The sequence below is a fragment of the Pseudomonas sp. NFR09 genome, from assembly GCF_900111535.1.
Lineage (GTDB): Bacteria > Pseudomonadota > Gammaproteobacteria > Pseudomonadales > Pseudomonadaceae > Aquipseudomonas > Aquipseudomonas extremorientalis.
The window spans coordinates 56,861-287,546 of the sequence record NZ_FOIH01000003.1 but is presented as its reverse complement, the minus strand read 5'-3'; the positions used below and the strand labels follow the sequence as shown (position 1 = coordinate 287,546).

Sequence of the window (230,686 nt, the reverse complement as noted above, 5' to 3'; positions counted from 1 at the left end):
TCAAGCCAGCACGGCGACCGCCTTGATCTGCGCCCACAACGTCTGGCCGGGGTGCAGTTGCAACTGGTCGCGGGAGAATCGCGTGATGCGCGCCAACAGCGGCGAGCCTCCCGCGTCCAGGCGTACCAGCACGTGAGCGCTGTTGTCCGCGGCAATTTCCTGGGTGACGGTGACCGGCAGGCGATTGAGGATACTGCTGTGCTCCTCGGCTTGCAGACTGAGGCTCACGTCGCGCGCCTGCACCTTGATGCGCAGCGCCTTGCCCAGCGCCAGCGGTGCATGGGCCACGCGCATGTGCAGGGCGCTGGCGGGCAGTTGCAGCGTGAGCAATTGGTAGTGGTCGTCGTAGGCACTGACCGTACCATTGATGACCACACCGGCATCGTCACCCCGCGCCAGGGGCAGGTCGAGACGTGCCAGGGTTTCACCGATGGGGCCGCTGGCCAGGGCCTTGCCGTCGCTGAGCAGCACGATGTGATCGGCCAGGCGTGCCACTTCATCCTGGGCATGGCTGACGTACAGCACCGGGATATCCAGTTCATCGTGCAGGCGTTCGAGGTACGGCAGGATTTCCCCCTTGCGCTGACTGTCGAGGGCAGCCAGCGGCTCGTCCATCAGCAGCAGGCTCGGGCTGGTGAGCAAGGCGCGGGCGATACCGATGCGCTGGCGCTCGCCGCCGGAGAGGTGTTGGGGAAGGCGCTCGAGCAGATGACCGATGCCCAGCAACTCAGTAGCCTGGGCCATGTCCACACGACGCTGTTGACGGGCAATCCGCTTGAGGCCGAACTCCAGGTTGGCGCGCACCGACAGGTGCGGAAACAGGCTGGCCTCCTGAAACACGTAGCCCAGTGCACGTTTATGCGGCGGCACGAACAGCCCGTTACGGCTGTCTTGCCAGACGTCATCATTGATCTGGATGAAGCCGTCTTCGGCGCGTTCCAGCCCGGCGATGCAGCGCAGGCAGGTGGTCTTGCCGGAACCGGAATGCCCGAACAGCGCGGTCACGCCTCGGCCGGGCAGGTGCAGGTCCACATCGAGGGCAAAGCTCGAGTACTTGAGGTTCAGGCGTACATTGATCATCGACATCAGCTCCAGCCCATCCTGGTTTTACGGCTGGAGTAGAGCGCCAGCAACACAAGGAACGCGAACACCACCATGGAGCCGGCCAGCCAATGGGCCTGGGCGTATTCCATGGCTTCCACATGGTCGTAGATCTGCACGGAGACCACGCGGGTCTTGTCCGGGATATTGCCGCCGATCATCAGCACCACGCCGAATTCGCCGACGGTGTGCGCAAAGCCCAGGATCGAGGCGGTGATAAAGCCGGGGCGGGCCAGGGGCAGAATCACCGTGAAAAAAGTGTCCCACGGGTTGGCACGCAAAGTTGCGGCCACTTCCAGTGGGCGTGTGCCGATGGCGGAGAAGGCGTTTTGCAACGGCTGCACCACAAACGGCATGGAATAGATCACTGAGCCGATCACCAGCCCGGCGAAGCTGAAGGTGAGGGTGCCCAGGCCCAACCACTGAGTGAACTGGCCGAAATAGCCATTGGGCCCCATGGTCAACAACAGGTAGAAACCGATCACCGTCGGCGGCAACACCAAGGGCAAGGCGACGATCGCACCAATGGGGCCGCGCCACCAGGAACGGGTGCGCGACAGCCACAAGGCAATCGGAGTGCCGATGACCAGCAGGATCACGGTGGTCAGTGAGGCCAGTTTGAGGGTCAACCAGATAGCGGAGAAATCGGCACTCGATAACGGCATTTACTTGGCCAGCTCGTAACCAAAGGACTTGATGACGGCAGCGGCTTTAGGCCCCTTGAGGTATTCGACCAGTGCCTTGGCGGCGGCGCTGTCTTTGCCCTTGTTGAGGATCACTGCGTCCTGTTTGATCGGGTCGTGCATGGACGCCGGGACGATCCACGCCGAACCGCTGGTGACGTTGCCGTCTTTATAAATCTGCGACAACGCCACAAAGCCCAGCTCGGCGTTGCCGGTGGACACGAACTGATAAGCCTGGGTGATGTTCTGGCCTTCGACAATCTTGTCCTTGACCTTGTCGGTCAGACCTTCCTTGGCCAACACCTGAGTGGCAGCCAGGCCATAGGGCGCGGCTTTCGGGTTAGCAATCGACAGGTGCTTGAACTCGTTTTTCTTCAATACGTCGCCTTTGGCGTCGACGTAACCGTCCTTCGCCGACCACAGCGCCAGCGTACCGACGGCGTAGGTGAAGCGCGAACCCTTGACGGTGTCGCCTTCGCTTTCAAGCTTCTGCGGGGTGGTGTCGTCGGCGCTCAGGAACACTTCGAACGGCGCGCCATTCTTGATCTGGGTGTAGAACTGGCCGGTGGCGCCGTAGGCCGCGACCAGTTTGTGCCCGGTATCTTTCTCGAAGTCGGTGGCGATCGCCTGGATCGGTGCGGTGAAGTTGGCGGCGACGGCCACCTGGACTTCATCGGCGTGGGCCGAACCGAATGCCAGGGCAACGGCCAGGATGGCCAGGCGTGAGGCATGACTCTTCATGAAACAGCTCCTTTGAGGGTGTACGGCTTGTTATAGGTAGGAGGCTTAACCGCTATGTATGGGAATATATAGCGGTTGGCCTTTGCCGGTACAGTGCAAAGTTGCCACACAGCCGAGTGCTAGTTGAGCTTGGCCAGCGCCTGCTCCGCCAATTCACGGGTCAGTTCATAAGTCGTGGTGTCTTTGCCCAGGCGCAGTGCCTGGCCGGACCACAGGTTGCTGAAGCCCGCTTCATCCTTGGCCTTGAGCGGTATCAACGCGCCTCCGGAAGTGGGGAACGCCGGTGCGGCCGGGTTGATCGCGCCCAACTCGCGCATTACCCGGTTGACGATGCCCCGTGCCGGGCGACCGGTGAACAGGTTGGTCAGCGCGGTTTCGCTGGCCTGGGCATGGCGCAAAGCATAGTGATGTGAAGCCGTGACGTTGGCTTCGGGAGTAAACAGGTACGCCGTGCCAATCTGTACCGCCGAGGCGCCGAGGGCGAACGCTGCGACAATCCCGCGCGCATCACCGATGCCGCCGGCGGCAATCACTGGCACGCTGACGGCGTCGACGACTTGCGGCAACAGGGCGAACAGGCCGATCTGGGTATTGAGGTCGTCGCTGAGGAACAATCCACGGTGCCCGCCGGCCTCACTGCCCATGGCGATGATTGCATCGCAGCCATGCTGTTCCAGCCAGATCGCTTCTTCCACGGTGGTGGCCGAAGACAGCACTTTGGCACCAGTGGCTTTCACCCGGTCCAGCAGGGACTTTTCCGGCAAACCGAAGTGAAAGCTGACCACCTCGGGGCGGAATTCTTCGACGACCTGGCACGCGGCGTCATTGAACGGTTCACGGTTGGAGACCGGGGTGGGCGCATCAAAGTCGGCGCCCAGTTCGCGGTAGTAGGGTTCCAGCAGTGCCTTCCAGCGGCGATCACGCTCGGGGTCTGGCGTGGGCGGTTGGTGGCAGAAGAAATTGACGTTGATCGGACGTGGGCTGGCCTGGCGGATGGCGGTCAGCGCTTCGCGCAGCTGCTCGATGCTCAGTGCTGCAGCCGGCAGCGAACCCAACGCACCGGCCTGATTGGCGGCGATAACCATGGCGGTGGTCGTGCCCACCGCCATGGGGGCCTGGATGATGGGCAACTGAATGCCCAGCAGGTCTAGAAGGCGGGTGTCTGGCCAGGTGTTCATGGGGTGCGTCTCCAGCGTTAGTGAGGCTTTTCGCTGTTTTAACAGGGCCCATGGCCCCCGGCCACTCTGTTTTATTCACTGGACGATCGCGGCGTTTCGTGGTGCGTCATCAATTAATGGCGTTGCCGAGTACGGCGTGAATCCGCTCGGCGATATGGGCGGCATGGGTTTCCAGGGCGAAGTGACCGGTGTCGAGCAGTTCCACCACGGCGTTCGGGTTGTCGGTTTTATAGGCGTGGGCGCCTGGCGGGATAAAGAACGGGTCGTTCTGGCCCCAGATCACCAGGGTGGGCACGTGTGTGGCCTTGAAGAACGCCTGGAACGCCGGGTACAGCGTCAGGTTGTTGCGGTAGTCGAGGAACAGGTCCAGTTGGATCTCGTCATTGCCGGGGCGCTGCATGAGCAGTACATCGAGCATGTAGGATTCCGGGGCTACCCGCTCGGGCTGCTTTACGCCATGCAGGTATTGGTAGCGCGTGCCTTCCAGGCTGATCACTGCGTTGCGAATCACCTCGCGGTTGGCCTGGGACGGCTCGTTCCAATAGCTGCGAATCGGTGCCCAGGCATCCCCCAGGCCCTCCAGATAGGCGTTACCGTTCTGCGACACCAGTGCGCTGACCCGTTCCGGATGCGCCACCGCCAGCCGCAGGCCCACCGGCGCGCCATAGTCGAAGACATACAGGGCGTAACGGCTCAACGCCAGCGCATCGACAAAATGCCCGACCGTGATTGCCAGGTTGTCGAAGCTGTAGTGGTAATCGCGCTCAACCGGCACCTCGGTGAAGCCGAAGCCCGGCAGGTCCGGCGCAATGACCCGGAAGCGCGTGGCAAGCAAGGGGATCAGGTCGCGGTACATGTGCGACGAACTGGGAAAGCCGTGCAGCAGCAACATGACCGGTGCGGATGCAGCACCGGCCTCGCGGTAGAACATGCGCACGCCGTCGGCATCGACGTGGCGGTAGTGAACGACAGGGGTTGGAGTGGTCATGATGGAATGCCCTTTGTAACTAGATTGAGTTGATTTACGGGTTACCTTTTTAAAAAGCTGCGCTGATTAATGTAACCTGTCAAATCATTTATGAGGGTTAGAATTATTGTTTTTGTAACTATCCTGATGGCGTAATAGCGGTTACGATACGGGCGCTCACAAGAGGATTGCCCCATGACCCTTTCCCCATCCACTGCCGCCCCCTCGGAACCCTACGTCCTGGCCGATGATCCGGTGTTGGACATGCTCAATACCCTGGCGAACATCGACGGCGTGCCGTGGGATTTCTGGCAGGCCGATGCCGACGTGGCCGCCTGGTTGGTGCGCCTGCAATGGGTTGAACAACACGGTATTGCGCAGTTTGAACCAGGGGCCTTGCTCAGCGCTGCGCGGGAGTTGCGCGAAGTGATTCGTGAGTTGGTGGCTGCGCGCAAAGCGCGACTACCTGGCAATCCGGCTGCGCTCAACGGCTTTTTACGCAAGGCGGTGAGCCACCCGCAGTTGGTGTGGCCGGCGTCCGAGGCGCCAAAGCTTGAGCGCCAGCGCAAGCAGCAGACGGCGCAACAGTTCCTGGCCCCGATTGCCGAAGCGGCCGCCACGTTGCTGGTGGAAGGAGATTTCAATTTGATCCGGCGCTGCGAGCATCCGGAATGCATCTTGTGGTTTTATGACCGCACCAAGGCCCACAAGCGCCGCTGGTGCAGCATGGCGTTGTGTGGCAATCGGCATAAAGTCGCTGAATTTCGTAAACGCAAACTGAAGCTTTGAAGGAGATGGCCTTGCACACCATCCAGGAGCAGCACGTCGCGACAGTCAGGGATCCGCTAGGTCTTAGACGACTGTTCTCTGGCGAGCAATTGCTGTTTGCGCTCCACCCCCCAGCGGTAGCCCGATAGCTCACCATTGCTACGCACTACGCGGTGGCAAGGGATGGCCACCGCCAGGCTGTTGGCGCCACACGCCTGGGCCACCGCACGGAACGACTTTGGTGCGCCGATGCGCTCGGCGATCTGCGCGTAGCTGGCGGTGCTGCCCGGTGGAATCTCACGCAAGGCTTGCCAGACCCGTTCCTGGAATGCGGTGCCGCGCAGGTCCAGTGGCAAGTCCAGGCCGAGCGCGGGCGCTTCGATAAACCCCACGACCTGCGCAATCAGTTGCTCGAAACCCGGGTCGGCGCCCACCAGTTCCGCGTTGGGAAATTGATCCTGTAGATCGCGCACCAGTTGGTCCGGGTCATCCCCCAGCAGAATCGCACAGACACCGCGAGCGCTCTGCGCCACCAGGATCGCTCCCAGTGAGCACTGCCCGACGGCGAACAGTATCGCAGTGTTGGTGCCCCCGGCCTTGTAGTCGCCGGGCTTCATGCCAAGTAGTTGGTCGGCGGATTCATAAAAGCGGCTGTTGGAGTTGAAGCCCGCGTCATACAGTGCATCCGTCACTGAGTGCGCGCTCTTGAGACCGTCGCGCACCTTGCGCGAACGATGGGCGCTGGCATAGCCCTTGGGTGTCAGGCCAGTAACGGCTTTGAACACACGGTGAAAATGAAAGGGGCTGAGATTGGCGTGCAGTGCCAGCGTATTCAGGCTGGGTGGAGTGTCGGCCTGTTCGATATGACGACAGGCATCGGCCACCAGTTGTGCATGCTGCGCCGCGAGCTGGGTCTGGTCGCCGACCGCGCGTCTGCTGGCGCGATAGCCGGCGGCTTCGGCCTGCGCCGGGGTGTCGAAGAACTCGATGTTTTCCGGGCGCGGCAAGCGTGAAGCGCTACTGGCGCGGCAGTACACGCCGGTGGTCTTCACGCCATAGACGAACAGCGCATCGGCCTTGGGGTCACGGGCAAGTACGGCGGCCCAGCGCGGGTCTTGTTCGGTAGTCATGTTCGGCACTCTTGACGGATCCCGGCCAGATTAGCCGGGTCGCGAACGCCTGGCACTCTGAAGCTTGCGGTCAAATCAGCCGGCGGTGCGAAAGGTCAGGTTGATGCGTTGCGCACCCATCACCGGGTGCACGCCTTCCTTGATCGGCATCACGCCATGAAAGCGCAGGCGGTCCACGCCGCCCCAGACCACCACGTCGCCATGGAATAGCGAGACTTTGCGGGGCTTGTCGCTGCGCGCATGCCCACCAAACAGGAAAATCGCCGGCAGTCCGAGCGAGACAGACACCACGGGTTCGCTGTAACGACGCTCATTCTTGTCTTGATGCAGCGACATTTTTGCGCCGGGTACATAGCGGTTGATCAGGCAGGCGTCCGGGGCAAAGTCAGGGAACCCGGCATCAGCGGCCGCCAGCACCGCCAATTCGCGCAGGGCGCACGGCATGGGCGGCCAGGGTTGCTGGCTACGTGGGTCCACGGATGAGTAACGGTAACCAGAGGTGTCGGTAGTCCAGCCCAGGTCGCCGCAACTGCTCAATGCCGCCGACATGGTAAAACCACCCGGTGTGACCATTTGCCGAAACGGTGATTGAGCCAGCACCTGCCGTAGTTCCGGTAGAAGGCGCTCAATCCAGGGCAGGGCGTAGCCTTTTAATACGCAGGACTGTTCGCCAATTTGCTCGCGCCCTGCGGGTTGCTGCAAGGCGTCTTCGGCGAACAGATCTTCGGTGGGGCCGGGCATTCGCCTACAGCGCCTTGCTCACATTGATGTCGGTGATTTCATCACTGGCATCGTGAATTTTCGCCAAGGCTTGCTTGGCTTCTTCGACGCTGTTGGTCTGCAGTTGAGCGAACTCAAAGCGGCGTTCGCCGTTGAGCTTGTACTTGATCACGTATTTGGTAGTAGCGGTCACGATCGTTTCCTGTGGGAGGGGCGGGTCAGCTCAGCTCAGCTTGGAGCTGGTGCGACGCACAATGCGGATCTTGTGAGACAGCGCGGGTTTGCGGGTCACGCTGATGGCGCGGCGTGTGACCACGTCCAGGGTGATATTCCAGAACCCGGTGCTCGGTGCGGTGATCTTGGCGGGGAACTTGTCGAATGCGCCGCCGTGGTAGGTGTGTCGGCCGCCATTCTTGAAGCTGCGAAAGTTCGCATCGCTCATTAGCCGGATATTACAAGTCTGCGAGCATTCGATGACAACAATGTCTCCCTCGTTGAGGTGCTCGCGCTGGTGGATGAATTTCATGAGGGTGTCTCCAGAAGGGCTTTTTCTGAAAAATCAGAACGATACGTAGGTTAAGATGGAGTTTATCAGCCCCAGCGCGTTTATTATCGGCCCGTGTTCAACGACGTCGACAATTTAAAACAGTTATTTACCGAGTTTTCAGGGATAAATCCTACGTGGGCGGGAGAAAAATACCATCCCCGCTGTCGTAGGGTCTTTATCGGAGGTTTTGTATGAAGTGGAGTGTGTTGGTTCTGGCCCTGGCGATTGGTGGGTGTGCTTCGGTTGCAGATATCAAGCAGACCCCGCCGACCCTGGCGGTCATTTCCGGGAAGAAACCGCAGGAATATGCTGCCTGTGTAGTGCGCAAACTGTCCACCACGCGCCGCCCGCCGCAGATCGAGCCACATAAGGACGGTGTGCAGGTGATTGTGCCGCAGAAATTCTCGGCTGACCCGTCGGCGATTTTCGAGATCGAAGACCGCTCCAGTGGCAGCAGTATCAAGCTCTACGAGAGCATGTCCAATGTGCCGATCCGTCCCGGTGATGTGAAGAAGGCCGGCGAAGAGTGCATTTCCGGTTCATAAGCGCCGTTTCACCCACTGATCGGGCAGGGCATCCGTTAAACTCTCGCCCATTCAATGCAAAAATGCCGTGCAAACCCCCGGTTTGTGCGGCATTTGTTTTTTCGGGAAGTCTTTTATGAAGCGTGAACACGTCAGGGCTCGCCAGGCCGAAGGCCAGATATCGGCCACTCACATCATCCAGAACCCCGCTGACTTGGGGGAGTGGATTGTATTTTTCAAGAAAAGCGGTGGCCGCAGCTTTTTCCTGGTGGACGATCAGGATGAAGTCGAGTCGTTCTCGCGGCTGGATGACCTGGTGGAGACCATTCGTGGCCTGGGTATCAAGTTCGCCGACATCCAGTTGTAGGCGCTAAGCTTACTTGCACACGACTACGACACTGCGGCTTTTGAAGTTGCCGACGTCCTGGCCCAGGGTCTTTTCACTTTCCTTGAGCGAAGGCGTGCCTTCGGTGCCGACGATACGGTAGCCGGTGCCTGCGCAAGAAGCGTCGGCCTTTTCATAGCAGCTGGCCCAGGAATTGGCTTCGCCCGAGCAGTCGATGGTCAGGCCTTGCTCACCGTTTTTCAGGTAGACGTCAGAGGTGGTGGTGCATCCGGCGAGCGCCAGTCCTGCAGTCAGTGCCAGAATCTTGTTCATGTAGGTTCATCATCGAGGGTGTTGGAGGGCACGCTGACACTGTCGTGGGGCGTTTTGGCGAGATTATAGCGAACTGCCATCTACGTACAGACAAACACAAAAAAGCCCCGTTCACCGGGGCCTTCTGCACAGGGCGTTGACGCTTACTTGCCCTTGGGCCGTTTGCTCGAAGCGTGGCCTGCTTCATCCACAAACACTTCGGCTACGGCAATAGCCTGGCTTTCGCTGGCAAATGCGCCGGCGACGCTGTCGCCGTGGAAGTTGATCAGGTGCCAACCGTCTGCTCGCTTGGTGATCAGGTAGCCGTTCACGCCTTTTGGTTCTGACATCTATCAAGTATCTCGTGGTCTGGTTCAAGGGCCTAATGATAGCGCCAAATGTCGCGGGCACGCGCAAGTTATTCTAGGTCAGTGTTACCGCTGTAAAAGCATGCTAAAAAGGTCACAGCCCTTGGAAATACCCAGTGCAGGCTCATTTGGCCGTGCCGATGCAGATGCGCTTCGTAAGATACGCGGAACTTACGCCGAGATTTTTTCTCTATGATGACATCGCAACGCCAGCAGGACCCATTGTAAGGTGACTGCGGCCTGATTAGACTGCGCCGAATTCCGTACGCACAGCCCTTTGTAAGGACCCATATGATCAAGAAATGCTTGTTCCCAGCAGCCGGTTACGGCACTCGCTTCTTGCCAGCGACCAAGGCCATGCCCAAAGAGATGCTGCCGGTGGTGAACAAGCCACTGATTCAGTACGGCGTCGAAGAGGCACTGGATGCCGGCCTGAACGAAATCTCTATCGTGACCGGCCGTGGTAAGCGCGCGCTGGAAGACCACTTCGACATCAGCTACGAGCTGGAAAACCAGATCAAGGGCACCGACAAGGAAAAATATCTGGTCGGCATCCGCAAACTGCTGGACGAATGCTCGTTCTCCTACACCCGTCAGACTCAGATGAAAGGCCTCGGCCACGCCATCCTGACCGGCCGCCCGTTGATCGGTGACGAACCGTTCGCCGTGGTCCTGGCGGATGACCTGTGTGTGAACCTGGAAGGCGATGGCGTACTGACCCAGATGGTCAAGCTGTATCAAAAGTACCGCTGCACTATCGTTGCAGTGATGGAAGTGAACCCCACCGAAACCAACAAGTACGGCGTTATTGCCGGTGACGACATTGGCGATGGCCTGATCCGCGTGCGTGACATGGTCGAGAAACCCGCGCCGGAAGACGCACCTTCCAACCTGGCGATCATCGGTCGTTACATCCTGACTCCGGACATCTTCAAGCTGATCGAGGAAACCGAGCCAGGCAAGGGTGGCGAGATCCAGATCACCGATGCCCTGCTCAAGCAGGCCAAAGACGGTTGCGTGATTGCCTACAAATTCAAGGGCCAGCGTTTCGACTGTGGTGGCGCCGAGGGCTACATCGAAGCGACCAACTTCTGCTACGAGCACTTCTACAAGACTGGCAAGGCTTACTGATTCACGGTGTAGGCAGCCTATTCCAAAAAAGCCACCTTCGGGTGGCTTTTTCGTTTTTCAGCCCCATGTAAGTCGGTATGCTGATGTCCTGCCGAGGAGAGTGAAATGGCCTACGATTTTGACCTGTATGTAATTGGCGCCGGTTCCGGCGGTGTGCGTGCGGCACGTTTTGCCGCAGGCTTTGGTGCCAAGGTGGCCGTGGCGGAAAGCCGCTACCTGGGCGGCACCTGTGTCAACGTCGGTTGCGTGCCGAAAAAACTGTTGGTGTACGGCGCTCATTTTGCCGAGGATTTCGAGCAGGCCAGCGGTTTTGGCTGGTCGTTGGGCGAGGCGAATTTTGATTGGGCCACCTTGATCGCCAACAAGGACCGCGAGATCAATCGCCTCAATGGCATTTATCGCAACCTGCTGGTCAACAGCGGCGTAACCCTGCATGAAGGGCATGCGCGCCTGGTGGATCCGCATCAGGTCGAAATCAATGGCCAGCGCTTTACCGCCAGGCACATTCTGATCGCAACGGGTGGTTGGCCGCAGATTCCGGAGATTCCTGGGCGCGAACACGCCATAGGCTCCAATGAAGCGTTTTTCCTCAAGGAATTGCCCAAGCGTGTGCTGGTGGTCGGCGGTGGTTACATCGCTGTCGAGTTTGCCGGTATTTTCCACGGCCTGGGCGCCCAGACCTCGTTGCTGTACCGCCGCGACCTGTTCCTGCGCGGCTTCGACGGTTCGGTACGCACGCACTTGAAGGAAGAGCTGACCAAGCGCGGCCTGGACCTGCAATTCAATGCCGATATCGAGCGCATCGACAAACAGGCCGATGGCAGCCTCAAGGCCACGCTGAAAGACGGCCGGGTGCTGGAAGCTGATTGCGTGTTCTACGCCACGGGGCGGCGCCCGATGCTGGATAACCTGGGCTTGGAGAACACCGGTGTCAAACTCGACAAGCGTGGTTTCGTTGAGGTGGATGACCTGTACCAGACCGCCGAGTCCTCGATCCTGGCCATCGGCGATGTGATCGGTCGTGTGCAATTGACGCCAGTTGCCCTGGCCGAAGGCATGGCCGTGGCGCGTCGTCTGTTCAAGCCTGAGCAGTATCGTGCGGTGGATTACAAGATGATCCCGACGGCGGTATTCAGCCTGCCGAACATTGGCACCGTGGGGCTCTGCGAAGAAGAGGCGAGGGAGAAGGGCCACAAGGTGCAGGTCTTCGAAAGCCGTTTCCGGCCGATGAAGCTGACCCTCACCGAGTGCCAGGAAAAGACCTTGATGAAGCTGGTGGTCGACGCCGACACCGACAAAGTGCTGGGTTGCCACATGGTCGGCCCGGATGCGGGTGAAATCGTGCAGGGCCTGGCGATCGCGCTCAAGGCAGGCGCGACCAAGCAGCACTTCGATGAAACCATCGGCGTGCACCCGACGGCGGCGGAAGAGTTCGTCACCATGCGCACGCCCGTAGCGGGCTGATCAGGCCTAGGGCGTTGCCTCTGGCGCCGCTGCAACGGCGGCGGCCAGGCGCAGCGCCTCGACACTGGCCTGGGCCTTGATCAGCTCCAGTTCCAGGGTTTTATTGGCTTGCTGCTGTTCGCCCAGCGCTTCCTGGCGTGACTGGTTCTCCACCGCTGCTACTCGCAGGCGCTCCTGCAGCAGGGTGCGTTCGCTGTCAATCAGGCTCACCTGTTCAGTCAGCTTGAGCAGCCGGGCCTGATCCTTGCGGGATTGCTCTTGCAGTGCAGTCAATTCCCTCGCCGTTACCCGGTGCTCAATCAACAGGCGCTCATTGTCGCGATGCAGTTGGGTGATTTCATCCTGGCGCACCATGGCGCTCTGTTGGGCCTGGCGCAGTTCTGCCTGTACCTGTTGCAACTGGCCTTCATGGCGGCGCTGTTCCTGTTCGCGCTGCTCTTTTATGGCATTGCGGTAATGCTCCAGGGCGTCCCGGGCATGCAGATGCTTTTCTTCCAGCGAGCGAATCTGCTCGTCCTTGTCGCTGATCCTTAGCTCGTAATCACTGCACGCCTGGCTCAGCCCGGCGTTGCGGGTTTGCTCGGTCTGCAGGCTGGTGCTGGCGGTTTGCAGGGCTGCGCTTTCTTCTGCCAGGGCGGCCGCCTGGATATCGAACCGCTGCTGGAGTTGGTCATGGGCCTCCTGAAGGGCTTGCACCTGGGCGAGCAGGGCGGCCTTCTGCTGTTCGAACTGTGCCAGGGCCAGGTCGATTGGCTCTTGGGCTTTCTCTTTCAGGCGCTGGGCCAGTCGCGCCACCAGTTCGCCAAGCTCGTCGTCGATCGGCGCTTGGGTGATGGTGGTGCGCGTTTCGCTTTCATCCAGCTCTTTCAAATAACGATGAATGGTGGTTTTCGAGCCCGTATTGCCCATCTCGATACGTACTGCGTCGATGCTGGGGTTCTCGCCGCGGGCGAGGATTGCCAAGCGGGCTGTTTGAACTACTGCTTTGTTGATGCCGCCGCGAGCCATGGGGTCTCCGTCGATTTCGTAATGTGGTACGTGGTATGTATATACGTACCATATCATAAATAAAAATTTGTTGTGACTCATCGTTTAACAGATGGGATATTGGCGTATTATCCCGTATCATGCGTGTTTGATTCGCGAAAGTCCCCGCCAGTAGTACAAATAGGCTTCCCATGAGCGATCTGGATCGTTACCTCAACGCCGCCACCCGCGATAACACGCGGCGCAGTTATCGCGCGGCCATCGAGCACTTCGAAGTGAGTTGGGGCGGGTTCCTGCCGGCAACCAGCGACAGCGTGGCGCGCTATCTGGTCGCATACGCAGGTGTGCTGGCAGTCAACACGCTGAAGCTGCGGTTGTCGGCACTGGCGCAGTGGCATGCCAGCCAGGGGTTTCCTGACCCGACCAAGGCGCCCGTGGTGCGCAAGGTACTCAAGGGCATTCGTGCTGTGCACCCGGCGCAGGAGAAGCAAGCCGAACCGTTGCAGCTCAAGCATCTGGAACAAGTGGTTGCTTCTCTTGACGCTGAAGCGATAGAGGCGGCGCAGGCACAGGACCAGCCCCGGTTGCTGCGTGCCAAGCGTGATACTGCGTTGATCCTGCTGGGCTTCTGGCGTGGCTTTCGCAGCGATGAGTTGTGTCGCCTTTCCATCGAGCATGTGCAAGCCACGCCTGGAGCGGGGATCAGCCTCTATCTACCCCGCAGCAAAAGCGACCGCGACAACCTCGGCAAGACCTATCACACCCCGGCACTGTTGCGGCTGTGTCCGGTGCAGGCCTATAGCGAGTGGCTCAGTGCCGCGGCTTTGGTACGTGGCCCGGTGTTTCGCGGTATTGATCGCTGGGGCAACCTGGGGGAAGAGGGCTTGCACCCCAACAGTGTGATCCCGCTGCTGCGCCAGGCCCTGGAGCGCGCCGGCATTCCCGCCGAGCACTACACCAGCCACTCGCTGCGCCGGGGTTTTGCCACCTGGGCTCATCGCAGCGGCTGGGATTTGAAGTCGTTGATGAGTTACGTCGGCTGGAGCGACATGAAATCCGCCATGCGCTATGTTGAAGCCACGCCCTTTCTCGGCATGACCCTGGCGACCCGACCGCTGCTTTGAGATTTCTTCTATTAATACAGTCACCTGATAGGGAAAACCAATCGTCAGCATCAGGTTTGCCAATGAGCCATCGGCGTAGAGAGTGGGTAGGATTCACCTCATCAACTTGCTAAGCCCTTCTACAAACCTGACGGAGAGTCAACGATGCCTATCATCAACAGCCAAGTAAAACCGTTCAAAGCTACCGCCTACAAAAACGGCAACTTCGTAGATGTGTCCGACGCTGACCTGAAAGGCAAGTGGTCCGTTGTGTTCTTCTACCCAGCCGACTTCACCTTCGTTTGCCCAACCGAGCTGGAAGACCTGGCTGACAACTATGCCGAGTTCCAGAAACTGGGCGTCGAGATCTACAGCGTTTCCACCGACACCCACTTTGCCCACGCTGCCTGGCACAACACTTCGCCAGCCATTGGCAAGATCCAGTACACCATGATCGGCGACCCGACCCTGACCATCTCTCGCAACTTCGACGTGCTGATCGAAGAAGCCGGCCTGGCAGACCGCGGTACTTTCGTGATCAACCCGGAAGGTCAGATCAAGATCGTTGAACTGAACGACGGTGGCGTTGGCCGTGATGCTTCCGAACTGCTGCGTAAAATCAAGGCCGCTCAGTACGTTGCTGCCCACCCAGGCGAAGTGTGCCCAGCCAAGTGGAAAGAAGGCGAGGCTACCCTGGCTCCGTCCCTGGACCTGGTCGGCAAGATCTAAGTCTGTGAAGTCTCAAGGGCGGGAATCCGCACTTAAGTAAGCTGCATCCGCCCCCAAAACGCCCGGGCGAGATTCGCTCGGGCGTTTTTTTGTCTGCAATAAACCGAATGAACAGGAAATCGCCCGTATGTTGGACGCCAATCTTAAAGCTCAGTTGAAGTCATACCTGGAACGGGTCACCCAGCCGATCGAGATCGTCGCCTCCCTCGACGACGGCGCGAAATCCCAGGAAATGCTTGCCCTTTTGCAGGACGTGGTCAGCCTCACCACGCTGATTACCCTGAAAACCGATGGCAATGATGCGCGTAAGCCGTCGTTCTCCATCAACCGCCCGGGTGCCGAGATCAGCCTGCGTTTTGCCGGCATCCCCATGGGCCATGAATTCACTTCGCTGGTGCTGGCCCTGCTGCAAGTCGGTGGCCACCCGTCGAAGGCCAGTGTCGAAGTGATCGGACAGATCCGCGCCCTCAAAGGCGAGTTCAGCTTCGAGACTTACTTTTCGCTGTCCTGCCAGAACTGCCCGGACGTGGTCCAGGCGTTGAACCTGATGGCCGTGCTCAACCCTAACATCCGCCACGTCGCCATCGACGGCGCACTGTTCCAGGCTGAGGTGGACGAGCGCCAGGTAATGGCAGTGCCCAGTGTGTACCTTAATGGTGTGAACTTCGGCCAGGGTCGCATGGGCCTGGAAGAGATCCTCGCCAAGCTCGACACCAGCGGCATCGAAAAAACCGCCGAGAAAATCAGCGCCAAAGAGGCCTTCGATGTACTCGTCGTCGGCGGCGGTCCTGCCGGTTCATCGGCTGCGATCTACGCCGCACGCAAAGGTATTCGCACCGGCGTCGCCGCCGAGCGTTTCGGCGGGCAAGTGCTGGACACCATGTCCATCGAGAACTTCATTTCGGTACAGGAAACCGAAGGCCCGAAATTGGCCAGCGCCCTGGAAGCCCACGTGCGCCAGTACGACGTGGACATCATGAACCTGCAGCGCGCCAGTGCCTTGATTCCGGCGAAAAACGCCGGTGACCTGCACGAAATTCGCTTCGAAAGCGGTGCTACTCTCAAATCCAAGACCGTGATCCTGGCGACCGGCGCCCGCTGGAGAGAAATGGGTGTCCCGGGCGAGCAGGAATACAAGGCCAAGGGTGTGTGCTTCTGCCCGCACTGTGACGGTCCGTTATTCAAGGGCAAGCGTGTAGCGGTGATCGGCGGCGGCAACTCCGGCGTGGAAGCGGCCATCGATCTGGCCGGTATCGTCAGCCACGTGACCTTGCTCGAGTTCGACAGCAAGTTGCGCGCAGACGCCGTGTTGCAGCGCAAGCTCTACAGCTTGCCGAACGTCGATGTGATCACCAGCGCGCTGACCAGCGAAGTGAAAGGCGATGGCCAGAAAGTTACCGGTCTGGCGTACAAGGACCGTGACAGCGGCGAGTTCAAGACCATCGACCTGGAAGGGATCTTTGTGCAAATCGGCCTGCTGCCCAACACCGACTGGCTCAAGGGCACCGTGGAACTGACGCCGCGTGGCGAGATCATCGTCGATGCGCGTGGCGAGACGTCACTGCCGGGCGTATTCGCTGCCGGTGATGTCACCACAGTGCCGTACAAGCAGATCGTGATTGCGGTGGGCGAGGGCGCCAAGGCTTCCCTCAGTGCGTTCGATCATCTGATCCGGACTTCTGCCCCGGCGTAAGGAAGGCCGCGCAAATGAAAAAACCCCATGAGCGATCATGGGGTTTTTTTCGTTACAGCGGCGCCGGCTGGATAATTTCGACCCAATACCCATCCGGGTCCTTGATGAAGGCCAGGCTCTTCATGCGACCGTCGGTCAGGCGCTTCTGGAAATCGCAGCCCAAAGCTTCGAAGCGCTCGCAGGCAGCGACGATATCCGGCACCGAGATACAGATATGGCCAAAACCACGTGGGTCGGTATTGCCGTTGTGATAGGCGAAGTCAGCGTCGTTTTCGGTGCCGTGGTTGTGGGTCAGTTCCAGGATGCCTGGAATCGACTTCATCCACTGGGTGCGCTCGGCAGCGTCGGCCGGAATCTGTGATTTATCGACCAGAGCGAGGAAGTACAGGCTGAATTCGGCTTCCGGGAAGTCGCGTTTTTCAACCAGGGAAAAGCCCAGGACACGGGTGTAGAAGTCCAGCGACTTGGTGATGTCCTTGACCCGCAGCATGGTGTGGTTGAACACGAAATTGGCGGTGGCGGTGTCAGGTTGGGCAGTGACGCCCGGGAAAGTGTTCAGTTCGTGCAGGCTCATGGGCCCTCCAGAAAAAATGGGGCAAACGCGGCTCTGAAATGTGAGCGGTTCCTTGGCTTGCGGCTGGCATCCGTGCAGCCGCTCCATGATACGCAAGGCTCGGTCCGGTCGCCAGATGAAAAAGCCACGCAGGCCTTGCGGCCTGTGGAGGCTGGGGCTCAAACTTTGGCCATTGAACCTTGGGTGTTTTTGGTAATGACTGAATTTCGTAAACCGCTGTTGGGCATGCTGTGCGTGTGGTTGGGCAGTTCCTGCGTAGTGGCCGCCGAGCCCGAAATTCATTGGCCTGGTGGGTGGCAGGTCGAGGAAGTCGTCGCGGATGAACAGGCACCTGTAAAACCCCAAGCAGTATCACGCCAGCGGGCAATCAAGAATGATGAAAACGGTACGACCCTGATGGTCATGGAGTTGACCGGGACACCGATTGAAGTTGGCCACAAGGTTAATCTTCAAGGCGTACTGCTGGAGATGCGCAAATCCATCCAGAAGGATTTTGCCCAGGGCGGTTATCAAAGCGTGTGCAGCAAGATGCGCCCTTCAACATTGAGCCGTCTTGAAGCGCTGGAAACTACTTGCGTGATAACCGAGAACGGGCGGCACGTGCTCTCGCAAACATTGGTGGGCGCGGTTGATACCGATAAGGCGTATGTTTTTTCATACGCAGGTCGGGCCGATGCGTATGAAGCAAGCAAGGAGGAAGTCAGTTCGGTACGCGATAGCCTGAAACTTTAAGTGCGTGAGGCATGTCGATTTTGAACAAAGTGAAATGTTATTTAAGTTCGATTTCGAACCTTATAAGATAAAAAAGCCCCGCGTCAGCGGGGCTCTTTATAAATCCGGTACGATCAGCCGCGAAGCCAGGAATCTACAGTGGCAGGGCCGTACTGTTCTTTCCAGGCCTTGAGGCCACGGTGGTTACCGCCTTTGGTTTCGATCAGTTCACCGGTGTGCGGGTTCTGGTAAACCTTGACCACTCGCGCACGGCGCTGTTTGGGTGCGGCAGCAGCGGCGCTGGACTTGCCCGGGTTTGGATCAAGGATGGAAATGATGTCGCGCAGGCCTTTGCCATAGCTCTTCATCAGGGCTTGAAGCTTTTCCTCGAATTCGATTTCTTTCTTCAGGCCAGCATCGTTCTTCAGGGATTCCAGCTGGGCAAGCTGCTCTTGAAGGGCTTTTTCTGCTGCGCGAAATTCGGCGAGTCTGGACAAAATCTGTACTCCAATAGTGTAGTTGGCTGATATCAACTGCAGACAAAGCTATAAGCCAAGCGCTTTAAGGCGACCCAGGAAAGAAGTCGTCTCGCGAGTTCTGCACAGGCAGGAAAAATTGTAGTAGTTAATGCGCCACGAGTAAATCATGTCTTTTCTCCAGACCCAACTATTTCAGTACAGGTAGTGCATGGCTATTCAATGACGCGCCAGCGATTTAATAAATTCATCACAGGGTAAAGGCTTTCCAAACAGGTAGCCTTGCAGGAAGTCCACCCCTTGAGCGGCCAGGTAATCACACTGTTCGCGCGTCTCCACACCTTCTGCAACAATGCCCAAGTCGAGCTTGCCCGACAGCTCTATGATGCTGTCCAGAATATGCCCCGATAGTGCATCTGCACCGATCATGGCGACAAAACTCTGGTCAATCTTCAAGTAGTCCACATTGAAGTTGCGTAAATAGCCCAGGCTGGAATGGCCGGTGCCAAAATCGTCAATGGCAATCATCACCCCCAATTGATGCAAGGCGTCGAACAAGCGGCGGGTAATCTCGGTGGGTTCGATCAACTCGCGTTCGGTCAACTCCAGCACCAGAGTCACCTGGCCTACGGGAAAGGCGGCGAGAAACTCACGGCAGTCCTCCACCAGTGCCAGGTCCTGGCAGTGGCGTGCAGTGATGTTCACACCAATATGGAATCCCGGGCTGAAACGCGTGGCATGGGGCGCCAGTTGCGCGGCGGTCTGGCGCAGGAGAGCACGAGTCATCGGCACGATCAGGCCCGAATGCTCGGCCAGGGGGATAAACAGATCGGGTCGCACCAGCCCTTCCTTAGGGTGTTGCCAGCGCATCAGTACCTCGCAGCCTGCCCATTCACGGGTATCACCGCGCACCACGGGCTGGAAGTACGGAATGAATTCGTTGGCGGCCAATGCCCGATACAGTTCATGGGTGGGGGCCGAAGAGCGTTTTTGCAGCCAATGCGCCAGCGCCCCAGCCAGCAGGCCAAAGAACACCAGCAGGCTGAACAACGCCGGGTATCGAGCCTGCATGTAGCGCCAGACTTCGCCAGCCGGCATGCCTGCGTCGACGCTGTAGTGATAACGCGAGGATGCAAGATGATGGTGCGCCACGGCAAATAGCGGCACCGCGGTGTCATGCACTTTTCCATCGGCCCCCAGCCAATGGGGCCCGACTTGCAGTACCAGGTCGGCGTAACGACTGATCAGGCGCAAGGCGTTGGTCAGGTGGTAGCCGTCGATCGACGCAAATGCGGCCTTGTCACCCTCGACCAGCCGGTACACCAGCAGAGCGGTATCCGGCGTCACCGGGTTGCCATCCATCAACCACAACTTGCCGTCTACATAATCATCCGGATTGACCGGCGACGCGTATTGGTCGCCAAACAACGAGCTGCAGTAGATGTTTCTCTGCCAGGACAAGGTGGTCGCCCGCACGAATGGACGGCGCGTGACCTGCTCGCGCAATGCCAGCTGCGCGCCGTTATCACAGGGTTGACCTGCCAGTGGCAGCAACGCCTGGGCGGCGAGGGCGGTGTTATCGAGCATCAAGTCGAATTGGCGCACAGCTTCCTGCGCGGTCTGGGCGGTGCTTTGTTCAAGGGTGCGTTCGGCCTGCCAATGGAGGATCGCCACGCCCAATGCAACGGGCACCATGGCGCAAAATACGCTGATCAGGTTACGGGTGGCACGGCTGCGCGGGCCTTGGACGGTCAGGGGCATGGGGTAAAAGCCTGGTACGAGGTGAGAGAGGCGTCAGTACGGCGGGTCGGACATGACTCGATGATAGTTGCAGTCGCCGCAATAAGCTCGGGATACCTACCCGTTCGGTCAGTAGGCAGCCTTGCGGGCGTTATCTGGGACTGCTACTGGCAGTGCTGCTGCTGCACGGTGGACCGGCGACGGTAAATGCCGGTGTGATCATCAACGGCACGCGCCATATCGACTGATCGCCCCACGGTCCGCCACCCGCCTGTCCTTCGACGCGATCCTGAAGTTGCCATCCGGCGCTGCCAGCCTGCGCTTCAGTACCGTGGATGACAACGGCGCGCTGCGCCATCATCGCCAGCTGCTATAGCGGTGTGACATGCCCATAGTCCAGGCCTTGTGCCACGCGAATAAACGCCAGGGTGGCGGGTGACGCCTGGCGGCGGTCCAGCACCGCCAGTCCAATCGAACGGGTAATGGCCGGTGCCAGTGGGCGTGCCACATAACGCGGGTCTGGCGTAACCGGCAGGGAACCCTGGGCCACCACGCTGACGCCATCGCCACGGCTCACCGCTTCCAGCGTGCTGAGCAACTGCGCGCAACGGTAACGCACCTTCGGGGTCAACCGGGCATCGGCGAACAGGCGCGAGACCAGCTCCGACGAGCCGGCCTCGGTCAGGATGAAGGGCGCCTCGCAGAGATCTCCAAGACGCAGGGCAGGGTGTGCGACCAGGGGGTGGTTGGCCGGCAACAGCGCGACCATCTGATCGGTGAACAGCGCGAAGGTGTCGAATCGCTCTTGCTCCAGCACCACGAAACCCACGTCGATGCGCCGCTCATCCAGCCATTGGATGACCTGGCGGTCCGGGCCTTCATCGACATGCACCTCAATGTCGGGGTAGGCCTGGCGAAACGGCCGAAGGATCTGCGGCAACAGCCGATTGGACGACGTTGGCCCGAAGGAGCCGATGCGCAGCGTGCCGCGCTTCAAGCCCCGGGCATCGGCGGCCTCCTGTTCAAGGGTGCCGGCCAGGCCGAGCATGGCGCGGGCGCGCAGCAGCAATTGTTCGCCAATGTCGGTCAACGCCACATGGGCTTGATGACGACGGAACAGCTCCACCCCCAGTTCCTGCTCCAGGCCCTTGATGGCATGGGACACCGCCGATTGGCTGATACCCAGGCGGTTGGCCGCATGGGTAAAGCCTTGCAGCTCAGCGACCAGGGAGAAAATTTCAAGTTGGGTCAGGGTCATGAGTATTTACTCATTTTACGATGATCAAGTATCAGGCAAACACTAGGCTAACTCGTTCAGCACCAGAGCAATACCACCATGAAACCTTCCACCGATTGTTTGACCTACTTGAAGCTCGCTGCCGTCTCCATGATCTGGGGCGGCACCTTCGTCGCCGGGCGCTACCTGTCCGGTGCCATCGACCCGCTGCTGGCGGCCAGCCTGCGTTTTCTGCTGGCCAGCGTCGCGCTGTTGCTGTTCATGGCGTTTGCGCGCATTCCCCTGGCCCGTCCAAACCTGGCGCAGTTGGGGCGACTGGCATTGCTGGGATTTTTCGGCATCTTTTTCTACAACCTGTGCTTCTTCTACGGCTTGCAGTACATCGGCGCCTCGCGGGCATCGCTGATCGTCGCCTTGAACCCAGCGGTGATTGGCCTGACATCCTGGCTGTTATTCAAGGAACGCCTGGGGCTTGGCAAGGCACTGGGGATCGGGTTGTGCCTGGCGGGCGCGGCGGTTGTCATCATCAACCGCGACCCACTGGGGCTGCAGGGTGCGACCAACGCCTGGCGCGGCGATCTGCTGATCGCCGGCTGCGTGGCGGGGTGGGGCCTCTATTCGCTGGGCGCACGCGCGCTTAACCAGCGCCTGGGGCCCTTGCAGACCGTCACCTGGTCGGTGTTGCTGGGAACGCTGATGCTTACGCTCATCACGCTGTTGAGCGGGCGACTGACTCTGGTTGCGCTCAGTGCTATCCACCTGCCGCAGTTGTACAGCCTGCTCTACCTCGGGGTACTGGGCTCGGCCCTGGCGTATATCGGCTATTACGATGGCATCCGGCGTATTGGCGCGACCCGCAGTGGTGTATTCATCGCGCTCAATCCGCTGACGGCGGTGATCTGTGGCGCCGTGCTGCTGGACGAGCCTTTCACCCTGCCCATGCTGATGGGCGGTGCGATCATCCTGGCGGGCATCTACCTGTGCAAATAAACCCCTTGCACGGGTGCGGGTAATGGGGATTTGATAAGAGTACGGACAAACGCAGTTACGCTGTGTAGAATCGATTTACGCATACAAGAATATGGACTTGTGCTCACGCAAGCCTAAGCCGTCAGAGACCGATGACATCATGAAGCTACTCGGCTCCCCCCTCATCTTTGGTGACTTCCTCGCCCGCAGTGTGCGAGGTCTTTCCTGTGCGCCGCCCGTGCTCCCCATCCTTGCTGGCAATTGAAACCTTCAAAACACAAGAATGATGAGGCGCCAAATCATGGCAGATCTATACGAAAACCCAATGGGCCTGATGGGCTTTGAATTCATCGAATTCGCGTCGCCGACGCCAGGCACCCTGGAGCCGATCTTCGAGATCATGGGCTTCACCAAGGTCGCGACCCACCGTTCCAAGAACGTGCACCTGTATCGCCAGGGCGAGATCAACCTGATCCTCAACAACGAACCCAACAGCATCGCTTCCTACTTCGCTGCCGAACACGGCCCGTCGGTGTGCGGCATGGCGTTCCGCGTCAAGGACTCGCAAAAAGCCTACAACCGCGCGCTGGAACTGGGCGCCCAGCCGATCCACATCGAAACCGGCCCGATGGAGCTGAACCTGCCAGCCATCAAGGGTATCGGCGGCGCGCCGCTGTACCTGATCGACCGTTTCGGCGAAGGCAGCTCGATCTACGACATCGACTTCGTCTACCTCGAAGGCGTGGAGCGCAACCCGGTGGGTGCGGGACTGAAGGTCATCGACCATCTGACCCACAACGTGTATCGCGGCCGCATGGTTTACTGGGCGAACTTCTACGAGAAGCTGTTCAACTTCCGTGAAGCGCGTTACTTCGATATCAAGGGCGAGTACACCGGCCTGACGTCCAAGGCCATGAGCGCGCCGGATGGCATGATCCGCATCCCGCTGAACGAAGAGTCGTCCAAGGGCGCCGGCCAGATCGAAGAGTTCCTGATGCAGTTCAACGGCGAGGGCATCCAGCACGTGGCGTTCCTCACCGACGACCTGGTCAAGACCTGGGACGCGTTGAAGAAGATCGGCATGCGCTTTATGACAGCGCCGCCGGACACCTACTACGAAATGCTCGAAGGCCGCTTGCCGAACCATGGCGAGCCGGTGGATCAACTGCAGGCACGCGGCATTCTGCTGGACGGTTCCTCGGTTGAAGGCGACAAGCGCCTGCTGCTGCAGATCTTCTCGGAAACCTTGATGGGGCCGGTGTTCTTCGAGTTCATCCAGCGCAAGGGCGATGATGGGTTTGGCGAGGGTAACTTCAAGGCGCTGTTCGAGTCGATCGAACGCGACCAGGTGCGTCGTGGGGTGTTGACCACCGACTAACGCACACGAAAAAGCCCGGCCATGGGTAACCTGGCCGGGCTTTTTGCTGTCTGCCGATCAGGCTTTACGCTGGCGTACCAAGTGCTTGAACCCTTCAAACACCAGCACCATCACCGCCAGCCAGATCGGGATGTAGGTCAACCATTCGCTGCCCTTGATCCCTTCACCCAGGATCAACGCCACTCCCAGCAGTAGCACTGGCTCAACGTAGCTGAGCAGCCCGAACAGGCTGAACGCCAGCAGGCGGCTGGCGATGATGTAGCTCACCAGTGCTGACGCGCTGATCAGGCCCAGCGTCGGAATCAGCGCGTATAGCTTGGGGTGCGCATCCAGCACCGCAAAGCCTTGCTCGCCGCTTTGCACAAACCACCAGGCCACCGGCAGCATCAACGCCATGTCCAGCCAGAGCCCACCCAAATGGTCGGTCTTGAGGTACTTGCGCACGATGAAATAGACCGGGTAGCCGATGATCACCACCAGCGTGGCCCAGGAAAAACCACCGGCCTGGTACAGCTCGTTGAGCACCCCAAGGCCGGCGAAACAGACGGCGATCTGTTGTAAGTACGACAGCTGTTCGCCCCACACCAGGCGGCCGGTCAGGACCATGGTCAGCGGCAACAGGAAGTATCCCACCGACACATCCAGGCTGCGTCCATTCAGCGGTGCCCACATGAATAACCACAACTGCACGCCCAGCAAAGCCGAAGACACCAGCACGCCCGCGATCAAGGCAGGTCGGGCCGCCAACATCCGCAGCAGCTCCCACACCCGTCGCCATTCGCCGCTGACGATCATGAACACCGTCATGCACGGCACGGTGAGCAACATGCGCCAGCCGAAAATTTCCAGGCCGCTCAAAGGCGTGAGCAGTGACGTGAAGTAATACATCACGGCAAACAACACCGAGGCCAAGACCGATAACACGACACCTTTAGACACGCTGTCCTCGCGAAAAACCATTGATACGAAAAGAGGGGAAATTTCAGGAGGGGATTATGGTGCTTTTAGCAGGAGAGGGGTGCGCTGTTTTGGGGCGTTTTTCAGCAAATTTTCGCGTTAGTCCGCTGCGGGGGCGGGCTAACTGTGGCGAGCGGGCTTGTCCCGCGTTGGGTTGCGTAGCAGCCCCAAAAAAACTGGGAGCGCTGCGCACTCCAACGCGGGGCAAGCCCGCTCGCCACAATACTGTGTTCTGCTCAGTAACAGGGCTACCGGGCTTAAGCTCGCGCCACGCGCCCCGACACAAAATGCCCGACGTCATTGAACCCTGGCGTCGACGAATGCCCCGGCGTCACCAGCGAATCGATGAACGCTTCATCCTCGATCGTGATCTTCACGTCCAACGCCCCGAGGTAGGCATCCCATTGCGCTTCGGTGCGCGGCCCGACAATCGCCGAGCTCACCGCCGAATTGTTCAATACCCAGGCAATCGCAAACTCCACGATCCCCACACCACGCCCTTGGGTGTACTGCTGGATCTGCTGGGCGATGCGCAGCGATTCCACGCGCCATTCGGTTTCCAGGATGCGCTTGTCCTGGCGCGCCGCACGGCTGCCGGCCTCGGGGGTGACGTCCGGCGCGTATTTGCCACTGAGCACGCCACGGGCCAATGGGCTGTAAGGCACCACACCCAGGCCATAGGCGGCTGCGGCAGTGAGCTGCTCGACTTCGGCCTGGCGGTTGACGATGTTGTACAGCGGCTGGCTGATGATCGGCTTGTCGACACCCAGGCGTTCGGCCACGCGAATCACCTCGGCAATGCGCCAGCCGCGATAGTTCGACAGGCCCCAATAGCGGATCTTGCCCTGGCGGATCAGGTCGCCGATCGCCGATACCGTCACTTCCAGCGGGGTGTTGTGGTCTTCGCGGTGCAGGTAGTAGATGTCCAGGTAATCGGTATCGAGCCGGGTCAGGCTGGCTTCCAGTGCATTGAAAATACGTTTGCGGCTCAAGCCGCTGCGGTTGGGCAAACCGTCCACCGGGCCGATGCCAACCTTGGACGCCACCACCCAGTCCTGGCGATTGCGCACGATGGCTTCGCCGACGATTTCCTCGGAACGTCCGCCGGTGTAGACGTCCGCCGTGTCGATAAAATTGATGCCCTGGTCCCAGGCCTTGTCGATGATGCGCAGCGAGTCCTCGGTGTTGGTCTGTTCGCCAAACATCATGGTGCCCAGGGTCAAGGCGCTGACCTTCAACCCGGACTGGCCCAATGTGCGGTAAATCATGGAAAACTCCTCAAGGCAGGGAAACGTGCCCAATGCAATACCAGACTCGGCCGCTCTGGGACAAGCCCTGCACGCGTTTCTTCATGGACTCAGCAGCACCTGACAACGCTGCTGCAGGAAACGGTGCAGCACCTTCACCCGTTCCGACACCTGCAGCCGGTGCGGGCACATCAGGTTGAAGGGCGTCGGTTCGCCCTGCCAGTCAGGCAGCAACGGCACCAGCCGACCGGCCTTGATGTCCTGGGCAATATCCAGGTTGGCCTTGTAGGCGATGCCGTGACCGGCCAATGCCCAGCGCCGCACGATTTCGCCGTCATCGCTCAAGTAGTCCCCCGACACTTCGACCTCCTGCAACACCGCGCCCTGGCGGAAATACCAGGTATTGTTGGCACGGCCCCGACGCATGTAGCGCAGCGTGTTGTGTTGTGCCAGGTCGGCCGGAGTCCGGGGCGTGCCGTGACGCGCCAGGTAATCCGGGCTGGCGCAGGGGATGCGGTGGTGGTCGGGCACCACTGGCAGTGCCACTAGGCTGGAGTCCCGGGGGACACCAAAGCGCAGGGCAATGTCCACGGTGTCGCGGAACAGGTCGGCATTGCTGTCGTTGAGCAGCAATTGCAGGCGGATATTCGGGTGTTCGAGCTTGAACGCATCCAGCCAGCCCAGCAGCACATTGCGCCCGAAGTCCGAGGGCGCCGCCAGTTGCAGCAAACCGCTGAGGCTCTGGCCCTGCTGCTTGATCGCCTGTTCGCCCTCGGACAGTGCCTCCAGTGCGACGCGCACGCTCTCCAGGTAGCGCCGACCTTCTTCGGTCAAGCGCATGCTGCGGGTCGAGCGCGCCAGCAGGCGAATGCCCAGGCGGGTTTCCAGGCGCTTGAGGGCGATACTGGCGGCGGCCGGGGTCAAGCCGAGCCCGCGGGCGGCGGCAGACAGGCTGCCGGTGTCGGCGGTGCGCACGAAGACTTCAAGGTCGAGGGTTGAGCTCATTTGTAAAAATCCTTTAAAGATCTTGTCGTTTTACCGGGATTTTTCGTCGATTGCCAAGCTGGGAAGATGAACCCTCACTTTCTCAATCAGGAATTTCCCCATGACTTCTTCCCTCAACGGCAAAACCGTCATCGTGATTGGCGGCAGCAGCGGAATCGGCGCAGCCGTGGCCAAGGCCGCGGCTGCGCGCGGGGCGCAGGTGGTGTTGGCCGGGCGGCGCTTGGTCAGCGGCGTGGTAAACGGCCTGCGCAGCGAACCGGTGGACGTCACCGATGCAGGGTCTTTGCAACAATTGTTCGAACGCGTGGGGCGGTTCGACCACCTGGTCTACACCTCAGGGCCAACCGTGCGTGCCAAGACCTTGATCGAAACCGATCTGACCGAGGCTCAGGACAACTTCAACGTGAAACTCTGGGGCTCATTACGGGCGATCCAACTGGCGCTGCCATTCCTGGATAAGCACGGCAGCATCAGCCTGACCTCTGGGCAACTGGGACGTAAATTGGCGCCGGGCCAGTTCATCAAGACTGGGATCAACGCGGCGACCGAAGCTCTGGGCAAACAGTTGGCCAAAGAACTGGCCCCGCGTCGGGTCAATGTGATCAGCCCAGGCGTGATTGATACGCCAGCGTATGGGGGGTTGTCTGAAGAACAACGTCTGGCGATGTTCGCCAAGGTGGGAGAGGGGGTGCCGGTAGGGCGAGTGGGACAGGCTGAAGAAGTAGCAAAGGTCTATGTGTTGGCGATGGAGAATGGGTTTATGACCGGTGCTGTGATCGATATCGACGGCGGCGGTACGCTGTAGCTTGTTGAGAAAGGTGATTGAACGAAATTGTCCGGCAGACCACATAGCCCATGAGGGCTGCTCGAGCCGAGCAGCCCTTCACGTTCATTTTCTGGAGAGAGCCCATGTCAACAGTGAATCACCCTACACCGTTCCCAGGGGCCAACGCCCTCATCGAGTCGATTATCGGCACGATTCAAGGCCGGCAACCCACCGAACAAAGACCACTGACGGATGACCAGAAGCGAGTGCTGGAGGGGAAACCCATAGCAACCGATTTGAAAATCACCTATTGACGCAGGCCGCTTAGCCCTTAAGGGTACGCGTCATCCGCAACGCCAACACGCTGCCGGCGACAATCACCGCCGCCAGCAGGTACAGCGCCACATCCGTGGACCCGGTGGCATCCTTCACAAAACCCACGATATACGGGCTGAGGAAGCCGGCCATCTGGCCCATGGAATTGATCAACGCCAGGCCGCCTGCCGCCGCGCCCGCACTGAGCATGGCGGTGGGCACCGGCCAGAACATTGGCAGGCCGGTGAGGGCACCCATGGTGGCGATGGTCAGGCCAAGGATCGCAATCGCCGGCGTGGTGGCGAAGTTCACCGCGATTACCAGGCCGATTGCGCCCATCAGCATCGGCACCACCAAGTGCCAGCGACGCTCCTTGCGCAAGTCGGCGGAACGGCCCACCAGCAGCATGAATACCGCCGCCAGGAGGTAGGGGATAGCACTGAGCCAGCCGATCACCAGGTTATCGCTGAACCCCAGGTTCTTGATGATCGACGGCAGCCAGAAGTTGATGGCGTACACGCCGCTCTGGATGCAGAAGTAGATCAGGCCGAACGCCCAGATCGCCGGGTTCTTGAACACTTCGGCCAGCGAATCGGTGGTGGTTTTCGGCTTATTGGCCAGGTCAGTCGCCTGGTCGGCTTCCAGCACCGCGCGTTCGTGGGGCTTGAGCCACTTGGCGTTGGCGAAACTGTCGCTGAGCAGGAAGTAGGCAAGGGCGCCCAGAATCACGGTCGGGATGCCTTGCAGCAGGAACATCCACTGCCAGCCTGCAAGGCCACCCTGGCCGGCAGCGAAGTGGTTGAGGATCCAGCCGGAGAACGGGCTGCCGAGCAAACCGGACACCGGAATGGCCGACATGAACAACGCCATGATCCGCCCACGGCGGAACGTCGGGAACCACTGCGAGAGGTACAGCACCACACCGGGGAAGAAGCCCGCTTCAGCGGCACCGGTGAACAGGCGCAGGGTGTAGAAGTGCGTCGGTGTGGTGACGAACAGCAGGCAGGTGGACAGCGTGCCCCAGACGATCATCATCAACGCAATCCAGCGGCGCGGACCGAACCTGGTCAACGCCAGGTTGCTCGGCACCCCGCACAGCACGTAGCCGATAAAGAAGATCCCGGCCCCGAGGCCGTACACGGTTTCGCTGAATTTCAACGCGTCGAGCATCTGCAGCTTGGCAAAGCCGACGTTTACCCGGTCCAGGTAGTTGAACAGATAGCAGATGAAAATGAAGGGGATCAGGCGCAGGGTAATGCGCTTGTAGATGGCGTTTTTATCGTCATCGGTGGCCAGTGTGGCTGCGGCGCTCTGTGACATGGGAGTCTCTCTTTATTATGATTTTTCGCGATGCGAGGGTAACGTTGATCGCCTGAAGAGTCTCGGCCCTCTGGCGGGCCGCTGTCTTTGTGCTTGCGCACAGCGAACCCTGCTTTGCGCTGTGCCGATGAACAATCATCCTTTCAAGGAACTTAGCCGCATGTTCGAGCTGGATCATGACCTGGCGCAGGATATCGTCGATCGGACCATGGCGATCCTGCCTCACAACGTCAATGTCATGGACAGCCAGGGCCTGATTCTCGGCAGCGGCGAACCCGAGCGTATCAATACCCGCCATGAGGGCGCGCAACTGGTGCTCGCCAATGGCCGAGTGGTGGAAATCGACGGCCAGACCGCCAAGCACCTCAAGGGCGTGCAGCCGGGTATCAACCTGCCGCTGCTGCACGACGGCCGCCTGATCGGCGTGCTGGGCATCACCGGCGAACCGGAAGGCCTGCGTACCTACGCCGAACTGGTGCGCATGACCGCCGAAATGCTGGTGAGCCATCGCCACCAGCAGGCCGAACAACAATGGCGGCGCCAGCGTTGCGATGACCTGCTGGCCCTGCTGCTGGCGGAAACCGGCGACTCGCCACGCCTGGTGGACGAAGCCCAGCAACTGGGGCTCAAGCCGCAGATGGCGCGCACCCCTTATCTGTTTGAACTCGGCGCGGGGCAATCGGCAGAGGCGTTGGGTAGCTGGCTGACCTCGCGTTATCCGGACAGCTGGTGTGTCAGCTCGGCGCAGTATTCATTGTTGTGGTGCCGGCCAGCCGCGGTGCCGGTCGACAACCCGCGCCTGCTGGAAAAACTCGACGGCCTCGGCTGGCATGTCCTGCGTGTCGCCGTGGGCGGGCAAGCGGATGGGCTGGCGGGGCTGCGTCGCTGCTATCGGCGTGTCGGTGATTTACTCGCCTACGGTCGCGATGTGTTGCCGCAGTCACGCTTGCTGACGCTCAACCGCTATCGCCTGCCGGTAATGCTCTGGCGCCATCGCAACGACGACGCCCTCGACGAACTGCTCAATCCGCTGCGCAAAGTGCTGGCCAAGGACGGCAATGGCCAACTACTGGCCACGCTGCGCAGCTGGTGCGAACACGACGGGCAAAGCCAGGCCTGCGCCGACGCCCTGGGTATTCACCGCAACAGCCTGCGTTACCGCATGGAGCGGATTGCCGAACTCAGTGGCGTCGACCCGTTGACCCTGGACGGCATGCTCGCCCTCTACCTGGGCGTACAGCTGTTGCCCCAGGCTTTGTCGGAATGAACAACAAAGCACCGCCACACTTGTGCATTGGACCGGCGTCAGCAGCCGTGCCAACTGGCAGCATGGGGGTTATAAAAACCGGAGAAAGCCCATGAAAATCATCATCGCCCCCGACTCGTTCAAGGACAGCCTCAGTGCCGAAGGCGTCGCCCAGGCTATTGCCGACGGGCTGGCACAGGTGTGGCCCGATGCCGAGTTGGTCCAATGCCCAATGGCGGACGGTGGTGAAGGCACAGTGGATGCGGTGCTCGCGGCGTGCAACGGCCAATTGCGCCACCACGTCGTGCGTGGCCCGCTTGACAGCGCAGTTGAAGCACACTGGGGCTGGTTGGCCGACAGCCACACCGCGATCATCGAAATGGCCGAGGCCAGCGGCCTGCAGTTGGTGCCGCCGGGCCAGCGCGACGCATGCACCACCACCACCCATGGCACTGGCGAACTGATCCGTGCGGCACTGGATGCCGGCGCTGAGCGCATCATCCTGGCGATTGGCGGCAGTGCCACCAACGATGGCGGTGCCGGCGCGATGCAGGCGCTCGGTGTGCAGCTGTTCGACGCCGACGACCAACCGCTGCCACCCGGTGGCCTGGCCCTGGCGCGCCTGGCGCGGATCAGCCTGGAACACCTCGACCCACGCCTGGCGCAGGTACGCTTTGAAATCGCCGCGGACGTGAACAATCCGCTGTGCGGCCCCCACGGCGCCTCGGCGATTTTCGGCCCGCAAAAAGGCGCGAATCCCGAGCAAGTCCAACAACTCGACGCCGCCCTTGGCCGCTTCGCCGATCACTGCGCCAACGTGCTATCCAAGGATGTACGCGATGAACCCGGCAGCGGCGCCGCAGGTGGCTTGGGCTTTGCGGCCAAGGCCTTTCTCGGTGCGCAGTTCCGCGCTGGCGTAGAGGTAGTGGCCGAACTGGTCGGCCTGGACGCCGCCGTACGCGGCGCCGACCTGGTGATCACCGGCGAAGGCCGTTTCGACGCCCAGACCCTGCGCGGCAAAACCCCGTTCGGCGTGGCGCGCATCGCCCGGCAGCACAAGGTGCCCGTTATCGTGATCGCCGGCACCTTGGGCGATGGCTACGAGCAGATGTATGCCCATGGCGTGGATGCGGCATTTGCCTTGCCCTCAGGACCGATGACTTTGGAACAGGCCTGCGCTGAGGCGCCGCGTTTGTTGCGCGAGCGCGCGGCGGCTATTGCACGGGTGTGGCGCGTAGCAACGGAGTGCTGATAGCGGCCACCGTCAGCGTCGTGACAGATCAGTCGATAATTACTATGATCCGTGCTTACTTTGAGGACTGGCTGACCCGGCCAGGCACGTTGGAAGCCGATCATGCAGATCAAGCGTTTTACCCTTGTCAATTTCCGCGGTATCGAGAAGATGGAGCTCGATTTCGAGGGTAGGCAGACTGTCGCTTTAGTGGGCGTCAATGGGGTGGGCAAGTCTTCGATTCTGGATGCGTTGGCTATTACGCTTTCGAATTTGACATGCCGGATCATTGATCAAGCTTCGAAATCCAGAGCCATTTCCAAAGACGACATCACAGTTGGCAAAGACTACTCGCGCCTGGCGGTTGTAGTCTCATTGGCTAATGAGGAGGTCGACTGGGCTATCGCGTTGAACCGACGCTCCGGTAAGGGTAAGCATCCTAAAGAGCAAAGTAGTGACTTGGTGCGTTTGAACAGGGCTATTGCTCCTGTTGAAACCAGTGCATTCAATTACGAGTTGATCGGCGGCGAGCCTGTCGAATTGCCGTTAGCTGTTTATTACGACGTCCATAGAGCTGTTCTGGATGTGCCGTTACGAGTCAGGGAGCGTTTGATCAATGCAATCGCTGAAGGCTATGACGATGCACTTGGCCACGGAGGTGCGGACTTCAAGAGATTTTTCATTTGGTTCCGCAATCAGGAAGATCTCGAAAATGAACGCAGCCGCGACTTGCCCGGGTATCGAGACTCGGAGCTTTCGGCAGTTCGTGATGCGATCGAAACGTTCACTGGTTTCAAGGACGTTAGGATTCGCCGTAAGCCAACCCTGAGAATGACTGTTCTTAAAGAAAACCTTGAATTCAACGTTTTACAGCTTTCTGATGGCGAGAAATGTCTGTTAGCGATGGTCGGGGATCTGGCGCGCAGGCTTACGTTACTCAACCGAGAAGTGCTTGAACCGCTTAAAGGAAAGGGGGTCGTGCTTATTGATGAGCTAGACCTGCACCTTCATCCAGGCTGGCAACGTACTGTCGTTGAAAAGCTTGAGCGCACGTTTCCCAATTGCCAGTTCATCATTACCACCCATTCTCCGCAAATCCTGGGTGAGCTGCCTGCCGGGGCCGTGATGCTTTTGAAAGACGGTCAATATCTGGGCCACCCAGAGCGCTCGCTGGGCCTTCGCAGTGGCGAAGTCATTGAAGAGCTGATGGGGGGCGTTGCCCAGAACAAACATGTCAGTCATCAACTCAGAAAAATCTACCGCGATCTCGACGATGACAATCTCGAATCGGCCCAAGCCCAACTAACGCAATTACGCGAGAGCGTCGGGAAAATACCTGATGTGCTCGAAGCCCAAGCCAATATCGACTCTCTGAGGTCAATCGAAGAGGGCGAAGCGTGAGGTCGATCAGAAAAGGCGCTGAACCACGAGCATTGATTGAGTGGCGAAGGGTAAATCGCGACACCCCCCACAACCTTTTCTACGGCAAGGGAAGCACCTTCCCAAGTGAAGCAGTGCGCCAGGCGCTCCTGAAGGAACAGTTTCATTTATGCGCCTATACCTTGCGACGGCTGCCGACAGCCGTTGAGTGTCAGGCTCGAGATCATGGCACGCAGTTCAGTTGCCATATCGAGCACATCATTCCACAAAAGCACCAACAGGCTGACAGCAACATTGCTTACAAAAACTTAGTCGCCTGCTATCCGTCCAGTCAAAGCAAAGTCGCTTGCGGCTACGGCGCGGTGGAAAAGGCCGATTACAACACGGTGACAAAGCCGTTTGTTTCACCGCTGACAGCCAATATCGAGCGGCAGTTTCGATACTCCCGTGATGGTTATGTAGAGGGCCTGACTCCCGAGGCGATTGCCACGGTCGAAGTGCTCAAACTCAACCATCCAACGCTGGTCAATGATCGGGCTGCCGTCATCAAAGGCCGTTTGAAACCACGCGGCACGCCTATTTCTGCCGCAACCGCTCGGCGTCTGGCCGATGACGTCGTAAAACCAGACGCTCAACATTGCCTGCCTGAGTACTGCCTGGCCCTCAAGCAGCAAGCCGAGCGTCACGCGCAAAACCTGGAAAAACGCGCAGCCCGAGTTCGTGGTCAAGCCAGACCCTGACAGCTACCGCCACAAACCCCGAACATGGGACAATCCGCGCCTTTTCGACACGGAGAGTCCCCATGCTGCGCCCCGCCTTCCTGGTCCTGTTACTCACTGGCGCCACCCCCCCGGTCTTCGCCCAACCACCCTCCGAAACCGTACCGCTGCTGCGTGAGATCAAGCAGTGGGTGGTCGGTTGCGACAACCTGCGCAATTGTCATGCCCTCAGCGCGCCCAGCGGCGTGGATGAAGAGGACTACAGCTCGTTGACGTTGCACATCTGGCATCAGGCCGACCCGCAAGGGTATCCGCGTTTGCGCTTCGATCATCGAGGTCAGGACGTTGACCTTTCCACTTTGACGCTGGACGGCCAGCCCCTGGGCCTGGAGCTGACGCGGGAATTGCACGTTGAGCTGGATGACCAGGGCGGTGATCCCGAGGTGCAGTCGTATGGGGTGATTGATGGCGCAGGGACGCGGCGCTGGTTGCAGCGTCTGCGCAATGGCCAGCGCCTGCAGTTGCCAGGCGAGGGCGCCGCGCACGTATCGCTGAGCGGGTTGAGTGCTTCGCTGCTGTTGATGGATGCAGTACAGGGACGCGTGGACAACGTGACGGCCCTGGCTCGACCTGGCAAGGGCGCGCCCAGCGAGGTGCCACCACGGGCGCCAACGCCGATATTGCGCAAGTTTACGCCAGCGCCGCCGTTGACCGCGCAGGAGCAGGCCGGGTTGGTGGCGGCTGCATTGCAGGCCGTCACGCCGGAAGAGGGTGAAGCCGAGGCAAAAGCCGGTGCCCTGACGGCACGCCAGGCAATGACCGTGACACGTTATGACTGTGCGGCCTACAACTGCGAGTTCAATGTCAGCAGCCGTGAGCGGCAGGCGCCCTACACCGAAACGCTGATGGACCTGCAGCCGCTGCCTCTGGAAGACGCCGCGCTGCAAGGCTCGGTCGGCTATGACGAGGCTTCCGGCACACTGAGTTACTTCTACAAGCAGCGTGGCATCGGTGATTGCGGCGGCGGGGCCTCCTGGGTGTTCGACGGCAAGCGCTTCCAGCTCAGCGAGTTCCACCGGATGCCGCGTTGCACCGGGGTCGGTTACGGTGACTGGCCGTCGCTGTGGTCAACCGTGCCAGCCCCCTAGCCATCGGCTCAATGTCGCCCCTACACTGGCCGGCCACGTGTCTTTCAAAGGATGAAACACCATGCACACGCCTGAACCCCCTATCGTGATCCAGCGCTTCACCGAGGCCCACCTTGAAGGCGTCGCTGCGCTCTACAACGAACCGGCCGTGTGCCGTCAGGTGCTGCAAATGCCTTTCCAGTCAGTCGAGATGTGGCGCAAACGCCTGGTGATGGACAACGAGCGGCGGCTGCAACTGGTGGCGTTGCATGGCGGTGAGGTGGTCGGCCAGCTGGGCCTGGAACAGTACCTGCGCGTGCGCCAGGCCCATGTCGGTTCGTTCGGCATGGGCGTGGCAACGGCGTGGCAGGGCAAGGGCGTCGGTTCGCGGCTGCTGACGGCCGCGCTGGACGTGGCCGAGAACTGGATGAACCTGCACCGCGTGGAACTCACGGTGTACGCCGACAACGAAGCGGCGCAGCGGCTGTACCGCAAGTTCGGCTTTGCGGTCGAAGGCGTATTGCGTGATTACGCCCTGCGTGACGGCCAGTTTGTCGACACCGTGAGCATGGCGCGCCTGCGCCAGTCGGTTTAATCCTGCAAAGCAAACGCCACCGCAGCCTGCGCATGCAGCTCGGTGGTGTCCAGTAATGGCAGGTCGCTGTGTTCAGGCTTGATCAGCAAACCGATTTCCGTGCAACCGAGGATGATCGCCTGGGCGCCACGTGCAGCCAGCGACTCGATGACACCTTGGTAGACTTTGCGTGACGCCTCGCTGATCACGCCGACGCATAATTCTTCATAGATGATCCGGTGCACGGCCTGACGCTCGTCGGCCTCCGGCACCAGCACGGTCAGCCCCTGGGCGGCCAGGCGCGACTTGAGGAAATCCTGTTCCATGGTAAACGCCGTACCGAGCAGGCCGACCGTCAGCGTGCCGGCCTCAACGGCAGCCGCACCCGCCGCATCGGCGATGTGCAGGAAGGGGATCGACACTGCCGCCTCGATACGTGGCGCCACCAAATGCATGGTGTTGGTACACAGCACCACACAGTCGGCGCCACCGGCTTGCAGACGGCGCGCGGCGTCTTCGAGGATCAGCGCGGTGTCATCCCAGCGCCCGGCATGTTGCGCCTGCTCCACCGGGCCGAAGTCCACGCTGTACATCAACAGTTGTGCCGAGCGCAGCGGGCCGAGCTGGTCGCGCACGCGTTGGTTGATGATGCGGTAGTACTCGGCGCTGGACTCCCAGCTCATGCCGCCGATAAGGCCGATGGTGCGCATGCGATGCTCCTGGCAAGGAAAGTCGCTTCACCTTACCCATCGGCCATTGATTAGTCATACGCAGTTGCCCGCGAAATGACCGGTGCAGTTTCACATGTCCAGGCTGGTCCAGCCGGGCCTGGCCTCATCCAGTGCCACTGCGTGCACCCGCTTGCCGGTCGCCAACTCCACACGCCGCGCCACTTCCGGGTCATCGGCAAAGGGCATCAGGCTGGCGTCGTCCAGGCTCTTGTCCGATTGACCGCGCAAGCAATACTCCACCGCGCCATACAGGCATACCACCATCAACAGGCCCCACATTTCAGGCGATCCGCGCATCAAGCTGCGCTATTTGCAGATCCGCGACGCGCACCGTGCGCCAGATGTTGTAGGCCATCAGCAGCATGCCGGTCAGAAAGAACACACCACCGGCAAACCGCACCACAAACCCCGGGTGGCTGGCCTGCAAGGCTTCGACAAACGAATAGGTCAGGGTGCCGTCATCGTTGACCGCCCGCCACATCAAGCCCTGGGTGATGCCGTTGACCCACATTGACGCGATGTAGAGCACGGTGCCAATGGTGGCCAGCCAGAAGTGCAGGTTGATCAGCCCCACGCTGTGCATCTGCTCGCGGCCGAACACTTTGGGGATCATGTGGTACAGCGAGCCGAAGGTGATCATCGCCACCCAGCCCAGGGCCCCGGCGTGTACGTGGCCGATGGTCCAGTCGGTGTAGTGGGAGAGGGCGTTGACGGTCTTGATCGCCATCATCGGGCCTTCGAATGTCGACATGCCGTAGAACGCCAGGGACAGCACCAGAAAGCGCAGGATCGGGTCGGTGCGCAACTGATGCCAGGCGCCGGACAAGGTCATCATGCCGTTGATCATGCCGCCCCAGCTTGGCGCCAGCAGGATCAGCGACATGGCCATGCCCAGCGACTGCGCCCAGTCGGGCAGGGCGGTGTAGTGCAAATGGTGCGGACCGGCCCAGATATACAGGGTGATCAACGCCCAGAAATGCACGATGGATAAACGATAGGAGTACACCGGGCGTCCGACTTGTTTCGGCACGAAGTAATACATCATCCCCAGGAAACCGGTGGTCAGGAAAAACCCTACGGCATTATGCCCGTACCACCATTGCACCATGGCATCGGTCGCCCCGGAATACACCGGATAGGATTTGAACCAATCCACCGGGATCGCCAGGTGGTTGACCACATGCAGCATGGCGATCACCAGTATGAACGCGCCGAAGAACCAGTTGCCCACGTAGATGTGCCGGGTTTGGCGTCGCACCACAGTGGTGAAAAACACTATGGCATACGCCACCCAGACCACCGCCATCCACACCGCGCCGGAGAATTCGATCTCGGCGTATTCCTTGGTGGTGGTGTAACCCAGCGGCAGGCTGACCAGCATGATCACGATCACCGACTGCCAACCCCAAAAGGTAAACGCCGCCAGGCGGTCGGAAAACAGCCGTACCTGGCAGGTACGCTGTACCGCGTAATAGCTGGCGGCGAACTGCGCGCTGCCGGCAAAACCGAAAATCACCAGGCTGGTGTGCAGGGGGCGTAGGCGGCCAAAGGTGGTCCATGGCAAATCCAGGTTCATCTGCGGCCAGACCAGTTGCGAGGCGATCCACACGCCCATGGCCATGCCCACCACGCCCCAGGCGATAGTGGCGATAACGAATTGACGGACGACTTTATAGTTATAGGCCTGTCCGATTGTTGCGCTGTTCATGCTCAGTCCTCCCACGGTTCCAAGTGGCGGCACTGTAGGAAGCATGGGTAAAACAAAACAGGCTCAGAAAAACCTCATTGTTGCGGATCAGTTTTTAGCCGTACGTCGAATGGCTGCATCTGCCATGATCAGGCTTCGCAACCAGGCTCACCCAAGGAACGCCGCAATGGATGATATACAGCAACTGGGCGAGATGCTTCGTCATTACGCCGACAGCGAAGCGCACAAGAAGCAACAGTTCGACGTGCAGTCGGCCCGTTGGGCGCAGAAGCTCGATGAGCTGTTCGGGCAGATCGAGCAGTGGCTTGAGCCGGTGAAGACGGTGGGGTTGCTTGAAGTCCACCGTGAAGCTTATATAGCCAGCGGCCCGAGCGTGCCGATGGAGACCTCGACATTCAAGACCGAGAAACTGACCGTGCAGATTACCGGCAAACCGGTGGAGTTCGTGCCGGATGTAATGGGCGCGGGCGGCTTGATCTCCGTGTCGGTCATGGGCCTGACCGCGGCGCGCCACGGCAGTGTGTCGCTGGTATTGCCCGCGGATAAGAACGACTGGTTGTGGAAGAAAACCAATGGCCTCAAAGATCCGGACACCTTTGGATTCGACGCCAACTTCCTGGCCTCGCAGTTGCAAAGCCTGATCCCCCGCGAACGCAGCTGAAACGTCGAATGATGGGAACAGGGTTATTTTGCCAGGATTGGCTATACCTACAGCTCAGTGTTCCAACGTCGACCGCCAGGGAGTTCAGACATGACACTTAGGCATTTGCTCTGCACGTTGTGCATCGCTTCGCTCGGGCTGGCGGGGTGTGCCAGCAAGATCACCGCGCCGGATGAGTATTCCGGCTTTCTCTCGGACTACAGCCGGCTCAAGGAAGCCAAGTCTCCATCGGGGGCCGAGGTGATGCGCTGGGTCGATCCCGAGCTGGATCTGAGCCGCTATCACGCGGTGTACGTCGAACCGACCCAGTTCTACCCTAAGCCCCAGGCCACCGCGAAAATTCCGCTAACCACCCTCAACGGCATCAATACCTACTACAACCAGGCACTCAAGCGTGAGCTGGAAAAATCCCTGCCCCTGGCCAATGCGCCAGGTCCAGGCGTGATCGTGGTGCGCGCAGCAATCACCGCCGTGAGCAGCAAGACCGAAGGCCTCAAACCCTATGAGTACATTCCGGTGGCCTTCGTCGTGGCGGCGGTAAGCACCGGCACCGGGATCCGTGATCAGGAAACCACCCTGGGCACCGAGGCGCAGTTCCTCGATGGTGCCAATGGCAAGGTGCTCGCCCAGGTGGTGCGCAAAGGCACTGGCAAGCCGCTGTCCAACGATTCGCAGGTGATGAAGGCCGATGACGTGAAAAGCGTGATTGACGGCTGGGCGTCGGACCTGCATCAGTCGTACGTGAAACTTACACGCTAGAACGTGCGAGAAGGTGAGGGCTGCGGTGCCCTCACCCTTGTTGCGACCGGGCGCGTGACGTTACTTGAGCGGCGTCAACGGCGGCAGCTTCCATTGGCCGTTACCCACCTCAGGCTTGGGCAGGTAAATGCGCAATACCGCATAGAACGGACCGGGTGGTGCCGGCAACCAGTTGCTTTGCTCGGCTTTCGGCGGCTCGTGATGCTGCAGGGCCAGTGTCAGGCCGCCATCGGCGTCACGCTTGAGGGTTGGCAGCATTCGCGAATTGATCAGGTAGCGCTTCTTGTGGTTGGGCACCAAAAGCTTGGTCTTGGCGTCGTACATGGTCAGCGACCAGAACGCATCGGCCGGCGGCAGTTGGTCCTTGGCAAAGTGCACGGTGTAGCTGTGTCGTGCGCCGTTGGCAGGCTTGCCTTCGCTGTCGACGAAGTAGCTCATGTAGACGGCTTCGTCGGCGGAGTTGCCGAAAATGCCCAGGTTGGCGCCAGCATAGCGGTACAGGTAATTGTTGTTCAGGCGGTCGCGGCTGCCGAACAGATCACCGCTGGTGACCTGGTGAGTGTCCACTTTGTCTTTCTTGAACGCGGCAAATTCGGCATGGGCGTCGGCAATGCCTTCATCCAGAGCCTTGCGCTGTTCGACGGTCAACTCCTTGACCTTGAACGGCGCGCCCGGGGCAATTCCGATCTTGGCAAACCGGGCCAGCAGGTCTTTTTCGCTGTCCTGCGGGGCTGCGAAGGCCAGCATGAAGTTCAGGTAGCGAAACAGTTGCGGGCCTTCGGTCATGGTCGCCGTGGGCTTTGGCCATTCGACCTTGGGCGCCTTGGCTGGCGCGGGTTGTTTCACGTAGCTGCTCAGTGGCTGCACTTTGTAGCCGGCCTGGATCTGCTTGACCTTGCCCAGGTCTTTTTCATCAAACAACTGCGTCCGGTACAGGGCGTAGGCGATATTGCTTTCGCTGTAGATCACGCGGTCGACATTCACCGGCTGCTGACCCTTCCAGTCGGGGCCGGCGATCATGTAGTGGCCGCCGTTGTTACCGGTGCTGCGGGTGCCCAGGTAAGCGAAGTTCTGCGTATAAAGATCGATCAACTGCACCGAGTAGTAGCGATCGTCTTCGATCTTGGGCAGGGTCAGCACCAGTGGTTCGCGGCGCAGGTCCATCCAGACGAACGAGTAGGGCGTGTCGGCGTTGGGCGTGACGAAGGCCGTGTCCTTGGGCGTGAACACCTGCGCGGTATTGCCGATCTGGTTGAACGGCGCCTTGAAGTTGGCACCGCCCTTGTCAACGGCCTGGGTATAGAGCGTCTTGTACATGTCCACCACCGGAAACCCATACAGATAGGCTTCCTTGGCAATGGCCCGGGCTTCGGCCGGGGTTGCCGTGAAGTCGGCCCAGGCGCCGGTACTCATGAGTATCGAGAGGCTCGCCAACAGCAGGCGCGTCGGTTTTCCAATCATGTTGTTGCGTCCTTCCTGAGTGCAGGTTGCAGGGTCGCGCTGAATGGCGCGCGAATGCGCCGAGTTTCCGATTTTATTCACCGAACGTCACGTTAATCTCTGAGCACCTGACGCGAAGATGCCGCCCATGCAGGCGGCATCGAGGAGTACAGGCTGGAATTAACGTGCGGGCAGCATCGATTTGACTTTGTCGCGTAATTGATCGATCGAGAACGGCTTGGCGATCACGTGCATGCCAGTCGGCACCTCGATGTTTTCCGCATAGCCGCTGGCGAACAGGATCGGCAGGTCCGCACGCAGTTCGCGCACCTTGGTGGCAAGTTGCTTGCCATCCATGTCCGGCAAACCGACGTCGGTCATCATCAGGTCGATCACCTGGTCGGTGTTTCGCACCAGGGTCAGCGCTTCTTCAGCATCGCCGGCCTCCAGTACGTTGAATTCCAACTCCTCCAGGACATCGACGATGAGCATGCGCACGATGGCATCGTCTTCGACGACAAGGATGGTGGAGGCGGTGACGGACATAAAAAATTCCCGAGAGTGAAAAGGATTGGCCGTGAGCGGTGCAAAGACCATCCTCTAATGAGTCGCGGCGATCTCGGCAAGTTCCCTCACCGAAGCCGGTATTGTGCCGGTGTTGGAAAAGAATGTCCCGCATGAGTCTGCGACCGATATTCTACAGGGGCGCAGCGCAATACTAATGAGAGTCCCCGGCATCTGCGGGAAGCGCAGGATGCCGGTTCTTCACCTCGCACCTCAGCCGGCATTTGATACCGATCTGGAGGAGGCGATTGAGATCTTATTGGATACCATATCATGCACGCCGTTGATGCTCTCGACGGTGTTCATCAAGTGCAACTCACTGAATTGCGAAACAGAATAGGTCAAGGAGCCCGGATTGGGTGGAAACCAGTGGCTCGTTGACCCCGAGATCATCGCGCTTTCTATTCCAGCGCGCATGGAGGCCTCGGAGTTGAATGTGGCCAACCCGAAGTTGGGGTCGAAGTAGAACCATTCTTTTTTGCCGCCATTGATGACAACCCCGGCGGTAATTCCGTGTGTTGTATTACCTATCATCAGGCTGGTCGACGTACTGGCATTCGCCAGTTGCTCGATGATTTCTGCAGCCGTCTGCTGCTGCTTATATTGGCCCACATGAAAGTCATGCCTGAGCTTGGCCTGGAAGCGTTGCATGTTTTGTTGAAACACCAGTGTGGCCGGATGCTCGGGATTAGCCATTACCGTGAATAAATTCTCCAGCAGGGTGGCTTGCTTGCCTTCCTGAATGGCATAGGCCATCGAGTTCGCAAACACGGCACATTGCCCCCCCGAGATAGGACTGACTTGGCTGAGGTAAAAGCCCTGTGGCATTGGAATGAAGGTTCCGCCTGCCGTCTTGATGTTTTCACTGAAGTGTTTGGCAAGGGAAAGATTCAACTCGATCGCGCGCTTTTCAACCTGTCGGTACAGACACCCCATTTCTTGAGTCGTCAACCCGGGTTGCAAGGCCAGTTCCTGAAGTTGTGGGATTCTCAGGCCAGGCCTGTACCCCTTTATCGAATCGGGCGTTCCCGCCTTGTAACCCTGCTTGAAACTGTCCGCCTCGAACGCCTTGAGGCTTTCCATTTTGGTGTAGAACGTGTTCGGCAGTTCTTCCAGATCATCTATGCGGCGCTTCAGGCGTCCCAACTCTTGCGCGCTCGGATTGGCTTGCAGTGCAAGTCGCTTGAGCTGCTCAACGTTCAGGGAGGTTGAGTAACCCTCAATCGACGGCGGTGTCCGGCTGTTGAGACCAAGGTGGAAGCCGTCGGGATCCGTTTTCAACGCGTCCGCCTTCAAGTTCGTGAATTTCTCGGCGTAATTGGGGTCGGGCTGGGCGGCAGGAGGCGGGGAGCCCCACCAACTGGCGAACCACTCGGTCGTCGCCGACTCCGTCAACCCTTTGATTTCACCCCCGGAGGCTGCGACAGAGGGCGTGAAGTTTTCCAGAGGTGCCCCGTAGGGTTGAGCCTTGACCGGGTCGTAGCGGTACCATTGCCCATCGTTGAACACGGCAGCCGTATGCATCTTTGTCTCGCCGACCTTGTAGCTGCCTATCGCGGCTACGTCGTACTGGTTGCTGAGGCTTTTCAGCAACCCGTAACTGTCTGATGTACCTCGCAGTATTTGTATGCCTTTAGCCAGTGCCCGAGGGCTTTTGCCCAATAGTCTTACACCGCCAAATACCACGTCGTCTGCGCCCCCCAGCGGATTGAACGCACTGACGGTCGCCGCTCCAATCACGCGCGCACCCTTGGCCAGCTTTGTAGCCGCAGAGGCGGTGATAGCCCCTACCTTGACCAGCTTGGCAGCGGTCGCTGCGCCAGCGGTCAGGAACCCCATGACATCCATCGTCAGATCAAGAGCGCCCGCCACATAGTTGCCGTTTATGAAGTTGACGATGGCCGATCTCAGCGGGATCAGGTCCAGGAAGAAGTTGGCCGCGCGATCCTGTGCTTCAAACTGTTTGTCCAACTGCGTAGAACCTTTGGCCGCTTTTACAACATCGGCATTGTCGATATCCAGGTGCTCGACGAACGCATCGGCAATGTAGGTGCTCCGGTCACTGCTGAAGCTTTTCGGCGTGACTGACGTGTCGCCGGTGTTTTCCTTTTGATTTTCCTGGCTATAGCGGGTCGGCCGGAACTCGGTTCGGTGAATTTGCCGTGAGCCTGGACCATAGCGTGTTTCATCGTAATGGTTGCCGCTCCCCAGCTTGGTGATCGTGCCTTTCTGGATGTCAACTTCATAAACAGACGACACGCCGTCGCGTTCGGTTTTTATCGAAAAGGTGGAGTATTTGTGGAGAAGTGTTTTATCCGTGAGATTGATTCTGTACTCGGACTCATGAAAGAAGCGCAGCTTTCCATATTCCAGGTCTTTGCGTTGATCCAGGGGAAGTTTGGAAATGAGGTGCCTGACGGTCGCACTCAAACCTTTCTTTCGCGAAGCAATGGCCTCGTCGAAGTGTTGCTTGAAAGCTGCATTCACGCCGAGCACAGGATTATCATTGATTTCGGCGAGGGGGATACGAGGGTCCTCGGTCGTCCAGGTGTAATGACGGTTTTCCATCATCGCAATGTCCAGCATCGAGAAATACCCTTCAGGCCGCAAGTTCGGGTCATAAAGCGGCATCGCCGTGGATTGATGGCCGGATGTCTGGAGTTTCAACAGGGGTTGTTCAAACGGAATACCTTCACCAAAACGTTCTTTCAGTTTGGCAAGGGCGATGTCCTTACGGTTGGGTATTTCAGCATTGGCTAACGCTTGTGCGTCAATCTGCTCGGCAAACTCGCGGTTGTATTGGGTTCTTAACTGATCCAGTTCTTGATTCGTGTACTGTTTGTCATCTTTTCTCTTGATCAGGCCGTTGACGACCCCCCAATCGACCAGTGCGGTTTGCTGGGCGAGCTCGGTCACCGCCGGATCGGCCTGGGCGGCCTTTTCGGCCTTGATCATGATTTCGTCGAAGCCCATGGTCATCGCCGACCCGGGTGACTCAGCTTCCTGGGTCGCCACCGCGATCTCCAATCGGGTCCAGGCCGGGCTGCCATAAGTGACGTTGTCGGGAATGCCTTTGACCAGGAATGCGGGCGCTGCCTGCGCGAGCAATATCATGGCGGCAACCTTGGCCATCTCCGGGCCAGCCAGGCCGCGCTCAATCAGGTGTTTGACCAGCGCCTCGACCACGGCTGACGGGTGCAAGCCCCAATGGGCCGACTGCGCCAGGTCGAACCCGGCTACTTTGTTTCGCTGCGGGTTTGTAAGCGCTTCGGGGTTCAGGATCCGGTTGATCAATACCAGGAGATAGTCATGGATGCTGATGTCTGTGTCGAATCCCTTTATAACTGCTCGCATCGCCCGACCCAGTGCCTGGCCTGTGGGACCGTTCACCATGGATTCAAACGCTTTGACGGGGTCTGTCTTGGCGTCACCAGATAGGGGTTTATTGTCATTGAGGAGTTCAAGGATACCCTGTCCATTGCCCGTCTCGGATGAGTTGGTGTGATCCTTGATGTATTGGAGGGCCGCTGTGTGCAACGTTTGTTGATCGTCCGGACTCAAAGGTGCGGGCCAGGACAGAGCCCCCCCGAAATCGCCAAACGGGTTCGCCAGCGCTCTCTCGCTGACGGCATCCGCCAGCGCGGTCAAGGAAAAATGATTGGTGGGCAGGCCAAGACCAATGCCGCGGATGAAACTCTCCAATGTGACGAGTGTGTCGGGCTGCGTTGGAAAGGATGAATGCGGGTGGATTTCCATCGCGGTGGTTTTGAGTGCGTTCGAGACGGCCGGGGGAGAAGCATTGTGCCCCAGTGTCTTGGCAATTTTGTGCAGCGCTTGCGACAGGGTATGCAGGTTACGCGCATTGCCAATCAGGGTTTTGCTGGAGAGGTTGGCTGTTGTGAGAGAAGTCGGTTGTGGCGCCGGGTTTGCCTGTTGTTGCGCAATGCTCCCAGGCGAAGTGGGTTGGGACAGCTGATGGGTTTGACTGAACGCACGCATGGATGGGTTGGGGGCTGAGAAAGACACCGCGTAGAGACTGGTCATGGCTGGGTACCCTTTAGAGATGGACTTGATTCAGTCTTTGCCTGTGGACGTTCCGTATCGCCACGGCGCTTTACTGAGTGCCGTCCTCTGCCACCTGCGTTCCTGCGTCCGCTCGTTCGCTCGGTAAAAGCGACGTATATGGCCTGGTTTGACGTGCGGTTCTCACAATCGACTGTCATTCATCTCACGGTCCTTTGGCATAAAAATAGCGTTCAACCCCAACTTTGGGGCAAACTCCTGGGTTTTCTGCACTTGGCCAAGGCATGCCCATGACTCCCGCTTCGTCCGTCGATGAAAAGAGCTTTCGTAATCTGCTGAGCCGAAACGTTGCATTGCCCCTGGGCGTGGGCGTGCTCAGCGCGGTGTTTTTCGTGTGCCTGATCACCTACCTGTTGTCGGTGATCCAGTGGGTTGAACACACCGACCGGGTTATCAATAACCTCAATGAATCGTCCAAGCTGACCGTGGACCTGGAAACCGGCATGCGTGGTTTCCTGATCACCGGCGACGAGCATTTCCTCGACCCGTATGAAGTGGCCAAGCCGCGCATCATCGCCGACCTGCGTAACCTGCAGGAGCTGGTAGCGGACAACCCGCAGCAGGTGGATCGCCTCAAGCGCCTGGAAGCCCTGCAGGCCGAGTGGAACAACTACGCCCAGTCGATGATAGATATGCAGCGCACCAGCGGTGACTACCGCAGCGCGGTCAAGGCCGGCCGCGGCAAGCGCCTGACCGATGAAATCCGCAAGGAATACGAAGACGCGGTGGCGATGGAGCAGCAGTTCCGCATCACCCGCAACGAACAAGTCACCCGCACCACGGTGATCAGCGTCACCCTGTATTTGGTCTTTGTGCTGGGCTTGAGTGGCTTCCTGGCGTATATCGGCCGTAAAAATCTTGTTTCTTTATCAGATAGTTACAGCGCAAACCTCATGTCACAACAGAAGATTGCGCGACGCCTGGAACAACAAGCCTGGCTGCGTAATGGCCAGACCGAACTGGCCGAGCAGGTGCTCGGCCAGCTGACCCTGAATATGCTCGGGCGCAACATCCTTCAATTTTTTGCCCAGTACATGGGCTCGGCTGTTGCCGCGCTGTATGTGCGCGAAGAACACGGCGGTCTCAAGCGCGTGGCAACCTATGGCTTCTCCCGCGAGCAGGAGCAACGGGAACAGGCGATCTACAGCGACGAAGGCATTGTTGGCCAGGCTGCCCAGCTCGATCGCCTGATTCGCCTGGATGATGTGCCGGTGGATTACTTCAAGGTCAGCTCCGGTCTGGGTGAAGGGCCGACGCGCAGCGTGCTGGTCATGCCCACCAGTGATGATGACCGCGTCAACGGCGTGGTCGAACTGGGCTTCCTGCGCCCGCTGGAAGAGCGTGACGAAGAGCTGCTGGAGCTGATCGCCGGCAATATCGGCACCTCCATCGAAGCGGCGCGGTACCGCCAGCGCCTGCAGGAAGTGCTGGCCGAAACCCAGCAGCTCAACGAAGAGCTGCAAGTGCAGCAGGAAGAACTCAAGACCGCCAACGAAGAGCTGGAAGAACAGTCGCGCATCCTCAAGGAGTCCCAGGCCCACCTGGAAACCCAGCAGGCCGAGCTGGAACAGACCAACGAGCAACTCGCCGAACAGACCGAGACCCTGGCCGAACAACGCGACGCCATGGACCGCAAGAACATCGAGCTCAACCAGGCCCAGCTTGAACTGGAAGAACGCGCCGAAGAACTGCAGCGCTCCAGCAAGTACAAGTCCGAATTCCTCGCCAATATGTCCCACGAGCTGCGCACGCCGCTGAACAGCTCGTTGATCCTGGCCAAGTTGCTGGCCGAGAACCCCCAGGAAAACCTCAGCGCCGAACAGGTCAAGTTTGCCGAGTCGATCTATTCCGCCGGCAATGACCTGCTCAACCTGATCAATGACATCCTGGATATTTCCAAGGTGGAGGCTGGCAAGCTGGAGATGCGCCCGGAAAACTCCAGCGTGGCACGGCTTGTCGACGGCCTGCGCGGCATGTTCGAGCCGCTGGCGGCTGATCGCAAGCTGGGCTTCCAGGTAGAGGTGCAGGAAGGCACGCCGACCATGCTGTTCACCGACCGCCAGCGATTGGAGCAGATCCTGAAGAACCTGCTGTCCAACGCGATCAAGTTCACCGAACAGGGCGAGGTCAGCCTGTCGGTGTCGCGAGCATCGGAGGAGGGCATTGCCTTTACGGTACGCGACTCCGGCATCGGCATTGCGCCAGACCAGCAGGAAAGCATCTTCGAAGCCTTCCGTCAGGCCGACGGCACCACCAACCGCCGTTACGGCGGCACCGGCCTGGGCCTGTCGATTTCCCGCGACCTGGCGGCCCTGTTGGGTGGCTATATCAGCGTGACCAGTGCCCCGGGCAAAGGCAGCACCTTTACCCTGGTGCTGCCGGAACATTATGCAGAGCCAGGGGAGGACGCAGCACCGATCGAGCAGCCGCGCCAAGTGGTGGTGGTGCCCGCACCGGCTCCAGCCAAGGTGTCGCCGCTGCCGGTGGCCGATGCCAGCCAGATCCCGCGTTTCGCCGATGACCGCGACAAGGCCCCGTTCACCACACGCTGTATCCTGGTGGTGGAAGACGAACCTAACTTCGCCCGTATCCTGTTCGACCTGGCCCATGAGCTGGGCTACCACTGCCTGGTGGCCCACGGTGCGGACGAAGGCTACAGCCTGGCCGAGGAATATGTGCCCGACGCGATCCTGCTGGACATGCGCCTGCCGGACCATTCCGGGTTGACCGTGCTGCAGCGCCTCAAGGAACACGCCAATACCCGGCACATCCCGGTGCATGTGATTTCTGTGGAAGACCGCGTGGAAGCCGCCATGCACATGGGCGCCATCGGTTATGCGGTCAAACCCACCACCCGCGAAGAGCTCAAGGACGTGTTCGCGCGCCTGGAAGCCAAGCTGACCCAGAAGGTCAAGCGCGTGCTGCTGGTAGAGGATGATGACCTGCAACGCGACAGCATTGCCCGCCTGATCGGTGACGATGACATCGAGATCACCGACGTCGGCTACGCACAGGCCGCCCTGGACCTGCTGCGCACTAACGTCTATGACTGCATGATCATCGACCTCAAACTGCCAGACATGCTCGGCAACGAACTGCTCAAGCGCATGGCCACCGAGGACATCTGCTCGTTCCCGCCAGTGATCGTCTATACCGGGCGCAACCTGACCCGCGATGAAGAAGCCGAACTGCGCAAGTATTCGCGCTCGATCATCATCAAGGGCGCCCGCTCGCCGGAGCGCCTGCTGGATGAGGTCACACTCTTTCTGCACAAAGTCGAATCCCAGCTGTCCCATGATCGCCAGAAGATGCTCAAGACCGCCCGCAGCCGCGACAAGGTCTTCGAGGGGCGCAAGATCCTGCTGGTGGACGACGATGTGCGCAACATCTTCGCCCTCACCAGCGCACTGGAGCACAAAGGCGCGGTGGTGGTCATCGGGCGTAACGGCCGTGAGGCCATCGACAAACTCAATGAAGTCGAAGATATAGACCTGGTGCTGATGGACGTGATGATGCCGGAAATGGATGGTTACGAGGCCACTGCCTTGATCCGCCAGGACCCGCGCTGGAAAAAGCTGCCGATCATCGCGGTGACGGCCAAGGCCATGAAAGACGATCAGGAGCGCTGCCTCGCGGCCGGTTCCAACGATTACCTGGCCAAGCCGATCGACCTGGATCGCCTGTTCTCACTGATTCGCGTGTGGCTACCGAAGATGGAACGCATTTAAGTGGAGCGAAGTTTCTTGGAAAAAAGCAGCGATATTGAGCTGCGCCTGTTGATCGAGGCGATTTACCTCAAGTACAGCTACGACTTCCGGGATTACTCCGGGGCGTCGGTCAAGCGCCGCGTGGCTCATGCCTTGCGCCAGTTTGATTGCGCGACCATTTCCGCCTTGCAGGAGCGCGTGTTGCACGACCCGGCGGCGTTCATGCAGTTGCTGCAGTTCCTGACGATCCCGGTAAGCGAAATGTTTCGCGACCCGTCGCACTTTCTCGCGATCCGCCAGGAAGTGGTGCCGCTGCTCAAGACCTACCCGTCGATCAAGATCTGGATCGCCGGCTGCAGCACCGGCGAGGAGGTGTACTCCATGGCCATCCTGCTGCGCGAGGAGGGGTTGCTGGAGCGTACGATCATCTACGCCACCGATATCAACCCGGCGTCGCTGGACAAGGCCAAGCAGGGCATCTTTTCCCTGGAGAACGTACGCGCCTATACCGCCAACTATCAGCAGGCCGGTGGGCAACGTTCATTTGCCGACTACTACACCGCGGCTTACGATTACGCGATCTTCGATAAAACGCTGCGTGAGAATGTGACCTTTGCCGATCACAGCCTGGCGACCGATAGTGTATTCTCGGAAACTCAATTAATTTCGTGTCGTAACGTGCTGATTTATTTTAATAAAAAATTGCAGGATCGAGCGTTTGGATTGTTCCATGAGTCGCTGTGTCATCGCGGCTTCCTGGTGCTGGGCAGCAAGGAGACCCTGGATTTCTCCGCGTACGGCAAGCAATTCGAACCGTTGGTCAAACAGGAACGGATCTACCGAAAGCTATGAATCAAGCGGCTGCCAGCCCGGCACAGGTCCGGGGCATAGAGGCTATTGTGATCGGCGCCTCCGCCGGTGGCGTAGAAGCGTTGCTGACGGTATTTGCCCAATTGCCTGCGGACTTCGGCCTGCCGATCATCACCGTGCTGCACCTGCCCGACGAGCGCCGCAGCCAGTTGGCCGAGGTGTTTGATCGCCGCGTCGCCATGTCGGTGGTGGAGGCGCGCGACAAGGAAGTGCTCAAGCCCGGCACGCTGTACTTTGCCGGGCCTGGTTATCACCTGTCGGTGGAACATGATCGCAGCCTGTCCCTGAGTCAGGAAGACCGCGTGCACCATTCGCGGCCCGCAATCGACTTCCTGTTTGAGTCCGCCGCCGATGCCTACGGCACGGGCTTGCTCGCCATCCTGTTGACCGGCGCCAACCAGGACGGCGCCCGTGGCCTGGCCCACGTCAAGCAGCAGGGCGGAACCACCGTGGTGCAGGAGCCCACTGAAGCACGTGTCGCCGTCATGCCCCGAGCAGCCCTGGCGCTGCACACACCCGACCACATTCTGACGTTGAGCCGCATTGGCTCATTGCTGGCTTCGCTGGAATATTCCCCATGTTAAGTACTGTCCAGGCCAAACTGCTGATCGTCGACGATCTGCCGGAAAACCTGCTCGCCCTCGAAGCGCTGATCAAGCGCGAGGACCGCCAGGTATTCAAGGCATTGAGCGCCGACGAGGCCTTGTCCCTGTTGCTGGAGCACGAGTTCGCCATGGCGATTCTCGACGTGCAGATGCCCGGCATGAACGGGTTCGAGCTGGCCGAACTGATGCGCGGCACCGAGAAAACCAAGAACATCCCGATTGTGTTCGTCAGCGCCGCCGGCCGCGAACTCAATTACGCCTTCAAGGGCTACGAAAGCGGTGCCGTGGACTTCCTGCACAAGCCGCTGGATATCCATGCGGTGAAGAGCAAGGTCAACGTGTTCGTCGACCTGTACCGCCAGAGCAAGGCCATGAAGCTACAGGTCGAAGCCCTGGAGCGCAGCCGTCGCGAGCAGGAACTGCTGCTGACGCGTCTGCAGGCCACCCAGGCCGAGCTGGAGCAGGCGGTGCGCATGCGTGATGACTTCATGTCGATCGTCGCCCACGAAGTGCGTACGCCCCTCAACGGGCTGATCCTCGAAACCCAGTTGCGCAAGATGCACCTGGCCCGCGACAACGCCGCCGCGTTCACCCTGGACAAGATGCACGCGATGGTCGACCGTGACGAACGGCAGATCCAGAGCCTGATCCGCCTGATTGAAGACATGCTCGACGTGTCGCGCATCCGCACCGGCAAACTGTCGATACGCCCGGCGCGGTTTGACCTCACACAGCTTGTCAGCAGCCTGGTGGAGAACTTCGCGCCCCAGGTCGCGGCGGCTGATTCATCCATGACCCTGACTGCCGAAGGCCCCGTGGAGGGTCACTGGGATGAGTTCCGCATTGAGCAGGTGGTCACCAACCTGTTGACCAACGCCTTGCGCTACGGGGCCAAGAGCCCGATAGAAGTGCGCGTGTACAGCGAGCATGACGAAGCCCGCGTAGAAGTGCGCGATCACGGCATTGGTATCAGTGAAGACAACCAGAAGCGTATCTTCCAGCAGTTCGAACGGGTATCGGCCAGTCAGGTTGCGGCTGGCCTGGGCCTGGGGCTGTTTATTTCCGAGCAGATCGTTGCAGCCCATGGCGGCACCATCGAAGTCGAGAGCCGGATAGGCGAGGGCGCCTTGTTCAGGGTGTGCCTGCCGTTGCAGGCGACGGCTTGAATTCAATCGTCACCTCGACGCAACCTCTGCGTGACCCCATGGTCGTAATTGCAGCTATTGACCGGACAAAGGCTTCCCATGAGTGAAGATGCACAAGATGTCGTTCTGATCGTCGAGGACGACGAATCCATTATGTTTGTGTTGGGTGAATACCTGGCCGGCCTGGGCTATCGGGTGTTGAAGGCAATCGACGGGGAGCAGGCTTTTGAAATTCTCGCGACCAAGCCGCACCTGGACCTGATGGTCACGGATTACCGTTTGCCGGGGGGGATCTCCGGGGTGCAGATTGCCGAGCCTGCGCTGTTATTGCGACCGGAATTGAAAGTCATCTTTATCAGTGGCTATCCGCAGGAGATCCTCGACTGTAAAAGCCCAATCACGCGCAATGCGCCGATCCTGGCCAAGCCGTTCGACCTCGATACACTGCAAGAGCATATCCAGCGGTTGTTGGCGTGATGACCTTTGCCATGGCGGGGATCCGCCAGCCATGGCAATCAACGACGCTCCTCAGTCTCTGGCTAAGTCCAGTATCTCCTTGACCTTATTGGCATCGAAGATGCCGTCCCCCCCGTCGTCACGCAGCTTGAACGTTCCATCAGGCGCCACTTCAACCCCGACGGAACTGGCGTAGGTAACGGACACATCCTTGCGTTGCAGCATCGCTAACAAGGGCTTGTTGTTATAGACGTCCTGTTGCCGAATCGCGTTGGCAACTCCGACGACACTCCGGGTACGAGTGCCTGCGACGAAGATGACTTTTCCACCGTTCGCCAAGTCTTTTTCAACACCGTTCAACCACGTAAACCCATTACTTCCATTGTTGACGGGCTGCGCCAGGTTGCTCTCGTTCAAGTGCACCAGTGTGCGTTTCTGGTAGATGCCGTCCTTCATGTCTGAGAGCACTACCACGGCCGAACAGTCACTCAGGCCATTGGTGCTGAGCACGGTAGTCCGGTCATTGACGGTATGCGACTGGCCCGTGAATACCTCAAATTTTTCAGCCTTCCCTGTTGTGATGGGGGCGTGTGGCGGCACCGGTTTTGATGGCATTGGCACGGACGTCGCTGTTTGCGATTTAATGACGATTGGCATTTCACTCAACTCCTTCACGGTTTTGTCCGAGACGGCGGTAGTCTTTTTCCATGAGTCGTCATACACGCTGACTTCAAACTCCAACTTGTCCGGGTTTTTGCTGTGAGTTGTGTATTGAACCGGCAGGTCTTTATCGGTGAACACTTTGTGCAGGCCTCGTTTCATAGCCTCCGGGCTGCTGAACGTTGCGATCCCAAAATTGGGGTCATAAAAAAACCACTTTTTATTCACGCCTTCGCCCATGACCCCTGCCATCATTGCGTGCCCAGGGATGCCAATCATCAGCGTTTTCGGTGTATTGGACGTCGCCAACTCATCAAGCATTTCGTGGTAACCCATTTTTCGGCGCATATTGCCAGCATGAAATAACGTCGGACCGGTCAGTTGTTTTTGTACGGTCGTCAACTGGTCAATGAACGCCCGCGAAGCAGGGTCGGTCGGGTTTGCGGCGGCCGTGTACAAGTTGCCAATAAACTTAGCCTCGGTGCCTTGCTGCATGGCGCTCGCCATCAGTCTGGACATGGCTGAGCATTGGCCTTGGGAGAGTGGATTGGTCTGACTGAGATAGAACACCTGAGGGGCTGCTACAAAGCGGCCACCGGCTTCGCTGATACTTTCATAGAATCGGTTGACCCCTTTAAAACCGTGCTGTACCGCCAGCCGTTCTACGTGTCGAACCAACGTGCCGATCTGCTCCGGCGTCAGTTGTCCTTGGGTTGCCAGCTTCATGATGTCTTCAGATTTCATAGCCGCGCGATAACCCGGTACTGATTTCGGATCACCATTGTCATATCCCTTTTGGAATTGCGTCTTGTCTGCCGCGTTTTGATGGCGTTCAACCATCTCAGACCAGCGTTGACGCGTGCGTGCTGACGCCGGAGTCATTACCCGCTCTATTGCTTCCCATTTGCCCAACGCCTGTTCCCCTGACAGAACCGAGGGTTGAAAGTCGTCCAGCGCCTTGCCAAATGGGAGACCCTTCACGCTGTCGAAGGCGTACCATTTGCCTCCGCTCAGGACGGCCGGGCCTTCCATGATCGTGTCTTGCAGCTTGAATGTTCCGAGAGCACTGGCGTCGAACCGTTTGCTGGCGTTGATCAGGTCATAACTGTTGGTTCCACGCAGCAGCCGATAGGCGTGAGTGGAGCCTTTCTTTCCGGCATTTGCCAGGGAGATGGCCAGGTCGCCTACGCCATCAAGCGGGTTGAGCGCACCGATCGCCGTTCGCCCCAGTATTTTCCCGCCATAAGCCGCTTTGGTCAGTATTGAAGCCCCCCCCTGGAGGGCCTTGATACCTTTTGCCGCCCCCGCTGCCCCTAGAAGGAAGCCGAAGGCATCAAGTGTCAGGTCCACGATACCGTCGCCATAACGTCCCTCTTTGAAGTTATTGATTGCAGACCTCAAAGGAATCAGGTTCAGCATGAACTCCATGGCGTTCTTGTAAAAGGGCACCTCGACATCGAATGTGGTCTGGCCCGCGGCAAGTTGTCTGGACGATTCAGTATCCACCTCTTTTACCATGGCGTTCGCTATGTAAGATGTACGCTCGCTGCTGAAGCTGAGGGGGATACCCGCTGCACCCTTTGTTTCATCGGTTATTGTGTCAGCATAATTTCCCGATGGGATGACGGCCTGGTACTCCGTATAGCGCGAGACGCCTCTGGGACGGGCCTCGCCCACGACGAAATCCCCGAGGTCGTCACGGGTGCGGATCTTGTTTTGCTTGATATCGATTTCATAAATATTGACCTTGCCGGCGCGCTCGGTCCTGACCAGAAAACTATGACCTTCGGAGACCGTCGTGCTGCTCTTTGGGGCCTGACTGTAAGGCCAGTACTCATGAATGACGGGCTTGGCCAGCGTGATTTTTCCGAATTCGAAGTTTTGCCGATCTGACAGGCTTAGCCCTGCGATCAAATGCTTGACCTGGGTCGCCACGCTTCTATTTATTTTGTCTGAATAGTTCGGGAAGGCGACCCGAAAGTACTCTCGCAAGTTCGGAAGGCTTTTGAGCGTGTCTTGCATCGCGTCGAAGTCGACATCACGAGAGGTCGATACCCATTTGTTTGCTGAATCGGCCTGGTCGCGTGTGATTCCATCATAAAACCCAGGGGTTCCCCGTGCAGCGTCATGGATGTAAAGGTCCAGGACTGAATAGGGGCCTGGAAAGTCCAGATGTTGACGTTTCAACTGGATGCACTTCTTCTCGAAAAGTGCGGGGTCCATATCCGGGAAGGCTTTTTTCAGCTCTTCCAGGCCCTTCCTTTTGACGTCAGGTACTTCCATCGAGTGCGCTGCTGAAGCCGCCCTCAATTCGTTCAACTGTTGATCGAAGGCGACCTGCACCGCGCGCATCGCCTCAACAGTCTGTGGACAGTCCATGCCATTGACGACGGCCCAGTCCTTGAGTGCTTCTTGCTGGGCCAGGTACTCTGTCAGGCGTTCCTCTTGTGTAATGGGGGCGATGTCCGCAATACGCATGACATGCTCGTAGGTCATTGTTGCCGTTACACCAGGCGCAGCCTTTTCAAGGCGTCTGACGGCCGTGACCAAACTGACCCACATATGAGTGCCGAACTTCACCTCATTGGGAATCTCCTTGACCAGCATTTCCGGGGCTTTGACTGATAAATAAATATATGCTTGAAGTCGCGCTTTTTCGTAGGACGATGACTGGCCGGTATCGAGCAAGTGATTGGTGATATCCAGGATGAGATCCGACGCTGAGCAGCCACCGTTTCTCGCATCAGTCAACAGAAACCCTGCTACCTGATGTTTACCGTGCTCGGCGCGCGAGGAGTCCACATGCATAAGCGTGAACAGCCATTCAGTGACCGTGCCCTTGACTGACCGGGCAGCGAACTTGGCTTGAACGGCTTGCCCCAGCGCCTGGCCTTTTGGCGATTTAATCCGTGTGTCAATCAAATCACGCGGTTTGTTGAAGGCTGAAGGCTCGATAAATTGCCCGTCCATCAAATACTCAAGTACGTTCTTGAAGCGCGTGAGGTCAATGTCGCCAAATTTGCCGTGTCGCAGGTCGGCTTCCAATTGAGTTACAGAGGTTTCATCCAGTGCAACAGGCCAGGCCAGCGCCCCCCCATAGTTACCATTGGGGGGACTTTGAAGCGGTGGGGTGCGTAGTTTTTTTATGAGGTTCTGCACTTGCGCCAGATCGGTTGGCACCTCCCACCCCTCGCTTTCGAAAAACTGCTTGAGAGTAGGGGTGGTGCCAGCGTGTACATTATGAGTGTCGCGATGAACCGAGAGATGATATTCCGCCATATATTCCGGTATGTCAGCGGGGCCAGATTCAAGCATTTTAGCCAATGACGTCATCAGCTCGACCACATTCAGACGGGTTTGGTTGCTCCCCAGCATAGCTTTATGAGCGGCCAATTCGTGTTCGCTGCGTGCCTCCTGCAACGCCGAAAACATTGGGTCATTCACCACTTGGAAACCTGCTCCTGCCTCGAGTTGGGCTGCCCGCTCCTGATTGGAAGGGGCTGGATTAATGTGCAGTTCCTTGTAGAAATCCCTGATCAGCCCTAAGGGCGCGATATTGCTGGTTTTTGCTTGGGGAGGCTTGAATGTGAGGAAATACGCACCTGACGCAATAACACGCGCCGCGATCATCAACGGCTTACCAATCGCAGCCCATTCCGCGTCATCCTTTCCCAATGAGCGCTTGATCTGACGCGGATCCGAATGACGCTTGAGTTTGTAAAAAATCTTCCCCGTCCCCGGATTGAGCTCTACCGAGTCGGGGTCGATGTCTTTGCTATTCATCCAATGGGCGAAGTCGGGCGCCTGGAAGGCGTGCCTCAACTGCGCCCACCATTGACCGAAGGTTGAATGGGGAGCAATAGGGGAGACAGGCATGTCAGAGTTGTAGCCGCTGGGTGCGCTGGCCAATGCCCGTCCATACTGCCTGGACAGCTCCAGATCACCTTCGGTCCGGCTGCTTTCGGCAACGGCTTGCGACGCTGCGCTTTCAAGGCGGGGAGCATGCTGCACTGTGATCGGGGGTGGAGGTTGAGTCAGCGAGATTGGCTTCGGGTTTTGCGTGGTCTGAACATGGGTTGCAGTCGTCATAGGCTCTCTCAACGGACGGGCTATTGAATACGGGTGAGCACGTGCGCTGCCCAGCCTGTTGAGCATTTGTATCCAAATAACTACTATCGATTCCGATTGAGCCACACTCAATGATTGCCGGAAATGTCGGCCAAGAGCCCGCACCACCATTTGACGCGGGCAGCTATTGCTTGATCATTTCTCGGACTTTTGCCGTCAATAGATCGAACGTGAACGGCTTGGTGATCAGTTGCATGCCCGGGTCGAGGAACCCACCCCGCACGGCTGCATGCTCGGCATACCCTGTAATGAACAGAACCTTGAGTTGCGGGCGTATCTGCCGGCCGATTTCCGCCAATTGACGACCATTCATACCGGGCAGGCCAACGTCGCTGATCATCAAATCTATACGCTGTTCCGACTCGATAATGGGCACGGCGGAGTTGGCGTCGACAGCTTCCACATACCCGTAGCCCAGCTCCTTCAGAACCGCGCTGACCAGCACCCGCACGGCCGGGTCGTCTTCGACAATCAGCACGGTTTCACCGGCATTGGCGAACGGCAGCAACGCCGGATCCACCACGGCATCGGCGACAACTTCACCGATAAACCGTGGCAGGAACAGGCTCACCGTGGTGCCTTTTCCCACTTCACTATGGATGGTCACATGGCCATGGGACTGGCGGGCGAAGCCATAGATCATCGAGAGCCCAAGGCCGGTGCCCTGGCCGATGGGCTTGGTGGTGAAAAAAGGGTCGAACACGCGGCCCATCACACTTTCCGGAATGCCACAGCCGGTGTCGCTGACGCTCAACTCAACGTAGTCACCGGGCTTCAAGGTGCCATAGGCGGCGGTGAACACGCTGTCGAGATGTCGGTTGGTGGTCTCCACGGACAGGCTGCCGCCACCGGGCATGGCGTCGCGGGCATTGATGACCAGGTTGAGCAGGGCGCTTTCCAATTGGTTGGGATCGGCCTCGGCCGTCCATAGATCAGTCGCCAGACGCATATCCAAGCGAATACTTTCGTTGATGCTGCGTTGCAGCAGCTCCCCCATGGAGGTAACCAGGCGGTTGATCTGCACCGGTTTGGAATCAAGGGATTGACGGCGCGAGAACGCCAGCAGGCGGTGGGTGAGGCCGGCGGCACGGTTGGCCGAGGTCACCCCCAGGTCGATCAGGCTGTCGAGGTCGTCCAACTTGCCTCGCGACACACGCCTGCGCAGCAGTTCCAGGCTGCCGATGATACCGGTGAGCATATTGTTGAAGTCATGGGCGATACCACCGGTCAATTGGCCGACGGCTTCCATTTTTTGTGATTGGCGCAGTGCCTCTTCATTGCTGCGCAGTTGGGCGGTACGTTCCTCGACTTGCTGTTCAAGGGTCTCCAGCGTGCGTTGCAGGCGCAGCTCACTTTCGCTGAGGTCGATCAGGCGGTCGCGGGCTTCGTATTGCCGACGGCGACCGCGCAAGGCAGTGCTCACCAGGCTGATCAGCGTTACCGGGTGGAAGGGGCGCTCCAGGAAGGTCACATTGCCCAGCAGGCCGCTCAGGTGGGAGGAGCCATTCTGTTCGGTCCCGCCGTGGTGGGTCATCAACACAATGGGCAAGTCCGACCATGCCGGCTGCTGGTGCAGGTAGGTCAACAGCGGGTCAAGATCCACCCCACGCAGTGCTTCGGCGGCGATGATCAGCAGCCCGGCGCCCTCATGCAGGGCCTCGCACAATGCCCCAAGGTTGCTGGCGACGATGCCGGCGTACCCGGCTTCATTGAGCATCATCAGCGCCAGCGAGCCATCGCGTCCCATTGGCGCCAATACGATTGCACGCTCGGAGACCGGAATGAGGCCCGTCACACCCCCTCATCCTTGAGCAGCGGGGAGCCGGCGCCCATGTAGGTCGGAATACCGCGCAGGACCCCCTGGAAATTATCCAGCGGTTCGCCAACCGTCATCCCCTGGGCGCCAATCCGGTATTCACGAATAGTGGCTTCATGGCTGCCGGTGCGCTTCTTGATGATCGAGATGGCGCGGCGCACCTTGCCCAATGCTTCGAAGTAGCGCAGCAGAATGACCGTATCGGCCAGATAGGTGATGTCCACAGGCGCCTGCATGTCGCCGACCAGCCCGTGTTGGGCGACGGTCATGAACGTCGCCGCGCCGCGGCGGTTGAGGTAGAGCAGCAACTCGTGCATATGCAGGATCAGCGCATTTTCTTCGGGCATGGCCGCCTGGTAGCCGTTGATGCTGTCGATCACCACCGTCTTGATGCCGCGCTCATCGACACAGCGGCGCACCCGGTGGGAAAACTCGCCCGGGGACAATTCGGCCGCATCCACCTGTTCGATCAGCAGGTTACCGGTCGCCTGCAGGGCGGCTAGATCGATCCCCATGTTTCTCATGCGCTCGAACAGCAGCCCCAGTTCTTCATCGAAGATAAACAACGCGGCTTTCTCGCCCCGCGCCACGGCGGCTGCGGCAAAGATCATCGAGATCAACGACTTGCCGGTACCGGCCGGGCCGAGGATCAGGCTGCTGGACCCGGTCTCGACACCGCCGCCCATCAACGCATCCAGCGCGGCGATGCCGCTGCTCAAGGTCTCGCGCTTGTAGCCGCCACGATGTTCGGCCGCCACCAGGCGCGGGAATACATGAACGCCGTCGCCCATGATGGTGAAGTCGTGAAAGCCGCCCCGGTATTTCTGGCCTCGGTACTTGACCACCCGCACGCGACGGCGCTCGGCACCGTAGTTGGGGGTCAGCTCTTCCAGGCGGATCACGCCATGCGCCACGCTGTGCACGGTTTTATCGAGGGATTCGGTGGTCAGGTCGTCCAGCAGCAGCACTGTGGTGTCGTAACGCACGAAATAGTGCTTGATCGCGAGGATCTGCCGACGGTAGCGCAGAGAGCTTTGTGCGAGCAGGCGGATCTCCGAAAGACTGTCGATGACCACACGCTTTGGCTTGACCTTTTCCACCACTTCAAAGATCTGGCGCGTGGCCTCGCCCAGTTCCAGGTCGGAGGAGTACAGCAGGCTCTGCTGGTGGTCGGCGTTGAGCAGGCTTTCCGGCGGCGTCAGTTCGAAGATATGGATATTGTCATCCAGGTCCCAGCCATGGGACTTGGCGCCTTGGCGCAACTCACGCTCGGTTTCCGACAGGGTGATGTACAGCGATCGCTCGCCGGCTCTGGCCCCGGCCTGCAGGAAGTGCAGGGCGACCGTGGTTTTACCGGTGCCGGGTTCACCTTCCAGCAGGAACAGGTGACTGCGCGAGAGCCCTCCGGCAAGAATGTCATCAAGACCGTCAATGCCAGTGGCCGCTTTCTCTTCGGGTAATTGCGCTTGGGATGTAGACAAGAAGTGCCCTCAGGTCACATACGAGTAGAGGATGCGCGCCCAAATGGACGCGCCATGTTCTCTTGACCGTAGCAATTTGTGGCGGTTCAACAAATTCCAGTCCGGCCTACAGGCCTTGCTGCAATGCAGGATCGTCCGGATTCTGTTGCTCGAGCTGGGCGAGCAGGACCTGGACGTTCTGCAACTGGCCGCTTTCTTTCCAATAATTGACCAGCAATACCCGGGCTTTGCGATTGGCCGGGTGGCGTTGGATGATCTCTTCGAGTTGGCGTTGCGCAGCCTCCAATTCCTCTTGCGCATGCAACGTCGTCGCGAGGTCGTAGCGGTAATCCTGATTATCCGGCTCCAGCTCCACCGCCTTGGACAGGCCGAGCAGGGCGTAGGGGCGTTCACCATGGTGCAGCAGCCACATGCCCAGCGCATGTTGCAGGTAGGCCGACTCCGGATGCGCGGCCAGCTGGCGTGCCAACAATTGGCGGGACTCCTCGGTCTTGCCTTGCTTGTCCAGCAGCTCGATCTGCGCGACCACGGCTTGCAGGTTATCCGGTTGCAGGCGCATGGCCTGCTCAAGCGCGTTTTGCGCGTCCGGCAGCAGGGCGCTGTGAATGTACAGGCGCGCCAGTTGAATCCAGCCTTCAGCGGTTTCGGGCTGGGCCTTGAGCTTTTTCACAAACTCATCCAGCACCTGCTGCAACGGCCCGAAGTACAGGCCCAGAGTATCGGGAGACAGACCAAGCAAAGCATTGGCGGCGGCAAACCGTACCTCTTGCTCGGGATCATCCAACACCGGGCCGAGCAGCAGCGTGCGCTGGCCGGTGGGCACCAGGCCGACAATGCTGTGGATGGCAGCCTCGCGTACCAGCGGTGAGTCACTGGCCAGGTCTTTGTCCGCCAGTTTCAGCGCCTGGGGGCTGGGGTAGTTGGGCAGTTCGGCGTGCAACGCGGCGCGGCGCTCGGGCGACAGATCCGGCCGACCCAGTTGCTGATACAGCACGCGTGCCGCTCCAGGCTCACCGTTGCGCGCCTGTTTCAAGGCTTTTGAATAACCGTGGGCAATCGCGGGAGGCACGGCTACAGGGGTGGCGCGAGAGAAATACCAGGTGATCAGCACAATCAACAGCAGGGCGCACAGGCCGACGATGGAATAACGGCGTGACTTTGACATGCAGGCGTCCGAAAGCGAGGGCAGCAAAGCCGTCAGCTTCGGTCAGACCACGGCGGGTGTCAAACCCGCGTCAGGTGAGCACGTAGTCCACCGGCTCCAGGGGCGGCGGCAGGTCGGTTTCACCGAGGGCGGCCAACACTTCGCGTTCCAGGGTGCGCAGGAGGGCATTGCAGGGCAGGTCGTTCTCGTCAAAACCGAACGGGTCCTCCAGGTCATCGCCGATTTCATCGAGGCCGAAGAAGGTGTAGCTGACAATCGCGGTGAACACTGGCGTCAACCATCCCAGCGGCTCGGCCATGGCAAACGGCAGCAAAATGCAGAACAGGTAAATGGTGCGATGCAGCAGCAGGGTGTAGGGGAAGGGCAGCGGCGTGCTCTTGATGCGCTCGCAGGACGCCTGCACCTGGCTGAGGCTCACCAGTCGGGTTTCCCATTGTGTGTAGCGCCACTCGCTGATCACACCTTGCTTGGCCAGCACTGAAAACCGGGCGCCCAGCCGTTGCAGCAGGCTGTCGGGGAGGTTGGGGTGATTGGCCTGGACAGTGCCCCACGGCTTGATGGCCTGGGCCTCATCCTCATGGCGCAACCGTGCAACCAGGCCGTGGGCGAAGCCGCACAGGCTGCGCAGCAGGCCAGCACGCTCAGCCGGATCTGTGAGCACCTGGGTTTCGCGGATCAGCGAACGCACATCGATGATCATCTGCCCCAATTGCTTGCGGCCTTCCCACCAGCGGTCATAGCAGGCGTTGTTGCGAAAACTCATGAAAATCGACAACGACAGCCCGAGCAGGGTAAACGGCGTGGCATTGACCTTGGAGAAGTAGGCCGGGTGCAGGGTTTCCACCAGCACGATCACCGAGGCCAGCAGCGTGACCAGCAGGCTGCGCAGGGCGATGCGCTTGGCAATCGAACCCTTGAGCGAGAACAGGATGCCGAAGAGGTTGGGTTTGGGACGGACTATCATGCAGGGGCGGGCTTCTTCAGGTGGCGCAAGCCATCAGGTTAGAAGCAAGTGTCGCTAGCGTCCAATCGCTTGGGCCGACCGGATGATCGGTGGGGTCGATGACTGGCCAAAACAGTCAGGCAGGTTGAAGGCTTTGACCATTGTCGGCGGGCGGCTCTGGCGCGACTATTTCGACGATTCGGACCGTTCAAGGAAACAACAATGCAGATTGAGAACAAGAGCTTCCTGGTCAGCGGGGGCGCATCGGGCTTGGGCGCGGCGACTGCCGAGATGCTGATTGGCGCTGGCGCCAAGGTCATGCTGGTGGACCTGAATGCCGACGCCGTGGCAGCCAAGGCCAGGCAGCTTGGCGACAACGCACGCAGCTGCGTGGCGGATATCAGCCAGGAAGCGGCTGCCGAAGCGGCGGTGCGGGCGACGCTTGCGGCGTTTGGCGGTTTGCATGGGCTGGTGAACTGCGCCGGTGTGGTGCGTGGCGAGAAAATCCTCGGCAAGAACGGCCCCCATGGGCTGGCGAGCTTTGCCCAGGTGATCAACGTCAACCTGATCGGTAGCTTCAACCTGCTGCGCCTGGCCGCCGCCGCCATCGCCGAAACCGAGGCAAATGCCGATGGCGAACGCGGCGTGATTATCAATACCGCTTCGGTAGCGGCGTTTGACGGGCAGATCGGCCAGGCGGCATATGCCGCGTCCAAGGGCGCCATTGCCAGCCTTACGCTGCCTGCAGCACGTGAGCTGGCGCGCTTTGGTATTCGCGTGATGACCATCGCCCCCGGCATCTTTGAGACCCCGATGATGGCCGGCATGACGCCGGAAGTGCGCGACTCCCTGGCCGCTGGCGTGCCATTCCCGCCGCGTCTGGGCAAACCCGCCGAATACGCCGCGCTGGTGCGGCACATCATTGAAAACAGCATGCTCAATGGCGAGGTGATCCGTCTCGACGGTGCCTTGCGCATGGCGGCCAAATAAGGAGCAATTCCCATGACCGATCCTATCGTTATCGTCAGCGCTGTGCGCACGCCCATGGGTGGGTTCCAGGGCGACCTCAAGGGCCTGACCGCGCCGCAGTTGGGTTCCGCTGCGATTCGCGCCGCCGTCGAGCGTGCCGGTGTCGCCCCCGACGCCGTGGATGAAGTACTGTTCGGCTGCGTACTGCCCGCAGGCCTCGGCCAGGCACCGGCACGTCAGGCTGCGCTGGGCGCCGGGCTGGACAAGGGCACGCGCTGCACCACCCTCAACAAGATGTGCGGTTCGGGCATGGAGGCCGCGATCCTGGCCCATGATTCACTGCTGGCCGGCAGCGTCGACGTGGTGATTGCCGGTGGCATGGAAAGCATGTCCAACGCGCCGTACCTGCTGGACCGTGCGCGCAGCGGCTACCGCATGGGCCACGGCAAGGTGCTCGATCACATGTTCCTCGACGGCCTCGAAGACGCCTACGACAAGGGCCGCCTGATGGGCACCTTTGCCGAAGACTGCGCCCTGCACAACGGTTTTACCCGCGAGGCCCAGGATGCGTTCGCCATCGCTTCGCTGACCCGGGCGCAAGAAGCTATTACCCATGGCAGCTTTGCCGCAGAAATCGTCCCGGTGCAGGTCACCTTGGGCAAAGAACAGAAAACCATCCTGCATGACGAACAGCCGCCCAAGGCCAAGCTGGACAAGATCACCAGCCTGAAACCGGCCTTCCGTGAAGGCGGCACCGTGACGGCGGCCAACTCCAGCTCGATTTCCGACGGTGCGGCGGCCTTGTTGCTGATGCGCCAGTCCGAGGCACAGAAACGTGGCCTCAAGCCCTTGGCGGTGATCCATGGGCATGCGGCGTTCGCCGACGAGCCAGGGCTGTTCCCGGTGGCGCCGGTGGGGGCGATCCGCAAACTGATGAGCAAGACCGGCTGGAGCCTGGCTGACGTCGATCTGTTCGAAATCAACGAAGCCTTTGCCGTGGTCAGCCTGGTGACCATGAGCAAGCTGGAGATCCCCCATGCCAAGGTGAATGTGCATGGCGGTGCCTGCGCCCTGGGCCATCCGATCGGTGCCTCCGGTGCACGGATCCTGGTGACCTTGCTTTCGGCCCTGCGCCAGAAAGGCCTCAAGCGTGGCGTCGCCGCCATCTGCATCGGCGGCGGTGAAGCCACGGCGATGGCCGTCGAATGCCTGTACTAAGGAACCACCATGCTGCCCAATGAAGAACAACTGCAAATCAGCGACGCCGCCCGGCAATTTGCCCAGGAACGCCTGAAACCCTTTGCCGCCGAGTGGGACCGCGAGCACCGGTTCCCCAGGGAAGCCATTGGTGAAATGGCCGAGCTGGGCTTTTTCGGCATGCTGGTGCCGGAACAGTGGGGCGGTTGCGACACCGGTTACCTGGCCTACGCGATGGCGCTGGAAGAAATTGCCGCCGGTGACGGGGCCTGCTCGACCATCATGAGCGTGCACAACTCTGTGGGTTGCGTGCCGATTCTCAAGTTCGGTAACGACCAGCAGAAAGAGCAATTCCTCAAGCCCCTGGCCAGTGGTGCCATGCTCGGTGCGTTCGCATTGACCGAGCCCCAGGCCGGCTCTGATGCCAGTAGCCTGAAGACCCGCGCACGCCTTGAAGGTGACCATTACGTACTCAATGGCTGCAAACAGTTCATCACCTCCGGACAGAACGCCGGCGTGGTGATTGTGTTTGCCTTGACCGACCCGGCGGCGGGCAAGCGCGGGATCAGCGCGTTTATCGTGCCGACCGACTCGCCGGGCTACAGCGTGGCGCGGGTTGAGGACAAACTGGGCCAGCATGCCTCCGATACCTGCCAGATCCTGTTTGAGGACGTGAAGGTTCCTGTCGCCAACCGTCTGGGGGAGGAGGGCGAAGGCTACAGGATTGCTCTCGCCAACCTGGAAGGTGGGCGCGTAGGCATTGCCTCGCAATCGGTGGGCATGGCCCGCGCCGCCTTTGAAGCAGCCCGCGACTACGCCCGCGAGCGCGAAAGCTTCGGCAAACCCATCATCGAGCACCAGGCCGTCGCTTTCCGTCTGGCGGACATGGCCACGCAAATCGCGGTTGCCCGGCAGATGGTGCATTACGCCGCTGCACTGCGCGACAGCGGCAAGCCGGCACTGGTGGAAGCCTCGATGGCCAAGCTGTTTGCTTCGGAAATGGCCGAGAAAGTCTGTTCGGCCGCCTTGCAAACCCTGGGCGGTTACGGTTACCTGAGCGACTTCCCTCTTGAGCGGATCTACCGCGACGTGCGGGTCTGCCAGATTTACGAAGGCACCAGCGATATCCAGCGCATGGTCATCTCACGCAATCTCTAAGGAGCCGATACATGAGTTACGAAACCATTTTGCTTGAAGTCCAGGGCCGCGTCGGGCTGATTACCCTCAATCGCCCGCAAGCCTTGAACGCCCTGAACGCGCAACTGGTCAACGAGTTGAACCAGGCGCTGGATGGCCTTGAAGCCAACCCGGAGATCGGCTGCATCGTGTTGACCGGCTCGAAAAAAGCCTTCGCCGCCGGTGCCGACATCAAGGAAATGGCCGAGCTGACCTACCCGCAGATCTACCTCGACGATCTGTTCAGCGACAGCGACCGCGTGGCCAACCGCCGCAAGCCGATCATCGCCGCCGTCAACGGCTTCGCCCTGGGCGGCGGTTGCGAACTGGCGTTGATGTGCGACTTCATCCTGGCCGGTGACGGCGCCAAGTTCGGCCAGCCGGAAATCAACCTCGGCGTACTGCCCGGCATGGGCGGCACCCAGCGCCTGACCCGTGCGGTGGGCAAGGCCAAGGCCATGGAAATGTGCCTGACCGGGCGCTTTATCGATGCGGTGGAAGCGGAGCGCTGCGGGATTGTTGCGCGTATCGTACCCGCCGATGAACTGCTGGACGAAGCGCTGAAAGTCGCGACGCTGATTGCCGGCAAGTCGGTGCCGATCAGCATGATGGTCAAGGAAAGCGTGAACCGAGCGTTCGAAGTGAGCTTGTCGGAAGGCGTGCGCTTTGAGCGCCGGGTGTTCCATGCGGCGTTCGCCACGCAGGATCAGAAGGAAGGCATGGCGGCATTCGTGGCCAAGCGCGCGCCGGAGTTCAAGGACAAATAACCCGGTGTCAAAGACACTGAGTATCAAAGCTGGGAGGGGGCTTGCCCCCGATAGCAGTGGTTCAGTCTTCACATCTGTTGACTGACCCACCGTCATCGGGGGCAAGCCCCCTCCCACATTATTTATGTGCTGTGGCAGTCAAAGTTGGTAGTTCTTCAACTCCCTGGCAATCACCATCCGCTGAATCTCACTGGTCCCTTCGTAAATCTGCGTGATCCGCGCATCCCGGTAGTAACGCTCCACCGGATAATCCTCCAGGTATCCGTACCCACCGTGAATCTGCATCGCCGATGAGCAAACCTTCTCGGCCATTTCCGAGGCAAACAGTTTGGCCTGGGACGCTTCCGACAAGCAGGGTTTGCCGGCACTGCGCAGCCGTGCGGCGTGCAGGATCAGCAAGCGTGCGGCGTTAAGCTGGGTTTGCATGTCGGCCAGCAAATTGGCCACGCTCTGGTGCTCGATGATTGCCTTGTTGAACTGCACCCGATCACGGGCATAGGCCAGCGCTGCTTCAAATGCCGCGCGGGCGATGCCCAATGCCTGGGCGGCAATGCCGATGCGGCCACCCTCCAGGTTGGACAGCGCGATGGCCAGGCCTTTGCCACGCTCACCCAGCAGGTTGGCCTCGGGCACGCTGCACTGGTTCAGGGTCACGGCGCAGGTATCGGACGCACGGATGCCCATCTTGTGTTCGGTACGATCCACCACGAATCCCGGGGTTGCGGTGGGCACCAGGAACGCCGAGATGCCTTTCTTGCCCAGGTCGGGATCAGTCACCGCAAATACAATCGCCAGTTTGGCGCGTTTACCATTACTGACGAACTGCTTGGCCCCGTTGATTACCCACTGGCCGTCGCGCAGTTCGGCACGGGTACGCAGGTTGTGCGCTTCGGAACCGGCCTGGGGTTCGGTCAGGCAGAAGCAGCCAATCGCCTGGCCGCTGGCGAGGTCGCCCAGCCAGGTCTGTTTTTGTTCATCTGTGCCGTAGTTGAGAATCGGCCCGCAACCCACTGAATTATGGATACTCATCAGTGCGCCAGTGGCACCGTCACCTGCGGAAATCTCCTCGACGGCGAGGGCATAGGCGACGTAATCGACATAGGTGCCGCCCCATTCTTCCGGCACCACCATGCCCAGCAGGCCCAGTTCGCCCATCTTTGCCACCAGGGCGTCGTCGATCCAGCCGGCTTTCTCCCAGGCTTGGGCGTGAGGTGCGATTTCACCCCGGGCGAAGTCACGCGCCATGTCGCGGATCATTACTTGTTCTTCAGTGTATTCAATGTCTTGCATGGCTTATTTCGCAACCTTCTCGAAGTGATGAAAAAAGCTCTCAACGTGGCTGAGGGCCAGCCCGTGCAGGGTGGGCGGGTTCCAGCGCGGGCTTTTGTCTTTGTCGATGATCAGGGCGCGCACGCCTTCGATCAGGTCGCCGCGCTCGAACCATTGGCGGTCCAGGTGCAGCTCCAAGGCAAAACAGTCTTCCAGGGGCAGGCGCCGGCCGCGGCGCAACATCTCCAACGTAACGGCCATGGCAAGGGGGGAGCGGGTCAGCATGAGGGTAGCGGTGGTCAACGCCCATTCATGGCTGTCGGCCACGGTGACTTGCTGCAATTGTTCAACGATGCTCGGCACATCCGGCAGCGCGAAAAAGTGGTCGATGGCGGGGCGCAGAGCGGCCAACGGCGGATCGGGCAATTGCTGCACGGCCAGCTTGGCGAGCACGCCCTGCAGGTCTTTGAGCGGCGAGTCGTGCCATTGCAGGTGGTCGAGCTTCTGGTCAAGGTCGGCGAGCTTGTGGCTTTCCAGGTACCAATCAGCCAACCCGCAATACAGCGCGTCGGCCGCGCGGATCTGTACCCCGGTCACGCCCAGGTAGATCCCCAGTTCGCCGGGGATGCGCGGCAGAAAGTAGCTGCCACCCACGTCAGGGAAATAACCGATGGCCACTTCCGGCATCGCCAGGCGGCTGCGCTCGGTGACTACGCGCAAATCAGCGCCCTGCACCAGGCCCATGCCGCCGCCGAGGACAAACCCGTCCATCAGTGCCACGACTGGCTTGCGGTAGTGGTGGATGGCCAGATCCAGAGCATATTCCTCGACGAAGAAGTCCTGGTGCAGGGTGTCGCCGTTCTTGAAGCTGTCGTACAGAGAACGGATATCGCCACCTGCACAGAAGGCTTTTTCACCGGCACCGCGCAGGACCACGGCATACACCTGCGGATCGTCAGCCCATGCCTGCAAATGGGACGTGAGGCTGCGCACCATGTCCAGGGTAATGGCATTCAAGCCGGCGGGGCGATTGAGGGTGAGGTGGCCGATATGGTTGCGGACCTCGGCGAGGACTTCGTCCTGAAGTACTTGGGCGTGGCTTGCTTCGGATGAAACCTGAGCAGTCATCGATAACTCCCTGCTTTTATTGTTCTTTATCAAGATGTTCACGGATGAACCTTCTCGCGATCGTACCAGTGCAAATTTGCCTAGTACAACCTTCAATCCTGCAGGTCGTTTTTGCATTTATGCAGCAAGCGCACGACCGGCTCAGGGTAACCGGCTGGCCAGTGTTTCGCCGATGCTACGGCGCCTGGCGTGGGTTTGCGCCGCGTGGATGAGTTGTTCCAGTTCGCTGGGCTCCACATCGTAGAACCGCTCCATTTGCGCCAGCGCCAGTGTCAAATCAGCGGCGGTAATACCAGGGTCTCGGTCGGCCCTGGGGCTGAACGGTAGCGGTGCCGGTGCTTCCACCGCGCCTTTGGGATAACGCGTGCGCGTGGCGTTGTTATACGCCAGTGCGCAGGCCAGCAGCGCACCGGCGCCGAGCAATACCGCACCCAGCTCATACCAGCCCAGGGCGGCGGACGCCGGGTCTGCCAGGACCAGTGTCATGGCCAGGCCACCGGCGGGCGGGTGCAGGCAGCGCAACCAGCACATCAGTATTACGGTCATGCCGGCCGCCAGGCAGGCGCCGCCCAGGGACGGGCCGAGGACACGGGTGACCAGCAAGGCAATCACGCCTGCGCACAGGTAGCTGCCGATAATCGACCAGGGTTGCGCCAAGGCACCCGATGACACGGCGAACAACAGGACGGCCGACGCACCCAGCGGGCCAAGCAGGTGCAACGCGACATCCATGCCAAACACCTGGGAGCACAACCAGACGCTGAACAAGGTGCCAAGGGCCATGCCGATCGCGGCACGGCTCCATTCGGTGGGGCGGGTATTGATAGCAGCGGGGAACCAGCGAGCGAGCATTGGGAGGCAGTCCATAAACAGCGGGCAAAAAAAAGGCTTGTCTGGTTGCCCGGAAAAGCCCTTTGAAAGTTCCAACATTTGGGGGAAGGAACCCATGCAGTGTGCCGCGCGTGGAACAGAGGCGCCAATGCATATTAATGAGGGTTGAATGCAAAAATAATGAATTGGAATACGGTCAGACTACTATCGAGCAGCAGACTTTACCCAGCACCCGATTACTGAACTCTTCATCGAAAAAACGCTTGCGCAGGTTCTCCTGCAAACCGGGTTCACTGGCCAGCGGGCCTTTCAACGCCACCAACGCGTCGCGCAACCCCATCAGCCGGTCCAGCGGTGGCAGGGGAATATAGCCGACATGCACTTCGGTGCTGGTCAAGGCTGGGTTATCAAGCGAAGCATCATCTGGCACGGCGTTGTCCTCTCGTCCTTGTGGTCACCCATGACCTGTGGCGGTACATGAATACCGCACCAGGCAAGCGAGTTTACCGTTGGGTTTTGGACGCAGGAAAGAGAAACGGCACCAGTTATTACGTAAAGCTGCGTGGGAATTTTCCGCGCCGGCAGCGCTGGCGCAGACTCAAGGTTGCACAGGTTTGGCCAGGTGCAGCAGCACGTAAGGGTTGCGGTCGAATTCGCCGGTCAGGGTCGGCGTGATGGAACGAAAGCGCGGGTCTTGCAAGCCTTCGTAATCCACTTGGCTCATCACCAGCCAGGCGGGTCCCTGGAGTGGCTTGAGGTCGGCGGCTTGCTGAGTGAACAACGGCACTTGGTCGCAATCGAGGTTGACCATGTACTTGATGGCCTTGGCGTCTTTGCCCAAGCCATGCAGCACCACCGGCGCGCGTTGCTGCATCACCTGCTCATGAACCTGCAAGGTAAAGGTGCGGGTGTCGTAGATACTGCGCTCCAGCGGCTCGACCACCAGGATATAGGAGGCCCACACTGCCAGCACCGCGGCAAAAGCCGGTCCGACCGCACGCAGGCGGCTCTTGAAGAGTGTCACCAAGGCCAGCACCTGCAGGCCGCCCAGCACGCCCAACACCCAGCCGAGATGGCTCAACTGCTCAGGGTAGCGCGGTCGTGCCAACAGCAGGCCGACGATCAACAGCGTCGGCAACAACGTCCAGATCCCCAGCATCAGCCCACGCAGCCCGGCGAAGAGCCGTCCGTGTGCGACCTGGAACGGGTATGCCGCAATGATCGCCGCCATGGGCAACATCGGCAGCACGTAACGTGCTTTTTTCGCCTGGGGAATCGACAGGCCGACCATCACCAGCAAGCCTGCGGCGGCGCAATACCACACCAACTGCAATGCCGGTCCCGGCGCGCGGCGCCCGCTGAGCACCATGGCCAGCAGTACCAGCAGTGCCATCGGATACGCCAAGGCGTAATTGCCCAGCGAACTGGTGAAGTAGTACAGCAGGCCGCTCGAGCCTTCGCTGCCATCCATGCGGCCGAGGAACTGCATGCGGATCACGTCCTGCATGAAGCTTTCGCCACCGCTCAACTTGGCCATCAGCAGCAACAGGCCCACGCATGCCACCAGCAGCGCCAGCGCCAGCAAGCCGAAACTGAACAGCTGGCGCCATTGCCGGTTGATCAGGTAGTAGCTGCAGAGCACGCCCGTAGGAATCACCAGGCCAATCGGCCCACGCACGGCAAAGCCCAGGATCAGCAGCAGGTACAGCCAATGCAGGCGTTTAGCGGACCGGAAGTGATCATGGGCATAACCCAGGTAGAACACCGCCAGGGCGATGGCGGCCAGCATCTGGTCGAGGGACACCGCACGGGTTTCGCTGATGAAGTTGCTGCTCAACAACAGGAGCGCAATGCTCAGCAGCCCCCAGCGCTGGGAGTAGGGCGCTGTCAGGCGATACACCAGGGTGACGATAAACGCCGAGGCGATCGCCGTGGGCAACCAGGCCGTGAGGCTGGTGACCTGGCCCAGGGGCAGTGAAACCAGCCAGGTCAACAGTGTCGAGGTGGCCAGGTAATCCGCATAAGGCTGCCCATAGGTGGTGGGGAAGACGCTGGGGCCATGACGCAGCATTTCCTGGGCAAACAACACAAAGCGCGAGTCGAAGCCGATGATTGCCTGGTGCCAGTTGCCGGCGATAAACAGCAACAACGCCAGCAATCCCAGACCAAGGGATTGGCGGCGGATCGTTGCATTCAGCGGGGACGGTTGAGCTTTGTTCACGTCTCAGGCTTCCACAACCTGTGGCAGCCACTGTTGCTGGGGAATCGGCAACTGGCAGGAATCACCGCGGCCGATCGGGTAGTACTGGAAGCCTTTGCGTGCCAAGCGCTCGCCGTCGTAGAGGTTGCGGCCGTCGAAGATCACCGGGGTTTTCAGGCGCTGGTGGATCAGGTCGAAGTCCGGCGCCTTGAATTGCTGCCATTCGGTGCAGACGATCAGCGCATCGGCACCGCCCAGTGTGGATTCGGGGGTGCCCATGAGCATCAGCCGTGGGTCATCGCCATAGATACGTTGGGTTTCCTGCATGGCTTCCGGGTCGAATGCGCGCACGTTGGCGCCGGCGGCCCACAACGCTTCCATCAGCACGCGGCTGGGAGCATCGCGCATGTCGTCGGTGTTGGGCTTGAACGCCAGGCCCCACAGGGCAAAGGTCTTGCCGCGCAGGTCGCCCTTGAAGAACGCCTTGATCCGCTCGAACAACTTGCTCTTCTGGCGCTGGTTGATGGCTTCTACCGCTTCCAGCAGGTCGCTGGAGCAGTTGGCTTGCCGGGCGCTGTGGATCAGGGCGCGCATGTCCTTGGGGAAGCACGAACCGCCGTAGCCGCAGCCAGGGTAGATAAAGTGGTAGCCGATGCGCGAGTCGGCGCCAATGCCCAGGCGCACGGCTTCGATGTCCGCCCCCAGGTGTTCGGCCAGCTCGGCGATCTGGTTGATAAAGCTGATCTTGGTCGCCAGCATGCAGTTGGCGGCGTACTTGGTCAGCTCGGCGCTGCGCAGGTCCATGAAGATGATGCGGTCGTGGTTGCGGTTGAACGGTGCGTACAGGTCGCGCATCACGTCGCGCACTTCTTCGCGCTCACAACCGATGATGATGCGGTCCGGGCGGCGGCAGTCGGCAACAGCCGAGCCCTCCTTGAGGAATTCCGGGTTGGAGACGATATCGAATTCCAGGTGCCGGCCGGCCAGGTGCAGGGCTTTTTCGATGTGGGCGCGCAGGGTGTCGCCGGTGCCGACCGGCACGGTGGATTTTTCCACCAGGATCACCGGCTCTTTGCGGTGGCGGGCGACGGCGTCGCCTACCGACAGCACGTATTTCAGGTCGGCCGAGCCGTCTTCGTCCGAAGGCGTGCCCACGGCAATGAACAGGACTTCGCCGTGTTCCACCGCCAACTTTTCATCATGGGTGAAGTGCAGCCGCCCACTCTCCAGGTTTTCCTTGACCATCGCAGCCAGCCCCGGCTCGAAGATGGTCACATGGCCTTTTTGCAGTGACTCGACCTTGTTCTTGTCAACGTCCATGCAAATGACATCGTGGCCGACTTCAGCCAACACGGTGGCCTGCACCAGACCGACGTAACCGCTACCAAATACACTGATTTTCATGGGGCATTCCTGGGACTTGTGGCGCTAGCACGACGAGAGTTGATAACCAGAACACCGAGGATGACCAAGGCCACCCCCAGGGTTTTTGAAACGGAAAAATGTTCGTTGAACACCGGCAGACTGGCCGCCAGCAGGTACACCAAGGCATAGCTGATGCTCAGTAGCGAATAGGCGCGGCCCAGCGGCAAATGCTTGAGCGCACCGAGCCAGCAGAGCATCGACAGTGCGTATGCCAGGATCGCCAGGGTCACGACGCCGAGGGCGCCCAGGTCGATGCTGTTCTGGCTTAAGGCATCCAGCCATGCGCTGGGCAGCGGCAGGCGCGTCATGCTCCAGCGCATGCCCAGTTGGGCCGCGCTGACCAGGCCGACGCTGCCCAGGGCCAGGGCAAACCCCTGGATCCGGCTCATACCTGGCGACCCAGCAGCACGACGCCGCCGATCACCAGCGCGACACCCAGCCAATGGCGGGTATCGATGTGCTCTTTGAACACAAAACGCGCGACCAGCGTGACCAGCACGAAGTTGAGGCTGAGCATCGGGTAGGCAATACCGACTTCCAGGCGTTGCAACACCAGCAGCCACACCAGCAGGCCCAGGCCCAGGCACACCAGCGCCGACCACAACCAGGGCGAGCGCAGTTTCAGCGCCCAGCCATCCGGCAGGTCGCGCCAGCGTTCCACGGCGAACTTCTGGGAGACCTGTCCCATGCAGGTGAGCAGGCAGGCGGCCAGTAACAGCAGCAAGGTGATCATTGCGCGGCCTGCGGGAAGATCAGGATCACGATGTTGCCTTGTTCGTAGCGCTTGCCGTCCTTGGGCAGCAAGTCGACTTCGGCGATTTCGTCGTCGCCCTTGACCCGCATGACCACGCCGACCGGCCCCTTTTGGCGCGCATCGCTCATCCATTGCTGGACTTGGCTGGTATCCACCTTGTGGTGCGTGGCGTCCGCGTAGGCCAGGCCGTATTTGACTTCGCCGACGGTGTTGTAGAGCGTCACGTCCGGGCGCGCCAGGCGCCATGACAGCGCCGACGCTGCGCCCAGGTCATTGCTCAGCAGGGCCGTGGCTGGTTGCAGCTCTTGCAGGTGATCAATGATGAATTGGTCAGGCGTCTTGTTGTACACCACTGAATGCGGCAGGGCAGCTGGCAACAAGGCCACCATCAGCCAACTGCCGAGTACCGGTGCGGCCCACAGGTGCAAAGGCCGGGCCGCCTGCAGCAGGTTGACCAGGATCCAGGCAAACAGAAAAGTGAACACCAACACCAGGCTGAGGGTTTCCTGGCCGTGTTCGTACACCGGCTTCTTCATTTGCAGCCAGGTCAGCGCGAGCAATGCCACTACACCGATGATCAGGTTCAGCCAGCCGTTGATGCGCAGCGCACGGCTGCGACCCTGGGCCAGTTTGTCCGCCAGGGTATTGCCCATCAACAAGGCCAGGGGCAGCAGGCACGGCATGATGTAGGACGGCAGCTTGCCCTTGGCCAGGCTGAAGAAGGCCAGGGGCATCAGCAGCCACAGCACTACAAAACCGATTTTTGCGCTGCGTTTGTCCCGCCACGCCTGTTTGAGGGTCGACGGCAACAACGCCACCCACGGCAGGCAGAACGCAACCAACAGCGGCAGGTAATACCAGAACGGCTGGGCGTGCTGGGCATCGTCACCGGCGAAGCGCTGGATATGCTCGTGCCAGAAGAAGAAATTCCAGTAGTCCGGCTCTTGCCGGTGCACCGCCAGCGCCCATGGCAAGCTGACGACAATCGCCACCACCACGGCGACCACGCCGTAGCCCAGCAGCTCACGCAAACGCTTCTGCCAGATCGCATAGGGCAGGGCGATCAACACCGGCAGCAACCACGCCAGAAAGCCCTTGGTCATAAAGCCCATGCCGCAGGCAAAACCGAGCAACGCCCAGGACCCCAGGCGCCCGTTGCGGGTGGTGCTGTCGAAGCAGAACCACAGGGCGGCTCCGGTCAGGTTGACCCAGAAGGTGAACTGCGGATCCAGATTGGCGTAGCCACCGAGCAAGGCCACGCTGACAAAACTCATGTACAGCACGGTGCTGACCAGGGTTTTGCGCGGGTCATTCCACAGCCGACGCGACACCCCGTACACCAGCAGGATGCTCAAGCCGGTGCTCAGGGCCGAGGCAAACCGCACGCCGAACAGGTTCTGCCCGAAGATCGCCTGGCCCAGCGCAATCATCCAGTAACCCGCCGCCGGTTTTTCGAAGTAGCGGATGCCCATGAAGTGCGGCGAAGCCCACTTGCCGGTCAGCAGCATTTCCTGGCTGATCTGTGCGTAGCGGGTTTCATCCGGGATCCACAGGCCATGGGTGGCCAGCGGCAGCAGGTAGAACACGCCAAACGCCAACAGAAGCAGGGGCAAGGCCCAACGGCGGATCATGCCTGCTGCACTCCGAGCCAACCCTCGCGGCCGGGCAAGGCGCCACGTACCAGTTGTTGCTGGGGGAGGGTGGTCACGTCCGCCGGCAACAGGTCGCCCAGTGGTTTGAAGTCGATGCCGCGCTGCCCGGCCTGGGCGAGCAACTGGCGAAAATCGTTGGCCATCAGAATCCCTTCCACTTCGGCGTGGATCGTATAGACATTGAGTTTCGACTCGGCAAAACGGTCGAGGATGAACCCATTGAAGTCTTTGGCAGCCACCACCGGCCCGACAACTTCGTCGAAGGTCGGCAGGTCTACCGGAATTTGTGGGGTGCCCGCACTGCCATCGGCCAGGGTTGGACGAAACAGGCTGGTGCCCCGGCAATCGCTGTTGTAGCGAAAGTTGAAACCTTGCTTGGCTTGCACCACGCGCTCATCCGCGCGCCAACCGGCGGCGGCGGAACAGTCGATGCGCTCACCGAGGATGTCGCTGAGGGTGTCGACGCCACGGCGGATCTGCTCGATCAACTGCGCCTCGCTCCAGCGCCCGGTATTGGCCTGCCAGCCGTGATGATCCCAGGCGTGCAGGCCCACTTCGTGCCCGGCGGCCTTGGCCTGGCGCATCAAATGCCCGAGGTCACGGCCGATCGGCTTGCCCGGCCAGGCGGTGCCGGCGAGCAGGATGTCCAGGCCATACAGGCCGACCGCATTGGAACGCAGCATCTTCCACAGGAATTGCGGGCGGATGAGACGCCACAAGTGGCGCCCCATGTTGTCAGGCCCGACACTGAAGAAGAACGTTGCCTTCACCGAGGCTTCATCCAGGGACTCGAGCAACCGTGGCACACCTTCACGGGTGCCGCGGTAGGTGTCGACGTCGATGCGAAGACCTGCATCCATTACTTTTTGTCCGCGATTTCGAGCATGGCTTCACGCAGGAAGAAGTCCAGGGTGTTGCCGATGGTTTCGCTCATTTCCACGGTCGGCTCCCAGTCCAGCAGGCGCTTGGCGTTTTCGATGCTTGGCTTGCGGTGCGCCACGTCCTGGTAACCGGTGCCGTAGAACGCCTTGCTTTCTACGTCGCGGAAACCGGCGAACGGTGGGAAGTTGCCACGCAACGGGTGCGCTTCGAACTGACGCAGCAGTTCTTCGCCCAACTGACGGATGCTGGCTTCGTTTTCCGGGTTGCCGATATTGATGATCTGGCCGTCGCACACGCCGTTTTCGTTATCAATGATGCGAGCCAGGGCTTCGATGCCGTCAGCGATGTCGGTAAAGCAACGCTTCTGCTCGCCGCCGTCGAACAGGCGGATCGGCGTACCTTCCACCAGGTTCAGGATCAATTGGGTGATTGCGCGGGAGCTGCCGATACGCGCCGAATCCAGGCGGTCCAGGCGTGGGCCCATCCAGTTGAACGGACGGAACAGGGTGAATTTCAGGCCCTTGTCACCGTACGCCCAGATCACACGGTCCAGCAGCTGCTTGGAAACCGAGTAGATCCAGCGCTGTTTGTTGACCGGACCCACCACCAGATTGGAGGTGTCTTCGTCGAAGTACTGGTCCTGGCACATGCCATAGACTTCGGAGGTCGACGGGAAGATCACGCGCTTGTTGTACTTGACGCAGTAGCGCACCAGCTTGAGGTTTTCTTCGAAGTCCAGTTCGAACACGCGCAGCGGGTTGCGGGTGTATTCGATTGGCGTGGCGATGGCCACCAGCGGCAGGACCACGTCGCACTTCTTGATGTGGTACTCGATCCACTCGGTGTGGATGCTGATATCGCCTTCGACGTAATGGAAGTTCGGGTGGCTGCGCAGGCGCTCGATGGCGTCCGAGCCGATGTCCAGGCCGTAGATTTCATAACGGTCGTCGCGCAGCAGGCGCTCGGACAGGTGGTTGCCGATAAAGCCGTTCACACCCAGGATCAGTACCCGGGTACGCCGTGGCTTGCGGCCGGACTCGGCGCCGCGCAGTACGGAACCGTCGACCAGGCCCAGTGCGTCCGCCAGGGCTGGGCCGGCGAGGAACAGGCCGTCGGCGTTGCGCTGGCCGAACTTGACCACCAGGGAGTCTTCACCGCAGGCGATGCGCAGCGGGTTGACGCTGATCACACGGCCCGGCGCCAGGCCTTCGTTGCCCTTGACCACTTCGGCCTGCCAGACGATCAACTTGTGTTCGCCCACGGCGCAGAAGGCGCCTGGGTACGGTTGGGTCACGGCGCGCACCAGGTTGAACAGTTCTTCAGCCGGTTTTTTCCACTCCAGCTTGCCATCGGCGGCAGTGCGGCGGCCGAAGTAAGTGGCCTGGCTTTCGTCCTGGGCGGTTTCCGTCAGCTTGCCCTGGGCCAGTTGCGGCAGGGCGTCGCGCAGCAGGGTGCTGGCGGCGTCGCGCAGTTTGGCGTGCAGGGTCAGGCCGGTGTCGTTGCGTTCGATGATGACTTTCTGCTGGGCCAGGATCGCGCCGGCATCGGCACGCTTGACCATGCGGTGCAGGGTCACGCCGGTTTCGGTCTCGCCGTTGACCAGTACCCAGTTGGCCGGGGCGCGGCCACGGTATTTCGGCAGCAACGAGCCGTGCAGGTTGAACGCGCCTTTGCTGGCGGTGGCCAGCAGGGCCTCGCTGAGCAGGTTGCGGTAGTAGAACGAGAAAATGTAGTCCGGGTTCAGCTTGGCGATGCGCTCGATCCACAGCGGGTGGTTGGCGTCTTCCGGGGCGTGCACCGGGATGCCATTGCGCGCGCACAGTTGTGCGACGGAACCGTAGAAGTTGTTTTCCTTGGGGTCATCGGCATGGGTGAACACGGCAGCAATTTCGTAACCGGTGTTGAGCAGCGCTTCAATGCCTGCACAACCAATATCGTGGTACGCGAATACAACAGCTTTTGAACTCATGATTAGACCTGATCAGCAGAAGTAGAAGTATGGGAGGACACCAGGCCGTCCACGACGACCACGGGAGCCGGTGCTGCCGGTTGGTTGCGCAGCACCTTTTCGATAAAGAAGCGCGGACGGGCGCGCACGTCGCTGTACATGCGGCCCAGGTATTCACCCAAGAGGCCCATGCCGATGAACTGGCCGCCGGTGAACACGAACAACACCGCGAACAGCACGAACAAACCGTCGCCAGCCCAGTCGGCGCCAAAGGCCAGGCGCAGGATGATCAATGCGAAGGCAAACAGCACACCCAGCGCCGCCAGGCTGAAGCCGACGATGGACAGCAGTCGCAGTGGGGTAGTGGTCATGCAGGTCAGCAAGTCGAACATCAGGCTGATCAGGCGCATGGCGCTGTATTTGGATTCGCCGTGTTCCCGCTCGGCGTGGTGCACCAGGATTTCCGTGGTGTGCCGGGCAAAGCCGTTGGCCAGGATCGGGATGAAGGTGCTGCGCTCACGGCAGGCGAGCATCGCGTCGACAATGGTGCGGCGGTAGGCGCGCAGCATGCAGCCGTAGTCGCTCATGGCAACGCCGGTGGAACGCTGCACGGCCAGGTTGATCAGGCGCGATGGCCAGCGGCGGAAGGCCGAGTCCTGGCGATTGTTGCGCACGGTGGCAACCACGTCGTAGCCCAGGGCCGCTTGCTCGACCAGGCGCGGGATTTCTTCGGGCGGGTTTTGCAGGTCGGCGTCGAGGGTGATCACCACTTCGCCTCGGCATTGCTCGAAACCGGCCATGATCGCCGCGTGCTGGCCGTAGTTGCGGTTGAGAATTACCGCGACCACGTTGCTGCCGTCTTCCGAGGCGGCGTCTTCCAGCAGTTGGGCCGAATTGTCGCGGCTACCGTCATCCACCAGGATGATTTCGTATTCGTAGGCCAGTTGCTTGCAGGCTGCGGTGGTACGGCGCAGCAATTCAGGCAGGCTCTCTTGTTCGTTGTAGACCGGGATAACGATCGACACGCAATGAATAGGGTAGGGTTTCAAAGATTCATGACCTCGGGGTTAGAGCAACTTGGAGCGTGGAAACAGCAGTAATCATTAGGCAAACGTCCACAACGCAGGTGAGAAAGCGGCACTGAAGATAGAGCGTAATCAAGAGGTTAGACGATATAGCGCGGTTTGCTATGAAGTGCTGTATCCAAGATTAAGCGTAAAAATGTGGAACAGATATGAAAGGCAGATGAAAAACTCGTTTATTTGACAGGTAGACAGCTAGGGTTCAGCTAAGTGGACGAGGTGCCAGGCAATGCGTCCGGGCGAGCGCAACGCAATGTTATTCAATCCGGTGTTCAGTAAAGAATATTCTCTGCAATGCCCGCCAAGTGCCGGTAAAGTAAGCCGTCTCTTGCCAGGGTGAACGGATGAATAGCGTGCAGCTTTTACGCGGCCAATTGCGGCCAGTGTTGATGGGGTTGTTGATGAGCGTCGCGTGCATCACCACCGTACGCGCCGATGATGGGGTGGCGCTGACCAGCATCGACCAGGTGCCGGACGGCGTGGAAGTGCGCGGCAAGCAGATCGCCGCGTATACCTGGGACGATAAACAAGGCAAGAACCTGCTGGTGCTCGCCGAACAAGTCAGCGAGCGCGATGACGACGGCACCCAGTCGGCATTCGTGTATGCGGCCCAGTACCTGATCGACGGCAACCGCCCCAAGCGCGTGTGGATGCTCTACGACGATGTGCAGCACTGCGAATTCGATGCGTCCCTGCGCTTTGACAGGGCTGCAACCAAAATCACCGACCTCACTGGCGACGGCATCACCCAGGCCACCGTGGGCTATTCGCGCACCTGCACCAGTGATGTCAGCCCCAACGAATTCAAGTTGATCATGCACGTCGGCAAGTCGCAGAAGTACCGCCTGCGTGGGGTCGACCGCGTCGGTGCGGCCTGGTGGGACGAAGAGGCCGGCGCCCTGCGCGGCATGCCGCTGCCCAAGGACTGCAGCGTGGCCGCTCAGCAGGCGCTGGTCAGCCAGTACAAGGAGCAGGGCACCGAGTTGCCGTTGCCGGGGTGTTATGGCGATGAGAAGGACTTTGCCAAGGCGCCCGCTCCGTACTTGGATTTCATGCGCACCCAATGGTTTGCGTTGATGCAGAAACAGGATGAGACTTGGAGCCAACCGCAAACCGAGGACGGCCCGGTTGAGCCCGACTAGCTGCCAAGGCCTCAAGGTAAAACCATCAGTATTTTTTTTGCTGCATATTTTCGACATCTGAAAGCAATTGCAGATTCTGAGCGAAAGCCGGCGTGCCATGTTCATTCTTCTGCACGCCCTGTAACGCTTTCAGTGCAATGGCTGTCGTTTGATTGTTGACCGTTTGGGCCAATGCCTGCATTTCATTGCTTTTGCCGTTCCCAGTCGCTACATGATTGCGCAGGTTGAGCATTGTCTGGCGCAATGTTTGAGTGTCTTTGCCTGTTATAGCGGCTGGATATCGGGTTGAAAATCGCTCTATCTTTTCGATTTTTCTATCGAGCGCATTGACCTGCTTATTGATCTGGTTGAAGTCATCCCGGGAGATATCAACCTTGGCTTTGTTTTCCACCGTCGCAAAATACGAGGGGGCATACAGTGTTGTGTTGTACGCAGGGGGCTGGCTGTCTGGAGCAATGGATGAGTGCTTGACAGCCCAGGGATTAGGGTTCGCATAACGCGAGGTAGGAGTGTCAATAGGCATAAAGTGACCTTTGTCTGAGTGAATGAGCAGGGATGAAAAGCTGAAAATAAAGCAAGGCGCCTACAAAGCAGCATAGGAAAATGCTTCGACCGGTAGTGATTAGGCTTATCGCTCCATAGGACAATAAGGCGCGTACCTGACGCGTTGACGCACCGCCTCGCGGTACGTTTCAGTACTTTGTACCAGCGGCACTCATGGGCTAGACTTCTTTGCTCTGTTCAATCGTAAATATGTCGATTTAACAATCAGTTAAATGGTGTATTTAAACCAAAGGCTGATCTAGCTTGACTGAGTCTATCCGCAACCCACTGACCCTCTACCTCACCCGCTTGGCCCCCTCCAGCCAATTGACCATGCGCTACGTGCTGCAAGATGCGGCCGATCGCCTGGGCTTCGAGGACATCAACCTCGAAGACATCGACTGGCACTTGCTGCAGCCCGAACACGTCATTGCCCTGGTCGCCGCCTTGCGCGAAGACGGTTATGCGCCGAATACCTCCTCGTTGTATGTGAACGCGGTGCGCGGGGTGATGAATGAGGCGTGGCGCCTGAACCTGATCAGCCAGGAGCACCTGTTGCGCATGCGCACGGTCAAGGCTGCACCCGGCACGCGCCTGGGCCAGGGCCGCAACCTGCGGCGCAGCCTGATCCGCGAAATGATGGAAGTCTGCGCCGCCGACCCACGGCCCCAGGGCCTGCGGGACGCCGCGGTGATCGGTATTCTCTACGGCTCCGGCATGCGCAAGTCGGAATCGGTCAACCTCGACCTGGCCCAGATCAACTTCGAAGAGCGCAGCCTGCGGGTGATCGGCAAGGGCAACAAGGAGTTGATCAAGTACGCGCCGGACTGGGCGTTCGCCAAATTGCAGGCGTGGCTGGCGTTTCGGCGCGATCAGCTCAAGGAGGGCGAGCAGGATGACAGTTTCCTGTTCAACCGTATCCGCCGTGGCAGCCACATCACCCGCGAGCGCATCACCAAACATGCCATTTACTACATCGCCCGCCAGCGCGGCGACCAGGTGGGCGTGAAGATCATGCCCCATGACTTCCGTCGCTCGTTCATTACCCGGGTGATCGAGGAGCATGACCTGTCGATCGCGCAAAAGCTCGCACACCATACCAATATCCAGACCACCGCCAGCTATGACGTGCGTGACGACAATGAGCGGCGGCGGGCGGTGGACCGGTTTGACCTATAGGGTTGGCGAAGGCAGCCCCCCTCAGGGGGGGCGATGCAGTTTTAGAGAATAGGTTTGCCGCCAGTGACCGCGTAGCGCGATCCGGAGATGTAGCTGGCTTCGTCCGAGGCCAACAACACATAGATCGGCGCGACTTCCACCGGTTGGCCAGGGCGGCCCAGCGGGGTTTCGCTGCCGAAGCTCTGCACATCTTCATCGGTCATGGTCGCCACGATCAACGGCGTCCAGATCGGGCCCGGGGCTACGCTGTTGACGCGTATACCCTTGCTGCCGAGCAACTGCGCCAAGCCACCGGTGAAATTGGCAATCGCACCCTTGGTGGCCGCATACGGCATCAGCGTCGGCTTGGGCATGTCTGAGTTGACGGACGTGGTGTTGATGATCGAACTGCCAGCCTTCATATGCGGCACCGCTGCCTTGCACAGGCGAAACATTGCAGTGATGTTGATATCGAAGGTCTTGACCCATTCCTCGTCCGAGATTTCTTCAAGAGTCTCGTGGCTCATCTGGAACGCTGCGTTATTGACCAGCACGTCGATACGACCGAATTGCTCGACCGTTTTATCGACCAGTTCTTGGCACACGCTTTTCTGAGCGATATCGCCGGGCAGCAGCAGGCATTGGCGACCAGCTTCCTCGACCCAACGCGCAGTTTCCCTGGCGTCCTCGTGCTCATCCAGATAAGCGATGGCCACATCGGCGCCTTCACGGGCAAACGCGATGGCGACGGCGCGCCCAATGCCGCTGTCGGCCCCCGTGATCAGGGCGATCTTGTTGGCCAACCGTCCGGAGCCCTTGTAGCTCTGTTCACCGCAATCCGGGTACGGGTCCATTTTCTTCTGCGAACCAGGTACGGTCTGCGCTTGGGGGGCGAAGGGAGGGCGAGGGTAATCAGTCATGTCAATCTCCATAGTTTCCAACGTGGCTATGGGATTAGTAGTTGCCGGCCGGTTGATAGTTGTAACGGATGCCGCCGAGGGCCGACGAGTGGTTGGCGTTGGCCCCAGGCAACGCCAACCTCAAGTGCATGGGCCGCCCTCAGGACGAGGGTGGGGCGCTCGCCAGGTGAGCCGGCAGGCGCCGCAGTGTCCACACCGTGGTGAACATCGCCGCTATGGCGCACAGCGCAATCCCGATCAGCATCGGCGCCGGCGTGTGATCGGCGAACACCCCGATCAGGGTCATGGACAGGGCCCCGATGATCATCTGGATCGCACCGAGCAAGGCCGAGGCAGAACCGGCCACGGCACCATGATCCTCCAGGGACAATACCCCGGCGGCCGGCAGCAGCAGGCCGAGAAAGCCGAAGCCGATAAACAGCGAGGCCATGGTCAGGGCCAGGCTGTCGACCCACAGCGTAGTGACGGCCAGGACAGCCATCACTGCAGCCACAGCCGCTACCGACCAAAGAATCAACGGCGCCAGGCCAAAGCGCGCACTGAGGCGCGCAGTGAGTTGGCTCATGGCGAAAAACGACGCGGCATTCAACGCAAAGGCCAGGCTGAACTGCGTGGGTGTGAGGCCGTAATGCTCGATGTACACGAACGGCGCGCTGCCGATAAACACGAAGAAGGTCGCCAGGCCAAAGCCGCACACCACCGACAGGCCGATGAATACCGGGTCACGCAACAACGCGCCATAACTGCTGAAGGCACTGCCCAGGGTCTTGCCCAACCGGCGTTCGGCAGGGTGGGTTTCGGGCAGTTGCACGATGGTCATTACCAGACACGCCAGCGCGAGCACCGCCAGCACGGCGAATACTTCGCGCCAGCTCCACAGCGAAATCACCAGGCTGCCGGCCAATGGCGCGAGAATCGGCGAGACGCTCATCACCAGCATCAGCAAGGACATCAACTTCGCGGCCTCATGCCCCGTGTACAGGTCACGCACGATGGCCCGGGGAATCACCATGCCGGCGCATGCGCCGAAAGCCTGCAGGGCGCGAAAGGCAATCAGGGTTTCGATCGTCGGCGCCAAGGCGCATCCGACACTGGCCACGGCAAAAATCACCAGGCCGGCATAGATCGGCGGTTTGCGCCCGAATACATCGCTGACCGGCCCGTAGAACAACTGGCATACGCCGACGATCACGAAGAACACCGTCAGGCTCATCTGCACCCGCGCCGGCGAGGCATGCAGGCTCGCGCCGAGGGTCGGCAGTGCGGGCAGGTAGATGTCGATGGCGAAAGGGCCGACGGCGGTGATCAACCCCAGTAGCAGGGCGAGGTGGGCGATACGTCGAGACATGAGCGGTTCCGCACGGAAAAGGGCGGTCAGCTTAAGGGATCCACGCAGATCCGCAAACTTAGGCTTCAATAACCAGGGACGGTGGCCGATAACATCAGAAGCGGGGCGTCTGCGGTTGGGCTCCCAACCGGATGACCAGGCAAGGGGATTTTTGCATGACGATCAAACTACGCTTGATGTTGTTGATAGCGACTGGCTTGCTCACTGCTTTGATCATGAGCCTTACCGGTTACCTGGGCAATTCACGGATGGGCGATGCCGTACAGGACAGCGAGGTCAGCATGACGGTGCTGCGCAACCACATGGAAGCCGACATGATGCACGACGCCCTGCGCGCCGATGTGCTGTCGGCGATGCTGGTGGGCCTGGGCAAAAGCACCAGCACACCGGCCGAGGTCAACGCTTCGCTCAAGGAACACGCCGAACACTTTCGCCAGGTACTGTCGGATAACCTCGCGCTTCCGCTGGACGCTGCGCTCAAGGCCAACCTGGAAAAAATCAAACCGAGCCTGGACAACTACATCGCCACCGGTGAGCGCATCGTCGCCCTGGCGCTGGACAGTCCCGAAGCCGCTCGCGCGGAACTGGGCACGTTCAATGCCGCTTTCACCCAGCTTGAAGATCAAATGGCCGCGCTGAGCGAACTGATCGAGACCAACACCCAGCAGACAAGTGTCGGCACACGGCAGACCATCAGCAACGCCAATTTCACCCTGGGCGCAGTGTTGATCGCCAGCCTTTTACTGCTGTTGGCCCAGGGGCGCTGGGTGATGCTCAGCATCATGGCGCCATTGCAGGCCGCCAGCCGCATTGCCGCCAGCATTGCGCGGGGCAACTTGAGCGAAGCGATTGTCGAACCCCGGCGCAAAGATGAAGCCAGCGCCTTGATTCGCAGCCTCGCCACCATGCAACGGGACTTGCGCGGCATGATCGAAGTGGTGCGCAGCAACGCCCACGGCGTCAGTGGCATGAGCGAGCAACTGAGCCACGGCTGCCATGAAGTGGCCGGCAGCAGCCAGCAACAGAGTGCGGCGGCCAGCACCATGGCTGCGGCCGCGAGTGAAATGACCGCCAGTATCGAGGAAATCACTCGGCATGCCGGGCGCGCATTGGACATGGCCAACCAGGCTGAGACCTTGGCCAAGGACGGTGGGCGGGTGATTCATCAGGTGGTCAACGACATGGGCGGCATTGCCCGCTCCGCGCAGCAGTCGGCCCAGGTGATTCGTACGCTGGACAAGGAGTCCGAGGCAATTTTCAGCATTATCCAAGTGATCAAGGGGATCGCCGACCAGACCAACCTGCTGGCCCTGAATGCCGCGATCGAGGCCGCCCGCGCCGGTGAACAGGGGCGGGGGTTCGCAGTGGTCGCCGATGAAGTTCGCAGTCTGGCCGGCCGCACCAGTGCTTCCACCCTGGAAATCGCCAGCATGGTCCAGCGTATCCAGCAGAGCACGCGCGAAGCGGTGACCAGCATGGAGGAGGGCGTGGCTCAGGTGGATAAGGGCATGGCGGTGACCGCCGAGGTGGAGCGGGCGATTCGCGAGATTCTGCAAGCCACCTTGAACACCACGGAAATGGTCAACGATATCTCCCGCACCATTGGTGAACAGAGCCTGGCCAGCAACGAAATTGCGCACCAGGTGGAGATGATTGCGGGCATGTCGGAAAACAACAGTCGCGTCATTGGCCAAACGGCGTCGACAACGGATGAGTTGTCCGGCCTGGCCGGTAAGCTTTCGCAGTCAGTTGATCGGTTTCATTTGTAACCTATTGATTTAACTCAACTAAATAGTCATTTAGTTGAGTTGGCAATCAGGGCAGGGGGCTCAGGAATGGGAGAGGGCAGACGTCCGCCGTGCTGCGATGCGCTCTACCGTTTGCATATGCTGCGTGCCCCATTGGCACAATCCACCCAACGCCGACGCCAGGGACTCCCCGAACGGTGTCAGGGAATACTCGACTTTGGGCGGTATTTCCTGGAAATCCACGCGAAAAATGATCTCATCGCGCTCCAATTCCTTGAGTTGCTGGATCAGCACCTTATCGGTCACACCGCCAATCGCGCGTCTTAATTCTCCATATCGATGAACATTCTGCGCCAGGTTGAACAGCACCAGCGGCTTCCATTTGCCGCCAATCACCGCCAGGGCAGCCTCAAGTCCGCAGTTGAATGACTTATTGGCCATGATTGAGGTGTCTCCCAAGGGTACTTACTAAAAGGTGCATACTATTCAAAAGAATAGAGCGGATCTAGAGTTGCGCCTCAACATTCTTTCTTGGAGTCATCATGAGCAAGCTCAACGGGAAAATCGCAGTGGTTACCGGCGGCAACAGCGGCATCGGCCTGGCAACCGCGATTCGCTTTGCAGCTGAAGGCGCACAGGTGGTGATTGTAGGTCGTCGACAGTCAGAACTGGACAAGGCGCTGACGCTGATCGGGCCTGAAGCCATCGCCATCCAGGCCGACATTGCCAAGCTGGACGACCTGGACCGTGTGTTCACCCAGGTCAAAGCTGCCAAGGGCCGGGTTGACATACTGTTTGCCAATGCAGGCCTGGGGGATTTCCAACCGATCGGCTCGATCACCGAGGAATCATTCGACCGCACGTTCGGCATCAACGTCAAAGGCACGCTGTTCACCGTGCAAAAAGCCTTGCCACTCATGAAGGCCGGCGGTTCCGTGATCCTGACCGGATCGACCACCGGAACGATGGGCACCGCGGCGTTCAGCGTGTACAGCGCCACCAAAGCGGCGCTGCGCAATTTCGCCAGGAGCTGGGCGCTGGATCTCAAAGGCACCGGCATTCGTGTGAACGTACTGTCGCCAGGCCCGATCTCGACACCAGGTCTGGACTCGGCGTTGTCAGGCACGGGCCAGAAGGAAGCGATTATCGACGACATGACGGCACAGGTTCCACTGGGCCGCATTGGTCAACCTGAAGAAGTGGCAGCCGCCGCGTTGTTCCTGGCATCGGATGAGAGCAGCTTCATGACGGGCAGTGAAATGTTTGTCGATGGAGGCTTTGCTCAGGTTTAAGCATGACAGGGGTTTTGCCCGTTGAAATCTGACGGGCACTGCCTCTGATTGCGCAATACGACATTACGCATAATGTATATTATGTTAAATCAGGTGCTATGTCAGATATGTTCATAAGCCACGTAAGTCACTGATTCGACGAATTCGTTTGTGACGTCTACTCTCTCAACGGGCCATGTCCATAGTGTTCATGACAATTCCTTGAATGAGGTGGCTGTCGATGAAACTGATTCAGTGCCGTTTCTCTTCAGGTCAACGACTACCGCTGCTTGTACAAGCTGGTGATGCGACGCCGTTGCCCATACTCATTCCGTTCATCTACGTCCAACTCAAACTCAGGCACCGCGCTTACAACACGGCTGCGGCGCACCTGCGCGCGATCCAGGCTTTCTACGCCTATTCCAAAAGCCGAGATATGGATATCGATGAGGCCATTTTGGCCTGCCACTTTGAGGCGATTTAGGCCTCTGAGAGTGCCGTTGATGTGTGGCGCGATCGCCTACGTTGGCGGCGCCCTGTACTGCTTCCGTGCGATTTACCTCAACAAGTGCGTCCACAAGCGCTGGGATCCGGACTGGCACGTCTGGTATTTCATCCGCCCCATCACCAGTACAATCGCCGGTGCGGTGAGCTACCTCTTCTTGAAGGCAGGCTTGTTGGTACTGGAGTCGACCGCGAACGCCGGAGCAAGCGAAATTGGATTTTTCGCACTGGCCTTCATAGCTGGCTTCAACGTCGACAAGTTCGTGGCGAAAATTGAGGAGGTCGCGAAGGCGGTGTGGGGCATTGATAAAACCCGAAGTGGACAGACTCGGGCTAGTGAGGCGGAGCCGGCCAAACCGCCCACTCCAACCTCCCCTCAAGCCTGAATTAGGTTCTTGCTTGGGAGTTTGATGCGGCAGGCTCACTGCCTGCCGCTGAGACTTCGTCAGACAGCAACTCAAAGTAGATTCGGCAGGAGAATCTTCAGCTGTAGGAAGACAAACCACAAGAAGCAACCGCCACTGGCCAGGAACAGGCCAATGAGAGTGAGCCGGCATAACGGGCGCATCGTGTTTTGCCACTGCGCCACAATACGAGTGAATGTCAGCGCAGAAGCGTCGGTGCGGAACAGGTAGATGAAATCTTCCGCGTACGCCGACACCACCAAATTTCGGGGGGGTGGTAGCCGCGATTGAAAATCCAGTGAGTTGTCGAACCAGCGCACCACCAAGTCGCCCTCCTTGCCCACCTTAGCCATTTCCGCCTCACTCTCATTCATGACGCTCAAGTGGAGCTTACGCAGAGGCATATTACGTGGGCACATTCGATGTACCGGCATGAACTTTTGGAATTCGTTCGGCTTGAATTCTTCTCGCCAAATCGCTGTCGATGTCAGTTTGGCGTATTCATGAAGTGCATACTCGATCCGTGCGGATGCGAATTCACCAAAGCCGCCGTAGGCTGGAATTTCACCATGTCGAGTGATGTCAAGCGCAAGTCGGTGTTTATAGGACTCTGGTTTAATTCCGCCTACATCCAAGTCATAAGGTTTAACGCCCCACCAGCGTCGCAGCTCATCCTCAACAAGAGCGAGTAGCCAGCGCCGCCCCTCAATGCCAAGGTATTCCTCCTTCTCAGCAAGCGTGCGCTTTAGCAGAACCGGACACTTCCACTCGAACCAGATCACCGCTAACAAGTAAAAGCCCCCGCCCACCAGCAACCAGCTCAAAGGCCCGACCGCGGCTTCTACGCCCTTCAATGGCGGAGCTGCCTGAATGAATGCGGCGACCAACCCCCCCACCGCTGCGAGCTTGATACCGGCGCCTGACTTCATCCGCGACCAGAACGACCAACTCATCATTTGTCGAAACCGGTGATATGCCATTTCCTGGCGCGTGTTGCGTCGCTCAGCCAAGGGAGGCCTGTAGAGCTCCTCATTCGGGAATTCATCCCAAAACCAGGAAATCCGGCTGAACTCAAACCGCCTCTCCCGACGTTTGTAACGACGGTGCTCTTTTTCCGATTCCGCTATCCGCCGGCGCATCTCATCGGTGAGCACGAACGCCTTTTTTGGCTTGATTGAGTCGTTTTGGTTATCAGGTTCTGTTAGTTGGTTCTCAGCTGACAATGTGCCGCTCCTTGTCTGTTTGCTTCCGCGGGCTGCAAACGCAGGCGGTTCACAGCAAGCAAGTTAACGAACCAGATCAATGTCCTTAGCGTATACGAAGCCTTCGGTGGTGGTGATTGGTACGTTGGACGGGCTGCAAAAAACGTCGTGTTTGCCAATGTTGTTTTCAGCGCGATAAGACCAATCGAGCTCCAGGATTACCTTCTTTTCGCGTAGCTCTGGGAATTCTCGGCATTTGTCTGCAATAGTATTCGTAATGTTGAAAACGAATTTGTACATATCAAATCCGAGTTCGTAGACCCTTCCGTCAAGCCTTAGGCTAGGCTTTTGGCAGAACATTTCGAGGTCTTTCATGAGATTTTCGGCGTAGTCGAAGATCTCAGCGATATTACTCATTTCCCTTTGAACGAATCGCAATTTGGCTTTGTAATTTTTGTTTTTTTCGTCAGGTATCGTGTTATCGATAAATGATTTCACGCTTTTTGCGAGCACTTCTAGTGGTATTAGAAGGTGTTGCGAATGGCTAACGAGAATATTTTCCTCGACCTTGACACGGAGACGAATTTCGTCAACGTCGCCGACATGGTGAAAATAGTTTCTGATAAGCCGGAGTATTTTGAATTCTGGAGCAGTTTTGATGCTGCAGTCGAATAGCTCAAGCAGCTTATCAGCCGTAGACTGGAGGTTGTTCAGGTAGGTAAACAGCGTGTTGATGTCTCGCTCTTCAGAATGCCTGATGTCCAACAGTTCGCGCTGGCTGTGAAAATACCGATCGATAAACGTGTACTTCTCCATGTGGCTAGGCTCCACTCCCCGGCTGGTTTCACATCTTATATAGTGAGGCGCAAGATTGTTCGAACTCATGCTTATTCAGCCCGATCTGGGCACAGTCCAGGGCGACGTAAGCCATGCACTGGCAACCTGCATGCGTTCCAGTCTGCGCGAGTAGGTCGTGCTATTTCCATTCTAGTGCGTAACCACCACAGCCAATGCTTGTAGGCGGTGATTCATCCAGAGCGAACGGCGCCCACTGCGTGACGGAAAACCGATATTTATTGCGAGGTTGCAGTAAAGGGTTGCCAAGTGGTGGCGCTCCTTCAATCAGTCAAACAGATGCTCAATAACGGTACGCGAATGGCGGCTTTCGGTTAGTCTTGTCGATCAGGAGCAGGGGAACAAGATGCAATAGGACACCTGCATTCGATTGCCGTCAAGGAAGTCAGCGCAGCATGCACATCACTTTTGGCCTTTTCTTGGACGCCCGTCAGGGCCCGTCCCCAACGAACTTCTTCAATAGCCCGATAGTCGGTCGCCTCGGTTTTCTGTCACTGCTGGAGACCTACCTTGGTCTAAGCGCTCCAGAAGCCTCAGCGGCCAGACGCGTGACCATTTACTTAGGTCTGCTGCGGGCCCATGACAACGGCTCGCGCTTCTACAGTGAGTCCTTGAAAGTCGACAGTATCGGTACGGCCGCGCGCCTCCTGGCTTGGCGTGACGAGTGGCGGCTTGGCGGCTGGGACGGTTGCGCGAACCCGGAGCACCCACCGCGAATCCAGGACCTTGCAGCCGTCGAAAACGCCGCTCTCGCAGCTCTACCGCCAGGAGAGGCCGAGCGCTTGTATCTGGTGATACACACTCTGAGTGCTTCCGGCCCCGGTCCCATCAAGTCAGTTCACCTGGTTGACCCGCCGGAGGACTTCCCGCGCCTCTGGCAACAGGTGTTGGATTGCCTGCCCGAGGTTGAAGTTCGCCTTCCTGAACCACAGGGAGCAGGACAACTTCGCGAGGTGCAGGAGCACGCCCTGACCGTACTGAACGGAGGCTCTGCGGGGAGTTCGGCCGTGCAGACCGACGGGAGCGTTTTGCTGGTACACACCCTCGCAGCCACTACTGCAGAACACTGGCTAAGCATGCAACACGCGCACATGCCCGAAGACCGAATGATCTTGGCCGAGGAGAGTGGAGACTCGTTGGACGTATCGCTGTCCGTGACTGGCAACGTCAGCTGCGGGTTCGAACGCCCTAGTCAGCTCCGCCCAGCACTTCAGGCTCTATCCCTTGCATTGGAGCTGTGCTGGGATCCAGTGGACATGAACCGATTGTTGGACTTCCTGACCCATCCTGTCGGCCCATTCAGTCGCGCTGCGAGAAGCAAGCTCGCACGCGCTGTCGCCAAGCAACCCGGGATAGGTGGCGAAGCTTGGACGACGGTCAAGAACAGGATCGCTGCAGGTAACGATGCCCAGGAAGTGACAAATGAAATCACCTTCTGGCTGGAGTCAGAGCGCTGGTCACGCACAGTTGGCGTGCCGCTAGATGCACTTATTGCTCGTGTCGATCGAATGCAGGAGGCTATGCGGCGTCGCCTCTCAGGTGAGCCCGCTGACGCGGCAAGCTTTGTTGCGGCGCATAGCCAATGTGCGGCTGTTCAAGAAGCGTTGATCGAGCTGGCTCGGCAAGGTATGGCTACGCTATTGCCTCGACAAGTTGAGCAGTTGGTTGCCCACGCCACACCCGCCGGAGCAACCAACCCCACTGCGGTTTCCCAAGTTGGTTGCATGCGCTCGACCAGTACGGCAGCCGCGTGCATCGAAGCAGCTGATGAAGTGATCTGGTGGATGCCGTCGACGCCTGCCCTGCCCTCGCCTCTACCTTGGTCTCCCGCCGAGGTGAACGCTCTGACTCAATCAGGTGTGCAGTTGCGAGACCCGGCGCGTGAACTTGTGTCGTTAGCACTGAAGTGGCTGCGGCCACTACTTGCCGCGAGAAAAAAATTCATCATCGTCTGCCCTCCTCCTGGTACAGAAATACATCCGATTCGCCAGCTTATTAAGAAGCTCGTACCGGATATCGAGTCCACCTCGCTTGACTTGGACACTGCACTCAACTCCACGCTTCTCGGGGTAACCGCCGAGGTGCTTGCACCTCAGGCGCTGCCCGCTACTCCACGACACATCCAACTCCCTCATCCCGTGCAGCTCGGTGACGCCTCACAGTCGTTTACTACGCTCAACGAGCTCTTCAATGACGCGGCCCTATTCGTTTTGAAACGAGTGGCGAAGCTAGATCCTACTTCAGTCCTGGGGGTGGATGAGGGCAACCGCCTGCTGGGCATCCTCGCTCATCGGGTGCTCGAGAAACTCTTCGAGCACAACAATGCCTTGAGTTGGTCAAACGCCGATGCCGTTGCCTGGTTCCGCGCCGAAGCCGACTCGCTCTTGCTGACTGAAGGCGCTGTACTGCTCATGCAGGGTGCGGGGGTAACGCAGCAACACTTCCGGAAGGTTTGCGAACGAGCCATAGGTAGTCTCCTCGATCACCTCAGGCTCGCAGGTGCCGTTCAGGTTCAGACTGAGGTGGAGTTCAGAGGAACCTTGGGAGCAGTTCCGCTGATCGGCAAAATTGATCTCTTGGTCACGCTTGGTGACAAGCGAACTGTCGCCGTGGACATAAAGTGGAGAGGCGATATCTACTACGCTGGGCTGCTTCGCTCTGGTGAGCACCTACAGTTGGCGCTCTACTCCAGCCTCATAGAGCAAACAAGCGGTGTCGCACCCGCCGCGCTTGGCTATTTCATCCTGGAAAGCGGCGGACTGTACATCACCGCTGCCGACATTCTCCCAAAAGCGCAAGTCAGAAGACCGCCAGAAGGCGTAACCGTCTCCAACCTACTAGACCGTGCCCGCGCCACGTGGGAGTGGCGCAAGCAGCAGTTGGATGCGGGGACCATCGAAGTCGTTCCGGAAGATCCGAGTGACGAGTTCCAAGGCCCTGAGGGAACCCTTCCGGTCAACGGTCCAAACAAATGGGACCGAGACCACCTTATCTTGCTGGGAGGCTGGAAATGATGAACAACATCGAATTCATCAGTGCAGGCGCCGGCAGTGGCAAGACCTACAAGCTGACCGAAACACTTGCTCAAGCTCTCGAATCGGGCACAGCGCGCCCTCACGCCATCTTGGCCACGACCTTCACCGTGAAGGCCGCTACCGAGCTTCGCGAACGAGCCCGCTCCTGGCTGCTGGAAAATGGACGTATCGACCTGGCCACAGCTATCGGCCAGGCCCGCTTGGGCACCGTCAACAGCGTTTGCGGCCAGATGCTCAAGCGGTTCTGCTTTGAGCTGGGCCTGTCTCCCGATCAGACTGTATTGGGCGAAGGTCAATCCAAGAGACTGCTCAAAGCTACACTTGCCGAGTCGATGGAAGCCGACGCTCAAACGGAGCTTGTTCGGCTCACTGAGCGGTTCGGCATCGAGCAGGTGGACTGGTCCAAGACTGTTGAGGCTGTCGTTAAGGCCGCGCTCGACAACGATATTGGACCGGAGGAGCTTCGAGTGATGGGTTCCCAGAACGCGGACGCGATGCTCGAGAATTGGCCTGCTCCAGCTACGGGGCTTGACCCAACCGAAGCATTGGCGACTGCGCTGGCCGAAGCACACAAGGGGGTAGCGGCATACGTAAAACAGCAGCAAGCTGTCGGTGCCAAAGTTGCAGACAACCTATTAAAAGGCCTAGAGGGACTTCAGAAGCTAGATCGACTCTTCCGTGAAGGCCGCTGGTGCTGGCCCGACTGGATCGGCGCAGCCGGATTTGACGCCGGCGCCAAGGTCAGAGATATCGTGGCGCCAGTCAAATCCGCAGCGCAGGTCCACGAGTCTCACCCGGCCTTTCATGCCGAAGTCCGCCAGTACCTTGACCAGATATTCAACCTCGCCGCCGACGTTCTCAATGCCTACGAGCAGGCTAAGAAGGCGCTGGGTGCAGTCGACTTCAGCGACCAAGAGGTGTTGCTGCTACGTGCGTTGAGGACAAAGCCATCTGTCCGGGAAGTCTTGGCGGCAGAACTGGATCTCATCATGGTTGATGAGTTCCAGGACACTAGCCCTCTCCAGCTGGCGCTTTTCATCGAGCTGGCAAAGCTGGCTAAGAAGTCGGTGTGGGTCGGCGACCCCAAGCAGGCTATCTACGGTTTCCGCGGAACTGACGCAAGCCTCATTTCCGGCGTTCTCAACGCCATCAAGGGCTGGGGCGGAATCTTAGGGGAGGTCCTGGACACCTCCAGGCGCTCCAACGAAAGTCTGGTCTCGCTCACTAATGGTCTATTCATCTCTGCGTTCGAGCCCGAGCTGACGCCCGAACAGGTCCGGTTGCAGCCACTGCGCAAGGACATTCCGGACCAGCCCGCGCTGTTGAACTGGAACTTCGAGAGCAGCCGAAACGACTCGGATTACCTATGTCTTGGCCAGGCCATCCGCGAGCTGCTGGAGTCCGGGGCCAAGGTCGAAGACAAGGACACCAAGGAGCTCCGTCCGATTCAGGCCGGCGATATAGGAGTGCTTTGTCGCTACAACGACCAGGTCGAATTTGCCGTTACGTCGCTCACCCACTGGGGCATCCCGTCAGCCAGCCCACGCTCCGGCTTACTGGGAACTGCCGAAGCCATCTATGTCATGGCCTGCCTGAGGCGTATGAACGACCCAACCGACACTGTCGCCACCGCGCTGGTTCTAACCCTGGCTGACAGCACTCCGATCGAAACCTGGCTTGCAGACAGGCTGCAGCATCTCGCAACGGACGAGGCCAAGCCATACGAGTGGCTCACGACGGGCGATAGCGCCCATAAACTAATTGCCCGATTGGAAACACTGCGTCCGACGCTAATGGCTTTGACGCCACTAGAAGTGCTGCGACTTGCTGCTGCCGAGTCCCAAGTGGCAAGACTGGTCGGCCAATGGTCCACCTCCCCCCACGAGAGCCGCAACCGGATGTCCAACGTCGAGGCACTGGTTGAGCTCGGAAAGACTTTCGAGGACGAGTGCGTCGCCGCGAAGCGGCCAGCGACGGTTAGCGGCATGCTTCGTTGGCTGGACGAACTCGCTAGCCAAGAGGATGATAATCGGGCAACTTCAGCAGACAACGCAGTCTCGGTTCTCACTTATCACGGGGCAAAGGGACTGGAGTGGCCAGCCGTCGTGCTGACAAGCCTCGATGCGCTAGCACGTACTTCTCTTTGGGGCGTGCGCGCGAGGACAGTTGGAGACTTCGACCCGCAGCAACCACTCGCCAACCGCTTCGTCCACTGCTGGTTAAAGAGCTGGGGCAAGCGGTCCCAGCCCCAAGCAGCACTCAATGCCGAAGCCAGCGTAACTGGCCAAGCCATGCAGGCAGAGGCATTGGCGGAGAACAAGCGTCTTCTATATGTGGGCCTGACCCGTGCACGTGATATGAACGTCGCGCTATCTTTCGTGCGCAGGTCAGGCCCGGGCCGCGCCTGGGTCAGCGAGATTAAAGGTGCAGCCGAGCTGTTGTTCGGTGACTCAGAAATAATAACGACTTCCGAAGGCAAACAGCTTTCCAGGCTATCTAAGTCCTGGAACAAGGATGAGTGCTCAACGGAGCCACCTGCCAAAGCCCCCGAGGCTTGCCACTGGTTTACAACTCGTCCGCGCGTGCAGGCCGAACCTTTGTGGCACCGACCGAGCTCTGCTTCGGGCGGTGCATTCACGGTTGTCGAGACCGACGCCGTCGGAGTTCGGCTAAGCCTGGCAGGCAAGCCCGACATGGCATCGCTGGGCACGGCGCTTCACCTATGTATCGCACGCGCAGGCGTGCTTGGCGGTATTTCTCCCCCTGACGTTGAGGGCATTCTGAAGACCTGGGCCGTGGCTGGTTCTGTAGATAAGGATGCCGTGTGCACCCAGACCTCAGCGTTCCAAGCTTGGATAGCCAAGCGCTGGCCCGACTGTCCCGTTTACGTCGAGGTACCCATCGAAGCAGATGGCCCGAACGGCACTCGTATCCGGGGCCGCATCGATTTGCTGGTGGAGTTGCCAGACGGCTGGATTCTGGTGGACCACAAGTCGAACCCCGTGGGGCCAGCCAGAGACGACGACCTGATAGCCTTGCATGGGCCACAGCTAGAGTCCTATGCCCACGCCCTTCTCAGCGCAACCGGCAAGCCCGTGAGCCAGCGATGGCTCTATTTTCCGGTTGCTGCACGAGCCGTCCGCCTGTCCTGACGCTCTCAGAAGTGCGCCGAGTTTAGATCAATAGAAAAAGGTGGCGTAGAGATGGATGTAAAGTTCCTCTCGGTTTCGCAAACACAGACGGCGCTCATTGTAGTGGATCAACTGATCCCGGACACGACGTTAAGTCTTTTTCGGACTGAGCTGGTGCCAGTCCGTTATTGAACTGGTGTAGCCGAATCAAGTTATAGCGATGTATCAGATAATGACTGATATCGTGCTGAGCCTCTCGGTCCGCCATGTAGCCCACGGTCGGTATCTACTCAGTTTTCAGGCTTCGGAAAACACATTCCATTGGCGAGTTGTCGTAGCAATTAACTCGGCGACTCATGCTCTGATGGATGCGGTATCGCCAGAGCCGCTGGCGATACGGCGCAGTTTGGTCATCAGACACCCCGTTAGGCGAGCATTCTCGCCTAACGGGGTGTCCGGTTTCATTAGACCACTACACCATGCTGAATCGGCACAGGTAACAGATCAGCCGCCGAAAGATGCCAATTTCTAATAGTCTGCCCTTTCAGACGGCGTTTTTGCTTCCACCAGTCCACTAAATCCCATCAGGTTTCTCAGACGTTATCGATCCGGTAGAATGAGGTCAAATGGCCATCGCACACCAAAAGCACGCTGCGTGTGCCCTCAGAGCAAGGACGTCATGAGTATGAAATTCATCAAGGTTCAACACCGAGGTAAGCTCCAGCAGGATGCAAGAAACTCGGGGGTCTTGTATGTAGATAACTGGGACGACTACGGCTACAAAACCAAATTTGCCCTGATCATCGTTGATGGGGGTGGGGTCGAACATAGAGTTGGTGATCTGAAGATCGCTTACCAGGGGCAACCTGAAGGCTGGACAGAACATGGGATGCCTGATGAATTCACGTCGCTAGAACCCAAATTCTTCAGCCTGGGGCAGGACGTCGAATACTATCGAAAACTACTTGAGCTGTTTTCGCTGGAGGACGCTCACGCAATCCTCAACGCGTTAGGGGATGTGGCTTTCTCCAAAGAGCGTCGGGAGGCTTCCTCTTCAGAGTTAGCGTTTAGCACTTCCCTGCTTCGGGCAGTGAACCCAACAACGATTGACCACCAATTCAAGCGGATCCTCACCGGGGACGCCCCAGTGACCCCGTACGACTTCTTCTATGAAAAGGCAAGATCAGACGGTATCGCACCGCTGACTCTCGAGTTCAGTGTCGATCCTGATGTCAAACCCTCCAGTAACGTTCACATCTTGATCGGCCGAAACGGGGTGGGTAAAACAACCCTATTGAATGGCATGGTTGACTCCTTGGTCACGCCAAGTGATGAGGTGTACGCCAAAGGCTGCTTTTTCGACAAGAACATGTGGAGCTTCAAGCGACCGCTCACCAATGATGACTTTGCAGGTGTGGTGTCGGTTTCATTCAGCGCGTTCGATCCATTTGACCCCCCGCCGAACCAGGATGATCCCAGCCAGGGAATGAGATATCGATATGTAGGCCTGAAGCACAGGGTGCTAGCCGCCGAGGGAGAGAATGTTTGGGGGTTGAAGACCAAGCCCCACCTCTGCACGGATTTGGCCGATAGCCTCAAAGTCTGCCTCAGCCTAAGCGCAAAAAGAGCACGGTGGATCAAGGCAATTCACAAGCTTGAGTCTGACTTCAATTTCGAGGAAATGAATCTCCTCCAGCTGATTGAGGTTTTTGACGCCGATAGATCAGAAACCAAGTCCGAGTTCGTCCTACGTAGTACGACCATGTTCGAAGGAATGAGCTCTGGCCACGCTATTGTTCTGCTGACCATTACCCAGCTCGTCGAAACCGTTGACGAGAAAACGCTGGTATTGATTGATGAACCAGAAAGCCATCTGCACCCTCCTCTGCTGTCTGCTTTCACCCGGGCCTTGTCCGATTTGCTCACTGCGCGAAATGCTGTAGCCATCATTGCTACCCATTCACCTGTCGTCCTGCAGGAAGTGCCAAAGTCTTGTGTGTCCATTATCAACAGGAGTGGCGAGACAGCGACAGTCGACCGGCCGGATGCCGAGACGTTTGCAGAGAACGTTGGCGTTCTAACTCGACACGTCTTTGGTCTGGAGGTGAGCAAATCAGGCTTCCATGAACTCCTGGCCGCCGACGTCCGGACAGGTGCTGCGTTTGAGCAAATCAAGGGTGACTATGCAGGTCAGATTGGCACCGAAGGCCAGGCACTTTTGAGATCCATGACTATCGCGCGTGACAAGCAATGGGAGTCTGATCAATGAGAGCAATAGGCGCTCCCGCTCAGGATCCGCAGATGGTCTACAGCCTCTGCGTGAACAGCATTGCTGACGAGGATCTAAGAGCGCGCTTGCAAGCCATTACAGCGGAGGTGGTTGCTGCCGCGGAAGAGTACCAGCAGAAAGGCCTTATCAATCAATTCTTCGCGATCCCAGCTATCGACTGTGATAACGATGACATCGTGGTTGGCCAGGTAACCAAGAAGGAGCTGAAAGCTACATACTCTTCTCACATGGTGGCTGACACGAAGCCTGCCAGGAGGGTGTACACCGACCTGCTCGGTCTGGCTCCGCGTAAAAAATGCCCGTTCTGCGGGTTCGGACAAGCTAGCACCCTCGACCACTACCTGCCGAAAGCTAGATTTCCGATATTATCTGTTCTGCCCTGGAACCTCGTGCCAGCGTGCAAGGACTGCAATACCGGCAAAAATGCCGCCACCGCGACCACGCAAGACCAACAAACACTCCACCCGTATTTTGAGCATCCACGGATGACCGGTGACCAGTGGCTGCACGCGCGGGTGCTTACGGGCGCCCCGCCAGTACTGGAGTTTTTCGTGAGTCCCCCAGAGGATTGGGATCTGATCGATAAGACTAGGGTGTTGGCGCATTTCAGAGACTACAAGCTGGCCTCACGGTTCTCTATCGAGGCCAGTAACGAACTCGCCAACCTCAAGGACACGCTTGACTTGGTATGGTCGGCCTCTGCTTTAGCCGGAGTACAAGACCACCTTCGAGTCATTGCGGTCGGAAAAAAGGCTGTCCATATGAATGCTTGGGATACCGCTATGTACCAAGCGCTTCTCAAAAGTGAGTGGTACTGCAACGAGGGCTTTCGGGCATTCGAGTAAGTATTCCGTTTCGCCTAAACAAACAAAAAGCGCGACCTTTCGGTCGCGCTTTTCTTTGCTTTTCTGCCTCGAACGAGTAAGCGTCCGCCCAACTCACCTTGCGTAAGTCAGACCGGTACCCACTGATGCGGCAGCAGTTTCCCAAACTCACTGGCGCGCTGTGTCTGCAGCCGCGTCAGCGTGAATCGCCCCGAGCTTCGTAGAAACTTCTTTGCCTTGAACTGAGGCCAGTAAAGTCAGGTTTATGAACATCAATCGATGAACAGTCGCGTTAATTTCTAGAGCGGTTGGCCAGTAATTTCAGGCTCATGAGCCGCTTATGAACATCTGACATCGCCCACTTGTTAAATCATGTATTACTCTAGGCTTATCGCTCAGCTACTTTATGGATCTCAGCAACCACCTGCTTCACTGCCTCTTCAATCGCACCTTCATTACGACACAACACCCAGCCCTGACCCACAACCGCCCGTTCGAACATCTCTGTGCATGCAACATGCTCTGCATACTTCTGAATCACAGTGCCGCCCAATCCTCGTGAACGTGCCGTTGCTCTCGCCCATGAAATACCCGGCGCGGTGATAACACCGACATGCAGATCCGGCACTCGCACGCTTCGCTCCAGGTTCAACCGCAGAATCTCTGCAAATGGAATCGTGTGTCGAAACGCAGCCTCAGACGGATACCAGCGATCAATCAAGATGATGCTGCCCAACGGCTGCCGAGTCAGGACATTCCGGGATATCCAACTGCGACTGTCGGCAAAGCGCTCGCACACAGCCCATTCCAGATCCCGTGAAGGATTTCTGGCAAGTTCGTTCACCAGGGCCATGGTTTCCCCTCTATAGGGATCGCTTTTTCGCTCGCAAAGCCGGATGACTTTCTTGTTGTCCGCCCTAAGAGCTGCCGTTACGGCCTCCAGCAGCGTGGTTTTGCCGGTGCCTTTGGGGCCGTCCAGAGAAACAAAAAGTGGAGCATTCATTTTTCACACAGCGATCAAGATAATGATCACCACTCTAACTGCATTTGCAGCTGGCCAGGCATCCAAGCACTTTCACAAGTAATTTTCCTACCCCCTAGGTATGCTCCGCGTCTATTACCGATTACTGATACCGGGATGCCCGCCCAAGTCTCTGCTGCACAGTCGCAGTCTATGGAGCCGTATCCTCTCAAGGACGTTTGAAAGATGAGTACCCCTGCGCTGGATATCAGCAGCCTGACACCCTTGCCTTACCACCAGCGTGTGGTCGATTACCTGAAGACCCACGAACCCGTCGTGTGGGAGTGGGCTTCGTCTCTGGGGGTTCAGCAGGAGCACGCCCAGGATGTGCGCGCGCAGTTGCTGCGGGACACCTATCGCCTGAGCCCCGAGACCCACCCGCAGGCCTATCAGGCCTGTGAGACGGCGCTGCAATGCTTGCAGATCCAGGCGCCTGCGACCCTTTACCAGGCTGGCGACGGCGCGATGAATGCCAGCCTGTATTACCTGGCCGGTGAAGTGCATGTGGTGTTCTACGGACCGATTCTTGAACGGCTCGACGCTCAGGAGTTACTGGCGCTGTTGGGACATGAGCTGGCCCACTACCGCTTATGGTCTGAGCACGGTGGCGACTATCTCACCGCCGAGCGGATTCTCAAGCACGCCATGGCTGATATGAATACGCCTCCGAGCCTGGAACAGACCGCGCGTTTATATAGCCTGCACACCGAAATCTATGCCGACCGAGGCGCAGCCCTGGTGGCCGGCGGGCCGGAAGCGTCGATTACTTCGCTGGTCAAGATTCACACCGGGATCGTCAGCGTCGATGCCGCCAGTTACCTGAAGCAGGCCCAGGAGCTGGATGGCAAGGATGCACCGTTGTCCCAAGGCGTTTCTCACCCGGAGACGTTTCTGCGCTCCCAGGCGGTGGACAGCTGGTGGCGGCAGGTGCCGGAGACCGACAACTGGCTGCACGGCCGGTTGCGCGGGCCGTTGTCGCTCTATCGCTTGGATGTGACCGGCCAAGTCGAGCTGACCGCCCTCACCCGCAGCTTTATCGCCAGCTTCATCGACACCTCCGTGCTGCAATCGGAGGTGGTGCTCAATCAGGTACGTGGATTCTTTCCCGACTGGAAAGACAACGAAACCACGCTGGACCTGGGCACGCTGAATGCCGAGCGCGTCGACGCAAGCATCCACGAATACCTGCACTTCATCATGCTCGACCTGAGCCTGGTGGACCGCGACCTGCGGGATGAGGCCTTGTTGCACGCGGCGCGCACAGCCAAGAAGCTCGGCAGTACCGACGACTTCATCAACGTGCTCAAGCGCGATATCAAATTACCCAAACGTGAGCTCGACCCGATCGTTCGCGCGCTCAAAGCGGAGGTCGACACATGGAACCGATAACCCAACCCATCAATTTCACGCAATTGCTGCAGACCCACGATGGCGTCGCCGTCCCCATCGACGATGTGCTGTTCCTGGCGCTGCCGTTACTGCGCCAGGTTGCGCAATTGCATGAACTGGGACGTGTCGCCCAACTCAGTTATCTCGATGTGCTGCAAGGGCCGGAACGCACGCTGCAATTGCGCAATCCGGAGGGCGTCCCGCCACTGCTGGCGCTGGAAGCGATCAAGCAGGTGCAGCCTAATCCAGAGTCGGCACTGAATATCGTCGGCAAGGTCCGCCTGACCCGGGATTCGGAAAGTGGCGTGGCCGTGACCGACTTGCAAGTCCAGGAAGATCCGCATCAGGCCATTGACCACCCGGTGTTCCTCACCGACCTGCACAGTTGGGAGCATCGCCTCGGGCACCACGACGAGATCACCGATATTTTCCAGCTCGGCCAGTTGCTGGCCTGCCTGGCGTGCGGGTTGGATTTCGCCGATATCAACGACCTCAAGGCTTTTGCCCGGCACCGCCGTAACCTGTTCCAGCTCAACGGCCGGCTCAACCCGGTACTGGCCAATCTGATCGTTGAAATGACCGAGCTGAACCGCCATGAGCGCGCCACCGATGTCGGCTCACTGGTGCGACGCCTGGAATCCTGGCGCGAACAGCCGGCCAGCCTGGATGTCGAGCGTGTATTGGCCCAGGCCGAAGGCCCGGCTTCACGGCGCACCGTAGTACTGGAGCATCTGCGTAATCGCTTGTTTGATCTTTCGCGGCGCAATCGCCTGCTGTACTTCCGGCCGACGCAAGCCAACGTCAACTTGACCGTGGCCAGCGTGCCCTTGGTGATGCGTGTCGAAAGTATCCGCCCCGAAGCCTTGTGCACCTGGCAGCCTACCTTCGGTGGCTTCTCCGAGCAGGTGTTGAGCGGCAAACCGGTTGGCCTGCAGCAATGGTTGCGGTTTGAAGACCAGACCTGGTTGCAGGCGTCGCTGGAACGCATCATCCAGGAAACCCGCCGCGACCGCGCCGAGTTCGGCTTCAGCAACCTGCGCCTGGTCGTGGCCTTCATGCGCTGGCACAACCTCAAGGACACGCCGGAAGAACGCATCGTCACTCCCCTGCTCTGGCTGCCGGTGGAACTGAGTCGCAAAAAGGGCGTGCGCGACCAGTTCATGTTGCAGTGCGATGAGACCGAGGCTGAGTTCAACCCGGTACTGCGGCATCAATTGCGCCAGCTCTACGACATCCAGTTGCCGGAAACCGTCGACCTGCAAAAGACGTCCCTGGAGGAAATCCACGCCGACATTGCGCGCCAGATCAAACTGACCGAGCCTGGCGTCGAGTTGCGCCTGCAAAGCAAACCGCAAATCGAACTGATCCACCAGAAGGCCGTGCAGCATCTGCACCACTTCCAACGCCGTCGCGCCCGCCAGCGCTCGACGATGCCCTTGGCCAGGCCGGATTTCAGCTACGACCGCGAAGACTACCGCCCGCTGGGCCTGCAATTGTTCCAGCAAAAGGTGCTGCCCAGCGAGTTACCGTTGCGCCTGGCCGTCGGCGCCAAACCCTTGCTGCGCAACCAGCATCCGCAGATGGTCGCCAGCAGCACCGAAAACAGCACCTTCGCCATGCCCGAGAATCAGGGGCACCGCTACGCCTGGGACATCGACCTGACCCAGGTGACCCTGGCCAACTTCAACTATCGAAAGATGTCGCTGGTGCGTGACTACGCACAGCTGATCGATGAGCCCGCGCAAAACGAAGCGTTTGACCGGATGTTCTCGATTGAGCCGCGAGACGTCGAAGTCCAGACTCCAGACCCGATCCCGCTGCCCGACCAGTGGAACGTGGTGGCCGGTGACGCGACGCAGAACGCTGCGGTCAGCCTGGCCCGGACCGGGCGTCACTTCATCATTCAGGGGCCACCGGGCACCGGCAAATCCCAGACCATCACCAACCTGATCGCGGACTATGCCGCACGCGGCCTGCGCGTATTGTTTGTGTGCGAAAAGCGCGCAGCGCTGGACGTGGTGTTCCATCGCCTGCAACAGAGTGAACTGGGCGAATTGTGCTGCCTGATTCACGACTCCCAGACGGACAAAAAAGCGTTCGTGGGCAACCTGCGCGAGTGTTATGAGCGCTGGATCGCCGGCGACGCCCAATCGGTGCAGTTGCAAGCGCGTCGCGACGCCACACTGGCCTCCTTGAGCCAACAACTGGGCCTGATAGAGCGCTTTGAACAGGCGATGGCCGGGGTGCCTGAGTCCTTGGCCTGCTCGGCGCGTGAGTTGGTCCGTCATTTGATCGAGCTGCCACCCGTTGCTGCACAGCTGCCGCCCGAAGCGCTGGAGCGCTTGCCCGAATGGCGGCACTGGCAGGCACAACACGAGCTGACCGGCCGGTTGTATCAGACCATCAAGGAACGCTTCGGCCTCGACAGTTTTGCGCGTCACCCCTTCAGCCACCTGGCCTCAAGCCTGGTCACCCACGAGCATGCCTACGGCCAGCTCAAGGCGTTTCTGGAGCAAGCCAGTGGGCTGATGGACAGCGTCGAGTCGTTCCTGGAGTCATCCTCCAGCCTGCTGTCCGGTGACACGCGCCTGACGGATGCGTGCGTGCTGACTCAAGCTGCCGAGCAACTGACCGGCGCCAACCTGGCGGCGCACCTCGACCTGCTGGAACCTGGCTCAACGAGTTCCCAAACGCTGCACGCCGAACAGGCCGCCTTGCAGGCACTGGCCGTGCAGCAACACAACGCCCGTGAAACCACCCGCCACTGGCGCGTGAAACTTGAGCCCCAGGATACCCAGGCGGCCCTGGAGCAGGTACAGCGCCAGGAAGGCTCGCTGCTGCACTGGTTGCAACCCGGTTGGTGGCGCCTGCGTGGCGAACTTCAACGCCGCTACGACTTCAGTCAGCACGCGATTCGCCCCAGCCTGCGCGGCGTGCTCGACAACCTGGCCGGTGAACACCGCGCCACCGCCGAGCTGCACGCCGAGCAGCAACGCCTGCAAGGTCGCTACGGCATCCAGGATATCGACCTGTTCGTGCACAATCTGCACGCCCTGCTGCAGCAACTGAGCGCATCACCGTTGTTGCGCAAGTGGGTCGAAGGCCTGCGGGGCAATCCGAGCAGCTTGCCCGGTGTGCGCCAGGAAGCCAGCCTGCGCCAACCCATCGCGCGCCTGGCCGAGCTGGTTGCCCAGCATTGCGTATTCGACCCGGAGCCAAGCCTGGCCGAGCTGGCCGAGTACCTGCGCGACCTGCGTGAAGAGCTCGACGAACTGCCCGACACCCTGCCCCTGCTCAACGAGCTACACCAGGCCGATCCCGTCTGCCTGGCGGTCGTGCAACAGTATGCTTTGCCACAACCCGTGCTGGACGGGTTGATTGCTCAGGAAAACCTGACCCGCCTGTACCGTGCCAATCCGCAGATGGCCCGCTTCGATGGCCCGGCCTTGAGCCTGGCTGCGCGCCAGGTCAGCCAGGCCGAAAGCAGCCTGCTCAAGAACAACGCTCATGTGCTCAGCGCTACCCTGCACCAGCGTTTTCTGGACCATGTGAAGCAATCGGCGATGTCGGTGACACAGCTGGACGCACCGGCCCGTGAGTTCAAGAAAGCCTATGCCAAAGGGCGCCGCGAACTGGAACATGAGCTGGGCAAGACTATGCGTTATCGTTCCATCCGCGAAATGGCCAGTGGTGACAGTGGTCGAGTGATCAACGATCTCAAGCCCATCTGGCTGATGAGCCCGCTGTCGGTGTCCGATACCCTGCCGTTGACCCCGGACCTGTTTGACGTGGTGATTTTCGACGAGGCCAGCCAGATCCCCAGCGAAGAAGCCGTGCCCGCCCTGAGCCGTGCGCAGCAGGTGATTGTGGTAGGCGACGAGATGCAGTTGCCACCCACCAACTTCTTCTCCAGTGCCGGTGACCAGGACGATAATGACCTGATTGCCATGGAGGACGGGGAACAGATCTCAATCAACCTCGATGCGGACAGCCTGCTGAGCCAGGCCGCACGCAACTTGCCAGCCACCCTGCTGGCCTGGCACTACCGCAGTCGCCACGAAGCGCTGATCAGTTTCTCCAACGCAGCGTTCTACGAAGGGCGCCTGATCACCATTCCCGACCGGCGTATCGAGCGCCCTGCCCCGGCCCACGCCGCTGTGGACTCCAGCGACGCCCAGGCCGTGATCCAGGGCGCCGACACGCTGCTCGACAGCCCGATCAGCTTCTTGAAGATGAGCGATGGCGTCTACCTCAGCCGTAGCAACCTGGCCGAAGCCCGCTACATCGCCAATCTGGTGCGTGAACTGCTGCAACGCGAGACTGGCCTGAGCCTGGGCATCGTGGCCTTTTCCGAGGCCCAGCAAGGCGCCATCGAGCAGGCCCTGGAAGACCTGGCCAGCAATGATTCGGCCTTTGCCACACGCCTTGAGCGCGAGTACGTGCGTGAAGATGCCGGGCAGTTCAATGGCCTGTTCGTCAAGAACCTGGAGAACGTACAAGGTGATGAACGCGATGTGATCATCCTGAGCATATGTTACGCGCCGGGACCGAACGGCAAGATGCTGATGAACTTCGGCCCGATCAACCAGCGCGGCGGGGAAAAACGCCTTAACGTGATCTTCAGTCGTGCGCGCAAGCGCATGGCGATTGTCTCCAGCATTGAGTCCGAGGCCATCACCAATACCCACAACGATGGCGCTGCCGCATTGCGCGCGTTCCTGCAATTCGCCCAGGCCAGTGCCAGCGGCGATGCGCCACGCTCCCAGGGCATCCTGGCCAACCTCAACCCAGGCGCCAAGCAGTCCTTTGCCGTCAGCCTGCCCAGGGACACGCTGCGCAGCGCCCTCGCCGTCGCGTTGCGCCAACGCGGGCATTCGGTGCAGGAGTATGTCGGGCGTTCACAGTTCCGCTGTGACCTGGCGATCAGCGACGCCAGCGGTGAATACTTCAGTCTGGGGGTGCTGCTTGACAGCGACACGGCAGCCGCGACTGACGTGCGTGAGCGTTATATCTTCCGCCCGACGGTATTGCGCAGCTTCGGCTGGAAGATCATCGACGTGCTCAGCCATGACTGGCTGCGCGACCCGGAGGACGTACTCAAGCGCATCGAAGCGCTGCTTCGGGGTGAAGAAGCGCCTGCACTGCCAGCGCCGGAACTGACCGTGGAAACCGGCGAGATTGAAACCGAGCCACCGGCAACCCCTGAAGCGGCGCTGTCGATGCGCGAGTTCATCTATGGCGAAGGTAACTCCAATAAGTTCTGGCGTATTGGTGTCACCGACGCCGAGGTGGTGGTGAGTTTCGGCCGCATCGGCACCAAGGGCCAGACCCTGATCAAATCCCTGGAGAGTCCCGAACGCGCGTTGCGTGAAGCAGAGAAACTGATCGCGGAGAAACTGCGTAAAGGCTATCAAGAACAGGCATGAATGAAAGGACGGCGCCCACCCCGGGCGCCTGTCCACCCCCAAACCGTAAACCCACGCTCCATGCACCAGCCCCTGCCCTAATGCTGAAACGTCATCATCTCCCCCTCGCCCGCATGTTAATCTCGCCCCACCACGAATAGACATTGATCGTCACAAGACGATGACCAGAACCAGGAAAGCCCATGCCAAAGATTTCTCACTCAGCCCTGCGCCGCAACTTCCGTGAATTGCTCGCCAACCCAACCTGCGTTGAAACCGCTTCCGTCTTTGACCCGATGTCGGCGCGTATCGCCGCCGACCTGGGTTTCGAAGTCGGCATCCTCGGTGGCTCCGTTGCTTCGTTGCAGGTATTGGCCGCACCCGATTTTGCGTTGATCACCCTGAGTGAGTTCGTTGAGCAAGCCACCCGCATCGGCCGCGTTGCCCAGTTGCCGTTCATTGCCGACGCCGACCACGGCTACGGTAACGCCCTGAATGTGATGCGTACCGTCGAAGAACTCGAGCGGGCCGGTGTGGCGGCGTTGACCATTGAAGATACGTTGCTGCCGGCACAGTTCGGGCGCAAGTCCACCGATCTGATCTCCATTGAAGAAGGCATCGGCAAGGTCCGCGCGGCGTTGGAAGCACGTGTCGATCCCGAATTGTCGATCATTGCCCGGACCAACGCCGGTGTGTTGCCGACCGAAGCCGTTATCGAGCGCACCCAGGCCTACCAGAAAGCCGGGGCCGACGGGATTTGCATGGTGGGTGTGGCCGATTTCGAACACCTGGAGAAGATCGCGGAAAACCTGACGGTGCCGCTGATGCTGGTGACCTACGGCAACCCTAAGCTGAATGACGCCCAGCGTCTGGCCAGCCTCGGCGTGCGGGTGGTGGTGGCCGGCCACGGGGCTTACTTTGCCGCGATCAAGGCGACGTATGACAGCCTGCGTGCCCAGCGCCAGTTGACCCACAGCACCGATAACCTCAGTGCCACCGAGCTGACGCATACCTACACGTTGCCGGAAAGCTACGTGGCCTGGGCGGAAGAGTTCATGGACGTCAAAGAGTAAAGACAACCTCGGAGCGAGGGGGTCTCCCCCCTCCTCCCGTTCTCACGATGTCCACTGCTCCCCGCCTGGCCAATCCTTGGTGGGAATATCCGCAATGGTCCCGTCCTTGACCCCATCGATGCCATAACGCTCGATTGAATCCCCCAATATCTCGCCGAACTTGTCCGACTTGGCCTGTGCCTGTCCTTCCTTGACCAGCCCGGGCACGATGGCCGCCAGTACCGCCACGCCAGCCGCCAGGAAGCCCAGCACGCCCGCCGTGGCCGCCAGGCCCGGGAGAAAGCGCGGCAGGTTCGCCCCGAGCAAGCCAAGGCCGCCCTCCGCGGCCGAGGCGCTGCCGGCCAGTACACCCAGCGAGCCTGCGGTAATACCGAAGCCACCGCTCAGCTTGTCACCACGACGCAGCGCGTTGACGCCATCAAAAATGCCATAAGCCCCGGCGACGATACCGGCCAGGCCGCCGATACCTTTGGCGGCTTCCTCAAAGTTCTTCGCCACGACTTTGGCGTGCTTGCCGTCCTTGACGTTGTCCTTGACCTCATCGAGCAGGTCGAGCATGACCTTGCCGTCCTTCATATCCTTGAGGGTCTGCTCACCGTTCTTGATCGACTTGGCGAGGTGTTCCTGGTAGCCCTTGGTGCCGCCCTCGATCAGCACGGTGGTGGTCTGCACGGAACCGGTGGTGATGTCGACGATGTTGCGCGTGGTCAACTTTCCACCGCTCTGCGCCCCGCGCGCAATGGTCACACCCGCCAGGAACAGCCCGCTCACCCCGTGCAGCACACCGCTGCCGTAGGCGCCCTTGGCGCCGCCGTTGGGATCGAAGTCCGACAGCTTGCCCATTTTGTCCAGGGCCTTGGTGCCCTGGCGGAGCATGTCCCAGTTACCACGAAAGCCCGCCAGGACCTGGTCGGTGGTGGCCACGGTCCCGTCCTGGTTCAGCAGCAGTTCGGGGCTTTCCTGGCGCATCTGGTCGACCAGCTTGCGGACCTTGTCTTCGTCCAGCTCCGCGCCGCCGTCCTTGCCGAATGCGGCCTTGATGTCGTCGAAGCCAGCCCCCTTGAACAGGTTCTGCTGGGCGATGCTGGAGAAATTGTCATTGAGCTGTTGGTCATACTGGGCCGTGAAGGCCGGATCAAGCGCGGCGTTATAGAGCGCCACCTCCAGGCTGAACTCCGAAGCGGCCTGCTCCGGCGTGTTGTCCTTGAGCAACTCGCGCAGGCGGTCGCCACTGGCCAACTGGTCCTTGTAGAAGGTCTTGAATGCTTCGTTATGCGAGGATTTGGCGACCGCGCCCTGGATCGCCTTGGCATCGTCAATGCCAAGCATCGACTGCAGGCTGGTGGCGGTGGCGTAGAAACCGGCCAGCGCTGTGTGCTGGTCGGTCTTGCCGTCCTTGGTGTTGGCGTCCCACGCGGCGTCCAGTGCCTTGCCCGACTTCACCTGATCCTCGTAGGTCTTGGTGACCGCATCCTTCAGGCCGGGATTGTCTTCAAACAACGTCTTTACCGCCTGGTCGCCTGCGTTCCTGATGTACTCGGCGGTGGGTTTGTCGCCCTGCAAGATGGCCATGTGGTCGTTGATGTCCTGCAGCAGCTTTTGCGGCTCCCAGATCGCGCCGGAGCGGTTGGCGATGGAGACCTTGCCATAATCGCTGTTCCAGACCCCGGCGTTGGCGCCGTCGACCACTAGTTTCTGCGCTTCCTGCAGTTCCAGCAGCACCGCAGCCTTTTGTTCGGCCGTGTAGTTTTCCGGATGTTCGAAGATGTCCTTGTCGAGCTTGCGGGTGTCGACCTGGCCCGTGACAGTGCCGGTGGCCACGTCGGTGATCAGGCTGGCCAGGCTCTGGGCATCGGTGGGGGCGGCGGTCTTCAGCCAGGCTTGCACGTCGCTGCGGTTGACCTTGCCGTCGGGCTTGTCGCCGATGCTGTTGCCGGCCGTATCGAGCTTGCGGAAGGCGCCGGGCTGGGCAAAGAAGTTGAGGGCCTCTTTCTCTTCCTTGCTCAACTGCGGATTTTGCTTGAGGTAGTCCTGGATGTTCTGTTCGGTGACGGCACTCTCGCCGCCGGTCTTGCCACGAATCGAATCGAACCTGGCATCCAGGATTGCGCCGTATTGAGCGATCTGCCTGGAGCCCGCGTCGGCATCCGGATGGGTGTCGAGAAAACCCTTATAGCTACCGATCTGGTCATTGGCCGAGGGCTTGGCCAATCCCTCGAAACCGTACTTGCCGAAGTCCTGCAGGCGCCCCGCTTCGGTGCCATGGCGCGCTTCGCCGCTCTTGGTAAAGCCGTCGATACTACCGTTGGCCACATCCTTGCCCGTCAGCGCGCGGCCTTGCTCGTCAAAACCCACCACCCGGTCGAGCACCTGGCTGGCACGGAAGGCCGCGTTGGGGTCCTTGTCGAAATCGCCGACCTGCTCCTTCAATGCATCTTTCACCCCACTCTGGTTGCCAAGGTTTTTCAGCAACGGGTTGTCATTGATGATGTCCTGGGCCGAGCGCGTGTCACCCTCGGGCAGTTCCCAGACGATGCCGACCTTTTCTGCGGCCTCACGGCGCTGGCCGTCCTGGCCCACAGCGTCCACCTGTTGCCGTTCACCCTTGAGGTTCTCCCAACCATATTTGCCGAAGTCTTGCAGGCGTCCGGCCTCGGTGCCGTGCCTGGCGTCACCGCCTTTGGTGAAACCATCGACGCGGCCGTTGTCGATGGCATTGCCGGCCAGGCGTGAGCCGTTTTCGTCGAAGCGCTCGACATGCTCCAGCACCTGATTGGCGCGGTAGGCCGCGTCCGCATCGTGCTCGAAATCGCCGACCCGTTCGCGCAACTTGTCCTTCACCCCGCTCTGGTTGCCAAGGTTTTTCAGCAGTGGGCTGCCATCGATGATGTCCTGGGCCGAGCGAGAGTCATCCTTGGGCCGCTGCCACTCGATGCCGGCATCCCTGGCCTTGGCCCGATCAACCGCGTTGCCCCATTCGGCGCTGGTGTCTTTGCCCGTGACGCTCCTGATCGTGGGGGCCTTACTGACCGGTGCTGACATGCGTGTGCTCCTTGAGGACGGGAGGCCGAGGCACGATCGTCAGGGGCGATCATGTCGGGCCAGTCAGGAGAGCAAAGACCTTGAGGGTTACTGAAAGATGACAGGCTGACTCACCGGATCGGTGCTGCATGCCTTTCTGGTCGCTGAGGTGCCCATGCTGAAGGGCCGAAACCCGGCTGTGAAATGTTGTGAAAAAATCCGCCGCAGAGTCTGCGGCGGCAACCAAAGGATGTTGTCGAAGCAGAGCGGCTAAGACAGGTTCAACGTACACCCGCACGTGGTTAAACAGCGTGAAGTTTAATTAATCGAGTTTCATCCGCCCGCCCGCTGCAGGCCGTGCCGACTGTGCTTAGAATCAACCTCGGTAACCACGCCGGACACAATAAAAAACCGTAACAGCTCACCTAGAAACCTCTGCCCAAACAACGTTATGCGCCATCCAGTCAGTGCGGTGTTTCTGCGCGCGCGTTCATTATTCCGGGGAAGTCACAACATGATTAAACAGTCGAGCCTATTGGCACTGGCGGTGTGTGCCGGTATCAGCCAGATGGCCTTTGCCGAGTCGGTCACCGACCAGGCGGAGGCCAAGGGATTTGTCGAGGGCAGCAGCGTCACCGGCCTGTTGCGCAACTACTACATGAACCGCAACCGTGAAGGCGGCCGGGCCGATAATATCGACTGGACCCAGGGCGCGATGCTCAACTATGCCTCGGGTTTTACCCAGGGCACCCTCGGTTTCGGCGTCGACGCCTATGCCTACGGCGGGCTGAAACTCGACGCCACCCACGCGGACGCCGGCACCGGCAACCTGCCCACCGACCGCCATGGCGATCCCGAAGACGCCTACGGCTCAGTCGGTGCGGCGGTAAAGATCAAAGTCTCCAAGACCCAACTCAAATTTGGTGACATGCAACCCACCGCCCCGGTCTTCGCCACCGGTGGCACGCGCCTGTTGCCCCAGACCGCCACCGGGTTTGACCTGACCAGCAGCGAAATCGCCGGCCTGGACCTGGAGGCCGGGCATTTCACCAGCACCAACAGTGGCATGACCAGCAACCATGACCACGATATCTACGCCACCTACGCCAACATCGCCGCCAACAGCGCCAGCTTCGTCGGCGGCAAATACACCTTCAGCCCGTCCCTGAGCGCGACGCTGTATGCCGGCGAGCTGGAAGATATCTGGCGCCAGTACTACACCAATCTCAATTACGTGATCCCGTTGGCGCATGACCAGTCCCTGGCGCTGGACGGCAACCTGTACCGCACCCTCGACACCGGCAGTGCCAAGGCGGGGGCGATCAACAACACCACCTACTCGGTGGCGGCGGCGTATTCGTTCCTGCAAGCGCACACCCTCACGCTGTCGTACCAGAAGGTGCATGGTGACACGCCGTTCGACTACATCGGCACCGGCAACAACGGCGCAGGCGAAGGCGGCGATTCGGTGTATCTGGCGAACTCGGTGCAATGGAACGACTTCAACGGCCCGGGCGAGCAGTCCTGGGGGATCCGCTATGACCTGAACATGGCCAGTTATGGCGTGCCGGGATTGAGTTTCATGGGCCGCTACATCAACGGCTCGGATATCGATGGCACCCACACACCGGCCCATAGCGCTTATGTCGGCGACTACGGTGCAGATGGCGCGCATCACGAGACCGATCTGGAAGCCAAGTACGTGATCCAGAGCGGTCCGGCGAAGAATCTGTCGTTGCGCGTGCGTGATGCGATCGTGGCGTCGAATGCCGACCAGCGCGATGGAGACCTGAACGAGCTGCGGCTGATCGTCGACTATCCGTTTACCCTGCTCTAAACATGCCCCTGGAGGAGCGAGCTGGAAAGCGTTAGCCCACCCAGCCGACCGCAGTCTTGGGAATGACTTCCGACTCATCCAGTTTCGACGCAAACATGCTCACCGCCTGCACCGCATCGCTGGTGCTGGTGCGAATCTGCAGGATCACCGACCCCGCCTGGTCGGCCAGGTTGACGCCGCGCTGTGCGCCTTCCTGGGTCGCGTTCATGCTGGTGACCGCGTCGCGGGTTTCCGAGAGGATCATGCCGATCATCTCGGCGATTTCCGCCGTGGAGCGGCTGGTGCGTCCGGCCAGTTGCCGGACCTCATCGGCCACCACCGCAAAGCCACGCCCCTGGTCCCCGGCGCGCGCCGCCTCGATGGCTGCGTTGAGCGCCAACAGGTTGGTCTGGTCGGCGATACCGCGAATGGTGTTGACGATGGCGGTGATCTGTTCGGAACGGTCGCCCAGTTGCCCCACCAGCCGCGCAGACGCGCCGATATTCTCGGCGATACGGCGCATTTCCGTGGCGGTCTCCTGGATCACCTGGGTGCCGTGCTCGGCAAAACGCTCGGTCTCGGAGGAAATATGGTAGGCCCGCGAGGCGCCACGGGAGTCTTCCTCGAACTTCTCTACGCGCTCGGTGATGTCGCTGGCAAACTTGGCGATCTTGATCAGTTTGCCGTCGCCGTCGTACACCGGGTTGTAGCTGGCCTCCAGCCACACCACACGCCCATGCTTGCCAAGACGCTTGAATTGCCCGGTAAAGAACTCACCGTTATTCAAGCGGCGCCAGAAGTCGGTGTACTCATGGCTGGTAACCAGCGCGGGCTCGCAAAACAACCGGTGGTGCTTGCCTTTGATTTCCGCCAGGGAGTAGCCCATGACATTGAGGAAATTCGCGTTGGCGTCCAGCACCTGGCCACTCAAATCGAACTCGATAACGGCCATCGCACGGTCCACGGCCGTCAATTTGCTGCGGGTGGCCGCGTCCTGCTCCACTTGGGCAGTGACGTCCAGTGCGTACTTGACCACCTTCAACACCTGGCCACGCTCATCCAGCACCGGGTTGTAGCTGGCTTCCAGCCAGATGGTCCGGCCGTTGGCATCCACGCGCTTGAACGTACCGGAGACAAATTTGCCGGCTTTCAAATCACTCCAGAACTGGCTGTAGGCCGGGCTGCTGGTCAGCGCCGGCAGGCAAAAATCGCGATGGGACTTGCCGGCCAGTTGATTGGCGCTGTAGCCCAGGGCCTTGAGGAAGTTGTCGTTGGCCCGCAACACGTTGCCGTTGAGGTCGAATTCGACCACGGCCATGGAGCGTTCCAGTGCGCTGATCAGTCCTTTGTACTCGGTGGCCTCGGCCGTCCTGGCCGCCAGTTCTGTTTTGAGTGTTGTGTTGAACATGACGTACCCTCAGCCGTGCGAAAAAACCCGTGTCTTGATAGGGCTATCGGCTGTGGAATACGCGACTTTACCGGCCTTGCGTGGATTATTTTCTGGCGTCAAATACTTGCGCAATCAGGGTTTTGCGCCTAGCAAAGCGAGGCGCTCGCGCATGCCGGCACTGGCCGCTGGACCGGCCTGCAACCCGCACTGGTCAAACGCCACCAACTGCCCATCCGCGCGGGCGAGCGTCGGCTGCACCGGCCTGCCTGTTTTACGCTCCACCAACTCGACACTGGCGCCCTCCTCGGCGTAATGCCGGTTGCCCCAGGCAACCAGTGATATCAGCACCATGCCGAAATCCTCACCCTTGGCCGTCGGCACATATTCATGGCGCGGCGGTCGTTCGCTGTAGGCACGGCGCTCCAGCATGCCCGCCTCCACCAGCGCGTTCAGGCGGCGCGTGAGCATATTCGGCGCAATGCCCAGGCTGCGCGAGAACTCATCGAAGCGGCGCAGGCCGTGCAACGCATCGCGCATGATCAAAATGCTCCACCACTCCCCTACCCGCTCAAGGCTGCGGGCGATGGGGCATTCGTCGCTGATGAGGGACTTGCGTTGCATGGGGATTCCTGTGGGTCAGTGCCAATGTGCGTGATGCCATGTTACTTTCATGATGATAGTGACGTCCATAAGGTCTGTTCCTTCACCGCAACTGGAGTCGATTGATCATGAGTAAACGCATCGTTGTAACAGGTATGGGCGCACTGACGCCGTTGGGCGCTGACGTGGAATCTACCTGGCGACGCCTGTTGGCCGGGCAATCGGGTATTCGTCGCCTGCCGCAAGCGTTGATCGGTGATTTGGCCGTCAGCATCGGTGGCCAGGTGCAGACCGTACTCGAGGACCCTGAAGCCGGATTTGATCCCGACCGCCTGCTGGCAGCCAAGGAACAGCGCAAGATGGACCGCTTCATCCTGTTCGCCCTGGCGGCGGCGGACGAAGCCTTGAAGCAGGCCGGCTGGGCGCCGAACACGCCTGAAGCGCAGGAGCGCACCGCGACCATCATCGCCTCAGGTGTCGGCGGCTTCCCGGCGATTGCCGACGCGGTACGCACCACCGACAGCAAAGGCCCACGGCGGTTGTCGCCGTTCACCATCCCGTCGTTCCTGAGCAACATGGCCGCCGGACACGTGTCGATCAACTACGGTTTGAAAGGCCCGCTGGGTGCGCCAGTGACGGCCTGTGCAGCGGGTGTACAGGCCATCGGCGATGCGGCGCGCATGATTCGCGCAGGTGAAGTGGATGTGGCGGTATGCGGCGGTGCCGAAGCGGCGATCCATCGGGTCAGCCTTGCCGGGTTCGCGGCGGCGCGGGCGCTGTCCAGTGACTTCAATGACAGCCCGGAGCAGGCTTCGCGGCCTTTCGACCAGGCGCGGGACGGTTTTGTCATGGGCGAAGGCGCCGGCATCCTGGTCATCGAGGAACTGGAGCACGCCCTGGCCCGAGGTGCGCAGCCGATTGCCGAATTGGTCGGCTACGGCACCAGTGCCGATGCCTATCACATGACCGCCGGCCCGGAAGACGGCGACGGTGCACGCCGGGCGATGCTGCAAGCCCTGCGCCAGGCCGGGATCGACGCGGACCAGGTGCAGTACTTGAATGCCCACGCCACCTCGACGCCGGTGGGTGACAAAGGCGAATTGGCCGCGATCAGGACGGTATTCGGTGCGAACGGCAGCCCTGCGATCAGCTCGACCAAATCCGCCACCGGCCATCTGCTGGGGGCTGCGGGCGGTATCGAGGCCATCTTCACCGTGCTTGCCCTGCGCGACCAGATCGCCCCGGTCACCCTCAACCTGCAACACCCCGACGCCCTCGCCGAGGGCCTCGACCTGCTGCGCGGTGCTGCCCGGCCGATGCCGATTGACTATGCACTGTCCAATGGCTTCGGGTTTGGCGGCGTGAATGCCAGCGTGCTGTTCCGCCGCTGGGCGTAGTTTGCCCCTGCCGTCATTTTCGGGGACCATGGCGCCTTTCTGAACCTGCCAACGAGAGGCGCCCATGGCCAACCACGACCTGCACTACACCCCGGACCCCGATGCCGATTCGATTTCCTCCGACGTGATCGGCTTCAACGGCATCCTGGTGTCCACCCAGATCCCGACCCGTGCCGATGGCAGCCTGGAACTGGGCGACATCACCCTGCAAAGCGAATGCACCCTGCAAGCCCTGAAAGTCGCCCTGGAAAAGGCCGGCAGCTCCATGGACCGGGTGATGCACCTGACCATTTATCTGACAGACATGGCCGATCGCGCCGCCTTCAACGAAGTCTACAAACGCTTCTTCGCCAAGCCCTGGCCCGTGCGCGCAGCGGTTGGCGTGGCCGCGCTGGCGGTAGACGGCATGCGCGTGGAAGTCACGGCGATGGCCGCTCAAGCCTGAGTGCGTGCCGGTCAGGCATTTCACAGCTACAATGCGCGCCTCAACCGTGACAAGCCTGACTAAAAAAACTATGTCCTTGCCCAAGCATCACCTGGAATTGCTCAGCCCTGCCCGCGATGTCGCCATCGCTCGCGAGGCCATCCTGCATGGCGCCGACGCCGTGTACATCGGCGGCCCGAGCTTCGGCGCGCGCCATAATGCCTGTAACGACGTGAGCGACATCGCGCAGCTGGTGGAATTCGCCCGCCGTTACCATGCCCGCGTGTTCACCACGATCAACACCATCCTGCACGACAACGAACTGGAACCCGCACGCAAGCTGATCCATCAGCTCTACGATGCCGGCGTCGATGCGTTGATCGTGCAAGACCTGGGCGTGATGGAGCTGGATATTCCGCCCATCGAGCTGCACGCCAGCACCCAGACCGATATCCGTACCCTGGGCCGCGCCAAGTTCCTCGACCAGGCCGGTTTTTCGCAGTTGGTATTGGCCCGTGAGCTGAACCTGCAAGAGATCCGCGCCATTGCCGACGAAACCGATGCCGCCATCGAGTTCTTCATCCACGGCGCGCTGTGCGTGGCGTTCTCCGGGCAGTGCAACATCTCCCACGCGCAGAATGGCCGCAGCGCCAACCGTGGCGATTGCTCCCAGGCTTGCCGCCTGCCGTATACGCTCAAAGACGATCAAGGCCGCGTCGTGGCCTTTGAGAAACACCTGCTGTCGATGAAAGACAACAACCAGAGCGCCAACATCCGTGCGCTGGTCGAAGCCGGCGTGCGTTCGTTCAAGATCGAAGGCCGCTACAAGGACATGGGCTATGTGAAGAACATCACCGCCTATTACCGCCAGCGCCTGGATGACGTGCTTGAAGACCGCCCGGACCTGGCCCGCGCCTCCAGCGGCCGTACCGCGCACTTCTTCCTGCCTGACCCGGAAAAGACCTTCCACCGGGGCAGCACCGACTATTTCGTCAATGACCGCAAGGTCGATATCGGCGCCTTCGACACGCCGACGTTCACCGGCCTGCCGGTGGGTGTGGTGGAAAAAGCCGGTAAGCGCGACCTGCAAGTGGTCACCCACGAGCCATTGTCGAATGGCGATGGCCTGAACGTGCTGATCAAGCGCGAAGTGGTGGGTTTCCGTGCCAACATCGCCGAGCCTAAAGGCGAGTTCGAGGAAGACGGCGAGAAGCGCTACCGCTACCGCGTGGAGCCGAACGAGATGCCGGCCGGCCTGCATCAATTGCGCCCGAACCACCCGCTGAACCGCAACCTGGACCACAACTGGCAACAGGCGCTGCTCAAGACCTCATCCGAGCGTCGTATAGGCCTGACCTGGGCCGCTCGCTTGCGCGAAGCGCAGCTGGAAGCCACCGCCACCAGCGAAGAAGGCATCAGCGCCAGCGTCACCCTGCCCGGCCCGTTCGGCGTGGCCAACAAGCCGGAACAGGCGCTGGACACCCTGCGCGACCTGCTGGGCCAACTGGGCACCACCGAATACCACGCGACCGACATCCAACTGGATGCGCCGCAGGCGTTCTTCATCCCCAACTCACAGCTCAAGGCCCTGCGCCGTGAAGTGATCGAGGCGCTGACCGCCGCCCGCGTGGCTGCGCACCCACGGGGTGGCCGCAAGGCGGAAACTACGCCACCGCCGGTGTACCCGGACGCGCACCTGTCGTTCCTCGCCAACGTCTACAACCAGAAAGCCCGCGACTTCTACCACCGCCACGGGGTGAAGCTGATCGACGCCGCCTTCGAAGCCCACGAAGAAACCGGCGAAGTACCGGTGATGATCACCAAGCACTGCCTGCGTTTCTCGTTCAACCTGTGCCCTAAACAGGCCAAGGGGGTCACGGGCGTGAAGACCAAGGTAGCGCCGATGCAATTGATCCATGGCGATGAAGTGCTGACCCTGAAGTTCGACTGCAAACCCTGCGAGATGCACGTGGTGGGCAAGATCAAGGGGCATATCCTGGGCTTGCCACAACCGGGCAGCGCGGTAGAGCACTTCAACCCGGAAAACATTATTTTCCAGGGCACGCACTGACCCTTTGCACGCGGGGCCACCACCAGCCCCGCTGCAACCCGGCAGCCGCCAGTAGAATTGCCGCCACCCCGAACCATTGCAGCCAGCCCAGACGATGCCCGAAGGCGAACCAATCGACGAAGATCGCCGCAATCGGGTAGATAAACGACAGCGCACCGGTCAGGGCTGTCGGCAGTTTCTGGATCGCGCCATACAACAACACATACATCACGCCGGTGTGCACCACGCCGAGTGTCACCAGTGCGCCCCACGCGCTGGTTGTGGCCGGCAAGCTATTCCATGGCACCAGCGGCGCCAGTAACAACGCGCCGGTGGTTACCTGGATCAACGCCATCAAATGTGGCGGCACTGCCTTCAGACGTTTGATGATCAGCGCGGCAATCGCGTACAGCAACGCCGCGCCCAGTGCCAAGACGATGCCGGCCAGGTAATCGTCGCCGGTCGGTTGATCGCCATGGGCAGTGACAATCGCCAACATGCCCAGGAACGCTACGCTCAGCCAGGCGAGTTTCTGCAGGGTGATCTTTTCACCTAGAAACACGGCAGCCAGCATCACCAGCATGAACGGCTGCACGTTATACACCGCCGTGCTGATGGCAATCGACGCGCGGGAATAGGATTCGAACAGCAGTAACCAGTTGCCGACAATTGCCACGCCACTGAGCATCGCCAGGCCGAGCCTGGTCCAACTGAGCAGGTCCAGGCGCAAATACCCCAGCAGTGCACACACCAACAACAACGTCAGCCCGCCGATCACACAGCGCCAGAACACCACTTCGATCACCGATACGCCGGAGACCAGGACAAACCAGCCAATGGTGCCCGAGATCAGCATGGCGGCAACCATTTCCCACGACCCGCGACGGATGGATGTATCCATGATTGAAGCTCCTCAAGTGAGGCCCAATTATGGCAATCTGATCGAGACCGGCTCCAGCGACTAAAAAAGGCAAAAGCCTTGAGTTGCCTTTACTTATTAGGTGGACACCATGATTGACACCATCGACCAGCAACTGATCGCCGCTTTGATGGACGACTCGCGTCTGTCCCTCAAGGCCCTGGCCGGGATTACCGGGCTGTCTTCGCCGAGTGTCGGTGAACGCCTGCGGCGTCTCGAAGAGCGCGGCGTGCTGACCCACTACACCGTCGACATCGACCCCAGGCATTTCGGTTATCTGCTGCAGGCCATCGTGCGCATCCGCCCCTTGCCCGGCAAATTGCATGAGGTGGAGCGGCAGATCCAGGCGATCCCCGAGTTTACCGAGTGTGACAAGGTGACTGGGGAGGATTGCTTCATCGCACGCCTGCATGTGCGCACCATGGATCACCTGGACAGCCTGCTTGACCGGCTCAACGCCTACGCGGAAACCAACACGGCCATTGTCAAGAAAACCCCGGTGAAACGGCGTCTGCCGCCCTTGGGCGACTAGCGGCAGCGGCTTGTTGTGGGTCCTGATGTGGAGAGCGGGCTTGTTGTGGCGAGCGGGCTTGCCCCGCGTTGGGACGCGAAGCGGCCCCTTTTAGCATCACCGCGTTTCTACAGGAAAACCATGGCGCCTGGGTTTGGGGCTGCTTCGCAGCCCAACGCGGGGCAAGCCCGCTCGCCACGTCATAACCAGGCAGCATCCCACAGTGGATAGTCTCCAATGTGCTCGACCAACCCGGCTCGCAAGGGGTTGGCGATGATATAGCGCGCCATTTTCCGAATATCGTCCTCAGCCCGCACCGCCCGGTCGTGATAACCACGCTGCCAAAATCTTTCCCGACTGCAACGGGCTCTATTAATGCTCAAGGTGCTGCGCGACTTGGTTTGTCGCATCACATCGGGAAGCGTCGAACGGTTAAGGTCAAAAAACCAGTGGAAGTGGTCTGGCATGACGACCCAGGCTAGGGAGTTCACTAAGCCGGCATCATGAAGTCGCTTGAACTCGGCGACCAGTAACCGCCCCAACCGGAACTCCCTGAACAAGGGCTGGCGTTGATGGACCACAGCGGTCACCAGGTAAGCACGGCCGGTTTCCGAATAGCGACCACGGCGTAACAAATGAGAGTTGGGCTGACGGGGCAATCCGTTGCTCCTTTGAGTGGGTTTGGCCTTTTCACGCTAGCAATGGGTGCGGCTTAGCTATGTTGATTTCAGTGTCCTGGTGTTACCCCGATTACACCAAGCGTTGATAAGGGTACTTGTTGTGGCGAGCGGGCTTGCCCCGCGTTGGGGCGCGAAGCGGCCCCTTTTAGCATCACCGCGTTTCTACAGGAAAACCATGGCGCCTGGGTTTGGGGCTGCTTCGCAGCCCAACGCGGGGCAGGCCCGCTCGCCACAACAGGCCGTTCACCAAAACAGGCCACCCAGACAAGCCAGCCCGCCACAGAGGGCTACTCGTGAAGGGCCTTGGCCGCGCTCAGCAAACCTTGAAACTTGCGATATCGCGCCTCCAATACGGGCTGCGGCGTAAGGTCCGGTCTGTACCGGGCCTTGACCCGCATCCCCGCCGCGAGCAACTGCGCGCCTTGCCCTATCGCCACAAACCCCAGCTTCGCCGCACCGATACACGCGCTCAATTCGCTGCCGTGCAGGGTGAAGATGTCCCGTTGCAGGATGTTGGCCAGCAACTGCGCCCAGTACTCACTGCGCGCACCACCACCCACCAACGCGCAGGCGCCCACGTCAGCCCCCGCTGATTGCACCGCGCGCAACGCATCCAGCAGCCCGAACCCCACGCCTTCCATCACCGCATAACCGAGCATCGCCGGCGTGCAGTCATGGCCCAGGCCCATGAAGCCACCGCGCAGCAGCGGGTCGTTATGCGGGGTGCGTTCACCGGCCAGGTACGGCAGGAACAACGGCGTACCGAGCGGTACTGCCTGTTCGATCGGCAGTTGCGCCTGCACCTGGTCCAGCAAGGTTTGCTCATCCGCGGTTCCCGTGAGGCGAGTGACCCAGCGCAGGCAACTGGCGCCGGCCAGCATGGCACCCATGGTGTACCAGCGATCAGGCAGCGCATGGCAGAAGCTGTGCACGGCACTCGCGGGATTACCGGCCGCGTGATCGGTAATCGCGACAATGGCAGCGCTGGTGCCGAGGGTGATGAAGCCATCACCGGCATTGATCGCCCCGATCCCCACGGCCGCTACCGGGTTGTCACCACCGCCGCCGGCAATCACCACTGAGGAAGACAAGCCCAGCTCCTGCGCCGTCAACACAGCACTTGCGGCACCGCCCTCGACCAGTCTTGGCATCTGCTCCGGCGACAGGCCCGTCGCCCGCAGCATCGGCGCGAACCACTCACGCCGCGCCACATCCAGCCACAACGTCCCCGCTGCATCGGACATCTCGCTGATGCGCTCGCCACTCAGACGCAAGCGCAGGTAATCCTTGGGCGACAGCACACAATCAATGGCCTTGAACACCTCGGGCTCATGGCGTTGCAGCCACAGCAGTTTCGGCGCCGTCAGCCCGGCCATGGGCAGGCTGCCGGTGATGTCGGCAAACACCGGGCCCAACTCATCGGCCTCGGCGACGGCACGGGAGTCGTCCCACAGGATCGCCGGGTACAACACGCGGTTGTCCTTGCCCAGCAGCACCGCGCCATGCATCTGCCCCGACAGGCCGATACAGGCCACGCGGGCAAATCCGGGATGCTCGCGCAATTCGGCAAGCGCCTGCAAACACGCCTGCCACCAATCTTCCGGCGCCTGCTCGGACCAGCCGCTATGGCGCCGCGACACACTCAAGCGCACGCCGGCATGGGCCAGCACCGTACCGTCGAGGTCCATGAGGATGGCCTTGAGTTCCGAGGTGCCGAGGTCGATGCCGAGGGAAACGGGACTGCTCATAAGGGGGTCATTCCAATCCATTACAGCCACATGAATTACGCCGTTGCAGGGTCGGCGCCAGGCGCACGCTGTGAGTGGGGGCGTCGGGCGACGCCATGCGCTGCAACAACAGGTTCACTGCCTGCGTGCCCAGTGCCTGGACCGGCTGCGCGATCAGCGTCAGGCGCGGCACGAAGAAATCCGCCCAATCGAAATCATCAAAACCCACCAGGGCCATCTGCGCCGGTACGTCGATCTGCGCATCACGCAGGGCCTGCATGGCGCCAAGGGTCATCAGGTTGTTGCCGGCCATGATCGCCGTGGGTGGCTGCGCCAGGCCCAGCAACTGCACCGTCGCCTGACGCGCTGGCTCGGTGTTGGAGCCGCCATTGACCAACAAGTGCGGATCGAACGCCAGCCCCGCGCCTTGCAGTGCCGCGCGGTACCCGGCAACCCGCTCATCGGTGGTGCTGAACCCCTCACGCCCGGCGATAAAGCCGATGCGCCGGTGCCCGTGTTTGATCAAGTGGGTAACCAAGGCCTGGGTGGACTGCGTGTTCTCCACCCCGACCTGGTCGAATTGTTCGCTCATCATGCGGTCCACCAATACCGCCGGGATTTCGTTGGCCCGCAGATACTCCAGGGCCTTGGAGCCGTTCGAGGGCGCCAGCACAATGCCGTCCACCCGCCGATGGTGCAATGCCGTGACGACCCGCAGCTCGTGTTCCGGGTCGTCGTGGGTATCGACAAACAGCATCATGTAGCCGTGCCTGGCGCACTCGGTTTCAATCGCGTGCACGGTTTCGCTGAAATAATGGTTGGACAGCGCAGAGATCGCCACGCCAATCGTGCTGGTGCTCGACCGTGCCAGCGAACGCGCCAGGGTGTTGGGGATGTAACCCAGCGCCTGGATCGCTTGCTGTACCGCGTGCACCGTTGCCGGACTGACCTTGCGGGTACCGTTCAACACATGGGACACCGTCGACGTCGACACCCCCGCCCTGCTTGCCACGTCATCCATGGTGACCACGACGCTGTTCCTCTCAAGGGATCAATGTTTGCTCGACCAACCGCTGTACGTAGCGACGTTGTCGCGGGTGATCAGTTTTGGCGTGAGCAGGGTAACCGCTTCGGCCGGGGCTTTGTCATTGAGAATATCGTTGCCCACGTTGACGGCGGTCTGCGCCATGGCCCAAGGGTCCTGGCTGGCCGACGCCTGAATCTGTGTGTCGGTTTTCAGCGCGTTCTCGATATCCGGCGCACCGTCCACCGAGGTAATAATGATGCCGCTGCGCTTGAGCTGTTTGGCCGCCAGGTCGCTGCCGATGGCTTGTGGGTCGTTGATCGCGAACAGACCGTCGATTTTCGGGAAGCGCGTGAGGTAGCCCTGCATCACGTTCAGGCCGCCTTCGCGGGAGCCTTTGCCGTCCTGGTCATCGGACAGCACCTTGATCTGCGGCGCGGCGGCCAGTGCGGCCTTGCAACCCTTGACGCGATCGGTCACGGCGGTGACCTGCGGACCGTTCTGGATGATCACATTGCCCTTGCCGGAGAGCTTGTCCACCAGGTACTGGCAGGCCAGCTTGCCGGCTTCGACGTTGTCGGTCTGCACCGTGGCGTTCACCCCTTTCGCGTCCACATCCACGGCCACCACAACGATGCCGGCATCGCGGGCTTTCTTGATCGCCGAGGCCATGGCGGACGGGTCGACGGCGTTGATCAGGATCAGATCGACCTTGGACGAGATGAAGTTGTCGATCTGCGAAAACTGCTTGCTCAGGTCATAGTCGGCCGACACCGAGGTGACCTTGACGTTGGGGTTCAGCTCCTTGGCCCGGGCGGTTGCGCCATCGGCCAGGGTCACGAAATACGGGTTGCCCAGCGAGCCCATGCTGATGCCGAGGGCCTTCAACTCGCGGGCTTCGACGGCTTGGGACATCAGGGCAGCCAAGGCAATGACCGGAAAGATACGTTTGAGGTTCATAGGGGTCTCTCTTGTGATTGTTGTTGGAGTGAGTTCAGGTCCGTGCGCCGGACTGGCGATAACGATCCAGCGCCACCGCGCCGATGATCACGATGCCCTTGATGATGTACTGCCAGATGTCCGAGACGCCCAGCAGCACCAGGCCGTTGGTGAGTACCGCGATGATCAGCGCGCCGATCAGCGTGCCGCCGATGGTGCCGACACCGCCGGTAAAGCTGGTGCCGCCGAGGATCACCGCGGCAATCGCATCCAGCTCGTAGGATTGCCCCAGTTGCAGGCCATTGGCAGCGAACAGGCGCGACGCGCTCATCACCGCGCCCAGCCCGGCCAACGCGCCGGACATGGCGTAGACGAACAGCAGCACCTTCCACACCTTGATCCCCGACAGCCGCGCCGCTTCCGGGTTGCCGCCCACCGAGTAGATCTGCACGCCCATCACGGTGCGGCGCAGGATGAACCACGACAACGCCACCACTGCCACGGCGATTACCACCAGCCACGGCACCCCGAGGATCGAGTCGTTGCCGATAAAGGCAAACGGCAGGTCCGGGTTGAACACGGTCTTGTCGTCCGCCAATAGCCGGGCCAGGCCGCGCATGGCCGTGAGTGCACCGAGGGTGACGATAAACGGCGGCAGGCGCATAAAGGCGATCAAGCCGCCATTGACCAGGCCCAGCAACAACCCGAAGCCGATACCGGCGGCAATCCCGAACATGCCGAACTGCGGCGACATCGACGCCTGCAGCGCCACCACCGCCGATGCGGCGAGGATCGCGCCCACCGAGAGGTCGATGCCCGCCGTGAGGATCACAAAGGTCATGCCCGCCGCCAGCACCACGTTCACCGACGCCTGCTGGGTGATGATCGACAGGTTCTGTACCGTCAGGAAGTTCTCGCTGGCCAGGGCAAAGCCCACCAGCAGCAGGATCAGTACCGGCAACATGCCGACCGTGCGCATCAGCTCGCGGGCGCGCTCTGCCTTGCCGGTTGTTGCAATATTCAATTCAGCCATGGGCCACCACCTGATCGCCACCGGTGGCGAGGTCAATAATACGTTCCTGGGAAATAGCGTCGCCGGAGGCGCCGCCGACTTCTGCGACCAACCGGCCTTCGCGCATGATCAGCACGCGGTCGCAGGTGCCGATGATTTCCGGCAGCTCGCTGGAGATCACCACGATGCCGACGCCGGCCTGGGCCAATTGGTTGATGATGCGGTAGATCTCGGACTTGGAGCCGATGTCGACGCCACGGGTGGGCTCATCGAGAATCAGCACGTGCGGCTTGACCTCCAGCAGCCGCGCCAGCAGCACCTTCTGTTGGTTGCCACCGGACAACGCACCGACATTGACCTTGCCCGACGCCACGCGAATCGACAGCGACTTGATTGCCTCGGTGGCGCGCTGCGCGGCATGGGCGCGATCGAGCACCCCGCCGGCATGGGCATCCGGCACGCAGGCGCAGACATTGATGTTGTCCGCCACGCTCATGTCCAGGAACAGGCCCTGGGCCTTGCGGTCTTCGGTGAGGTAGACGACGCCGGCGCGGATCGCATCCGCCGGGGTGCGCAACTGGGTGACGGTCTTGCCGACCACTTCCAGGGTGCCCGAGGTGCGTGGGTCGGCGCCGAAGATCAGGCGCGCCAGTTCGGTGCGCCCTGCCCCGACCAGCCCGGCGATGCCCAGCACTTCACCGGCGTGCAGGTCGAAACTGCACTGACGCACGCGCTTGCCATCGGCCATGTCGCGCACGCGCATCACCACGTTGCCGGGGTTATAGGCGGCGTGCTCCTTCTTGTAGAACCCTGACAAGTCGCGACCCACCATCATCTTCACCAGCACTTCGGCCGACAGCGCCTCGCGGGTCAGTTTGCCGATGTACTGGCCGTCGCGCAGCACCGACACGCGGTCCGACAGCTCGTAGATCTCCGCCATGCGGTGGCTGATATAGATGATCGCCAGGCCCTGGTTGCGCAGCTGTTTGATCAGCGCGAACAGGCGGTCGGTCTCCCGGGATGACAGCGGCGTAGTCGGTTCGTCCATCACCAGGATCTTGGCGTGGGCGTGCAAGGCGCGGGCGATTTCCACCAATTGGCGCTCGGCAATCGACAGGCTGCTGACCTGCGTGGCTGGAGTGAACTCCGCGCCCAGACGTTGCAGCACTTCGATGCAACCGGCCTGCATGCCTTTGCGGTCGATGGTCCAGCCGCGTCGCAGTTCACGGCCCAGGTAGATGTTCTCGGCCACGCTCAGGTTGGGGCAAAGGCTCAGTTCCTGGTAGATCACGGCGATGCCGAGGGCTTTGGCGGTGGCGGGGTCGAACGTGGGGATGGGCTGGCCGGCGATGCGGATTTCACCGCCGGGGTCGGCTTGGTAGGCGCCGGAAAGGATCTTCATCAGCGTCGATTTGCCGGCGCCGTTCTCCCCCATCAAGGCGTGGATTTCGCCGGGGTAGACCTTCAGGCCGACATTCTTGAGCACGCGCAAACCGTTGAAGGTTTTGCTGATGCCCTGCATCTCGAGCAAGGGTTCAAGGCTCATGGATGAGCTCCTGGTTTTATTATTTTTGTCGTCAGTGGGCCGACTCTAATGTAGAAACATTTCCTTACGCAAGCGCTTGCGTCGATCATTTATCGACAGATGAAACGTTTCATCAGCCATTAATCCGAAAAGTACCCAATTTCACCCGAGGGTATCCATTTGAAGCGAGATAGCCCGTAGCCCGCCATCAAAACGCCATAATCTCTGCTATTGTCCAAGGACCTCATCTCCTCCTCGTCGCCCCCCAGCGATCTTCTGTGAGCATGCTCTGCGCCATCGCCGCTTGACGATGGCGGGCCTGAACGTCACGGAACGCCAAAGCGATGGACACACCGTTACCCGAACAACCGCAATCGCGGGCTGAAAAGATCGTCGAGTTCAAGCGGCAGAAAACCCTGCTCAAGACCGGCGCCCTGCAAGACGCAATCTTCAACAGCGCGTACTTTTCCAGCATCGCCACCGACGAGAAAGGCGTGATCCAGATCTTCAACGTCGGCGCCGAACGCATGCTCGGTTATGCCGCCGCCGATGTGGTCAACCGCATCACGCCGGCCGATATTTCCGACCCGATCGAGCTGATCACCCGCGCCGCCGCCCTCAGCCTGGAACTGGATACGCCGATCACGCCGGGCTTCGAAGCGCTGGTATTCAAGGCCTCGCGGGGTATCGAAGACATCTACGAGCTGACCTACATCCGCAAGGACGGCAGTCGTCTGTCGGCCATGGTCTCGGTCACCGCCCTGCGCAACCGACATGACACCATCATCGGCTACTTGCTGATCGGCACCGACAACACCGCGCGCAAGCAGGAAGAAGCCGAGCGCAAAGGCTTCGAGCGGGCGCTGGAAGAAAAGAACCTGGAGCTGGAACACGCCAGTCACATGAAGTCCGAATTCCTCGCCACCATGTCCCATGAACTGCGCACGCCACTGAACGCGGTCATCGGCTTTTCCGAGGCGCTCAAGGATGGCCTGGTCGGCGACATGAGCGAGACCCAGCTCGAATACATCGGCGACATTTTCACCAGCGGCCAGCACTTGTTGTCGTTGATCAACGACATTCTCGACCTGTCCAAGGTCGAGGCCGGGATGATGGAGCTGGAACTGGAAAACGCAGAACTGGCGGGGCTGTTGGCCAACAGCCTGCTCATCGTGCGGGAAAAGGCGGCGCTGCAACGCATCCAATTGAAGCTGGAGTGTCCCGAAGACCTTGGCCTTTTGCAGCTGGACCTGCGCAAGACCAAACAGATCGTCTACAACCTGCTGGCCAACGCCGTAAAGTTCAGCGCACACGGCAGCTCAGTGACCTTGACAGTGCGCCAGGTGCCCCGCGCACAGGTCGGGCACATTCCCGGCGACTGGCCGGTGTACCGCTTTGCCTTGCCCGACGGCGCTCATCAGCCGTTCCTCGAACTCAGCGTCAGCGACACTGGCATCGGGATCGCCGAGGCGGACATGGACAAGTTGTTCAAGGCGTTCAGCCAGATCGACAGCAGCCTGGCACGCAAATTCGAAGGCACTGGCCTGGGGCTGGCGATGGTCAAGCGGTTGACCGACCTGCATGGCGGCAGTGTCGCCGTGGCCAGCCGTGAAGGCTGCGGGGCGCGGTTCGTCGCCTGGCTGCCGCTGCACCGCGCCCCGGAGGCTGCATGCCCCACATCCTGATTGTTGAAGACAACGAAGCCAACATGCGCCTGGCGCGTCTGTTACTCGTCAATGCCGGTCACACGGTGCTGTGGGCCGCGGATGCCGAAACCGGCCTGACCCTGGCCCGCGAACAGCAACCGGCGCTGATCCTGATGGACATCCAGTTGCCCGGCATGGACGGGCTGGCCGCCACCGCCCTGCTCAAGCGCGACCCGCTCACCGCTCACATCCCGGTGATCGCCCTGACGGCAATGGCGATGAAAGAAGACCGCGAAAAGACCCGACTCGCGGGGTGCGATGCCTACATCATCAAGCCGCTGCGTTACAAAGAGCTGTACCAGGTGATCGACACCTTGCTGCAACAGCACATCCGCCCTCTCACATGAGTCCTCTCCATGGCCAGCCAACCCGCAACGTTGTTGATCGTTGATGATGAACCCCAGGTGCGCAAACTCCTGGAAACCCTGCTGCAACATGAGGGCTACCAGACCCTGAGCGCGAGCAGCGGCGAAGAAGCCTTGCAGTTGGTGGCCCGGCAGCCGCCGGACCTGATCCTGCTGGACATCATGATGCCGGGCATGGACGGCTATGAAGTCGCCAGCCAATTGAAGGGCGATGAAACCACGGCGGGTATTCCGATCATCATGCTGTCGGCCCTCAGTGAACCGAGCGCCCGTGTCAGCGGGCTTGAAACCGGCGCCGAGGAATTCATCAGCAAGCCGGTGGAACGTGTCGAGCTATGGTTGCGGGTGCGCAACCTGCTGCGGCTCAAGGAACGCGGCGACCTGGCCAGCCACTCCCGTGAGCTGACGCAACGCCAGATCGGCATGAGCGTGCATGACCTGGCGCACCAGTCCCTGGAAAACGACTTGCGCCAAGCGGTAGCGCGTAATGACTTCACGGTGCATTACCAACCCAAGGTCGAGGTGCCGAGCGGTCGCATCTGCGCCCTCGAAGCGCTGCTGCGTTGGGAAAGGCCGGAATACGGCGCGGTGTCGCCAGCGGTATTTATACCGATCCTGGAAAGCCTGGGCTTGATCGTCCCCGTGGGGCGCTGGGTGATCGAGCAGGTCTGCCAGCAGATCGCAAAGTGGCAACGCGGCGCGATTGGCCCGGTGGAGGTGTCGGTGAACGTCTCCGGCCATCAATTGATCGAAGGCGACCTGATCGCCGATATCGCACGCACCCTGGCCCGCACCGGAGTCGAACCCCATTGGCTGGAAGTGGAACTGACCGAAGGTTCGTTGATGGAAAACACCCAGCACACCATCGCCAGCCTGCAGCGGCTGCACGCCATGGGGGTGAAGATTTCCATCGACGACTTCGGCACCGGCTATTCGAGCCTGGCGTACCTGCGGCGGTTTCCCATCGACACGCTGAAGATCGACATCGCGTTCATCCGCGAGGTAACCAGCAACCCGCAGGACGCGGCGATCACCCGTACCATCATCGAACTGGCCCACAGCCTCAGCCTGCGGGTAGTAGCCGAGGGCGTGGAAACCCAGGCGCAACTGGCGTTCTTGAAGGAGGCCGGCTGTGATCAGATCCAAGGCTATCTGTTCAGCCGGCCGCTGCCGGTGGAGACCCTGGAGCGGCTGTTGCTGGAGCGCTTAGAGAGTCCGTGAGATTTCCTCACGCAGGCACTCGATCAAACCCCGGTAGGTGGTGCATATCTGTGCCAGCCTGCATCTGGACAGTGCGATGCGGCGGTTGAAGCGGTTGGGATCACACTTCGAGCAATGACACACTGCGCTAAAAATGTGGGAGGGGGGCTTGCCCCTCGATAGCACCAGGCCAGTCAACTCATCTACAGCTGATCCACTGCAATCGGGGGCAAGCCCCCTCCCACACAGACACCGCTACGGGTCCAGCACGCCGCCGCTGTAGCTGTCGGATAACCGCGTCCCGGTGAACTTGGCGACCACCGAGCCCTGGGCCACCAGGCGTTCGCGGTGGCCGGTGACCATGCGGCCGGCCTGGGCGGCGTGCAGGATCACTTCGGAAGACGGGTCACCGGGGCGGCCGATGATGCGTGCAAAAGGCTGGCCTTCCTCCACGTAATCCCCCAGGGCTTTCTCGAACACCAGCACGCCGGCGCAAGGTGCCAGGATGGTTTCCATGCAGCCCATGTCGACCACGTCGCCCGGCCACTCGGTAATGGCGGCTACTTCGTCGACCACGCCATTGATGCACAACCACGCCCACAGGCCGTCGGCATCCTGTTGCGCCAGCGCATCGCTGACGTCCGCCTGCCCGCGCAGCTCAACGGTCGCGGCCAGTTGCGGCGATGCATGGTTGATGATGGTCTCTTCAAAGGAGCCATCACCGCCCTCATCCCAGACGATCACCAGGTCCACGCGCAAGGCCGCCGCCAACGCCAGGCCCTGGCCGGGCCAGAAGCTGCGGTGGATGTAGAGGTACGGCAGCGCTTCGTCATCGGTGTGCAGGTCCAGCACCAGGTCGGCCTCGGCGGCCAGTTGCACCAGGCGCTTTTGCCACTGCGCCAGGTTACTCGCCGGGCGCGCCATGGCCAGGGAATGATCGAAGGCACGGTTGAAGTTCTGCCCGGTCGCTTCATGAAAGCGCCCCAGCAAACGCCCCTGGCGGAACTGGCCGATGCCGAACGGGTTGGCCTGGGGCACCACGGTGACGCAGCCCTTGAGGCGGCCTTGGTCCTGACACGCCTGTAAGCGCGGCAACAGCTGATGCAGTACCAGCATGCCGGCGATTTCATCCGCGTGCACCCCCGCCTGCAGGTGCACCCTTGGCCCGCTGCCGTCGCCTTCGAAGCGCCAGGCGCCGATGTGCAGCGGGTTGCCGGCGTCGCCGGTGACCTGCCACGAAAGGTCGTTTGCCATGCCTTGCCCTCTTCTCATCAATTAATCGCTAGAGAGTGAACAGACGTTCAACTAACCTGAGCGCTGTGGTGTTTCCATCAAAGGCCTGCCCATGACCGTCAACCCTCCCAAACTGCGCCGTGCCGACCCCGACGAGCGCCGCGACCTGCTGATCGCCGCCGCCCTCACCTGCCTGGCCCGCGACGGGCACGCGGGGATTTCCGTGCGCCGTATCGCCTCCGAAGCCGGTGTATCGGTGGGCTTGCTCAACCACCATTTCGGCAGCATCGACGCGTTGATCGCCGAGACCTACCACAAGCTCGCCAACGAACTGACCACTGTGCTGTGGGAACAGGTCGAGTTGGCTGACGGCGCCGCCGCACGGCTGGACGCGTTTCTCAGCGCCTCGTTCTCGCCACGGGTCATGGACCCCGACCTGCTCGGCGTGTGGGTGGTGTTCTGGAGCCTGATCCGCCACTCACCCCACGTTAACCAGTCCCACGAAAACAGTTACCACACCTACCTGGGGTTGATCCGACGCCTGCTGGACGACCTGGCCCGCAGCGAAAACCTGCTGATCCACGATAGCCACCTGGCCGCCATCGGCCTGTCGGCGATGCTCGACGGACTCTGGCTCGAGGGCTGCCTCAACCCCGGCACCTTCAGCCCCGCCAACGGGCTGCATATCTGCCGCTGCTGGGTACAAGGCTTGCGTCAGGGCGCATTCGGCGCCGACCACAGCCTGTGACAACGGTTTATCCGGCCGACCTGCGCAGCGGCGTACCGCGCCGTTCGGCGATGGCGTAGACGCCTTCGATGAGGAAGGTCAGGCACAGGTAGACGCCCGCCACCAGCAGCAGCGGCTGGTAGATCTGCAAGGTCTGTGCGCGCACCACGTTGGCGGCGCCGAGCAGGTCGACCACGGCAATGGTCGACGCCAGCGCGGTGGATTTGAGCAGCATCACCGTCTCCCCGGCCAGGGTCGGCAGCAACAGGCGCATCGCCCGTGGCAAGCGCACGCGCAGCAAGGCCTGACGCGGTGTCATGCCGAACGCCGAGGCCGCTTCCATCTCGCCTTTGGGCACCGCCAGCAGGCCACCGCGAATCACCTCGCCGACATAGGCGCCTACCGACAACACCAGGGCGAACACGATGTACCAGTAGCCATCGCGCAGATACGGCCAGAGTAAGCTGCCACGGATCATCGGGAACTGGGCGAACAGGCTGCCCAGGCCATAGTAGAAAATGTAGATCTGGATCAGCAGCGGCGTACCGCGCAGCACGCTGGTGTAGGCCAGTGCACTGCGCGCCAGCCACTTGCGCCGCGACAACCGTGCCAGCGCCACCAGGACCGCCAGGGCAAAACCGAGTACCGCCGAAATCACCAGCAGCGACAAGGTGGTCTGCAATCCCTTGGCGATGAGCGCGGCGTAGTAGCTTATCCACTCAGGCATGTGTGCCTCACTCGACAACCGGCATCCAGCGACGGATACGGCGCTCCAGGCGCCCGGACAGGTAGTTGGAAGCCAGTGTCACCAGGTAATACAAGGCGGCGGCCGTGAGGTAGAACAGCAGGTATTGGCGGGTCGACCCCGCCGCCTGCTTGGCGGTGTACAGCAGCTCGTTGGTGCCAACCACGCTGATCAAGGCGCTGTCCTTGATCAGGTTGATCCACAGGTTGGACATGCCGGCCAGGGCGAACGGTGCCATGATCGGCAGCGTCACCCGCCGGAACAGCCCCAGCCCGCTCAGGCCAAAAGCCCGCGCCGCTTCGATCTGCCCGTGAGGGATCGCCAAAATCGCCGCGCGAAAAATCTCCGAGGCGTAGGCGCCCTGCACCAGGCCCAGCACCAGGATCGCCACCAGCGGGCCGCTGATATTCACTTGGGCGAATCCCAGCCACAGCATCAGCGCGTTGAGGCCCATGGAGCCGGCGTAATACAGCAGCAGAATCAGCAGCAGTTCCGGCACCGCGCGGAACACCGTGGTGTAGCCGCGCATCAGCAGCGCGATCGGGCGCGGCGCGCTGAGCTTGGCGCAGGCCACCACCAGGCCGATCAGCAAGCCCACCGCAAACGACCCGGCGGAGATCTGCAGGGTCATCCATAACCCCTTGAGCAACGCATGGCCCCACCCTTGTTCGCCGAAGCCGAGAAGATCGAACATGGTTATTCGGTCTTCTGGGCGATTTGCGGGTACGGGCTGTCACAGGTCTTGCTCACGAACGCCGGGGTATCGGTGCGCTTGCACGGGCTGACCGACAGGCCGAAATAGTGCTGCGACAGGTCGTCGTAGTCCTTGCTCACCAACAATTCGCCAATAGCCTTGTCCAGCCGGGCCTTGAGCGCGGTGTCTTCCTTGCGCAGGCCAGCGCCGACGCCACGGCCGATGATCGGGTCGTAGGGCACGCTGGCGATGTGCGCCAGGCCGCTGGCTTCCGGGGTCTTGACCATCATGGCGATGGCGGTGTCGTCGGCCATCATGTAGTCGATACGCCCGGCAATCAGGTCGGCGTTGGCCGATTCCTGGGTGTCGTAGTACTTGAGGTCGGCGATGTTTTCGTAATACTTTTTCAGGTAATTGGCGCTGACCGTGGAGATCTGCACGCCGATCAACTTGCCCTTGAGGCCCGCCGGGGAGATCTCGACTTCGCTGCCTTTCGGCCCCGCAACGCCCAGCAGGGAATCGTAGTAGGCGCGGCTGAACGCGATCTGTTTTTCGCGCTCGTCGGTCACCGACATCGACGAGAAAATCACGTCGATCTTCTTCGCCAGCAGCGAGGGAATAATGCCGTCCCACGCCACTTCCTTGATCTGGCATTCGGCTTTCATGCCTTCACAGAGCTTGTGGATCAGGTCCACCTCGAACCCGGACCACTGGCCGTTACCGCCCTTCACGGTAAACGGCGGGTAGGGTTCGGCCGCCACCGCAAACACGATGGGTTTGTCGGCCGCCCAGGAGAAACCTGCGGCCAGCATCAGCACTGCACTGCCCAACCACGTTGCCATACGCTTGGATTTCATGATTTTGCCCCGTCTTTTTCTGGAGTTAGCGAGTTTGATGCGCGTTGACGAACTGTCGGCAACGTTCACTGCGTGGGTCGATAAACACCGCGTCCGGCGAGCCGGTTTCTTCGATCATGCCTTGGTGCAGGAACGCCACTTTCGACGACACATCCCGAGCGAATGCCATTTCATGGGTGACCAGGATCATGGTGCGCCCCTCTTCAGCCAGGGAACGGATCACCCGCAGCACTTCGCCCACCAACTCCGGGTCGAGGGCCGAAGTGGGTTCGTCGAACAGCATGACTTTGGGCCGCATGGCCAGCGCCCGGGCAATCGCTACGCGCTGTTGCTGGCCACCGGAAAGGAAGGCCGGGTATTCGTTGCGCTTGGCGGCCAGGCCGACGCGGTCGAGCAGGCTTTCTGCGCGTTCGATGGCCTCGACGCGGCTTTCGCGCAACACCTGGGTGGGGGCTTCGATGAGGTTTTCGAGCACCGTGCGATGGGGCCACAGGTTGAAGTTCTGGAACACCATGCCCAGGGTCGAGCGAATCCGTACCAACTGCCTGGCATCCGCGACCAGGGGCGCGCCGGGGCGGCCGTAGTTGAGCTTGATGCTCTCGCCGTCCACATGAATGCTGCCCTGGTCCGGCACTTCGAGCATGTTGATACAGCGCAGCAAGGTGCTTTTGCCCGAGCCGCTGGCGCCGATCAGCGAGATCACCTCGCCTTCGTGGGCCGTGAGGGAAATGCCCTTGAGCACTTCGATATTGCCGAAGCGCTTGTGCAGGTCGATGACCTCGATCATCTTCTTGGCTGCGACGGGTTGCGCCACTTCAACCCTGGACGTGGCGGCGATACGTGGCTCACCGGCCAGCTTGGCGACAAACTGCGCGATACGTTGGCAGGCCTGTGCCAGGCGCTCTTCACTGAGGGTGAACGACAACCGCACAAAACCTTGCGCGGGCTCGCCGAAGGCCGCCGCGTCCAGCACCGATACCCCGGCTTCGCGAAATAGACGCCAGGCAAAATCCAGGGAGCCCAAGCCGGTGCCGCGCACGTCCACCAGCACGAACATCCCCGCTTGCGGCACCTGTACCTGGATTCCGGGGCAGGCACTCAGCCCGGCCACCACCAGGTCGCGGCGGCGCCGGTAGATCTCGCGCATGCCCCGGGTCACTTCATCATGGGCCAGCACGGCGGCGGTGGCGGCTTCCATCACAAAGCCGGGCAAGCCGTACAGCATGCTGAGCACCAGGGTTTCGGCATGGGCGATCAGTTCGGGCGTGGCGATGAGCCAGCCGATGCGCCAACCGGTCATCGCGTGGGACTTGGACAGGCTGCCAATCACCACGCAGCGCTCGGCCATGCCCGGCAGCGCGGCGAGGCTGTGGTACTCGCCGTCGAACACCAGGCTTTCGTAGACCTCATCCACCACGACCCACAGGTCATGGGCGATGGCCAGTTCAGCGATGGCCTGCAACTCCTGTGCGTCAAGGACCACGCCGGTGGGGTTGTTCGGGTTGGAGAAGAAAATCGCCCGTGTCCGCGGGGTGATCGCGGCGGCGAGCAGCGCCGGATCGACGCGAAAGCCCGACTCAGGGGAACACGGCACGCGTTCCAGTGTGGCGCCGCTGGCCTTGAGCGTGGCTTCGTAGGTGACGTACATCGGGTCGAGCACCAGCACCTCGTCACCGGCCTGCAACAGGCACAGCGACGTGACGAACAAGGCGTTCTGCGCGCCGGCCACCGTGATCACATTTGCGCCGTCCAGCGGGCGTGCCAGCGTCTGGCTGTAGCGTGCTGCAATCGCTTCGCGCAGTGCCGGGCGGCCAGGGATTTCGGTGTAGTGGGTGTCGCCTTCGCGCAAGGCGCTGACGGCAGCATCGGTAATAAAGGACGGCGTGGCGAAATCCGGGTCGCCGACGCTGAGAATGATGATGTCTTCGCCCTGGCTGGCGGCGTGAAACGCCGCGTGGTGGATGTCCCAGGCGGCTACGCCCTGCCCTGCAATTCGTTCGACGAAGGGGGAAAACCGCATGCCAGAGCCTCTCGTTCAAGAAGAAACAGCGCTAACCCGTTCTGTTGCAAACGGGCGGATGCGGTCAACATAGTTCAAGCTGAACACTCGTTCAATGGGCATGTCTGACCCGGTGTCGTTTATCGTCCAAAGAGGTCGCTATGGCGATTCCGCAGGAGGCGCGAGGCTAATTCGGATGGTCTCGACGCGCATGAAAAAATCCAGTGGCTTGCAATAATGCCTGGAAAAACAATTACCCTAAGTCATCCACGGTTGAATCGGGCTCAACGCCGCACCCAGCCGAACTCCTGCATAAGAGACTTGCAAATGGCTGCTTTCAACCGTTCCGAACTGGCCGATCTCAACGTGTTCATGGCGATCATCCGCCGTCGCAGCTTTCGCCATGCTGCCCACGAATTGGGTGTGACCACCTCGGCCCTGAGCCACACCATGCGCAACCTGGAAACCCGACTGGGGGTCAAACTGCTGTACCGCACCAGCCGTGCCGTCGAACCCACCGATGCCGGCTCGCTGCTGGCAGAAAAACTCAACCAGGGCTTCGCCACCATCAAGGACGGCCTCGATACCCTGGAGTTGTACCGCGAAGCACCGATTGGCCGGCTGCGCTTGAACGTGCCGCGGGATGCGGCGGTATTGCTGCTGGCGCCGATCCTCGGGGACTTCTGCGCCACCTACCCGCAACTGCGCGTGGACCTGATCGTGCAGGACCAGATGATCGACATCATCGCCGAGGGCTACGACGCCGGTATCCGCTACGGTGCCACCGTGCCCCAGGACATGGTCGCCGTGCCCTTGACCGGTGAGTTGCGCTGGATCGTGGTCGCGTCGCCCGCCTACCTGGCCCGCCGGGGCACGCCGCAGGAGCCCAAAGACCTGCTGCAACACGCCTGCATCCGCATGTACCTGGGCGACAACACTACCTATAAGTGGGAACTGGGCAACGGCAGTCGCCAGCAACGCATCGACGTGCCCGGCCACTTCAGCGCAGCCGACACCGAGACCATCGTCAATGCGGCGCTGCAAGGGGTGGGCATCGCCTACTGCCTGTCCAACCGCGTGCAGCAGGAGCTCAAGGACGGTCGCCTGGTGGAGGTCATGCCCGACTGGGCCTGCATGGGCGAGCCGTTGTGCATGTATTACCCGAGCCGGCGCCAGCCGCAGCCGGGATTGCGCCAGCTGATGGACATGATCCGCGTGAAAACCATTGGCTCGCAGTTGATCCAATCACATTGAACCCGTCACCGGCCGCGGTCCTCCAACCTGAACAGACCACGGCCTCGGTGCACGCTCGATGACTTTTATTCTATGGATGGCCGTACTGGGCACTGTCTTGCTCACCCTTGCCCTCACCTCCTCCTACCTGCGCTGGATGCCGGTCACCACCTCGGCGGTGTGCCTGTTGCTGGGGGTAGGCATCGGCCCGCTGGGCGTCGACCTGTTGCACCTGGACATCAAAAACTCTGCGCGCTGGATGGAGCACCTCACTGAAGTCGCGGTGCTGTTTTCGCTGTTCGTCAGCGGCTTGAAGCTGCGTCTGCCACTCAAGCACCGAACCTGGCGCATCGCGTTCGGCATGGCCGGGCCGGTGATGCTGTTGACCATCCTCGGCATCTGCCTGGCGCTGCATTACCTGTTTGCATTGTCGTGGGGTGTGTCACTGCTGGTCGGGGCGATTCTGGCCCCGACTGACCCGGTGCTGGCAGGCCTGGTGCAGGTCAATAATGCCCAGGACTATGACGCGCTGCGCTTCGGGCTGTCCGGCGAAGCGGGCCTGAACGACGGCACGGCCTTCCCGTTTGTGATTTTCGCCCTGCTGTTCATGCAGCACGGCGGGTTCGACGGTGACTGGCTGGGCGGTTGGGTGCTGAAGAATCTGCTCTGGGCGGTGCCGGCCGGGTTGTTGATCGGCTACTGGATGGGCCGTGGCATAGGCCGCGTGACCCTATGGTTGCGCATCAGCAACAGTGACAGCACGCTCTCGCCCAATGACTACCTGACGCTCGCACTGATCGCACTGGCCTATGTGGTCGCCGAGGCGGTGGGCGGCTATGGCTTCCTGTCAGTGTTCGCGGCGGGGCTTGGCTTGCGCCAGGCGGAGTTCCGCTCGACCGGGAACTCGCAGACCCCGTCGGAGCATTTGGCGCTGCCGGTGGTGGGTCACCTGGAAGTAGAGCCAGAACACGCATTGCAAGGTGATGTCAGCGAACTGAAAGACACCCAGATCGCCGCCGGCGTGATGATGGGCGACATGCTCTCGTTCGGCAGCCTGGTGGAGCGTTCGATGGAGGTGTTCCTGGTAACGGTGCTGGGCATCGTGCTGGTCAGCCACTGGGATTGGCGCGCACTGGCGGTGGCGGCACTGCTGTTCTGCGTGATCCGCCCGCTGGGCGTGCTGGCAATGCCTTGGGGCCGCTTGATTGATCTGCGCCAGCGCGGGCTGATGGGGTGGTTTGGTATTCGCGGGATCGGCAGTATTTACTACCTGTTCTACGCGCTCAACCACGGCTTGATTGGCACCAGCAGCGCGGTGGCGGTAAACCTGACCTTGTCAGTCATTGCCTTGAGCATCGTCGTTCATGGCCTGAGTACCCAGCCGATGCTGGTGTGGTATGAACGACGAGCCAAGGCGGACGCTCAGTCCTGACGCTCTGTATTGCCTACGTCTGCCGCGTCATCCAGGTCGTTGAGCGGCACTTCTGCATCATCCATCAAGGAACCGGGGTCTTCATTGCCCGGGTCGTTGAGTTCGTCGTCGAGTTCTTTGGACATGACCGTCTCCTCTAACCGCCCTGGGTATCGATATCGGCATCGGTTTCAGGCTTGGGCTCGCGCTCGGGCTTGAAGTCTGGACTGTAGTCGTTTTCCCTGGCTTTGGGGTCTTTGGCCGGGACCGGGTCTTTCGGTGCGTCGGCAGCGGTACCGGGAGCCGGTTCGCCGCCGTCGATGGCCGGGTCGTTGCGGTTATCGAGTTGCGGGTCTTTGCTTGTGCTCATGGGTCACCTCGTTACAGGCCGCAGGGAAATCAGCAGGGCCTACAGGTAAGGCGCTGCGCCACCCGGCGAAGTTCCGTCCGATTGCTCAGCGGATCGGGTTGTCGACCTGGATATAGAACGCGTATATCCCCAGCACCAGCCAGAACACCATGAACAGCCAGGGCGCACGCATGGAGAACAGCAGCGACTTGCGATAGCCCTTGTGGGACGACTCCATTTCGGAAAACAGCGGCGACTCATCATAGGCCATGCCCATCACCGGCTCGCTGCGCAGCAGTTCGCTCTGCTTGTAGTGCCAGTGATCGATGATTTCGTACGCCGCCCGAATGCCTGGCCAGGCATTCAGGGAGCTGAGAATGCCCAGCGAGACCAGGAACACCGGCACCACGAGGGTAAACAGCTTGCCCCACTCCGGGTTGAGGTTGCCCATGCCGGAAACAAAGGCGATCACCAGGAACGATTGCGCCGTGAGATAAGCGTCGGTGCGGTTGGCCAGGATGGTGGTTTCGTACTGGATCTCGCGCCGGTAGAAGTCCAGACGGTCCTTGGGCGAACCGAAGATCTTGGCGTTGTGTTCGCTGTGGTCGGTCAGGGCCGCTTCCGGTGTATGGGGAGAGATGATTCTGGGCATGACGGTGCTCCCTGCTGGTTCAAGTCCTGTTAGAAGAATCAGCGGCGAGTGAAGTTCAAGTTTGTTCATGCACCAAGTCGGGGCGCCTGCCAGGCACTGCCCCCTTCTGGTGAGCGGGCGTGTTGTTGTGAGCGGGCTTGCTCGCCACAACACGCCCCTCACTACAAGCAATTCAGGGTTTCGGCACAGGCATTGCTTTATCCATTCATCTGCCCGGATACAGGAGCATTCGTTACCCCCCGACCCAGAGCCGACCCCACAAGAAAGTAAGGACCAGGCCCAGTGGCACCCTTAGCCACGGGCTCATAAAAAATGCGTTTTTTGAAACGGCAGTGCCACCCAAACGTCCCTCGGCACTGACAAGGTACTGGAATGGCTCGATCTTTCTTCGATGAAATGAATGACGCAAACGGCGCCTGCCGTGCGCACTATCAGGACTTCTCCCGCTGGCTGGCGAATACGCCGCCGGAACTGCTGGCCCAGCGTCGCCGCGAAGCCGATTTGCTGTTTCACCGCGCCGGGATCACCTTCACCCTCTACGGCGACGAACAAGACACCGAGCGCCTGATCCCCTTCGACATCATCCCGCGCAGCATCCCTGCCAGTGAATGGAGCGTTATCGAACGCGGCTGTATCCAGCGCGTCAATGCGCTGAACATGTTCCTCGCCGACATCTACCACGACCAGCGCATCATCAAGGCCGGGATCATTCCGGCGGACCAGGTGCTGGGCAACGAGGGCTATCAGAAGGCCATGGTCGGCCTGGACCTGCACCGCGACATCTACTCGCATATCTCGGGTGTCGACCTGGTGCGTGACGCTGACGGCACCTATTACGTGCTCGAGGACAACCTGCGCACCCCCAGCGGCGTGAGCTACATGCTCGAAGACCGCAAGATGATGATGCGCCTGTTCCCCGAAGTATTCGCCAAGCAACGCATCGCGCCGGTGGACCACTACCCCAACCTGCTGCTCAAGACGTTGAAGAGCTCCAGCCGCCTGGACAACCCCAACGTGGTGGTACTGACCCCGGGCCGCTTCAACAGCGCGTTCTTCGAACATGCGTTCCTGGCCCGGGAAATGGGTGTGGAACTGGTGGAAGGCGCCGACCTGTTCGTGCACGACCTCAAGGTGTTCATGCGCACCACCGACGGCCCCAAGCCGGTCGACGTGATTTACCGGCGCATCGATGACGCCTTCCTCGACCCCAAGGCCTTCAACCCCGAGTCGATGCTCGGCGTCCCCGGCCTGGTCGCGGCCTATTGCGCCGGCAACGTAGTGCTGGCCAATGCCATCGGCACCGGCGTGGCGGACGACAAGTCGATCTACCCCTATGTGCCGGAAATGATCCGTTTCTACCTGGACGAAGAACCGGTGCTACAAAACGTACCGACCTTCCAGTGCCGCAAGCCCGATGAACTGTCCCACGTACTGGCTCACCTGCCGGAACTGGTGGTCAAGGAAACCCAGGGTTCCGGTGGCTACGGCATGCTGGTCGGGCCGGCTTCCAGCGCCGCCGAGATCGAGGACTTCCGCCAGCGCATCAAGGCGCGTCCCCACGCCTACATCGCCCAACCGACGTTGAGCCTGTCCACCTGCCCCACCTTCGTTGAAAACGGCATCGCCCCACGGCATATCGACCTGCGGCCCTTTGTGCTGTCGGGCAAGGAAACCCGCCTGGTGCCCGGTGGGCTTACCCGCGTGGCATTGAAGGAAGGCTCGTTGATCGTCAACTCGTCGCAAGGCGGCGGAACCAAGGACACCTGGGTGGTGGAGGGCTGAGTATGTTGAGTAGAACCGCCGCAGATCTGTACTGGATGTCCCGTTACCTGGAGCGTGCCGAAAACCTGGCGCGCATGCTCGAAGTCAGTTACTCGCTGTCGTTGATGCCACAAGCCGGGCGCAGCGACGGTCTGGACGAACTGGCCATGTCGTTGCTCAGCAGCGGCACCCTGGACAGCTACCTTGAACGCCATAGACAGCTGGATGCCGAGCGCATGCTGCACTTCTTCGCCCTCGATGAAGAAAACCCCGCCAGCATCTACAACTGCCTGCGCGCCGCCCGTGGCAATGCCCACGCCGTACGCGGGCGCATCACCGCCGACATGTGGGAAAACCTCAACGCCACCTGGCTGGAAATGCGCAGCATCGCCGCCGGCGGCCTGGCGCGACACGGCATCAGCCACTTCTGTGATTGGGTCAAGCAGCGCTCGCACCTGTTTCGTGGGGCAACCTCGGGGACGATCATGCGCAATGACGCCTATCGGTTCATTCGCCTCGGCACCTTTGTCGAGCGTGCCGACAACACCCTGCGTTTGCTGGATGCGCGCTACGAGATGTTCGGCGAGGAATCGGAAGAAGTCAGTGACTTGTCGGCACGCGGTTATTACCAGTGGAGCGCCCTGCTCCGCGCGTTGTCGTCCTTCGAGGCGTATACGGAGCTGTACCCGAACGCGTTGAACGCCCGTTCCGTGTCCGAATTACTGCTGTTGCGCAGCGATGTACCGCGCTCGTTGCATGCGTGCATCGAGGAGTTGAGCCATATCCTGGCGGACCTGCCTGGTAGTTATGGGCGCACGGCGCAGCGCCTGGCGGCGGAGTTCGAGGCGCGGCTGCGGTATACGGGGATTGATGAAATCCTTGAAGACGGCTTGCACAGCCGTCTCACCGAGTTTATCGATACCGTGCGCGAGTTGGCGCGAGCAATTCACAGCTCGTACCTGGAGGTTGTGTAATCCACAACCGGGGTTACTGGTGTTTTACCAGCACCGGCTCGGCGCGGTATTGGTCGGGAAAGAGTTTCTTGAGCTGCGCCACCTTCGGAAGATCATTGATCACGATGTAGGGGTAGGACGGGTTCTCGGTGAGGAAGTCCTGATGATAGGACTCCGCCGGGTAGAACACCTTGCCCATCTCGATTTTAGTGACGATGGGTTTGTCGAAAGACTTGGCGGCGTCCAACTGGGCGATGTAGGCCTGGGCGACGTTTTGCTGTTCGGCGTTCTGCGCAAAGATCGCCGAACGGTACTGGGTGCCGGTGTCGGGGCCCTGGCGGTTGAGTTCGGTGGGGTTGTGTGCCACTGAGAAGTAGATCTGCAGCAGTTTGCCGAAGCTGATTTTGCTCGGGTCGTAGGTGACGGAAACCGCTTCGGCGTGGCCGGTGTTGCCGTCGCTGACGGACTCATATTGCGCTGTGCTTGCAGCGCCGCCATCGTAGCCGGACACGGCGTTCTTCACGCCTTGCACATGCTGGAACACCCCTTGAACGCCCCAGAAACAGCCGCCGGCGAACACAGCGGTTTGCAGGTTGCGAGCTTCGGCGGGCAGGTCCAGGGCGGGCGGCGCGATCACCACGGCGTCGTCGGCGGCGGCGCCAAAGGAAAAGGCCGGGCTTTGACCGACGAACGCTGCGAAGGCCAGGACTGGCAGGTATTTGAATACATTCATGGCAGGCACTCCGGGTTAACCAAAGGTGAAGGCATACGCCGACACGTTGGGGTCAAGGAATTCAATGGTGAAGGTGCGGTCCTGCACGGCGCCCGGCTGACGCACCAGTTGGTACAAACGCTGTTCGGTGACGGTGCCGCTGCCATCCGGTGCGACGTCGGTGCCATGGGCACCGCCCGGGGCCTGGCCGTCGATCGTGACCTTGAAACGCACCGGCTTGCCGTCGGCGCCCGGGCCGAGCACCAGGTGCAGGTCGCGGGCGTGGAAGCGGTAGACGATGCGCCCACCGGCCTGGTCGAGGGTGGCTTGCTGGCCGCCGACGTTCCATTGGCCTTGCAGGGTCCACTGGTTGAGTGCCAGGGTGCCGGACTTGACGAAGTTTTCGGCGCGCTGCGAACCCAGGTAGGTTTCCGGCGACTGCACCTCGTTCATGTCCGGCGCTTGTTGCACGCCCTTGGCATCGGCTTCGATCAAGCCGCCCGCGACGTTCTTCGCGCCGGCTTCACGCAACAACTGCTGGATCACCCGCTCCGACTCGGCGTAGTCGCCTTCACCGAAGTGGTGGTAGCGAATCTGGCCCTTGGCATCGGCGAAATAATGGGCCGGCCAATACTGGTTGTTGAACGCGCGCCAGATCTTGTAGTTGTTGTCGATGGCCACAGGGTAAGTGATGCCCAGGTCCTTCATGGCCTGGGTGACGTTGTTCACGTCGCGCTCAAAGGCGAACTCCGGCGCATGCACGCCGATCACCACCAGGCCCTGGTCGCGATATTTCTCGGCCCAGGCCTTTACATACGGCAAGGTGCGCAGGCAGTTGATGCAGGAGTAGGTCCAGAAGTCCACCAACACCACCTTGCCCTTGAGTGCTTCGGTGCTCAGTGGCGGGCTGTTGAGCCATTGCACGGCACCGTCGAGGGGCGGCAGCGCGCCTTCGATCGGCAAGGTGTCGCTGTGATTGGCGGCCATCATCATCGCCCCGCCCGGCTGCGCCGGCTTGGCGCTCAGGCGATCCACCAGGCTTTGTTCCAGGCCACCGGTGGACGCGGTCGACAGCCGCGACAGCACGCCCATGTCGAGGCCCAGCGCAATCGCGGCCACACCGGCCAGCATCAACCCACCCAGGCCCCGGCGCAGCCATTCGCCGGCACCGAGAGACTTCTTCATGAAACCAAACACCTTACCGCCGACCAGCAACGCCAGCGCGAGGGAGGTGGCAGCACCGGCGGCGTAAGCCAGCAAGAGCAAGGTAGTACCGATGCTGGCGCCCTGCAGCGCCGCGCCGGTGAGCACCAGCCCCAGGATCGGCCCGGCGCACGGTGCCCAGAGCAGCCCGGTGGCCACGCCGATCAGGAACGACGCGCCCGGCCGCGGCCGGGCATCGGCCCCGGCGGCTTGCGACAAACGACTGCCGGCGGCCACCAGCGGGCGCGTCAGGCGGTCCGACAGTTGCGGCAACAACAACGTGAGTCCGAACAGGGCAACGCACAGCAACGCGAGCCAGCGCCCGAATTGATTGACCTGCACCACCCAACCGCCGCCCACCGCCGCCAGCGAGGCCACCAGGGCGAATGTCACCGCCATCCCCGCTAACAGCGGCAAGCCACTGCGCAAAAACGGCTGCCCGGTGCGAGCGAAGACAAAAGGCAGAACAGGCAGGATGCACGGACTGACGATTGTCAGCACGCCGCCCAGATACGCGAGAACCAGAAGCCACATGGGATGGACCCTTATAAGAAAAAGACATTGGCTTACGCCGTCGCGAACGTCATGGCGACATCCAGGTCGCCACTGGCCAGGAGTATTTGTCGGCGTGAGTACATGGTGTTTTCCCTCTTTGAAGTAACGGGAATGTTGGGCTGTTTACCGTCGCGGAATCCTCACGCAGAGTTAAACAATTCGTGATAACTACACTGTTGCAAAAGCCGCACAATGCGCGAACTACAAGCGAAGGTTTCTCTTACATGGATCAGCCCAAACGTGTCCTGGTGGTCGAGGACGATGCCCATATCGCCGACCTGATCTGCCTGCACCTGCGTGATGAACAGTTCGACGTGGTGCACAGCGCCGATGGCAATGAAGGCCTGCGCCTGCTGGAGCAAGGCGGCTGGGATGCGCTGATCCTCGACCTGATGCTGCCTGGCGTGGATGGCCTGGAGATCTGCCGGCGCGCCCGTGCCATGACGCGCTACACCCCGATCATCATCACCAGTGCACGCTCCAGCGAACTGCACCGCATCCTCGGCCTGGAGCTGGGCGCGGATGATTACCTGGCCAAGCCGTTTTCCATGCCGGAACTGGTGGCCCGGGTGAAAGCGTTGCTGCGCCGGGTCGACGCCATGGCGCGCAACCTGAAGATGGACGCCGGCAGCCTCGACCTCGGCCAGTTGTTCATCAACCCGCTGACCCGTGACGCCACCCTGCAAGGCCAGCGCCTGGACCTGACCCCACGGGAGTTCGACCTGCTGTACTTCTTCGCGCGCCAACCGGGCAAAGTGTTCTCGCGCATGGACTTGCTCAACGCGGTGTGGGGCTACAGCCACGAAGGCTATGAACACACGGTCAACACCCACATCAACCGCCTGCGGGCCAAGGTCGAAGTCGACCCGGCCAACCCGGCGCGCATCCTCACGGTGTGGGGCCGTGGCTACAAGTTTGCCGAGAGCCCGCCATGAAGCTCACCCTCACCCAGCGCCTGTCGCTGGTGTTCGCGGTACTGCTGTTGATCTGCAGCGGCACCTCGGCGTGGCTGCAGGTGCGTTCCAACCGCATGCACGAGCTGGAGGTGGTGCAAGGCCTGTCCCGCGATCTCGCGGCGCACATCGCCCGCGACACCCAATTGATGGACGCCGACGGCCTCAAGCCCGACGCCGTGCGCAACCTGTTCAGCCAGTTGATGCTGGTCAACCCCAGCGTCGAGGTGTACCTGCTCAACATCGACGGCCGCGTGGTCGGCAACGCCGCACCCAGCGGCCACCTGTTGCGCGACAAGGTCGACCTGGCGCCCATCCGGCGCTTCCTCGCGGGCTTCATGCTGCCGATCCTCGGGGACGACCCGCGCAGTGTCGATGGGCGCAAGGTATTCAGCGCCGCGCCACTCACCGCCGGCGGGCAGCAGATCGGGTTCCTGTATGTGGTCCTGCTCGGTGAAGCCCACGATGCGTACGACGCCAAGGACGCCACCGGCATGGCCTTGAAGATCGCCCTGTGGTCCATCGGCCTGGTTGCCCTGCTCTGCCTGACGGCCGGCCTGATCGCGTTTGCCTGGATCACCCGACCGCTGCGTCAACTCACTGACAAGGTTGGCCAGTTCGACATCAATGGCGCGCCCAAACCGGCAGAATCCGTTGCAGTGCCACTCACCAGCGGCGATGAAATCGCCGTGCTGGATCACGCCTTCGCGCAAATGGAGAACCGCCTGGGCGAACAGTGGCGCGCCATCACCCACCAGGACCAGGAACGCCGGGAAATGGTCGCGAATATCTCCCATGACCTGCGCACACCGCTGGCCTCGTTGCACGGTTACCTGGAAACCCTGTCGCTCAAGGATGCCAGCCTCAGCCCTGAAGAGCGCCGCCGCTACCTCGGGATTGCTTTAGACCAGAGCCGCAAAGTCGGCGGCCTGGCCCAATCGCTGCTGGAACTGGTGCGCCTGGAGCATGGCTTTGTGCAGCCGGTGATCGAAGGTTTTTCATTGCCGGACCTGGTGCAGGACATCTTCCAGAAATTCGAACTGACTGCCGAGGCACGCGGCATCACGCTGACGGCCAGCCTGCCGCCGCAGGTGCCGACGGTGCAGGCAGACCTGGGGTTGATAGAACGGGTGCTGACCAACCTGCTGGACAATGCCCTGCGGCATACCCCGGTCAACGGCGAAATCGAGGTCATCCTGACGCCTCAAACCCATGCGGTAGCCGTCACCGTCAGCGACAGCGGCCCGGGCATCGACGCCGAATTACGCGAAGGCCTGTTCCTGCGCGCATTCACCATTGGCGGCGCCCGGCGCGACGGGGGGTTGGGCCTGCGAATCGTGCACCGCATCCTGCAACTGCACGGGCGCAGCATCAGCCTGGAGGACCGCCCTGGCCGAGGCGCAACCTTTACGTTTTCCCTGGAAACCCGAGCATCAGCGCGTTGACCCGCTCCGGTTCGAGCAACGCCAGGTGCGGGAGGACCGACTCCGGCACCAGCCTCATTGATGGCAGGAAAAACTCAAGCCAGCGCCCACCAGCGCGGCAACAACTGGCGTACCTGGCCTTCGCCGAAACGGTCATCGATCAGCATCACCACGCCACGGTCCTGCTGGCTACGGATCACCCGCCCCGCCGCCTGCACCACTTTCTGCAGGCCGGGATACAGGTAGGTGTAGTCGTAGCCAGCGCCGAAGATCGCGCCCATGCGCAGTTTCATCTGTTCATTGACCGGGTTCAGTTGCGGCAACCCGAGGGTGGCAATGAACGCACCGATCAAGCGTGCCCCCGGCAAGTCGATGCCCTCGCCAAATGCGCCGCCCAGCACGGCAAAGCCGATGCCCTGGCTGTGTTCGGTGAACTGGTCGAGGAACGCCTGGCGCTCGGCCTCGGCCATGCCGCGTGACTGCTGCCATAGCACGATCTGCGGATGTCGCTCGGCGAGCAACTGCGCAACCTGTTGCAGGTAATCAAAGCTTGAGAAAAACGCCAGGTAGTTGCCAGGTTGTTGCGTGTACTGGCGGGCAATCAGCTCGACGATTGGCTCCAGCGAGGCCTGGCGGTGCACAAAGCGCGTGGAGATTTCAGCGACGATGCGCACCTGCAACTGCTCGGCCTTGAACGGTGACTCCACATCGACCCACGCCGTATCCGCCGGCAAACCCAGCAAGTCGGCGTAGTAATGTCGGGGGCTCAGGGTCGCGGAAAACAGCACGCTGCTGCGGGCAGCCGTCAATCGCGGGCGGATGAATTCGGCGGGCACCACATTACGCAGGCACAGGGTGGAACTGCTGCGTTTGCCGCTGAGCTGGCGCTTGCTGATGTCGAAAATGAAGTGCTCGTTGAACAGCTCCGCCACCTTGGCAAATTGCAGCACATCGAAATAGAAGGCTTGCAGGTCGCCGCTGAGGGACTCGGGGTGCTCGTTGAAGTATTCGCCCATGGCGCTGGCGCACAGGCTCAGGGCCTGCAACAGTTTGTCCGGGCGGGCGGCGTAGGCCTGGTACGGCGCAAGCTGGTCCTTGTGCAGCGCGTTCCACTCACGGTTGAGGCGCTGCAAGGGTTTCTTCAACGGTTCCGGGGCGCTGTCGCGCAGGGTCTTGAGGTGGTACTGGTCGAGGCTGGCGCTGTACATCGAACGCGCCCGTTCGACCAGGTTGTGAGCCTCGTCCACCAGCACCGCTACACGCCATTGGTTGAGCTGGGCCAGGCCGAACAGCATGGCGCCAAAGTCGAAGTAGTAGTTGTAGTCAGCGACCACCAGGTCAGCCCAGCGCGCCATTTCCTGGCTCAGGTAATACGGGCAGACCTGATGCGCCAGGGCCACGTCACGCAGGTTGCGCTGGTCGAGCAGGCGCACCTTGGACGCGGCGATGCGCGCGGCGGGCAAGCGGTCGTAGAAGCCCTTGGCCAATGGGCAGGAGTCGCCATGACAGGCTTTGTCCAGGTGCTCGCAGGCTTTGTCCCGCGCCACCAGTTCCAGCACACGCAACGGCAAGCCGGGGCTGCTGGCATACAGCACTTGGGCGGCGTCCAGGGCGAGTTTGCGGCCGGGAGTCTTGGCGGTGAGGAAGAACAACGTGTCCAATTGCTGGGGCGCCAGGGCCTTGAGCAACGGGAAAATCGTGCCGATGGTCTTGCCGATGCCGGTCGGTGCCTGGGCCATCAGGCAGCGGCCGGTGCTGACTGCCTTGTACACCGACTCGGCCAGTGAGCGCTGGCCAGGGCGAAAATCCGCATGGGGGAACGCCAGGGTCTGCGCGGCGCCGTTGCGCGCTGCGCGGTGTTGCATTTCCTGCTCGGCCCAGCCGAGGAACAGCGCGCATTGCTGGTTGAAGAACGGCTCCAGTTCACTGGCTTGAAAGCGCTGGTTGAGCAAGGTCTCGCCCTCACCGACGATATCGAAGTAAACCAGCGCCAGGTCGATTTGCGCGAGCCCGAGTTTGCGGCACATCAACCAGCCATACACCTTGACCTGGGCCCAGTGCAATTGCCGATGGTTGGCGGGCTGGGCATCGAGGTCACCGCGATAGGTCTTCACTTCTTCAAGGCGGTTGGCATCCGGGTCATAGCCATCCGCCCTGCCCCGCACCGTGAGTTGCTGGTATTGCCCCTCCAGCGCCACTTCATTCTGGTAGTGCTGGCTGCGCCGCGACGCTACGGTACGGTGGCCGGCGATGCCTTCCTGGGCGCTCGGCGACGGTGTGAAGCGCAGGTCGAGGTCACCGACCTTGGCCGTGAACTCGCACAGCGCCCGCACCGCGACGGTGTAGCTCAAGCGGATTGTGCCCAGCGCACATAGCAGACCGTCACCGGCATCTGGTACTCGCCGCAGAACTCCAGCCAGCGCAGCTGGTTGTCTTGCAGGCGATCGCCGGGGCCTTTCACCTCGATCATGCGGTAGGTCTTTTGCGCGGGCCAGAACTGGATCAGGTCGGGCATGCCGGCGCGATTGGCGCGGATGTCCAGCAGCAGCCGCTCGAACCAGTAGCGCAGGTGCTCGGCGGGCAAACAGGCCAGGGCCTGCTCCAGCAGCTCTTCGCTGAGCAGGTTCCAGAACACGAAGGGCGACTGGATGCCCCATTTGTCGCGGTAGCGTTGGCGGATAGTGGTTTTGTAGCGCTCGTCCTGCAGTTGCTCGAAACACGCGGCGAACAGCGGCGCACGGCGCTGGTGAAAATCCGCGCTGTGCAGGTCGGCGGGGCCGCGCTGGAACGGGTGGAAAAACGAACCCGGCAACGGCGCAAAAATCACTTCCCAGCACAGCAGGCCGAACAACGAATTGATCAGGCCGTTTTCCACATAATGTACCGGCCCATCCGGCTCGCTGAGGTGCGCCTGCACGCAGTACTCCACCGACATCAAGGGTTCTGGCAGTGTGAGGGCCAGGTCCAGGCGCGTGACCGGCCGTGGCTTGACCTTGGGCAACGCCGGCTCGCCCAGTTTGCGGCGCAGGCGTGGGATGACACGCAGCAAGTGCTGCTGTTCGGCGGCGCTTTCCGGGGCCTGTTGGGCCGTGTTCGCCAGGGCCATGGCCAGGGCGTAATCCTCCTGGCGCTCCAGCACGCGGATCAACCGTGAGCGGGCACCGGGGTAGGTGCAGCTCCGGTAAATCCGCTCCGCCACGGCCAGCTCGGCAGTGCGTTCGCAATATTGACCAATCTGGAACAACAGCTTGGCGCGGCGTTTTTCCAGCCAGGGGTTATCGGTGTCCAGCGTGGCGATCCCGGCCAGTACATCTTCCAGCGGCTCACCGGCCTCGAAGGCCTGCTGGCAGTGGTGCAGGAACAGATACCCCTGCACATCGTCACGATGGCGCAAACCACGGGATTCGGCGCAGAACTCGACCTTTTCATAGGTGTAGATGCCCAGATCAGCCAATACAAACTCGGACCAGTCCTGATGCAGGTTGCCGAAGAACATCAGGCGCAGACGGTCGCACAGCTCCATCACCGTGAGGCTGAACAACCTGTCGGCCAGCTCGGGGCACCAGGTGGCAAAGCTGCGGCTGTCCATGAATTGCGCCGACAGCCCTTCCAGCCAATCGGTTTTCTTGCCTTTGGGCTGGTCTATCCACGGCTTGAACGCGGCCAGGATTTCAGCTTTTTGCAGCACGGCGAACAGCTCTTCAAAGGCCAGTAGGTACTGATCGTCCACCCAACCCAGTTCCATCAGCGGCCCGGCAGCCGCATGGGGGCAACCAATCTCCAGGTAATTGAGCTTGCGGGCCCGAAAATGCACGCCCTTGCGCATCACCATACGCACCAAAAGCGCCTGGGACGCCTGCGGCAACCTGTCAAATTGCTGAATAAAAAGCTGTTCGTCCGGGTCCAGCAAATCGGCATAGCGCTGTGCCAGCCACAGCAGCACTCGGCGGAAGTTATGCAGGTAATACAGGGGATCGTCGAGAGGGTTGGCCATTTCACGCGCTGATCGAATACTGGTTATGCATACAGAGTGCCGTCCCAAATGCCCTGTTGCAATCGGTAATAGATAAATGGCACCTGCAACTTTTCTCATAAAAGTGATCAGATGGGAGAATCGATGGCGTAACATTTGTCGCCCGTCGCCTCTGGCGCGGGACTTTTCAAGGTCAAGGTAAGGGTTATGAACATGAAGAATCTGGGGCTGCCGCTGGTTGCACTCACTTTTCTGGTACTGGCCGGTTGCGCAACGCAAACCGTAGTGACGCTGCAAAATGGCACGCAGTATTTGACCAAGGACACCCCCAACGCAAAGACCGCCGACGGTTTCTACGAATTTACCGATATCGCCGGCAAGCGCATCCGAGTCAAAGCCGCCGATGTCGCGACGGTTATCAAAGAAAAATAACAATGAAAAGCCCCGCAGTGCGGGGCTTTTTTTGCATTATCGCTCGGTTAATAGCGGTAATACGGGTGGTAGTACGGGTGATAGTAGGGATGGTAATAGTACGAGTGGTAGTACGGGTGATAGCAGCACGGGCCAGGATACGCCGGGTACACCGCACACCCAGCCAACCCCAGCAGTACCAGGGGGCACAGCAACAATCGCAATCGGGACATGCTCGGTTCCTCCCACGTCATCACGCGAAACGGCTCGCTTGATCGTTAAACGCAGGCACACCGAGCGATCCGTCGCGACAACCAGGTAGATATTTATTTACCGAAGGATTTCCACGCCGCTGCGTTTAGCCTTATTCAACCGATACTCACACCGTCCGCCCAGAGGCCGCCTTGCCCGATGCCGACCAAGGTCACTGAGTCGGCGCCAAAGGTGAGCACCGTATCCGCGCCGACCACTTTTGCATGGTCACGCAAGTCGGGGCTGCCTTCCACATCCTTGAACACCAACTTGTCCGTGGGTTGATAGCCGATCACCCGATCGTTACCGAAGTGGCCGCTGAACAGGAAGGTGTTGTGCCCACTGTTGTCGCGAATGGTGTCATTACCCTTGCCCCCCTCGATAAAGTCCGCACCCTTGCCGCCCTGGATCAGGTCATTGCCGTCGCTGCCGATGATGAAGGTATCGCCTTTGTGCGGCTCGGCATTGCGGTTGAGGTCCTGCACCCAGGTGTTGGCCCGTGCCGGGTCGGACAGGTTGGCCACGATCACCGTGGAATCGCGGGTCATCTGCTCGTAGAAGCCCGACTCCAGGATGCGCGTCATGCCATCGCCATAGCCGGTGGGCAGGTGCGAGATCCAGGTCGGCAGGTTGACGATGGAAAACGGCATCACATTCCACAGCGTCGACGCATAGTGGTCGTTGAAGCTGACGATGTTGTCGGTAGTCGACGCATGGGGGGTGTCGTGCACGCCCAGGGACGACAGGTTGAAGGACGAACCATCCAGGGCCCGGAACACCGGGTCGTTTTCGTAGCCGATATTGAGCACCTTGTCGCCGGCACTCTGGGTCGGCGAGGCATAGGCCACGTAGTTGGCGTCCTTGTAGAAGCCGGACCATTTGCTGTTGCTCAGGTCTGCCATGCTGTTGACCGCCAACCCACCCAGGCTATGCCCACTGACCACCACGTCCTTGCCGCTCAGGCCATGGGCGCTGGCGTAGTCGGCGACATTTTTGAGCAAACCGCCAAAGGCTTCGCCGGCGTAGTTCTTCGCGTAGTCCTTGGGCCCCAGGGCCGCGAGCAAGTCGCTGACCAGATCGCCGATAGAATCGCTGACCAGGGTTTCCCGTGGTCCGGAGGTGCCGCGAAAGCCAATGCCGATTTCCAGCAGCTTGCCGGCATCATCGTACTTGCCCAGCACCTCGACCTGGGCCGTGGTGTAGCCGGCCTTCTCGCCGAAGAATGTACCTCGCGCATCGACCTTGCCGCCGTAGCCCAAGGCACTGGCGCTGATCGGCGTCCATCCGGCCTTGTGCACCGCGTCCAGGGCGGCTTTTTCCGAATCCGGGTTCCACGGGATGCCGGGGATCACGCCCTGGGAATCGGTGCTGCCGAGCAATGCGCCGACCAGCGTGGCGGGCAGGCCAAGCCCCAGGCCATTGTGCTGGTACCCCACGGCAAAGCCGTTATCCAGGTTGTGATAGGTGTACAAAGTGATCGCCATTGCATCGGCGAACAACGCCTTGGAACCCTCGGCACCGAGGTTTTTATAGTCAAAGATCCCCATGGGGTGTGCCTCTCTTTTGTTGGAGTTGTCGAGAAAGCCAAACCTGCGGGTGCCGGTTTGCCGGCACCCGCAAAGGTCGCTGAACCCTCAGAACGCCCAGTCCAGGCTCAAGCCCACGCCATGGACTTTTTCCTTGCTGGCCAGCACGCCGTTGTAGTCAAAGTTCACTCGCGCCTGCTTGCTTAACGCCAGGCTCACCCGCGCCCCGACCAGCGCCGCATCACGCACCATCGGCGCACTTTCCACCGCAAACGACGGGCCGCCCGAGGCAAACGCCAGGTGCTGTTCAGAGTCATTGCTGCTGAGGTTGTGCTGCCAGCCCAGGGTGCCGGACACCTCCAGTTGCTGGTGGTCATTCACGGTGAAGGTTTTCAAGGCACGCATACCCAGGGTGCTTAGCACCAGGTCGCGGCTGTCGTCGCGACTTTTGAGTGCAGCAGCGTCGCCTTTTTCGGTCACGCCATCGCTGTCCAGGTGCACGTAGGCCAGGTTGGCGAACGGTTCCAGGGCCAGCGGTTGCAGATTGACCCGGTAGGCCGCTTCGGTGAACACCTGGGTGCTGCGTGCATCAACCTTGGCTTTCTGTTTGCCTGAAACATCGCCGTATTGCAGGTCACGTTTCACGTCTGCGCGGTGCCAGCTGTAGGTGGCGCCGCCGCTCAGGCGCCAGGCGCCGATCTCATGCCCGGCGTACGCACCGAAGTGATAGCTGTCGACCGAAGCACGGGAATGGGTACCGCTGCCCATGTTGAGTGACGTGTCGCTGTAACCGGCGACCAGACCGATGCGCGTGGACTCGTCGAGCGCACCGTCCACCCCCGCGAGCATGCCGCCGACGGACGTGGTGTAGCCGGCCGTATCGCTGCGACTGTCGGTCTTGCCCCAGGCGCCCAGGGCCTTCACCCACACGTTGCCACGGCTGTCGAGCGTCTCGCTGGGTGCGCCCATCTCGCCATTGCGCAGGCGCTCGCCCACGGCTTCACGCACGTAGCGGCTGTCGTTGACCAAGGCCGTTTCCAATGCCGGGTAGATTTCCCCAGACAGCTGCTGGAAAGCCCCTTGCGCCGATGCCGCGTTCGGCGCCGACAGCAGGCTTTCATACACGGCGTTGCCCGCGCCCAGTTGCTCAGCGGCGCTGGCCACGGCGCGCTGGTTGTCCGTGGCGCCCACGCTGGCAAAACTGTTGGCGTTACGCGCCACGTCCAGTTGCACGCCGTTGGCCGCGTAATTCAGGTTGCCGCCAAGGAACAGGTAGTTGGGCAGCACCGCGCCAAAGCTGCCGGTAATGCCGCCGGCGGCTTGCAGGATGTTGTACTGGCGCCCGATCAGGCTTTGCGCCTGGGCACCGCTGAGCAGTGTCGGGCTGTTTTCCAGCGCGAGGGTCACCGTGCCGCCGTTCAAGGTGGCAGTGCCTCCCGCCACAATGCGATCGCTGTTGGTGGGCGACAGCTCCACGGCATAGGTCGACCCGGGCTCAAAGGTGACGTCCCCGGCCACGTTCAGCGTGCCGATGGAATTGCCCGGCGCTACGGTGCCGCCGTTTTTCGCCAACAACGAACCTATGCGCCCGCTCCCCCCAACCACCCCACTCTGGCTGACGGTGACGTTCGAAATGACTGAGCCGTTGATGGCCAGCAGGCCCTGGTTGACCAGCGTCGGGCCGCTGTAAGTGCTGGAGCCGGTGAGCACCAAGGTGCCGATACCTTGTTTGGTCAAGCCGCCGTGTCCGGCGATGTCATTGCTCCACACGTCCAGCCCGCAATGCACATCGTTGCACAGCCGCTGTGTCGGTTTGCCGGCATCGACCACCGCGCCCACGCCCGGCAGATCCGCGACAAACTGACCGCTGCCATAGGCGCCGTCGATGCGGAACTCGGCGGGGATGTCCTCGGCCGTGACAAACATGCCTGGGCCATTGATCGCCTTGCCCAGATTGATCATGCCCCAGCCATACAGCGAGTCGATGCCCGGTGCGCCGAGGTCGGTGGCGGTGGTCTTGAGCAGCGTCGAGATCTGGTCGCCGCTCATGTACGCAAAACGCTGCATCAGCACGGCCGCGCTGCCGGCCACGTGAGGCGCGGCCATGGAGGTGCCGTTGAAGTTGGCATAGTCGGTGGTGAGGTTGTCCAGATTGGTGCCATTGATGACGGAACTGTAGATCCTGGTACCGGGGGCCGACACGCAGAAGCTCGCCGCGTAGCCGCAACGCGAGGAGAACGTACTGATCACATATGGGTCGGCGCTCGCCGTGTCCGGGTTCTGCTGCAAGGCCGCGACGGACAACCAGTTGGGCGCGATCTCGGGCACAAAGTACGCCAGCCCGGAAATCGCATCCGGGTTGTTGCGGTTGTAGTCGTTGCCGGCGGCGAAGATCGTCAGTACGCCGCTGCGGGCCGCGTCGATGGCGCCCTGGTAGGCGCCCCCGGCGATCGTACCGAGGATCGGCCGGATGTTATTGAACTGCGCCTGCGCTTCATTGACCGTGAAATTCGGGAACGCCGGGTCGCGTCCGCCCTGGGCGTATTGGTCGCCGATGCCGATGCCCCAACTGTTGTTGATGATCCGTGCGCCACTGGCGACCAATGCGTCCCAGCCGGCCTTGTACACCGCGCCATCGTTGCCAAGGATGATGCCGTCTTCCGGGCCTGGGTCGCCGTTCTCGGCGCTGATGATTTGCGCATCGAAGGCCACGCCATGCATCGGCCCGCCATCGCGATTGCCCGCAGCGATACCGCCGACATGGGTGCCGTGGTTGCCCAGCTTGCCGTTGGAGCCCAGCGACGGCGTGCCGTCATAACGAAACGCATCGCCGGCCTTCACCGGGATATACGGGTCGGTGTACTGGCGGATGCCCTCAGTGACAATCGTCACGACTTTGCCGGGGCTGGCGAACTCCGGATGCTGGGCGTACACCGGCTGGTCGAAGATCCCCAGCTTGACCCCCTTGCCGGTATAGCCCGCGGCATACGCGGCGTCGGCATGCACGGCGCCCAGGCCCCAGTCGGCCTTGAATTCAGTGCTGCGCCAGCTGGCGGCGTCACCCAGCTTGCCGGTTTCCACATAGGGTGCGGCCTGGGCGGTTCCCAGGCTTGCCAGGCAGCACAGCAAGGCACCGTATGGCGCGCTGCGGGTCGCGTTGAGCGGGTAGCCCAAGGCGGTGTGGATGGCGGTTGTTAACCCTGACTTGCTTTTGTTCACGCTGACCTTCCTTAGTTTTCTTATTGAACGTGTGTAAGTCGCTTCAGAACTGCCAGTTGAGGCTCAGCCCCACCCCCTGGGTTTTCTCCCGTCCACCCAATTGGCCGTTGTAATCAAGGTTGACCCGCATGGCCGGGCTCAACGCCAGGCTGGCCTGCACGCCGACCAGCGCGGCGTCCCGCAGCAACGGCGAACTGCCCACGGCAAATGACGGTCCACCGGCGACAAACGCCAGGTGCTCTGCGGATTCGACGGCGGTGAGGCTGTGTTGCCAGCCCAGCGAAGCGGAAAGCTGCAGTGGCTGGTGATCGTTCAGGGCAATGGTTTTCAACGCACGCACGCCAAGGGTGCCGAGCACGGCGTCCCGGCGATCACTGCCACGCTCAAGCGCGGCGGCGTCGCCTTTTTCGTGGAAGCGGTCACTGTCCAGGTGCACATAGGCCAGGTTGGCGAACGGCTCCAGCGCCAAGGGTTGCAGGTTGATCCGGTAGGCGGCTTCGGAGAACAGTTGCGCCGTGCGCGCCTCCAGTTTGGTTTTCTGCTTGCCGCTGACGGCGCCGTAGTGCAGGTCGCGCTTCACGTCACCGCGATGCCAGCTGTAGGCGCCACCGGCACTGATGCGCCAATCACCCAGCTCGCGCCCGACATACGCGCCGAGGTGATAGCTGTCGATGGACGCCGAGGCATGCGTGCCGCTGCCCATATTCAAGGAGCTGTCGCTGTAACCGGCGACCAGGCCCACGCGCGTCTGCTCGTCCAGCGCACCATCGACCCCGCCCAGCAGGCCACCGAGGGACGTGGTGGAACCCGCCGTTTCGCTGCGGCTGTCGCGCTTGCCCCAGGCACCGAGTGCCTTGAGCCACAGGTTGCTTTCAGCAGTGACCGGCACGTGGCGCAAGCGCTCGCCCACGGCGTCGCGCACTTGCAGGCTGTCGTTGATCAGCATGGCGCCGATGGCCGGGTAGATTTCACCGGACAGTTGCTGCAAGCCTTGTTGCGCCACCTCGACGGAATCGGACTGCAGAATGCTTTCATACACCGGGTTGCCCGCGCCCAGTTGCTCGGCGGCGATCGCCACATTGCGTTGGTTGCGGGTCGCCGCGACGCTGGCAAACGTGGCGGCGCTGCGGACCACGTCCAATTGAACGCCATTGGCGGCGTAACCCAGGGTGCCACCGAGGAACAGATAGCCGGGCAACACCTGGCCAAATCGGCCCTGGATGCCACCCGCCGCCTGAAGAATGCTGTACTGGCGGCCGATCAGGCTTTGCGCCTGTGCGCCGCTGAGCAGGGTCGGGCTGTTTTCCAACGCCAGGCTGACGTTGCCGCCGCCCAGGATCGCCTTGCCCCCGGCGACGATACGGTCGCTACTGGTGGGCGTGAGCTCCACCGCATAGGTGGAACCCACGCCCAGGTTCACGTCACCCGCCACCTGCAAGGTGCCCACCGAATTGCCCGGCGCCACTCGTCCACCCGTGTTGACCGACAGCGCGCCGATCCGTCCGGAACCGCCCAATGTACCGCGGTCATTGACGGTCACCGCAGACGTCAGTGAACCGTTGACCGCCAGCAGCCCGCCGTTGACGGTGGTCGCACCGCGATAGGTGCTGTCGCCGTCGAGTACCAGCGTGCCTGCGCCGGACTTGATCAGGCTGCCTTCATAAATCCGTGTCGCGGCCGCCTGGTCGCGTGCTGTGCCGACCGCGTAATCGGTCTGGTCCTGCTGGCTGGCAGCGGCGCCCACACCGTTTTGCCAGCCCTTGTCGATCAGGGTCTGCTGCCAGGCGCTGTGCTCGGCGGCGTCTTGCGCCTGGCGCTGGAGCAGGGCCTGGTCGGAAATGCCATTGCTCCAGACATCGCCCTGCCCGGCCGCCAGGCTGACGTTCATCGGCCCGAGTAACTGCCCCGGACCGTGCATCGCCCGTGCCAGGTCCGGTACGCCCCAACCCACCGTGGTGTTGGGCGCCTGGGTAATCGAACCATCGAGCTGCGTGGCGGTGGTCAGCAGCACCTGCAACGCCTGTTCGTTGGTCATGTAGGGATAACGTTCCATCACCAATGCCAACGCACCCGTGGCATGCGGTGCCGACATCGAGGTGCCGGACTTCACGCCGTAGCCACCGCCGGGAACGGTACTGTTGATCAGCGCGCCAGGCGTAGAAATGCACCAGTACTGGGCGATGCCGCATTTGTTGTATTTCTGGCTATTGGCTTTATCCAGCCCCGATACCGCCAGCCAGTGCCCCTCCAGTTCCGGCTGGAAATACGGCAACGCCGAGCGCACGCTGGCATTCGCGTAACCACTGTTGCCGGCACTGAACACGTTGATGACACCGGCCTTGGCTACGTCCGCCGCCGCATCCAGCCAGGTGCCCTGGTTGTAATGCTGGGCGTAGGCGGCGTGCAGATCACCCAGGGTCTGGTAGCTAACATCCTTGGGTTGGCTGCCCCAACTGTTGTTGATGGCGCGCACGCCGGAATCCACCAGGGCGCTGTACACCGCCTTGAAGTACTTGGGGTCCGGGGTCGGACCAAACAGAAAGCTGTCGTTGGCGTTGGTGTTGCCCACGAAGATATGCGCGTTATAGGCCACGCCGTGCATGCCGACGCCATCACGAGCCGCGCCCATGGTGCCGGTGACATGGGTGCCGTGGGAGTCATTGTTGGGGTTGAGCGCGCCGCTGGTGCCGAAGGGGCTGCCATCGACGTAACTGCCATTGGCGGTGACGGCGTGATAGCGATCCTTGGCGGCTTCCGGGTGGTCGGGATCGAAACCTGAGTCCAGCGCACCAATCTTCACCCCGTTACCCGTGATACCAGCGGCGTAAGCTTCATCCGCCTTCATGCGGCCCAGCCCCCAGTCGCTCTGGAATTCGGCGGAGCGCCAACTGGCGGCGTTCCCCGGTTGACCGGCCTCGGTATAGGCCGCCTGCGCCACAACGGACACCAGCAGCAAGGAACCGGCGGCAAGCGGTTTGAAACGGCGTGAGTCGCAGAGCATTGAAACCCTCCTTATTGTTGTTATGACGGCTTATTTCATCGGGCCGAACGCTTCATCCACTTTGGCCAGATCGGTATCGCGCAGGTTGCCCGCGTAGTAGTGCAACTTGGTCCAGGCCATCAGGTAGTCATACCGCGCCTGGGCCAGATCGCGCCGGGTGCTGTAGAGCTGCTGTTCGGCATTCAAAGCGTCGAGGTTGACCCGCTCGCCGCCGAGGATGCTTTGCCTGGTCGACACCACCAGTGCTTCGGCCGACGCCAGGGCTTTCTGATACGCGCGCAATTTGCTTACCCCCGACAGGCAGGCGCTGAACTGCCGGCGCAGTTCGATCAGGGTTTCCCGGGTCTTGCCCTCAAGCTCGTACTCGGCCTGCTCCATGGCGCGGCTGGCCTGGCGGGTGGAGGCCGAGATGCCGCCACCGGCATACAGCGGCAGGCTGACCTCGACGCCAATGGTGTTGGTGTCGTAGCGCTGGTTGTAAGTGTTACCGCTGTCGGATTCCTGCTGGCGCGAACTGGCATACGCCGTGACCTTGGGCAGATGCCCGGCACGGTTGCGCTCCACTTCATAACGCGCCACTTCCAGGGCCTGGCGCTGGGAGGCCAGCGTGGGGTTGTTGCTGAGAGCCAGCTCATGCCAGGTGTCGTAGTTGGCCGGGGTCAGGGTGAACGCGGCAAAACCCTGGTTCAGTGGCGCCAGGTCGTGGATGTCGACGCTCTGTACACCGATCAAGGCGCCCAGCTCGCGCAAGGATGCGTCCTGTTCATCCAGCGCCTGGATCTCTTCGGCGGTGGCCAGCTCGTAGCGCGATTCGGCTTCCAGAATGTCCGTGCGAGTGCCCTCGCCCTGTTGGAACAAGTGCCGGTTCTGCTGGAACTGTTGCTCGAAGGCCTTCTTCTTGGCGCGGGCGATGTCGATCTGGTCCTGGGCGAACAAGGCCTGGGTGTAGTAGGTCAGCACCCGCACCAGCAACGCCTGGCTCTTGTCACGAAAGCTTTCATCGGCAAACAGCGCCTGGGCCACGCCCTTGCGGTAGTTGGCGTAGGCCTCGTAATCGAACAGCGGCTGTTGCAGGCTGAAGGTGGAGCCGTAGCTGTTGTAGTTACGGTCGTCGTGATAATTGCCACCGCGCCCGTCCGGCAAGGTGGCCTGGGAGTTGTTACGACCCTTGTTGTAGTTGTACGACAGCCTGGGCAGTAGCCCGGCGCGGCCGATGGTGCGGTTTTCCAGGCCGGCGTCGCGCTCCTTGATCGCGCCGAGAAACACCGGATCGTTACGCAGAGCCTGCTCGTACACATCGAACGGTCCCATGGCCGCCTGGGCACTGGCGCAGGTCAACAGCAAGGCAATAAACACCGGTTTCATGTTCATTCCTCGGTCAGCGCCGAGCCGGCGCGGTCGAGCAACGGCTTGAACAGGTAATTGAGCAACGAGCGCTCGCCGGTGCGCACGAACATCTCGGCGGGCATACCCGGCTTGATCACCAGCCCATGGAGTTTTTCCAAGGCCGCTTCGCTGACCGTGGTGCGCAGCACGTAGTAAGGCGCACCGGTCTTTTCATCGAGCATCTGGTCCGCGGAAATCAGGCTGACCTCCCCCGGCACCCGGGGCGTGCGGCTCTGGTTGAAGGCGGTGAACAGGATGTCCACCGGCAGGTGCGTGCCAACCTTGTCCACCAGGTGTACCGGCAGGTGCCCTTCCACTTCCAGGCGCGTGCCCTGGGGCACGATCTCGAGCAGGGTTTCGCCGGCGCGAACCACGGCGCCCTCGGTGTGCACGCTGAGATTGACCGCAATGCCGTCCGCCGGGGCGTTGATTTCGCTGTGCTGCAGGTCGAACCCGGCCGAGGTGAGTTGCTGCTCCAGGGTCAGGCTGCGCAGTTGCGCATCGGCCAACTGGCTGCGTACCTCTTTTTGATATTCCTCACTGTGTTGTTGCAGCTTGAGGCGCGACTCCAGAATGCCCTGCTCCACACGGCCACTTTCGCCGGTGTTTTGCGCCAGGTCCTGTTGCACCTGGGACAACTGCCGCTGGTACTCCATCAAGCGGTTGCGCGGGATGTAGCCGTTGTCGGCCAGGGGTTGCAGGTTGCTCAGTTGATCGCGCAGGGACTGGGCCTGGGCGGTCAGGTCAGTGCGCGCACGGCGCATACCGCCCAGCTGTGCGGTGGCGCCCTCGATATTGGCGCGGATGCCGGCCTGCTCGCGGGCAAAAGCTTCGCGGCGACTGCTGAACAACTGGCGCTGGCCTTCCAGCACCAACGCCAGGGCGGGGTCGGGATCGGCACTGAGTTCGACGGGAAAGCGGATGCCGGCGAGGTTGTCGCGCTCGCTCTGCCAGCGCGCCACGCTGGCCCAGGCCATGCGGTACTGGGCTTGCAGGGATTGCACATCGGCCTGATGCTGGGTCTGGTCAAGGCGGAACAGCGGCTGGCCTTGTTTTACAAGCTCGCCCTCCTTCACCAGGATCCGGCTGACGACGCCCGGGCTGAGGGTTTGCACGGCCTTGCGCTTGCCCGACACCACCACCGTGCCCTGTACCGGGATGCCCTGGTCCAGTGGTGCCAGGCTGGCCCACAGGAAAAACCCGCCGGCGCCGACCACGGTCAGCAACCATCCCATACGCGTGAAAAACCTGGCGTCGTGCTCTTTGAAGCGTGGTTCAACTGTGATGCTGCTCATGCGCCTGGATTCCTTGCGGCCTGGTACTGACGACTGAAACTCACGCCCGGTTTCTCCTTGGGCGTTTCCTGCTGGCCGGACAATGCGCGCAACACCTCCTGGCTCGGCCCGAACGCTTGCAAATGACCGTCGCTGAGCACCAGCAACTTGTCGGCCTGGGCCAGCGCCGACGAACGATGGGTCACCAGCACCACGCTGCTGCCCTGGGCTTTCATCTGCACGATGGCGCTGGCCAGGGCGGCTTCGCCCACGGTGTCGAGGTTGGAGTTGGGCTCATCCAGCACGATCAGGCGCGGCCCGCCGTACAGGGCGCGGGCCAGGGCCACCCGTTGCTTCTGGCCGCCGGACAGGCCGCCGCCGTTGTCGCCCAGCACGGTGTCGTAGCCCTGGGGCAAACGCAGTATCAGTTCATGTACACCGGCCTGCTGTGCGGCCCGCACCACCTGCTCGGGGTCGGCCTCGCGAAAGCGTGCGATGTTGTCGGCGATGCTGCCGCTGAACAACTCGATGTCCTGGGGCAGGTAGCCGATGTGCGGGCCCAGGTCGTCGCGGTCCCAGCGATGGATGTCGGCGCCATCCAGGCGCACGGTGCCAGCCAGTGTCGGCCATACGCCCACCAGCACACGGGCCAGGGTGGATTTGCCGGAGCCCGACGCCCCGAGCACACCGAGCACTTCGCCAGCGCCCAGATTGAAGCTGACCTGGTGCAAGGTCGCCAGACGCCGCCCGGGCGGGCCGGCGCTGACCTGTTCGAAGCTGACCTGGCCCTTGGGCGCCGGCAGCTTCATCTGCTCGACCTCCGGGGGGAACTCGCGCAGCAAGTCATCCAGGCGCTGATAGGCCAGCTTGGCCGAACTCCATTGCTTCCACACCGCGATCAACTGGTCGATGGGGCTGAGCACCCGGCCCATCAGGATGGAGCCGGCGATCATCATCCCGGCGGTCATATCGCCCTTGATCACCAGCAATGCCCCCAGGCCGAGCACCAGCGATTGCAGGCACAGGCGCAGGGATTTGCTCAGGGAGGTGATCACCGAGCCGGTATCACTGGCCTTGTTCTGCAAGCCAAGAAACTGCGAATGCAACGCGAACCAACGGCTGCGCAGTGCGCCGAGCATGCCCATGGCCTGGATGGTCTCGGCATTGTGCAGGTGGCTGGTGGCCAGTTGCGTGGATTGCTGGGAGTAACCACTGGCTTCGCCCAAGGGCTTTTTGGTCAGGTATTCATTCAGGCACGCCAGGCCGATCAGCAGCACGGCGCCGGCCGTGGCCAATACACCAAGCCACACGTTGAACAGGAAAATCACAAACAGGTAGATGGGAAACCACGGCGCATCAAAAAACGCGAACAGCGCCGGCCCGGTGATGAATTGGCGAATATGGGTCAAATCGCCCAGGGACTGCCCGGCATGCCCCTGGCCGCGTTGCAGGTTGCGTTCGAATGCAGCCTTGTACACGCGCAAGTTGAAACGCCGCTCCAGTTGGCTGCCGATGCGGATCACGATAAAACTGCGGATCACCTCCAGCAGGCCAATAAACGCAAAGAAGCCCACGACCATCAGCGTCAGCATCACCAGGGTGGTTTCATTCTGGGAGGACAGCACGCGGTCATACACTTGCAGCATATAAATCGACGGCACCAGCATCAGCAGGTTGATCAACGCCGTGAAACAGCCAATGCTGATCAAAATACTCTTGTACTCACCCAGCGCCTTGAACAACGGCGCGGCGGCATGGGACTTTGCCATGGTGTCTGATCTTCCTTGAACCAAATTACGCGCAATAGTTGCCCCAGCCCCGGCGAACGAAGCGGTCAACTAATGAAATCAAGTTATTTACTTATAACGGCAACTAAGGTGCGCGTTGCAGTACAACTTCAAGGCCCGTCGGCGTGCGGCCTTTATATTCACCTTCCTTCTGTCGGTTGAGGTGAGTAATACCACTGCCTTCGGCGTTCATCAGCCAGATACCGTCGGGTGTTGGCGTCCAGGTCAGGGGCTTGTCGCCCAACCAGTTTGCGACACACGCCACATCGCCGCCCAAGGCATTGGCCTGTTCCAGCAGGTCCAGCGCGCAGACCTGGTCCTGCTGGTGCAACTGCCAATGCCCGGCCAACTGGGCGGAGGTAGGTAATACGAGACTGCTCGCCATTGCGTGGGCTCCTGCCGACACGAACATCACCTGCAACACGCAGGCGATCACATTAAACATACGCCGCATCTTCATGCTCCATCCGTAAGGCGCGGCGCCGAAGCGCCGCGCCCGTGCATCACGCTACGATGTCGCTGACCGCAGCCTGGCCGACGGTGGTGACGAGGAAGTCCGCCACGCCGTGCCCGGAGAAGTCCACAGCCAGGGTGCCCAGGTTGGTACCTGCGGCGTAGGTGAGGACTGCATCGCCGGCATGCCCGGTAAAGGCATTGACGAAGGTCAGGCCTGCGCCCTTGGTGATGCCGGACAGGTCGATCTTGTCGGAACCGGAGGTAAAGTCAAAGATCTTGTCCGCCGCGCCCGGCCTGGAATCGGAGCTGGCACCGAACACAAAGGTGTCGTTGCCCGCACCGCCCCACAATTGGTCCGCCCCGCCGCCACCGTAGATGAGGTCGTTGCCGGCACCGCCCTTGATCACGTTGGCCGCGTTATTGCCGATGATCAAATCGTTGCCGGCACCGCCGAAAGCGTTCTCGACGGTCACGCCCTTGGCGATGGACACGTTGCCCACCAGGCCGCCCACGTCGGAGAACGACGCTTCATTGAGGTTGATCTTCTGGTTCTGGGTGAAGCCGGAGAAGTCCAGGGTGTCGTTGCCACCGCCGTCCCACACCGAGAACACCAGCTTGTCGGCATTGGAGGTGGCGCTGTAGAAGTCACGCCCGGTGTTGGAGTTGAAGCCGTAGGTGGTGTCGCCGGCACGGGTGTTGTAGTTGGCGCCGTAGAGCTTCTGGATCGCCGCGATGTCGTCGATCAGCGGAGCGGACGCGTAAGCCTCGACCCCACCCTTGCTGAAGTTCTGGTTGGTGTTGCTCTCGCTCCAGTAGCTCATCAGGCTGTAGCCGCGCGTGTCCTGTCCATAGGTCGCGTCGTTGTAGGTCGGGTTGCCGTTCCCGGCGTTGTAGTCGCCAGGGTGGGCCAGGCCCAGGGTATGGCCGATTTCGTGAGTGAGGGTCTGCCGGCCGTAGTTGTTCAGGTCCGGGGTCTTGTTCGGGGTGTAGCTGTTGTTGGTCAGGTACCACGAGGTGCCGTCGTAGCCTGCGCCGGTGCCGGGCAGGTAGGCGAAGGCTGCCGCGCCGTCCTGGCCGCTGCTGTAGTTGCCGAAGGTCATGTGGCCGTCACCGCCGGTGGCTTTCTCGGTGAAGGTGACGTTGGCCACGTCCGCCCAGGATTGCATGGCCAGTACGGCCTGTGCTTTCTGCTGGGCATTGAACTGGCTGAAGCCCGCGATGCCATGTTTGTTCATGGTGCTCGAGGAGGCCGAGGTCAGGAAGGTGTAGGTCAGGTCGATCTTGCCGTTGCCGTCAAAGTCCCGGTACGCGGCGCCGTCGCGCAGCAGCTGGGTGGCCGCCTGGTCAACGGAATAGGAGGGTTTGCCATTGATCGTGAGGTTGCCGCCACGGTCGTACAAATGGCTGAAGCTATCGATTTGCGAGTAAGCGGTGCTGGCTTGCGCCGCCGACACGATAGCCTTGTCTTTTACTTTTGACATAAACGTACTTCCTTGTTTGCAAGTGCATCAGTCTTTGATCGATAGGAACCCCGCGGGCGAGATCGTCCTATCACTCGCCTCTTTTGAAGGCGTAAGAAAACTGACACAACTTCAAATCTTTCGTCTACATCTTTTCCTGCACTAAAAATCGGCAGGCAAACACCCCGGATAAGTTCCGCTCCATGTTTATTGGGCAGTACCGATGTTGTCCGACAAAAACACCGCGCCGGTATTTAAATATTAAATAGCACTAATGCCGCTCAAGTTGAGCGGCATTCGCTATTAATGGATCCAATATATTGCCACGGTGCCATTGGCAACATTAAACAGCCACTACTTACAGTCACCATTAAGTGTGCCCCCTATTTCAGGGACACACTCCAGCCGGTGTGGTGCAATGCCGCCAACAGCGTGTCGGCGTCCAGGCCCGGCACGCGCACGCCTTGATCGGTGAGCATGTCCTCTCCGGCCAGCATCGCATTGATGATTGCCTCCTCCACGGCCTCCGCCGCCGCGCTGAACAGCGGCGAAATATGGTCATTGTTGACCATCTGCAATGCACTGCTGAACGGCAGGCCCTTGCGCCCGTAATCGGCCGGCGGCAAGTCCTGGTTACCCGTGGCAAACGCCAGGAACAGATCGCCGCTGGAGTCCTCGGTGCCGCCGCCGGTGCGGGCGATGCCGATGGATGCACGTTGTGCCAGGCGCTGGCATTGGTGCGGCAGCAACGGCGCATCTGTGGCGATGATCACCACAATCGAACCCATGCCCGGCGTGCCTTGCTCGGCGAACGGCGACGCAATGTCCATCAGGCTGCGCCCCACCGGGTAGCCATCCACCCGCAGTTCCTGGCGCTTGCCATGGTTGGCCTGCACCAGCACGCCGACGGTCCAGCCGCCCTGCTCCGCCGGCAGGCACCGCGAGGATGTGCCGATGCCACCCTTGAACTCGTGGCAGATCATCCCGGTGCCTCCGCCGACCGCGCCCTCCTGTACCGGGCCGGTTTCGGCATTGTCCACCGCTTCACGCACATGCTCCGGCCCCACGTGCTGGCCCCAGATGTCGTTGAGCAGGCCGTCATAGGTTTCCATCACCACCGGCATGCACCAATACACTGCCGGGTCGGCCAGGCGTTCGCGTTCCAGGGCAATCAGGCTGTCGCGCACGATGCCGATGCTGTGGGTGTTGGTGATCGCCAGCGGCGTGGTCAACAGCCCCGCTTCGCTGACCCACTCGAGGCCGGTGGCGTCACCATTGCCATTGAGCACGTGGTACCCGGCAAAGCACGGTTGCAGGCGTGCTTCTCCCGCGCGCGGCTGGATCACACTGACGCCGGTGCGCACCTGCTTGCCATCGATGCGGGTCTTGAGCGTGCTGTGCCCGACCCTCACCCCCGGCACGTCGGTGATGGCGTTCCACTCACCGGGCGTGCCCAGCCCTAACGTGATGCCCAATTGACGTGCGCGCATAACCACTCCTTACAATTTCTGGAAGACCGGACTCAACCGGCCACTGATGCAATACAGGATCACCGACAGGGCCAGCAGGCCGAGGATGATCATGATGTCGCGGACCGAGGCCGCCACGATCAAGGTCATTAACAGATAGCCCGCGCCCAGCACTGCCACCAACGCCGGCAGCGGCCACAGCGGCATGCGGTAGGGATGCTCGCGGTCACGCAGCAGCACGCGGCTCATCAACGCGCTCAACGCCACCACCAGGTACACCAGCATGATCAGCAATACGCTGAACGAGGTCAGGTCGGCCAGGTTGGAGCTGAAACTCAGCAGCGCCGAAGGGATCGCCAGGAACAGCGTCGCCAACCACGGCGAATCCCAGCGCGGGTGAATGCGTGTGAACAGTTTATTGATGCCCGGCGTCCACAGCGCATCGCGCCCGCTGCTGAACACCACGCGGCCGATCTGGATCACGATGGCGACGATCGCATTGAACACCGACAGGAAGATCCCGGCACTGACCAGGCGTGACAGGGTTTCATTGCCGTGGCTGGTCAGCAGGTAGCCGATGGGGTCAGGGCTGCTGATCATCGCGCTCAGGGACGGCGCGCCGATCAACAGTGCGGTGATTGGCACCAGTTCGATGACCACCACCAGGCCAAGGGACCACAGCACCGCCTTGTGCACGCCTTTGCCGCCGCATTTCATGTCTTCGGCGAGCAACACCGCCGGGCCGTAGCCGTTGTAGGAAAACAGGCCGATACCCACCGCGCCGATCACCAGGGCCCAGGGCGCCAGGTGCAACACGCCGTTTTCGACGATCTGCGGCTGGAACAGCACGCTGGCCGGTTGTACCGGGTTGCCAAAGCCGATCACCACGATCACCAGCAGCGCTGCGACTTCCAGCAACAGGCAGGTGCCAGTGATCCAGGCATTGAGCTTGATATTGAGGATGCCCAGGGCGTAGCTGCACACCACGATCACCAGGGCCACAGTCTGCGAATCAAACTTCGTGCCCAGGGCGTTATTCAGGTAAGTTGCCGCGCCCGTAGCCAGTACCGGTGGAATAAACAGCAACATCACCAGCACGGTCAGGAACGTCGCATAACCCGCCATGCCGCCGAACACACGCTTGGCGTACACATACTCGCCACCGGCGCTGTTGTGGGCACGGCCCAGTTCGGCGTAGCAAAAGGCAAACATCAGCGCGAGCAGACCGGCCATCACAAACGCCAGGAACACCCCGCTGCCGGCCTGCTGGATGGCAAACGGTGCGATCACAAACACGGAACTGGCCGGCGTCACCGCTGATACGGTAATGGCGACCACATCGAACACACTCAAGGTGGGTTTCAGCACGCCTTCGGGCGTGGGGGAAGTGCTCATATCGTTATCCTCTGTCGTTGTTCTTGGTATGAGGCAGAAACGAAAAATCTGATAAGTCACGGGATATGTTTCCCGCTGAATGATGCCGACGTTAAAGCCTGAGGGCAGGTCAGCCAATTCCCCTATTGGCGTACTCCCCTTGACGCCACCCGGCAAAAGCCGAACCCTTGGCCGATCTTTTTGCCGGCGGGAGCCTGTCACATGAGCCTGTTTCGCGAGGTGGGGATGCACGCCGGCCTGGGCCGCACCGTTGCGCACATCGGCACCGAGCGTTTCTGGAAGCAGTTGGTGCTGTTGCTGCACCAATGCCTGCCCTTCGATAACGCCCTGGCGATCTTCTACCCCTTGGAGGGCCCGCCACTGGCCCTGGAAGAATACGACGCCCAGCCCAGCAGTAAACCGGCGTCGATGCTGGCGTACCTCAATGGCTTGTATTTGCTCGACCCGTTCTTCCAGGCCTGTCGCGAGGGGTATGCCAGCGGGGTGTACCGCCTGGAGGAAGTGGCGCCGGATCATTTTCGCCAGAGTGAGTACTTCCTCAATTACTTCCACGACAACGTGCTGGAAGACGAGGTGCAATTCATCCTGCAACTGCCGGGCGCCGGCACGTTATCGCTGTCGTTGGGCATGCAGCGGCGCTTCAGCTTTGAGGAGACCGGGTTGATGACCACCGTAGCGGCCTGGGTGTTGCCGCTGATGCAACAGCATTGGCAGCAAAGCACCCAGCGCGCCCCGGCGATGGACAGCCAGATCCGGGATGCGCTGAGTCAGTTCGGCTGCGGGGTGCTCTCGGACCGCGAACTGGAAATCGCCCGCCTGGTGCTGCGCGGGTTCTCGTCCAAGGCCATGGCCGAGCGCCTGAACATCTCGCCGGACACGGTGAAGGTGCACCGTCGACACTTGTACGCCAAGCTGGATATCTCGTCACAACCGGAGCTGTTTTCGTTGTTTATCCAGTCGTTGGGGCATGATCTGGAAAATCCCTGAGCTGTGCGTGGGCCGCTCACCGCCCCGCCCTTCAGCGGCCGGTACGGACGGTGTTCCACACCCGCGTACGCACCCGGTCGATATTCAGCGGCATCGCTTCCAGCGCGAACAACTTGCCCATCATTGCCGGGCTCGGGTACACCTTGGTATCCGCCTTGATCGCCGGGTCCACCAGGCTGTCGGCGGCCTGGTTGCCATTGGCGTAATGCACGTAGTTGGTGATGCCGGCCATTACTTCCGGGCGCAGCAGGTAGTTCATGAACGCATAACCAGCTTTTTCATCCGGCGCGTCGGCGGGCATCGCGACCATGTCGAACCAGATGGCGGCGCCTTCCTTGGGGATGTTGTAGCCGATGTTCACGCCGTTCTTGGCTTCCTTGGCGCGGCTTTCGGCTTGCAGGATGTCGCCGGAGAAGCCGACGGCCACGCAGATGTCGCCATTGGCCAGGTCGGCGGTGTATTTCGAGGAGTGGAAGTACGCCACATACGGTCGCACTTTCATCAACAGATCTTCGGCTTTTTTGTAGTCCTCAGGCTTCTTGCTGTGGTGCGGCAAGCCCAGGTAGTTCAGCGCAGCCGGTAGCAGTTCCGGGCCGTTGTCGAGGATCGCCACCCCGCACTTCTGCAGCTTGGCCATGTTTTCCGGCTTGAAGATCAGGTCCCAGGAATCCACCGGCGCATTGTCGCCCAGTACCGCCTTGACCTTGTCGATGTTGTAGCCGATGCCGGTGCTGCCCCACAGGTACGGGAAACCATGGGCATTGCCCGGGTCGTTGTTTTCCAGGGCCTTGAGCAGCACCGGGTTGAGGTTTTTCCAGTTGGGCAACTGGCTCTTGTCGAGCTTTTTCAGCGCCCCGCCCTGGATCTGCCGGGCCATGAAATGGTTGGACGGGAACACCACGTCGTAGCCGGATTTACCGGTCATCAACTTGCCGTCGAGGGTTTCATTGCTGTCGTACACGTCATAGGTGAAACCGATACCGGTTTCTTTCTGGAAGTTCTTGGTGGTGTCCGGCGCAATGTAGTCCGACCAGTTGTAGATTTTCACCGTCTCGGCGGCCTGGCTGATAGAGGCCACCAACATCAAGGGCAACAGGGCAATGGCTTTCATGGTTCGATTTCCTGGCGGTTTTAGGGCTGTTTTTATGGCAGGCGATCAAGGATCAAAGCGTTACAGGATCAATACATAGGTCTTGCGCACGGTCTCCTGGATATCCCAGATACCGGTGCTGTTGGCCGGCAACATCAGTGCATCACCGGCTTGTATATGAACGACTTCACCGTTGTCCGGGGTGAAGGTGCAGCGGCCCTGGACAAAGTGGCAGAACTCCTGGGATGTGATCTGTCGACGCCAGCGCCCGGGGGTGCACTCCCAGATGCCGGTCTCGACGCCGTCGTCGCGCTCCACGCTCAGTGTCGACGCAACGGCGATGGGTTCGCCCAAGGGCACGGCGACGGGCGACGAGTCCGGCAGGGAGGCGTTCAGCGTGTCTTTGAATTGAGTGATGCTCATGGGCTTTCCCGTATTGATGAAACGACTTAGTGCATGAAACCTTCCATGAACCCGGCCACGCCGGTCGCCAGCTTGCGACGCCAAGGCGCGGTATTGGGGTTGGCCAGTACCTGGTCTTCATGGACAAAACTGCGAATGATCGCGTTGTAACCCAGCCAGCGGCAGGGCTCGGGCTCCCAGGGCTTGAGTGCCTCGAGGCCGCGTTCGCGGATGACCCAGGGTTGATGGGTCAACGGGGTGCCGCGCCCCAGGATCAGGTCGGCCAGGGTGCGGCCGCCCAGGTTGGTCGCGCCAACGCCCTCCCCGCCGTAACCGCCGGACAGCGCGATGCCGGTCTTGTGATCGCAGAGCATGTGCGGCCGGAAATTGCGCGACATGCCCAGGTTGCCGCCCCAGGAATGGCTGATCCTCACGCTCTTGAGCTGTGGGAACAGCTCACCAAACAGGTAGCGACGCAGCTCGACTTCGCTGTCGGTCAAATCGAAGTCATGGCGCAGCTTCCCGGCAAACTGATAACCGCCGCGCGCACCGAACACCAGGCGGTTGTCCGCTGTACGCTGGCCGTAGGTGACCTGACGACTGCTTTCGCTAAAAGCCTGGCCATGGCTCAGGCCGATCTCATCCCAGGTACTGGCCGGCAATGGCTCGGTGGCGACAATCAGGCTTTGCACCGGCAGTTGGTAGCGGCCCAGCGGCGGCAAGGTGGTGGCATAGCCTTCCACCGCCGGCACCACCCAGGCGGCACGCACGCTGGCCTTTGCGGTGCGCAGGCTGCCGGACTGCCAGTGGGTGACCGGGCTGTTTTCGTAGATTGTCACGCCCATGCTCTCGACCACCCGCGCCAGGCCGCGCACCAGCTTGGCAGGGTTGACGGTCGCGACGTGGGGGGCGTAAATACCGCCGTAGGGTTTGGCGATGCGGATCTGTTCGGCCAGCTGCTGCGGGCCGAGCCAGCGGTAGTCGGCCTCGGTCAGGCCCTGGGCGTAGAGTTTTTCCAGGTAGCGGCGCAGGCTGCCTTCCTGCTCAGGGTAACGGGCGGCGCAGTACAGCACGCCGCCCTTTCGGTAGTCGCAGTCGATGCCTTCACGTGCCAGCACTTGGGCCACTTCGTCGGGAATGGCGTGCAGCAGGTCAAACGATGCACGGCGTTGCTCGGGATTCAGGCCGCCGAGCAAGCGATCTTCGCCCAGCAGATTGCCCATCAGCCAGCCGCCATTGCGACCGGAGGCGCCGAAACCGGCGGTTTGCGCTTCGATAATGGCGATTTTAAGCTCAGGGGCCTGGCGCTTCAGATAGTACGCAGTCCACAGCCCGGTGTAACCGGCGCCGATAATGGCCACGTTGACGTCCAGGTCATGCTCCAGCGCCGGCCGCGCTTGCAGCGGGTCGTCCAACTGGTCCATCCATAAACTGATAGTGCGCCATGCCGGCATGCCTAACTCCCCCACCTTGTTTCGACAGAGGGAATGCTAGGGCGCGGTGTTGGAAATTGTCTTGTGCGCGTGCACGCAGGGAAATCTCAGAGATAGGTATTACCCAACCCACCCTGCATTGGCTATTTGACGTGCCACCCGCGGATGTCGTACTGGGCGCGGATAAGAGCCAATTCGCCATTGATACTACCTTGGATATCTATCACTCCAAAGAGCCTCTCCAGCGTATTGGACCTGTTGAGGGCTACCTCTCCTTGATCTGTGATGAGTACCACTCCGGTCTTCGTATCCCAGTAAGAGATGTCCACAACGTGGGGGCCTCCTACCTTGTAAGTACCAGACGTTATTGTCCTGGGCTGGAGTTGCACTAGCAAAACCGAAAACGCCTCGGGATCATTAGCATCTGTTTGGCGACCGAAAAAACGTAGCGTATCGAGCTGTTCGTGTGCGTACACGTGATCGGCTGTAAACTGACTGACCTGACCGTCGATAGTGACGGTTCCGAACATATGACCTTGGGGACGGACCTCAGGTTTTTGTTCGAGTTCATCTAATATTTTTCTGAGTTCGGACATGATAGTTCTCCGGTAGAAGTGAAGAATGCACAAGCATTACACAACTAATTTCCAGAAAAAAAACCTGTCAAGCTTGACAGTGACAGCTAGTTTTCGCTGGTCGGTCGAACACCTCCCTTCTGATCACCCTCGTCAAGCTTTCTCTCACAAAGCGCGTTCAAGTAGGCCCTGGGTGTCTGGCCCGTATGCTGGCGGAACGCGCTATAGAATGCCGATAGCGAATTGAAACCGGCGGCAAACGCCAGGTCATCGACCTTTATCGGCGGCAGGGCCTGATCCAGCGCGGCCAGTAAATGCTGGAGCCTTGCCTGGTTGACGTAGCGATAGAAGCTTTGTCCCAACACCTGGTTCAGCAGGTAGGAAATCTGATTGCGGCTGTATCCGCACTCCTTGGCCACCCGTTGCAGGTCCAGCTCGGGGTCCAGGTAAGGTTGTTTGCGTTCGAAATACTGCTGCAGGTCATTGGCCATGTGCCCCAATTGCTGGGGCGACAGGCCCAGGCGGCTGACAGAGGGCCGTGCGGCCTGGGCCGGCTGCTCATGCACCAGCGACGCGTATTCGTTGACCCGCCAGATCAGCCCGTCGCGCACCGTTATGGCTTCGCTGGTGCGGAACGACACCAGGCCCTGGCCGCCCCGCAAGGTGATGCGGTACTGGATGAACGCGGTATCGCCGTCGGCGCGGATACGGTCGCTGTGCTCGATCGCTTCGTCAGCCTCACGGGGCATGCTGGCTTGCAGGTAATCGCGCAAGCCGGCGAAACCGATGACACGGTTCTGGAAAAAGTCGTGGTATTGGATTTCCGGGTGGTAGTAGGACATCACGCCTTCCAGGTCCCGGTGGCGCCAGCAAAGGTGGTGGCGCAGCACCAGCTCGCGTGTGGCGTGGGATTGCTGGCAATCATCGTCTGCAGCGATGTCGGGCATGGAAGGCTCTGCGGCGGGTAAACCCTGGAGATTGCCGAATTTCTGCGGGTGCTTCAATGGCCAATTGGCACTTCTGACTAATGGCCTATTGCCCAATCACAAGCAGGACATGACCCAAATCAACCTTATGGAAAACAACTGCCGAACGGGGCCGAAAAAGTCACCTTGTGGTGACGAACGAATGCTATTTTTAAGCTCTACAACGCCACGACCAGTGAAGGTCATGGCCCCCTGCCGCGAGCTAAAGGAAGCGCTCAATGAACAAGGTGGGCAACATGAACAAAGTGACGTTCCCCAACGCCTGCCAGCTGATGCGCTGGCATTTCCATCCAATGGGCTTCGAGGGCAGCATGGACGCGCCCGGCAGCATGATCGCCCGCCTGTTCGACCGGGCCAGCGGCGAGACGTTGATCGCCATCGCCGGCATCCCCTGCGCCACGGTGATGAATGCCGCCGATGTGGAGCGGATCATCGAGGCGGTGGAGGATGAGTTGGAGTCGTTTGTGCCGCCGCAGTCCCTGCGGGCCTGAACTCGATCCTTCAGACGGCCCATATCTTCTGTGGGAGCGGACGAGCCCCCTCCCACATTTGAACGGCATCGATCCGTTAATTGCGTTGGTCGTCGAAGAAGGCTTTCTTGCCATCTACCCGCTCTGAGGCCTTGGGCACATTCACTGCCTGGCCTTCGGGTTTTTCCACATACCAGTAGCAATGACTCACCGCCCGGGTGATGCCCACATACGCCAGGCGCAAGACCTCGTCTTTCTGGGCGTTGTCATACGGCTCGCTGTCCCCGTCCTTGCCCAGGCCCGCCATGCGGTACACCTGGTTCTTATACGGGGAATGGGTGACATGCTGGCAATCCCCAAGCAGGAATACCGCATCGGCCTGCAGCCCCTTGGCGCTGTGGTAGGTCAATTGTTTCAGCCTGCGCGCTGGAGGCGGCAAGCTAGAATCCACATTAACTGCAGACTGAATATGCTCTTGAATCAATAACTTATCGCTACTTTTTCGATAAAGCATTAACACTGATTCACCGCGTTGGTAATGCTCCAGCAACTGCCGCCCCAATGCTGCGTCGTCGCGCTCCAGCACCTTGACCGGCACCAGATCCTTGGGCGCTCCGCTGGCCTTGGCTTTCTTGCCGGGGATAGCCGGTGCGGCACGCACGATGTGCTCGGCCGCGTCGATGATGTGCTGGTGACTGCGGTAGTTCTCGCCCAGCATCACTCGGGTGGTGGCCGGCGACGGGAACTCCTTGTTGAACTCCATGAAGTACTTGGGCGAACTTCCACGCCAGCCGTAGATCGACTGCCAGTCATCCCCCACACACAACAGTGATGAATGCTGGGCGCCGCGCCCGACGTGCATGTCCGGGCCACGGCTGCGGATCTCGCGCAGGCTTGCGCGGATCCACGAGACGATCTGTGGCGAAACATCCTGGAACTCGTCGATCATCAGGTGCGACAGCGGCCGTAACAACGGATCGCTGAGCAGCTTGAGGTTTTCCGGGGTGTTCTCGCCGAACAGCGAAAACATGCGGTTGTAGGTCATGATCGGCGGCGACTGGTCCAGCAGGTGATCTTCCAGGGCCTTCCAGAAAATGCTCAGGGCCTCGAAGAAGAAGCGGTCTGGATCATCCTTGGCAAAACTCATCTGCCCAACCGCAGTAGGCACATCCAGCCCGAGGTTCTCGATAAATCCGGCCGCCATCACGAAACTGTCCAGCAACGGCGCCGACGCCAGTTCGCCTTTGACTTTGTAATCGAAGCCTGGCCCGGCAGCGGCATCACCCGCCAGGCTACTCAAAAGGCGCTTGGACGACTCATAGCTATCGAGCCATATCAATGGCTTACGACAGAAAGCTTGAAACAGTGTGCGCTTTACCGCCCACTCGGCGCGCACTGACAGTTTCGCGTTGGGCCGGCTGAGCTGGGCATTTTCCCGAGCATCGAAACCCAGCACCACCCAGGCGTCCAGCTCGGGGATATAGCCATGGCAATGAAAGCGTGCGCCATTGATCTCCACGGTCTGGCGATTGGGTTCGATGCCTTTGATCGGCCAGGCACCGGCGCGGAACCACAGGTCCTCGATCACATCACAGAGTTCTTCATCACGCTTGGCTGCCAGTTCGGTCACCGCTACGCGTTTTTGTACGTCAGGGTGATCACGCTCCAACTCCTTGAGCTGCAGCCCATGGCGCGCCAGCGGCGCAATCAGCTCGCGAAAGCGTGCGTGCCGCCCGTGCAGGTGGTGATAACAGGCATTCATCTGCTGGCGTTGGGCGTCGTTGATACGCAAGTCAAAGGGGTTGCTGTCGGCGTCGTCAAAACCCGAGCTGAGGTTTTCGAACGCTTGCAGGCGTTCAAAGCCCGGCAGGCTGCGCACCATCGGCAGAATGCGCGAGTGAAAGGTGCGCACCACGGCCTGCGCTTCTTTCATACCCAGGGGTTGGCCCCACAGGCTGAGAATTTCCATGAGCTTGTTGATGAAGTCTTTGCGCGACTCCCGGGTAAAGGTCACCACCGTCATAGAGCTCAGCTCAAAGCCCAGATAATGGGTCAACAGCAGGATACGCAGCACCAGCGAGGTGGATTTACCCGCGCCGGCCCCGGCAATCACCGACGTTGAGGGCGTATCGCTGAAAATCATCTTCCACTGCGCCGCGCTGGGCTGGGCATGGGCCGGCAGCAATCGCGCGACATCCGCCTTGATACGCTTCTTCAACTCGGCGGTGAGTGGCAGGCGCCAATCATCGAACAGGCTATCGTCCACGCCCGGCGCACGGTGCTCATCCGGGCGGAAATCACGAATCAACAGGACCTGCCGGCCTTCCTCGATGCCATCGGCCTTGCCTTCGCGGTAACCGTACTCCACGCCCGCCTCGTGCCCACTGCGAAAACCGTCGGCCTGTCCGTGCAACCAGGAAAACCGGTGCTGGGCGCGCAAGCGGGTCAGGCCGTGGCCAAACAGGCGCGCGGCCAGGCGTTTCAATAGCGGCATTTCGGCCAAGGGGCGCAGTTCGGGAGGAAGATCAGGCTTTTGTTGCGACACGCGGACTCCTGCGATGAGCTGGGTTCTGACAAGTGCGCCATGGTCGCCGGAATCGACGTTCAGTGCCAGCCAATTGCTTTGCGGTCATGCAGTTAGGCGATGAAGTGAAAGTCAAAACGCCGCTAACCAATCCATTAAATCGATAGGAATCAGGCATTTTTTACGCTTTTTATCGATCATGGGCTGCAGGATCATAGGGCCATCTACAGGAGACGATCATGCTTGAACTTCGACCTTTCAAATCCCTGGGCGGTGCCCACCATGGCTGGCTTGACGCCCATCACCACTTTTCGTTCGCCGAGTACCACGACCCCAGCCGCATGCACTGGGGCAACCTGCGGGTGTGGAACGACGACATCATTGCGCCCGGCACCGGCTTCCCGCAGCACCCGCACCGCGAAATGGAGATCATCACCTATGTGCGTGAAGGTGCGATAAGCCATGCCGATAACCTTGGCAATAAAGGCCGTACCGAGGCGGGCGATGTACAGGTGATGAGCGCGGGCACCGGCATCGCCCACAGCGAGTACAACCTGGAAGATGCGCCGACCAAGATTTTCCAGATCTGGATTATTCCGAATCAAGCCGGTTTGCCGCCTTCGTGGGGCGCCAAACCGTTTCCGAAAGGTGATCGCGAGGGGTTTGTGACACTGGCCAGCGGTAAGGCCGGGGACAACGAGAGCCTGCACATTCGTGCGGATGCGCGGCTGGTGGCAGCGAACCTGAAAGCTGGGGAAAGTGCTGAATACCGGTTGGACAGCGGACGTCGTGCGTACCTGGTGCCGGCGACGGGCGTGATTGAAGTCAATGGCCTGCGTGCGCAAGCGCGAGACGGTGTGGCTGTAGAGAATGAACAGGTATTGCGGGTAACCGCGATCGAGGACAGCGAAATCGTCCTGGTAGACCTGGCCTGACCTCGATCAACTGTGGGAGGGGGCTTGCCCCCGATGGCTGTGTTTCAGAAAAAGAGATGCAAACTGACACACCGCTATCGGGGGCAAGCCCCCTTCCACATTGTTATTACGGCGTTATCCGGAGATGGCGCCGTCGACCAACACCTGCGCCTCTTCGACCAACTGCTTGAGGTGATCGTCATCGATGAAGCTCTCGGCGTAGATTTTGTAGATATCCTCGGTGCCCGATGGCCGCGCGGCAAACCAGCCGTTTTCGGTCATCACCTTCAAGCCGCCGATCGCCTGGTTGTTGCCCGGTGCGTGACTGAGGATCTGCTGAATGCGTTCCCCGGCCAATTCAGTCGATGTCACCTGATCCGGCGACAGCTTGCCCAGCAAGGCTTTCTGCGCCGGGGTGGCCTTGGCGTCTACACGAATCGCGAACGGCTCGCCGAGGGCATCGGTCAGGCCGCGGTAGATCTGGCTCGGGTCCTGGCCTTTGCGCGAGGTCATTTCCGCTGCCAGAAGTGCGGGGATCAGGCCATCCTTGTCGGTGCTCCAGACCGTGCCGTCCTTGCGCAGGAACGAGGCGCCGGCGCTTTCTTCGCCGCCAAAGCCCAGCGAGCCTTCGAACAGGCCATCGGCAAACCACTTGAAGCCGACCGGCACTTCGTACAGGCGACGGCCGATGCGGGACGCCACGCGGTCGATCAAGCCGCTGCTGACCACGGTCTTGCCCACCGCCGCGTCTACGCGCCAGTCCGGACGGTTCTGGAACAGGTAGTCGATGGACACCGCCAGGTAGTTGTTCGGCGCCAGCAGGCCGCCGGACGGCGTGACGATACCGTGACGGTCATGGTCCGGGTCGCAGGCGAAGGCCACGTCGAACCGTTCCTTGAGGCCGATCAGGCCCTGCATGGCGTAGCTGGAGGATGGGTCCATGCGGATCTGGCCGTCCCAGTCGACGCTCATGAAGCGGAAAGTCGCGTCGACTTCGGTGTTCACTACGTCCAGGTTCAAGCGGTAGTGCTCGGCAATCGCCGACCAGTAGCGCACCCCTGCTCCACCGAGCGGATCCACGCCCAGGCGCAGGTCGGCGCTGCGGATGGCGTCCATGTCGATCACGTTGACCAGGTCGGCCACATAGCTGTTGAGGTAATCGTGGCGATGGGTGGTGTCGGCCTTGAGCGCCTGCGCGTGAGTGATGCGCTTGACCCCGGCCAGTTTGTTCGCCAGCAGTTCATTGGCCTTGGCTTCGATCCACTTGGTCACGTGGGTATCGGCCGGGCCGCCATTGGGTGGGTTGTACTTGTAGCCGCCACTCTGCGGCGGGTTATGCGACGGCGTGATGACGATGCCGTCAGCCAAACCGCTGGTTCGACCACGGTTGTAGCAGATGATCGCGTGGGAAATCGCTGGGGTCGGTGTGTATTCATCGCCTTCGGCGAGCATCACGTGCACGCCGTTGGCGGCCAGCACTTCCAGGGCGCTGGCACCGGCAGGCGTCGACAACGCATGGGTGTCCAGGCCGACAAACAGCGGGCCGTTGATGCCCTGGGCTTCGCGATACAGGCAGATCGCCTGGCTGATGGCGAGCACATGCCACTCGTTGAAGCTCAGTTCGAACGAGCTGCCACGGTGCCCGGACGTACCGAATGCCACGCGCTGGGTGGAGATTGCTGCATCAGGCTGGCCGGTATAGTAGGCCGTGACCAGTCGCGGGATATCCACCAGCAACTGGGCTGGCGCCGGCTTGCCCGCAAAAGGACTGATTGTCATGCATAAACCTCGGAAAGAAGGATTCGGAAAAGATGGCAGTTTACTGAGAGTTGGACTACTGCGCGACGGTATCGATCCCACAGCAGTAAGAGAAACTTCACGCAATCATCCCATTTGAGCCTGACGCAGGGCCTCGCTTATGGCAGCCAAGGCGATCTCCAGGTTGGGCTGCCCATGAAAGGTATGGCTCACGCGCAAGTGCTGATGATGCAGCCCAGTGACACTGAACAGCTCACCGGGTGCAATCACGACCTGCTGGGCAAGCAGGCGCTTGAAGACCTGACGCATGTCGACGGCCTGGGTGGAGCCCAGCCAGAACGCCGCCCCGGCAGTCGGCATCCGATAACTCACCTGCTGCCCCAGATGCTGGTCAAGGCGCCCGCTCATTTCAGCCGCTTGTGCCTGCAGTAGTTGGCGTAATGCCCGCAAGTGCGGGTCTATTCGCCCGCTCTGATAAAGGCGGGCAATGGCGCGCTGGCGGATCGACGATAAGCGGAATGAGCGCAGCAGAAACTGGCGCTGCAACTCACTGCTCATGCGCCGAGATAACAGATAACCGTAGGGCGCTTCCGCCCCCAGTATTTTCTCGAACGAGGAAAACACCATCAGGCGCTCCGGGTTCACCCACTCGCGCAGGGCCGCCTGGGGTTCCTTGAAACCCAGCTCGCCAAAGGTGTCGTTTTCCAGCAGCCAGCAACCGTACCGGTCCAGCATCTGTGCCAGGCTGAGACGGTCATGGGCAGGCAGGGCATTGCCTGATGGCAGGCTGACCTTTGACGACAGCAATACCAGGTGCACCGGCTCATCGCGCAACAGTTGGTCAAGGGTCGTCAGGTCCAGGCGCCCTTCCGGGGTCCAGGGCAACTCGATGATGCGCACCGCGCAATCCTGGAACAGGCGCAAAATCAGCCAGTCGCAGGGGGATTCAACGATCACCGTGGTACCCCTGAGGCCCAGCACCTCAATCAGGATATCCAGCACCCCGCGCAGGTCGGCCCCGATGTAGATGTCGTCGGCGTGCCAGCAACGCGTGGGCGACGAGGTGTACCGCGCCGCCAGTGCCGCACGCAGTTCCCACACGCCACACGGCTGTGACCAGGGTTGCAGATGACGCGGGTACTGGCGCACCAGCTCCCGTTCGAGGCGCAACAGCGCCCCATCCAGCGAAGCCAGCAGCGCCGGTTCATCGCCGCTGAACACCGCCATGCAGGGGTTACGTGCCGCCGCGTAGAGCCGGTCAAGCAAATCGCCGCCGCCCCCAGCCATGGTGCTTGATGAAAGCGGCCAGGCGTAATAACCCGACTTGGCCACCGAGTAGACTCTGCCCTCCTTCTCAAGCAGCGAGTAGGCGTATTGGATCGTCGAGATCGATACGTTCAGGCGCCTCGCCAATTGCCGCAGCGATGGCAGCTTTACACGGGTATCGGTGCTGACTTCGTTGATCAGGTTGATCATGTAGCGGTAGACCGCCTGATACGCGAAGTCGGCTTGTCGCTCGCCGCGCAGTGTCATCGCCCGGACAATTGGCAAGCAGGCGTGTTGCCATGGTCCATGACGCTTGCATTGCGCGATTTCCCACTCGCGCCCGGCACCGGACGCTTGCGATAGAGGTGCTGCAACAAGGGCATCGGCAGGCCACTGGTGTCGCTGACCCACTGTTGCAACATGTCAGCCGATTGCTTGCCCTGCAGAACCTTGTGCAGCTCAGGCAAGGCCACCAGCATGCCAGGGTGGCATTGATGCAAATAACCTTCCAGCCGCTCCCCATGGTGGATAAACGGCGAGAACAGCAGGCACACCAACTGTGTTTCATCCAGCCCAAAGAACTGCTGCGCGGCGGTACTCGGCAGGGCAGCGTCTTCACCGATGCCAACCTGCGCCAGCCACTCTTCGGGCAGGTGCTGGCGACGCAGGAATTGCGAGGCCTGGCGGATAAAGCCTTGCACCCCCTCTTCGTAGTCAAGGTCTCGCAGGCAGCGGGCCTGCAAGCCACGCAGATGAGCCATCATCAGAGGATTGGAGTAGCCAGGATGGCTGAAATGAAATCCAAGCGGGTCGGGAGCAAACGCCATGAATTCAGTCAATATCGGCGACATTTGCGTATCCACGTCCTCCAGCAGGTCGGCAATGCTGATGTAAGCCAGGTGACGGTGACCCGCCTTGCTGGGGTTGGCACTGGCGACATAATGTTCACCGTACACCTCGCGGTAGTAGCTGGTGCTCCACTCGTCCATGCGCGCAAACAACCCGGTAAGCGACAACGGCCAGGTACTGGCGATCGGAACGCCGACGCTCTGGGCTGTTTTCTTCAGCCAGGCCAGAAACTGCCCTTGCTTGCGCGGGGAATCACCACTGACCAGGGCATGCACCCCGCCATTCCAGGTGGTCACGCGCTGGTAGAAATCCCCGAGTGCCAGATACGTGTCGCTGCACAAAGTGGCACGGCAATCTCCCGAACTCAGGTGCCCGATCATCAGCATGTTGCGCTGGCTGGTTTCTCGCCCCATGGCAGAGACCGGCCGTTGATGGTTGAAGGGCAGTACTTCCTGGTTCTCCACCATCAGCAGTTCAACCCTCGGATCATCGTGCAGGAACAAGCGCCCGTAACCCTGATTGAGGCTGTCGAGCCTGCTTTCGGTCATGCCCGAATGGCGCAACGTTGCCACCCGCAGCTTGAAGGTTCGTGGCGCTCGCCCGGCGATGGTCAGCTGTGCAGCACGCAGCAATGCCAAGGTACAGCTGCTGACTTCGCCTCCGCCATGGGCCATCAACACCTTGTATTCCCCCACCTGCTCCATGCCACCCGCGGCCACGACAATTCGCTGGACCAACAACTGAAGCGCTGTTCGCTCCGCACGATTAAAGTGCCCGATCAAACGCTGCAGAACTTGCTGGTAAACATAATTCATAGCCTGTTCGTGAATAGTGCTCATCGTTCTACTACCTGAATTGAAATGTCAGTTTCGGGCAACTACTGAGCGTGTTTGCCCGATCTATTACACGCATAGAAAGTTCCACATCACATTGTGAAGCGCTAAATAAACAGTAGCACCGAGCAACAAAATGACACGGAGATTCCCGGGTATCAGCCCAGCCTTGAAATCCTCCACCCCTCTATTTATCTAGGCCCAAACGAGGCCGAGCTGGAAACCTAGGAAAATTCCGACAACTTCCTACACGTCTTTAGCCAGTCAATCAAAGACGTGTCTGACAAATAAAACTGCAAACTTTCCAACTTATTGGATTGAGGTTCGTCCTGGATATATCTACTTCCCTGATTCCACACAAGCGCAGCAGCCTCTGCTTCGAGCACTCGCGATTGCAGTGTCGGATATTCAATCATTGCTCAGTCCTTGAGATGAAAGTTAAGGCGCAATTATCAGTGCTGGAATAATGATTAATAGATACAGAACCTGGCCGAAAACCAGTGCAGATAAAGCACCGGCGCCTGTATTAATCACACGCACACAAAGACGCCGCGCTGGATTTCAGGGCGGCGTCAGAGAGGAAGGCCGGATTCAGGGGCTAAAGCGCCAGCTGGGCGCCTGGCGGGCGATGCAGGTTCCGTCCTGTCAAATGGCGCATTTGCCTCACGCGGCGGATGGCAGGAAAGCTTGTTTACGAATATTCCTACGCCCTAAACAGCTTCAACCTGCAACGCAACGCGTTCGCGGCACGGGCATTCGTCCATGTAGCGGTGCGCTTCCACAAATTGGCTGAAGGGAAACACCGTGGTTTTCAGCGGCACCAGCACGCGATCGGCGGTCAGTTGGTTGATATCCCGCAGGGCGCGCTGCAAAGCGACCTGATCCTGGATGATGCCCAGTTCGGGTTTGCCGGTGAAGTTACCAATGCAGTGCACAAAGAACTGAATGTTCTTCTGGAACGCCGCACACGCGGGGAATGGCGTCTGGTTACCGCCCTGCAAGCCATACAGCACCAGGCTGCCGCGCGGTGCCAGCACATCGCCGAGCAACGACATTTGCGGGCCGCCCAAGCCATCGAACACCACGTCGACACCGCGGTTGTCGGTGAACTTGTTGATTTGCATGAGCAGGTCCTGCTCTTCGGTGACGATGACCTTCTCCGCACCGAGGGACAGCAGGTACTCGCGCTCCGCACTGTCCTTGGTCGCGGCAATCACCCGTACACCCAGGGCCTTGCCCAGTTGCACAAAGGAAGGGCCGGCACAGTGACTGGCATCGGTGACCAGGGCAAACTGCCCAGGCTTGACCCGAGCCAGATCCACATAGGCAAAATAGGCAATCAGCAGCGGCGTGTAGTGCACGCTGGCTTCAATCGGGCTCAAGACATCCGGATAGCGGGTCAGGGCCGAACGGGGCAGGACGATCTGCTCGCCATACACCGGGTAATCATTGGGGCTTTCAGCCGGAAAACTGGCGACTTTGTCACCCACGGCCAAATCATCCACGCCATCGCCGACGGCGACCACAACCCCTGCCATCTCATGGCCAAGGCCGGACGGCAAGCGTGCATGGGAAGACGCCAGGTTCTGGCGCCACAGAATGTCATACCAGCTGATGCCAATCGCTTCGACACGCACCTGCACTTCGCCCGGTGCAGGCTGCGCAGCTGCATGCTCTTCGCATTTGAGCACCTCGGCCGGACCAAACTTGTGAAAACGGATCGTGCGGGACATCGCAAACCTCGTCAAAGTAACCTCTAATGCCATGAACTCTATCTGGGCTTTGCGGGTAAGACCACCGGTCGCCATTAATAGTCGACATGCCTGTCATTGATTCCGCAACTGAGGAATAGACCCCAGAGCTTGTAAGAAAACTCAATTTTCCTGTGCAGAGTAACAGCCTTTACCCGTAAGATTCATGCCGGTCATTCTTCTTATATGGCTGCTCTCGTCAAGTTTGCTGACTCTTCCAGGACACAAGATGAACCGTAACGACCTGCGTCGTGTCGACCTTAACCTCTTGATCGTATTCGAAACCTTGATGCACGAGCGCAGCGTGACCCGCGCCGCCGAGAAACTGTTCCTCGGCCAGCCGGCCATCAGCGCGGCGTTGTCGCGCTTGCGCGGGCTGTTTGATGACCCGCTGTTCGTGCGCACCGGTCGCAGCATGGAGCCGTCGGCCCGGGCGGTGGAAATCTTCGCCCTGCTCTCCCCGGCCCTGGACTCGATCTCCACCGCCGTCAGCCGTGCTGCCGAGTTCGACCCGGCCACCAGCACGGCGGTGTTCCGCATCGGCCTGTCCGACGACGTCGAATTCGCCCTGCTGCCCCAACTGCTCAAACGCCTGCGCGCCGAGGCGCCCGGCATAGTGCTGGTGGTGCGTCGCGTCAATTACATCCTGATGCCTGGCTTGCTGGCCTCCGGCGAAATCTCCATCGGCGTCAGCTACACCGCCGACCTGCCAGCCAACGCCAAGCGCAAAGTGCTGCGCCGCAGCCTGCCGAAACTGCTGCGTGCCGACAGCGTGCCGGGCTCCCTGAGCCTGGATGACTTCTGCGCACGGCCCCACGCACTGGTGTCCTTTGCCGGGGACCTGAGCGGCTTTATCGATGAAGAGTTGGAGAAGCTCGACCGCAAACGTCACGTGGTCTTGGCGGTACCCCAATTCAACGGGCTGGGGACGTTGTTGGCGGGTACTGACATCCTGGCGACCGTGCCGGATTATGCGGCTGAGGCATTGACGTCTGCGGGTGGGTTGCGGGCGGAGGATCCGCCGTTGCCGGTGCGTTCGTTTGAACTGCATATGGCGTGGCGTGGGTCGCAGGATAATGATCCGGGGGAGCGGTGGTTGCGGTCGCGGATACAGATGTTTTTCGGGGACCCCGACAGTTTGTAATCGAAGTCCCCATCAAGCTTCAAAAAAAACCTTTAATAACATTGCATGACCGACTAACCCAGTGCGCCGCAGCTTGTCTGGATCCCCTGAGTTCAAAACCGAATCAGCGGCAAATTTTGGCTCGTTAAGTTGATTGTCACATCCTGAACATTCCGCAAATCAACCTTCTCTGAGTTTACTCATGTTCTGATCTTCGCTTGGTGCAAACCTCTCCTCACCCGCTACGGGTACCCAGCCGTTCAACGGTGTCAGGAAATGCAGTTCAAAACGACGTGACAGGAACGCCCATTTTCCGTTCCGACGTTCAAACCTGTCGTGATACAACCCGCTGACTTGGACCGGGCCTTTTTCAGTGTCGACTCTTCGTGCCAGATTCCGCTCAGGAGCGACACGTCGATGCGATCGAAGGCATTGGCGTAGGCGCTGATCAGCGACTCGATGGCGGCGCGACCTCCAGGGCGTCCAGTCGGGTGTTCAATTCTTCACTGTTCATGTTGAGGTGTCCTGCGGGGGGCTTCGCAAAAGCGACAAAAGCAACCCTCTGCAAGGGTTGCACCAGGTTCGATCGGGAGGTCAGATCTGCGACAGCCCGCCGTCGACCATCAGTTCCACCCCGTTGACATATTTCGCATCGGCGGATGCGAGGAACAGCGCTGACGAGGCGATTTCTTCAGGTTGGGCCATGTACCCCAGCGGAGTGATCTGCTCGACATGGTGGCGCAGCGCGGCAATGTCGCTTTCGCTCATCTTCAAGCCGTTGTCCATCAAGGGGGTACGGGTGAAGCCAGGGCTCAGGACATTCGTTCGAATCTTGCGGCCTTTGAGTTCGTTGGCCCAGGTCCTGGCGAAGGACCGCACGGCAGCCTTGGATGCGTTGTAGAGGCTCAGTCCTTCCATGCCATTGCTGGAGCAGATAGACGCCGTCAGCACAATCGAAGCGCCGTTTTTCAACAAAGGCATCAACGTCTGCACAGTAAAAAACACGCCCTTCACGTTAATGTCGAAGAGGTTGAAGTACGCCGCCTCGGTGGTCTCGCCCAGCGGGTTCTTTTCGCAAATACCCGCGTTGGCAAACACTGCGTCCAACTGATCGTTGCGCCCCTCAATCGTCGCCTTGAGCTGATCGAGATCAGCCTGGCGCGCGACATCGGAAATAACCGCGATCGCTCTATCGCCAAGCCTGGCCACCGCAGCCTCCAGGGTGGCTGCTGAACGCCCAGTGATGTAAACACGCCTGGCGCCCTCTGCAATCAAACCCTGCGCAATCGCAAACCCGATCCCGGTGGATGCGCCGGTGACCACTGCCACCTGACCAGCGAATTTACCTGACATATCTGACTCCTCAGTCTCGTTTGTGTGGACCGACTGGAACCACAGTGCGGCCATTTTGAGAGGAATCAGGCACTCGACGGCACTGCCATAAATGAACGCTGGGCGTTCAATTTTGTGAGGCGTCAGCCCAAGTTTGATCGTTTAGATTGGGCCCCATTGATTGGGAGCATGACCCGCCATCGTGAATATTCTGGAACCGAAGGGTTCCAGGCAGGAGACCTTATGCCACAGACAAAAATCGCCCCACCGGAACCGCGGCGCTGGTTGATGTTCGCCATCTTATTGGTCGGTGCGTTTTTACCGCCGCTGGATTTTTTCATCGTGAACGTGGCGCTGCCCTCGATCCAGCAATCGCTCGGCACGGCCTCCTCCGCCGAACAGTTGATCATTTCCTCGTACGCGGCGCTTTATGCCGTGACACTGATTACCGGCGGACGGCTGGGTGATATCTACGGTCGCATGAGAATGTTTTTCCTTGGCCTGGTTGGTTTCGCAGTTGCCTCACTGATCTGCGGCGTCGCCGAGTCACCTTGGGTGTTGATCGCCGGACGTTCGCTGCAAGGCGTGACGGCAGCCGTCATGGCGCCCCAGGCACTCGCTTCGGCGCAGGCTATATTTCCCGAGTCCGAAAAGCCCTTGGCGCTGAGTCTCTATGGCGCGGTCTTTGGGCTGGCGTCAGTAGCCGGCCAGGCACTTGGCGGGATATTGATAGCGCTCGACTTGATGGGCTTGGGGTGGCGGGCGATATTTCTGGTTAATCTACCGATTGCGTTGCTGGTCATTCTGATCGCCATTCCCGTGGTCAGGGAAACCCGCGCGCAACAGACAAGCAAGCTGGATCTGGGTGGAACCGTCCTGTCCATGGCGACCCTTGGGGCGCTGATCGTTCCATTGATCGAAGGGCGTGAAGCCGGCTGGCCCTTGTGGGCCTGGCTGTCGCTTGCGGCCGTACCGCTGCTGGGCTGGCTGTTCTGGCGCTACGAAGCCCGTTTGCACCAGGCGCAAGGCGCACCGTTGCTTGATCCTGTCGCATTGCGCACGCCTGGGTTGGGCCGGGCACTGCTCGTCGCCCTGACCTTCTACGCGATCGGCGTGTTTTTCCTGCTGTTTTCCATGTATTTACAGGGAGCGCTGCATACAAGCCCACTCAATGCAGGCCTGATCTTCCTTCCTTTTGGCGCGGGATTTTTGCTGGGCCCGCTTTCCACCCCTCAATTCAGGCGTTTCCTGGGGGCTTACGTGAACCCCGTCGGAATGGGGCTTGAGGTGCTGGGGTTCATGCTCCTGGCCTGGCTCGTGGCGCACACACCGATGGCCGTCACGCCCCCTGCGCTGCCCCTCGCCGTCATTCTGTTTCTGATCGGTTTCGGACAAGGACTGGCCCTGCCGACATTGATGCGAATGATCACAGGACGCGTGGCGCCCGCGTATTCCGGCATGATTGCGGGCATTGCCAGTTCTACCCTGCAAATCAGCACATCACTGAGCGTGGCGATAATAGGCGGCATTTTCTACACCCTTCTGGGCACGGATACGGACGCGGCCGCCATCACTCACGCCTTCACCGTTTCCGTACTCTGCATCGCGGCATGCCTGGCCTTGGGCGCGGGACTCAGCCTAAGCCTGGCGCGCCAACCAGTTGCCCAATTGCAAACGGCAGCCCTGCGCCCAGTAAAGTGAATCATCGGCCCTGCTGCGAGCCGATCATGCTCGAGGCAAGGTCGGCAAGGGCACGAAGACTGTCCATCTGCCGCATGTCCTGGTGGTAACCCATCCAGATGTCGCGACCCGGTGGCGGTTCATGCGGATCAATCAGCCGCAGCGCTGTCAACTGGTCGCCCAGGACGCGGGGCAATACGGCGACACCCTGCCCTTGCGCGCACATGTGCGCCTGGGCTGTGCGACTGCTACTGGTGAACACCTTACGGGCCAGAGGGTAACGCTGCTGCAGCCATTGCACATCGGGATAGTGAGACTGGGCAACACTCATGGTGATCAAACCCACCCCGTCGCCCTGCGGCTCGGGGTCAGCGGATCCGACGGCCGCGTATAACCCGTAGCTCAAGGTAGTCAGTTTGCGGTGGACAATATCGGGTTCGGTGAAAGGAACGATCCGAAAGGCAATGTCGGCATCGCGACGAGCCAGGTCAAACAATCGATGTCCTGCGATGACCTCGGGCACGATCAGCGGATAACGTCGTCCCAGTTCATTCAGGACCGGGGCCAGCACATAACAGGCGAACCAGTCGGCGCAAGAAATGCGCAACACACCTTCTGGCTGTGCGCTGTCCCCCGCAAGGCGCCTTTCGATTGCCAAGGCACTTTGCTCCATTTCCTGCGCCAGATTGAGCAGCTTTTCTCCGCTGTCGGTCAGAACCAGACCCTGGGTGGTACGCAGGAAAATGGGTTGGCCACTGGACTGCTCAAGCACCTGCAAGCGTCGCCCCACGGTCGGATGGCTGACACCCAACTGCTTGGCGGCAGCGCCCAGCGACCCGCTGCGGGCAATCGCGAGAAAGACCCGCACATCACTCCAGTCCATGCGTTACCCCGTACAAAAAAGAACAGTGAGAGTGCAGCGATGGCACTGCCGTAGCAATCTCAGGCCCGACATACTGCTCTGCATACACCTTCGTTGAAACACCAACCGGGGACTGCAAATGTCAACTTTCGGGAGTCGCGTACGACCACTTCAACCTGACCGCAGGACCCTGACGTTCATTAAATCAAACACTGAAAAGCTTCCACAGTATCGCGTAAGGCATCTCATCATCAGCAATGTCATGCGACCGAAAATAATAAACAGCCGATGCGCTTTCCAAGCCCTTATGAACAAATGCACCGTCAGACATGACACGATAAGAGGCGTACTCCATTAACCTGTCAGAACCAAGAGCGCCAAGCGCCTCTTTTATCTGACGGTAGGTCGCACCCGCCTTCGATCTGCACAGCGACGACCACTCTTTCACGTTATCTGCCTCTAGCCTATTGCGGCCATTGATTATCCAGCCTTCGACCCTGCCAGCCCTGAGTGCACTCTCCGCGGCTGCTTTGGCCGATCCCTCAGGCATATTCTTTACGGAGTTTATGATCTCTGATTGCCAGGCCTGTAACTTTGAATCGGGCAAGGAATTCGGATAGCCCCCGCTGGCGTTGGCGTATCCGAGGTCCGAGGCGATGCGCATCACAGACTCGTTGCCGCTCAGTGTGCCTGACCCGGCAGGTGCATTTGGCAATGCGAGGCAGAAACATAAGACAAACTGCGGCTACCCTGAACACTGTCCCATTCGACAACGGCAAGAATCAGGAGTGATGGAAATGCGCAGTTTTACCCTTCAACGTATCGATCATGTTGTTTTGCGGGTCAAGGACATTGAGCGCAGCCTGGCTTTCTACACATCCGTGCTGGGGTGTGATGTCAAAAAACGCCGTGACGACCTCGGCATGATTCACCTGAGCGCTGGCACATCCATGATTGACCTGGTTGATGTGAACGGGCCGATCGGGCGTCAGGGTGGGGAGCCGGCGGGCAAGCAAAGACACAATGTCGATCACGTTTGCCTGCGGGTCGAGCCGTTCGATGAACACGCCATTCTCCAGCACCTGGCGGCGGCCGGGGTATTCGCTGAAGCGGCCGTGATGCGGTATGGCGCGGAGGGAACCGGGTTATCGATGTATCTCAATGATCCTGATGATAATCAGATCGAGTTGAAAGGCCCAGCGGTGCAGGCTTGATGGCTGGAAAGCGTCGAGCCTGAGTCATCATCCGACTGTGCCAGTGAACTTGTGCACGCACCCTTCCCGGTAAATTCAATCTGTTCGACCGCGTTACGGCGCCCCCACCGTCAGGCTCCAGCGCCCTAATCGAAAGCCCCTTCGAGCACCTCATAAATAAGGCCGGAAGCAATAGCCACGAGGATCAGATCGGTGCCCGCCTGCTGCCATTCGTAGCCGTCATAATGCGGCAGCCTGCCCAGCAGGCGCCCATCGAGCTTCTTGGCAATGCCTGGAGGCAGCGGTTTGCCTCGCGCTAACTTCTTCTGTATGCCAGGCGGCAGTGATGGGCCTGGGCTCCAGTAGTCACGATAGCCACCAAGCACCCCCAGGATGCCGCCACGGTCGATACTGGGGCCGTGCCCCCTATCATCGGCGTCTGCGCCTTTGCCCTTATGGCCCTGGTTGCCATGACCCTGGCCGCCCTGTGCGTTGCCCTTTGCGGATCCCTGGCCCTTGCCGTTGCCAGGGTCGGCCACCGCCGCCACCGGGCCCAGGGCCAAAGCGAGGCACGTAACAGCAACCGCCAGCGTGCGGGGTTTGAACATGATCGTCTTCTCCGTAAGGGAACCTCCCCTGGAATGTAGTCGACATTGGCGATAAGCAGCGCGCCTGTTTTTCACATAATAAAAATAGGTAATTTTATTTCAGATATAAATAATATTAACTGATAATTAGCTTATTCCAAAAAAGACTTTCCACAAGGTTTTTTATAGATATATCTTCATTTCACAGACCGACCCCATACCTGGCGGAGGACGCATCCACACCCTCCAGGTTACCTCCATGCCCGACATCGCCTTCCCCACGCCCCTCAAGAAATTACCTCTTTCACTCCTGACCGGCTCCCTGCTCCTGACTGCAGCACCCTCTTTTGCCGAAGACGCCAAGCTCGACACCGTCACTGTGATTTCCACCGGTCTGCGTGGCCAGCAACGCACGGTGGCCGACAGCCCGGCGCCGATCGATGTGATCAACAGCGACCAGTTGCTCAAGACCGGCCGCGCCGAGTTGTCCGAAGCCATCGCCAAACTGCTGCCGTCGTTCAACTTCGGCACCAACATCGCCGGCTATAACTCGGTGACCCGCCCGCTGAGCAACCGCAGCCTGGGGCCGGCCTACACCCTGGTGCTGGTCAACGGTAAACGCCGGCATAACGGCGCCACCGGCCAGCGCGGTTCCATCGATAACAGCGGTGCGAATGCGGTGGACATCGACCTGATCCCGGTCAGCGCGGTGGACCATATCGAGGTGCTCAAGGACAGCGCTGCCGCGCAGTACGGTTCCGATGCAGTCGCTGGCGTGATCAATATCATCCTCAAGTCCGGGAAGAGCGGCGGCCACCTGGAGACCAGCTACGGTCAGTTGTATTCCGGCCAGGGCGAGACCATCAAGGTCGCGGGCGACCAGGGCTTCGAACTGGGCCAGGGCGGCTTCTTTCACTTCTCCGCCGATGCGCGCAAACGTGGCAGCGCATCGTGGAACGACAAGGCCGACAGCAGCGTGCGAGCGTTCGCTGACCCAGCCAAGGAAGCGGCCTGGGACCGGGTGGCGATCAAGAACGGCGACCCGGACCTCAAGGCCTTCAACCTGGCCTACAACGCCGAACTGCCGCTGGAAGACCTGACACTGTATTCGTTCTCCACCTACGGCGAACGCGATGCCGAGGCCGCCAACTACTTTCGCCTGCCGACTGGCACCGCCGCAGTGCCCGAGGTGTTTCCCGACGGTTACTTCCCGCTCAACAACATCAAGGACCGCGACTACCAGTTGCTGTTCGGCGGCAAGGGCCTGGTGGCCGACTGGAACTGGGACCTGAGCACCACCTACGGGCGCAACAACGTGCACCACTCCAGCGACCTGAATATCAACCCGTCGCTGGGCACCGCGTCGCCGACCAAATTCGACAACCTGGCGACCTTCCGCTTCGAGCAGTGGGTCAACAACCTGGACTTCACCCGCCGCTACGACAGCCTGTTCAACCTGACGCCGCCGGTGCAGGTCTCCGCCGGCCTGGAACACCGCTGGGAACATTTCAGCACGTTTGCCGGCGAGCGCGAGGCCTATATTACCGGCACCTACCCCGCCGCATCGGGCGCACAGGCGGCGGTGACGATTCGCCCGGAAGATGAAGTCAGCCTGATCCGCAACAACTACGCCGGTTACCTGGACCTGGGTTTCGATCTCACGGACCGCTGGTTCCTCGACGTCGCCGGGCGGGTCGAGCACTACGACGATGACTCGGGCAACACCTTCGGCCTGAAAGTGAACTCACGCTACGAACTCACCGACAGCGTGGCCGTGCGCGGCACAGTGGGCACCGGTTTCCGCGCCCCCTCCCTGACCCAGATCGGCTACACCGTGGCCGACAACCGCGTGGCGACCGATGTGAACGGCAACGTGGTGCCGGCCGTGACGCGCCTGACGCCGTCCGGCAGCAACCTGGCCAAGGCGCTGGGCGGCGATGACCTCAAGCCGGAGAAATCGCGCAACCTGGGGCTGGGCCTGACCTGGCAGCCGGCGCCACGCACCAGCGTCACCGCCGACGCCTACCTGATCGACATCGATGACCGCATCGCCCTGACCAGCAATATCTACGACCGTGGCAACGGCGCGATCAACGCCATTCTCGCCGCCCAGGGCGTACCCACCGGTACCTGGGTCAACTACTACACCAACGCCTTCGACACCCGCACCAGGGGCCTGGACGTGGTGGCCGACCACACCACGCCGCTGGAGGCCTGGGGCGATGTGCGCTGGAGCCTGGGCTTCAACTGGAACAAGACCACGATTGAAGGCACTCGCGATACGCCGACGGCACTGGCTGGCTCAGGCGTGACCCTGGTCGGCCGCGACCGCGAAGGCGACCTGACCGACGCCTCTCCCAAGACCAAGTGGATCCTGGGTGCCAACTGGAAGGTGCGGGACCTGGCCGTCAACCTGCAAACCGCGCGCTACGGCGCGGTCAAGACCCTGGCCGTCAACCCGGCGGGCGACCGCAGCTTCGGCGCCAAATGGATCACCGACCTGGACGTCAGCTACACCTTCGTCGACAGCCTCACCGTGAGCATCGGCGGCACCAATATCTTCGACGTGCGCCCCGACAAACACGCGGTGTACAGCAACCTCGGCCTCGCCGCCTACGGCAACCCGCCGTTCTACCCCGGCGGCGGCTACTGGTACACCAAGCTCGCCTACGACTTCTGATCCACACGCCACATGAGGGCACACCATTGAATACCGCCAACTTGATGAGCCGTCTGCTGGCCCCCTGCGCCCTGGCGCTGAGCCTTGCCGCCTGCTCGCCCGGGCATGACACCCAGGCGGGCAAGACCCTGAACATCGCGTTTTTCGGCGATAACACCACCCTGGTCAGCGTCGATCCGTTCCAGGTGTATTGGCTGGAGCACCGCGTGCTGCTGCGCAACGTGGCCGAGTCCCTGACCGACCAGGACCCGCAGACCGGCCAGATCATTCCGTGGCTGGCCAAGCGCTGGGAAGTGAGTGACGACGCCCTGACCTATACCTTCCACCTGCGGGAGGACGTAACCTTCAGCAACGGCGAGCGCTTCGACGCCAAGGCGGTGAAAACCGCCTTCGACAGCGACAAGGCACTGGCCACCGAATTGCCGGCCACCTTCGGCGCCACCTACCTGGCAGGCTTCGACCACGCCAAGGTGGTGGACGACTTCACCGTCAAGCTGGTGCTGTCCAAGCCGAATGCGGGTTTCCTGCAAGCTACTTCCACCACCAACCTGGCGATCCTCGCGCCGGCTTCCTACGCGCTGAGCGTGAAGGAACGCTCCCTGGGCAAGATCATCGGCACCGGGCCGTTCGTACTGGCCAGCTACACGCCGGAAGTCGGTGCGCACCTGACCAAGCGCAAGGGCTACGCCTGGGCCTCGGCCAATATGAAGAACCCGGGTGAAGCGCACCTGGACGCGGTGGACATCAGCTACATCCCCGAAGAAAGCGTGCGCAACGGCCTGTTCCTGCAAGGCAAGGCCGACATCCTGTGGCCGCGCAACCCGTTCTCGGAGGTCGACCTGAAGCTGTTCCAGTCCAAGGGCGCGACCATTCAGAGCCGTTCGCTGCCGGGGCCGGCGCTGAACCTGTACCCCAATACCCGTGGCGAGCGGATCCTGGCCGACCGGCACGTGCGCCTGGCGCTGCAAAAGGCCCTCGACCGCAAGAGCTACGCCGGCACCGTCTACAACGCTGAGTTCCCGGTGGTGGACGGCATCTTCGATGTGACCACGCCGTACTTCAAAAGCCAGGGCGCCAAGCTGGCCTATGACCCGGCAGGCGCCGAGCAACTGCTGGAGCAAGCCGGCTGGACCAAGGGTGCGGATGGTTACCGGCAAAAGAACGGCAAGCGCCTGAGCCTGAGCTACAACATCACCCCGGCCGAGACCGCGGGCGACGTGCTCATCCAGGACCAACTGCGCAAGGTCGGCATCGAGTTGAAACTCAGCGTGGTCACCCGCGCCGAGTGGGTCGCCAACAACTCGGCGGGCAACTATGACCTGACCATCAACTACATGACCCGTGCCGACCCGATCATCCTGCAGACCATCCTCGATCCACGCAGCGCCAACAGTTCCACGCTGGCCACCAACACCTATGAACCGGCGGTGCTGGAACAGGCCAAGGGCTTGTTCGACGCCGGCATCACGGCCACCCAAGCCCCGCAACGCGCTGCCGCCTACGGCAGCCTGCAGGATTTACTCATCGATGAAAGCTCCGCGTTCCCGGTGTATGAGCGCGTGTGGCAGGCGGCGACCTCGCCCAAGGTAAAAAACTTCCGCTGGACCGCCGAGGGCTTCGCGCTGCTGGGTGATATCGAGATCGGCACGCCATGAGCCGCTACCTGATCGGCCGCATCGGCCAGGCGCTGCTGGTGCTGTGGGGGGCCTACAGCATCACCTATTTCATTCTGTATCTGCTGCCGGGCGACACCTTGTCGATCATGCTGAGCGCGTCGGGCATGGAGGCCGACGCGCTGTCGGTCGAGGACCTGGCCAAGGCGCGGGCCTACTACGGCCTGGATAAAGGCCTGTTCGAGCAGTATGTCGATCTGCTGTCGGGGGCGTTGCGGGGGGATTTCGGGCAGTCGCTTTCACTGAATCGCCCGGTGGCCGAGTTGCTTGCCGAACGCCTGCCGCAGACCCTGTCCCTGGCGGGCCTGGCCATCGTGCTGTCGTTGCTCGGCGGAATCGGCCTGGCCTACCTGACCGCCTACATCCGTTGGCAACCGCTGAAGAAAGCGCTGGCACGCCTGCCGTCCCTGGGCTTTTCGGTGCCGGTGTTCTGGATGGGGCTGTTGCTGATCCAGGTGTTTGCCTTCGGCCTCGGCTGGTTCCCCGCCACCGGCAGCCGGGGCCTGGAAAGCCTGGTGCTGCCGGCGATTACCCTGGCGATTCCGAGTGCGGCGGTATACGCCCAGGTGCTGCAACGCAGTTTCCAGGGGGTCTGGAAAGAGTCCTATATCACCACCGCCTACGCCAAGGGCCTGAGCCGTGGCCAGGTGCAGGCGCGGCATGGGTTCAAGAATGCGGCGCTGCCGATCCTCACCCTGATCGGCTTGCAGGTGGGTAATACGGTGTCGGGCGCGGTGTTGGTGGAGACCATCTTCGCGCGCTCCGGCATTGGCCGCCTGGCCCAGGAAGCGGTGCTGCGCCAGGACATTCCGGTAGTGCTCGCGATCGTTTCGGTGTCGGCGGCGGCTTTTGTCCTTGTAAACCTGCTGGTCGACCTGTTGTACCCGTGGTTCGACCCGCGCATCTCCCACATCCCAAAGGTGTCCTAGACCATGACTGTCCTTGAGCAGAACCTGGCCCGCAATCCCCTCCCGGCCAGCCCTGCGCCGTGGCGCCGCCGCAGCCGCCTGCAACGCGTGGCGGCGACGGTGTTGCCCCTGTTGCGCCGACCGGGGTTCAGCCTGGCGCTGCTGGTGGTGGTGTTTGCATGGGTGGCGGCTGTGGCGCCGCACGTGTTGAGCAGCTTCGATCCTTACGCCACCTCGCCTGTCGACAAGCTGCGCGCGCCCAACCTGATCCACTGGTTTGGCACCGATGAGCTGGGACGCGACCTCTATACGCGGGTGGTGCATGGCGCCGGCCTATCGGTCCTGGCGGCGTTCCTTGCGGTGGGCATCGCCCTCTTGGGCGGGCTGGGCCTGGGCATCCTGTCGGGTTTTGCCGGGGGGCGCATCGACGCGGTGATCATGCGCTTTGTCGATGTACTGCTGGCCCTGCCCGGCCTGCTGCTGGCCCTGGCGATTGTCACGGCCATCGGCTTCGGCACGGTGCCGGTGGCGATTGCCGTGGGCATCGGCATTATTCCGGGGTTTGCCCGCACCACCCGCGCCGAGGTGCTGCGGGTCAAGACCCTGCCCTACGTCGAGGCCGCGCGCCTGGGCGGTGCCAGTTGGGGGCGCACCTTGCTGCGGCACATCCTGCCTAACGCATGGGGGCCGGTGGCCGTGCTGGCGACCCTGGACTTCGGCGCCGCGATCCTGGCCACCGCAGGCCTGAGCTTTCTCGGTTTCGGCGCCGCGCCACCGGCGGCGGAATGGGGCACCCTGATCGCCAACGGTCGACACTTCCTGATCACCGCTCCCTGGGTTTCCCTGCTGCCCGGCCTGTTCCTGGTGGCCTTGGTGTTCAGCCTCAACCATATTGCCCGCACCTTCGAGGAGATCCAGCGATGAGCGCTCTAGTAGATGTTCGTCAACTCAGCGTCAGCTATCGGCACGGCCACACGGCGGTCAATCGCCTGTCACTGAACATCGCCCAGGGCGAAACCGTGGCGATTGTCGGCGAGTCCGGCTCCGGTAAATCGACCCTGGCCAACGCTATCCTCGGTCTATTGCCGGACAGTGCGCAGATCACCGCCGGCCAGCTGTGGGTAGATGGCCACGACCTGACCCACGCCAGTGAACGCCAAAAGCGCGCATTGCGCGGCCGCACCATCGGCCTGGTGCCCCAGGACCCGATGGTCAGCCTCAACCCGACCCTGCGCGTGGGCCAGCAGATCGCCGAGGCGCTGATCCTGGCCAGGGGCAAACGCTACCCTGGCGTCGATGCGGACATTGTCGAACTGCTGCAACAGGTGGGCATCGACAAGCCCGTACTGCGTGCGCGCCAGTACCCTCATGAACTCTCCGGCGGCATGCGCCAACGCGTGCTGATTGCCATTGCCCTGGCGGGCAACCCGCGCTTGATCATCGCCGACGAACCCACCAGTGCCCTCGACGTGACGGTGCAGCGCAAGATCCTCGACCACTTGCAACGCCTGGTGAGTGAACGGGGGATTTCGCTGTTGATCATCACCCATGACCTCGGTGTGGCCGCCGACCGCGCCGACCGGATCCTGGTGATGCAACACGGTGAAGTGGTCGAACAGGGCACGCCAGGTCGGATCCTTGGCGCGCCACAACACGATTACACCCGGGCACTGATTGCCGCCGCTCCGGCGTTTGCCAAACGGCGCGAGCCCTTGCCGCACATCGACTCGACCCAGGCCCCGATCCTGAGCCTGAAAAACATCGGCAAGACATTTGCGCTGCCCCAGGTCAAGGGCGAAGAATCAACGTTCGTGGCTCTTGAGGACCTCAACCTGCAGGTGTATCCCGGCCAGACCCTGGCCATCGTCGGTGAGTCCGGCTCGGGCAAGAGCACCGCGCTGCGCATCGCACTCGGCCTGGAAAAACCGACGCAGGGCCAGGTCTGGTTCGAGCAACAGGACGTCACCCACCTGAACTGGCGCGACTTCCGCCCACTGCGCCAACGCCTGCAACTGGTGCAACAGAACCCGTTCGCCGCCCTGGACCCACGCTTCACCGTGTTCGACAGCATCGTCGAACCCCTGGCGTCCTTCGGGCGGCTCAAGGGCGCCGCGCTGGAACAGGCGGCCCGGGAGTTGATCAACCGCGTGCATTTACCGGTCAGCTACCTGGATCGGCTGCCGCGAGAGCTGTCCGGCGGCCAGTGCCAACGCGTCGCCATCGCCAGGGCCCTGGCATTGAAACCTGACCTGTTGTTGCTCGACGAGCCAGTGAGCGCGCTGGATGTGTCGGTGCAGGCGCGCATCCTTGAGCTGCTGGAAGAGCTGCAACGGGAGATGGGTATCGCGTATGTACTGGTGTCCCACGACCTGTCGGTGGTGGCCAACTTTGCCCATGAGGTGCTGGTGTTGCGCAATGGCCAGGTGATCGAGCAGGGTTCGGTGGAGCAGATCTTCCATCGACCGGCCAGCGAGTACACGCGGGAATTGATTGCGGCCATCCCTGGCCGGCAGGTCATTGCGAGCGCCGCGTGAGACCTGTATCGCAGTGCCACGCGAAACAGTTGTCGGCAACGGCGCGATCCCCGAGCATCGCGCCCCCGACCGTCGGGCTCTCCAGGGATATTCCGCGCCTGTCTTTACAGCCCAGGCAAAAGACCTTTGTCATCACGCCTATTGATAGCCCCCTAACGAAACCCCCATGCTAGAGGGCTAATCTCGCGCTTATATCATTCCGAATGATAGTTACCTTTGCTTCATTCGATTCGTGACATAGCACAGCGCCGCGCATGATCCGCCCATCTCAAATACATTGGCGGATGCACCTCATGGAACAGTCACTCAAACATTTGCGCTTCCCCTTGGCCATTTTGGCGGTAGTGGTGATGAGCGCGTGCGGCAAAACCCCGGAACAAGCGGCCGCCATGCCAGCTGCCAAAGTCAGCGTGGCCAAGGTGCTGGAACAACCGGTCAACGAGTGGGATGAATTCACCGGTCGCCTGGAAGCCCCGGAAACCGTGCAGATCCGTCCGCGCGTGTCCGGCCAGATCGACCAGGTGGCCTTCACCGAAGGCGCGCTGGTGAAGAAAGGCGACCTGCTGTTCCAGATCGACCCGCGTCCGTTCCAGGCCGAAGTGCGTCGCCTTGAAGCCCAGCTTGCCCAAACCAAAGCTGCCGCGACTCGCAGCGATAACGAAGCGCAACGTGGCGAACGCCTGCGCCAGAGCAATGCGATCTCCGCCGAACTGGCCGACTCGCGCACCACCGCCGCCCAGGAAGCCCGCGCCGCCGTCGCCGGGATCCAGGCGCAGTTGGACCTGGCCAAGCTGAACCTGAGCTTCACCCGCGTGACTTCGCCGATCAGTGGCCGCGTCAGCCGTGCCGAAATCACCGCCGGCAACCTGGTGACCGCCGACGTCACCGCGCTGACCAGCGTGGTTTCCACCGACAAGGTCTACGCCTACTTCGACGCCGATGAGCGGGTGTTCCTCAAATACACCGAGCTGGCTCGCCAAGGCCGTCGTGGCGCCACCACTCCGGTGTACCTGGGCCTGTCCAACGAGACCGGCAACCCGCACCTGGGCCAGATGAACTTCGTCGACAACCAGGTCAACCCGGCCACCGGCACCATCCGTGGTCGCGCCGTGTTCGACAACAGCAAGGGCGAATACACCCCTGGCCTCTACGCCCGCCTGAAGCTGGTCGGCAGCGGCACCTACTCTGCCGTGCTGATCAACGATGAAGCCGTGGGCACCGACCTGGGCAAGAAGTTCGTGCTGGTGATGGAAGGCGACAAGCCGGCCTACCGCGCAGTGGAACTGGGGCCGAAGATCGAAGGTTTGCGCATCGTGCGCAGCGGCCTGAACAAGGACGACACCATTATCGTCAAGGGTCTGCAGCGTGTGCGCCCAGGGTCGCCGGTCGCCCCGGAAACCATTCCGATGGCCAGCAAGGAAACCCTCGCCGCCTTGGCCCAACAACGACAAGCACTTGAAGCCAGCAACCTGGAGCAAGTGGCGCCGGAAAAAACCGCGCCCAAGCTCGCAGCCGTTGCAGCTCCACGCGGTTAAGGGAAACGACTCAAGATGAATTTTTCCAAGTTCTTCATTTCGCGGCCGATCTTCGCAGCAGTGCTCTCACTGTTGATCCTGATCGCCGGTGCGATCTCGCTGTTCCAATTGCCGATCAGCGAATACCCGGAAGTGGTGCCGCCGACCGTGGTGGTGCGCGCCAACTTCCCGGGCGCCAACCCCAAGGTCATCGGTGAGACCGTGGCAGCACCTCTCGAGCAGGCGATCACCGGCGTCGAGAACATGCTGTACATGTCCTCGCAGTCGACCGCCGACGGCAAGCTGACCCTGACCATCACCTTCGCCCTGGGCACCGACCTGGACAACGCGCAGGTGCAAGTGCAAAACCGTGTGACCCGGACTCAGCCGAAACTGCCTGAGGAAGTGACGCGCATCGGTATCACCGTGGACAAGGCCTCCCCCGACCTGACCATGGTGGTGCACTTGACCTCTCCGGATCAGCGCTACGACATGCTCTACCTGTCCAACTACGCCTTGCTCAACGTGAAGGATGAGTTGGCGCGCCTCGGCGGTGTGGGTGACGTGCAGCTGTTCGGCATGGGCGACTACTCCCTGCGTGTATGGCTGGACCCGAACAAGACCGCTTCGCGCAACCTGACTGCGACTGATGTAGTGACCGCGATCCGCGAGCAGAACCGTCAAGTGGCCGCCGGTGCCCTGGGTGCGCAACCCGCGCCGACCGCCACCGCGTTCCAGTTGTCGGTGAACACCCAGGGTCGCCTGGTGACCGAGGAAGAGTTCGAGAACATCATCATTCGCTCCGGCGCCAACGGTGAAATCACGCGGTTGAAAGACATCGCTCGGGTGGAGCTGGGTTCCAGTCAATACGCCCTGCGCTCGTTGCTCAACAACCAGCCGGCCGTGGCCATCCCGATCTTCCAGCGCCCTGGCTCCAACGCCATCGAGATCTCCAACGAAGTGCGCGGCAAGATGGAAGAGCTGAAAAAGAGCTTCCCGCAAGGCATGGACTACAGCATCGTCTATGACCCGACCATCTTTGTGCGTGGCTCCATCGAAGCGGTGGTGCATACCCTGTTCGAAGCGCTGATCCTGGTTGTGCTGGTGGTGATCCTGTTCCTGCAGACCTGGCGCGCCTCGATCATTCCGCTGGTGGCGGTGCCGGTATCGTTGATCGGTACGTTTGCGGTAATGCACCTGTTCGGTTTCTCGCTCAACGCGCTGTCGCTGTTCGGCCTGGTACTGGCCATCGGTATCGTGGTGGACGACGCCATCGTGGTGGTGGAGAACGTCGAGCGGAACATCGAGCTGGGCCTGGACCCCTTCCCGGCCACTGAAAAAGCCATGAGCGAAGTGACCGGCCCGATCATCGCCACTGCGTTGGTGCTGTGTGCGGTGTTCGTGCCCGCGGCATTCATCAGCGGCTTGACCGGGCAGTTCTACAAGCAGTTCGCCTTGACCATTGCGATCTCGACGGTGATCTCGGCGTTCAACTCGCTGACCTTGTCCCCTGCCCTGGCGGCGGTGTTGCTCAAGAGCCATAACGCGCCGAAGGATGGGTTCTCCAAGTTCCTCGACAAGTTGCTGGGTGGCTGGTTGTTCAAACCGTTCAACCGCTTCTTCGACAAGGCCAGCCATGGCTACGTCGGTACCGTACGCCGGGTGATCCGTGGCAGTGGTATCGCGCTGTTCCTGTATGCCGGCCTGATGGTCCTGACCTGGCTGGGCTTTGCCCACACGCCAACCGGTTTCGTACCGGCCCAGGACAAGCAATACCTGGTGGCCTTCGCCCAACTGCCGGACGCCGCGAGCCTGGACCGTACCGAGGACGTGATCAAGCGCATGTCCGACATCGCCCTGAAACAACCGGGCGTGGAAGCCGCCGTGGCCTTCCCGGGCCTGTCGATCAACGGTTTCACCAACAGCCCGAACAGCGGCATCGTGTTCGTGACCTTGAAGCCGTTCGACGAGCGTAAAGACCCGAGCATGTCCGCCGGCGCGATTGCCGGTGCCTTGAACGGCAAGTACAGCAGCATCCAGGAAGCCTACATGGCGATCTTCCCACCGCCGCCGGTACAGGGCCTGGGTACGATCGGCGGCTTCCGCCTGCAGATCGAAGACCGGGGCAACCTGGGTTACGACGAGCTGTACAAAGAAGTGCAGAACATCATCACCAAGAGCCGTACCACACCGGAACTGTTCGGCCTGTTCACTAGCTACACGGTCAACGTGCCCCAGGTCGATGCCGCCATCGACCGTGAAAAGGCCAAGACCCACGGCGTGGCGATCAGCGACATCTTCGACACCCTGCAGATCTACCTGGGTTCGTTGTATGCCAACGACTTCAACCGCTTCGGCCGGACCTACCAGGTCAACGTGCAGGCTGAGCAACAGTTCCGCCTCGATGAAGACCAGATCGGCCAACTGAAAGTGCGCAACAACAAAGGCGAAATGATCCCGTTGGCGACCTTCATCAAGGTCAGCGACACCTCGGGCCCGGACCGCGTGATGCACTACAACGGCTTTATCACCGCCGAAATCAATGGCAACGCTGCACCGGGCTACAGTTCGGGCCAGGCACAGGCGGCCATCGAGAAACTGCTGAAAGACGAACTGCCCAACGGCATGACCTACGAGTGGACCGACCTGACCTATCAGCAAATCCTCTCGGGCAACACCGCGCTGTTCGTGTTCCCGCTCTGCGTACTGCTGGCGTTCCTGGTACTGGCCGCCCAATACGAAAGCTGGAGCCTGCCATTGGCGGTGATCCTGATCGTACCGATGACCCTGTTGTCGGCGATTACCGGGGTGATCATCTCGGGCGGTGACAACAACATCTTTACCCAGATCGGCTTGATCGTACTGGTGGGCCTGGCGTGCAAGAACGCGATTCTGATCGTCGAGTTCGCCAAGGATAAACAGGCAGAAGGCCTCGACCCGCTCGCTGCGGTACTGGAAGCCTGCCGTCTGCGTCTGCGGCCGATCCTGATGACCTCGTTCGCTTTCATCATGGGTGTGGTACCCCTGGTGTTGTCCAGCGGTGCCGGTGCCGAGATGCGTCATGCCATGGGCGTGGCGGTGTTCTCCGGGATGATCGGTGTGACCTTCTTCGGTCTGTTGCTGACGCCAGTGTTCTACGTACTGATCCGTCGCTCTGTGGAGCGCAGCGAAGCGCGCAAAGCGGCCAAGGCCTTGAAGCTGGAGACACAGCAATGAGTGTGAAAGTATTCCTGCCGAGCTTGCTGGTCCTGGCGCTGAGCGCCTGTGCCGTGGGCCCGGACTACAAAGCCCAGACTCCGGAGGCGGCCAATATCACGGCCGCTGCCGACGCCAAAAAGTATGACCACGCCAAGTTCGAAGGCATTTGGTGGCAGCAGTTCGAAGACCCGACCCTCAACCAGTTGGTGACCCAATCGCTGCAAGGCAACCGTGATTTGCGCGTCGCTTTTGCCCGTCTGCGGGCGGCCCGAGCGATCCGCGATGACGCCAGCAATGACGCGATGCCGACCATCACCAGCCGCGCCAGCAGTGACCTGGCCAAGGGTCAAATCCCGGGCCAGACCACCAAGCGTGTCAACAGTGAGCGTTACGACCTCGGTCTGGACATGGCCTGGGAACTGGACCTGTTCGGTCGCATCCAGCGCAACCTGGAAGCCACCGACGCCGACCAGCAAGCCGCCGAGGCTGACTTGTACCAGTTGCAAGTCACCATGATTGCCGAACTGGTGGATGCCTACGGTCAGCTGCGTGGTGCGCAACTGCGTGAACGCATTGCTTTGGACAACCTGAAGAACCAGCAGGAATCGCGCGCCATCACGGTCAGCCTGCGCGATGCCGGTGTGGGCGACCAGCTCGACGTGGAGCGTGCCGACGCACGCCTCGCCGCAGTCGAAGCCAGCGTGCCGCAACTGCAGGCCGAGCAAGTGCGCGAGCGTAACCGCATCGCTACCCTTCTCGGCCAGCGTCCCGACAAATTGACAGTCGACCTGAGCCCGAAAGACCTGCCGGCGATTGCCAAGGCCTTGCCGATTGGCGATCCGGGGCAACTGCTGCAACGTCGCCCGGACATCCTCAGCGCCGAACGCAAACTGGCCGCCGCCACTGCGCGTATCGGCGTGGCCAAGGCCGACCTCTTCCCACGGGTCAGCCTCAGCGGCTTCCTCGGCTTTACCGCCGGGCGCGGTTCCCAGATCGGCTCGTCCGCCGCGAATGCCTGGGCCCTCGGCCCGAGCATCACCTGGGCCGCCTTCGACCTGGGCAGCGTGCGCGCCCGTTTGCGCGGCGCCGATGCCGAAGCGGATGGCGCCCTGGCGACCTACGAGCAGCAAGTGCTGCTGGCCCTGGAAGAGTCCGAGAACGCCTTCAGCGACTACGGCAAGCGTCAGCAACGCCTGGTTTCGCTGATCCGCCAAAGCGAATCCAGCCGCGCCGCCGCCGACCTGGCCGCGATCCGCTACCGCGAAGGCACCGTGGACTTCCTGGTGCTGCTGGACGCGCAACGTGAGCGCCTGGCCGCCGAGGATTCCCAGGCCCAGGCCGAAGTGGACCTGTATCGCGGCATCGTCGCGATCTACAAGGCCCTGGGGGGTGGCTGGCAGCCGGACACGGTGGTCGCCAGCGCCAAGTGAGGTAAAGAGCTCCTTTGGTTGGTCGCATCCAGCCAATTTTTTGCCCCGTGGTCCATTCGGTCACGGGGCTTTTTTTGGCCTGGGCAGCAGTGAAGGGCTGTATCAGATTCTCGGGTTCAGAATGCTTTCCCCCTCAGGTGTCAATGCCTTGAAGAACGGTCCGTCCGCTTTGATTTGTGCCAATGCATACAACGCGCGCGCGAGCCTGCCATTGCCGTCGCCATAGGGGTGAAATCGGACCGCTGCCGCGAACAGGCCGTCCGCCAGAAGCCACTTGCCTTCCTGTGCGCTTTGAGCAAGTTCAGGCAATAGCTTCTCGAACCCCGCGTGCCCGATCTCCGACGCCATATAAACAGGGTCGCTGCTGGAGCGGAAGTCACGATAAGGTTCACCCGGCCCGGGTTTGTAGACCTGCGCATGAATCTCATCAATCGTGTGAATGTCAGTCAGGTCGGCGTCTCGGTTACGCCACAACACGCCCCGAACCTCGTCCGCCGTTAAACCATCGGAGCGACTCGTATCGACAATCCACTCCGCCGCCTTTTCGTAGGGATTACCCAGTTTGAGCTCGCGAGGGACCAACGGGGTGCTGTCCAGCAGGGATCTCATTGCGGTGTTGGTTGCCTCCAAACGGGCACGGTCCTTTGCCAGGCGACGCAAACCATGGCCTACCTCGCCCTGTAACGTGCCCCAGGCAAAGCGCTGACGCGGGACGCCAAGACCGTCCAGCTTCAAGTTGTCACGAATGGATTGAACAACGGTGGCTTTATCGGTGGAACCCATCAGCGCCCGGGCGTCATCACTTAGCAACAGTCGGTTTACCAGATAGTCGATCTTGTCCTCGTCCGACAGTGAACCCCAGTTTTTCGGACCCAACAATTGAAATCCTGGATTATCAATAGCAAGGGGGGGCGGTGCAGCGCTGGATATGGGTACTTGAAGGCCGGGTTTACGGTTCGCAATATCCTGGGCGCGCACGCGAGCAATCCCACGTACGGAAGTGCTCACTTTGTCCAGCGGCGTAGGGCCGGACGCTGCATTCGGTTACGCGAGGGTTGGCTTGCTCCAGCCGTAACTGAGCAGGTGGCCGCCCTCGATAAACTGCTTAGGCCCGGGTGCGGAAAAACCTGAAAAAGCTGCCTCTGCCGACCGCAGGTTGGAAAAGTCCTTGTACTTGATCAGTGCCTTGTTCGTAGCAGCCTGATAGGCCTGCATTAATGCCGGCTCCGGCAGAATCATCGGGTCTGTAAACGAGGGCATGCCTTTATTGGCAAACTGTGGCGCCGTCAGATCAAACGCGTAGGTTTTGCCCTTGAAGTCGCCTATAGGTAAAAAATGGTTGAATACACCGTCCGGGTTGCGCGAACTCCAGATCAGCATCGCTCGAAACTTGATGTTTTCAAACCCATTTGTACGCATGAATTCGGCGACCGTTTCCGCGGCGCTTGCGCACTGTCCTGCGGGAGCCATGAAAGCATTGTGCAGCTTGGGATTGGCGCGCAATGTGTCCATGAACCCATGCATCTCAACGGGTAGTGCTCGTGAAGCGCTGCCTTCAATCTGTCGAAAGGGCTCGATTCGGGTATCAACGTCAGGCGCGCTTGTGGGCGCCGCAAGTACGCGGGTCGGTGGCTTTTTGAATGATATTGAAGGCGGTGATAAGCGTAATTCTGAGGTTTTGACGAGGGCACTGAATCCTTTGTTGGTATCCTGAAGATGTGCCAACGCATAGAGTGTCCTTGCCAATGGATCGTTATTAGTCGCATAGGGTTTAAAACTCTGGGTCAACCCGAACAACCATTCAGCTCGGGACAATCCCGTTGGAACACCCGAGTTCTTCAGTTGGTGTGCAAATGCACCACGAGCGATATCAGACCCCATCTGACCAGCTTCTCCACTGAGGCGAACCGCTTCTTCGGAAGTCCCGCTGATTGCCCGATGAATATCATCAATCACACTGATTTTGCTCAAATCGGCCTGCTGAAACTGCGCAATAACCCGCTGCAAACGCCCTTCCGGTATCCAGGGGCTGCTGGACGCCGCAATCCAGCCCGCCGCCCTCTGCACAGGTGGCCCACTGACGGCGCGTGTCTCAATGGTCGGCGGCTGCTTATGCAGTTGTTTTATAAACTGGTCCACGGTATCGAGGCGTTTTGAATCAGATTCAAGCAATGCTTTTGCAGGATTGATTTCACTACGTTCACTCTTCCAATTCGTCGCTGTCGTGAGATCACGTCGCAAATTATTGGCAATCGACTGTCTGACAGACTGCTCACTGGTCCGCGCGATCAACTTCTTGCCGATACGGGAGGCCATTAACTTAGTCGACAAGTAACTGACCTTTTGTGCATCGGTCATTTGGTTCCAGATCGTTGGTGTTTCTGCTACCCCTTGGATGCCTGGCGCCGCTCCTGATGCCACAACATGGCCCGTTGCAGATGAAGAGCCTGCACTTTTAGGGAGCAATGCAGCCGCACTTGCCGGCGAGTGGGAAGCAGAAGCGGCAGGGCGAAAGTTGATCCCGTACTTGCGTGCCAGCACGTTGTTTATTATGCGAAACGTATCAGGCCGAATAATGTATTCCTTGGAAAAACGGTAATAATTCACCGCCGAGGCCAATGTATTTGCCCCTTTTGCTCCGCCAATCGCCAAAGGAATGCCGAGTGAAATAGCCGTTGAAATAAGAGATACCCAAGCGGACGTTTTGGCGGTATCTCGCTCCGTCGGATCGTCGCTGATTTCAGCTTTCAACGCGTGGGCGCCTGCGCTGGCCAACCCCAGGCCAGTGGCGTAGATCATCCCTTTCAATGCGGCGCCGCTGCCGGGAGCGCCGAACATAAATATTAAGCCTTGGACCTTCAGAAACTCGGTGAGGACATCCAGTGCTTTGAGCGAATAGTACTCCCAATCAGCAAAAATCAACGTGTCAATATCTGATTCGACACGTTCCATATTTGACTTGAACAAAGAGGCGCTCAGTTGCTGTATGCTTTCCTGGGCGGTAAAGGTCAAGGGTTTGATATTGACCTGGCCACCGTTACGGCCCATCCCTATTTGAACGTTTGTCGACATCTTTGTTCGAGTGACCTCAAACGCCTGTGGATTCCTGGCGGCCTTAATTTGCTCAATGAGCGGCAGTTTTATACGGATCCAGCTTTTGAATTTTTCATCTTTTGGGTAAACAGGCATCCCCTCAGTATAAGACGCCCCGAACTTCCAGTAGCTATTACGTTTTTCACTGATATAAAAACAGTTGTCGTCATCCACACTACACAGGACCGCCGCCTGCCCTTGAGTGACAGCAAACACACCATTGACCTTCGCGCCATGAAATTCAACCTCAGATGCCTTTAATTCTCCATTCAGAAAACGACTCATCAACACATGACCAGGATGCTCAATGGAAGTGTTAGAGAGATAGTTAAATGCAGCATTCTTGATCCTGCCATCATAGAAGTCTACCCATTTCTGCTCTATGTCTGGCCGAGATTTATAAGCAGAAAGCTCAGCCTCCAATGCCGGCCCCAATGAATGTTTAATAAATTTGACTAGCTGCGGATGGGAAACGCGGGAAACCTTATAGCCCATATCGAGATATCCGCGCATCGATCTTATCTCCTTCAAGTAAGTACCGGTGACGACTTCCTTGAGCGTGAAATATTTTTTACGTTCTACTGTAGCCACGATATTGTAGTTAAGGTTGCGTGACTGGTCTTCCTCGTACCAAACGGTTATCGTGCTGTTAAGTCGCAGACTCACGGTCTCTCCCGTCTTCCTTTCAAATGCCTTGATACGCTGAGTGATCATTTCGTCCAATGCAGCAGACGGTTCCAGAATGGGTGCATAAAGGTTGGTCATCCATTCGAGGGAGTCTTTAATGTGCGCTTCCAGACTACTGGTCAATTTTTTCTCATACGTCGCTTGGAGTTCGGTACGCTGAATTTCGAAGCGCTGCAATCCCGTGGTAATCGCCCCTGCCAGCATCTTGTCATCCACCTCGGCACCGATGCCTCCAGCGTTTCGCACAAGCTCACCATTGGTCTGGTTTTCGCCATGGGCACGATGCTTCAGCATTGCGTCGACTGAGCCTGTCCGTGCAACCGAAAGGTTGCCATCATCCACACTGCGAGGGGCGCGAGACTTCACTGTGTACAACTGATCCAGAAACACTTGCCCGATCGATACATCCGGGTGATCAGGCGGTGCCTGTTCGAGTGCGATATCCACCTCTGCGTCCAGCATCGGCAAGCGATCGCTTGAATACGTCCTTCGTTCGTTATCTTCCAGTCCTGGGGAAGCTGGCAGGAACCAGTTGCTATAAAACGTACTGATGCCGCCATAGGCGGCAAGCACCCCCAACGCAAGCACAGGGTGTTCTCCGACAGCATCGCCGACGCGTTGCGTCAGTAGAACCCCCTTGCCGAGCAACCAACTGCCCAAGGCAATGCCCAAGCGTTGCATCTCTGGCGTGTAACCTTGCTCCTCAACAGGCCCTGTGGTTTCACGGTAGACACCATTGGCGCCCGTGGCGTAACGACCCGACATCGGCGGACTGGCTTGGCTGAGCACGTCTTTGAGCAGGACTCTGACTTCCTCCAACTCGACACCTTCGGCACCCGGCAGGCTCAACGCGGCATCGATGCGGCTCAGCACCTGCCGGGTTTGAGAAGTGAACGACGCCAACCATTGTTTATCCGCAGGGGCGGCCTCTGCGTGTTTTTCCCGAAGATCATCGACAACATTAGGACCATGGTCGACTGCGGCCATCCGCAGCTCGTCCTCGTAGTACATCTGGGCCTGGTTGACCTGCAGCAGGTCGGGCCGCACACACTGTTTGTTGTACATGCCCTTGATTCCATCAGCAGCATCCAGAATCCCCTGCCCGGCCTGCTGTAACCCCAAATAGGTCTGCACGTTAAACAGTGGCAGTAGCGGCGCCGTGTCCTTCGCCAAGGTTTCGCCGACATCGATGGCGAAGGCAAACTTGGCGGCCTCGAAACGCTCTCTCAGTCGATTGACATGGACGCTGACCACGGCGGCCTTATCGCCAGTGAGCCCACGCAGGCTGTCCTCGGCGTCCATCAGTTGCTCGCCCATTTGCGCAAGCGCTTCAGCCTTGGCGAGGGGAATATAGCGGTTGTTCAACCTGGCCAGCCGCTCTCTGGCCTTCCACGCCTGTTGCAGGGACCGATTGGGTGTATGCCCCGGCTGATGCCCTGACCCCGCCATTTGCACACTCACCCACAGGTCCTTGATTTTCTGGCGGGTGCTGAGCGGCCGTGGACGAACATCTTCATATGCCGCCCGTAACATATGGTGTTGATAGGCGTCGGACTCACGTTTTATCTGAGTGCGTAACTGGTTCAGCTCGTTGCCGAGCGCTTCGCTTTCATTGCGAGGTATTGCATTCGTAGCCACTGGCAACTGCGCCACGGCAGCGTTACCCGGCCCTGATTCACCGGCAGTGAGAGATTGAGAGGTTATCGACAGCGGCATCTGACAGACTCTTCAGCGAGGAAAGATGCCTGAGAGTTGCGGATTGAGCGCTTGGCTCCTATCGGATAAGTCGCAGTGCGTTGTGGTACTCAGCCCTCAGCCAGCACCGTCCAAAATCAGACTACGATAGTGCCCCGGGTTGGAACCGGCCCACTTGCGAAAGGCTTTGTAGAATGAGCTGGTATCAGCAAATCCGAGCCGTGCGGCAATCTCGGCAAAACTGATCTGCGGCTCCGCCAACCACACAATCGCCAACTCCTTGCGCACACTGTCCTTGAGCCCCTGGTAGGTCTGCCCTTCTTCCGCCAGGCGCCGGCGCAGGGTCGAGGCGGAAATGCACAGGCTGGCGGCGAGGCCTTCGGTTTCCGGCCAGGTGTCGGGGGGCATCTGGCGCAAATCGTGCTTGATACGGGTGGCGAGGCTGGCGGGGTCGCGGTATTTGACCAGGATGTTGGCGGGCGCGTGGGCGAGGAAACGCTTGAGTTCCTCTGAGCTGCGCTTGATCGGCAGGTCCAGGCAGTCGGCGGAGAAGATCATGCGCGTGCGGGGTCGGTCGAAACGCAGGTTGTCGGAGAACATCACCTGGTAGTCATCACAGAAATCCGGTTTTGAGCAACGCAGCTCAATCGCCAGGATCGGGATCCGCCGCCCGGCCAGCCAACAGGCCACACCGTGCACGATCATCCAATAGGTAAAGTAAGTGAAGGCCCGATTGGGTTCGGACTCGGGCTCCAGTAATACGATCTCCGCCAGGCTTTGTTGGCGCACCAACTCGGCAGGCAGGCGCTCCAGCATCAGCGACAGAAACCCCAGTCCGGTTTCCAGCCCGGTGGCGACGGTAGGTTGCGCCATCGCAGCGCGGCAGAGGAACGCCAGGCTGCCGGACTTGAGCTTGCGCGGGTCCATGCCGAAGAACTCATCATCCATGCGTCGCGCCAGCAGGCGCCACAGACGTGCGTAGGTGGTGGCCGAGACCCGCGCGTTGGGCTCGGCCAGCAGTGCCGGGTCAATCCCGGCTTTATGCAGCACTTCGGCACTGGCCGCGCCGGGCGCGCAGCTTTGCAGCAAGGCCTCACGCACCAGGTGGAGGGAGATGGTGTCTTTTTCCGACATGGGGAAACGGGCATCCGGCGGCGCAAATAATGACGTGCATCATAAGGTGGGTTGCGATTCGCCACCACCGTTCAGCCCATGTTCAGCAAACGTCAAGAATTGTTGTTTAGCAATGAGTATCATTATGTTACAACTTAGCCTCCTATCTAGTTGTGGCGCGGTGCCGAATGCTCGTTCCTTTTCTCATCATGCTGCGCGAAGGCATTGAAGCCGCACTGATCGTCGGCATTATCGCCAGTTACCTGCAACAGACCGGCCGTGGTCAGTGGATGCCTGCGGTGTGGATCGGCGTGTTTCTCGCCGCTGCGTTAGCCCTGCTGGTCGGCGGCGGCCTGGAATTGGTCAGCGCCGAGTTTCCGCAAAAGCAACAGGAACTGTTCGAAGGCATCGTCGGCCTGGTCGCCGTGGGCATCCTCAGTTCCATGGTGTTCTGGATGCGTAAAGTGGCGCGTTCCATCAAGCACTCCCTGCACGAATCTCTCGATCACGCGTTGGCCGGCTCCGAACACCAGGTCACTGCGCTGATCCTGATGGTGTTTTTCGCCGTGGCCCGTGAGGGTCTGGAAACCGTGTTCTTCCTGCTGGCGGTGTTCCAGCAGAGTGAAGGCCCTGGCGCACCGATTGGCGCCCTGCTCGGCCTGATCCTGGCGATCATCGTCGGTTTCCTGATCTACACCGGCAGCATGCGCCTGAACCTCGGTGCATTTTTCCGCTGGACCGGCTTGTTCATCCTGGTGGTGGCGGCCGGCATCCTCGCCAATTCGGTACAGGCCCTGCACGAAGCAGGCGTGTGGAACCACCTGCAAACCGTGCTCTTCGACTTCAGCACCGCCCTGCCCATGGACAGCCCGCTGGGCTCGGTCCTGGCCGGCATGTTCGGCTATCAGGAAGCCCCCACCGTCAGCACCCTCGGCGCCTACCTGATTTACCTGGTGGTGGCGCTGGTGATGTTCTTCCTGCCCGCCGCGCCCCCCAAGCCGGCCGTCACACCCTCCTCCGTTTCCAGCCAGTAAGGACCGTCTCTTGTCCAACCCAACCCCTCAACCGGCTTCGCCACCTCGCGCCCTGCGCTGGGCCGTGGCGGGCTCGGTGGTCGTGATGATCGCCGCCGGCGGCCTGTTCTATTACGCCTCGCAACTGGCAGCCAGCAAACGACAGACCAACCACAATGAAATCGCCGTGACCATTCACGGCCACGCTTGCGAGCCGAATGAATTGACGGTCCCCGCCGGCCACGCCAGCTTCCGCATCATCAACCGCTCCGATCGTGCGGTGGAATGGGAGATCCTGGACGGCGTGCTGGTGGTCGAAGAACGGGAAAACATCGCTCCCGGCCTGAGCCAGGTGATCAACGCCAACCTGTTGCCCGGTGACTACGCGATCACCTGCGGCCTGCTGAGCAATCCGCGTGGCACCTTGCACGTAACACCGACCGCCGAGTCCGACGCCCAGGCCAAGGCCAAACCGTCGATGGTGGCGTTCATTGGCCCATTGTCGGAATTCCGCGTGTACTTGAGCGGCCAAGGCAGCGCACTGGTCAAGGCGGTAACCGCGTTGCAACAGGCCATCGACCGTGGCGACCTGGCCCAGGCCCAAGCACTCTACCTACCGGCTCGGGAGGCTTACCAGCGCCTGGCTCCGGCATCGCAACGCCTCGCGCAACTGGACAACGCGATCAACGCTCGTGCCGACTATTTTGAAAAACGCGAACAGGACCCGGCCTTCAGCGGCTTCCACCGCCTGGAATACAGCCTGTTCCAGCAACGCAGCCTTGACGGCCTGGCGCCGGTTGCCCAGCGCCTGCTGACCGACGTCAGCGCCCTCAAACAACAACTGCTGGCCCAGTCCCTGCCACCGGAGCAACTGGTCAGCATCGTGGTGCGCAACCTCAACAGCCTTGCCGATGTACGCGCCATCAGCGGTGAAGAAGAACGCTACAGCCATGTCGACCTGAATGGTTTCGCCGCCAACCTGGAAGCCGCCCACAAGGTGGTGGAGCTGATGCGCCCGCTGCTGACCAAGTCCGCCGCCGACCTGTTGCCTGAAATCGACAGCGCCCTCGCCGCCTTCGATGGCGAACTGCAAGGCTTCAAGGTCGACAAGGGCTACGCCACCTACGACACCGTAACCGCCGATCAGCGCAAGCAGATCGCCGACAAGGCCAAGGCTCTGGCCGTTGCACTCGATGGAATCGACCCCGCCCTTGGCCTTTCCGGCCTGCAGTGAAGACGACCGCACACATGAGTGATTCAGAACACACCAACCTTCAGCGTCGCCGTGTCCTGCTGGGCATGGCCGCCACCGGTGCCGCGATTGCCGGCAGCGCCCTGACCGGCCCGGCCATGGCCGCTGCGACGGAGCAAGTCACCACCGCACCGCGCAGTGACAAGACCCAGGACCACCACGACTTCTTCGGCAAACACCAGAGCGGTATCGTCACCCCACGCCCGGCCTGCGGCATGATCGTGGCGTTCGACGTGCTGGCCAGCGACCGTGACGACCTGGAGCGCCTGTTCCGTACCCTGAGCGAACGCATCGCCTTCCTGATGACCGGCGGCACCGTGCCGCAAGTCGATCCGAAACTGCCGCCCACCGACTCCGGCATCCTCGGCCCGGTAGTCACGCCGGATAACCTGACCATCACCGTTTCTGTCGGCGAGTCACTGTTCGATGAGCGCTTCGGGCTCGCCAAAGCCAAACCCAAGCGCCTGACTCGCATGGTCGGTTTCCCCAACGATGCGCTCGAGCCGGCGCAGTGCCATGGCGACCTGAGCCTGCAGTTCAGCTCCAACACCCCGGACACCAATATCCACGCCCTGCGCGACATCGTGAAAAACCTGCCCGACCTGCTGCTGGTGCGCTGGAAACAGGAAGGCAGCGTACCGCCCCAGGCGCCTGCCAAGCCCGGCGAGCCGGCCCAGAGCGCGCGTAACTTCCTCGGTTTTCGTGACGGTTCGGCCAACCCGAACTCCAACGACGACAAGGCGATGAACCAGATTGTGTGGGTACAGCCCGGCAGCGACGAACCGGCATGGGCGGCCAACGGCAGCTATCAGGCCGTGCGCATCATCCGCAACTTCGTCGAGCGCTGGGACCGCACCCCATTGCAGGAGCAGGAAAGCATCATCGGCCGGGTAAAGCCCACCGGTGCGCCGATGGATGGCCACAACGAAACCCAGGTGCCCGACTACAGCAAGGACCCGGAAGGCAAACTGACCAAGCTCGACGCACACATCCGCCTGGCCAACCCGCGCACGCCGCAGACCCAGGCCAACCTGATCCTGCGTCGGCCGTTCAACTACTCCAACGGCGTCAACAAGAACGGTCAGCTGGACATGGGGCTGTTGTTCATCTGCTACCAGGCTGACCTGGAGAAAGGCTTTATCAGCGTGCAAACCCGGCTCAACGGCGAACCCCTGGAGGAATACCTCAAGCCGGTCGGCGGCGGGTACTTCTTCACCTTGCCAGGCGTCACCGGGGCCCAGGATTTCCTCGGGCGCACGCTGCTCGCTGCAACGCACCCTCAAACCACTGCCAATACCTGAAAAACACACTCAGAGCGGATACCGTCCCATGAAAAAGTCGACTATTGCGTTGTCGTTGTTATTGACCCTTTCGCCGCTGGCAGCCTTCGCTGCCGCCGCACCGCTGGACCTGGTAGGGCCGGTGTCGGACTACAAGATCTACGTCACCGAGGAAATCGGTGAGCTGGTCACCCAGACCCAGGCGTTCACCGACGCCATCAACCAGGGCGACCTGGCCACCGCCAAGAAGCTCTATGCGCCGACCCGCGTGCACTATGAGTCCATCGAGCCGATCGCCGAGCTGTTCAGCGACCTCGATGCGTCCATCGACTCCCGCGTCGACGACCACGAAAAAGGCGTGACCGCCGAAGACTTCACCGGCTTCCACCGTATCGAATACGCGCTGTTCTCGCAGAACACCACCAAGGGCCTGGAAGCGCTGACCGCCAAGCTCAACAACGACGTCAACGACCTCAAGACCCGCGTCGACGGCCTGACCTTCCCACCCGAGAAAGTCGTAGGCGGCGCCGCAGCGCTGCTGGAAGAAGTCGCCGCCACCAAGATCTCCGGCGAAGAAGACCGCTACAGCCACACCGACCTGTATGACTTCCAGGGCAACATCGACGGAGCGAAGAAAATCGTCGACCTGTTCCGTGGCCAGATCGAGAAGCAAGACAAGGCCTTCCTGGCCAAAGTCGACAAGAACTTCGCCAGCGTGGACAAGATCCTGGCCAAGTACAAGACCAAGGACGGCGGCTTCGAGACCTATGACAAGGTCAAGGAAAACGACCGCAAGGCCCTGGTCGGCCCGGTCAATACCCTGGCGGAAGACCTGTCCACGTTGCGTGGCAAGTTGGGTTTGAACTGACCCAGGGGCCCGGCGACCGCTCAGCCATCAGCGGCGCAGCGGTCGCCATGCTCAAGCAGCTTGCGATCCGGGCGGTTTGGTAGGGTCTACCTGGCCCATACCGACCAGAAAATAACAGCGCATTTTTTCGTCTACCGTCATCAGGTGAGGCATTGCCTTGCTCAAGCCCGCACTGACAGCGCCCCGGCTGGACAACTTGGACAGGCCTTTGGACGCGGCACTGACCAGGCGCGGATAACCATCCACCGGATTGAAGACCGCGTTCAAGAACAGTGCTGTCTGCTTGGAAAAATCAAATGCGGCGTCGCTGAAGCGCACCTTGGGTTCATTCCAGGACCAGGCAACCTTTGGGGTGCTCGGGGCGACGCGAGCGCTGAATCTGCCGATGGACGGCCGGCTGGTGTTTTTTGCCAGGGTCTTGAGCGAACGGATCAGCGACCGTGCCTGGCCTCCCGCACCGATCATCAAACCTGCGCCGTCCAACGCCAGACTTTGCAGGCCTTTGCCAAAATTACCATCGCGAAAGTCCTGATAGGCACCGACGAAGGGAACCAGCGATAGCAGCAAGTTGAGATCCCGCGCATGGGCCTCGCGGCTTTTTTCCACGGGTAACTGGCCCTTTGCCCGTGCAAGCATGTCCTCGGCACTTTCGTAGAAATTGCGTTCGGTGATTTCAACGGCAATGTCCTCGATACGGTCTGACTGATAGGTATCAGGAACAAACGTTTCCCTGGTCACGTTTTCGGGGAGTGGGCGCGGCCCCCTGGTAACACCGACTTTATCGAGAATGACGTCGGAAGAACTGACGCCTTCGCGTGCCGGTGCACCGCTGGCATACGCATCGAAATCCAGGCCGACGTCATGACCGCGACGGATGTATTTGTCTGCAAGCAATTTGTACTTTGCCAGGTAGCTTCTGTCCGAGGCCACCTTATCCAGGGCATTCGTTACCTCAAGGCTGTCGTGCTTGACGATGTTTGCGCTGTAGAGCACTTCGTAATAGGTGACAGTATTGTCGTGAACTACACGCATCAATATCCCCTGCCGCGCGGTCACCGCCGCTCGGTCCTGGTCCGACTCCCACACCTGCTGCTTGCCAGTGGCCTTGCGCAACGTGAACAGTTCCACACTGCCCAGTTCGATGCGCTGGCGATCGACCAACGGCAACCCCGCGAACATCAGTTTGAGCTTGGTGACGAAGCCCATCTTTTGATCGTTGTGGTGACGGGTGACGGCGCTTTCCAGTAGGGGGTCCAAGGCGGGAAGCCGCTCGATGATTTCGTTGAGCTTTTGTCGAGCCGCTGCCGAATTCGTAGAGGACTCATCAATATGCCGATAGGGGGTATTCGAAAGTTTGCCAGCGTTGGACATATCGGTGGTCAAGACCCATCTGTCCTTGGTCAGATCGCCGCTCATGTACGCCTCGATCAGCGAGCGCGTACGCGGTTCGGAGCGCCTCAGGTTGCGGCGTTCGTCGGAGTCGGGGAGATGAACCTTCATCGCCTCCAATTGGCTGAGGCTGGTCTGAGGCACGGCCTTGAGCAACTCTTGGGTCGCCATCTGCCTGCGCGACGGCAAGGCGGTGCTCAAACGGTTGAACGAACGAGCCGAGAGTGTCCGTTGCCGCGAGAACACACTCGACGTTTTCTTGAGATCCTCCTGAGTATGCCGGCCTTGAGGCTTGTCCGGTATGACACCATTGAGCACTCCCCAGTCAAGCAATATGCCAAGGGCTTGCTCCTGCATGAGGGTGCGTTGACCATCGGACGTAGGCTCCAGGCCCGTCAGTGCGCAGACCTGCTCCTCATCCATCATCCGGGAGGTGCCTGGCAACATGCGTTCAGCCATCGCACAGCCAAGTCGCAATTCCGTCCACGCCGATGTGCCGATCTTGATGCCCTCGGGTAAGTCCCGGACCAGAAACTCGGGGGCTTTCCTCGCCAGCGCCACATGGGCCACCAGGAACGCAAGGCTTGGGTCCATTGCCTTGTTGTCACACAAATACTGCTCCAGAGCCCGGCGGACTTCACCCAGGGTGCGTCCCGCATTGCTGGGGCTGTAAAGCGCGTAACCGCCTATCGAACCCGCAGGCCCTTGCAAAACCGCAACAAGGATGTTGCCAAACGCTACAGCGTCCGGGCCCTGGCTCAACCTCCCAAGGTGAGCGTCGGGATCGGCACTCAGTGTTGCCGGGGTGTACATCGCGAGCGTAGCCAGCGGTTTGTAGTCCGGATCGCCCGGTTGTAGCGGGACCAACCCAGAATAATCACCCAAGGGCGGGGCCGGTGGCAGGACTGTGCGCAACCACCGAATGACGTTGCGGGTCGCCGCAGCCGTACGAGGTACGCCCAACCCCTTATGCTCAAGCAATTGGGCAACATCGTAGCTGGAGTGGGGCCCCATACCCTTGGCAGAGGCCGGCGATGGCTGGATCTTCAGTGTTGACCAATCGGTAGCACGGCTATCCGCCAGTGGCTGCACCTGCTCTTCAAGCAAATTCGCCAGGAAAGCGCGCTCATCCAGGTCACTGATCACGCCGCGCACATCGTCGAGCGCGGCCAAAAACCGAGGAGCTACCGTCAAGCCATGCGCCGCCACCTGGCCTTTGAGTGCCCGCTTCTGTTCAGTGGATTCACCGGGATCCAGGCCGTAGGCGTTCAGCACGACGTGCAGGGGCATACGAGGCTCATCAAGACTGACGCAAGGCAAGCCCTTATCGTCGGGGTCAAGCACATTGCGCATCGCCCGTAGATGCCGGCTCGCCTCCCCCCAGCCACTGTCGTCAGTACTGCTGAACGCTACGGGAGTGCGTATGCCCCCCGCCGCGGTGAAACCCTCTACGCGATCCTTGCGCAGTGTCAGGGTGTCCATTGCCAGGCCTTTGAGCGAGAACCAGGACTGAGAAGACGGTTGATCAAGCAACTGGCGGTAGAGGGCCAAGGCCGCACCGAGACTGCTGTCATCAGGGATTGCCACACTATTCTGGCCGCTGTCGAGGGCCTGTGCCAGACGCTCAGCCAAGGTGGAGTCTCCGACAGTGCCGGTGGCGCTGGGCGACATGGGTAGTGTCCAGGTGGGCGCCGCAATTGCGGGCGTACCGGGGCGTTCAGGGACAGTTTCGCAGGGGTTGGATGGGACAAGGGAAATTGAAGGTTGGGACATGGGCGCCAGGTCAGGCGCCGGAGTGGCTGGCGCGCAGATGACCGAACCGCTTTGGGCAAGAATAGATGGCATGTTGCTATCCTCTTTATGGCAAATCCATTGAGGGAAAAGCCGTGCCTCCTTGAACGGTTGGAAGGCACTGTAAGAGGGGAAAAGGCAGCCGTTCTATAAGCCGACGCCTAAAACCAGCGATGGAATCGGGAAGAGACTCTAGAGAATCCGATACAACAACCGCTCGATTCGTACCCGGCTGACCCGGCGCAGGAACTTGCCGACCGCCTCCGGGTAGTCCGGCAACGCCTGCAAGTCCTGGTAACGCTCGATTCGCGTGGTGTGCTGGAAAATCTGCGCCAACTCGGTACGTCTCGGCTCCAGCCACTCGCTCTTGGGATCATCGATCAGCAAGGCGTTTTCCAGGTCGAGGCGAAACGCGCGCGGATTGAGGTTGTTGCCGGTGAGCAAGGTGTAGCGCTGGTCGACCCACATGCCCTTGAGGTGATAGGTGTTGTCGTCGTGGTGCCACAGGTGCAGGTTCAACTGGCCGTGGTCGATGTCGCGCTGATGGCGCTTGGCGAAACGGCGCAGGCTGATCTCGTACAGGTACGGCAGCGCGGCGATCACCTTGAACGGCTCGCTGGGTGGGATGTAGAAGTCGTTGGCGGTCTTGTCGCCGACGATGATATCGATCTTCACGCCACGCGCCAGGGCGCGGTTGATTTCGCGGGTCACTGGCAGCGGCAGGTTGAAGTATGGCGTGCAGATGGTCAGTTGATGCTGGGCACTGGCGATCAGCTCCAGGATCACTCGGCTCAACGGATTGTTCTTGCCCACGCCCAACAGCGGGCTGACCGACAGATGGCCGTTGGGCAATTGCCCGGCGGTGGTGTCGTATGTCGCATGCTTGAGACGGCTGCGCAGGTCGCCAATGTCGTTGCGCAGGCTGCGGGTAGTGGGCGGGTTGGGCAAGTCCAGGCGATGCACCGCCTTGGACGCCACCAGGCCGTGCTCCACCAGGTGCTGCATGGAGTCTGCGAGCGGTTGGCTGTGGATCAGGTGGTAGCGGTCGTAGCGGTATTTGTCGAACTTGTGCAGGTACACGTTGTTCAGGCTCGCGCCGCTGTAGAGCACCGTGTCGTCGATCACAAAGCCCTTGAGGTGCAGCACGCCGAACAGCTCGCGGGTTTGCACCGGCACGCCATACACCGGCACTTCACTGCTGCGGCTCTGGGTCATGGCCTGGTACCAGGCACTGTTGCCCGGCTGCTTGCCGGCGCCGATCAAGCCACGCTGGGCGCGCAACCAATCGACCACCACCACGATATCCAACTCCGGACGCGCTGCCTTGGCGGCGTGCAGGGCGTCGTAGATCTCCTGCCCTGCCTCGTCCTGCTGCAAATACAGCGCGACGATGTAGATACGCCGTGTGGCCTGGGAGATTTTCTCCAGCAGGCAGCGACGATAGGCAGCAGCGCCGGACAGCACGTCAATCGCATCAGGAGTCAGGGGGAAACCGCGCAGTTTGGGCAACAGGGAGCGTTTGAAGAACGACGGCATAAGGCTCGCAATGGGTCGAATCCGAAGAGGCCCCGAGCTTACACCATGGGTGGGCCCAGGTCTTGCTGTGACGCATGGAAAAAATTTAATTGACCAAGAAGAACGATCGTTCTACTGTTCACGACATGAACGATATGACCAGTAATGAAACCCGCGACATCATCCTCGACGTCACCGAGAAGTTGATCTATCGCCATGGCATCGCCGCCACCGGCATGGACTTCCTGGTGAAAACCGCTGGTGTCTCGCGAAAAAGCATTTACCGCTACTTCGCCAATAAAGACGATTTGGTGATTGCCGCCCTGCAGCGTCGCGACGAGCGCTGGATGCAGTGGCTGCGCACAGAGGTGGAGTGTAGCGAAGGCACCGGCCAACGCCTGCTGGCGGTGTTCGATGCACTTAAAACCTGGTTTGGCTCCGCCGATTTCCGCGGCTGCGCCTTCATCAACACCAGCGGCGAAACCGGCGACCCGCAGGATCCGGTACGCCAGTTGGCCAAGGCCCACAAACAGAAACTGTTCGAGTACCTGCTCGAACTGTGTCAAGCACATGGCACCCCCGACCCTGAGCGGCAGGCCGCGCACCTGCTGATCCTGATCGATGGCGCCATTACCGTTGCCCTGGTGATGGGCGATTCAACAGCTGCCGATAATGCGCAATGCATGGCGCAAACCTTGTTGGGACTTTGATCGCACAACGGCGCAACTTTCAACACACCCTGATTGTTTGAGGAACTGCCCCCATGTCATCGACTGCAGAAACACGTCCGCCCCTGCCGCCATTTACCCGCGCATCGGCCATCGAAAAAGTGCGTTTGGCCGAAGACGGCTGGAACTCCCGCGACCCCCACCGGGTGTCCCTGGCCTACACCCTCGACACGCAGTGGCGTAACCGCGCCGAGTTCGCCCATAACCGCGAAGAAGCAAAAGGCTTCCTGACCCGTAAATGGGCCAAGGAGCTGGATTATCGGCTGATCAAGGAGCTGTGGGCGTTTACCGATAACCGCATCGCCGTGCGTTATGCCTATGAGTGGCACGACGATTCGGGCAACTGGTTCCGTTCCTATGGTAACGAGAACTGGGAATTCGACGAGAACGGCCTGATGGCCAATCGGTTTGCCTGCATCAACGACATGCCGATCAAGGACAGCGAGCGCAAGTTCCACTGGCCGCTGGGACGGCGCCCGGATGATCACCCGGGGCTGTCTGACCTGGGTCTGTAAACCGTGGCGGCGATGGCGTTGCTGAAATCGCCATCGCCGCCAGGCCGGGCTCCTACAGGTTGTTGTCGGCTTCAGTCCTGATTGAGGCCGACTCGGTATAGCACGCCATCATCCTCATCTGTCAGCACATACAAAAAGCCATCCGGCCCCTGCCGTACATCGCGAACCCGCGCTTTCAAAGCGCCCAGCAAACGCTCCTCGTGAATCACCTTGTCACCGTCGAACTGCAAGCGGATCAGTTCCTGGCTGGCCAGCGCGCCGATGAACACATTGTGCTGCCAAGGCTTGAAGCGGTCTGCATCGTAGAATGCCATGCCGCTGATACCCGGTGATTTTTCCCAGACATGATGGGGCGGCACGGTGCCTTCTGCGGTCTTGCCTTTGGCTTCGGGAATCGGTGCCAGCGAGTAATTGATGCCGTGGGTCGCCAACGGCCAGCCGTAATTCTTGCCGCGCTCGATGATATTGATCTCGTCACCCCCGCGTGGCCCATGTTCATTTTCCCAGATCGTGCCACTCCAGGGATTCAGCGCCAGGCCCTGGGGGTTGCGCTGGCCGTAGGACCAGATCTCCGGGCGCACGCCTGGCTGGCCGACGAAGGGGTTGTCATCCGGCACGCGGCCGTCGGGGTAGATGCGCACCACCTTGCCCTGCAGTTTGTCGAGGTCCTGGGCGGTCGGGCGGTCGTTGTTTTCGCCCAGGGTCACAAACAAATAACCGTCGCGGTCGAAGGCCAGGCGTGAACCGAAGTGATTGCCGGTGGACAGCTTCGGTTCCTGGCGCAGGATCACTTTGAAGTCGGTCAGGCCACTGAGGTCAGCCGCCAGACGTCCACGCCCTACCGCAGTACCGGCTGTTCCGCCCTTGCCGCCCCCTTCGGCGTAGGAAAGGTAGACCATGCGGTCCTGCTTGAAGTCCGGCGACAGCACCACGTCCAGCAAGCCGCCCTGCCCCTTCGCCCACACTTCAGGCACGCCCGTCAGTGGCGCGGACAATTTACCGTCCGGGCTGACAAAACGCAGGTGGCCAGGCCGCTCGGTGACCAGGAAGCCTTGCTTGTCCGGTAGAAAAGCCACGGCCCAGGGATGGTCCAGGCCTTTGGCGATCGGTGTGACGGTGATGCTGCCTTGCTCGCTGGGGAACTGCTGGGCATCGGCTGCGAAACTGGCCGTCAACGGCAGTAGAGAGGTTGCGCACAGCGCGGCTAGCAGGGTTTTGCGTAGAAACATAAGACGGAATCCTTACCGGCGATTGCCGTTGGCATCATAAGTGGGGGCTTTGGTTTCGGTGGCCGGACGGCTGGGCGCAGCGTCGCGCTTGGGATAGCTGTTGCCAATGCCGCCGTTTTCCAGGGTCGGTGTGCGCGTGGTCGGCCCGGTCTGAATCCCGCGAATCGCCGGCGCGTTGGGCTGGGTGCCCTGCATGCTGTTGGGATTGGCCCGGTGGATCGGGCCGTTGTTGGCGTTGTTGCTGCCGGGCAGGTTTTGCGCCTGGGCCACGGGGATCAGGGCCAGACCCAACAGCAGCGCTGCAACGTGACGCATACAAGTGTTCATTGACAAAGCCTCTCGGGAGTGAGGAGTACGTGCTTTCGATAACACGCTACGCCTTGGGTTCGGCTTTCGACACTAAATAGTTTCTCATCAGGTGTAACACGATCTGTCCGCGCATCTGCCAAGGGAAACTTTTCATATCGGCACCGAGTCACCAGAACACCCCCTCTACTCAAGGAGTCGCACCGATGCCACGAGCTATCTGGAAAGGCGCCATCAGCTTTGGCCTGGTGCACATCCCCGTGTCGCTGGTCTCGGCCACGTCATCGCAGGGCGTTGACTTCGACTGGCTGGACAAGCGCAGCATGGACCCGGTGGGCTACAAGCGCATCAACAAGACCACCGGCAAGGAAGTCACCAAAGACAACATCGTCAAGGGTGTGGCCTTCGAGAAAGGCCGCTACGTGGTACTCAGCGAAGAGGAAATCCGCTCGGCCCACCCCAAGTCGACCCAGACCATCGAGATCATCGCGTTTGTCGCCAGTGACCAGATCCCGTTGCAGAACATCGACACGCCCTACTTCCTGGCGCCGGACAAGCGCGGTGGCAAGGTTTACGCGCTGCTTCGGGAAACGCTGAGGAAGACCAAAAAAGTCGCGCTGGCCAACGTGGTCCTGCACACCAAGCAGCACCTGGCGGCACTCATGCCGCTGGAGTCGGCGCTGGTATTGGTGATGCTGCGCTGGCCCGCCGAAGTGCGCAGCCTGGACGAACTGGAACTGGGCAGCGACGTGACCAAACCCAGCCTGGCCAAGGGTGAACTGGACATGGCCAAGCGCCTGGTCGACGACATGAGCGCCGACTGGCAGCCCGATGAATATCGCGACAGCTTCCAGGAAAAGATCATGGCGCTGGTGGCCAAGAAGGCCAAGGCCGGCAAGATCGAGGATGTGGAAACCAGCCAGGACAGTGAAGAGCGCAAGTCCGCCGATGTGATCGACCTGACGGAGTTACTCAAGCGCAGCCTGGCCGGCAAACCCGCCAAGAAGCCCGCCGCGAAGAAAACCACCAAGGCGTCATAAGCCATGCCAAAGCCCCTCAGCGAATACAACCGCAAGCGCGACTTCGGCGTCACCGGCGAACCGGCGGGCAGTGCGCCCGCAGGAACACGCAACGCTTCGGCGCTGTCTTTCGTGATCCAGAAACATGACGCGCGCAACCTGCACTATGACTTCCGCCTGGAACTGGATGGCGTACTGCTCAGTTGGGCAGTGCCCAAAGGGCCCAGCCTGGACCCGACGCAGAAGCGCCTGGCCGTGCATGTCGAAGATCACCCTCTCAGCTACGGCAGTTTCGAAGGCAGTATCCCGGCGGGCCAATACGGCGCCGGGGACGTCATCGTGTGGGACCGCGGTGTGTGGCAACCCCATGACGACCCGCGCAAGGCCTACGCCGCCGGCAAGCTCAAGTTCACCCTGGTCGGCGAAAAGCTGTCCGGCGATTGGACACTCGTCCGCACGCGCCTGAAAGGCAGCGGCGATAAGGAACAATGGCTGCTGATCAAGGAAAAAGACGCGCAGGCACGACCTGCCCAAGACTACGATATTGTCCAGGCCCAGCCCGACAGCGTGCTCAGCGACGCCTCGCTGAGTAAGCCAAAACCACGCGCAAAAGCCCGAAAAACCAGCGTCGCCCTCCCCGAGCACTTCACCCCGCAATTGGCCACCCTGGTGGATCGCGCCCCCGAGGGCGATTGGCAGTACGAAATCAAGTTCGACGGTTACCGCATGCTTGCGCGCATCCGCGACGGCGAGGTGCGGCTGTTCACGCGCAACGGCCACGACTGGACCGACCGCCTGCCGCGCCAGGCCAAGGCCTTGCAAGCCCTCAAGCTCAAGGACAGTTGGCTCGATGGCGAGGTGGTCAGCCTCAACGGCGATGGCCTTCCGGACTTCCAGGCGCTGCAGAACGCCTTTGATATCGGACGCAGCCTGGACATTGTCTACTACCTGTTCGATGCGCCGTTCCTGGATGGCCAGGATCAGCGCCAGGCCCCCGTCGAAGATCGCCGTGCAGCGCTGAAGACTGCGTTGTCCGGCAGCAGAAGCAAGCTATTACGCTTCTCCGAAGCCTTTACTGCCCATCATCGGGACATCTTTGAAAGCGCCTGTGACCTGGTCCTCGAGGGTGTCATCGGCAAGCGCCTGGGCAGCCCGTACGTGTCCAGTCGCAACACCGATTGGGTCAAGCTCAAATGCCGCCTGCGCCAGGAATTCGTGATCGTCGGCTACACCCGTCCGCAGGGTTCGCGCAGCGGTTTCGGTGCACTGCTGCTGGCAGTGAATGACACCTCGGGATTGGTGTACGCCGGACGCGTGGGCACCGGGTTTGATCAAGCGTCACTGAAGGCGATCCATGCGCAACTCAGGCCATTGGAGCGTAAGTCATCGCCGCTTGAAAAAGCCCTGACCAGCGCCCAGGCCCGTGACGTGCACTGGGTGGAACCGACACTGGTCGGCGAAGTGCAGTTTGCCGAATGGACCCGTGAGGGGGTGATCCGCCAGGCGGCGTTTGTCGCGATGCGCACCGACAAACCGGCCGCACAGGTCATTCATGAGCAACCGCGCACGGTCAAATCCATGAAACCTGCGAAAAAAACCACTGACACCGTGAAAATCAGCCACCCGGACCGCGTAATCGATAAGCAGAGCGGCATGCAGAAGGAGCAACTGGCGCAGTTCTACAACAGCATCAGCGAGTGGATCCTGCCTTTTCTGCGTCACCGTCCCGTGTCACTGCTGAGGGCACCCGAAGGCATCGACGGCGAACAGTTCTTCCAGAAACATTCGGAGCGCCTGGCCATTCCCAACATCAAGCAGTTGGAACAGGCACTCGATCCCGGCCATGCGCGCCTGATGGAAGTCGACAGTGCCAAGGCGTTGCTCGGGGCGGTGCAAATGGGCACCGTGGAGTTTCATACCTGGGGCGCCACTGTCGACAAGATCGAAACCCCGGACCTGTTTGTACTCGACCTCGACCCCGACCCCGCGCTGCCGTGGAAAAGCATGCTGGAAGCGGCGCAACTCACCCTCTCGGTCCTGGACGAATTGGGCTTGCAAGCCTTCGTCAAAACCAGTGGCGGCAAAGGCCTGCACCTGGTCGTGCCGCTGGCGCGCCGAGATGACTGGGACACTGTCAAGGCATTCGCCAAAGCGATTGCCCAATTCATGACCGAGCAACTGCCCGAACGCTTCACCGCGACGTCAGGGCCAAAAAACCGGGTGGGCAAGATCTTCATCGACTACCTGCGCAACGCAAGGGGCGCCAGTACCGTGGCCGCTTATTCGGTAAGGGCGCGGCCAGGTTTGCCGGTGTCGGTACCGGTCAGTCGCGAGGAATTGAAGGGATTGCGCGGGGCCCAACAATGGACCGTCGCCAATCTGCAGCAGCGCTTGGACGGCTTGAAGAACGATCCCTGGGACGGCTATACCAATCGACAGAAGATCAGCAAAAAGATGTGGGACAAACTGGACGCCCATCCACCGGAGTGAATGGCGCCCGAAGCACTCAGATCAGCAGGAAAATGGCGGCCAACCCTGCAAAGATCGCCCATTTTTCCAGGTAATAACGCGTACGGTTGCGCTTTTTCAGCTCTTTGCCGCGCAAGCGAATCTTGTACAGCCGGGTGAAGGCGCGGTTGAGCCCGCCCGTCTTGTCACCGGCATCGTTGGGCGAGCCCGCAGCCGCCATTACGTTGCGGCTGAACCAGCGATTGAACGCAGCGGCCCAACGGTATTTCATCGGGCGCTCGATATCGCAGAACAGAATGATGCGGTTCTGCTGCGTGGTGTTTTCCGCGTAGTGGATGTAGGTCTCGTCAAACATTACCGGCTCGCCATCACGCCAGTAGTAGTTCTCACCGTCCACGTTGATGTAGCAGCCCGGGTCGTTCGGCGTGTCCAGGCCCAGGTGATAGCGATACGAGCCGGCATACGGGTCGCGATGGCGCACCAGCCTGGACCCCGGCGGCAGTTCGGCGAACATCGCGGCCTTGATCGAACCGATGCCCTGCACCAGCTCGGTGGTACGCGGGCACAGCTTCATCGCCGACGGGTGGCTGTCGCCATACCATTTCAGATAGAAGCGCTTCCAGCCGGACTTGAAGAACGAATTGAAACCTACGTCGTTGTACTGTTCCGAGCGCTTGATTTCGCCGGCGCGCAGCAGGTTCTGGCCTTCCTCGCGAATCTCCTGCCAATGCTCCTGGAGCGGGCTCAGGTCCGGGAAATCGCTGGGCGACAGATAAGGTCGGCTGGGCAGCCTGGAAAAGAGGTAGAGAAAGCAGTTGATCGGCGCGAGGAAGGTCGAATGATCACTGAGTTGGCGCCCCAGCTTGTGCCGCACCCGCCCACGCAGGTGTACATACGCAATCGAGGCAACGTAGAGAATAACAATGATGAGTTTCAAGGGATTTCGTCACAAGTCAGAAGAGAACAGGCTGCTCCTGCGTGCCCACAACGGACGAGGATGGATAGCAGCACCTGAAATCACAATTCACACAATCGGCACGACCGGCTGAGTGACCACCCGGCGCGTGGCCCTTTGCAGTTATTTAGCCACAGGTTGTAACCAAAAGTTAACTAAGAATTGTGAAAAGCTGTCTTCTGACGGATGTTGCGAAGGCGCACAACCACTGGGCATGAACCGCCGTTGTGCGCGATGCTGTTACAGCAAAGGTTCATCGTCCTTGCGCTCTCGGCGGGAAAAACGCCCCTCTTCCAGCGGCGAGTAAGGTGCCGGTTGTCCACGATTCTGCACAACGTAGCGGATCAACGCGATGACCAGCCCCAGCACCAGCCCTGCAGTCAGGCTCAAGGCAACCACCAGCGCTTTCTTCGGCTTTATCGGCGCCAGCGGCTCCTGGGCGCGACGATCAATGGTCACCAGTTTGAGGTTGCTCATATCGATGTTCAAGTTGCGCAACCGCGCGACTTCGGCACGCAGCGGTTCGACATCCTGCAGGAAAATGTCCTCATTGTCGCGCCTGCGCAGTACCTCGACCTTACGGTTCACCTCTAACATTTGCAATTCTTTGCCGATCTCGGCGACGCGGGCGTTGGTGAAATCGTCGCTGGTGCGTCGCTGGAGTGCGTCGCGCTCCGCTTCAAGCGCATTGGAGCCCATGAAATACAGCGGGATTTTCTGGTTGTTGACTTCAGTACGCATGACCTGCCCGCTCCCACCGCGTGATGCATCCGCCATTGCCGACGGCGTCGTCGGGGTTTTGATTCCCAGGGACTTGGCAATGGCGATGGCCTCGGTCAGTTCTGCCAGCCGATCACTGCGCTCCATCTTCATCTGCAGACGCAGCGCACTGAGCTCATCTTGCAACTGGGCACGCTTGAGCCGGTCGCTTTC

The 230,686-nt window shown here is 60.5% G+C and carries 187 protein-coding genes and 3 pseudogenes (1 of these 190 only partly in view); 83 read left to right on the top strand and 107 right to left on the bottom strand.

The window, feature by feature from the left end; translation table 11 throughout:
* From modC to BMX59_RS08675, 5 genes are all read right to left on the bottom strand, one after another.
* The gene (modC, locus tag BMX59_RS08695) at positions 1–1,080 is read right to left on the bottom strand and encodes a molybdenum ABC transporter ATP-binding protein (protein WP_093121257.1); all 1,080 of its coding nucleotides are present in this window, start codon (positions 1,078–1,080) and stop codon (positions 1–3) included.
* A 5-nt stretch (positions 1,081–1,085) separates the two neighbouring features.
* Positions 1,086–1,766 carry a molybdate ABC transporter permease subunit gene (gene modB, locus BMX59_RS08690; RefSeq protein ID WP_093121035.1) on the bottom strand — a complete coding sequence of 227 codons (681 nt, stop codon included), beginning with the start codon at positions 1,764–1,766 and terminating at the stop codon, positions 1,086–1,088.
* Positions 1,767–2,525 carry a molybdate ABC transporter substrate-binding protein gene (modA, locus tag BMX59_RS08685; RefSeq protein WP_071488232.1) on the bottom strand — a complete coding sequence of 253 codons (759 nt, stop codon included), beginning with the start codon at positions 2,523–2,525 and terminating at the stop codon, positions 1,767–1,769. It lies immediately after the preceding gene.
* 119 nt (positions 2,526–2,644) lie between these two features.
* Positions 2,645–3,703 (bottom strand): NAD(P)H-dependent flavin oxidoreductase, encoded by a 1,059-nt coding sequence (locus BMX59_RS08680; RefSeq protein ID WP_092243728.1) that lies wholly within the window; start codon positions 3,701–3,703, stop codon positions 2,645–2,647.
* A gap of 109 nt (positions 3,704–3,812) precedes the next feature.
* Positions 3,813–4,691, bottom strand: coding sequence for an alpha/beta fold hydrolase (locus BMX59_RS08675; protein WP_093121034.1), 879 nt, complete (start codon positions 4,689–4,691; stop codon positions 3,813–3,815).
* A gap of 174 nt (positions 4,692–4,865) precedes the next feature.
* On the opposite strand from BMX59_RS08675, the gene BMX59_RS08670 reads away from it, so the two are divergent.
* On the top strand, positions 4,866–5,459 hold the full coding sequence (locus BMX59_RS08670; RefSeq protein ID WP_093121033.1) for a CGNR zinc finger domain-containing protein: 594 nt from the start codon (positions 4,866–4,868) through the stop codon (positions 5,457–5,459).
* A 56-nt stretch (positions 5,460–5,515) separates the two neighbouring features.
* Here the strand turns inward: BMX59_RS08670 and ada are convergent, their stop codons facing one another.
* The 4 genes from ada to BMX59_RS08650 all read right to left on the bottom strand — a co-directional run bounded on the left by ada (position 5,516) and on the right by BMX59_RS08650 (position 7,814).
* The gene (ada, locus tag BMX59_RS08665; protein WP_092243718.1) at positions 5,516–6,568 is read right to left on the bottom strand and encodes a bifunctional DNA-binding transcriptional regulator/O6-methylguanine-DNA methyltransferase Ada; all 1,053 of its coding nucleotides are present in this window, start codon (positions 6,566–6,568) and stop codon (positions 5,516–5,518) included.
* Positions 6,569–6,643: 75 nt separating this feature from the next.
* On the bottom strand, positions 6,644–7,309 hold the full coding sequence (alkB, locus tag BMX59_RS08660) for a DNA oxidative demethylase AlkB (RefSeq protein ID WP_093121032.1): 666 nt from the start codon (positions 7,307–7,309) through the stop codon (positions 6,644–6,646).
* Positions 7,310–7,313: 4 nt separating this feature from the next.
* On the bottom strand, positions 7,314–7,481 hold the full coding sequence (locus BMX59_RS30435) for a hypothetical protein (RefSeq protein ID WP_012724160.1): 168 nt from the start codon (positions 7,479–7,481) through the stop codon (positions 7,314–7,316).
* Positions 7,482–7,511: 30 nt separating this feature from the next.
* Entirely contained in the window at positions 7,512–7,814 is a 303-nt protein-coding gene (locus tag BMX59_RS08650; RefSeq protein ID WP_003191319.1) for a DUF1883 domain-containing protein, read from the bottom strand.
* A gap of 212 nt (positions 7,815–8,026) precedes the next feature.
* Here BMX59_RS08650 and BMX59_RS08645 point away from each other — a divergent pair, with 212 nt between their 5' ends.
* Together BMX59_RS08645 and BMX59_RS08640 are read left to right on the top strand one after the other, a co-directional pair.
* Positions 8,027–8,380 carry a hypothetical protein gene (locus BMX59_RS08645; protein WP_071488238.1) on the top strand — a complete coding sequence of 118 codons (354 nt, stop codon included), beginning with the start codon at positions 8,027–8,029 and terminating at the stop codon, positions 8,378–8,380.
* Between the two features lie 115 nt (positions 8,381–8,495).
* A complete protein-coding gene (locus BMX59_RS08640; protein WP_071488239.1) occupies positions 8,496–8,726 on the top strand; it encodes a hypothetical protein in 231 nt (76 codons plus the stop codon).
* Positions 8,727–8,735: 9 nt separating this feature from the next.
* On the opposite strand, the gene BMX59_RS08635 is transcribed toward BMX59_RS08640, so the two are convergent.
* Entirely contained in the window at positions 8,736–9,017 is a 282-nt protein-coding gene (locus BMX59_RS08635; protein ID WP_071488240.1) for a hypothetical protein, read from the bottom strand.
* Between the two features lie 143 nt (positions 9,018–9,160).
* Positions 9,161–9,346 (bottom strand): hypothetical protein, encoded by a 186-nt coding sequence (locus BMX59_RS08630; protein WP_012724166.1) that lies wholly within the window; start codon positions 9,344–9,346, stop codon positions 9,161–9,163.
* A gap of 309 nt (positions 9,347–9,655) precedes the next feature.
* On the opposite strand from BMX59_RS08630, the gene galU reads away from it, so the two are divergent.
* Positions 9,656–10,495: a UTP--glucose-1-phosphate uridylyltransferase GalU gene (gene galU / locus BMX59_RS08625; RefSeq protein WP_003173830.1), complete on the top strand. Its 840-nt coding sequence runs from the start codon at positions 9,656–9,658 to the stop codon at positions 10,493–10,495.
* A 105-nt stretch (positions 10,496–10,600) separates the two neighbouring features.
* Positions 10,601–11,959 carry a glutathione-disulfide reductase gene (gorA, locus tag BMX59_RS08620; RefSeq protein WP_093121031.1) on the top strand — a complete coding sequence of 453 codons (1,359 nt, stop codon included), beginning with the start codon at positions 10,601–10,603 and terminating at the stop codon, positions 11,957–11,959.
* 6 nt (positions 11,960–11,965) lie between these two features.
* Here the strand turns inward: gorA and BMX59_RS08615 are convergent, their stop codons facing one another.
* Positions 11,966–12,967 carry a DNA-binding protein gene (locus BMX59_RS08615; RefSeq protein ID WP_092243709.1) on the bottom strand — a complete coding sequence of 334 codons (1,002 nt, stop codon included), beginning with the start codon at positions 12,965–12,967 and terminating at the stop codon, positions 11,966–11,968.
* Between the two features lie 170 nt (positions 12,968–13,137).
* Here BMX59_RS08615 and BMX59_RS08610 point away from each other — a divergent pair, with 170 nt between their 5' ends.
* From BMX59_RS08610 to ahpF, 3 genes are all read left to right on the top strand, one after another.
* Positions 13,138–14,070, top strand: a complete 933-nt coding sequence (locus BMX59_RS08610) for a site-specific integrase (RefSeq protein WP_093121030.1) — start codon at positions 13,138–13,140, stop codon at positions 14,068–14,070.
* A 144-nt stretch (positions 14,071–14,214) separates the two neighbouring features.
* A complete protein-coding gene (gene ahpC / locus BMX59_RS08605) occupies positions 14,215–14,778 on the top strand; it encodes an alkyl hydroperoxide reductase subunit C (RefSeq protein WP_010210361.1) in 564 nt (187 codons plus the stop codon).
* Positions 14,779–14,905: 127 nt separating this feature from the next.
* The gene (ahpF, locus tag BMX59_RS08600; RefSeq protein ID WP_093121029.1) at positions 14,906–16,471 is read left to right on the top strand and encodes an alkyl hydroperoxide reductase subunit F; all 1,566 of its coding nucleotides are present in this window, start codon (positions 14,906–14,908) and stop codon (positions 16,469–16,471) included.
* 52 nt (positions 16,472–16,523) lie between these two features.
* Here the strand turns inward: ahpF and gloA are convergent, their stop codons facing one another.
* Entirely contained in the window at positions 16,524–17,045 is a 522-nt protein-coding gene (gene gloA, locus BMX59_RS08595) for a lactoylglutathione lyase (RefSeq protein ID WP_071488245.1), read from the bottom strand.
* A 195-nt stretch (positions 17,046–17,240) separates the two neighbouring features.
* Here gloA and BMX59_RS08590 point away from each other — a divergent pair, with 195 nt between their 5' ends.
* Entirely contained in the window at positions 17,241–17,777 is a 537-nt protein-coding gene (locus BMX59_RS08590) for a DUF4946 domain-containing protein (protein ID WP_092244413.1), read from the top strand.
* 113 nt (positions 17,778–17,890) lie between these two features.
* Here BMX59_RS08590 and BMX59_RS08585 read toward each other — a convergent pair whose 3' ends face one another.
* Positions 17,891–18,253 carry a histone-like nucleoid-structuring protein, MvaT/MvaU family gene (locus BMX59_RS08585; protein ID WP_071488246.1) on the bottom strand — a complete coding sequence of 121 codons (363 nt, stop codon included), beginning with the start codon at positions 18,251–18,253 and terminating at the stop codon, positions 17,891–17,893.
* A 198-nt stretch (positions 18,254–18,451) separates the two neighbouring features.
* A complete protein-coding gene (locus tag BMX59_RS08580) occupies positions 18,452–19,993 on the bottom strand; it encodes an EAL domain-containing protein (RefSeq protein ID WP_092243704.1) in 1,542 nt (513 codons plus the stop codon).
* Between the two features lie 121 nt (positions 19,994–20,114).
* Here BMX59_RS08580 and BMX59_RS30070 point away from each other — a divergent pair, with 121 nt between their 5' ends.
* Positions 20,115–20,348 (top strand): hypothetical protein, encoded by a 234-nt coding sequence (locus BMX59_RS30070; protein WP_139212855.1) that lies wholly within the window; start codon positions 20,115–20,117, stop codon positions 20,346–20,348.
* Here the strand turns inward: BMX59_RS30070 and BMX59_RS08575 are convergent.
* A complete protein-coding gene (locus BMX59_RS08575; protein WP_093121028.1) occupies positions 20,343–21,230 on the bottom strand; it encodes a LysR family transcriptional regulator in 888 nt (295 codons plus the stop codon). The two genes, BMX59_RS30070 and BMX59_RS08575, sit on opposite strands and share 6 nt — an antisense overlap.
* A gap of 78 nt (positions 21,231–21,308) precedes the next feature.
* Here BMX59_RS08575 and BMX59_RS08570 point away from each other — a divergent pair.
* Positions 21,309–22,233: pseudogene (locus BMX59_RS08570) on the top strand (DMT family transporter).
* A gap of 246 nt (positions 22,234–22,479) precedes the next feature.
* Positions 22,480–23,556: a 4-hydroxyphenylpyruvate dioxygenase gene (gene hppD / locus BMX59_RS08565; RefSeq protein ID WP_058425843.1), complete on the top strand. Its 1,077-nt coding sequence runs from the start codon at positions 22,480–22,482 to the stop codon at positions 23,554–23,556.
* A 57-nt stretch (positions 23,557–23,613) separates the two neighbouring features.
* Here hppD and rarD read toward each other — a convergent pair whose 3' ends face one another.
* From rarD to BMX59_RS08550, 3 genes are all read right to left on the bottom strand, one after another.
* Positions 23,614–24,495 carry an EamA family transporter RarD gene (gene rarD / locus BMX59_RS08560; protein ID WP_093121256.1) on the bottom strand — a complete coding sequence of 294 codons (882 nt, stop codon included), beginning with the start codon at positions 24,493–24,495 and terminating at the stop codon, positions 23,614–23,616.
* 275 nt (positions 24,496–24,770) lie between these two features.
* The gene (locus BMX59_RS08555; RefSeq protein ID WP_092243695.1) at positions 24,771–25,781 is read right to left on the bottom strand and encodes an aldo/keto reductase; all 1,011 of its coding nucleotides are present in this window, start codon (positions 25,779–25,781) and stop codon (positions 24,771–24,773) included.
* Between the two features lie 81 nt (positions 25,782–25,862).
* Positions 25,863–26,765: a LysR family transcriptional regulator gene (locus BMX59_RS08550; protein ID WP_092243692.1), complete on the bottom strand. Its 903-nt coding sequence runs from the start codon at positions 26,763–26,765 to the stop codon at positions 25,863–25,865.
* Between the two features lie 100 nt (positions 26,766–26,865).
* On the opposite strand from BMX59_RS08550, the gene BMX59_RS08545 reads away from it, so the two are divergent.
* Both BMX59_RS08545 and BMX59_RS30430 read left to right on the top strand, forming a co-directional pair.
* The gene (locus BMX59_RS08545; protein WP_093121027.1) at positions 26,866–27,570 is read left to right on the top strand and encodes an SDR family oxidoreductase; all 705 of its coding nucleotides are present in this window, start codon (positions 26,866–26,868) and stop codon (positions 27,568–27,570) included.
* A 104-nt stretch (positions 27,571–27,674) separates the two neighbouring features.
* Positions 27,675–27,845 carry a hypothetical protein gene (locus BMX59_RS30430; RefSeq protein ID WP_175486666.1) on the top strand — a complete coding sequence of 57 codons (171 nt, stop codon included), beginning with the start codon at positions 27,675–27,677 and terminating at the stop codon, positions 27,843–27,845.
* 10 nt (positions 27,846–27,855) lie between these two features.
* Here BMX59_RS30430 and BMX59_RS08535 read toward each other — a convergent pair whose 3' ends face one another.
* Positions 27,856–29,166, bottom strand: coding sequence for an MFS transporter (locus BMX59_RS08535; protein WP_092243682.1), 1,311 nt, complete (start codon positions 29,164–29,166; stop codon positions 27,856–27,858).
* Positions 29,167–29,326: 160 nt separating this feature from the next.
* Here BMX59_RS08535 and BMX59_RS08530 point away from each other — a divergent pair, with 160 nt between their 5' ends.
* From BMX59_RS08530 to BMX59_RS08505, 6 genes are all read left to right on the top strand, one after another.
* Positions 29,327–30,433 (top strand): sugar diacid recognition domain-containing protein, encoded by a 1,107-nt coding sequence (locus BMX59_RS08530; RefSeq protein WP_092243680.1) that lies wholly within the window; start codon positions 29,327–29,329, stop codon positions 30,431–30,433.
* Positions 30,434–30,524: 91 nt separating this feature from the next.
* Positions 30,525–31,664 (top strand): glycerate kinase, encoded by a 1,140-nt coding sequence (locus tag BMX59_RS08525; RefSeq protein WP_093121025.1) that lies wholly within the window; start codon positions 30,525–30,527, stop codon positions 31,662–31,664.
* Between the two features lie 102 nt (positions 31,665–31,766).
* The gene (locus tag BMX59_RS08520; RefSeq protein WP_092243674.1) at positions 31,767–33,044 is read left to right on the top strand and encodes an AAA family ATPase; all 1,278 of its coding nucleotides are present in this window, start codon (positions 31,767–31,769) and stop codon (positions 33,042–33,044) included.
* Positions 33,041–33,763 (top strand): HNH endonuclease, encoded by a 723-nt coding sequence (locus tag BMX59_RS30065; protein ID WP_139212854.1) that lies wholly within the window; start codon positions 33,041–33,043, stop codon positions 33,761–33,763. The genes BMX59_RS08520 and BMX59_RS30065 overlap by 4 nt, the downstream gene beginning before the upstream one ends.
* Before the next feature lie 62 nt (positions 33,764–33,825).
* Positions 33,826–34,890, top strand: coding sequence for a DUF1176 domain-containing protein (locus BMX59_RS08510; RefSeq protein WP_093121023.1), 1,065 nt, complete (start codon positions 33,826–33,828; stop codon positions 34,888–34,890).
* A 61-nt stretch (positions 34,891–34,951) separates the two neighbouring features.
* Positions 34,952–35,464, top strand: coding sequence for a GNAT family N-acetyltransferase (locus tag BMX59_RS08505; RefSeq protein WP_093121022.1), 513 nt, complete (start codon positions 34,952–34,954; stop codon positions 35,462–35,464).
* Here the strand turns inward: BMX59_RS08505 and BMX59_RS08500 are convergent.
* The 3 genes from BMX59_RS08500 to ccoN form a co-directional block, all read right to left on the bottom strand.
* Positions 35,461–36,153 (bottom strand): aspartate/glutamate racemase family protein, encoded by a 693-nt coding sequence (locus tag BMX59_RS08500; RefSeq protein WP_092243663.1) that lies wholly within the window; start codon positions 36,151–36,153, stop codon positions 35,461–35,463. The two genes, BMX59_RS08505 and BMX59_RS08500, sit on opposite strands and share 4 nt — an antisense overlap.
* 90 nt (positions 36,154–36,243) lie before the next feature.
* The gene (locus BMX59_RS08495; RefSeq protein WP_093121021.1) at positions 36,244–36,453 is read right to left on the bottom strand and encodes a cbb3-type cytochrome c oxidase subunit 3; all 210 of its coding nucleotides are present in this window, start codon (positions 36,451–36,453) and stop codon (positions 36,244–36,246) included.
* Position 36,454: 1 nt separating this feature from the next.
* A complete protein-coding gene (ccoN, locus tag BMX59_RS08490) occupies positions 36,455–37,882 on the bottom strand; it encodes a cytochrome-c oxidase, cbb3-type subunit I (protein ID WP_093121020.1) in 1,428 nt (475 codons plus the stop codon).
* Positions 37,883–38,048: 166 nt separating this feature from the next.
* Between ccoN and BMX59_RS08485 the strand changes: the two genes are divergently transcribed.
* On the top strand, positions 38,049–38,543 hold the full coding sequence (locus BMX59_RS08485; protein ID WP_093121019.1) for a hypothetical protein: 495 nt from the start codon (positions 38,049–38,051) through the stop codon (positions 38,541–38,543).
* A 90-nt stretch (positions 38,544–38,633) separates the two neighbouring features.
* The gene (locus BMX59_RS08480; protein ID WP_071488282.1) at positions 38,634–39,302 is read left to right on the top strand and encodes a DUF3313 domain-containing protein; all 669 of its coding nucleotides are present in this window, start codon (positions 38,634–38,636) and stop codon (positions 39,300–39,302) included.
* 60 nt (positions 39,303–39,362) lie between these two features.
* Here BMX59_RS08480 and BMX59_RS08475 read toward each other — a convergent pair whose 3' ends face one another.
* The 3 genes from BMX59_RS08475 to BMX59_RS08465 form a co-directional block, all read right to left on the bottom strand.
* Positions 39,363–40,763: a DUF1254 domain-containing protein gene (locus tag BMX59_RS08475; RefSeq protein WP_093121018.1), complete on the bottom strand. Its 1,401-nt coding sequence runs from the start codon at positions 40,761–40,763 to the stop codon at positions 39,363–39,365.
* Positions 40,764–40,922: 159 nt separating this feature from the next.
* A complete protein-coding gene (locus tag BMX59_RS08470) occupies positions 40,923–41,288 on the bottom strand; it encodes a response regulator (RefSeq protein ID WP_092243648.1) in 366 nt (121 codons plus the stop codon).
* Between the two features lie 231 nt (positions 41,289–41,519).
* Positions 41,520–45,350: a hypothetical protein gene (locus tag BMX59_RS08465; RefSeq protein WP_093121017.1), complete on the bottom strand. Its 3,831-nt coding sequence runs from the start codon at positions 45,348–45,350 to the stop codon at positions 41,520–41,522.
* Positions 45,351–45,619: 269 nt separating this feature from the next.
* Here BMX59_RS08465 and BMX59_RS08460 point away from each other — a divergent pair, with 269 nt between their 5' ends.
* From BMX59_RS08460 to BMX59_RS08440, 5 genes are all read left to right on the top strand, one after another.
* Positions 45,620–49,117, top strand: coding sequence for a response regulator (locus BMX59_RS08460; protein ID WP_093121016.1), 3,498 nt, complete (start codon positions 45,620–45,622; stop codon positions 49,115–49,117).
* On the top strand, positions 49,118–49,948 hold the full coding sequence (locus BMX59_RS08455; RefSeq protein ID WP_012724198.1) for a CheR family methyltransferase: 831 nt from the start codon (positions 49,118–49,120) through the stop codon (positions 49,946–49,948). It begins immediately after the preceding gene.
* A complete protein-coding gene (locus BMX59_RS08450) occupies positions 49,945–50,550 on the top strand; it encodes a chemotaxis protein CheB (RefSeq protein ID WP_093121015.1) in 606 nt (201 codons plus the stop codon). Before BMX59_RS08455 ends, BMX59_RS08450 begins: the two co-directional genes overlap by 4 nt.
* A complete protein-coding gene (locus tag BMX59_RS08445) occupies positions 50,544–51,737 on the top strand; it encodes a hybrid sensor histidine kinase/response regulator (RefSeq protein ID WP_092243636.1) in 1,194 nt (397 codons plus the stop codon). The genes BMX59_RS08450 and BMX59_RS08445 overlap by 7 nt, the downstream gene beginning before the upstream one ends.
* A 78-nt stretch (positions 51,738–51,815) precedes the next feature.
* Complete coding sequence (locus BMX59_RS08440) at positions 51,816–52,193, top strand: response regulator (protein WP_092243633.1); 378 nt, start codon at positions 51,816–51,818, stop codon at positions 52,191–52,193.
* Between the two features lie 51 nt (positions 52,194–52,244).
* Here BMX59_RS08440 and BMX59_RS08435 read toward each other — a convergent pair whose 3' ends face one another.
* The 5 genes from BMX59_RS08435 to BMX59_RS08415 all read right to left on the bottom strand — a co-directional run bounded on the left by BMX59_RS08435 (position 52,245) and on the right by BMX59_RS08415 (position 62,386).
* Positions 52,245–56,921: a hypothetical protein gene (locus BMX59_RS08435; protein WP_093121014.1), complete on the bottom strand. Its 4,677-nt coding sequence runs from the start codon at positions 56,919–56,921 to the stop codon at positions 52,245–52,247.
* 163 nt (positions 56,922–57,084) lie between these two features.
* Positions 57,085–58,755, bottom strand: coding sequence for an ATP-binding protein (locus BMX59_RS08430; protein ID WP_092243627.1), 1,671 nt, complete (start codon positions 58,753–58,755; stop codon positions 57,085–57,087).
* A complete protein-coding gene (locus BMX59_RS08425) occupies positions 58,752–60,257 on the bottom strand; it encodes an ATPase domain-containing protein (RefSeq protein WP_092243624.1) in 1,506 nt (501 codons plus the stop codon). The genes BMX59_RS08430 and BMX59_RS08425 overlap by 4 nt, the downstream gene beginning before the upstream one ends.
* A 106-nt stretch (positions 60,258–60,363) precedes the next feature.
* Entirely contained in the window at positions 60,364–61,422 is a 1,059-nt protein-coding gene (locus tag BMX59_RS08420) for a tetratricopeptide repeat protein (protein ID WP_092243621.1), read from the bottom strand.
* A gap of 70 nt (positions 61,423–61,492) precedes the next feature.
* Positions 61,493–62,386 carry a bestrophin family protein gene (locus tag BMX59_RS08415; protein WP_093121013.1) on the bottom strand — a complete coding sequence of 298 codons (894 nt, stop codon included), beginning with the start codon at positions 62,384–62,386 and terminating at the stop codon, positions 61,493–61,495.
* A 201-nt stretch (positions 62,387–62,587) separates the two neighbouring features.
* Between BMX59_RS08415 and BMX59_RS08410 the strand changes: the two genes are divergently transcribed.
* From BMX59_RS08410 to BMX59_RS08395, 4 genes are read left to right on the top strand one after another with little or no spacing between them, the layout of a single operon-like run.
* The gene (locus BMX59_RS08410) at positions 62,588–63,355 is read left to right on the top strand and encodes an SDR family NAD(P)-dependent oxidoreductase (RefSeq protein WP_071488294.1); all 768 of its coding nucleotides are present in this window, start codon (positions 62,588–62,590) and stop codon (positions 63,353–63,355) included.
* Between the two features lie 12 nt (positions 63,356–63,367).
* A complete protein-coding gene (locus BMX59_RS08405) occupies positions 63,368–64,552 on the top strand; it encodes an acetyl-CoA C-acyltransferase (protein ID WP_093121012.1) in 1,185 nt (394 codons plus the stop codon).
* Between the two features lie 9 nt (positions 64,553–64,561).
* Positions 64,562–65,689 carry an acyl-CoA dehydrogenase gene (locus BMX59_RS08400; protein WP_093121011.1) on the top strand — a complete coding sequence of 376 codons (1,128 nt, stop codon included), beginning with the start codon at positions 64,562–64,564 and terminating at the stop codon, positions 65,687–65,689.
* Positions 65,690–65,700: 11 nt separating this feature from the next.
* Positions 65,701–66,474 carry an enoyl-CoA hydratase gene (locus tag BMX59_RS08395; RefSeq protein WP_093121010.1) on the top strand — a complete coding sequence of 258 codons (774 nt, stop codon included), beginning with the start codon at positions 65,701–65,703 and terminating at the stop codon, positions 66,472–66,474.
* 138 nt (positions 66,475–66,612) lie between these two features.
* Here the strand turns inward: BMX59_RS08395 and BMX59_RS08390 are convergent, their stop codons facing one another.
* From BMX59_RS08390 to arnC, 12 genes are all read right to left on the bottom strand, one after another.
* The gene (locus tag BMX59_RS08390) at positions 66,613–67,764 is read right to left on the bottom strand and encodes an acyl-CoA dehydrogenase family protein (protein ID WP_092243608.1); all 1,152 of its coding nucleotides are present in this window, start codon (positions 67,762–67,764) and stop codon (positions 66,613–66,615) included.
* Positions 67,765–67,767: 3 nt separating this feature from the next.
* On the bottom strand, positions 67,768–68,871 hold the full coding sequence (locus BMX59_RS08385) for an enoyl-CoA hydratase/isomerase family protein (protein ID WP_092243605.1): 1,104 nt from the start codon (positions 68,869–68,871) through the stop codon (positions 67,768–67,770).
* Positions 68,872–69,012: 141 nt separating this feature from the next.
* Positions 69,013–69,723 (bottom strand): HPP family protein, encoded by a 711-nt coding sequence (locus BMX59_RS08380; RefSeq protein ID WP_093121009.1) that lies wholly within the window; start codon positions 69,721–69,723, stop codon positions 69,013–69,015.
* A gap of 175 nt (positions 69,724–69,898) precedes the next feature.
* Positions 69,899–70,132 (bottom strand): type VI secretion system contractile sheath small subunit, encoded by a 234-nt coding sequence (locus BMX59_RS08375; protein WP_139212853.1) that lies wholly within the window; start codon positions 70,130–70,132, stop codon positions 69,899–69,901.
* A 168-nt stretch (positions 70,133–70,300) separates the two neighbouring features.
* On the bottom strand, positions 70,301–71,923 hold the full coding sequence (locus BMX59_RS08370; RefSeq protein WP_093121008.1) for an ArnT family glycosyltransferase: 1,623 nt from the start codon (positions 71,921–71,923) through the stop codon (positions 70,301–70,303).
* A gap of 3 nt (positions 71,924–71,926) precedes the next feature.
* Positions 71,927–73,306, bottom strand: a complete 1,380-nt coding sequence (locus BMX59_RS08365) for a UDP-glucose dehydrogenase family protein (RefSeq protein WP_092243595.1) — start codon at positions 73,304–73,306, stop codon at positions 71,927–71,929.
* Complete coding sequence (arnF, locus tag BMX59_RS08360; protein ID WP_092243593.1) at positions 73,303–73,716, bottom strand: 4-amino-4-deoxy-L-arabinose-phosphoundecaprenol flippase subunit ArnF; 414 nt, start codon at positions 73,714–73,716, stop codon at positions 73,303–73,305. Before arnF ends, BMX59_RS08365 begins: the two co-directional genes overlap by 4 nt.
* Positions 73,713–74,060 carry a 4-amino-4-deoxy-L-arabinose-phosphoundecaprenol flippase subunit ArnE gene (gene arnE / locus BMX59_RS08355; RefSeq protein WP_071488305.1) on the bottom strand — a complete coding sequence of 116 codons (348 nt, stop codon included), beginning with the start codon at positions 74,058–74,060 and terminating at the stop codon, positions 73,713–73,715. The genes arnF and arnE overlap by 4 nt, the downstream gene beginning before the upstream one ends.
* Complete coding sequence (gene arnT / locus BMX59_RS08350) at positions 74,057–75,712, bottom strand: lipid IV(A) 4-amino-4-deoxy-L-arabinosyltransferase (RefSeq protein WP_093121007.1); 1,656 nt, start codon at positions 75,710–75,712, stop codon at positions 74,057–74,059. Before arnT ends, arnE begins: the two co-directional genes overlap by 4 nt.
* Positions 75,709–76,593: a 4-deoxy-4-formamido-L-arabinose-phosphoundecaprenol deformylase gene (arnD, locus tag BMX59_RS08345; RefSeq protein WP_093121006.1), complete on the bottom strand. Its 885-nt coding sequence runs from the start codon at positions 76,591–76,593 to the stop codon at positions 75,709–75,711. The genes arnT and arnD overlap by 4 nt, the downstream gene beginning before the upstream one ends.
* Positions 76,593–78,584: a bifunctional UDP-4-amino-4-deoxy-L-arabinose formyltransferase/UDP-glucuronic acid oxidase ArnA gene (gene arnA / locus BMX59_RS08340; RefSeq protein ID WP_071488308.1), complete on the bottom strand. Its 1,992-nt coding sequence runs from the start codon at positions 78,582–78,584 to the stop codon at positions 76,593–76,595. Before arnA ends, arnD begins: the two co-directional genes overlap by 1 nt.
* A gap of 2 nt (positions 78,585–78,586) precedes the next feature.
* A complete protein-coding gene (gene arnC / locus BMX59_RS08335) occupies positions 78,587–79,612 on the bottom strand; it encodes an undecaprenyl-phosphate 4-deoxy-4-formamido-L-arabinose transferase (protein ID WP_092243579.1) in 1,026 nt (341 codons plus the stop codon).
* 377 nt (positions 79,613–79,989) lie between these two features.
* Between arnC and BMX59_RS08330 the strand changes: the two genes are divergently transcribed.
* Complete coding sequence (locus BMX59_RS08330) at positions 79,990–80,787, top strand: M949_RS01915 family surface polysaccharide biosynthesis protein (RefSeq protein WP_093121005.1); 798 nt, start codon at positions 79,990–79,992, stop codon at positions 80,785–80,787.
* A 25-nt stretch (positions 80,788–80,812) separates the two neighbouring features.
* Here BMX59_RS08330 and BMX59_RS30060 read toward each other — a convergent pair whose 3' ends face one another.
* A complete protein-coding gene (locus BMX59_RS30060) occupies positions 80,813–81,310 on the bottom strand; it encodes a hypothetical protein (protein ID WP_092243576.1) in 498 nt (165 codons plus the stop codon).
* Positions 81,311–81,594: 284 nt separating this feature from the next.
* Between BMX59_RS30060 and xerC the strand changes: the two genes are divergently transcribed.
* The gene (xerC, locus tag BMX59_RS08320; protein ID WP_093121003.1) at positions 81,595–82,509 is read left to right on the top strand and encodes a site-specific integrase; all 915 of its coding nucleotides are present in this window, start codon (positions 81,595–81,597) and stop codon (positions 82,507–82,509) included.
* 41 nt (positions 82,510–82,550) lie between these two features.
* Here xerC and BMX59_RS08315 read toward each other — a convergent pair whose 3' ends face one another.
* Both BMX59_RS08315 and BMX59_RS08310 read right to left on the bottom strand, forming a co-directional pair.
* On the bottom strand, positions 82,551–83,408 hold the full coding sequence (locus tag BMX59_RS08315; RefSeq protein WP_093121002.1) for an SDR family oxidoreductase: 858 nt from the start codon (positions 83,406–83,408) through the stop codon (positions 82,551–82,553).
* Positions 83,409–83,547: 139 nt separating this feature from the next.
* On the bottom strand, positions 83,548–84,756 hold the full coding sequence (locus BMX59_RS08310) for a multidrug effflux MFS transporter (protein WP_092243563.1): 1,209 nt from the start codon (positions 84,754–84,756) through the stop codon (positions 83,548–83,550).
* 131 nt (positions 84,757–84,887) lie between these two features.
* Between BMX59_RS08310 and BMX59_RS31035 the strand changes: the two are divergent.
* Positions 84,888–85,667, top strand: a pseudogene (locus BMX59_RS31035) (MCP four helix bundle domain-containing protein); the annotation flags it as partial.
* Positions 85,662–86,525: a methyl-accepting chemotaxis protein gene (locus tag BMX59_RS31030; RefSeq protein WP_371322057.1), complete on the top strand. Its 864-nt coding sequence runs from the start codon at positions 85,662–85,664 to the stop codon at positions 86,523–86,525. The pseudogene BMX59_RS31035 and the gene BMX59_RS31030, both read left to right, overlap by 6 nt.
* Before the next feature lie 60 nt (positions 86,526–86,585).
* Here the strand turns inward: BMX59_RS31030 and BMX59_RS08300 are convergent, their stop codons facing one another.
* On the bottom strand, positions 86,586–86,945 hold the full coding sequence (locus BMX59_RS08300) for a winged helix-turn-helix transcriptional regulator (protein WP_092243557.1): 360 nt from the start codon (positions 86,943–86,945) through the stop codon (positions 86,586–86,588).
* Between the two features lie 101 nt (positions 86,946–87,046).
* Between BMX59_RS08300 and BMX59_RS08295 the strand changes: the two genes are divergently transcribed.
* From BMX59_RS08295 to BMX59_RS08285, 3 genes are all read left to right on the top strand, one after another.
* The gene (locus BMX59_RS08295) at positions 87,047–87,796 is read left to right on the top strand and encodes an SDR family NAD(P)-dependent oxidoreductase (RefSeq protein WP_093121001.1); all 750 of its coding nucleotides are present in this window, start codon (positions 87,047–87,049) and stop codon (positions 87,794–87,796) included.
* A gap of 220 nt (positions 87,797–88,016) precedes the next feature.
* Entirely contained in the window at positions 88,017–88,259 is a 243-nt protein-coding gene (locus BMX59_RS08290) for a hypothetical protein (RefSeq protein WP_256572942.1), read from the top strand.
* A gap of 19 nt (positions 88,260–88,278) precedes the next feature.
* On the top strand, positions 88,279–88,665 hold the full coding sequence (locus tag BMX59_RS08285) for a hypothetical protein (protein WP_256572941.1): 387 nt from the start codon (positions 88,279–88,281) through the stop codon (positions 88,663–88,665).
* A gap of 71 nt (positions 88,666–88,736) precedes the next feature.
* Here the strand turns inward: BMX59_RS08285 and BMX59_RS08280 are convergent, their stop codons facing one another.
* Positions 88,737–89,906, bottom strand: a complete 1,170-nt coding sequence (locus BMX59_RS08280; RefSeq protein WP_093121000.1) for a hypothetical protein — start codon at positions 89,904–89,906, stop codon at positions 88,737–88,739.
* Between the two features lie 63 nt (positions 89,907–89,969).
* On the bottom strand, positions 89,970–90,701 hold the full coding sequence (locus tag BMX59_RS08275; RefSeq protein WP_218189800.1) for a hypothetical protein: 732 nt from the start codon (positions 90,699–90,701) through the stop codon (positions 89,970–89,972).
* 434 nt (positions 90,702–91,135) lie between these two features.
* On the opposite strand from BMX59_RS08275, the gene BMX59_RS08270 reads away from it, so the two are divergent.
* Positions 91,136–93,754 carry a PD-(D/E)XK nuclease family protein gene (locus BMX59_RS08270; RefSeq protein ID WP_139212852.1) on the top strand — a complete coding sequence of 873 codons (2,619 nt, stop codon included), beginning with the start codon at positions 91,136–91,138 and terminating at the stop codon, positions 93,752–93,754.
* Positions 93,751–96,927, top strand: coding sequence for a UvrD-helicase domain-containing protein (locus tag BMX59_RS08265; RefSeq protein WP_175486665.1), 3,177 nt, complete (start codon positions 93,751–93,753; stop codon positions 96,925–96,927). The genes BMX59_RS08270 and BMX59_RS08265 overlap by 4 nt, the downstream gene beginning before the upstream one ends.
* A gap of 107 nt (positions 96,928–97,034) precedes the next feature.
* Here the strand turns inward: BMX59_RS08265 and BMX59_RS08260 are convergent.
* Positions 97,035–97,303: pseudogene (locus tag BMX59_RS08260) on the bottom strand (IS3 family transposase); the annotation flags it as partial.
* Positions 97,304–97,591: 288 nt separating this feature from the next.
* Between BMX59_RS08260 and BMX59_RS08255 the strand changes: the two are divergent.
* Both BMX59_RS08255 and BMX59_RS08250 read left to right on the top strand, forming a co-directional pair.
* A complete protein-coding gene (locus BMX59_RS08255; RefSeq protein WP_093120997.1) occupies positions 97,592–99,175 on the top strand; it encodes an AAA family ATPase in 1,584 nt (527 codons plus the stop codon).
* Positions 99,176–99,207: 32 nt separating this feature from the next.
* The gene (locus tag BMX59_RS08250; protein ID WP_093120996.1) at positions 99,208–100,041 is read left to right on the top strand and encodes an HNH endonuclease; all 834 of its coding nucleotides are present in this window, start codon (positions 99,208–99,210) and stop codon (positions 100,039–100,041) included.
* Positions 100,042–100,408: 367 nt separating this feature from the next.
* On the opposite strand, the gene BMX59_RS08245 is transcribed toward BMX59_RS08250, so the two are convergent.
* Positions 100,409–101,023, bottom strand: a complete 615-nt coding sequence (locus BMX59_RS08245) for a dTMP kinase (RefSeq protein WP_093120995.1) — start codon at positions 101,021–101,023, stop codon at positions 100,409–100,411.
* Between the two features lie 204 nt (positions 101,024–101,227).
* Between BMX59_RS08245 and BMX59_RS08240 the strand changes: the two genes are divergently transcribed.
* The 3 genes from BMX59_RS08240 to BMX59_RS08230 all read left to right on the top strand — a co-directional run bounded on the left by BMX59_RS08240 (position 101,228) and on the right by BMX59_RS08230 (position 108,908).
* A complete protein-coding gene (locus BMX59_RS08240) occupies positions 101,228–102,430 on the top strand; it encodes a M48 family metalloprotease (RefSeq protein WP_093120994.1) in 1,203 nt (400 codons plus the stop codon).
* On the top strand, positions 102,418–107,856 hold the full coding sequence (locus BMX59_RS08235) for a WGR domain-containing protein (protein WP_093120993.1): 5,439 nt from the start codon (positions 102,418–102,420) through the stop codon (positions 107,854–107,856). The genes BMX59_RS08240 and BMX59_RS08235 overlap by 13 nt, the downstream gene beginning before the upstream one ends.
* Positions 107,857–108,038: 182 nt before the next feature.
* Positions 108,039–108,908 (top strand): isocitrate lyase/PEP mutase family protein, encoded by an 870-nt coding sequence (locus BMX59_RS08230; protein WP_071488322.1) that lies wholly within the window; start codon positions 108,039–108,041, stop codon positions 108,906–108,908.
* Positions 108,909–108,950: 42 nt separating this feature from the next.
* Here BMX59_RS08230 and BMX59_RS08225 read toward each other — a convergent pair whose 3' ends face one another.
* The gene (locus BMX59_RS08225; RefSeq protein WP_093120992.1) at positions 108,951–111,950 is read right to left on the bottom strand and encodes a type III effector HrpK domain-containing protein; all 3,000 of its coding nucleotides are present in this window, start codon (positions 111,948–111,950) and stop codon (positions 108,951–108,953) included.
* Positions 111,951–112,443: 493 nt separating this feature from the next.
* Here BMX59_RS08225 and BMX59_RS08220 point away from each other — a divergent pair, with 493 nt between their 5' ends.
* A complete protein-coding gene (locus BMX59_RS08220; protein WP_093120991.1) occupies positions 112,444–113,766 on the top strand; it encodes an OprD family porin in 1,323 nt (440 codons plus the stop codon).
* A 31-nt stretch (positions 113,767–113,797) separates the two neighbouring features.
* On the opposite strand, the gene BMX59_RS30950 is transcribed toward BMX59_RS08220, so the two are convergent.
* Both BMX59_RS30950 and BMX59_RS08210 read right to left on the bottom strand, forming a co-directional pair.
* Entirely contained in the window at positions 113,798–115,153 is a 1,356-nt protein-coding gene (locus BMX59_RS30950) for a methyl-accepting chemotaxis protein (protein ID WP_071488325.1), read from the bottom strand.
* Between the two features lie 114 nt (positions 115,154–115,267).
* Positions 115,268–115,756: a winged helix-turn-helix transcriptional regulator gene (locus tag BMX59_RS08210; RefSeq protein ID WP_093120990.1), complete on the bottom strand. Its 489-nt coding sequence runs from the start codon at positions 115,754–115,756 to the stop codon at positions 115,268–115,270.
* Positions 115,757–115,863: 107 nt separating this feature from the next.
* Here BMX59_RS08210 and fabF point away from each other — a divergent pair, with 107 nt between their 5' ends.
* The 3 genes from fabF to BMX59_RS08195 all read left to right on the top strand — a co-directional run bounded on the left by fabF (position 115,864) and on the right by BMX59_RS08195 (position 119,627).
* On the top strand, positions 115,864–117,132 hold the full coding sequence (gene fabF, locus BMX59_RS08205) for a beta-ketoacyl-ACP synthase II (protein WP_071488327.1): 1,269 nt from the start codon (positions 115,864–115,866) through the stop codon (positions 117,130–117,132).
* A 64-nt stretch (positions 117,133–117,196) separates the two neighbouring features.
* Positions 117,197–117,577 (top strand): RidA family protein, encoded by a 381-nt coding sequence (locus BMX59_RS08200; protein WP_028616142.1) that lies wholly within the window; start codon positions 117,197–117,199, stop codon positions 117,575–117,577.
* 70 nt (positions 117,578–117,647) lie between these two features.
* Positions 117,648–119,627 (top strand): peptidase U32 family protein, encoded by a 1,980-nt coding sequence (locus BMX59_RS08195; RefSeq protein ID WP_093120989.1) that lies wholly within the window; start codon positions 117,648–117,650, stop codon positions 119,625–119,627.
* Here BMX59_RS08195 and BMX59_RS08190 read toward each other — a convergent pair.
* Positions 119,605–120,507 (bottom strand): DMT family transporter, encoded by a 903-nt coding sequence (locus BMX59_RS08190; protein WP_093120988.1) that lies wholly within the window; start codon positions 120,505–120,507, stop codon positions 119,605–119,607. The genes BMX59_RS08195 and BMX59_RS08190 overlap by 23 nt on opposite strands.
* A 109-nt stretch (positions 120,508–120,616) precedes the next feature.
* On the opposite strand from BMX59_RS08190, the gene BMX59_RS08185 reads away from it, so the two are divergent.
* Positions 120,617–121,057, top strand: coding sequence for an Lrp/AsnC family transcriptional regulator (locus BMX59_RS08185; RefSeq protein WP_071488330.1), 441 nt, complete (start codon positions 120,617–120,619; stop codon positions 121,055–121,057).
* A 179-nt stretch (positions 121,058–121,236) separates the two neighbouring features.
* On the opposite strand, the gene BMX59_RS08180 is transcribed toward BMX59_RS08185, so the two are convergent.
* From BMX59_RS08180 to BMX59_RS08155, 6 genes are all read right to left on the bottom strand, one after another.
* Complete coding sequence (locus tag BMX59_RS08180; protein WP_093120987.1) at positions 121,237–121,695, bottom strand: REP-associated tyrosine transposase; 459 nt, start codon at positions 121,693–121,695, stop codon at positions 121,237–121,239.
* Positions 121,696–122,003: 308 nt separating this feature from the next.
* The gene (gene xylB, locus BMX59_RS08175) at positions 122,004–123,464 is read right to left on the bottom strand and encodes a xylulokinase (RefSeq protein WP_093120986.1); all 1,461 of its coding nucleotides are present in this window, start codon (positions 123,462–123,464) and stop codon (positions 122,004–122,006) included.
* A gap of 7 nt (positions 123,465–123,471) precedes the next feature.
* Positions 123,472–124,473 (bottom strand): LacI family DNA-binding transcriptional regulator, encoded by a 1,002-nt coding sequence (locus BMX59_RS08170; RefSeq protein WP_093120985.1) that lies wholly within the window; start codon positions 124,471–124,473, stop codon positions 123,472–123,474.
* Positions 124,474–124,494: 21 nt separating this feature from the next.
* Positions 124,495–125,427 carry an ABC transporter substrate-binding protein gene (locus BMX59_RS08165; RefSeq protein WP_071488334.1) on the bottom strand — a complete coding sequence of 311 codons (933 nt, stop codon included), beginning with the start codon at positions 125,425–125,427 and terminating at the stop codon, positions 124,495–124,497.
* A gap of 34 nt (positions 125,428–125,461) precedes the next feature.
* Complete coding sequence (locus BMX59_RS08160; RefSeq protein ID WP_025854715.1) at positions 125,462–126,439, bottom strand: ABC transporter permease subunit; 978 nt, start codon at positions 126,437–126,439, stop codon at positions 125,462–125,464.
* Entirely contained in the window at positions 126,432–127,964 is a 1,533-nt protein-coding gene (locus tag BMX59_RS08155; RefSeq protein WP_093120984.1) for a sugar ABC transporter ATP-binding protein, read from the bottom strand. The genes BMX59_RS08160 and BMX59_RS08155 overlap by 8 nt, the downstream gene beginning before the upstream one ends.
* Positions 127,965–128,287: 323 nt before the next feature.
* Here BMX59_RS08155 and BMX59_RS08150 point away from each other — a divergent pair, with 323 nt between their 5' ends.
* Genes BMX59_RS08150 through BMX59_RS08140 form a run of 3 tightly spaced genes read left to right on the top strand, consistent with a single transcriptional unit; the run spans position 128,288 to position 131,235 of the window.
* The gene (locus BMX59_RS08150; RefSeq protein WP_093120983.1) at positions 128,288–129,628 is read left to right on the top strand and encodes a sensor histidine kinase; all 1,341 of its coding nucleotides are present in this window, start codon (positions 128,288–128,290) and stop codon (positions 129,626–129,628) included.
* Positions 129,613–129,996: a response regulator gene (locus tag BMX59_RS08145; protein ID WP_071488337.1), complete on the top strand. Its 384-nt coding sequence runs from the start codon at positions 129,613–129,615 to the stop codon at positions 129,994–129,996. Before BMX59_RS08150 ends, BMX59_RS08145 begins: the two co-directional genes overlap by 16 nt.
* Positions 129,997–130,005: 9 nt before the next feature.
* Positions 130,006–131,235, top strand: a complete 1,230-nt coding sequence (locus BMX59_RS08140; RefSeq protein WP_092243506.1) for an EAL domain-containing response regulator — start codon at positions 130,006–130,008, stop codon at positions 131,233–131,235.
* 234 nt (positions 131,236–131,469) lie between these two features.
* Here BMX59_RS08140 and BMX59_RS08135 read toward each other — a convergent pair whose 3' ends face one another.
* Positions 131,470–132,468: a M14 family metallopeptidase gene (locus BMX59_RS08135; RefSeq protein ID WP_093120982.1), complete on the bottom strand. Its 999-nt coding sequence runs from the start codon at positions 132,466–132,468 to the stop codon at positions 131,470–131,472.
* Positions 132,469–132,559: 91 nt separating this feature from the next.
* Between BMX59_RS08135 and BMX59_RS08130 the strand changes: the two genes are divergently transcribed.
* Entirely contained in the window at positions 132,560–133,195 is a 636-nt protein-coding gene (locus BMX59_RS08130; protein ID WP_093120981.1) for a TetR/AcrR family transcriptional regulator, read from the top strand.
* Positions 133,196–133,202: 7 nt separating this feature from the next.
* On the opposite strand, the gene BMX59_RS08125 is transcribed toward BMX59_RS08130, so the two are convergent.
* From BMX59_RS08125 to BMX59_RS30945, 4 genes are read right to left on the bottom strand one after another with little or no spacing between them, the layout of a single operon-like run.
* Positions 133,203–133,901, bottom strand: a complete 699-nt coding sequence (locus BMX59_RS08125; RefSeq protein ID WP_093120980.1) for an ABC transporter permease — start codon at positions 133,899–133,901, stop codon at positions 133,203–133,205.
* A gap of 7 nt (positions 133,902–133,908) precedes the next feature.
* Positions 133,909–134,613 carry an ABC transporter permease gene (locus BMX59_RS08120; protein WP_092243494.1) on the bottom strand — a complete coding sequence of 235 codons (705 nt, stop codon included), beginning with the start codon at positions 134,611–134,613 and terminating at the stop codon, positions 133,909–133,911.
* Between the two features lie 2 nt (positions 134,614–134,615).
* On the bottom strand, positions 134,616–135,470 hold the full coding sequence (locus BMX59_RS08115; protein ID WP_172963333.1) for a transporter substrate-binding domain-containing protein: 855 nt from the start codon (positions 135,468–135,470) through the stop codon (positions 134,616–134,618).
* Between the two features lie 25 nt (positions 135,471–135,495).
* Positions 135,496–137,490, bottom strand: a complete 1,995-nt coding sequence (locus BMX59_RS30945) for an aminotransferase class I/II-fold pyridoxal phosphate-dependent enzyme (protein WP_093120978.1) — start codon at positions 137,488–137,490, stop codon at positions 135,496–135,498.
* A 306-nt stretch (positions 137,491–137,796) separates the two neighbouring features.
* On the opposite strand from BMX59_RS30945, the gene BMX59_RS08105 reads away from it, so the two are divergent.
* Together BMX59_RS08105 and BMX59_RS08100 are read left to right on the top strand one after the other, a co-directional pair.
* On the top strand, positions 137,797–138,723 hold the full coding sequence (locus BMX59_RS08105) for a LysR family transcriptional regulator (protein ID WP_092243486.1): 927 nt from the start codon (positions 137,797–137,799) through the stop codon (positions 138,721–138,723).
* A 58-nt stretch (positions 138,724–138,781) separates the two neighbouring features.
* Positions 138,782–140,134 (top strand): cation:proton antiporter, encoded by a 1,353-nt coding sequence (locus BMX59_RS08100; RefSeq protein WP_092243483.1) that lies wholly within the window; start codon positions 138,782–138,784, stop codon positions 140,132–140,134.
* Here BMX59_RS08100 and BMX59_RS30685 read toward each other — a convergent pair.
* The 3 genes from BMX59_RS30685 to BMX59_RS08090 all read right to left on the bottom strand — a co-directional run bounded on the left by BMX59_RS30685 (position 140,125) and on the right by BMX59_RS08090 (position 141,114).
* A complete protein-coding gene (locus BMX59_RS30685; RefSeq protein WP_010210499.1) occupies positions 140,125–140,259 on the bottom strand; it encodes a hypothetical protein in 135 nt (44 codons plus the stop codon). The genes BMX59_RS08100 and BMX59_RS30685 overlap by 10 nt on opposite strands.
* 11 nt (positions 140,260–140,270) lie before the next feature.
* Complete coding sequence (locus BMX59_RS08095) at positions 140,271–140,483, bottom strand: hypothetical protein (RefSeq protein WP_071488344.1); 213 nt, start codon at positions 140,481–140,483, stop codon at positions 140,271–140,273.
* An 85-nt stretch (positions 140,484–140,568) separates the two neighbouring features.
* Positions 140,569–141,114: a hypothetical protein gene (locus tag BMX59_RS08090; protein WP_071488345.1), complete on the bottom strand. Its 546-nt coding sequence runs from the start codon at positions 141,112–141,114 to the stop codon at positions 140,569–140,571.
* Positions 141,115–141,486: 372 nt separating this feature from the next.
* Between BMX59_RS08090 and BMX59_RS08085 the strand changes: the two genes are divergently transcribed.
* Positions 141,487–142,896, top strand: a complete 1,410-nt coding sequence (locus BMX59_RS08085) for a circularly permuted type 2 ATP-grasp protein (RefSeq protein WP_092243478.1) — start codon at positions 141,487–141,489, stop codon at positions 142,894–142,896.
* A 2-nt stretch (positions 142,897–142,898) separates the two neighbouring features.
* On the top strand, positions 142,899–143,849 hold the full coding sequence (locus tag BMX59_RS08080) for an alpha-E domain-containing protein (protein WP_093120977.1): 951 nt from the start codon (positions 142,899–142,901) through the stop codon (positions 143,847–143,849).
* Positions 143,850–143,862: 13 nt separating this feature from the next.
* On the opposite strand, the gene msrA is transcribed toward BMX59_RS08080, so the two are convergent.
* A complete protein-coding gene (gene msrA / locus BMX59_RS08075) occupies positions 143,863–144,561 on the bottom strand; it encodes a peptide-methionine (S)-S-oxide reductase MsrA (RefSeq protein ID WP_093120976.1) in 699 nt (232 codons plus the stop codon).
* A gap of 15 nt (positions 144,562–144,576) precedes the next feature.
* The gene (locus BMX59_RS08070) at positions 144,577–146,277 is read right to left on the bottom strand and encodes a cytochrome c biogenesis protein DipZ (RefSeq protein WP_093120975.1); all 1,701 of its coding nucleotides are present in this window, start codon (positions 146,275–146,277) and stop codon (positions 144,577–144,579) included.
* 245 nt (positions 146,278–146,522) lie between these two features.
* Between BMX59_RS08070 and BMX59_RS08065 the strand changes: the two genes are divergently transcribed.
* Together BMX59_RS08065 and BMX59_RS08060 are read left to right on the top strand one after the other, a co-directional pair.
* On the top strand, positions 146,523–147,233 hold the full coding sequence (locus BMX59_RS08065; RefSeq protein WP_093120974.1) for a response regulator transcription factor: 711 nt from the start codon (positions 146,523–146,525) through the stop codon (positions 147,231–147,233).
* Positions 147,230–148,696 (top strand): sensor histidine kinase, encoded by a 1,467-nt coding sequence (locus tag BMX59_RS08060; RefSeq protein ID WP_093120973.1) that lies wholly within the window; start codon positions 147,230–147,232, stop codon positions 148,694–148,696. The genes BMX59_RS08065 and BMX59_RS08060 overlap by 4 nt, the downstream gene beginning before the upstream one ends.
* 74 nt (positions 148,697–148,770) lie before the next feature.
* Here BMX59_RS08060 and BMX59_RS08055 read toward each other — a convergent pair whose 3' ends face one another.
* Together BMX59_RS08055 and BMX59_RS08050 are read right to left on the bottom strand one after the other, a co-directional pair.
* Positions 148,771–151,026 (bottom strand): ATP-dependent DNA helicase, encoded by a 2,256-nt coding sequence (locus tag BMX59_RS08055; protein ID WP_092243461.1) that lies wholly within the window; start codon positions 151,024–151,026, stop codon positions 148,771–148,773.
* The gene (locus BMX59_RS08050) at positions 151,023–152,669 is read right to left on the bottom strand and encodes a VRR-NUC domain-containing protein (RefSeq protein WP_093120972.1); all 1,647 of its coding nucleotides are present in this window, start codon (positions 152,667–152,669) and stop codon (positions 151,023–151,025) included. Before BMX59_RS08050 ends, BMX59_RS08055 begins: the two co-directional genes overlap by 4 nt.
* Positions 152,670–152,855: 186 nt before the next feature.
* Here BMX59_RS08050 and BMX59_RS08045 point away from each other — a divergent pair, with 186 nt between their 5' ends.
* On the top strand, positions 152,856–153,080 hold the full coding sequence (locus tag BMX59_RS08045) for a YgdI/YgdR family lipoprotein (RefSeq protein ID WP_071488353.1): 225 nt from the start codon (positions 152,856–152,858) through the stop codon (positions 153,078–153,080).
* 47 nt (positions 153,081–153,127) lie between these two features.
* Here BMX59_RS08045 and BMX59_RS30425 read toward each other — a convergent pair whose 3' ends face one another.
* The 11 genes from BMX59_RS30425 to BMX59_RS07995 form a co-directional block, all read right to left on the bottom strand.
* Entirely contained in the window at positions 153,128–153,292 is a 165-nt protein-coding gene (locus BMX59_RS30425) for a hypothetical protein (RefSeq protein WP_175486664.1), read from the bottom strand.
* Between the two features lie 135 nt (positions 153,293–153,427).
* Positions 153,428–154,858, bottom strand: coding sequence for a polyurethane esterase (locus BMX59_RS08040; RefSeq protein WP_093120971.1), 1,431 nt, complete (start codon positions 154,856–154,858; stop codon positions 153,428–153,430).
* A gap of 87 nt (positions 154,859–154,945) precedes the next feature.
* A complete protein-coding gene (locus BMX59_RS08035) occupies positions 154,946–158,056 on the bottom strand; it encodes an autotransporter serine protease (RefSeq protein ID WP_093120970.1) in 3,111 nt (1,036 codons plus the stop codon).
* 43 nt (positions 158,057–158,099) lie between these two features.
* A complete protein-coding gene (locus tag BMX59_RS08030) occupies positions 158,100–161,057 on the bottom strand; it encodes an autotransporter serine peptidase EprS (protein WP_093120969.1) in 2,958 nt (985 codons plus the stop codon).
* Positions 161,058–161,087: 30 nt separating this feature from the next.
* Positions 161,088–162,422, bottom strand: a complete 1,335-nt coding sequence (locus tag BMX59_RS08025) for a TolC family outer membrane protein (RefSeq protein WP_092243444.1) — start codon at positions 162,420–162,422, stop codon at positions 161,088–161,090.
* A gap of 2 nt (positions 162,423–162,424) precedes the next feature.
* Positions 162,425–163,738 (bottom strand): HlyD family type I secretion periplasmic adaptor subunit, encoded by a 1,314-nt coding sequence (locus BMX59_RS08020; protein ID WP_093120968.1) that lies wholly within the window; start codon positions 163,736–163,738, stop codon positions 162,425–162,427.
* Positions 163,735–165,486 (bottom strand): type I secretion system permease/ATPase, encoded by a 1,752-nt coding sequence (locus BMX59_RS08015; RefSeq protein ID WP_093120967.1) that lies wholly within the window; start codon positions 165,484–165,486, stop codon positions 163,735–163,737. The genes BMX59_RS08020 and BMX59_RS08015 overlap by 4 nt, the downstream gene beginning before the upstream one ends.
* 103 nt (positions 165,487–165,589) lie before the next feature.
* The gene (locus tag BMX59_RS08010) at positions 165,590–165,964 is read right to left on the bottom strand and encodes a protease inhibitor Inh/omp19 family protein (RefSeq protein WP_092243428.1); all 375 of its coding nucleotides are present in this window, start codon (positions 165,962–165,964) and stop codon (positions 165,590–165,592) included.
* 43 nt (positions 165,965–166,007) lie between these two features.
* Complete coding sequence (locus tag BMX59_RS08005) at positions 166,008–167,441, bottom strand: serralysin family metalloprotease (protein ID WP_071488361.1); 1,434 nt, start codon at positions 167,439–167,441, stop codon at positions 166,008–166,010.
* Positions 167,442–167,803: 362 nt separating this feature from the next.
* The gene (locus BMX59_RS08000; protein WP_093120966.1) at positions 167,804–168,910 is read right to left on the bottom strand and encodes a DmpA family aminopeptidase; all 1,107 of its coding nucleotides are present in this window, start codon (positions 168,908–168,910) and stop codon (positions 167,804–167,806) included.
* Positions 168,911–168,919: 9 nt separating this feature from the next.
* A complete protein-coding gene (locus BMX59_RS07995) occupies positions 168,920–170,284 on the bottom strand; it encodes an APC family permease (RefSeq protein ID WP_071488363.1) in 1,365 nt (454 codons plus the stop codon).
* Between the two features lie 201 nt (positions 170,285–170,485).
* Here BMX59_RS07995 and BMX59_RS07990 point away from each other — a divergent pair, with 201 nt between their 5' ends.
* A complete protein-coding gene (locus BMX59_RS07990; protein WP_092243423.1) occupies positions 170,486–171,271 on the top strand; it encodes a helix-turn-helix transcriptional regulator in 786 nt (261 codons plus the stop codon).
* A gap of 31 nt (positions 171,272–171,302) precedes the next feature.
* Here BMX59_RS07990 and BMX59_RS07985 read toward each other — a convergent pair whose 3' ends face one another.
* The 5 genes from BMX59_RS07985 to BMX59_RS07965 all read right to left on the bottom strand — a co-directional run bounded on the left by BMX59_RS07985 (position 171,303) and on the right by BMX59_RS07965 (position 175,718).
* Entirely contained in the window at positions 171,303–172,382 is a 1,080-nt protein-coding gene (locus BMX59_RS07985) for a polyamine ABC transporter substrate-binding protein (protein WP_092243420.1), read from the bottom strand.
* Between the two features lie 60 nt (positions 172,383–172,442).
* A complete protein-coding gene (locus tag BMX59_RS07980; RefSeq protein ID WP_092243414.1) occupies positions 172,443–172,784 on the bottom strand; it encodes a cupin domain-containing protein in 342 nt (113 codons plus the stop codon).
* A gap of 26 nt (positions 172,785–172,810) precedes the next feature.
* Positions 172,811–174,217, bottom strand: a complete 1,407-nt coding sequence (locus tag BMX59_RS07975; protein WP_093120965.1) for an NAD(P)/FAD-dependent oxidoreductase — start codon at positions 174,215–174,217, stop codon at positions 172,811–172,813.
* A 122-nt stretch (positions 174,218–174,339) separates the two neighbouring features.
* Positions 174,340–174,792 carry a hypothetical protein gene (locus tag BMX59_RS07970; RefSeq protein ID WP_071488368.1) on the bottom strand — a complete coding sequence of 151 codons (453 nt, stop codon included), beginning with the start codon at positions 174,790–174,792 and terminating at the stop codon, positions 174,340–174,342.
* An 86-nt stretch (positions 174,793–174,878) separates the two neighbouring features.
* The gene (locus tag BMX59_RS07965; RefSeq protein WP_256572940.1) at positions 174,879–175,718 is read right to left on the bottom strand and encodes a helix-turn-helix transcriptional regulator; all 840 of its coding nucleotides are present in this window, start codon (positions 175,716–175,718) and stop codon (positions 174,879–174,881) included.
* 257 nt (positions 175,719–175,975) lie between these two features.
* On the opposite strand from BMX59_RS07965, the gene BMX59_RS07960 reads away from it, so the two are divergent.
* On the top strand, positions 175,976–176,248 hold the full coding sequence (locus BMX59_RS07960; RefSeq protein ID WP_058425948.1) for a DUF1652 domain-containing protein: 273 nt from the start codon (positions 175,976–175,978) through the stop codon (positions 176,246–176,248).
* A 76-nt stretch (positions 176,249–176,324) separates the two neighbouring features.
* On the opposite strand, the gene BMX59_RS07955 is transcribed toward BMX59_RS07960, so the two are convergent.
* Complete coding sequence (locus BMX59_RS07955; RefSeq protein WP_093120964.1) at positions 176,325–178,772, bottom strand: UvrD-helicase domain-containing protein; 2,448 nt, start codon at positions 178,770–178,772, stop codon at positions 176,325–176,327.
* Positions 178,773–178,990: 218 nt separating this feature from the next.
* Here BMX59_RS07955 and BMX59_RS07950 point away from each other — a divergent pair, with 218 nt between their 5' ends.
* Complete coding sequence (locus tag BMX59_RS07950) at positions 178,991–179,686, top strand: pirin family protein (protein WP_093120963.1); 696 nt, start codon at positions 178,991–178,993, stop codon at positions 179,684–179,686.
* A gap of 114 nt (positions 179,687–179,800) precedes the next feature.
* Here the strand turns inward: BMX59_RS07950 and pgm are convergent, their stop codons facing one another.
* The 4 genes from pgm to BMX59_RS07925 form a co-directional block, all read right to left on the bottom strand.
* A complete protein-coding gene (gene pgm / locus BMX59_RS07945; RefSeq protein ID WP_093120962.1) occupies positions 179,801–181,444 on the bottom strand; it encodes a phosphoglucomutase (alpha-D-glucose-1,6-bisphosphate-dependent) in 1,644 nt (547 codons plus the stop codon).
* A 105-nt stretch (positions 181,445–181,549) separates the two neighbouring features.
* Positions 181,550–182,956: an aminotransferase-like domain-containing protein gene (locus BMX59_RS07940; RefSeq protein ID WP_093120961.1), complete on the bottom strand. Its 1,407-nt coding sequence runs from the start codon at positions 182,954–182,956 to the stop codon at positions 181,550–181,552.
* The gene (locus BMX59_RS07935; RefSeq protein WP_093120960.1) at positions 182,953–184,377 is read right to left on the bottom strand and encodes a hypothetical protein; all 1,425 of its coding nucleotides are present in this window, start codon (positions 184,375–184,377) and stop codon (positions 182,953–182,955) included. The genes BMX59_RS07940 and BMX59_RS07935 overlap by 4 nt, the downstream gene beginning before the upstream one ends.
* Positions 184,378–185,081: 704 nt before the next feature.
* Positions 185,082–186,104, bottom strand: a complete 1,023-nt coding sequence (locus BMX59_RS07925) for a zinc-dependent alcohol dehydrogenase family protein (protein ID WP_071495692.1) — start codon at positions 186,102–186,104, stop codon at positions 185,082–185,084.
* Between the two features lie 247 nt (positions 186,105–186,351).
* Between BMX59_RS07925 and BMX59_RS07920 the strand changes: the two genes are divergently transcribed.
* Positions 186,352–187,266 carry a LysR family transcriptional regulator gene (locus BMX59_RS07920; RefSeq protein ID WP_028616088.1) on the top strand — a complete coding sequence of 305 codons (915 nt, stop codon included), beginning with the start codon at positions 186,352–186,354 and terminating at the stop codon, positions 187,264–187,266.
* 573 nt (positions 187,267–187,839) lie between these two features.
* Here the strand turns inward: BMX59_RS07920 and BMX59_RS07910 are convergent.
* Positions 187,840–188,652, bottom strand: a complete 813-nt coding sequence (locus tag BMX59_RS07910; protein WP_256572939.1) for an SDR family oxidoreductase — start codon at positions 188,650–188,652, stop codon at positions 187,840–187,842.
* A gap of 168 nt (positions 188,653–188,820) precedes the next feature.
* On the opposite strand from BMX59_RS07910, the gene BMX59_RS07905 reads away from it, so the two are divergent.
* Positions 188,821–190,278 carry an MFS transporter gene (locus tag BMX59_RS07905; protein WP_093120957.1) on the top strand — a complete coding sequence of 486 codons (1,458 nt, stop codon included), beginning with the start codon at positions 188,821–188,823 and terminating at the stop codon, positions 190,276–190,278.
* Position 190,279: 1 nt separating this feature from the next.
* On the opposite strand, the gene BMX59_RS07900 is transcribed toward BMX59_RS07905, so the two are convergent.
* On the bottom strand, positions 190,280–191,140 hold the full coding sequence (locus BMX59_RS07900; RefSeq protein WP_093120956.1) for a LysR family transcriptional regulator: 861 nt from the start codon (positions 191,138–191,140) through the stop codon (positions 190,280–190,282).
* Positions 191,141–191,324: 184 nt separating this feature from the next.
* Positions 191,325–191,783 carry a hypothetical protein gene (locus BMX59_RS30420; protein ID WP_175486663.1) on the bottom strand — a complete coding sequence of 153 codons (459 nt, stop codon included), beginning with the start codon at positions 191,781–191,783 and terminating at the stop codon, positions 191,325–191,327.
* 133 nt (positions 191,784–191,916) lie between these two features.
* Here BMX59_RS30420 and BMX59_RS07890 point away from each other — a divergent pair, with 133 nt between their 5' ends.
* Complete coding sequence (locus tag BMX59_RS07890) at positions 191,917–192,333, top strand: VOC family protein (protein WP_093120955.1); 417 nt, start codon at positions 191,917–191,919, stop codon at positions 192,331–192,333.
* A gap of 125 nt (positions 192,334–192,458) precedes the next feature.
* Here the strand turns inward: BMX59_RS07890 and BMX59_RS07885 are convergent, their stop codons facing one another.
* Complete coding sequence (locus BMX59_RS07885) at positions 192,459–192,920, bottom strand: anti-virulence regulator CigR family protein (RefSeq protein ID WP_093120954.1); 462 nt, start codon at positions 192,918–192,920, stop codon at positions 192,459–192,461.
* Between the two features lie 238 nt (positions 192,921–193,158).
* Here BMX59_RS07885 and BMX59_RS07880 point away from each other — a divergent pair, with 238 nt between their 5' ends.
* The 8 genes from BMX59_RS07880 to BMX59_RS07845 all read left to right on the top strand — a co-directional run bounded on the left by BMX59_RS07880 (position 193,159) and on the right by BMX59_RS07845 (position 206,836).
* Positions 193,159–195,579, top strand: a complete 2,421-nt coding sequence (locus BMX59_RS07880; RefSeq protein ID WP_093120953.1) for a TonB-dependent receptor plug domain-containing protein — start codon at positions 193,159–193,161, stop codon at positions 195,577–195,579.
* A gap of 44 nt (positions 195,580–195,623) precedes the next feature.
* Complete coding sequence (locus tag BMX59_RS07875; RefSeq protein WP_175486672.1) at positions 195,624–197,234, top strand: ABC transporter substrate-binding protein; 1,611 nt, start codon at positions 195,624–195,626, stop codon at positions 197,232–197,234.
* The gene (locus BMX59_RS07870; protein ID WP_093120951.1) at positions 197,231–198,181 is read left to right on the top strand and encodes an ABC transporter permease; all 951 of its coding nucleotides are present in this window, start codon (positions 197,231–197,233) and stop codon (positions 198,179–198,181) included. The genes BMX59_RS07875 and BMX59_RS07870 overlap by 4 nt, the downstream gene beginning before the upstream one ends.
* Before the next feature lie 3 nt (positions 198,182–198,184).
* The gene (locus tag BMX59_RS07865; RefSeq protein WP_093120950.1) at positions 198,185–199,084 is read left to right on the top strand and encodes an ABC transporter permease; all 900 of its coding nucleotides are present in this window, start codon (positions 198,185–198,187) and stop codon (positions 199,082–199,084) included.
* Complete coding sequence (locus BMX59_RS07860) at positions 199,081–200,694, top strand: dipeptide ABC transporter ATP-binding protein (protein WP_093120949.1); 1,614 nt, start codon at positions 199,081–199,083, stop codon at positions 200,692–200,694. The genes BMX59_RS07865 and BMX59_RS07860 overlap by 4 nt, the downstream gene beginning before the upstream one ends.
* A gap of 293 nt (positions 200,695–200,987) precedes the next feature.
* On the top strand, positions 200,988–202,229 hold the full coding sequence (gene mexE / locus BMX59_RS07855) for a multidrug efflux RND transporter periplasmic adaptor subunit MexE (protein ID WP_071488457.1): 1,242 nt from the start codon (positions 200,988–200,990) through the stop codon (positions 202,227–202,229).
* 15 nt (positions 202,230–202,244) lie between these two features.
* Positions 202,245–205,424 (top strand): efflux RND transporter permease subunit, encoded by a 3,180-nt coding sequence (locus BMX59_RS07850; protein WP_071488416.1) that lies wholly within the window; start codon positions 202,245–202,247, stop codon positions 205,422–205,424.
* Complete coding sequence (locus BMX59_RS07845) at positions 205,421–206,836, top strand: efflux transporter outer membrane subunit (RefSeq protein WP_092250136.1); 1,416 nt, start codon at positions 205,421–205,423, stop codon at positions 206,834–206,836. Before BMX59_RS07850 ends, BMX59_RS07845 begins: the two co-directional genes overlap by 4 nt.
* A 102-nt stretch (positions 206,837–206,938) precedes the next feature.
* Here BMX59_RS07845 and BMX59_RS07840 read toward each other — a convergent pair whose 3' ends face one another.
* The 3 genes from BMX59_RS07840 to BMX59_RS07830 form a co-directional block, all read right to left on the bottom strand.
* Complete coding sequence (locus BMX59_RS07840) at positions 206,939–207,814, bottom strand: Fic family protein (protein WP_139212851.1); 876 nt, start codon at positions 207,812–207,814, stop codon at positions 206,939–206,941.
* 66 nt (positions 207,815–207,880) lie between these two features.
* Positions 207,881–212,332, bottom strand: coding sequence for a hypothetical protein (locus tag BMX59_RS07835; protein WP_093120947.1), 4,452 nt, complete (start codon positions 212,330–212,332; stop codon positions 207,881–207,883).
* 96 nt (positions 212,333–212,428) lie between these two features.
* A complete protein-coding gene (locus BMX59_RS07830) occupies positions 212,429–213,445 on the bottom strand; it encodes an AraC family transcriptional regulator (RefSeq protein WP_092250144.1) in 1,017 nt (338 codons plus the stop codon).
* A gap of 167 nt (positions 213,446–213,612) precedes the next feature.
* Here BMX59_RS07830 and efeU point away from each other — a divergent pair, with 167 nt between their 5' ends.
* Genes efeU through efeO (BMX59_RS07810) form a run of 4 tightly spaced genes read left to right on the top strand, consistent with a single transcriptional unit; the run spans position 213,613 to position 217,837 of the window.
* On the top strand, positions 213,613–214,458 hold the full coding sequence (gene efeU / locus BMX59_RS07825) for an iron uptake transporter permease EfeU (protein WP_093120946.1): 846 nt from the start codon (positions 213,613–213,615) through the stop codon (positions 214,456–214,458).
* 10 nt (positions 214,459–214,468) lie between these two features.
* A complete protein-coding gene (gene efeO / locus BMX59_RS07820) occupies positions 214,469–215,671 on the top strand; it encodes an iron uptake system protein EfeO (protein ID WP_092250150.1) in 1,203 nt (400 codons plus the stop codon).
* Positions 215,672–215,685: 14 nt separating this feature from the next.
* A complete protein-coding gene (gene efeB / locus BMX59_RS07815) occupies positions 215,686–216,990 on the top strand; it encodes an iron uptake transporter deferrochelatase/peroxidase subunit (protein WP_093121255.1) in 1,305 nt (434 codons plus the stop codon).
* A gap of 28 nt (positions 216,991–217,018) precedes the next feature.
* Positions 217,019–217,837, top strand: coding sequence for an iron uptake system protein EfeO (efeO, locus tag BMX59_RS07810; protein WP_092250153.1), 819 nt, complete (start codon positions 217,019–217,021; stop codon positions 217,835–217,837).
* 51 nt (positions 217,838–217,888) lie between these two features.
* On the opposite strand, the gene BMX59_RS07805 is transcribed toward efeO (BMX59_RS07810), so the two are convergent.
* Positions 217,889–220,897 carry a hypothetical protein gene (locus BMX59_RS07805; protein ID WP_093120945.1) on the bottom strand — a complete coding sequence of 1,003 codons (3,009 nt, stop codon included), beginning with the start codon at positions 220,895–220,897 and terminating at the stop codon, positions 217,889–217,891.
* A gap of 312 nt (positions 220,898–221,209) precedes the next feature.
* Complete coding sequence (gene pssA / locus BMX59_RS07800) at positions 221,210–222,553, bottom strand: CDP-diacylglycerol--serine O-phosphatidyltransferase (RefSeq protein ID WP_093120944.1); 1,344 nt, start codon at positions 222,551–222,553, stop codon at positions 221,210–221,212.
* A gap of 125 nt (positions 222,554–222,678) precedes the next feature.
* On the opposite strand from pssA, the gene BMX59_RS07795 reads away from it, so the two are divergent.
* Both BMX59_RS07795 and BMX59_RS07790 read left to right on the top strand, forming a co-directional pair.
* On the top strand, positions 222,679–223,242 hold the full coding sequence (locus BMX59_RS07795) for a TetR/AcrR family transcriptional regulator (RefSeq protein WP_093120943.1): 564 nt from the start codon (positions 222,679–222,681) through the stop codon (positions 223,240–223,242).
* A gap of 53 nt (positions 223,243–223,295) precedes the next feature.
* Positions 223,296–223,775 (top strand): nuclear transport factor 2 family protein, encoded by a 480-nt coding sequence (locus tag BMX59_RS07790; RefSeq protein WP_093120942.1) that lies wholly within the window; start codon positions 223,296–223,298, stop codon positions 223,773–223,775.
* A 71-nt stretch (positions 223,776–223,846) separates the two neighbouring features.
* Here the strand turns inward: BMX59_RS07790 and BMX59_RS07785 are convergent, their stop codons facing one another.
* Positions 223,847–225,004 carry a PQQ-dependent sugar dehydrogenase gene (locus BMX59_RS07785; RefSeq protein WP_093120941.1) on the bottom strand — a complete coding sequence of 386 codons (1,158 nt, stop codon included), beginning with the start codon at positions 225,002–225,004 and terminating at the stop codon, positions 223,847–223,849.
* Positions 225,005–225,016: 12 nt separating this feature from the next.
* Entirely contained in the window at positions 225,017–225,331 is a 315-nt protein-coding gene (locus tag BMX59_RS07780) for a hypothetical protein (protein ID WP_092250165.1), read from the bottom strand.
* Positions 225,332–225,516: 185 nt separating this feature from the next.
* Between BMX59_RS07780 and BMX59_RS07775 the strand changes: the two genes are divergently transcribed.
* On the top strand, positions 225,517–226,350 hold the full coding sequence (locus tag BMX59_RS07775) for a non-homologous end joining protein Ku (protein WP_092250168.1): 834 nt from the start codon (positions 225,517–225,519) through the stop codon (positions 226,348–226,350).
* Positions 226,351–226,353: 3 nt separating this feature from the next.
* Positions 226,354–228,819: a DNA ligase D gene (gene ligD, locus BMX59_RS07770; protein ID WP_093120940.1), complete on the top strand. Its 2,466-nt coding sequence runs from the start codon at positions 226,354–226,356 to the stop codon at positions 228,817–228,819.
* 16 nt (positions 228,820–228,835) lie between these two features.
* Here the strand turns inward: ligD and lpxO are convergent, their stop codons facing one another.
* A complete protein-coding gene (gene lpxO, locus BMX59_RS07765) occupies positions 228,836–229,735 on the bottom strand; it encodes a lipid A hydroxylase LpxO (protein WP_092250175.1) in 900 nt (299 codons plus the stop codon).
* 258 nt (positions 229,736–229,993) lie between these two features.
* A protein-coding gene (locus BMX59_RS07760) for an LPS O-antigen chain length determinant protein WzzB (protein WP_071488432.1) crosses the window boundary here: on the bottom strand, positions 229,994–230,686 show its 3' portion. The gene runs 651 nt beyond the window's last position; 693 of the gene's 1,344 nt are visible here — the last part of the coding sequence; its start codon lies off the right edge, out of view; its stop codon occupies positions 229,994–229,996.

What these genes read in the sequence shown, in the direction of transcription:
- modC (WP_093121257.1), bottom strand. Translation starts at nt 1,080, where the DNA reads ATGATCAATGTACGCCTGAACCTCAAGTACTCGAGCTTTGCCCTCGAT.
- modB (WP_093121035.1), bottom strand. Translation starts at nt 1,766, where the DNA reads ATGCCGTTATCGAGTGCCGATTTCTCCGCTATCTGGTTGACCCTCAAA.
- modA (WP_071488232.1), bottom strand. Translation starts at nt 2,525, where the DNA reads ATGAAGAGTCATGCCTCACGCCTGGCCATCCTGGCCGTTGCCCTGGCA.
- BMX59_RS08680 (WP_092243728.1), bottom strand. Translation starts at nt 3,703, where the DNA reads ATGAACACCTGGCCAGACACCCGCCTTCTAGACCTGCTGGGCATTCAG.
- BMX59_RS08675 (WP_093121034.1), bottom strand. Translation starts at nt 4,691, where the DNA reads ATGACCACTCCAACCCCTGTCGTTCACTACCGCCACGTCGATGCCGAC.
- BMX59_RS08670 (WP_093121033.1), top strand. Translation starts at nt 4,866, where the DNA reads ATGACCCTTTCCCCATCCACTGCCGCCCCCTCGGAACCCTACGTCCTG.
- ada (WP_092243718.1), bottom strand. Translation starts at nt 6,568, where the DNA reads ATGACTACCGAACAAGACCCGCGCTGGGCCGCCGTACTTGCCCGTGAC.
- alkB (WP_093121032.1), bottom strand. Translation starts at nt 7,309, where the DNA reads ATGCCCGGCCCCACCGAAGATCTGTTCGCCGAAGACGCCTTGCAGCAA.
- BMX59_RS08650 (WP_003191319.1), bottom strand. Translation starts at nt 7,814, where the DNA reads ATGAAATTCATCCACCAGCGCGAGCACCTCAACGAGGGAGACATTGTT.
- BMX59_RS08645 (WP_071488238.1), top strand. Translation starts at nt 8,027, where the DNA reads ATGAAGTGGAGTGTGTTGGTTCTGGCCCTGGCGATTGGTGGGTGTGCT.
- BMX59_RS08640 (WP_071488239.1), top strand. Translation starts at nt 8,496, where the DNA reads ATGAAGCGTGAACACGTCAGGGCTCGCCAGGCCGAAGGCCAGATATCG.
- BMX59_RS08635 (WP_071488240.1), bottom strand. Translation starts at nt 9,017, where the DNA reads ATGAACAAGATTCTGGCACTGACTGCAGGACTGGCGCTCGCCGGATGC.
- BMX59_RS08630 (WP_012724166.1), bottom strand. Translation starts at nt 9,346, where the DNA reads ATGTCAGAACCAAAAGGCGTGAACGGCTACCTGATCACCAAGCGAGCA.
- galU (WP_003173830.1), top strand. Translation starts at nt 9,656, where the DNA reads ATGATCAAGAAATGCTTGTTCCCAGCAGCCGGTTACGGCACTCGCTTC.
- gorA (WP_093121031.1), top strand. Translation starts at nt 10,601, where the DNA reads ATGGCCTACGATTTTGACCTGTATGTAATTGGCGCCGGTTCCGGCGGT.
- BMX59_RS08615 (WP_092243709.1), bottom strand. Translation starts at nt 12,967, where the DNA reads ATGGCTCGCGGCGGCATCAACAAAGCAGTAGTTCAAACAGCCCGCTTG.
- BMX59_RS08610 (WP_093121030.1), top strand. Translation starts at nt 13,138, where the DNA reads ATGAGCGATCTGGATCGTTACCTCAACGCCGCCACCCGCGATAACACG.
- ahpC (WP_010210361.1), top strand. Translation starts at nt 14,215, where the DNA reads ATGCCTATCATCAACAGCCAAGTAAAACCGTTCAAAGCTACCGCCTAC.
- ahpF (WP_093121029.1), top strand. Translation starts at nt 14,906, where the DNA reads ATGTTGGACGCCAATCTTAAAGCTCAGTTGAAGTCATACCTGGAACGG.
- gloA (WP_071488245.1), bottom strand. Translation starts at nt 17,045, where the DNA reads ATGAGCCTGCACGAACTGAACACTTTCCCGGGCGTCACTGCCCAACCT.
- BMX59_RS08590 (WP_092244413.1), top strand. Translation starts at nt 17,241, where the DNA reads ATGACTGAATTTCGTAAACCGCTGTTGGGCATGCTGTGCGTGTGGTTG.
- BMX59_RS08580 (WP_092243704.1), bottom strand. Translation starts at nt 19,993, where the DNA reads ATGCCCCTGACCGTCCAAGGCCCGCGCAGCCGTGCCACCCGTAACCTG.
- BMX59_RS08575 (WP_093121028.1), bottom strand. Translation starts at nt 21,230, where the DNA reads ATGACCCTGACCCAACTTGAAATTTTCTCCCTGGTCGCTGAGCTGCAA.
- hppD (WP_058425843.1), top strand. Translation starts at nt 22,480, where the DNA reads ATGGCAGATCTATACGAAAACCCAATGGGCCTGATGGGCTTTGAATTC.
- BMX59_RS08555 (WP_092243695.1), bottom strand. Translation starts at nt 25,781, where the DNA reads ATGATTTACCGCACATTGGGCCAGTCCGGGTTGAAGGTCAGCGCCTTG.
- BMX59_RS08550 (WP_092243692.1), bottom strand. Translation starts at nt 26,765, where the DNA reads ATGAGCTCAACCCTCGACCTTGAAGTCTTCGTGCGCACCGCCGACACC.
- BMX59_RS08545 (WP_093121027.1), top strand. Translation starts at nt 26,866, where the DNA reads ATGACTTCTTCCCTCAACGGCAAAACCGTCATCGTGATTGGCGGCAGC.
- BMX59_RS30430 (WP_175486666.1), top strand. Translation starts at nt 27,675, where the DNA reads ATGTCAACAGTGAATCACCCTACACCGTTCCCAGGGGCCAACGCCCTC.
- BMX59_RS08535 (WP_092243682.1), bottom strand. Translation starts at nt 29,166, where the DNA reads ATGTCACAGAGCGCCGCAGCCACACTGGCCACCGATGACGATAAAAAC.
- BMX59_RS08530 (WP_092243680.1), top strand. Translation starts at nt 29,327, where the DNA reads ATGTTCGAGCTGGATCATGACCTGGCGCAGGATATCGTCGATCGGACC.
- BMX59_RS08525 (WP_093121025.1), top strand. Translation starts at nt 30,525, where the DNA reads ATGAAAATCATCATCGCCCCCGACTCGTTCAAGGACAGCCTCAGTGCC.
- BMX59_RS08520 (WP_092243674.1), top strand. Translation starts at nt 31,767, where the DNA reads ATGCAGATCAAGCGTTTTACCCTTGTCAATTTCCGCGGTATCGAGAAG.
- BMX59_RS08510 (WP_093121023.1), top strand. Translation starts at nt 33,826, where the DNA reads ATGCTGCGCCCCGCCTTCCTGGTCCTGTTACTCACTGGCGCCACCCCC.
- BMX59_RS08505 (WP_093121022.1), top strand. Translation starts at nt 34,952, where the DNA reads ATGCACACGCCTGAACCCCCTATCGTGATCCAGCGCTTCACCGAGGCC.
- BMX59_RS08500 (WP_092243663.1), bottom strand. Translation starts at nt 36,153, where the DNA reads ATGCGCACCATCGGCCTTATCGGCGGCATGAGCTGGGAGTCCAGCGCC.
- BMX59_RS08495 (WP_093121021.1), bottom strand. Translation starts at nt 36,453, where the DNA reads ATGTGGGGCCTGTTGATGGTGGTATGCCTGTATGGCGCGGTGGAGTAT.
- ccoN (WP_093121020.1), bottom strand. Translation starts at nt 37,882, where the DNA reads ATGAACAGCGCAACAATCGGACAGGCCTATAACTATAAAGTCGTCCGT.
- BMX59_RS08485 (WP_093121019.1), top strand. Translation starts at nt 38,049, where the DNA reads ATGGATGATATACAGCAACTGGGCGAGATGCTTCGTCATTACGCCGAC.
- BMX59_RS08480 (WP_071488282.1), top strand. Translation starts at nt 38,634, where the DNA reads ATGACACTTAGGCATTTGCTCTGCACGTTGTGCATCGCTTCGCTCGGG.
- BMX59_RS08475 (WP_093121018.1), bottom strand. Translation starts at nt 40,763, where the DNA reads ATGATTGGAAAACCGACGCGCCTGCTGTTGGCGAGCCTCTCGATACTC.
- BMX59_RS08470 (WP_092243648.1), bottom strand. Translation starts at nt 41,288, where the DNA reads ATGTCCGTCACCGCCTCCACCATCCTTGTCGTCGAAGACGATGCCATC.
- BMX59_RS08465 (WP_093121017.1), bottom strand. Translation starts at nt 45,350, where the DNA reads ATGACCAGTCTCTACGCGGTGTCTTTCTCAGCCCCCAACCCATCCATG.
- BMX59_RS08460 (WP_093121016.1), top strand. Translation starts at nt 45,620, where the DNA reads ATGACTCCCGCTTCGTCCGTCGATGAAAAGAGCTTTCGTAATCTGCTG.
- BMX59_RS08450 (WP_093121015.1), top strand. Translation starts at nt 49,945, where the DNA reads ATGAATCAAGCGGCTGCCAGCCCGGCACAGGTCCGGGGCATAGAGGCT.
- BMX59_RS08445 (WP_092243636.1), top strand. Translation starts at nt 50,544, where the DNA reads ATGTTAAGTACTGTCCAGGCCAAACTGCTGATCGTCGACGATCTGCCG.
- BMX59_RS08440 (WP_092243633.1), top strand. Translation starts at nt 51,816, where the DNA reads ATGAGTGAAGATGCACAAGATGTCGTTCTGATCGTCGAGGACGACGAA.
- BMX59_RS08435 (WP_093121014.1), bottom strand. Translation starts at nt 56,921, where the DNA reads ATGACGACTGCAACCCATGTTCAGACCACGCAAAACCCGAAGCCAATC.
- BMX59_RS08420 (WP_092243621.1), bottom strand. Translation starts at nt 61,422, where the DNA reads ATGTCAAAGTCACGCCGTTATTCCATCGTCGGCCTGTGCGCCCTGCTG.
- BMX59_RS08415 (WP_093121013.1), bottom strand. Translation starts at nt 62,386, where the DNA reads ATGATAGTCCGTCCCAAACCCAACCTCTTCGGCATCCTGTTCTCGCTC.
- BMX59_RS08410 (WP_071488294.1), top strand. Translation starts at nt 62,588, where the DNA reads ATGCAGATTGAGAACAAGAGCTTCCTGGTCAGCGGGGGCGCATCGGGC.
- BMX59_RS08405 (WP_093121012.1), top strand. Translation starts at nt 63,368, where the DNA reads ATGACCGATCCTATCGTTATCGTCAGCGCTGTGCGCACGCCCATGGGT.
- BMX59_RS08400 (WP_093121011.1), top strand. Translation starts at nt 64,562, where the DNA reads ATGCTGCCCAATGAAGAACAACTGCAAATCAGCGACGCCGCCCGGCAA.
- BMX59_RS08395 (WP_093121010.1), top strand. Translation starts at nt 65,701, where the DNA reads ATGAGTTACGAAACCATTTTGCTTGAAGTCCAGGGCCGCGTCGGGCTG.
- BMX59_RS08390 (WP_092243608.1), bottom strand. Translation starts at nt 67,764, where the DNA reads ATGCAAGACATTGAATACACTGAAGAACAAGTAATGATCCGCGACATG.
- BMX59_RS08385 (WP_092243605.1), bottom strand. Translation starts at nt 68,871, where the DNA reads ATGACTGCTCAGGTTTCATCCGAAGCAAGCCACGCCCAAGTACTTCAG.
- BMX59_RS08380 (WP_093121009.1), bottom strand. Translation starts at nt 69,723, where the DNA reads ATGCTCGCTCGCTGGTTCCCCGCTGCTATCAATACCCGCCCCACCGAA.
- BMX59_RS08365 (WP_092243595.1), bottom strand. Translation starts at nt 73,306, where the DNA reads ATGAAAATCAGTGTATTTGGTAGCGGTTACGTCGGTCTGGTGCAGGCC.
- arnF (WP_092243593.1), bottom strand. Translation starts at nt 73,716, where the DNA reads ATGAGCCGGATCCAGGGGTTTGCCCTGGCCCTGGGCAGCGTCGGCCTG.
- arnE (WP_071488305.1), bottom strand. Translation starts at nt 74,060, where the DNA reads ATGATCACCTTGCTGCTGTTACTGGCCGCCTGCCTGCTCACCTGCATG.
- arnT (WP_093121007.1), bottom strand. Translation starts at nt 75,712, where the DNA reads ATGATCCGCCGTTGGGCCTTGCCCCTGCTTCTGTTGGCGTTTGGCGTG.
- arnD (WP_093121006.1), bottom strand. Translation starts at nt 76,593, where the DNA reads ATGGATGCAGGTCTTCGCATCGACGTCGACACCTACCGCGGCACCCGT.
- arnA (WP_071488308.1), bottom strand. Translation starts at nt 78,584, where the DNA reads ATGAGTTCAAAAGCTGTTGTATTCGCGTACCACGATATTGGTTGTGCA.
- BMX59_RS08330 (WP_093121005.1), top strand. Translation starts at nt 79,990, where the DNA reads ATGAATAGCGTGCAGCTTTTACGCGGCCAATTGCGGCCAGTGTTGATG.
- BMX59_RS30060 (WP_092243576.1), bottom strand. Translation starts at nt 81,310, where the DNA reads ATGCCTATTGACACTCCTACCTCGCGTTATGCGAACCCTAATCCCTGG.
- BMX59_RS08315 (WP_093121002.1), bottom strand. Translation starts at nt 83,408, where the DNA reads ATGACTGATTACCCTCGCCCTCCCTTCGCCCCCCAAGCGCAGACCGTA.
- BMX59_RS08310 (WP_092243563.1), bottom strand. Translation starts at nt 84,756, where the DNA reads ATGTCTCGACGTATCGCCCACCTCGCCCTGCTACTGGGGTTGATCACC.
- BMX59_RS31030 (WP_371322057.1), top strand. Translation starts at nt 85,662, where the DNA reads ATGCAACGGGACTTGCGCGGCATGATCGAAGTGGTGCGCAGCAACGCC.
- BMX59_RS08300 (WP_092243557.1), bottom strand. Translation starts at nt 86,945, where the DNA reads ATGGCCAATAAGTCATTCAACTGCGGACTTGAGGCTGCCCTGGCGGTG.
- BMX59_RS08295 (WP_093121001.1), top strand. Translation starts at nt 87,047, where the DNA reads ATGAGCAAGCTCAACGGGAAAATCGCAGTGGTTACCGGCGGCAACAGC.
- BMX59_RS08290 (WP_256572942.1), top strand. Translation starts at nt 88,017, where the DNA reads ATGAAACTGATTCAGTGCCGTTTCTCTTCAGGTCAACGACTACCGCTG.
- BMX59_RS08285 (WP_256572941.1), top strand. Translation starts at nt 88,279, where the DNA reads ATGTGTGGCGCGATCGCCTACGTTGGCGGCGCCCTGTACTGCTTCCGT.
- BMX59_RS08275 (WP_218189800.1), bottom strand. Translation starts at nt 90,701, where the DNA reads ATGGAGAAGTACACGTTTATCGATCGGTATTTTCACAGCCAGCGCGAA.
- BMX59_RS08270 (WP_139212852.1), top strand. Translation starts at nt 91,136, where the DNA reads ATGCACATCACTTTTGGCCTTTTCTTGGACGCCCGTCAGGGCCCGTCC.
- BMX59_RS08265 (WP_175486665.1), top strand. Translation starts at nt 93,751, where the DNA reads ATGATGAACAACATCGAATTCATCAGTGCAGGCGCCGGCAGTGGCAAG.
- BMX59_RS08255 (WP_093120997.1), top strand. Translation starts at nt 97,592, where the DNA reads ATGAAATTCATCAAGGTTCAACACCGAGGTAAGCTCCAGCAGGATGCA.
- BMX59_RS08250 (WP_093120996.1), top strand. Translation starts at nt 99,208, where the DNA reads ATGGTCTACAGCCTCTGCGTGAACAGCATTGCTGACGAGGATCTAAGA.
- BMX59_RS08245 (WP_093120995.1), bottom strand. Translation starts at nt 101,023, where the DNA reads ATGAATGCTCCACTTTTTGTTTCTCTGGACGGCCCCAAAGGCACCGGC.
- BMX59_RS08240 (WP_093120994.1), top strand. Translation starts at nt 101,228, where the DNA reads ATGAGTACCCCTGCGCTGGATATCAGCAGCCTGACACCCTTGCCTTAC.
- BMX59_RS08235 (WP_093120993.1), top strand. Translation starts at nt 102,418, where the DNA reads ATGGAACCGATAACCCAACCCATCAATTTCACGCAATTGCTGCAGACC.
- BMX59_RS08230 (WP_071488322.1), top strand. Translation starts at nt 108,039, where the DNA reads ATGCCAAAGATTTCTCACTCAGCCCTGCGCCGCAACTTCCGTGAATTG.
- BMX59_RS08225 (WP_093120992.1), bottom strand. Translation starts at nt 111,950, where the DNA reads ATGTCAGCACCGGTCAGTAAGGCCCCCACGATCAGGAGCGTCACGGGC.
- BMX59_RS08220 (WP_093120991.1), top strand. Translation starts at nt 112,444, where the DNA reads ATGATTAAACAGTCGAGCCTATTGGCACTGGCGGTGTGTGCCGGTATC.
- BMX59_RS30950 (WP_071488325.1), bottom strand. Translation starts at nt 115,153, where the DNA reads ATGTTCAACACAACACTCAAAACAGAACTGGCGGCCAGGACGGCCGAG.
- BMX59_RS08210 (WP_093120990.1), bottom strand. Translation starts at nt 115,756, where the DNA reads ATGCAACGCAAGTCCCTCATCAGCGACGAATGCCCCATCGCCCGCAGC.
- fabF (WP_071488327.1), top strand. Translation starts at nt 115,864, where the DNA reads ATGAGTAAACGCATCGTTGTAACAGGTATGGGCGCACTGACGCCGTTG.
- BMX59_RS08200 (WP_028616142.1), top strand. Translation starts at nt 117,197, where the DNA reads ATGGCCAACCACGACCTGCACTACACCCCGGACCCCGATGCCGATTCG.
- BMX59_RS08195 (WP_093120989.1), top strand. Translation starts at nt 117,648, where the DNA reads ATGTCCTTGCCCAAGCATCACCTGGAATTGCTCAGCCCTGCCCGCGAT.
- BMX59_RS08190 (WP_093120988.1), bottom strand. Translation starts at nt 120,507, where the DNA reads ATGGATACATCCATCCGTCGCGGGTCGTGGGAAATGGTTGCCGCCATG.
- BMX59_RS08185 (WP_071488330.1), top strand. Translation starts at nt 120,617, where the DNA reads ATGATTGACACCATCGACCAGCAACTGATCGCCGCTTTGATGGACGAC.
- xylB (WP_093120986.1), bottom strand. Translation starts at nt 123,464, where the DNA reads ATGAGCAGTCCCGTTTCCCTCGGCATCGACCTCGGCACCTCGGAACTC.
- BMX59_RS08165 (WP_071488334.1), bottom strand. Translation starts at nt 125,427, where the DNA reads ATGAACCTCAAACGTATCTTTCCGGTCATTGCCTTGGCTGCCCTGATG.
- BMX59_RS08160 (WP_025854715.1), bottom strand. Translation starts at nt 126,439, where the DNA reads ATGGCTGAATTGAATATTGCAACAACCGGCAAGGCAGAGCGCGCCCGC.
- BMX59_RS08155 (WP_093120984.1), bottom strand. Translation starts at nt 127,964, where the DNA reads ATGAGCCTTGAACCCTTGCTCGAGATGCAGGGCATCAGCAAAACCTTC.
- BMX59_RS08150 (WP_093120983.1), top strand. Translation starts at nt 128,288, where the DNA reads ATGGACACACCGTTACCCGAACAACCGCAATCGCGGGCTGAAAAGATC.
- BMX59_RS08145 (WP_071488337.1), top strand. Translation starts at nt 129,613, where the DNA reads ATGCCCCACATCCTGATTGTTGAAGACAACGAAGCCAACATGCGCCTG.
- BMX59_RS08140 (WP_092243506.1), top strand. Translation starts at nt 130,006, where the DNA reads ATGGCCAGCCAACCCGCAACGTTGTTGATCGTTGATGATGAACCCCAG.
- BMX59_RS08135 (WP_093120982.1), bottom strand. Translation starts at nt 132,468, where the DNA reads ATGGCAAACGACCTTTCGTGGCAGGTCACCGGCGACGCCGGCAACCCG.
- BMX59_RS08130 (WP_093120981.1), top strand. Translation starts at nt 132,560, where the DNA reads ATGACCGTCAACCCTCCCAAACTGCGCCGTGCCGACCCCGACGAGCGC.
- BMX59_RS08125 (WP_093120980.1), bottom strand. Translation starts at nt 133,901, where the DNA reads ATGCCTGAGTGGATAAGCTACTACGCCGCGCTCATCGCCAAGGGATTG.
- BMX59_RS08120 (WP_092243494.1), bottom strand. Translation starts at nt 134,613, where the DNA reads ATGTTCGATCTTCTCGGCTTCGGCGAACAAGGGTGGGGCCATGCGTTG.
- BMX59_RS08115 (WP_172963333.1), bottom strand. Translation starts at nt 135,470, where the DNA reads ATGAAATCCAAGCGTATGGCAACGTGGTTGGGCAGTGCAGTGCTGATG.
- BMX59_RS30945 (WP_093120978.1), bottom strand. Translation starts at nt 137,490, where the DNA reads ATGCGGTTTTCCCCCTTCGTCGAACGAATTGCAGGGCAGGGCGTAGCC.
- BMX59_RS08105 (WP_092243486.1), top strand. Translation starts at nt 137,797, where the DNA reads ATGGCTGCTTTCAACCGTTCCGAACTGGCCGATCTCAACGTGTTCATG.
- BMX59_RS08100 (WP_092243483.1), top strand. Translation starts at nt 138,782, where the DNA reads ATGACTTTTATTCTATGGATGGCCGTACTGGGCACTGTCTTGCTCACC.
- BMX59_RS30685 (WP_010210499.1), bottom strand. Translation starts at nt 140,259, where the DNA reads ATGTCCAAAGAACTCGACGACGAACTCAACGACCCGGGCAATGAAGAC.
- BMX59_RS08095 (WP_071488344.1), bottom strand. Translation starts at nt 140,483, where the DNA reads ATGAGCACAAGCAAAGACCCGCAACTCGATAACCGCAACGACCCGGCC.
- BMX59_RS08090 (WP_071488345.1), bottom strand. Translation starts at nt 141,114, where the DNA reads ATGCCCAGAATCATCTCTCCCCATACACCGGAAGCGGCCCTGACCGAC.
- BMX59_RS08085 (WP_092243478.1), top strand. Translation starts at nt 141,487, where the DNA reads ATGGCTCGATCTTTCTTCGATGAAATGAATGACGCAAACGGCGCCTGC.
- BMX59_RS08080 (WP_093120977.1), top strand. Translation starts at nt 142,899, where the DNA reads ATGTTGAGTAGAACCGCCGCAGATCTGTACTGGATGTCCCGTTACCTG.
- msrA (WP_093120976.1), bottom strand. Translation starts at nt 144,561, where the DNA reads ATGAATGTATTCAAATACCTGCCAGTCCTGGCCTTCGCAGCGTTCGTC.
- BMX59_RS08070 (WP_093120975.1), bottom strand. Translation starts at nt 146,277, where the DNA reads ATGTGGCTTCTGGTTCTCGCGTATCTGGGCGGCGTGCTGACAATCGTC.
- BMX59_RS08065 (WP_093120974.1), top strand. Translation starts at nt 146,523, where the DNA reads ATGGATCAGCCCAAACGTGTCCTGGTGGTCGAGGACGATGCCCATATC.
- BMX59_RS08060 (WP_093120973.1), top strand. Translation starts at nt 147,230, where the DNA reads ATGAAGCTCACCCTCACCCAGCGCCTGTCGCTGGTGTTCGCGGTACTG.
- BMX59_RS08050 (WP_093120972.1), bottom strand. Translation starts at nt 152,669, where the DNA reads ATGGCCAACCCTCTCGACGATCCCCTGTATTACCTGCATAACTTCCGC.
- BMX59_RS08045 (WP_071488353.1), top strand. Translation starts at nt 152,856, where the DNA reads ATGAACATGAAGAATCTGGGGCTGCCGCTGGTTGCACTCACTTTTCTG.
- BMX59_RS30425 (WP_175486664.1), bottom strand. Translation starts at nt 153,292, where the DNA reads ATGTCCCGATTGCGATTGTTGCTGTGCCCCCTGGTACTGCTGGGGTTG.
- BMX59_RS08040 (WP_093120971.1), bottom strand. Translation starts at nt 154,858, where the DNA reads ATGGGGATCTTTGACTATAAAAACCTCGGTGCCGAGGGTTCCAAGGCG.
- BMX59_RS08030 (WP_093120969.1), bottom strand. Translation starts at nt 161,057, where the DNA reads ATGCTCTGCGACTCACGCCGTTTCAAACCGCTTGCCGCCGGTTCCTTG.
- BMX59_RS08025 (WP_092243444.1), bottom strand. Translation starts at nt 162,422, where the DNA reads ATGAAACCGGTGTTTATTGCCTTGCTGTTGACCTGCGCCAGTGCCCAG.
- BMX59_RS08020 (WP_093120968.1), bottom strand. Translation starts at nt 163,738, where the DNA reads ATGAGCAGCATCACAGTTGAACCACGCTTCAAAGAGCACGACGCCAGG.
- BMX59_RS08015 (WP_093120967.1), bottom strand. Translation starts at nt 165,486, where the DNA reads ATGGCAAAGTCCCATGCCGCCGCGCCGTTGTTCAAGGCGCTGGGTGAG.
- BMX59_RS08010 (WP_092243428.1), bottom strand. Translation starts at nt 165,964, where the DNA reads ATGAAGATGCGGCGTATGTTTAATGTGATCGCCTGCGTGTTGCAGGTG.
- BMX59_RS08005 (WP_071488361.1), bottom strand. Translation starts at nt 167,441, where the DNA reads ATGTCAAAAGTAAAAGACAAGGCTATCGTGTCGGCGGCGCAAGCCAGC.
- BMX59_RS08000 (WP_093120966.1), bottom strand. Translation starts at nt 168,910, where the DNA reads ATGCGCGCACGTCAATTGGGCATCACGTTAGGGCTGGGCACGCCCGGT.
- BMX59_RS07995 (WP_071488363.1), bottom strand. Translation starts at nt 170,284, where the DNA reads ATGAGCACTTCCCCCACGCCCGAAGGCGTGCTGAAACCCACCTTGAGT.
- BMX59_RS07990 (WP_092243423.1), top strand. Translation starts at nt 170,486, where the DNA reads ATGAGCCTGTTTCGCGAGGTGGGGATGCACGCCGGCCTGGGCCGCACC.
- BMX59_RS07985 (WP_092243420.1), bottom strand. Translation starts at nt 172,382, where the DNA reads ATGAAAGCCATTGCCCTGTTGCCCTTGATGTTGGTGGCCTCTATCAGC.
- BMX59_RS07980 (WP_092243414.1), bottom strand. Translation starts at nt 172,784, where the DNA reads ATGAGCATCACTCAATTCAAAGACACGCTGAACGCCTCCCTGCCGGAC.
- BMX59_RS07975 (WP_093120965.1), bottom strand. Translation starts at nt 174,217, where the DNA reads ATGCCGGCATGGCGCACTATCAGTTTATGGATGGACCAGTTGGACGAC.
- BMX59_RS07970 (WP_071488368.1), bottom strand. Translation starts at nt 174,792, where the DNA reads ATGTCCGAACTCAGAAAAATATTAGATGAACTCGAACAAAAACCTGAG.
- BMX59_RS07965 (WP_256572940.1), bottom strand. Translation starts at nt 175,718, where the DNA reads ATGCCCGACATCGCTGCAGACGATGATTGCCAGCAATCCCACGCCACA.
- BMX59_RS07960 (WP_058425948.1), top strand. Translation starts at nt 175,976, where the DNA reads ATGAACAAGGTGGGCAACATGAACAAAGTGACGTTCCCCAACGCCTGC.
- BMX59_RS07950 (WP_093120963.1), top strand. Translation starts at nt 178,991, where the DNA reads ATGCTTGAACTTCGACCTTTCAAATCCCTGGGCGGTGCCCACCATGGC.
- pgm (WP_093120962.1), bottom strand. Translation starts at nt 181,444, where the DNA reads ATGACAATCAGTCCTTTTGCGGGCAAGCCGGCGCCAGCCCAGTTGCTG.
- BMX59_RS07940 (WP_093120961.1), bottom strand. Translation starts at nt 182,956, where the DNA reads ATGACACTGCGCGGCGAGCGACAAGCCGACTTCGCGTATCAGGCGGTC.
- BMX59_RS07935 (WP_093120960.1), bottom strand. Translation starts at nt 184,377, where the DNA reads ATGAGCACTATTCACGAACAGGCTATGAATTATGTTTACCAGCAAGTT.
- BMX59_RS07925 (WP_071495692.1), bottom strand. Translation starts at nt 186,104, where the DNA reads ATGTCCCGCACGATCCGTTTTCACAAGTTTGGTCCGGCCGAGGTGCTC.
- BMX59_RS07920 (WP_028616088.1), top strand. Translation starts at nt 186,352, where the DNA reads ATGAACCGTAACGACCTGCGTCGTGTCGACCTTAACCTCTTGATCGTA.
- BMX59_RS07910 (WP_256572939.1), bottom strand. Translation starts at nt 188,652, where the DNA reads ATGGCCGCACTGTGGTTCCAGTCGGTCCACACAAACGAGACTGAGGAG.
- BMX59_RS07905 (WP_093120957.1), top strand. Translation starts at nt 188,821, where the DNA reads ATGCCACAGACAAAAATCGCCCCACCGGAACCGCGGCGCTGGTTGATG.
- BMX59_RS07900 (WP_093120956.1), bottom strand. Translation starts at nt 191,140, where the DNA reads ATGGACTGGAGTGATGTGCGGGTCTTTCTCGCGATTGCCCGCAGCGGG.
- BMX59_RS30420 (WP_175486663.1), bottom strand. Translation starts at nt 191,783, where the DNA reads ATGCGCATCGCCTCGGACCTCGGATACGCCAACGCCAGCGGGGGCTAT.
- BMX59_RS07890 (WP_093120955.1), top strand. Translation starts at nt 191,917, where the DNA reads ATGCGCAGTTTTACCCTTCAACGTATCGATCATGTTGTTTTGCGGGTC.
- BMX59_RS07885 (WP_093120954.1), bottom strand. Translation starts at nt 192,920, where the DNA reads ATGTTCAAACCCCGCACGCTGGCGGTTGCTGTTACGTGCCTCGCTTTG.
- BMX59_RS07880 (WP_093120953.1), top strand. Translation starts at nt 193,159, where the DNA reads ATGCCCGACATCGCCTTCCCCACGCCCCTCAAGAAATTACCTCTTTCA.
- BMX59_RS07875 (WP_175486672.1), top strand. Translation starts at nt 195,624, where the DNA reads ATGAGCCGTCTGCTGGCCCCCTGCGCCCTGGCGCTGAGCCTTGCCGCC.
- BMX59_RS07870 (WP_093120951.1), top strand. Translation starts at nt 197,231, where the DNA reads ATGAGCCGCTACCTGATCGGCCGCATCGGCCAGGCGCTGCTGGTGCTG.
- BMX59_RS07865 (WP_093120950.1), top strand. Translation starts at nt 198,185, where the DNA reads ATGACTGTCCTTGAGCAGAACCTGGCCCGCAATCCCCTCCCGGCCAGC.
- BMX59_RS07860 (WP_093120949.1), top strand. Translation starts at nt 199,081, where the DNA reads ATGAGCGCTCTAGTAGATGTTCGTCAACTCAGCGTCAGCTATCGGCAC.
- mexE (WP_071488457.1), top strand. Translation starts at nt 200,988, where the DNA reads ATGGAACAGTCACTCAAACATTTGCGCTTCCCCTTGGCCATTTTGGCG.
- BMX59_RS07850 (WP_071488416.1), top strand. Translation starts at nt 202,245, where the DNA reads ATGAATTTTTCCAAGTTCTTCATTTCGCGGCCGATCTTCGCAGCAGTG.
- BMX59_RS07845 (WP_092250136.1), top strand. Translation starts at nt 205,421, where the DNA reads ATGAGTGTGAAAGTATTCCTGCCGAGCTTGCTGGTCCTGGCGCTGAGC.
- BMX59_RS07835 (WP_093120947.1), bottom strand. Translation starts at nt 212,332, where the DNA reads ATGCCGCTGTCGATAACCTCTCAATCTCTCACTGCCGGTGAATCAGGG.
- BMX59_RS07830 (WP_092250144.1), bottom strand. Translation starts at nt 213,445, where the DNA reads ATGTCGGAAAAAGACACCATCTCCCTCCACCTGGTGCGTGAGGCCTTG.
- efeU (WP_093120946.1), top strand. Translation starts at nt 213,613, where the DNA reads ATGCTCGTTCCTTTTCTCATCATGCTGCGCGAAGGCATTGAAGCCGCA.
- efeB (WP_093121255.1), top strand. Translation starts at nt 215,686, where the DNA reads ATGAGTGATTCAGAACACACCAACCTTCAGCGTCGCCGTGTCCTGCTG.
- efeO (WP_092250153.1), top strand. Translation starts at nt 217,019, where the DNA reads ATGAAAAAGTCGACTATTGCGTTGTCGTTGTTATTGACCCTTTCGCCG.
- BMX59_RS07805 (WP_093120945.1), bottom strand. Translation starts at nt 220,897, where the DNA reads ATGTCGCCCAGCGCCACCGGCACTGTCGGAGACTCCACCTTGGCTGAG.
- pssA (WP_093120944.1), bottom strand. Translation starts at nt 222,553, where the DNA reads ATGCCGTCGTTCTTCAAACGCTCCCTGTTGCCCAAACTGCGCGGTTTC.
- BMX59_RS07795 (WP_093120943.1), top strand. Translation starts at nt 222,679, where the DNA reads ATGAACGATATGACCAGTAATGAAACCCGCGACATCATCCTCGACGTC.
- BMX59_RS07790 (WP_093120942.1), top strand. Translation starts at nt 223,296, where the DNA reads ATGTCATCGACTGCAGAAACACGTCCGCCCCTGCCGCCATTTACCCGC.
- BMX59_RS07785 (WP_093120941.1), bottom strand. Translation starts at nt 225,004, where the DNA reads ATGTTTCTACGCAAAACCCTGCTAGCCGCGCTGTGCGCAACCTCTCTA.
- BMX59_RS07780 (WP_092250165.1), bottom strand. Translation starts at nt 225,331, where the DNA reads ATGAACACTTGTATGCGTCACGTTGCAGCGCTGCTGTTGGGTCTGGCC.
- BMX59_RS07775 (WP_092250168.1), top strand. Translation starts at nt 225,517, where the DNA reads ATGCCACGAGCTATCTGGAAAGGCGCCATCAGCTTTGGCCTGGTGCAC.
- ligD (WP_093120940.1), top strand. Translation starts at nt 226,354, where the DNA reads ATGCCAAAGCCCCTCAGCGAATACAACCGCAAGCGCGACTTCGGCGTC.